General features: G+C 65.3%; 218 protein-coding genes, 1 tRNA gene, 1 pseudogene and 1 riboswitch (2 of these 221 only partly in view). Of the genes and pseudogenes, 98 read left to right on the top strand and 122 right to left on the bottom strand.

The window, feature by feature from the left end; translation table 11 throughout:
• The 14 genes from NDB2M1_RS19785 to NDB2M1_RS19720 all read right to left on the bottom strand — a co-directional run.
• Positions 1 to 647, bottom strand: partial view of a DUF2460 domain-containing protein gene (locus NDB2M1_RS19785; protein ID WP_072384474.1) — the 5' end (the start) only. The gene continues 1,708 nt to the left of window position 1, outside the view; the window shows 647 of its 2,355 coding nt (coding positions 1–647); it begins with the start codon at positions 645 to 647; its stop codon lies off the left edge, out of view.
• Positions 648 to 663: 16 nt separating this feature from the next.
• Positions 664 to 1,242, bottom strand: coding sequence for a tail tape measure protein (locus tag NDB2M1_RS19780; RefSeq protein ID WP_072384473.1), 579 nt, complete (start codon positions 1,240 to 1,242; stop codon positions 664 to 666).
• A complete protein-coding gene (locus tag NDB2M1_RS19775) occupies positions 1,235 to 1,444 on the bottom strand; it encodes a phage tail assembly chaperone (protein ID WP_072384472.1) in 210 nt (69 codons plus the stop codon). The genes NDB2M1_RS19780 and NDB2M1_RS19775 overlap by 8 nt, the downstream gene beginning before the upstream one ends.
• Positions 1,441 to 1,764 carry a gene transfer agent family protein gene (locus tag NDB2M1_RS19770; protein WP_072384471.1) on the bottom strand — a complete coding sequence of 108 codons (324 nt, stop codon included), beginning with the start codon at positions 1,762 to 1,764 and terminating at the stop codon, positions 1,441 to 1,443. Before NDB2M1_RS19770 ends, NDB2M1_RS19775 begins: the two co-directional genes overlap by 4 nt.
• Entirely contained in the window at positions 1,761 to 2,168 is a 408-nt protein-coding gene (locus NDB2M1_RS19765; RefSeq protein ID WP_072384470.1) for a phage major tail protein, TP901-1 family, read from the bottom strand. Before NDB2M1_RS19765 ends, NDB2M1_RS19770 begins: the two co-directional genes overlap by 4 nt.
• Before the next feature lie 55 nt (positions 2,169 to 2,223).
• Positions 2,224 to 2,619, bottom strand: coding sequence for a DUF3168 domain-containing protein (locus NDB2M1_RS19760; protein WP_072384469.1), 396 nt, complete (start codon positions 2,617 to 2,619; stop codon positions 2,224 to 2,226).
• Positions 2,620 to 2,631: 12 nt separating this feature from the next.
• Positions 2,632 to 2,781 carry a hypothetical protein gene (locus NDB2M1_RS22745; protein ID WP_171955455.1) on the bottom strand — a complete coding sequence of 50 codons (150 nt, stop codon included), beginning with the start codon at positions 2,779 to 2,781 and terminating at the stop codon, positions 2,632 to 2,634.
• Positions 2,778 to 3,326 (bottom strand): head-tail connector protein, encoded by a 549-nt coding sequence (locus NDB2M1_RS19750; protein ID WP_072384467.1) that lies wholly within the window; start codon positions 3,324 to 3,326, stop codon positions 2,778 to 2,780. Before NDB2M1_RS19750 ends, NDB2M1_RS22745 begins: the two co-directional genes overlap by 4 nt.
• Before the next feature lie 126 nt (positions 3,327 to 3,452).
• Positions 3,453 to 4,640, bottom strand: coding sequence for a phage major capsid protein (locus NDB2M1_RS19745; RefSeq protein ID WP_072384466.1), 1,188 nt, complete (start codon positions 4,638 to 4,640; stop codon positions 3,453 to 3,455).
• Between the two features lie 23 nt (positions 4,641 to 4,663).
• Positions 4,664 to 5,140 (bottom strand): HK97 family phage prohead protease, encoded by a 477-nt coding sequence (locus NDB2M1_RS19740; protein WP_072384465.1) that lies wholly within the window; start codon positions 5,138 to 5,140, stop codon positions 4,664 to 4,666.
• Positions 5,137 to 5,445, bottom strand: coding sequence for a DUF6127 family protein (locus NDB2M1_RS19735; RefSeq protein WP_072384464.1), 309 nt, complete (start codon positions 5,443 to 5,445; stop codon positions 5,137 to 5,139). Before NDB2M1_RS19735 ends, NDB2M1_RS19740 begins: the two co-directional genes overlap by 4 nt.
• The gene (locus tag NDB2M1_RS19730) at positions 5,442 to 6,605 is read right to left on the bottom strand and encodes a phage portal protein (protein ID WP_072384463.1); all 1,164 of its coding nucleotides are present in this window, start codon (positions 6,603 to 6,605) and stop codon (positions 5,442 to 5,444) included. Before NDB2M1_RS19730 ends, NDB2M1_RS19735 begins: the two co-directional genes overlap by 4 nt.
• A 118-nt stretch (positions 6,606 to 6,723) precedes the next feature.
• Entirely contained in the window at positions 6,724 to 8,055 is a 1,332-nt protein-coding gene (locus tag NDB2M1_RS19725; RefSeq protein WP_253185962.1) for a DNA-packaging protein, read from the bottom strand.
• Complete coding sequence (locus tag NDB2M1_RS19720; RefSeq protein WP_072384461.1) at positions 8,052 to 8,582, bottom strand: hypothetical protein; 531 nt, start codon at positions 8,580 to 8,582, stop codon at positions 8,052 to 8,054. Before NDB2M1_RS19720 ends, NDB2M1_RS19725 begins: the two co-directional genes overlap by 4 nt.
• Before the next feature lie 262 nt (positions 8,583 to 8,844).
• Here NDB2M1_RS19720 and NDB2M1_RS19715 point away from each other — a divergent pair, with 262 nt between their 5' ends.
• The gene (locus NDB2M1_RS19715; protein ID WP_054122489.1) at positions 8,845 to 9,489 is read left to right on the top strand and encodes a YqaA family protein; all 645 of its coding nucleotides are present in this window, start codon (positions 8,845 to 8,847) and stop codon (positions 9,487 to 9,489) included.
• 54 nt (positions 9,490 to 9,543) lie between these two features.
• On the opposite strand, the gene NDB2M1_RS19710 is transcribed toward NDB2M1_RS19715, so the two are convergent.
• The 6 genes from NDB2M1_RS19710 to lgt all read right to left on the bottom strand — a co-directional run bounded on the left by NDB2M1_RS19710 (position 9,544) and on the right by lgt (position 15,200).
• Entirely contained in the window at positions 9,544 to 10,080 is a 537-nt protein-coding gene (locus NDB2M1_RS19710; protein WP_072384460.1) for an adenine phosphoribosyltransferase, read from the bottom strand.
• Positions 10,081 to 10,157: 77 nt separating this feature from the next.
• Positions 10,158 to 10,994, bottom strand: coding sequence for a cytochrome c1 (locus tag NDB2M1_RS19705; protein WP_072384459.1), 837 nt, complete (start codon positions 10,992 to 10,994; stop codon positions 10,158 to 10,160).
• A gap of 34 nt (positions 10,995 to 11,028) precedes the next feature.
• On the bottom strand, positions 11,029 to 12,333 hold the full coding sequence (locus tag NDB2M1_RS19700) for a cytochrome b (protein WP_054122486.1): 1,305 nt from the start codon (positions 12,331 to 12,333) through the stop codon (positions 11,029 to 11,031).
• Positions 12,334 to 12,344: 11 nt separating this feature from the next.
• Complete coding sequence (gene petA / locus NDB2M1_RS19695) at positions 12,345 to 12,908, bottom strand: ubiquinol-cytochrome c reductase iron-sulfur subunit (protein ID WP_171955454.1); 564 nt, start codon at positions 12,906 to 12,908, stop codon at positions 12,345 to 12,347.
• Between the two features lie 314 nt (positions 12,909 to 13,222).
• The gene (locus NDB2M1_RS19690) at positions 13,223 to 14,281 is read right to left on the bottom strand and encodes a class I SAM-dependent methyltransferase (RefSeq protein ID WP_072384458.1); all 1,059 of its coding nucleotides are present in this window, start codon (positions 14,279 to 14,281) and stop codon (positions 13,223 to 13,225) included.
• A 16-nt stretch (positions 14,282 to 14,297) separates the two neighbouring features.
• Positions 14,298 to 15,200, bottom strand: coding sequence for a prolipoprotein diacylglyceryl transferase (lgt, locus tag NDB2M1_RS19685; protein WP_054122497.1), 903 nt, complete (start codon positions 15,198 to 15,200; stop codon positions 14,298 to 14,300).
• Between the two features lie 205 nt (positions 15,201 to 15,405).
• On the opposite strand from lgt, the gene NDB2M1_RS19680 reads away from it, so the two are divergent.
• The 4 genes from NDB2M1_RS19680 to NDB2M1_RS19665 are packed head-to-tail and all read left to right on the top strand — an operon-like array spanning position 15,406 to position 20,941.
• Positions 15,406 to 17,121, top strand: coding sequence for a class I adenylate-forming enzyme family protein (locus NDB2M1_RS19680; RefSeq protein ID WP_054122484.1), 1,716 nt, complete (start codon positions 15,406 to 15,408; stop codon positions 17,119 to 17,121).
• 17 nt (positions 17,122 to 17,138) lie between these two features.
• Positions 17,139 to 19,886, top strand: coding sequence for a [protein-PII] uridylyltransferase (locus tag NDB2M1_RS19675; RefSeq protein ID WP_072384457.1), 2,748 nt, complete (start codon positions 17,139 to 17,141; stop codon positions 19,884 to 19,886).
• Positions 19,883 to 20,443, top strand: a complete 561-nt coding sequence (locus tag NDB2M1_RS19670; protein ID WP_054122482.1) for a YqgE/AlgH family protein — start codon at positions 19,883 to 19,885, stop codon at positions 20,441 to 20,443. Before NDB2M1_RS19675 ends, NDB2M1_RS19670 begins: the two co-directional genes overlap by 4 nt.
• 12 nt (positions 20,444 to 20,455) lie before the next feature.
• Positions 20,456 to 20,941, top strand: coding sequence for a GNAT family N-acetyltransferase (locus NDB2M1_RS19665; protein WP_054122481.1), 486 nt, complete (start codon positions 20,456 to 20,458; stop codon positions 20,939 to 20,941).
• A 15-nt stretch (positions 20,942 to 20,956) separates the two neighbouring features.
• On the opposite strand, the gene gltX is transcribed toward NDB2M1_RS19665, so the two are convergent.
• The 3 genes from gltX to NDB2M1_RS19650 all read right to left on the bottom strand — a co-directional run bounded on the left by gltX (position 20,957) and on the right by NDB2M1_RS19650 (position 24,481).
• Complete coding sequence (gene gltX, locus NDB2M1_RS19660) at positions 20,957 to 22,288, bottom strand: glutamate--tRNA ligase (protein WP_072384456.1); 1,332 nt, start codon at positions 22,286 to 22,288, stop codon at positions 20,957 to 20,959.
• Positions 22,289 to 22,326: 38 nt separating this feature from the next.
• A complete protein-coding gene (locus NDB2M1_RS19655) occupies positions 22,327 to 22,746 on the bottom strand; it encodes a hypothetical protein (RefSeq protein WP_054122479.1) in 420 nt (139 codons plus the stop codon).
• 79 nt (positions 22,747 to 22,825) lie between these two features.
• Complete coding sequence (locus tag NDB2M1_RS19650) at positions 22,826 to 24,481, bottom strand: NAD+ synthase (protein WP_054122478.1); 1,656 nt, start codon at positions 24,479 to 24,481, stop codon at positions 22,826 to 22,828.
• Between the two features lie 138 nt (positions 24,482 to 24,619).
• Here NDB2M1_RS19650 and NDB2M1_RS19645 point away from each other — a divergent pair, with 138 nt between their 5' ends.
• Positions 24,620 to 25,555, top strand: a complete 936-nt coding sequence (locus tag NDB2M1_RS19645; RefSeq protein WP_054122477.1) for a ribose-phosphate pyrophosphokinase — start codon at positions 24,620 to 24,622, stop codon at positions 25,553 to 25,555.
• Between the two features lie 49 nt (positions 25,556 to 25,604).
• Here NDB2M1_RS19645 and NDB2M1_RS19640 read toward each other — a convergent pair whose 3' ends face one another.
• Positions 25,605 to 26,498 (bottom strand): haloalkane dehalogenase, encoded by an 894-nt coding sequence (locus NDB2M1_RS19640; protein WP_072384455.1) that lies wholly within the window; start codon positions 26,496 to 26,498, stop codon positions 25,605 to 25,607.
• 120 nt (positions 26,499 to 26,618) lie between these two features.
• Here NDB2M1_RS19640 and NDB2M1_RS19635 point away from each other — a divergent pair, with 120 nt between their 5' ends.
• Positions 26,619 to 27,173: a pseudouridine synthase gene (locus NDB2M1_RS19635; RefSeq protein WP_072384454.1), complete on the top strand. Its 555-nt coding sequence runs from the start codon at positions 26,619 to 26,621 to the stop codon at positions 27,171 to 27,173.
• Here NDB2M1_RS19635 and NDB2M1_RS19630 read toward each other — a convergent pair.
• Entirely contained in the window at positions 27,157 to 28,101 is a 945-nt protein-coding gene (locus NDB2M1_RS19630; protein ID WP_072384453.1) for a helix-turn-helix domain-containing protein, read from the bottom strand. The two genes, NDB2M1_RS19635 and NDB2M1_RS19630, sit on opposite strands and share 17 nt — an antisense overlap.
• Positions 28,102 to 28,309: 208 nt before the next feature.
• Between NDB2M1_RS19630 and NDB2M1_RS19625 the strand changes: the two genes are divergently transcribed.
• From NDB2M1_RS19625 to NDB2M1_RS19615, 3 genes are all read left to right on the top strand, one after another.
• Positions 28,310 to 29,101, top strand: a complete 792-nt coding sequence (locus NDB2M1_RS19625; RefSeq protein ID WP_054122473.1) for an inositol monophosphatase family protein — start codon at positions 28,310 to 28,312, stop codon at positions 29,099 to 29,101.
• A complete protein-coding gene (locus tag NDB2M1_RS19620) occupies positions 29,076 to 29,552 on the top strand; it encodes a gamma-glutamylcyclotransferase family protein (RefSeq protein ID WP_072384452.1) in 477 nt (158 codons plus the stop codon). Before NDB2M1_RS19625 ends, NDB2M1_RS19620 begins: the two co-directional genes overlap by 26 nt.
• A gap of 66 nt (positions 29,553 to 29,618) precedes the next feature.
• A complete protein-coding gene (locus NDB2M1_RS19615; protein WP_072384451.1) occupies positions 29,619 to 30,893 on the top strand; it encodes a Xaa-Pro dipeptidase in 1,275 nt (424 codons plus the stop codon).
• Between the two features lie 4 nt (positions 30,894 to 30,897).
• Here the strand turns inward: NDB2M1_RS19615 and bfr are convergent, their stop codons facing one another.
• Both bfr and NDB2M1_RS19605 read right to left on the bottom strand, forming a co-directional pair.
• On the bottom strand, positions 30,898 to 31,377 hold the full coding sequence (bfr, locus tag NDB2M1_RS19610; protein ID WP_054122470.1) for a bacterioferritin: 480 nt from the start codon (positions 31,375 to 31,377) through the stop codon (positions 30,898 to 30,900).
• 62 nt (positions 31,378 to 31,439) lie between these two features.
• Positions 31,440 to 31,616, bottom strand: a complete 177-nt coding sequence (locus NDB2M1_RS19605; protein ID WP_054122469.1) for a (2Fe-2S)-binding protein — start codon at positions 31,614 to 31,616, stop codon at positions 31,440 to 31,442.
• 124 nt (positions 31,617 to 31,740) lie between these two features.
• A riboswitch (SAM-I-IV-variant riboswitch) is annotated at positions 31,741 to 31,855 on the top strand.
• Positions 31,856 to 31,900: 45 nt separating this feature from the next.
• Between NDB2M1_RS19605 and metA the strand changes: the two genes are divergently transcribed.
• From metA to NDB2M1_RS19520, 17 genes are all read left to right on the top strand, one after another.
• Positions 31,901 to 32,806: a homoserine O-succinyltransferase gene (metA, locus tag NDB2M1_RS19600; protein WP_072384450.1), complete on the top strand. Its 906-nt coding sequence runs from the start codon at positions 31,901 to 31,903 to the stop codon at positions 32,804 to 32,806.
• 132 nt (positions 32,807 to 32,938) lie between these two features.
• A complete protein-coding gene (gene rpmI / locus NDB2M1_RS19595; protein ID WP_054122496.1) occupies positions 32,939 to 33,142 on the top strand; it encodes a 50S ribosomal protein L35 in 204 nt (67 codons plus the stop codon).
• A 13-nt stretch (positions 33,143 to 33,155) separates the two neighbouring features.
• Positions 33,156 to 33,515, top strand: a complete 360-nt coding sequence (rplT, locus tag NDB2M1_RS19590; RefSeq protein WP_054122467.1) for a 50S ribosomal protein L20 — start codon at positions 33,156 to 33,158, stop codon at positions 33,513 to 33,515.
• Positions 33,516 to 33,751: 236 nt separating this feature from the next.
• Entirely contained in the window at positions 33,752 to 34,582 is an 831-nt protein-coding gene (locus NDB2M1_RS19585; RefSeq protein ID WP_072384449.1) for a helix-turn-helix domain-containing protein, read from the top strand.
• Positions 34,583 to 34,628: 46 nt separating this feature from the next.
• On the top strand, positions 34,629 to 35,729 hold the full coding sequence (pheS, locus tag NDB2M1_RS19580) for a phenylalanine--tRNA ligase subunit alpha (RefSeq protein ID WP_072384448.1): 1,101 nt from the start codon (positions 34,629 to 34,631) through the stop codon (positions 35,727 to 35,729).
• Complete coding sequence (gene pheT / locus NDB2M1_RS19575) at positions 35,726 to 38,119, top strand: phenylalanine--tRNA ligase subunit beta (protein ID WP_072384447.1); 2,394 nt, start codon at positions 35,726 to 35,728, stop codon at positions 38,117 to 38,119. Before pheS ends, pheT begins: the two co-directional genes overlap by 4 nt.
• A 35-nt stretch (positions 38,120 to 38,154) precedes the next feature.
• Positions 38,155 to 39,036 (top strand): aldose 1-epimerase family protein, encoded by an 882-nt coding sequence (locus NDB2M1_RS19570; RefSeq protein WP_072384446.1) that lies wholly within the window; start codon positions 38,155 to 38,157, stop codon positions 39,034 to 39,036.
• A gap of 10 nt (positions 39,037 to 39,046) precedes the next feature.
• Positions 39,047 to 39,439: a hypothetical protein gene (locus NDB2M1_RS19565; RefSeq protein ID WP_072384445.1), complete on the top strand. Its 393-nt coding sequence runs from the start codon at positions 39,047 to 39,049 to the stop codon at positions 39,437 to 39,439.
• Positions 39,440 to 39,479: 40 nt separating this feature from the next.
• The gene (locus NDB2M1_RS19560) at positions 39,480 to 41,009 is read left to right on the top strand and encodes a peptide chain release factor 3 (protein WP_054122462.1); all 1,530 of its coding nucleotides are present in this window, start codon (positions 39,480 to 39,482) and stop codon (positions 41,007 to 41,009) included.
• A 4-nt stretch (positions 41,010 to 41,013) separates the two neighbouring features.
• Positions 41,014 to 41,862 (top strand): NAD-dependent epimerase/dehydratase family protein, encoded by an 849-nt coding sequence (locus tag NDB2M1_RS19555; protein ID WP_072384444.1) that lies wholly within the window; start codon positions 41,014 to 41,016, stop codon positions 41,860 to 41,862.
• 53 nt (positions 41,863 to 41,915) lie between these two features.
• Positions 41,916 to 42,785 carry an alpha/beta fold hydrolase gene (locus NDB2M1_RS19550; RefSeq protein ID WP_072384443.1) on the top strand — a complete coding sequence of 290 codons (870 nt, stop codon included), beginning with the start codon at positions 41,916 to 41,918 and terminating at the stop codon, positions 42,783 to 42,785.
• On the top strand, positions 42,785 to 43,342 hold the full coding sequence (locus tag NDB2M1_RS19545) for a pyridoxamine 5'-phosphate oxidase family protein (RefSeq protein ID WP_072384442.1): 558 nt from the start codon (positions 42,785 to 42,787) through the stop codon (positions 43,340 to 43,342). Before NDB2M1_RS19550 ends, NDB2M1_RS19545 begins: the two co-directional genes overlap by 1 nt.
• A gap of 192 nt (positions 43,343 to 43,534) precedes the next feature.
• Positions 43,535 to 43,873 carry a P-II family nitrogen regulator gene (locus NDB2M1_RS19540; RefSeq protein WP_072384441.1) on the top strand — a complete coding sequence of 113 codons (339 nt, stop codon included), beginning with the start codon at positions 43,535 to 43,537 and terminating at the stop codon, positions 43,871 to 43,873.
• A gap of 56 nt (positions 43,874 to 43,929) precedes the next feature.
• Positions 43,930 to 45,345 carry an ammonium transporter gene (locus NDB2M1_RS19535; RefSeq protein WP_143146844.1) on the top strand — a complete coding sequence of 472 codons (1,416 nt, stop codon included), beginning with the start codon at positions 43,930 to 43,932 and terminating at the stop codon, positions 45,343 to 45,345.
• 246 nt (positions 45,346 to 45,591) lie between these two features.
• Complete coding sequence (locus NDB2M1_RS19530) at positions 45,592 to 47,796, top strand: putative bifunctional diguanylate cyclase/phosphodiesterase (RefSeq protein WP_253185961.1); 2,205 nt, start codon at positions 45,592 to 45,594, stop codon at positions 47,794 to 47,796.
• Positions 47,797 to 47,854: 58 nt separating this feature from the next.
• Positions 47,855 to 48,991, top strand: coding sequence for a histidinol-phosphate transaminase (gene hisC, locus NDB2M1_RS19525; protein WP_072384439.1), 1,137 nt, complete (start codon positions 47,855 to 47,857; stop codon positions 48,989 to 48,991).
• Entirely contained in the window at positions 48,988 to 49,896 is a 909-nt protein-coding gene (locus NDB2M1_RS19520) for a prephenate/arogenate dehydrogenase family protein (RefSeq protein ID WP_072384438.1), read from the top strand. Before hisC ends, NDB2M1_RS19520 begins: the two co-directional genes overlap by 4 nt.
• 215 nt (positions 49,897 to 50,111) lie before the next feature.
• On the opposite strand, the gene NDB2M1_RS19515 is transcribed toward NDB2M1_RS19520, so the two are convergent.
• The 5 genes from NDB2M1_RS19515 to ftsE are packed head-to-tail and all read right to left on the bottom strand — an operon-like array spanning position 50,112 to position 54,327.
• Complete coding sequence (locus NDB2M1_RS19515; protein ID WP_083554993.1) at positions 50,112 to 51,398, bottom strand: NRAMP family divalent metal transporter; 1,287 nt, start codon at positions 51,396 to 51,398, stop codon at positions 50,112 to 50,114.
• Positions 51,395 to 52,087: a lysophospholipid acyltransferase family protein gene (locus NDB2M1_RS19510; protein ID WP_072384437.1), complete on the bottom strand. Its 693-nt coding sequence runs from the start codon at positions 52,085 to 52,087 to the stop codon at positions 51,395 to 51,397. Before NDB2M1_RS19510 ends, NDB2M1_RS19515 begins: the two co-directional genes overlap by 4 nt.
• An 8-nt stretch (positions 52,088 to 52,095) precedes the next feature.
• A complete protein-coding gene (locus NDB2M1_RS19505) occupies positions 52,096 to 52,653 on the bottom strand; it encodes a YdcF family protein (RefSeq protein WP_072384436.1) in 558 nt (185 codons plus the stop codon).
• 1 nt (position 52,654) lies between these two features.
• Entirely contained in the window at positions 52,655 to 53,581 is a 927-nt protein-coding gene (locus tag NDB2M1_RS19500; RefSeq protein ID WP_072384435.1) for a cell division protein FtsX, read from the bottom strand.
• Positions 53,581 to 54,327 (bottom strand): cell division ATP-binding protein FtsE, encoded by a 747-nt coding sequence (ftsE, locus tag NDB2M1_RS19495; protein ID WP_072384434.1) that lies wholly within the window; start codon positions 54,325 to 54,327, stop codon positions 53,581 to 53,583. The genes NDB2M1_RS19500 and ftsE overlap by 1 nt, the downstream gene beginning before the upstream one ends.
• Positions 54,328 to 54,487: 160 nt before the next feature.
• On the opposite strand from ftsE, the gene NDB2M1_RS19490 reads away from it, so the two are divergent.
• Both NDB2M1_RS19490 and NDB2M1_RS19485 read left to right on the top strand, forming a co-directional pair.
• Positions 54,488 to 55,243, top strand: coding sequence for an MJ0042-type zinc finger domain-containing protein (locus tag NDB2M1_RS19490; RefSeq protein ID WP_072384433.1), 756 nt, complete (start codon positions 54,488 to 54,490; stop codon positions 55,241 to 55,243).
• Positions 55,244 to 55,346: 103 nt separating this feature from the next.
• A tRNA-Leu gene (locus NDB2M1_RS19485) sits at positions 55,347 to 55,433 on the top strand.
• 201 nt (positions 55,434 to 55,634) lie between these two features.
• Here the strand turns inward: NDB2M1_RS19485 and NDB2M1_RS19480 are convergent.
• The 7 genes from NDB2M1_RS19480 to NDB2M1_RS19455 form a co-directional block, all read right to left on the bottom strand.
• Positions 55,635 to 57,263 carry a recombinase family protein gene (locus NDB2M1_RS19480; protein ID WP_072384432.1) on the bottom strand — a complete coding sequence of 543 codons (1,629 nt, stop codon included), beginning with the start codon at positions 57,261 to 57,263 and terminating at the stop codon, positions 55,635 to 55,637.
• 2 nt (positions 57,264 to 57,265) lie between these two features.
• A complete protein-coding gene (locus NDB2M1_RS19475) occupies positions 57,266 to 57,703 on the bottom strand; it encodes a DUF2924 domain-containing protein (protein ID WP_072384431.1) in 438 nt (145 codons plus the stop codon).
• Complete coding sequence (locus NDB2M1_RS19470) at positions 57,703 to 58,041, bottom strand: DUF3489 domain-containing protein (protein ID WP_083554992.1); 339 nt, start codon at positions 58,039 to 58,041, stop codon at positions 57,703 to 57,705. Before NDB2M1_RS19470 ends, NDB2M1_RS19475 begins: the two co-directional genes overlap by 1 nt.
• A gap of 62 nt (positions 58,042 to 58,103) precedes the next feature.
• Entirely contained in the window at positions 58,104 to 58,310 is a 207-nt protein-coding gene (locus NDB2M1_RS22250; protein WP_143146843.1) for a hypothetical protein, read from the bottom strand.
• 46 nt (positions 58,311 to 58,356) lie between these two features.
• Positions 58,357 to 59,718 carry an efflux transporter outer membrane subunit gene (locus NDB2M1_RS19465; protein ID WP_072384430.1) on the bottom strand — a complete coding sequence of 454 codons (1,362 nt, stop codon included), beginning with the start codon at positions 59,716 to 59,718 and terminating at the stop codon, positions 58,357 to 58,359.
• Complete coding sequence (locus NDB2M1_RS19460) at positions 59,715 to 62,804, bottom strand: efflux RND transporter permease subunit (RefSeq protein WP_072384429.1); 3,090 nt, start codon at positions 62,802 to 62,804, stop codon at positions 59,715 to 59,717. Before NDB2M1_RS19460 ends, NDB2M1_RS19465 begins: the two co-directional genes overlap by 4 nt.
• Positions 62,804 to 63,796 (bottom strand): efflux RND transporter periplasmic adaptor subunit, encoded by a 993-nt coding sequence (locus NDB2M1_RS19455; protein WP_072384428.1) that lies wholly within the window; start codon positions 63,794 to 63,796, stop codon positions 62,804 to 62,806. The genes NDB2M1_RS19460 and NDB2M1_RS19455 overlap by 1 nt, the downstream gene beginning before the upstream one ends.
• 78 nt (positions 63,797 to 63,874) lie before the next feature.
• On the opposite strand from NDB2M1_RS19455, the gene NDB2M1_RS19450 reads away from it, so the two are divergent.
• The 8 genes from NDB2M1_RS19450 to NDB2M1_RS19415 all read left to right on the top strand — a co-directional run bounded on the left by NDB2M1_RS19450 (position 63,875) and on the right by NDB2M1_RS19415 (position 70,004).
• Entirely contained in the window at positions 63,875 to 64,543 is a 669-nt protein-coding gene (locus NDB2M1_RS19450; protein WP_072384427.1) for a response regulator, read from the top strand.
• The gene (locus NDB2M1_RS19445; RefSeq protein ID WP_072384426.1) at positions 64,543 to 65,553 is read left to right on the top strand and encodes a sensor histidine kinase; all 1,011 of its coding nucleotides are present in this window, start codon (positions 64,543 to 64,545) and stop codon (positions 65,551 to 65,553) included. Before NDB2M1_RS19450 ends, NDB2M1_RS19445 begins: the two co-directional genes overlap by 1 nt.
• 711 nt (positions 65,554 to 66,264) lie before the next feature.
• Positions 66,265 to 67,068, top strand: coding sequence for a DUF3034 family protein (locus NDB2M1_RS19440; RefSeq protein ID WP_253185960.1), 804 nt, complete (start codon positions 66,265 to 66,267; stop codon positions 67,066 to 67,068).
• Between the two features lie 24 nt (positions 67,069 to 67,092).
• Positions 67,093 to 67,605, top strand: a complete 513-nt coding sequence (locus tag NDB2M1_RS19435; protein ID WP_072384424.1) for a group I truncated hemoglobin — start codon at positions 67,093 to 67,095, stop codon at positions 67,603 to 67,605.
• Positions 67,602 to 67,985 (top strand): c-type cytochrome, encoded by a 384-nt coding sequence (locus NDB2M1_RS19430; protein WP_072384423.1) that lies wholly within the window; start codon positions 67,602 to 67,604, stop codon positions 67,983 to 67,985. The genes NDB2M1_RS19435 and NDB2M1_RS19430 overlap by 4 nt, the downstream gene beginning before the upstream one ends.
• Positions 67,986 to 68,107: 122 nt before the next feature.
• On the top strand, positions 68,108 to 68,668 hold the full coding sequence (locus tag NDB2M1_RS19425; protein ID WP_072384422.1) for a sigma-70 family RNA polymerase sigma factor: 561 nt from the start codon (positions 68,108 to 68,110) through the stop codon (positions 68,666 to 68,668).
• A complete protein-coding gene (locus NDB2M1_RS19420) occupies positions 68,665 to 69,357 on the top strand; it encodes an anti-sigma factor (RefSeq protein ID WP_072384421.1) in 693 nt (230 codons plus the stop codon). The genes NDB2M1_RS19425 and NDB2M1_RS19420 overlap by 4 nt, the downstream gene beginning before the upstream one ends.
• Positions 69,358 to 69,446: 89 nt before the next feature.
• Positions 69,447 to 70,004 carry a fasciclin domain-containing protein gene (locus NDB2M1_RS19415; RefSeq protein WP_072384420.1) on the top strand — a complete coding sequence of 186 codons (558 nt, stop codon included), beginning with the start codon at positions 69,447 to 69,449 and terminating at the stop codon, positions 70,002 to 70,004.
• Positions 70,005 to 70,258: 254 nt separating this feature from the next.
• Here NDB2M1_RS19415 and NDB2M1_RS19410 read toward each other — a convergent pair whose 3' ends face one another.
• From NDB2M1_RS19410 to NDB2M1_RS19400, 3 genes are all read right to left on the bottom strand, one after another.
• Positions 70,259 to 71,098 carry a transporter gene (locus NDB2M1_RS19410; RefSeq protein ID WP_072384697.1) on the bottom strand — a complete coding sequence of 280 codons (840 nt, stop codon included), beginning with the start codon at positions 71,096 to 71,098 and terminating at the stop codon, positions 70,259 to 70,261.
• A 76-nt stretch (positions 71,099 to 71,174) separates the two neighbouring features.
• Positions 71,175 to 71,930, bottom strand: a complete 756-nt coding sequence (locus NDB2M1_RS19405; protein ID WP_072384419.1) for an anti-sigma factor family protein — start codon at positions 71,928 to 71,930, stop codon at positions 71,175 to 71,177.
• Entirely contained in the window at positions 71,927 to 72,349 is a 423-nt protein-coding gene (locus NDB2M1_RS19400) for an RNA polymerase sigma factor (protein ID WP_253185959.1), read from the bottom strand. The genes NDB2M1_RS19405 and NDB2M1_RS19400 overlap by 4 nt, the downstream gene beginning before the upstream one ends.
• Positions 72,350 to 72,533: 184 nt before the next feature.
• Between NDB2M1_RS19400 and NDB2M1_RS19395 the strand changes: the two genes are divergently transcribed.
• The 3 genes from NDB2M1_RS19395 to NDB2M1_RS19385 all read left to right on the top strand — a co-directional run bounded on the left by NDB2M1_RS19395 (position 72,534) and on the right by NDB2M1_RS19385 (position 75,980).
• Positions 72,534 to 73,721: a S8 family serine peptidase gene (locus tag NDB2M1_RS19395; protein ID WP_253185958.1), complete on the top strand. Its 1,188-nt coding sequence runs from the start codon at positions 72,534 to 72,536 to the stop codon at positions 73,719 to 73,721.
• A 99-nt stretch (positions 73,722 to 73,820) separates the two neighbouring features.
• The gene (locus NDB2M1_RS19390; RefSeq protein ID WP_072384416.1) at positions 73,821 to 74,738 is read left to right on the top strand and encodes a hypothetical protein; all 918 of its coding nucleotides are present in this window, start codon (positions 73,821 to 73,823) and stop codon (positions 74,736 to 74,738) included.
• A gap of 786 nt (positions 74,739 to 75,524) precedes the next feature.
• A complete protein-coding gene (locus NDB2M1_RS19385) occupies positions 75,525 to 75,980 on the top strand; it encodes a thermonuclease family protein (protein ID WP_083554990.1) in 456 nt (151 codons plus the stop codon).
• Positions 75,981 to 76,011: 31 nt separating this feature from the next.
• Here the strand turns inward: NDB2M1_RS19385 and NDB2M1_RS19380 are convergent, their stop codons facing one another.
• Positions 76,012 to 77,955, bottom strand: coding sequence for a DUF2075 domain-containing protein (locus NDB2M1_RS19380; RefSeq protein ID WP_072384415.1), 1,944 nt, complete (start codon positions 77,953 to 77,955; stop codon positions 76,012 to 76,014).
• Between the two features lie 353 nt (positions 77,956 to 78,308).
• On the opposite strand from NDB2M1_RS19380, the gene NDB2M1_RS23220 reads away from it, so the two are divergent.
• The 5 genes from NDB2M1_RS23220 (at position 78,309) to NDB2M1_RS19355 (ending at position 85,339) form a co-directional block, all read left to right on the top strand.
• Positions 78,309 to 81,632, top strand: a complete 3,324-nt coding sequence (locus tag NDB2M1_RS23220) for a ScoMcrA-related endonuclease (RefSeq protein WP_072384414.1) — start codon at positions 78,309 to 78,311, stop codon at positions 81,630 to 81,632.
• Positions 81,629 to 82,978 carry an McrC family protein gene (locus NDB2M1_RS19370; RefSeq protein WP_072384413.1) on the top strand — a complete coding sequence of 450 codons (1,350 nt, stop codon included), beginning with the start codon at positions 81,629 to 81,631 and terminating at the stop codon, positions 82,976 to 82,978. The genes NDB2M1_RS23220 and NDB2M1_RS19370 overlap by 4 nt, the downstream gene beginning before the upstream one ends.
• 510 nt (positions 82,979 to 83,488) lie before the next feature.
• Positions 83,489 to 83,851: a hypothetical protein gene (locus NDB2M1_RS19365; protein WP_072384695.1), complete on the top strand. Its 363-nt coding sequence runs from the start codon at positions 83,489 to 83,491 to the stop codon at positions 83,849 to 83,851.
• A gap of 73 nt (positions 83,852 to 83,924) precedes the next feature.
• Positions 83,925 to 84,239 carry a hypothetical protein gene (locus NDB2M1_RS19360; RefSeq protein WP_072384412.1) on the top strand — a complete coding sequence of 105 codons (315 nt, stop codon included), beginning with the start codon at positions 83,925 to 83,927 and terminating at the stop codon, positions 84,237 to 84,239.
• On the top strand, positions 84,239 to 85,339 hold the full coding sequence (locus NDB2M1_RS19355) for an ImmA/IrrE family metallo-endopeptidase (RefSeq protein ID WP_072384411.1): 1,101 nt from the start codon (positions 84,239 to 84,241) through the stop codon (positions 85,337 to 85,339). Before NDB2M1_RS19360 ends, NDB2M1_RS19355 begins: the two co-directional genes overlap by 1 nt.
• Positions 85,340 to 85,370: 31 nt before the next feature.
• Here the strand turns inward: NDB2M1_RS19355 and NDB2M1_RS19350 are convergent, their stop codons facing one another.
• The 4 genes from NDB2M1_RS19350 to NDB2M1_RS19335 form a co-directional block, all read right to left on the bottom strand.
• Positions 85,371 to 86,297, bottom strand: a complete 927-nt coding sequence (locus NDB2M1_RS19350) for an alpha-glutamyl/putrescinyl thymine pyrophosphorylase clade 3 protein (RefSeq protein ID WP_072384410.1) — start codon at positions 86,295 to 86,297, stop codon at positions 85,371 to 85,373.
• Positions 86,294 to 87,286: a thymidylate synthase gene (locus tag NDB2M1_RS19345; protein ID WP_072384409.1), complete on the bottom strand. Its 993-nt coding sequence runs from the start codon at positions 87,284 to 87,286 to the stop codon at positions 86,294 to 86,296. The genes NDB2M1_RS19350 and NDB2M1_RS19345 overlap by 4 nt, the downstream gene beginning before the upstream one ends.
• 421 nt (positions 87,287 to 87,707) lie before the next feature.
• The gene (locus NDB2M1_RS19340) at positions 87,708 to 88,505 is read right to left on the bottom strand and encodes a DUF5681 domain-containing protein (RefSeq protein ID WP_072384408.1); all 798 of its coding nucleotides are present in this window, start codon (positions 88,503 to 88,505) and stop codon (positions 87,708 to 87,710) included.
• On the bottom strand, positions 88,505 to 89,929 hold the full coding sequence (locus NDB2M1_RS19335) for a site-specific DNA-methyltransferase (RefSeq protein WP_253185991.1): 1,425 nt from the start codon (positions 89,927 to 89,929) through the stop codon (positions 88,505 to 88,507). The genes NDB2M1_RS19340 and NDB2M1_RS19335 overlap by 1 nt, the downstream gene beginning before the upstream one ends.
• Positions 89,930 to 89,937: 8 nt before the next feature.
• Here NDB2M1_RS19335 and NDB2M1_RS19330 point away from each other — a divergent pair, with 8 nt between their 5' ends.
• The 4 genes from NDB2M1_RS19330 to NDB2M1_RS19315 all read left to right on the top strand — a co-directional run bounded on the left by NDB2M1_RS19330 (position 89,938) and on the right by NDB2M1_RS19315 (position 95,390).
• Positions 89,938 to 90,267 (top strand): helix-turn-helix domain-containing protein, encoded by a 330-nt coding sequence (locus NDB2M1_RS19330; RefSeq protein WP_072384407.1) that lies wholly within the window; start codon positions 89,938 to 89,940, stop codon positions 90,265 to 90,267.
• Complete coding sequence (locus NDB2M1_RS19325) at positions 90,264 to 91,091, top strand: ImmA/IrrE family metallo-endopeptidase (protein WP_072384406.1); 828 nt, start codon at positions 90,264 to 90,266, stop codon at positions 91,089 to 91,091. The genes NDB2M1_RS19330 and NDB2M1_RS19325 overlap by 4 nt, the downstream gene beginning before the upstream one ends.
• A 669-nt stretch (positions 91,092 to 91,760) precedes the next feature.
• Positions 91,761 to 93,368, top strand: a complete 1,608-nt coding sequence (locus NDB2M1_RS19320) for a winged helix-turn-helix domain-containing protein (protein WP_171955453.1) — start codon at positions 91,761 to 91,763, stop codon at positions 93,366 to 93,368.
• A 465-nt stretch (positions 93,369 to 93,833) separates the two neighbouring features.
• The gene (locus tag NDB2M1_RS19315) at positions 93,834 to 95,390 is read left to right on the top strand and encodes a helix-turn-helix domain-containing protein (protein ID WP_072384404.1); all 1,557 of its coding nucleotides are present in this window, start codon (positions 93,834 to 93,836) and stop codon (positions 95,388 to 95,390) included.
• A 51-nt stretch (positions 95,391 to 95,441) separates the two neighbouring features.
• Here the strand turns inward: NDB2M1_RS19315 and NDB2M1_RS19310 are convergent, their stop codons facing one another.
• From NDB2M1_RS19310 to NDB2M1_RS19230, 17 genes are all read right to left on the bottom strand, one after another.
• Entirely contained in the window at positions 95,442 to 99,137 is a 3,696-nt protein-coding gene (locus NDB2M1_RS19310; protein ID WP_072384403.1) for a hypothetical protein, read from the bottom strand.
• Positions 99,138 to 99,192: 55 nt separating this feature from the next.
• On the bottom strand, positions 99,193 to 99,474 hold the full coding sequence (locus NDB2M1_RS19305) for a hypothetical protein (protein WP_054122446.1): 282 nt from the start codon (positions 99,472 to 99,474) through the stop codon (positions 99,193 to 99,195).
• On the bottom strand, positions 99,471 to 100,625 hold the full coding sequence (locus NDB2M1_RS19300; RefSeq protein ID WP_072384402.1) for a hypothetical protein: 1,155 nt from the start codon (positions 100,623 to 100,625) through the stop codon (positions 99,471 to 99,473). The genes NDB2M1_RS19305 and NDB2M1_RS19300 overlap by 4 nt, the downstream gene beginning before the upstream one ends.
• Entirely contained in the window at positions 100,625 to 100,972 is a 348-nt protein-coding gene (locus NDB2M1_RS19295; protein WP_054122444.1) for a hypothetical protein, read from the bottom strand. The genes NDB2M1_RS19300 and NDB2M1_RS19295 overlap by 1 nt, the downstream gene beginning before the upstream one ends.
• Positions 100,969 to 101,541, bottom strand: coding sequence for a RebB family R body protein (locus NDB2M1_RS19290; protein WP_072384401.1), 573 nt, complete (start codon positions 101,539 to 101,541; stop codon positions 100,969 to 100,971). Before NDB2M1_RS19290 ends, NDB2M1_RS19295 begins: the two co-directional genes overlap by 4 nt.
• A complete protein-coding gene (locus tag NDB2M1_RS19285; protein ID WP_216234069.1) occupies positions 101,538 to 101,774 on the bottom strand; it encodes a RebB family R body protein in 237 nt (78 codons plus the stop codon). The genes NDB2M1_RS19290 and NDB2M1_RS19285 overlap by 4 nt, the downstream gene beginning before the upstream one ends.
• 21 nt (positions 101,775 to 101,795) lie before the next feature.
• Positions 101,796 to 102,062, bottom strand: a complete 267-nt coding sequence (locus tag NDB2M1_RS19280; RefSeq protein WP_072384400.1) for a RebB family R body protein — start codon at positions 102,060 to 102,062, stop codon at positions 101,796 to 101,798.
• A 47-nt stretch (positions 102,063 to 102,109) separates the two neighbouring features.
• Entirely contained in the window at positions 102,110 to 102,343 is a 234-nt protein-coding gene (locus NDB2M1_RS19275; RefSeq protein ID WP_054122441.1) for a RebB family R body protein, read from the bottom strand.
• A 105-nt stretch (positions 102,344 to 102,448) separates the two neighbouring features.
• Positions 102,449 to 102,718: a RebB family R body protein gene (locus NDB2M1_RS19270; RefSeq protein WP_054122440.1), complete on the bottom strand. Its 270-nt coding sequence runs from the start codon at positions 102,716 to 102,718 to the stop codon at positions 102,449 to 102,451.
• Positions 102,719 to 102,748: 30 nt separating this feature from the next.
• Positions 102,749 to 103,033 carry a RebB family R body protein gene (locus NDB2M1_RS19265; RefSeq protein WP_054122439.1) on the bottom strand — a complete coding sequence of 95 codons (285 nt, stop codon included), beginning with the start codon at positions 103,031 to 103,033 and terminating at the stop codon, positions 102,749 to 102,751.
• A 193-nt stretch (positions 103,034 to 103,226) separates the two neighbouring features.
• On the bottom strand, positions 103,227 to 104,246 hold the full coding sequence (locus NDB2M1_RS19260) for a glycoside hydrolase family 76 protein (protein ID WP_072384399.1): 1,020 nt from the start codon (positions 104,244 to 104,246) through the stop codon (positions 103,227 to 103,229).
• Positions 104,247 to 104,249: 3 nt separating this feature from the next.
• Positions 104,250 to 105,590: an ethanolamine permease gene (eat, locus tag NDB2M1_RS19255; RefSeq protein ID WP_072384398.1), complete on the bottom strand. Its 1,341-nt coding sequence runs from the start codon at positions 105,588 to 105,590 to the stop codon at positions 104,250 to 104,252.
• A complete protein-coding gene (gene eutC, locus NDB2M1_RS19250; protein WP_072384397.1) occupies positions 105,587 to 106,348 on the bottom strand; it encodes an ethanolamine ammonia-lyase subunit EutC in 762 nt (253 codons plus the stop codon). Before eutC ends, eat begins: the two co-directional genes overlap by 4 nt.
• A complete protein-coding gene (locus tag NDB2M1_RS19245; RefSeq protein ID WP_072384396.1) occupies positions 106,345 to 107,736 on the bottom strand; it encodes an ethanolamine ammonia-lyase subunit EutB in 1,392 nt (463 codons plus the stop codon). Before NDB2M1_RS19245 ends, eutC begins: the two co-directional genes overlap by 4 nt.
• Positions 107,737 to 107,804: 68 nt before the next feature.
• Positions 107,805 to 108,482, bottom strand: coding sequence for an energy transducer TonB (locus NDB2M1_RS19240; RefSeq protein WP_072384395.1), 678 nt, complete (start codon positions 108,480 to 108,482; stop codon positions 107,805 to 107,807).
• A 197-nt stretch (positions 108,483 to 108,679) separates the two neighbouring features.
• On the bottom strand, positions 108,680 to 110,302 hold the full coding sequence (locus NDB2M1_RS19235; RefSeq protein ID WP_072384692.1) for an FAD-dependent oxidoreductase: 1,623 nt from the start codon (positions 110,300 to 110,302) through the stop codon (positions 108,680 to 108,682).
• A gap of 270 nt (positions 110,303 to 110,572) precedes the next feature.
• On the bottom strand, positions 110,573 to 111,124 hold the full coding sequence (locus NDB2M1_RS19230) for a carboxymuconolactone decarboxylase family protein (RefSeq protein ID WP_072384394.1): 552 nt from the start codon (positions 111,122 to 111,124) through the stop codon (positions 110,573 to 110,575).
• A gap of 126 nt (positions 111,125 to 111,250) precedes the next feature.
• On the opposite strand from NDB2M1_RS19230, the gene NDB2M1_RS19225 reads away from it, so the two are divergent.
• Complete coding sequence (locus NDB2M1_RS19225) at positions 111,251 to 112,165, top strand: LysR family transcriptional regulator (RefSeq protein ID WP_072384393.1); 915 nt, start codon at positions 111,251 to 111,253, stop codon at positions 112,163 to 112,165.
• Positions 112,166 to 112,257: 92 nt separating this feature from the next.
• Here the strand turns inward: NDB2M1_RS19225 and NDB2M1_RS19220 are convergent, their stop codons facing one another.
• The 5 genes from NDB2M1_RS19220 to NDB2M1_RS19200 form a co-directional block, all read right to left on the bottom strand.
• Entirely contained in the window at positions 112,258 to 112,878 is a 621-nt protein-coding gene (locus NDB2M1_RS19220; protein ID WP_072384392.1) for a glutathione S-transferase family protein, read from the bottom strand.
• A gap of 201 nt (positions 112,879 to 113,079) precedes the next feature.
• A complete protein-coding gene (locus NDB2M1_RS19215; RefSeq protein ID WP_072384391.1) occupies positions 113,080 to 113,820 on the bottom strand; it encodes an HvfC/BufC N-terminal domain-containing protein in 741 nt (246 codons plus the stop codon).
• Positions 113,817 to 114,650 (bottom strand): MNIO family bufferin maturase, encoded by an 834-nt coding sequence (locus NDB2M1_RS19210; RefSeq protein ID WP_072384390.1) that lies wholly within the window; start codon positions 114,648 to 114,650, stop codon positions 113,817 to 113,819. Before NDB2M1_RS19210 ends, NDB2M1_RS19215 begins: the two co-directional genes overlap by 4 nt.
• A 177-nt stretch (positions 114,651 to 114,827) precedes the next feature.
• Positions 114,828 to 115,097: a BufA2 family periplasmic bufferin-type metallophore gene (locus tag NDB2M1_RS19205; protein ID WP_054122543.1), complete on the bottom strand. Its 270-nt coding sequence runs from the start codon at positions 115,095 to 115,097 to the stop codon at positions 114,828 to 114,830.
• A 107-nt stretch (positions 115,098 to 115,204) separates the two neighbouring features.
• Positions 115,205 to 116,332, bottom strand: a complete 1,128-nt coding sequence (locus tag NDB2M1_RS19200; protein ID WP_072384389.1) for an aminotransferase class I/II-fold pyridoxal phosphate-dependent enzyme — start codon at positions 116,330 to 116,332, stop codon at positions 115,205 to 115,207.
• A 514-nt stretch (positions 116,333 to 116,846) separates the two neighbouring features.
• On the opposite strand from NDB2M1_RS19200, the gene NDB2M1_RS19195 reads away from it, so the two are divergent.
• The 3 genes from NDB2M1_RS19195 to NDB2M1_RS19185 all read left to right on the top strand — a co-directional run bounded on the left by NDB2M1_RS19195 (position 116,847) and on the right by NDB2M1_RS19185 (position 118,490).
• A complete protein-coding gene (locus NDB2M1_RS19195; protein WP_072384388.1) occupies positions 116,847 to 117,119 on the top strand; it encodes a BufA1 family periplasmic bufferin-type metallophore in 273 nt (90 codons plus the stop codon).
• A gap of 70 nt (positions 117,120 to 117,189) precedes the next feature.
• Positions 117,190 to 117,630, top strand: coding sequence for a DoxX family protein (locus NDB2M1_RS19190; protein WP_072384387.1), 441 nt, complete (start codon positions 117,190 to 117,192; stop codon positions 117,628 to 117,630).
• Between the two features lie 191 nt (positions 117,631 to 117,821).
• Positions 117,822 to 118,490 carry an NrsF family protein gene (locus tag NDB2M1_RS19185; RefSeq protein ID WP_072384386.1) on the top strand — a complete coding sequence of 223 codons (669 nt, stop codon included), beginning with the start codon at positions 117,822 to 117,824 and terminating at the stop codon, positions 118,488 to 118,490.
• A 2-nt stretch (positions 118,491 to 118,492) separates the two neighbouring features.
• On the opposite strand, the gene NDB2M1_RS19180 is transcribed toward NDB2M1_RS19185, so the two are convergent.
• Complete coding sequence (locus NDB2M1_RS19180) at positions 118,493 to 119,161, bottom strand: peroxiredoxin-like family protein (RefSeq protein ID WP_171955452.1); 669 nt, start codon at positions 119,159 to 119,161, stop codon at positions 118,493 to 118,495.
• Positions 119,162 to 119,227: 66 nt separating this feature from the next.
• Positions 119,228 to 120,130, bottom strand: a complete 903-nt coding sequence (locus NDB2M1_RS19175; RefSeq protein ID WP_072384384.1) for a LysR family transcriptional regulator — start codon at positions 120,128 to 120,130, stop codon at positions 119,228 to 119,230.
• A 234-nt stretch (positions 120,131 to 120,364) separates the two neighbouring features.
• Between NDB2M1_RS19175 and NDB2M1_RS19170 the strand changes: the two genes are divergently transcribed.
• The 3 genes from NDB2M1_RS19170 to NDB2M1_RS19160 all read left to right on the top strand — a co-directional run bounded on the left by NDB2M1_RS19170 (position 120,365) and on the right by NDB2M1_RS19160 (position 123,396).
• Positions 120,365 to 121,261: a LysR family transcriptional regulator gene (locus tag NDB2M1_RS19170; RefSeq protein WP_171955451.1), complete on the top strand. Its 897-nt coding sequence runs from the start codon at positions 120,365 to 120,367 to the stop codon at positions 121,259 to 121,261.
• A 61-nt stretch (positions 121,262 to 121,322) separates the two neighbouring features.
• Positions 121,323 to 122,687 (top strand): NAD(P)/FAD-dependent oxidoreductase, encoded by a 1,365-nt coding sequence (locus NDB2M1_RS19165; protein ID WP_072384383.1) that lies wholly within the window; start codon positions 121,323 to 121,325, stop codon positions 122,685 to 122,687.
• Between the two features lie 112 nt (positions 122,688 to 122,799).
• Positions 122,800 to 123,396: a sigma-70 family RNA polymerase sigma factor gene (locus NDB2M1_RS19160; protein ID WP_371328226.1), complete on the top strand. Its 597-nt coding sequence runs from the start codon at positions 122,800 to 122,802 to the stop codon at positions 123,394 to 123,396.
• A gap of 85 nt (positions 123,397 to 123,481) precedes the next feature.
• On the opposite strand, the gene NDB2M1_RS19155 is transcribed toward NDB2M1_RS19160, so the two are convergent.
• Positions 123,482 to 123,829, bottom strand: coding sequence for an energy transducer TonB family protein (locus NDB2M1_RS19155; protein WP_072384382.1), 348 nt, complete (start codon positions 123,827 to 123,829; stop codon positions 123,482 to 123,484).
• Between the two features lie 216 nt (positions 123,830 to 124,045).
• On the opposite strand from NDB2M1_RS19155, the gene NDB2M1_RS19150 reads away from it, so the two are divergent.
• Positions 124,046 to 124,714: a peptidylprolyl isomerase gene (locus tag NDB2M1_RS19150; protein ID WP_072384381.1), complete on the top strand. Its 669-nt coding sequence runs from the start codon at positions 124,046 to 124,048 to the stop codon at positions 124,712 to 124,714.
• Here NDB2M1_RS19150 and NDB2M1_RS19145 read toward each other — a convergent pair whose 3' ends face one another.
• The 5 genes from NDB2M1_RS19145 to bioB form a co-directional block, all read right to left on the bottom strand.
• The gene (locus tag NDB2M1_RS19145) at positions 124,715 to 126,454 is read right to left on the bottom strand and encodes a hypothetical protein (protein WP_072384380.1); all 1,740 of its coding nucleotides are present in this window, start codon (positions 126,452 to 126,454) and stop codon (positions 124,715 to 124,717) included.
• A 127-nt stretch (positions 126,455 to 126,581) separates the two neighbouring features.
• Positions 126,582 to 127,835, bottom strand: a complete 1,254-nt coding sequence (locus tag NDB2M1_RS19140; RefSeq protein ID WP_072384379.1) for an adenosylmethionine--8-amino-7-oxononanoate transaminase — start codon at positions 127,833 to 127,835, stop codon at positions 126,582 to 126,584.
• A complete protein-coding gene (gene bioD, locus NDB2M1_RS19135; RefSeq protein ID WP_072384378.1) occupies positions 127,832 to 128,452 on the bottom strand; it encodes a dethiobiotin synthase in 621 nt (206 codons plus the stop codon). Before bioD ends, NDB2M1_RS19140 begins: the two co-directional genes overlap by 4 nt.
• Positions 128,449 to 129,573, bottom strand: coding sequence for an 8-amino-7-oxononanoate synthase (locus NDB2M1_RS19130; RefSeq protein ID WP_072384377.1), 1,125 nt, complete (start codon positions 129,571 to 129,573; stop codon positions 128,449 to 128,451). Before NDB2M1_RS19130 ends, bioD begins: the two co-directional genes overlap by 4 nt.
• A 3-nt stretch (positions 129,574 to 129,576) precedes the next feature.
• A complete protein-coding gene (gene bioB, locus NDB2M1_RS19125; RefSeq protein WP_072384376.1) occupies positions 129,577 to 130,632 on the bottom strand; it encodes a biotin synthase BioB in 1,056 nt (351 codons plus the stop codon).
• 273 nt (positions 130,633 to 130,905) lie between these two features.
• On the opposite strand from bioB, the gene NDB2M1_RS19120 reads away from it, so the two are divergent.
• The 13 genes from NDB2M1_RS19120 to NDB2M1_RS19060 all read left to right on the top strand — a co-directional run bounded on the left by NDB2M1_RS19120 (position 130,906) and on the right by NDB2M1_RS19060 (position 143,954).
• A complete protein-coding gene (locus NDB2M1_RS19120; RefSeq protein WP_072384375.1) occupies positions 130,906 to 132,189 on the top strand; it encodes a nucleotide sugar dehydrogenase in 1,284 nt (427 codons plus the stop codon).
• Between the two features lie 35 nt (positions 132,190 to 132,224).
• Positions 132,225 to 133,256 carry an NAD-dependent epimerase gene (locus tag NDB2M1_RS19115; RefSeq protein WP_054121903.1) on the top strand — a complete coding sequence of 344 codons (1,032 nt, stop codon included), beginning with the start codon at positions 132,225 to 132,227 and terminating at the stop codon, positions 133,254 to 133,256.
• A gap of 53 nt (positions 133,257 to 133,309) precedes the next feature.
• Positions 133,310 to 134,215: a LysR family transcriptional regulator gene (locus NDB2M1_RS19110; protein ID WP_072384374.1), complete on the top strand. Its 906-nt coding sequence runs from the start codon at positions 133,310 to 133,312 to the stop codon at positions 134,213 to 134,215.
• 70 nt (positions 134,216 to 134,285) lie between these two features.
• Positions 134,286 to 134,708, top strand: coding sequence for an NAD(P)H-dependent oxidoreductase subunit E (locus NDB2M1_RS19105; RefSeq protein WP_072384690.1), 423 nt, complete (start codon positions 134,286 to 134,288; stop codon positions 134,706 to 134,708).
• Positions 134,705 to 136,246 carry an NADH-ubiquinone oxidoreductase-F iron-sulfur binding region domain-containing protein gene (locus tag NDB2M1_RS19100; RefSeq protein WP_072384373.1) on the top strand — a complete coding sequence of 514 codons (1,542 nt, stop codon included), beginning with the start codon at positions 134,705 to 134,707 and terminating at the stop codon, positions 136,244 to 136,246. The genes NDB2M1_RS19105 and NDB2M1_RS19100 overlap by 4 nt, the downstream gene beginning before the upstream one ends.
• A 118-nt stretch (positions 136,247 to 136,364) precedes the next feature.
• Positions 136,365 to 136,895, top strand: coding sequence for a molybdenum cofactor guanylyltransferase (locus tag NDB2M1_RS19095; protein WP_253185957.1), 531 nt, complete (start codon positions 136,365 to 136,367; stop codon positions 136,893 to 136,895).
• Entirely contained in the window at positions 136,885 to 139,764 is a 2,880-nt protein-coding gene (gene fdhF / locus NDB2M1_RS19090; RefSeq protein WP_072384372.1) for a formate dehydrogenase subunit alpha, read from the top strand. The genes NDB2M1_RS19095 and fdhF overlap by 11 nt, the downstream gene beginning before the upstream one ends.
• Positions 139,761 to 139,985, top strand: coding sequence for a formate dehydrogenase subunit delta (locus NDB2M1_RS19085; protein ID WP_072384371.1), 225 nt, complete (start codon positions 139,761 to 139,763; stop codon positions 139,983 to 139,985). The genes fdhF and NDB2M1_RS19085 overlap by 4 nt, the downstream gene beginning before the upstream one ends.
• Complete coding sequence (fdhD, locus tag NDB2M1_RS19080) at positions 139,975 to 140,760, top strand: formate dehydrogenase accessory sulfurtransferase FdhD (RefSeq protein ID WP_072384370.1); 786 nt, start codon at positions 139,975 to 139,977, stop codon at positions 140,758 to 140,760. Before NDB2M1_RS19085 ends, fdhD begins: the two co-directional genes overlap by 11 nt.
• A gap of 54 nt (positions 140,761 to 140,814) precedes the next feature.
• Positions 140,815 to 141,558: a TonB family protein gene (locus NDB2M1_RS19075; RefSeq protein WP_253185956.1), complete on the top strand. Its 744-nt coding sequence runs from the start codon at positions 140,815 to 140,817 to the stop codon at positions 141,556 to 141,558.
• 101 nt (positions 141,559 to 141,659) lie between these two features.
• Positions 141,660 to 142,700 carry a mannose-1-phosphate guanylyltransferase gene (locus NDB2M1_RS19070; RefSeq protein WP_072384369.1) on the top strand — a complete coding sequence of 347 codons (1,041 nt, stop codon included), beginning with the start codon at positions 141,660 to 141,662 and terminating at the stop codon, positions 142,698 to 142,700.
• Positions 142,697 to 143,500, top strand: a complete 804-nt coding sequence (locus NDB2M1_RS19065; RefSeq protein ID WP_072384368.1) for a class I mannose-6-phosphate isomerase — start codon at positions 142,697 to 142,699, stop codon at positions 143,498 to 143,500. Before NDB2M1_RS19070 ends, NDB2M1_RS19065 begins: the two co-directional genes overlap by 4 nt.
• Positions 143,490 to 143,954 carry a DUF2721 domain-containing protein gene (locus NDB2M1_RS19060; RefSeq protein WP_253185955.1) on the top strand — a complete coding sequence of 155 codons (465 nt, stop codon included), beginning with the start codon at positions 143,490 to 143,492 and terminating at the stop codon, positions 143,952 to 143,954. The genes NDB2M1_RS19065 and NDB2M1_RS19060 overlap by 11 nt, the downstream gene beginning before the upstream one ends.
• 100 nt (positions 143,955 to 144,054) lie before the next feature.
• On the opposite strand, the gene ribA is transcribed toward NDB2M1_RS19060, so the two are convergent.
• The 5 genes from ribA to ppk2 all read right to left on the bottom strand — a co-directional run bounded on the left by ribA (position 144,055) and on the right by ppk2 (position 147,978).
• Entirely contained in the window at positions 144,055 to 145,125 is a 1,071-nt protein-coding gene (gene ribA, locus NDB2M1_RS19055) for a GTP cyclohydrolase II (RefSeq protein WP_072384366.1), read from the bottom strand.
• Positions 145,122 to 145,925: an exodeoxyribonuclease III gene (locus NDB2M1_RS19050; RefSeq protein ID WP_072384365.1), complete on the bottom strand. Its 804-nt coding sequence runs from the start codon at positions 145,923 to 145,925 to the stop codon at positions 145,122 to 145,124. The genes ribA and NDB2M1_RS19050 overlap by 4 nt, the downstream gene beginning before the upstream one ends.
• 306 nt (positions 145,926 to 146,231) lie before the next feature.
• A complete protein-coding gene (locus NDB2M1_RS19045) occupies positions 146,232 to 146,906 on the bottom strand; it encodes a LolA family protein (protein ID WP_054121889.1) in 675 nt (224 codons plus the stop codon).
• Positions 146,907 to 146,971: 65 nt separating this feature from the next.
• Positions 146,972 to 147,139, bottom strand: a complete 168-nt coding sequence (gene rpmG, locus NDB2M1_RS19040; protein ID WP_054121888.1) for a 50S ribosomal protein L33 — start codon at positions 147,137 to 147,139, stop codon at positions 146,972 to 146,974.
• 104 nt (positions 147,140 to 147,243) lie between these two features.
• Entirely contained in the window at positions 147,244 to 147,978 is a 735-nt protein-coding gene (gene ppk2, locus NDB2M1_RS19035; RefSeq protein ID WP_253185989.1) for a polyphosphate kinase 2, read from the bottom strand.
• Between the two features lie 159 nt (positions 147,979 to 148,137).
• On the opposite strand from ppk2, the gene phhA reads away from it, so the two are divergent.
• Positions 148,138 to 149,076, top strand: a complete 939-nt coding sequence (phhA, locus tag NDB2M1_RS19030; protein ID WP_072384363.1) for a phenylalanine 4-monooxygenase — start codon at positions 148,138 to 148,140, stop codon at positions 149,074 to 149,076.
• Between the two features lie 236 nt (positions 149,077 to 149,312).
• Here phhA and NDB2M1_RS19025 read toward each other — a convergent pair whose 3' ends face one another.
• From NDB2M1_RS19025 to NDB2M1_RS19015, 3 genes are all read right to left on the bottom strand, one after another.
• Complete coding sequence (locus NDB2M1_RS19025; RefSeq protein WP_072384362.1) at positions 149,313 to 150,125, bottom strand: undecaprenyl-diphosphate phosphatase; 813 nt, start codon at positions 150,123 to 150,125, stop codon at positions 149,313 to 149,315.
• A gap of 197 nt (positions 150,126 to 150,322) precedes the next feature.
• On the bottom strand, positions 150,323 to 152,452 hold the full coding sequence (locus NDB2M1_RS19020; RefSeq protein WP_072384361.1) for a M13 family metallopeptidase: 2,130 nt from the start codon (positions 152,450 to 152,452) through the stop codon (positions 150,323 to 150,325).
• A gap of 100 nt (positions 152,453 to 152,552) precedes the next feature.
• Positions 152,553 to 154,373, bottom strand: coding sequence for an ABC transporter transmembrane domain-containing protein (locus NDB2M1_RS19015; protein ID WP_072384360.1), 1,821 nt, complete (start codon positions 154,371 to 154,373; stop codon positions 152,553 to 152,555).
• 159 nt (positions 154,374 to 154,532) lie between these two features.
• Here NDB2M1_RS19015 and NDB2M1_RS19010 point away from each other — a divergent pair, with 159 nt between their 5' ends.
• Positions 154,533 to 155,780, top strand: coding sequence for a polyhydroxyalkanoate depolymerase (locus NDB2M1_RS19010; RefSeq protein ID WP_072384687.1), 1,248 nt, complete (start codon positions 154,533 to 154,535; stop codon positions 155,778 to 155,780).
• Between the two features lie 259 nt (positions 155,781 to 156,039).
• Positions 156,040 to 156,927, top strand: coding sequence for a glycosyltransferase family 2 protein (locus NDB2M1_RS19005; RefSeq protein ID WP_171955449.1), 888 nt, complete (start codon positions 156,040 to 156,042; stop codon positions 156,925 to 156,927).
• Here the strand turns inward: NDB2M1_RS19005 and NDB2M1_RS19000 are convergent.
• From NDB2M1_RS19000 to NDB2M1_RS22735, 3 genes are all read right to left on the bottom strand, one after another.
• Entirely contained in the window at positions 156,908 to 157,357 is a 450-nt protein-coding gene (locus NDB2M1_RS19000) for a MaoC family dehydratase (protein ID WP_072384686.1), read from the bottom strand. The two genes, NDB2M1_RS19005 and NDB2M1_RS19000, sit on opposite strands and share 20 nt — an antisense overlap.
• A gap of 86 nt (positions 157,358 to 157,443) precedes the next feature.
• Complete coding sequence (locus NDB2M1_RS18995; RefSeq protein WP_072384358.1) at positions 157,444 to 158,814, bottom strand: putative O-glycosylation ligase, exosortase A system-associated; 1,371 nt, start codon at positions 158,812 to 158,814, stop codon at positions 157,444 to 157,446.
• A complete protein-coding gene (locus tag NDB2M1_RS22735) occupies positions 158,807 to 158,980 on the bottom strand; it encodes a hypothetical protein (RefSeq protein WP_171955442.1) in 174 nt (57 codons plus the stop codon). The genes NDB2M1_RS18995 and NDB2M1_RS22735 overlap by 8 nt, the downstream gene beginning before the upstream one ends.
• Before the next feature lie 110 nt (positions 158,981 to 159,090).
• On the opposite strand from NDB2M1_RS22735, the gene NDB2M1_RS18990 reads away from it, so the two are divergent.
• The 5 genes from NDB2M1_RS18990 to NDB2M1_RS18970 all read left to right on the top strand — a co-directional run bounded on the left by NDB2M1_RS18990 (position 159,091) and on the right by NDB2M1_RS18970 (position 170,130).
• The gene (locus NDB2M1_RS18990) at positions 159,091 to 160,323 is read left to right on the top strand and encodes a TIGR04063 family PEP-CTERM/XrtA system glycosyltransferase (RefSeq protein WP_072384357.1); all 1,233 of its coding nucleotides are present in this window, start codon (positions 159,091 to 159,093) and stop codon (positions 160,321 to 160,323) included.
• 52 nt (positions 160,324 to 160,375) lie between these two features.
• Positions 160,376 to 161,731: a hypothetical protein gene (locus tag NDB2M1_RS18985; protein ID WP_143146840.1), complete on the top strand. Its 1,356-nt coding sequence runs from the start codon at positions 160,376 to 160,378 to the stop codon at positions 161,729 to 161,731.
• Positions 161,732 to 161,965: 234 nt separating this feature from the next.
• On the top strand, positions 161,966 to 166,618 hold the full coding sequence (gene gltB, locus NDB2M1_RS18980; RefSeq protein ID WP_072384355.1) for a glutamate synthase large subunit: 4,653 nt from the start codon (positions 161,966 to 161,968) through the stop codon (positions 166,616 to 166,618).
• 155 nt (positions 166,619 to 166,773) lie between these two features.
• Complete coding sequence (locus tag NDB2M1_RS18975; RefSeq protein WP_072384354.1) at positions 166,774 to 168,207, top strand: glutamate synthase subunit beta; 1,434 nt, start codon at positions 166,774 to 166,776, stop codon at positions 168,205 to 168,207.
• A gap of 675 nt (positions 168,208 to 168,882) precedes the next feature.
• Positions 168,883 to 170,130 (top strand): DNA sulfur modification protein DndB, encoded by a 1,248-nt coding sequence (locus NDB2M1_RS18970; RefSeq protein WP_072384353.1) that lies wholly within the window; start codon positions 168,883 to 168,885, stop codon positions 170,128 to 170,130.
• A 210-nt stretch (positions 170,131 to 170,340) separates the two neighbouring features.
• Here the strand turns inward: NDB2M1_RS18970 and NDB2M1_RS18965 are convergent, their stop codons facing one another.
• Positions 170,341 to 170,721, bottom strand: a complete 381-nt coding sequence (locus tag NDB2M1_RS18965) for a hypothetical protein (RefSeq protein WP_253185954.1) — start codon at positions 170,719 to 170,721, stop codon at positions 170,341 to 170,343.
• Positions 170,722 to 171,007: 286 nt separating this feature from the next.
• The gene (gene rimO, locus NDB2M1_RS18960) at positions 171,008 to 172,399 is read right to left on the bottom strand and encodes a 30S ribosomal protein S12 methylthiotransferase RimO (protein ID WP_072384352.1); all 1,392 of its coding nucleotides are present in this window, start codon (positions 172,397 to 172,399) and stop codon (positions 171,008 to 171,010) included.
• A 168-nt stretch (positions 172,400 to 172,567) separates the two neighbouring features.
• Here rimO and NDB2M1_RS18955 point away from each other — a divergent pair, with 168 nt between their 5' ends.
• Positions 172,568 to 172,930, top strand: coding sequence for a hypothetical protein (locus NDB2M1_RS18955; RefSeq protein WP_072384351.1), 363 nt, complete (start codon positions 172,568 to 172,570; stop codon positions 172,928 to 172,930).
• Here NDB2M1_RS18955 and NDB2M1_RS18950 read toward each other — a convergent pair.
• From NDB2M1_RS18950 to NDB2M1_RS18925, 6 genes are all read right to left on the bottom strand, one after another.
• Complete coding sequence (locus NDB2M1_RS18950) at positions 172,920 to 173,459, bottom strand: murein hydrolase activator EnvC family protein (protein ID WP_072384350.1); 540 nt, start codon at positions 173,457 to 173,459, stop codon at positions 172,920 to 172,922. The genes NDB2M1_RS18955 and NDB2M1_RS18950 overlap by 11 nt on opposite strands.
• Positions 173,459 to 174,739, bottom strand: coding sequence for a serine--tRNA ligase (serS, locus tag NDB2M1_RS18945; protein WP_072384349.1), 1,281 nt, complete (start codon positions 174,737 to 174,739; stop codon positions 173,459 to 173,461). Before serS ends, NDB2M1_RS18950 begins: the two co-directional genes overlap by 1 nt.
• Positions 174,740 to 174,779: 40 nt before the next feature.
• A complete protein-coding gene (locus NDB2M1_RS18940; protein WP_072384348.1) occupies positions 174,780 to 174,959 on the bottom strand; it encodes a YgaP family membrane protein in 180 nt (59 codons plus the stop codon).
• Between the two features lie 206 nt (positions 174,960 to 175,165).
• A complete protein-coding gene (locus NDB2M1_RS18935; RefSeq protein ID WP_072384347.1) occupies positions 175,166 to 175,699 on the bottom strand; it encodes a nuclear transport factor 2 family protein in 534 nt (177 codons plus the stop codon).
• A complete protein-coding gene (locus NDB2M1_RS18930; RefSeq protein WP_054123002.1) occupies positions 175,681 to 176,082 on the bottom strand; it encodes a putative quinol monooxygenase in 402 nt (133 codons plus the stop codon). Before NDB2M1_RS18930 ends, NDB2M1_RS18935 begins: the two co-directional genes overlap by 19 nt.
• Positions 176,079 to 177,401 carry a cytochrome P450 gene (locus tag NDB2M1_RS18925; RefSeq protein WP_072384346.1) on the bottom strand — a complete coding sequence of 441 codons (1,323 nt, stop codon included), beginning with the start codon at positions 177,399 to 177,401 and terminating at the stop codon, positions 176,079 to 176,081. The genes NDB2M1_RS18930 and NDB2M1_RS18925 overlap by 4 nt, the downstream gene beginning before the upstream one ends.
• Before the next feature lie 128 nt (positions 177,402 to 177,529).
• On the opposite strand from NDB2M1_RS18925, the gene NDB2M1_RS18920 reads away from it, so the two are divergent.
• Positions 177,530 to 178,117 carry a carboxymuconolactone decarboxylase family protein gene (locus NDB2M1_RS18920; protein ID WP_072384684.1) on the top strand — a complete coding sequence of 196 codons (588 nt, stop codon included), beginning with the start codon at positions 177,530 to 177,532 and terminating at the stop codon, positions 178,115 to 178,117.
• On the top strand, positions 178,114 to 179,388 hold the full coding sequence (locus NDB2M1_RS18915; protein WP_072384345.1) for a cytochrome P450: 1,275 nt from the start codon (positions 178,114 to 178,116) through the stop codon (positions 179,386 to 179,388). The genes NDB2M1_RS18920 and NDB2M1_RS18915 overlap by 4 nt, the downstream gene beginning before the upstream one ends.
• Positions 179,389 to 179,538: 150 nt before the next feature.
• On the opposite strand, the gene NDB2M1_RS18910 is transcribed toward NDB2M1_RS18915, so the two are convergent.
• Genes NDB2M1_RS18910 through NDB2M1_RS18895 form a run of 4 tightly spaced genes read right to left on the bottom strand, consistent with a single transcriptional unit; the run spans position 179,539 to position 182,610 of the window.
• The gene (locus tag NDB2M1_RS18910; protein ID WP_083554980.1) at positions 179,539 to 181,425 is read right to left on the bottom strand and encodes an outer membrane protein assembly factor BamB family protein; all 1,887 of its coding nucleotides are present in this window, start codon (positions 181,423 to 181,425) and stop codon (positions 179,539 to 179,541) included.
• Positions 181,426 to 181,439: 14 nt separating this feature from the next.
• Positions 181,440 to 181,736 (bottom strand): putative quinol monooxygenase, encoded by a 297-nt coding sequence (locus NDB2M1_RS18905; RefSeq protein ID WP_072384344.1) that lies wholly within the window; start codon positions 181,734 to 181,736, stop codon positions 181,440 to 181,442.
• 4 nt (positions 181,737 to 181,740) lie between these two features.
• Entirely contained in the window at positions 181,741 to 182,037 is a 297-nt protein-coding gene (locus tag NDB2M1_RS18900) for a putative quinol monooxygenase (RefSeq protein WP_072384343.1), read from the bottom strand.
• A gap of 15 nt (positions 182,038 to 182,052) precedes the next feature.
• Positions 182,053 to 182,610: a nuclear transport factor 2 family protein gene (locus NDB2M1_RS18895; RefSeq protein WP_072384342.1), complete on the bottom strand. Its 558-nt coding sequence runs from the start codon at positions 182,608 to 182,610 to the stop codon at positions 182,053 to 182,055.
• Between the two features lie 337 nt (positions 182,611 to 182,947).
• Here NDB2M1_RS18895 and NDB2M1_RS18890 point away from each other — a divergent pair, with 337 nt between their 5' ends.
• Both NDB2M1_RS18890 and NDB2M1_RS18885 read left to right on the top strand, forming a co-directional pair.
• Entirely contained in the window at positions 182,948 to 185,431 is a 2,484-nt protein-coding gene (locus NDB2M1_RS18890; RefSeq protein ID WP_072384682.1) for a TonB-dependent receptor, read from the top strand.
• A 79-nt stretch (positions 185,432 to 185,510) separates the two neighbouring features.
• A complete protein-coding gene (locus NDB2M1_RS18885; RefSeq protein WP_371328229.1) occupies positions 185,511 to 186,860 on the top strand; it encodes an aromatic ring-hydroxylating oxygenase subunit alpha in 1,350 nt (449 codons plus the stop codon).
• Between the two features lie 151 nt (positions 186,861 to 187,011).
• Here the strand turns inward: NDB2M1_RS18885 and NDB2M1_RS18880 are convergent, their stop codons facing one another.
• The 3 genes from NDB2M1_RS18880 to NDB2M1_RS18870 all read right to left on the bottom strand — a co-directional run bounded on the left by NDB2M1_RS18880 (position 187,012) and on the right by NDB2M1_RS18870 (position 189,536).
• Complete coding sequence (locus tag NDB2M1_RS18880; protein ID WP_072384341.1) at positions 187,012 to 187,770, bottom strand: glucose 1-dehydrogenase; 759 nt, start codon at positions 187,768 to 187,770, stop codon at positions 187,012 to 187,014.
• Positions 187,771 to 187,800: 30 nt separating this feature from the next.
• Entirely contained in the window at positions 187,801 to 188,736 is a 936-nt protein-coding gene (locus NDB2M1_RS18875) for an SDR family oxidoreductase (RefSeq protein ID WP_072384340.1), read from the bottom strand.
• Positions 188,737 to 188,876: 140 nt separating this feature from the next.
• Positions 188,877 to 189,536 carry a TetR/AcrR family transcriptional regulator gene (locus NDB2M1_RS18870; protein WP_072384339.1) on the bottom strand — a complete coding sequence of 220 codons (660 nt, stop codon included), beginning with the start codon at positions 189,534 to 189,536 and terminating at the stop codon, positions 188,877 to 188,879.
• 304 nt (positions 189,537 to 189,840) lie between these two features.
• On the opposite strand from NDB2M1_RS18870, the gene NDB2M1_RS18865 reads away from it, so the two are divergent.
• The gene (locus tag NDB2M1_RS18865; RefSeq protein ID WP_072384338.1) at positions 189,841 to 191,493 is read left to right on the top strand and encodes a class I adenylate-forming enzyme family protein; all 1,653 of its coding nucleotides are present in this window, start codon (positions 189,841 to 189,843) and stop codon (positions 191,491 to 191,493) included.
• Positions 191,494 to 191,611: 118 nt separating this feature from the next.
• Here the strand turns inward: NDB2M1_RS18865 and NDB2M1_RS18860 are convergent, their stop codons facing one another.
• The 3 genes from NDB2M1_RS18860 to NDB2M1_RS18850 are packed head-to-tail and all read right to left on the bottom strand — an operon-like array spanning position 191,612 to position 194,323.
• Entirely contained in the window at positions 191,612 to 192,763 is a 1,152-nt protein-coding gene (locus tag NDB2M1_RS18860; RefSeq protein WP_054122990.1) for an acetyl-CoA acetyltransferase, read from the bottom strand.
• Positions 192,756 to 193,124, bottom strand: a complete 369-nt coding sequence (locus NDB2M1_RS18855; RefSeq protein WP_054122989.1) for a Zn-ribbon domain-containing OB-fold protein — start codon at positions 193,122 to 193,124, stop codon at positions 192,756 to 192,758. Before NDB2M1_RS18855 ends, NDB2M1_RS18860 begins: the two co-directional genes overlap by 8 nt.
• Entirely contained in the window at positions 193,121 to 194,323 is a 1,203-nt protein-coding gene (locus NDB2M1_RS18850) for a CaiB/BaiF CoA transferase family protein (RefSeq protein ID WP_072384337.1), read from the bottom strand. Before NDB2M1_RS18850 ends, NDB2M1_RS18855 begins: the two co-directional genes overlap by 4 nt.
• Positions 194,324 to 194,564: 241 nt before the next feature.
• Here NDB2M1_RS18850 and NDB2M1_RS18845 point away from each other — a divergent pair, with 241 nt between their 5' ends.
• The 3 genes from NDB2M1_RS18845 to NDB2M1_RS18835 are packed head-to-tail and all read left to right on the top strand — an operon-like array spanning position 194,565 to position 197,351.
• Complete coding sequence (locus NDB2M1_RS18845) at positions 194,565 to 195,326, top strand: SDR family NAD(P)-dependent oxidoreductase (protein ID WP_054122987.1); 762 nt, start codon at positions 194,565 to 194,567, stop codon at positions 195,324 to 195,326.
• A gap of 13 nt (positions 195,327 to 195,339) precedes the next feature.
• A complete protein-coding gene (locus tag NDB2M1_RS18840) occupies positions 195,340 to 196,707 on the top strand; it encodes an aromatic ring-hydroxylating oxygenase subunit alpha (protein ID WP_253185953.1) in 1,368 nt (455 codons plus the stop codon).
• A complete protein-coding gene (locus NDB2M1_RS18835; RefSeq protein ID WP_072384336.1) occupies positions 196,704 to 197,351 on the top strand; it encodes an FMN-dependent NADH-azoreductase in 648 nt (215 codons plus the stop codon). The genes NDB2M1_RS18840 and NDB2M1_RS18835 overlap by 4 nt, the downstream gene beginning before the upstream one ends.
• Here the strand turns inward: NDB2M1_RS18835 and NDB2M1_RS18830 are convergent.
• Together NDB2M1_RS18830 and NDB2M1_RS18825 are read right to left on the bottom strand one after the other, a co-directional pair.
• Positions 197,297 to 197,806, bottom strand: coding sequence for a MaoC/PaaZ C-terminal domain-containing protein (locus NDB2M1_RS18830; protein ID WP_072384335.1), 510 nt, complete (start codon positions 197,804 to 197,806; stop codon positions 197,297 to 197,299). The two genes, NDB2M1_RS18835 and NDB2M1_RS18830, sit on opposite strands and share 55 nt — an antisense overlap.
• Positions 197,803 to 199,047, bottom strand: a complete 1,245-nt coding sequence (locus NDB2M1_RS18825) for an aromatic ring-hydroxylating oxygenase subunit alpha (RefSeq protein ID WP_072384334.1) — start codon at positions 199,045 to 199,047, stop codon at positions 197,803 to 197,805. The genes NDB2M1_RS18830 and NDB2M1_RS18825 overlap by 4 nt, the downstream gene beginning before the upstream one ends.
• Positions 199,048 to 199,203: 156 nt before the next feature.
• Between NDB2M1_RS18825 and NDB2M1_RS18820 the strand changes: the two genes are divergently transcribed.
• Both NDB2M1_RS18820 and NDB2M1_RS18815 read left to right on the top strand, forming a co-directional pair.
• On the top strand, positions 199,204 to 199,668 hold the full coding sequence (locus NDB2M1_RS18820) for a VOC family protein (RefSeq protein ID WP_171955448.1): 465 nt from the start codon (positions 199,204 to 199,206) through the stop codon (positions 199,666 to 199,668).
• Positions 199,665 to 200,018, top strand: a complete 354-nt coding sequence (locus NDB2M1_RS18815; RefSeq protein WP_054123023.1) for a Rieske (2Fe-2S) protein — start codon at positions 199,665 to 199,667, stop codon at positions 200,016 to 200,018. Before NDB2M1_RS18820 ends, NDB2M1_RS18815 begins: the two co-directional genes overlap by 4 nt.
• A gap of 33 nt (positions 200,019 to 200,051) precedes the next feature.
• Here NDB2M1_RS18815 and NDB2M1_RS18810 read toward each other — a convergent pair whose 3' ends face one another.
• Positions 200,052 to 201,215 (bottom strand): MFS transporter, encoded by a 1,164-nt coding sequence (locus tag NDB2M1_RS18810; RefSeq protein WP_255352080.1) that lies wholly within the window; start codon positions 201,213 to 201,215, stop codon positions 200,052 to 200,054.
• Positions 201,216 to 201,293: 78 nt separating this feature from the next.
• On the bottom strand, positions 201,294 to 202,070 hold the full coding sequence (locus NDB2M1_RS18805) for an aspartate/glutamate racemase family protein (RefSeq protein WP_054122981.1): 777 nt from the start codon (positions 202,068 to 202,070) through the stop codon (positions 201,294 to 201,296).
• 141 nt (positions 202,071 to 202,211) lie between these two features.
• Between NDB2M1_RS18805 and NDB2M1_RS18800 the strand changes: the two genes are divergently transcribed.
• Both NDB2M1_RS18800 and NDB2M1_RS18795 read left to right on the top strand, forming a co-directional pair.
• On the top strand, positions 202,212 to 202,958 hold the full coding sequence (locus tag NDB2M1_RS18800; protein ID WP_072384332.1) for a GntR family transcriptional regulator: 747 nt from the start codon (positions 202,212 to 202,214) through the stop codon (positions 202,956 to 202,958).
• Positions 202,955 to 203,869, top strand: a complete 915-nt coding sequence (locus NDB2M1_RS18795) for an HpcH/HpaI aldolase/citrate lyase family protein (protein ID WP_216234068.1) — start codon at positions 202,955 to 202,957, stop codon at positions 203,867 to 203,869. The genes NDB2M1_RS18800 and NDB2M1_RS18795 overlap by 4 nt, the downstream gene beginning before the upstream one ends.
• Here the strand turns inward: NDB2M1_RS18795 and NDB2M1_RS18790 are convergent.
• Positions 203,866 to 205,035 carry a CaiB/BaiF CoA transferase family protein gene (locus NDB2M1_RS18790; protein WP_072384679.1) on the bottom strand — a complete coding sequence of 390 codons (1,170 nt, stop codon included), beginning with the start codon at positions 205,033 to 205,035 and terminating at the stop codon, positions 203,866 to 203,868. The genes NDB2M1_RS18795 and NDB2M1_RS18790 overlap by 4 nt on opposite strands.
• Before the next feature lie 98 nt (positions 205,036 to 205,133).
• Between NDB2M1_RS18790 and NDB2M1_RS18785 the strand changes: the two genes are divergently transcribed.
• Positions 205,134 to 206,636: a 4-hydroxyphenylacetate 3-hydroxylase family protein gene (locus tag NDB2M1_RS18785; protein ID WP_054122979.1), complete on the top strand. Its 1,503-nt coding sequence runs from the start codon at positions 205,134 to 205,136 to the stop codon at positions 206,634 to 206,636.
• A gap of 4 nt (positions 206,637 to 206,640) precedes the next feature.
• On the opposite strand, the gene NDB2M1_RS18780 is transcribed toward NDB2M1_RS18785, so the two are convergent.
• Genes NDB2M1_RS18780 through NDB2M1_RS18770 form a run of 3 tightly spaced genes read right to left on the bottom strand, consistent with a single transcriptional unit; the run spans position 206,641 to position 208,839 of the window.
• Positions 206,641 to 207,291, bottom strand: a complete 651-nt coding sequence (locus NDB2M1_RS18780; protein WP_054122978.1) for a 2-hydroxychromene-2-carboxylate isomerase — start codon at positions 207,289 to 207,291, stop codon at positions 206,641 to 206,643.
• Positions 207,291 to 208,148, bottom strand: coding sequence for a TauD/TfdA dioxygenase family protein (locus tag NDB2M1_RS18775; RefSeq protein WP_072384330.1), 858 nt, complete (start codon positions 208,146 to 208,148; stop codon positions 207,291 to 207,293). The genes NDB2M1_RS18780 and NDB2M1_RS18775 overlap by 1 nt, the downstream gene beginning before the upstream one ends.
• 13 nt (positions 208,149 to 208,161) lie before the next feature.
• The gene (locus tag NDB2M1_RS18770; protein WP_072384329.1) at positions 208,162 to 208,839 is read right to left on the bottom strand and encodes a cysteine hydrolase family protein; all 678 of its coding nucleotides are present in this window, start codon (positions 208,837 to 208,839) and stop codon (positions 208,162 to 208,164) included.
• 94 nt (positions 208,840 to 208,933) lie between these two features.
• Here NDB2M1_RS18770 and NDB2M1_RS18765 point away from each other — a divergent pair, with 94 nt between their 5' ends.
• Genes NDB2M1_RS18765 through NDB2M1_RS18745 form a run of 5 tightly spaced genes read left to right on the top strand, consistent with a single transcriptional unit; the run spans position 208,934 to position 212,010 of the window.
• Positions 208,934 to 209,656, top strand: a complete 723-nt coding sequence (locus tag NDB2M1_RS18765; protein ID WP_054122975.1) for a glutathione S-transferase family protein — start codon at positions 208,934 to 208,936, stop codon at positions 209,654 to 209,656.
• The gene (locus NDB2M1_RS18760) at positions 209,653 to 210,339 is read left to right on the top strand and encodes a glutathione S-transferase family protein (protein ID WP_054122974.1); all 687 of its coding nucleotides are present in this window, start codon (positions 209,653 to 209,655) and stop codon (positions 210,337 to 210,339) included. The genes NDB2M1_RS18765 and NDB2M1_RS18760 overlap by 4 nt, the downstream gene beginning before the upstream one ends.
• A 42-nt stretch (positions 210,340 to 210,381) precedes the next feature.
• A complete protein-coding gene (locus tag NDB2M1_RS18755; RefSeq protein ID WP_054122973.1) occupies positions 210,382 to 210,813 on the top strand; it encodes a nuclear transport factor 2 family protein in 432 nt (143 codons plus the stop codon).
• A complete protein-coding gene (locus NDB2M1_RS18750; RefSeq protein WP_054122972.1) occupies positions 210,813 to 211,211 on the top strand; it encodes a nuclear transport factor 2 family protein in 399 nt (132 codons plus the stop codon). Before NDB2M1_RS18755 ends, NDB2M1_RS18750 begins: the two co-directional genes overlap by 1 nt.
• A 22-nt stretch (positions 211,212 to 211,233) precedes the next feature.
• Complete coding sequence (locus tag NDB2M1_RS18745; RefSeq protein WP_072384328.1) at positions 211,234 to 212,010, top strand: SDR family NAD(P)-dependent oxidoreductase; 777 nt, start codon at positions 211,234 to 211,236, stop codon at positions 212,008 to 212,010.
• Positions 212,011 to 212,051: 41 nt separating this feature from the next.
• Here the strand turns inward: NDB2M1_RS18745 and NDB2M1_RS18740 are convergent, their stop codons facing one another.
• The 5 genes from NDB2M1_RS18740 to NDB2M1_RS18720 are packed head-to-tail and all read right to left on the bottom strand — an operon-like array spanning position 212,052 to position 217,148.
• Positions 212,052 to 212,411, bottom strand: a complete 360-nt coding sequence (locus NDB2M1_RS18740; protein WP_072384327.1) for a hypothetical protein — start codon at positions 212,409 to 212,411, stop codon at positions 212,052 to 212,054.
• 11 nt (positions 212,412 to 212,422) lie between these two features.
• Entirely contained in the window at positions 212,423 to 213,595 is a 1,173-nt protein-coding gene (locus NDB2M1_RS18735; RefSeq protein WP_216234067.1) for a class I SAM-dependent methyltransferase, read from the bottom strand.
• 21 nt (positions 213,596 to 213,616) lie between these two features.
• Positions 213,617 to 214,423 (bottom strand): alpha/beta fold hydrolase, encoded by an 807-nt coding sequence (locus NDB2M1_RS18730; RefSeq protein ID WP_072384325.1) that lies wholly within the window; start codon positions 214,421 to 214,423, stop codon positions 213,617 to 213,619.
• 4 nt (positions 214,424 to 214,427) lie between these two features.
• A complete protein-coding gene (locus tag NDB2M1_RS18725; protein WP_072384324.1) occupies positions 214,428 to 215,492 on the bottom strand; it encodes an LLM class flavin-dependent oxidoreductase in 1,065 nt (354 codons plus the stop codon).
• 33 nt (positions 215,493 to 215,525) lie between these two features.
• Positions 215,526 to 217,148 (bottom strand): FAD-binding oxidoreductase, encoded by a 1,623-nt coding sequence (locus NDB2M1_RS18720; protein ID WP_171955447.1) that lies wholly within the window; start codon positions 217,146 to 217,148, stop codon positions 215,526 to 215,528.
• A gap of 195 nt (positions 217,149 to 217,343) precedes the next feature.
• On the opposite strand from NDB2M1_RS18720, the gene NDB2M1_RS18715 reads away from it, so the two are divergent.
• Positions 217,344 to 218,093, top strand: coding sequence for an SDR family oxidoreductase (locus NDB2M1_RS18715; RefSeq protein WP_143146839.1), 750 nt, complete (start codon positions 217,344 to 217,346; stop codon positions 218,091 to 218,093).
• 90 nt (positions 218,094 to 218,183) lie between these two features.
• On the opposite strand, the gene NDB2M1_RS23215 is transcribed toward NDB2M1_RS18715, so the two are convergent.
• The 3 genes and pseudogenes from NDB2M1_RS23215 to NDB2M1_RS18705 all read right to left on the bottom strand — a co-directional run.
• A complete protein-coding gene (locus NDB2M1_RS23215) occupies positions 218,184 to 219,362 on the bottom strand; it encodes a TonB-dependent receptor (protein ID WP_253185952.1) in 1,179 nt (392 codons plus the stop codon).
• A gap of 961 nt (positions 219,363 to 220,323) precedes the next feature.
• Positions 220,324 to 220,725: pseudogene (locus NDB2M1_RS23210) on the bottom strand (TonB-dependent receptor plug domain-containing protein); the annotation flags it as partial.
• 56 nt (positions 220,726 to 220,781) lie between these two features.
• Positions 220,782 to 221,317: the 3' portion of an aspartate/glutamate racemase family protein gene (locus NDB2M1_RS18705; protein ID WP_231625063.1), read on the bottom strand. The gene runs 214 nt beyond the window's last position; only the last 536 of its 750 coding nucleotides appear in the window; its start codon lies off the right edge, out of view; its stop codon occupies positions 220,782 to 220,784.

Below are 221,317 nucleotides of genomic sequence, written 5' to 3'. Positions count from 1 at the left end.
AGCCCATGCGGTGGCACCATCACATCCCCGATGGTGAGCATCGGCTTGTGCCCGCTGCAGCGCATCGCGCTCAGTTCGGCCCAGCCCGTCACCGCCGATGCAAAAGGCGTCGTCGCTGTCGCTGAATAGCCCGGAGAAACGAGCGAAATGAACATCCGGTCGATATCGGAAGGATAGACCAGGTCGGCCTCGCCCGGCAGCAGGAATCCGCCAGCAAGCGAGGAGAACGGCAGTGTCACCACCGCATCGGTCGGCGTCCCCACGGCATAGTTCCACAGCCGCACATACCAGCCGCGTGGATTGCCCGCTGCATCGCGCCCTTCGATGGTGAGCGTCGGTCCGTTCACCGCATCGAGCGGCAGCACCCCGCTCGAACGCCAGCGGAACGACAGCGTCAGCCGGGCATAGTCACGGTCTGTGTCATAGGCGAGGAGCGGGTGATCCCACCGGTCCGCGCTTTCCCAGATCAGCCCGATCAGGTCGTTCGCCTTCTGGAATACCGCATCGACGCGCAGCGCATCCGGTGCCGTCGTCACCACCGATGCCATCGCCGGACGCGGAAAATCGACTGTCCAGAACCGCGGATCGAACCGCTGGATCGTGTCGGTCGCCTGCACGGTGCGACGGCTTGCCAGCCAGAAGCTCATGGCCCCTCGTTCCTTCTCAATAGTCGCTCAGGGCCCGGCGCACCGCCTGCGCCACCTGACGGCTGGAGCGGCGCAGGCTTTCCGGGCTGCTGCTGCCTTCCGGTGCTACCACCCGGATCGAGACATTGACCGAGCGGTTCCCGCCGCCACCGCCGCCAGCATTCACTTGTCCCGCCGAGGTCGGCACAAACAGCTCCGGACCGCGTTCGCCCACGATGTAAGGCCGCCCCGGAGAGACCGGCCCACCCGTCGCGCGTCCCGGCAGGCCGAACAGCGAACCGATCAGGCTGCCGATACCGAGGATCCCGCCGCCTCCGCCCGCGCCCGCACCACCGATCCCGATCGAAGCGAGGCCGCTGCGCAGCGCTTGCGCCGCGATATCGTCGATGACCCTCAGCGCGATCTTGCGCAGATCCTCGAAGCCGAGGCTGCCGCGCCGCACAGCACTCAGCAGGCCGCGTTCCAGCACGTCACTGCCCCGGCTAAAGCCGTCGACCAGGATCGAATCAAAGCTGCTGCGCATCTGGCCGATATCGCTGGCAAACCCGTCGGTGCTGGCCCGCACGTCGACGACCAGCGTTGAAAGACTATCCATGCGTGTCGCGCTCCATCATCGCGGTCAACGTCGTGCGGTCGATCCCGTCTCCGGGCGGCGGGGCGGCGGCCATCGCGATCGCCATCAATTCTGCCGGCGTCGCTGCCCAGAACGTATCCGGGGTCCAGCCCACCAGCAGCGCTGCCTGGCCGGCCAGCCGCGTCGCCGTCTCGCCAAAGCGTACTTCGGCCTTGGCGCTCATCCGCCGCCCTTCAGGACCTGGACCAGCAGGCCGCGCAGTGCCGGCGCGCAGGCGGCAAGCCCGGCCCGTGCCACCGCCTCGGCAAAGTCCTCGCGGCTCTGGTCTGAGGGATGCGCCAGACAATGCCAGAACAGCGCCACCATCTCGCCCAGCTTGAGCTCGCCGCCGCTCGCCCGCTCGACGAGTGCGAACAGTGGCCCCAGCTCTTCCTCGGCGGCCACCAGCGCGCCGAAGCTCGGACGCAACACATGCATCACGCCGTCCAGCAGCAAGCCGGCCTCACCGCGATGCGGATTGGCGATCACATCCGCGCCGCTCATACCTGCGCCACCGCGCCCGAGCTCTCGAGCGAGAGCGTGTAGTTGCGCTCGCCGTTGAAATCGCCCGCATAGTCGAGCTTCTGGACGAGGAACTTGCCGCGCATCTTCTCGCCGCCCTCGAACGAGAGCTCGTAGTCGGTGATTGTCCCGGCCAGTGCATTGCCGCGCACTTGCGCCTCGGCGGCGCTGCCCAGGAAGATCCCGGCCGCGCTCACGCTCACCGAGCGCGTGCCGGCGCCCGACAGCAGCTCGCGCCATCCCCCGGAATCCTTGCTGGTCACCACCACCAACTCGCCATTGATCGACATCTGCGTCGTGCGCAGCCCGGCCACGGTGTTGTAGGTCGGCGTTGCGGCGCCATCGCTGATCTTCAGCAGAAACGCGCTTCCCTTCTGTGCAGGCATCTCGGTTCTCCTGTTTGGTAGGATGTGATCGTCAGGGCAGTGGGACGTGGCGCGCTCAGGCCGCCAGGACCCGTGCCCGGTATTCCAGCACCAGCGCACGCAGCGCCTCGCCGCGCTGCTCGGCCCGGGCCTTGAGGAATGTCAGGCTGGCGATGCGGAATCCGGCTGCGCTCTGGTCTGCCGGCAGGCTCTCCATCCGTGCCTCGAGCGCGCCGATCAGGTCGGCCTCCGCCAGTTGCTCGTAGCCCCGGTAATTGAGCTCCAGCGCGATCCTTATCTCGCGCCCACGCCCGCTCTTGTTGCTCCAGTCGGTGCTCGCGCTCGCCGTCAGCGCAAGCCAGGGCAGCGCGGTCCTGATCGGCGCTTCCTCGACAATCGCGTTGAGCCCGGCGGCCAGGACCGGATCGCCGGCAAGCCAGCCGATGACGGCCGCACGAAATGCCAGTTCCATCGCTCACTCCTGTCAGAGCAGGGGCCACAGCCACCGCGGGGATCGCCAGTTGGCGGTGTTGTCGGGCGCAGCGCGCTGTGCGGCCCTCGCTTCGGCAATGCGCCGTGCGGCGGCGATCAACTGCTGCTGCACTTGCGCAAAGTTGCTGCTGGTCCTGCTCATGCGATGCGCATCCGCCGCCAGGGCCGCCACAGCGCCGCCACCGAAGCCGGCGGCCCGGCCATCGCCTTGTCATTGTCCCGCGCGCGGTGCTGGTAGGCGGCCCAACGCACGATCCCCTGCTGGATCGCGTCGGGCAGCGTGTCCCAGCTTTCGGCCATCCCGGCTGTGAACCTTACCGCGACACGGGTCTGGTCGATGGGCTGCGCCAGACGCATGCGCCCGGTGCCATCACCGTCGATGTCAATGTCGTAGCCGTTCGGAGCCAGCGCCGTGCGCGTGCCATCCGTGGCCACGGCCACCACGCCGGTAATCGCCCTGACCGGCCGCGTCGCCAGCGATTGCCATTCGCCAGTCGCGGTCAGCACTTCCTCGCAGCCCGATACGAGCGGCATCGTGCCGATAAATCCTTCGCACAGCTCCAGTGCGGTCCTGATCAAAGCTGTCAGCTCCGCGTCATCGCGCGTCATGCTGATGCCGAGCCAGGCCTTGAGCTCGGCGAGCGCCGTCGGTGCCAAGGTCGGCGGCGCGGTAATTGCCCGCTTCATGGCAATCTCCGGTGTTCGGGGGATGCAAACATCCCGCGCAGGGAAAGGGGGCGTCCGCGGCGTGAGGGGAGCCGCCGCGGACGCGGAGGCGGGCGCGTCAGGGGATCACGCACCCGCCTCAAGCCATCAGGTCGAGATCTTCAGCAGCTTGATCGCGTCGCTGTCGAGCACCTGCCCGCCCACCCGGCGCGTCGCATAGAACTGCACGTAGGGCTTGTTGGTGTAGGGATCGCGCAGGATCGTCGTCGCGGTCCGCTCGGCGATCAGGTAGCCGGCCTTGAAGTTGCCGAACGCGATCGGGAAATTGCCGGCGCCGATGTCCGGCATGTCCTCGGCCTCGACCACCGGGTAGCCAAGCAGGCGGCTCGGCTGGCCATCGACGATCCCCGCCTGCCACAGGAACGAACCGTCGGCCGACTTGAACTTGCGCACGGCAGCGAGCGTCGCAGAGTTCATCATCCACACCGCGCCCTGCCGCAGCGCTGCCTTCATCGCGAAGACAATGTCGATCAGCTTCGACTCCGGCGTCGCATCGAACGCATTGGCATTGCCCGATGCGATGAACTGCAGCGTACCGAACGGGCGGGCCGTATCGTTTTGCGCCGCCGTCGGGCCGGTCAGGAAGCCGCGCGGCTGGTTGGTGCCGGTACCATTGATGAACGCCGCACCCTCGGCGCGGGCAAACTCGGTGGCGATCTCGCCCGCCAGCCAGCTGCCCACATCGAACGCCGCATCGTCCAGCATCTGCTGCGTCGCCGAAGGATTGGCATAGAGCTCGCCCAGCGGCGGCGCGATCTCGGCCAGCTTCGGGCTGTTCGTCTCGATCCGCGCGCCGGTCTCGCTCGCCCAGCCCGAAGCTGTGCCGCCGATCGAGATCAGGCGGCGGAACCCGCTCGTGCTCGTCTGCACGACATTGGCCACGCTGCGCACCGGGCTCAGCTTGACCAGGCGGCGCGCGATCTCGGCATCGATTGATCGCGGCACGGCAAAGCCGCCGTCGGCAGCCGAGCCGATCGACAGCGACTTGAGCTCGGTCTCGCGGCCCATCCGCAGATAGCCATCCACGAAGCCCTTCAGTTCGGGCGAAGCGTCGGCCATGTCGGCGCCGCCGATCGCATTGCCGATAACCGGGCGCACTGCCGCGCGGTTCACCTTGTCGAGCCTGCCCTTCACTTCGGCGATATCACCGCGCAGTGCTTCGAGCGCAGCCGCGGTTTCATCCTGGCGCGCCATGATGTCGAACGACGCGTCGAACGCGTCGGCCTTGGTCTCGATTGCGCCGATTGCGGCGCTTTCGGGGGTGTTGATGTCCATGGAACCGAACGTCCTTTCTTGGGTCACGAAACGGGTTGGGAGTTAGCTGGCGCCAACCGGCCGCCATTGCTGTCGACGTAGTGGACCCGGGCCAGCTGCTGCATGGGCCGGGTCACCAGGCTGACTTCGATCAGGTCGACGCTGCGGAGCTCACGCCCGCCGCCCTGCGGTGCGGCATCGCGCACCCGATATCCGAACGAGAGGCCGTTCACCGCGCCTTCGGCCAGCGCCTTGGCAGCGGGTCCTGCACCGGGCGAAAGCGAGGCGATCACGCGCAGGCCGTGCCGGTCTTCCTCGGCCAGTTCGACCCAGCCGATGCGCTGCCCAGTCCGGTGCTGCCACAGCAGCGGCAGCCGCACGCCCGCCTCCTTGCGCGCCGCCAACGTCTCGGCAAACGCCCCCGGCACGATCACGTCGCCGCCGCTGTCGCGCTTGCCGAACACGGCGGCATAGCCCGCAAAGCGCAGCTCCGCCGGCGCCGAAGTCGCCGCCGCGCTCACTTCAGCACGTCCTGCGATCCGAAACGGACCGCGATGCCCAGCAGCAGCAGCGCCAGCACGCCGCGCACCACCCAGCCCACCACCGCCTTCCACGCGCTCGCCTTGGCATCGCGCCAGGCCCGCAGCAGCTCACGCAGCTCGGCAAGGTCCTCGTGCGCGGTCTCGTCGGCGAGGCCCATCTGCTCCAGCGCCCGCGCCGCGCCCAGCTCGCTCGCCTCTTCGACGACGGCCCTCAGGGTAATCAGGTCAGAGCCTTCGCTCCCGGCCTGCGCCAATAGGCCGGCCAGCATGTCCTCGCGCTTCATGTCAGGTTCTCCGCAAGGCCGAGCATCTGCCGCTTCTCGGCGGGGGTAAGGAAATCGGCCGCGGTCACCTGCGACCACAGCGCCTGCCGGTCCTCGGCCAGCGCCGGTACCCGGTCGAGCTCGACGGCCAGCGACGCCTCGGCAAACCAAGGTGCCAGCCCCTCCGCCAGCGCATCGAGGATCTTCCCCGCCAGCGGCAGCAGCGTCAGCCGCCAGAGCGCCCGGTTGGCCTCGCGGTAGTTCGAATAGGTGTTGTCGCCCGGCAGCCCGAGCAGCATCGGCGGCACGCCGAATGCCAGCGCGATGTCCCGTGCTGCCGCCGCCTTCAGCGTGGCGAAGTCCATGTCCGCCGGGCTCAGCGCCAAGGTCTGCCACTTGAGCCCGCCTTCCAGCAGCATCGGCCGCCCGGCATTGGTCTCGCCGGAAAACGCTGCCGCCAGCTCGGTCTTGATCCGCTCGAACTGATCCGCGCTCAGCGCCGCACCAGGCTCACCCGGATCATAGACCAGCGCGCCCGATGGCCGCGCTGCATTCTCCAGCAGCGCCCGGTTCCATCGCGCGGCGGCATTGTGGATCGCCACGGCCTCGTCAGCCGCTTCGAGGCAGCCTGCGCCATAGTGGTCATCCGCTGGGTGGAAGGCCCGGATGTGGATGAGATTGGGCCGACCAAACTCGTCCACCGCATCGATCTGCAGCGTCGTCTCGCCCAGTGTATAGCTGAACGCCGCCGGCCAGCCCTTGCTGTCAGGCAGTACCCGCACCCGCTCGGGCCGCAGCGCGAACAGCTCGGCCGGTTGCCCGTCGGCATCGCGCAGCACTTGCACATAGCCGTTGCCGTGCAGCAGCAACTGGCTCGCCAGCGTCTCCAGCAGCGCCTGCCCTGCGCTCGTTGCGCTCACCAGCCGGATCAGTTCCGGTTCCGAAGCGCTCAGCGGCGCGCTTCCCACGCCCTCCGCCACCAGCCGTACCGCACGCTGCGCCACCGGGTTCTTGAGATAGGCCTCGCGGATCGCCGCCGGATAGTTCAGCGGCCCGCGCGCTTCACCGCCGCGCCACTGGAATGCCTCGGCCCAGGGCGAAATGAACCCGCGCGCCAAAGGCGCACGTTCGGAAACCGCGGCGCCCTTGAAGGCCGCCGCGAGGCTTTGCAAAATCGACATGTCCAGCCTTTCAAATTGTCTCCCCTCCTGCTCGCGGGAGGGGCAACACCGTCACGCCCCCCCGTTTGCGGGAGGGGCCGGGGGAGGGCGTGTTCGGCCAAGCGCGAACCTTGGCCCCTCAATCAAACCAGATGCGCGGCTCTCCCGTGCGTCCCAGCATCAGCTCGCTCAGCGCCCAGACACAGGCATCGGCCCGGTCCGGCGACCGTCCGGGGCCCTGATAGGTTCCGCCGGGCAGCAAGCCGCACAGCTCGTCTTCCAGCCGCGCAAAGAACCCGGCATGGCGCACCCGCCCTGCCTCGTAGAGCGCTGCGACGGGTTCGGCCCGTGCCGCTTTGCCGCGCCGTGCATAGGCGAGCCTGAGTGGCAACGCCGCATTGGCCGCCCGCAGCACGGACTCCACCATCGCGCCGCCCTGGTTGGCCTCGGCCACTACCCGGTCCGCCGACCATGCACGGGCCGCGTCGGCCACCGCGCGCGCCCAGCGCTCCGGGCTGGGCTTCTCCACCGAAGCGTCCGCCAGCACCCGCGCCACGCCATCTTCGCTCAGCCCACAGACCACGATCCCGCAGGCATCGCCGTCAGCGCTGGCCGGCGGATCGACACCGACAACCACGCGGGTCATCCCCGGCGCCGCACCGTTCTCGCGGCAGGCCTCGAGCAATCCGCGCGTCCACAGCGCGCCCGGCAGATCATCGATCAACTCGCCATCCAGTTCCTGACGGCCCAGCAAGGTGCCGCCGAACTCCCGAGTTACATCGGTGATGAACCGCCCGGGCAGGTTTTCCGCATTCTCCAGCGTCGATCCCCGCGTCAGAACGACATCGTCAGCCTGGCCGACTTGCGCCATCAGCCGCCGGACCAAAGGCACCGCGCGCGGCGTCGTCGTCGCCACGATCTGCGGCGCCTCGCCCAGCCGCAGGCCAAGCATCAGGTTGTCCCAGCACCGCCGGGCCTGCCCTTGATTGTCGTCCCACTTGGCGATCTCGTCGCACCAGGCATGGCTGTGCTGCGGCCCGCGCAGGGCCTCGGCGTCCGCCGCCGAATAGAGCAGCGCCTGTGCTCCGGTCGGCCACACGATCCGCCGCAGCGAGGGTTCGTAGCGGGGTCTCATGTACGGCGAGCTTATTGCCATCAGCCCGCTCTCGCCTTCCACCATCACGCTGCGTGCCTCATGCAATGACGAGGCGACGAGCGCGATCCGGGCCTCATGGTTGCTTTCGGCCACCATCCGCACCCACTCCGCACCGGCTCGCGTCTTGCCGAAGCCGCGCCCCGCCATGATCAGCCAAACTCGCCAGTCGCCTTCCGGCGGCAGCTGCGAGGCCCGCGCCCACATCGGCCAGTTCGTGAGGACAACGGCGCGCTCACCCTGATCGAGCTTGTCGGGAAGCTTCCGGGCAAGCCCGTCCACATCGTGGCGTAGAAAGTCGAGCCGGTCCCGCCTCACGCTGGATCCTGGGGCTTGGGCAGGATCGCCACGGCCATAGTGGCGGCGTCGCGCTGCGCTTTCGCCTCCATGACCCGGCGCCGCAGTTCGTCGACCTTGCGATCGATCGCGGCCCGGATTTCCTCGGCGCCGGTATGGCTCCGCTGGGCGCGTTCACGTGTCGCCATTTCCCGGTGTGCTGCCAGCAGGCGCAGCGCGGTGGCGTTGTCGAAGGTCCTGACGCCTTTCTTGGCGCCGGTGGCGGGCTTCACCTCGCCGGTGCGGAGCCGGCAGAGCAGCTCCATCTCGAGATTGTCGTAGCCTTCGCAAAGCGCCACCTGCCACTCGCGGTTGAACTCGTGATTGAGTCGCCGCCGGGAATAGGCGGTCGAAACATCGACTGATGCCGCGCGGGCCGCCGCCGCGACATTCGAGGTATCCGCAAGCGCGGCAAGGAAGGCGTCGACCCACCCGGGTCGAGCGTCCGACTTGGTGCGACGCAAAGGGGCGGCGGTGCGCGGTTTGCGCGCGTTGGATCGCTGGGCCATGAGAGTTCCGTCGCTGGGAGAAGGGACACCGGAAATTCGCTGCCGGGGAAGCGACTCGGTCTATCGCGATGTTCCCGTTATGTACTCAATCAGCGTGACGATGTCAAGAAAAATGTACCCATATGGTTAAGAACTTCGCCCCCTAGCGCTCAGGCGACGGCTCGCTTAGGGAATGTTTGGAATGCGCTGCTAAGGGCTGCTTGCGGGACCCGTCCCGATTCTGCCCGCCGGTGCCCAGTCGATCAGCCGAGTACTCAGCCCAATGCTTCGCAGCCTCTACAATTGGACCTTGGCCAAGGCCACGCACCCGCTCGCCGAAGTCTGGCTGGCCCTGTTCTCGGCGATGGAAGCCAGCTTCTTCCCGGTTCCGCCGCACCCGTTGCTCGGGCTGATGTGCCTCGCCGAACCGAAGAAAGCAGTCCGCTACTCCGCGATTGCAACCGCAGGGTCGGTGCTCGGCGGCCTCCTCGGCTATGCGATCGGCTATTTTCTCTTCGCCAGCGTCGGCAAGCAGCTGCTCGAGTTGCTCCACCTCGCCGAAAGCTTCCCCCGCGCGGCCTGCTATTTGCGCGAATACGGGGTCGAAATCATTGTTATCAAAGGCGCGACGCCGATCCCGTTCAAGCTGCTGACGATCACCGCCGGCTTCATCGCAATGCCGATCATCCCGTTCCTGCTCGCCAGCATCGTGAGCCGTTCGATCAGCTTCATGATCGTGGGCGGCCTGTTTCGCCTGTTCGGGGCGCCGATCAAGCGCGTGATCGACAAGTACCTCGGCCTCGTCACCATTGGCTTCGTCGTCTTCATCGTCGCAGGTTTCTATCTCGCCGGAGTCGTCAGCGGTGCCAGCAGCGGCAGCGCCGAAGTTTCCGCGAAGTGCGCCAAGGCGACCCTCGCAACGCTCTGATCCATTGCCCTCACGCCTTCAGGCGAGTGGGGTAAGGGGGCACTACACCCGGCGTCAGTGCCCGGGAAAGTCCATCAGCGCTTCCACGGTAACTCCAGCTCCGCGCAGCCGTTCAGCACCATGCAGGTCTGGCAGATCGATCACGAACAGCGCGTGATCCACCTTGGCCCCCGCGCCGCGTAGCAATTCGGTCGCCGCCAGCGCCGTCCCGCCCGTGGCGATGAGGTCGTCCACGATCACCACGCGGTCGCCCTTGCCGATCGCGCCGGGATCGATCTCCAGCCGGTCACGCCCGTATTCCAGCGCATAGTCGATGCCCACCGTGCGCACCGGCAGCTTGCCCGGCTTGCGTACCGGTACGAACCCCTTGCGCATATATGCCGCCACCGCCGCGCCGAAGATGAACCCGCGCGCTTCCATGCCGGCGATCAGGTCGGCACCTGCCGCTTCTGCCATCCGTGCCAGATGCGCGATGCATGCTGCAAAGCCCTCACCATGCCGGATCAGCGTCGTCACGTCGCGGAACAGGATTCCCTTGGCGGGGAAGTCGGGCACGGTGCGCACCAGCGCCTTGATCTCATCCTTGGTCATTGCGGCCTTCCATAATCGCGCCCACAAAAAAGGCCACCGTTGCCGGTGGCCTTTGTTTGTTGCCTGAGGCGATAGTCTTAGTGCTTGTCAGCCCAGACATTCCGCTTGGCGAGGTAGGCAAGAACCGTGGCTGCCAGCAGGAAGCCCAACACCGGCCAGCCCGTCTGCTTGCGCTTGTCGAGCTTCGGCTCAGCCGTCCAGGTCAGGAACGCCGAAACGTCCATCGCCATCTGGTCGACCGTCGCCTTGGTGCCGTCGCTGTAGGTCACCTGACCTTCGCTGGTCAGCGGCTGCGGCATGGCGAGGTTCAGGTTGGCGAAGTACGGGTTGAAGTACAGGCCATCCGGCGTCTTCGCGTCGGGGAACTTCTTGAGCAGTTCCTCGCCCGCTTCGTTCTTGTAGCCGGCCTGATCGACATAGCCGGTCAGCAGCGAGTGGATGTACTGCGCGCCGCCATGACGCGACTTGGCGATCAACGAGAGGTCCGGCGGATTGCCTTGCCCTGCGTAGTACACCGGCGGGAAGTGGTCCGAAGGCAAGTTCGGACGTTCGCCGCGGTCACCGGTCTTGGGATCGAAGGTCTGGGCCTTGGTGCCCCAGTTCTTCGCGATCGCCTTCACTTGGGCTTCGTTGTAGCCCAGCGCGCCGAGGTCGCGGAACGCCACCTGCTTCAGGCTGTGGCAGTTGGAGCAGACTTCCTGATAGACCTTGAAGCCGCGCTGCAGCTGCGCCTTGTCGAAGGTGCCGAAGGGCCCGTCGAACGAGAACTTCACGTCCTTCGGGTGCATGTGGAACAGCTTCTCCGCGCTCGGCGGGGTGGGCTGTGTAGCCGCGTTGTAAGCACCGACCCCGAAGGACAGGAGCAGCGCGGCTACGAAGAAGAGGCCAACGAGCGGGCCAAATAGACGGACCATGAGGTTTCCCTTTGGATGTGCCGGGTTGGCAGGCTCAGGCGACAGCTGGGGCCGACGGCGGGGTCGCTGGAGCGAGGGTGGCGTGCTCGTCCTTGCCCAGCACGGCCTCGGTGATCGAGAACGGCAGCGGCTGCGGCGTCTCGATCGACGAGACGATCGGCAGGATCACGAGGAAGTGCAGGAAGTAGTACATCGACGCGATCTGCGAGATCATCACGTAGGGCTCTTCCGCCGGGGCGCCGCCGCAGTAGCCCAGCACGAGCACGTCGATGACGAGCGCGTAGAAGAACTTGCGGAACAGCGGACGGTAGTGGCCCGAACGGACCGGGCTCGTGTCGAGCCAGGGCAGGAAGAACCACACGAGGATCGCGCTGAACATCGCGAGCACGCCCATCAGCTTCGCCGGGATGATCAGGAAGTCCGAGGTGAAGGCGCGCAGGATCGCGTAGAACGGCCAGAAGTACCATTCGGGAACGATGTGCGCGGGGGTCGAAAGCGGGTTCGCCGGGATATAGTTGTCCGGGTGGCCCAGCAGGTTCGGTGCGAAGAACACCAGCGCGCAGTAGACCATCAGGAAGATGCCGAGGCCGAAGCCGTCCTTGGCGGTGTAGTAGGGGTGGAACGGCACGGTGTCCGATTCCTGCTTCACCTCAACGCCGGTCGGGTTGGACGAGCCGGGGATGTGCAGCGCCCAGACGTGGAGGATGATCACACCCAGGATCACGAAGGGCAGCAGGAAGTGCAGCGAGAAGAAGCGGTTGAGCGCGGCGTTGTCCGGCGCAAAGCCACCGAGCAGCCATTCCTGCAGCGGCGGGCCGACCAGCGGGATCGCCGAGAACAGGCCGGTGATGACCTTGGCGCCCCAGAAGCTCATCTGGCCCCAGGGAAGCACGTAGCCCATGAAGGCGGTCGCCATCATGAGCAGGAAGATCACGACGCCCAGCAGCCAGATCATTTCGCGCGGGGCCTTGTACGAGGAGTAGAAGAAGCCGCGGAAGATGTGGGTGTAGACCACGATGAAGAACATGCTCGCGCCGTTGGCGTGGGCATAACGGAGCATCCAGCCCCAGTTCACGTCGCGCATGATGTGCTCGACGCTGTCAAACGCCACGCCGGCATTCGCCGCGTAGTGCATGGCGAGGACAACGCCCGTCACGATCTGCAGAACCAGCGCGAAACCGGCGAGCACGCCGAAGTTCCACATGTAGTTCAGGTTGCGCGGAACCGGATAACCGGCGCCGACCGCGTTGTAGACAAAGCGGGGGAGGGGAAGCTTCTCATCGATCCACTGCATCAGCGGATGCGACGGCTTGTATTCGTTCGCCCAGGGAAAGCTCATCGTGTCAGTCCTCAGCCGATCTTCACGACAGTGTCGGAAGAGAATTCATGGGGGGGCACCTCAAGGTTCTTGGGCGCGGGGCCTTTGCGAATGCGGGCCGCGGTATCGTAGACCGAGCCGTGGCAGGGGCAGAAATAGCCGCCGAACTCGCCCTTCACTTCGCCCTCGCCGGCGCCGAGCGGCACGCAGCCGAGGTGGGTGCAGACGCCCATCGTGATCAGCCAGTTGGTCTTGCCCGCGGTGGTGCGCTGCTCGAGCGTCTGCGGGTCACGCAGGCTCGCCACATCGACCGCGTCGGCCGACTTGATTTCCTCGGGCGTCAGATTGCGGATGAAGACCGGCTGCTTGCGCCACACGGCCTTGATCGCCTGACCCGGCGCGATCGCCGAGATGTCGATTTCGGTCGAGCTTTCCGCCAGCACGTCGGCTGAAGGTGCCATTTGCGAAATCAACGGATAGAGCGCGGCGAGACCGCCGACGCCTGCGAAGCTCACCGCAGCAATATTGATGAAGTCACGGCGCCGTACGCCGTCACCAGCCATGGTAGCCTCAGCGATGCTTGCTTGTTCAGCCATTGCCATTCCCTGCCTGCGCTGCCGCCGCCACGGATCGGGCGCGATAGCGTGTCCTAAAATGTCCCACACCGATCCGGCGGGAAAGTGCCCAAAGGGACGCTCGTCCAGCCATGCCGCACCAATCCCCCGCCTGCGCGAGAGTCCGGTCCCCTTGGGCGCGCCTGATAGACGCAAAGCCTTGCGTTTGCCAACAAGCATTTTGTCGCGAAGGCGAGGCAGCTAATCGCATTTTAAACAGGGACTTGGCTGATTACTGCAAGTCATTCGCAAGACCGGTCTTGCTGCGGTGTGACAAAGTATCAATCGGCCGCCTTTCAGGTGACTCGGTGGAGCCCTGCCCCATCGGGCCATCCCGGCGCCGCAAGACCCATCACCTTGAACAAGGCGCCCATTTCCGCCGGGGCGGTGAGGCGGATCGTCGCTGCCTCGATGGCCTCCGCCGCCTGGGGCGCCGCCCGCGCAAGGCTCCCGGCCCGTGCCCCGATGCCGAGGGCGGCAAGCCAGTGCCCTTGCGTGCTGGTCCCCAACCAGCGCGCACCGGCCTGCTCTGCAACTTCGCCTAGCGTGGCAAAGTCGACATGCGCGGTGAGGTCCGCCTCGCCCGGCGCGGCAAAAACATCCACTTTCCGGTGTGCGCGAACCGCCTGCAAGGTGCTGCCCAATTGCGGCTCGGCATAGCCATAGTCGATCAACAGCGCCGCGCCACCCTGCGCCGCAAGTCGGCCCGCCACTTCCTGCACGATCGTCGCCGCAGCCGGCGATGCCTCGACGATTGCGCCTTCGGCCGCCGTGGCGAAGCGCTCAGGTACCGCCGCATCCATCGGCCTTGTCCCCGCAACCGGGAGGAACGCACCATCAGCATCAAGCCCCACCATGCGTTCGCGCCAGCCGCTCGCCGTGCGCACCAGCTGCCGCACCGGCAGTGCATCGAGGAACTCGTTGGCGACGATCAGCAAGGGCTTGTCCGTCGGCAACCCGGAAAGATCGTGATGCCACACCGCGCCCGGATGCGCCGCTTCCTGCAGGGCCTTGAGCGCCGGACTGGTCTCGACAAAATGCACCTCGGGACAGAGCCCGCCGCGCCGGGCCGCCCGCAGCGCATCCCGCGCCAAAGTCCCGCGTCCAGGGCCAAGCTCCACATAGCAGGCACCCTCCGGCCTCCCGGCGCGCTGCCAGAGATCCGCCAGCCACAGGCCGATCAGTTCGCCGAACATCTGGCTGATCTCGGGCGCGGTCACGAAGTCGCCCGCCGCGCCCAGCGGATCGCGCGAGCCATAGTAGCGCGCGTTCGCCTCGGCCATGTAGTGCGCGATCGAGATTGGCCCGGTTGCCGCAATCAACCGCGCGAAAACTGCCGTCAGCCCCTCTGTCATCGCTCCCGCTCCGCGCTCAGGATACGATTGTCTGCCCCGCAGTCTGCCCGGCCGGCTGGATCGTCACCGCCAGCGGCGGGCTCATCAGCGCGCGGAACGCGAGGCCCAGCCCGATCGCCATCATCGGCAGGGTCAGCCACTGGCCCATCGAGAGCCCGCTGCGCATCGCGAAATCGAGCAGCTGCGCGTCCGGCTCGCGGTAGAATTCCACCATGAACCGCGCCAGCGCATAGCCGAGGCCAAATACCCCCACGAGCAGGCCCGGCCGCCAGCGCGCGCGGGTCCTCCAGAACAGGAGGAACAGCACGACGCCGAGGACGAGGCCCTCCAGCAGCGCCTCGTACAGCTGGCTGGGATGGCGCGGCATCGGGCCAGCGCCGGGGAACACCATCACCCACGGCACTTTCGAATCGGTCACCCGCCCCCACAGCTCGCCGTTCACGAAGTTGGCACAGCGGCCGAAGAACAGGCCCGGCGGCACGCAGACGGCGATGTAGTCGCAAGTCCGCACGAAGTTCAGCCCGCCGCGCCACGAAACCCAGGCGATGGCGATGACCGTGCCGATCAGGCCGCCATGAAAGCTCATGCCGCCCTCCCACAAGCGGATCAGCCGCGCAGGATCGGTCAGCAGTTCCGGCGCATAGAACGCCGCATAGCCAAGCCGGCCGCCGAGGATGACTCCCAGCGTGGCGTAGAAGAACAAGTCATCGGCATGGCGCTGCGCCAGCGGTGCGCCCGGCTGGCGGATCATCCGTCCGAGCTGGAAGTAGGCCAGCATGATCCCCGCCAGATAGGCAAGGCTGTACCACTTGATCGCGAAAAACCCGAGGTCGATCGCGATCGGCGACAGGCCGAGGTTCTCCCAGTGCAGCGGCGGGTGACCCGCAACAGCGGCGGCTGCGGCGGCCGATAGTGACAGCAAGGGTCAAGCTCCCTAGAGTTCTCGCAACGACGAGGTTTGTAACAGAACGGTTTTGTTTTGTGCCGCGTGCGCCGCAGCCTTGCGCGGCCTTCTGGCACAGGGCAAACCCGTCAGGCAAACCGAATAAAAGGTTGGACCCCGACGCTGTACCTTTTGCAGGGTAGCCAAGCGAATTGGGGCTGAGAGGAGAGTTCAGATACCCATGTTGACCCAGCTCGATCGGGATCTCGCCCAGGTGATGGATGGGCTTACCGCCCCCGGCGGCATGCTCGCCACCACACCCTTCCGCGCCTTCGATCGCGACCTCCCGATGATTGCTGCCGCCCCGCCCACGCTCGGCGCCTATTTCACCCAGTTCTGCACGTTCCACGGCGCGAAGGAGTACATCGTCGATGGTGATGTGCGCCTGACCTTTGCCCAGACGCTCGAAGCCGCGCGAATCGCCGCAGGCGGCCTCGTTGCCGGGCATGGCCTCCAGAAGGGTGACCGCGTCGGCATCGCCGCGCGCAATTCGGCGAACTGGATCGTCGCCTACATGGCGGTGCTCATGGCCGGCGGCTGCGCTGTCCTCATCAACGGCTGGTGGCAGGGCGAGGAAATGGCCCAAGGTATCGACATGGTCGGCTGCCGCATGATCATCGCCGACCGCCAGCGTGCCGAGCGCCTGACCGGCATCGCCCACGGTGCCGAGATCATCCCGCTCGTCCACGATTGCTATCCCTCCGAAGGCCTTGCCGCGCTCACCGCCAAAGGCGGCGATGCTTCTACCCCGCTCCACGAAGTCGGACCCGACGATCTCGCCACGATCCTGTTCACCTCGGGCTCGACCGGCGTCTCGAAGGGCGCCTACTCCAACCACCGCGGCGTGGTGCAGGGCACCTTCAGCTACCTCGCGCAGAGCGTCATGGTCCTCGGCCTGATGACCGCGCGCGGCGAGGCGCCCCCACCGAACGCGCAGCCCATCGCGCTCGTCAACGTGCCGCTGTTCCACGTCACCGGTGAAGTGCCGCTGATGCTCCAGTCCTACGCGCTCGGCCGCAAGCTGGTGCTCATGCCCAAGTGGGATGCGGTCACTGCGATGCAGCTGATCGAGCGCGAGAAGGTCACCTACTTCGTCGGCGTCCCGCTGATGAGCTACGAGATCGCGACGCACCCCGATCACGACAAGTACGACCTTTCGACTTGCGTCACTTTCGCCGCCGGCGGTGCTCCGCGTCCGGTCGAGCACGTCGATCGCATCCGCAAGGCGCTGCCCCACGCCTTCCCGATTCTCGGCTACGGCCTCACCGAAACCAACGGCGTCGGCTGCGGAAACTTCAACGAAAACTACATCGCCAAGCCCGGCAGCACCGGCACCCCGTCGCGCCCGCTCGTCGATCTTGCGATCCTTGACGATAGCGGAAACCCTGTCGTGCAGGGCCAGCTCGGCGAAGTCGCGATCCGCAGCGTCTGCAATTTCCTCGGCTACTGGGACAACCCCGAGGCGACCGCCGCTGCGATAATGCCCGATGGCTACTTCCGCACCGGCGATCTCGGCTATCTCGATCCCGAAGGCTACCTCTTCATCGTCGACCGCAAGAAGGACATCATCATCCGCGGCGGCGAGAACATCGCCTGCATCGAGGTCGAAAACGCGATCTACGCGCACCCCGGCGTTGCCGAAGCCAGCGTGTTCGGCCTGCCCGACGAGCTCTACGGCGAAGTCCCCGTCGCGGTCTATCTTGCCAAGGAAGGCTGCACGGTAAGCCCGGACGACCTGCGCACGTTCCTCGCCTCCCACATCGCCGCCTTCAAGATCCCCGTGCAGTTCTGGGAAGAACATGAAGCGCTGCCCCGCCTCGGCACCGAAAAGGTGGACAAGCGCACCCTCAAGCAGCGCTACGGGGCGCAATGGCAAGAGACGCGCAAGGCGGGATAGGCTAGAGGGGAGGGGTCATGATCACCCCCCGGATTCCCAACCAGCGCGCCATCATCGATCGCCGGGCGCTTGCCGATGCGATTGCCGAACAGGTCGCGGCGCAGGGCGACAAGGCCCGGACCGCGATCGTCGAGCTGCTGCGCTATGCCCTTGCCAAAGGGCGTGACGAACTCGCCCGGCGCTTGCGCGAAAAGCCTTCGCACGGAACCGAATGCGCGCAGGGTCAGGCCTTCCTGATCGATCAATTGGTGCGCGTGATCCACGATCACGTCGTCGGCCACGTCTATCGCGCGAGCAACCGCTCGACCGGCGAACGCATCGCGCTGGTCGCGGTCGGCGGCTACGGGCGCGGCGAGATGGCGCCTCACTCGGACGTCGACATCGCCTTCCTCACCCCGACCAAGCCGACGGCATGGTGCGAGCAGGTGATCGAGGCGATGCTCTATTTCTTCTGGGACCTGGGTCTCAAGGTCGGCCAGTCTAGCCGCTCGCTCGACGAGATGGTGCGCATGGCGCGCAGCGATCTCACCATCCGCACCGCGCTGCTCGAAGGCCGCTATATCTGGGGTGACCGCGCTCTTTACGAAGAAGGCTCGCGCCGCTTCTGGGCCGAAGTCGTCACCGGCACCGAGCGCCAGTTCGTCGCCGAGAAGCTCGCCGAGCGCAACGAGCGGCACAAGAAGCTGGGTGACAGTCGCTACGTCGTCGAGCCCAATGTGAAGGAAGGCAAGGGCGGCCTGCGCGACCTCCACACGCTCTACTGGATCGGCAAATACATCCACAAAGTTCGAGATCCCAGCGAACTCGTCGAAGTCGGCCTGCTCACCGCTGCCGAATACCGAGCCTTCCGCCGCGCCGAGAGCTTCTTCTGGTCGGTCCGCTGCCACCTCCATGCCGTCACCGGCCGCGCCGAGGACCGCCTGACCTTCGATCTCCAGCGCGAAGTCGCGCTGCGCATGAACTTCGCCGATCGCCCGGGCAAAAGCGCGGTCGAGCGCTTCATGCAGTACTTCTTCCTGCAGGCGACGCAGGTCGGCTCGCTCACCGGCATGTTCCTTGCCCAGCTCGATGAACAGTTCGCCAAGACGAAGCTCGGCTTCTTCGCCGCGCTGCGCGGCCGCCGCAAGCGCAAGATCGGCGCCTTTCCGATCCAGGCCGAAAAGCTCGGCGCCGACGGCGATGATTTCTTCCGGCAGGATCCCGTCCGCCTGATCGAGATCTTCCTCGTGGCCGACCGCGAGGGCCTCGAAATCCACCCCGAAGCGATGCGCCTCGCGCGGCGCGATTCCGGCCTGATCGACGCATCGGTCCGCCGCGATCCGCGCGCGAACACGATGTTCATGGAACTGCTCACCAGCCGCCGCGACCCCGAAACCGCGCTGCGCTGGATGAGCGAGGCGGGCATCTTCGGGCGCTTCGTCCCCGATTTCGGCCGCGTCGTCGCGCAGATGCAGTTCGACATGTACCACCACTATACGGTCGACGAGCATACCATCCGCGCCATCGGCCTCCTGTCGCGCATCGAGAAGGGCGAGGAAACCGAGCAGCATCCGATGGCGACCGAGGTCATCTCGAAGGTCGCCTCGCGCCGCGTGCTCTATGTAGCGACCCTGCTCCACGATATCGCCAAGGGCCGGCGCGGCGATCACTCGATCCTCGGCGCGGAAATCGCGATGAAGCTCTGCCCGCGCCTTGGCATGTCGCCGGCCGAAACGGAACTCGTCGCATGGCTGGTGCGTTGGCATCTCCTGATGAGTGCAACCGCCTTCAAGCGCGATCTTGCGGACTACAAGACCATCGCCGACTTTGCCGGCCGTGTGCAGAGCCAGGAGCGGCTGCGTCTCCTCCTGGTGCTCACCATCGTCGATATCCGCGCGGTTGGCCCCGGCATCTGGAACTCGTGGAAGCGCCAGCTGCTGGGCGATCTGTTCACCTCCACCGAGGAAGTGCTGCGCCTCGGCCACAAGCAATATGGCCGCGCCGAACGCATTGCCGCCAAGAAGAAGGCTGTCGCCGCCCTCCTCAAGGAGCGCGACGCCCTCATCGGCACGGTCGGCAAGCAACTCGGCGATGCCTACTGGATCGCCGAGCCCGAGGACATCATCGCGCTCAACCTCCAGCAGATGGATATCTCGCTCGATGAGCCGCTGACAGTCGAAGCCCACTGGTACCCTGCGCGCGGAGCCACGCTCGTTACCGTGCTGGCCGCCGACCACCCCGGCTTGTTCTACCGCATCGCCGGCGGCATCCACCTCGCCGGCGGCAACATCATCGACGCGCGCATCCACACCGCGCGCAACGGCCTCGCGGTCGACAACTTCCTCGTGCAGGATCCGCTTGGCCGCCCGCTCAACGAGCCCGCGCAGATCGCCCGGCTCAAGAACGCCATTGCCGATGCGCTCGCCAACCGGGTCAAGCTCCTGCCCCAGCTTGCCGCGCGCCCCTCCGCCCGCCCCCGCGCCGAGGCGTTCGAGGTCGAGCCCATCGTCATCTTCGACAACAAGGCCTCCAACCGCTTCACCGTGATCGAGGTCGGCGCGCGCGATCGCCCCGCGCTGCTCAGCCAGCTCGCCCGCGCACTGTTCGAGGCGCGGCTGGTCGTCCACTCCGCCCACATCGCCACTTACGGCGAACGCGCGGTCGATACGTTCTACGTGACCGACCTGCTCGGCGAGAAGATCGAGGCCGATACCCGCATGCGCGCCGTCGAGAAGCGCCTGATCGAAGCGGCGGAGGATCGTCGCAGCAAGGCCGCCGCGGCATGACCGAGGCGCAATACCTCGCCGGCCGCATCCTCCTCGCCATGCCCGGCATGGGCGACACCCGCTTTGATCACGCCGTCATCGCGATGTGCGTGCATGATGAACACGGCGCGCTCGGCATCGGTGTCGGCAGCATTCGCGAAGGCGTGACCCTGCACAGCCTGCTCACCGACGTCGGCATCGATCCCGGCGTCGCGCCCGATGGTCCGGTGCTCAACGGCGGTCCGGTCGAAACCTCGCGCGGTTTCGTGCTCCACAGCACCGATTGGGGCGGCAGCGGTTCGGTAGAGGTCAGCCCGCTCTGCGCCTTGTCCGCTTCGATGGACGTCCTGCGCGCCATCGCCGAAGGGCGCGGCCCCTCGAAATGGCTCGTCGCGCTCGGCTATGCCGGCTGGGGCGCCGGCCAGCTCGAAGGCGAAATGCGCCATCACGGCTGGTACGCCGCCCAGGGCCGCAGCGAGATCCTGTTCGAAACCCCCGTCGCCGCCCGCTGGGCCGCCACCTGGCGCGCCGAGGGCATTGACCCCTCCCACCTCGTCAGCCAGACCGGCCGCGCCTGAGCCGTGCCCCCTATGCTGATCCGCCGCGCCGAAGCCGGAGACGCTGCCGCAATCTGGGCAATCATCGAGCCGATAATCCGCGCCGGCGAGACCTATGCCCTAGATCGAGCGATGAGCGAGGCCGACGCGCTGGCCTACTGGCTCAGTCCTGATCGTGAGACGTTTGTGGTTGAAGCGGATGGCGCCATCCTCGGCACCTACTACCTTCGCGCCAATCAGGCTGGCGGCGGCAGCCACGTTTGCAATTGCGGCTACATGACGAGCCCTGCCGCCATGGGCCGTGGCGTGGCCCGCACCATGTGTGCCCATTCGATCGAACAGGCCCGCGAACGAGGTTTTCGGGCCATGCAGTTCAACTTCGTTGTCAGCACCAATGAGCGAGCTGTCAGCCTCTGGCAAACGCTGGGGTTCGAGATCGTCGGGCGTTTGCCCAAGGCATTCCACCATCCGGTCCGAGGTTATGTCGATGCCCTGGTCATGTTTCGCGGTCTCTGCTGACCCTTCTGATGAACATCACTTTCCTGCGAATCGCTGCAGTGCCTCATCCTTGCCAATCAGCGGCAGCAGCGCCTTCATATCCGGTCCGTGGTCCATGCCTGTCAGCGCCTGCCGCAGCGGCAGAAACAGCGCCTTGCCCTTGCGTCCGGTCATGTCCTTGAGGGCTCCGGTCAGCGCACCCCAAGGTTCGTCCGACAAATCAATTCCTGCGAGGACTGTCGCCGCCTGATCCAGAAAAGCCCGCGTTTCCGCATCGAATTCCGGCGCCGCAATCGGCCCCGTTACGACGCGCCACCAATCGGCAGCTTCAGCCACAGCGTTCAGATTGGGCCGGATAGCCGCCCACGCAGCTTCGCCCATACCCTTCGGCAACCGCTCCGCCACCCGCGCAAACGGCAGCCGATGGATTACCGCTGCATTCACCCGCGCCAGTTCCGCATCATCGAACCGCGCCGGCGCCCGTCCGAACCGGGCAAGGTCAAAGCTCGCCGCCAGGTCGTCCGCGTCCAGCGCCGGATCGATCGGATCGCTCGTGCCCAGCCGCGCCAGCAGTGCGATCAGCGCCTCGGGCTCGATCCCGCTCTCGCGCATCTCTGCCACGCCTAGCGAGCCCAGCCGCTTGGAAAGCTTGCCCTCCGCGCCCGTCAGCAGCGCCTCATGCGCAAAGCGCGGCACCTGTGCACCCAGCGCCGCGAACATCTGCAGCTGAGTTGCGGTGTTGGAAACATGGTCCTCGCCGCGCAGCACGTCGGTCACGGCCATCTCGATGTCATCGATCACCGAAGGCAGCATGTAGAGCCACGATCCATCCGCCCGCCGCACAACGGGATCGGACATCTGGCGTGGATCAAAATGCTGCGGCCCGCGGATGCCATCCACCCACTCGATCGGCGCCTCATGGTCGAGCAGGAAGCGCCAGTGCGGTGCCTCCCCTGCCGCAGCCCGGGCGGCATGGTCCGCCTCGCTCAGTTTCAGAGCGGCGCGGTCATAGATCGGCGGCAGCCCGCGTCCGAGCAGCACCTTCCGCTTGAGCTCCAGCTCCTGGGCCGTCTCATAACAGCGATAGAGCCGCCCCGCCGCGATCAACTTCTCGAACGCCGCCTCATAGATCGCAAAGCGCGCCGACTGCCGCTCCTCGCGCTCGGGATGGAGCCCCAGCCACGCCAGATCAGCCCGGATCGCCTCGACGTGCTCCTCGCGGCTGCGTGCAACGTCGGTATCGTCGATCCGCAGCAGGAAACGCCCGCCGCTTTTCTTCGCCAGCAGCCAGTTGTGCAGCGCCGTGCGGATATTGCCGACATGCAGCGTGCCGGTGGGCGAGGGAGCGAAGCGCGTAGTGACCGTCATGGCCTGTGCCTATAGCGGCCCCCGCTTGCCCGACAAGGTCAGCGCATCAGCATCAGCGCGTGCGTGCAGGCAGCCCACAGCGGCTCATGGCGGTCGGGCCGGACAAGGCCGCCAATCGCGGCGTCGAACGCCGTTCGGTCCCTTGCGCACCCGGCCTCGGCGAGCAGGGCCACCGTCGCCTCGTCCGGCGAAAGACGCTGGCAACACGCTCGACCGACGACGAAAGGTTCAGGCCACGCCTGCGCCACCGCACGCACCAGATCATGCACGGCATAGGCCGCCTCGCAATTGCACAGTCGCAGGGCCAGTGCCGGCAAGGGGTCGGTCCGATCGCGTGCGGCAAGCGCGCAAAGTCGGAAGGCATGAACCACTTCCTGCGCGGCAGGGCTTTGCGCTTGCAACACGCGCGGCTTGGCGAGTGCAGCGATGGTGGCGGCGTAGCGGGTGAGCGAAGTCATGGCCAAACCTGTCTGTTGCGAACGATTCGCAAGTTATCAGGTCGCGCTCCTTCGTCAATGCGAATCGTTCGCAATAAGATCAGCCGGTGCGGAAACCATGCGTAATCGGATAGCGCCGGTCGCGCCCGAAGTTGCGCATGCCCAGCTTCACCCCCGGCGGGGCCTGACGACGCTTGTACTCCGCCACGTTGAGCAACCGCTCGATCCGCGCGACTGTAGCCCGCTCGAAGCCTTCCGCCACCAGTTGGTCGACGCTCTTCTCGTGCTCTACCAGTCCCAGCAGGATGCCATCGAGCACCGCGTAATCCGGCAGCGAATCCGAATCCTTCTGGTCCGGGCGCAGTTCGGCACTGGGCGGCTTGGTGATGATCCGCTCGGGCATGACCATGCCTTCCGGCCCCAGCCCGATCTTGGGCCGCGCGGCATTGCGCCAGCGCGAGATCGCGAACACGGTCGTCTTGTAGGCGTCCTTGAGCGGGTTGTAGCCGCCGTTCATGTCACCATAGATCGTCGCGTAGCCGACGCTCATCTCGCTCTTGTTGCCGGTCGTCACCAGCATCGGGCCAAACTTGTTCGAAAGCGCCATCAAGGTCGTGCCGCGAATGCGCGACTGCAGGTTCTCCTCGGTGAGGTCCGGCGAGCGGCCCTCGAACGTCGGCGCCAGCATATCGGCAAAGGCATCCACCGCCGGCACGATCGGGATCGTATCAAGCCGCACGCCCAGCATCTTCGCGCAGGCCTCTGCGTCTTCAAGACTCTCGGCGCTGGTATAGGCACTGGGCATCATCACGCACCACACCCGCTCCGGCCCCAGCGCATCGACTGCAATCGCCGCGCAGATTGCCGAATCGATCCCGCCCGAAAGCCCAAGGACCACGCCGGGGAACCGGTTGGTGTTCACATAGTCGCGCAATGCCAGGACCATCGCGCAGTAGATATCCTCGGGATGCTCGGCGAGTTCGCAGACCACGCCCGGCTGGCAGCGCCAGCGGTTGCCGACCTTGTTCCAGACCGTGTCGACAATCGCTTCTTCCCAGTCCGGCAGCTGCGCCCACAGCGCGCCCTCAGGACCGACGACAAAGCTCGCCCCGTCAAACACGACTTCATCCTGCCCGCCGACGCGGTTCACGAAGACCAGCGGAATGCCGGTATCGATCGCCCGGCGCTTGGCCACGCCTTCGATCCGCAGCTCTTCCTTGTCGATCTCGTAAGGGCTGCCATTGATGCAGATGAAGATTTCGGCGCCCTGTTCGGCCAGATGGCGGCAGACCGGTGCGTGCCAGATGTCCTCGCAGATCGGCAGGCCCAGCATCGCGCCGCGAAACGGCACCGGCTCCGGCAGCGGACCGGGCAGGAAATAGCGCTTCTCGTCGAAAGTGCCGTAGTTGGGCAGTTCGACCTTGAAGCGCACCGCCGCCACTTTGCCCTGATCAAGCAGCGCCACCCCATTGTGCAGCGCTCCGTCGCGGACGAACACCGAGCCGACCAGCATCGCCGGCCCGCCGTCCGCCGTGGCCGCCGCCAGCGCATCCAGCGCAATCGCCGCGCGTTCGATCAGCGCCGGCTTCAGGATGAGGTCTTCCGGCGGATAGCCGATCAGCTGCAGTTCCGGATAGACGATGAGGTCGCTGCCCTCCGCGCGTTCGCGCACGGCGAGCATCGCGGCGGTGTTTGCGACCAGATCGCCGACCTTCTGGTTGAGCTGGGCAAGTGTGATGATGAGTGTATCGGCCATGGGGTGACCCTAGGCGGCATTGGCCCGGCAGTTCAAGGACCACCATTGGTGCAAAACCGTATGTCGGAACGTTGCAATGCTGTCATCTTGGGCTAAGGGCGCAGCCATCGCCCAGATTCGAGGGACTCGGGGAAGCCCATGAAGATCATGTCCGGCAACGGCAACCTGCCGCTGGCCCGCGCCATCGCCGCCTATCTCGAACTGCCGCTGACCGAGGCTTCGGTCCGCCGCTTTGCCGACGAGGAAGTCTTCGTCGAGATCCACGAAAACGTGCGCGGCGAGGACGTGTTTATCGTCCAGTCGACCGGCTACCCGGCCAACGACAATCTGATGGAACTGCTGATCTGCATCGATGCGCTGCGCCGCGCCTCGGCCAAGCGGATCACCGCAGTAGTTCCCTACTTCGGCTATGCAAGGCAGGATCGCAAGCCAGGCCCGCGCACGCCGATCTCGGCCAAGCTCGTCGCCAACCTGATCACCACGGCGGGTGCCGACCGCGTCCTCGCCGTCGATCTCCATGCCGGGCAGATCCAGGGCTTCTTCGACATCCCGACCGACAACCTCTTCGCCGCGCCCGTCATGGCCGCCGATATCCAGACGCGCTACGGCGGTCAGGACCTGATGGTCGTCTCGCCCGACGTCGGCGGCGTGGTGCGTGCCCGCGCGCTGGCGAAGCGGCTCGACAACGCCCCGCTCGCCATTGTCGACAAGCGGCGTGATCGCCCCGGGCAGAGCGAAGTGATGAACATCATCGGCGACGTTTCGGGCCGCATGTGCATCCTGATCGACGACATCATCGATTCGGGCGGCACGCTCTGCAACGCGGCGCAGGCCCTGCTCGATGGCGGCGCCAAGGGCGTCGCGGCCTATATCAGCCACGGCGTGCTTTCGGGCGGTGCAGTGGCGCGGGTCAACAATTCGGCGCTCAAGGAACTCGTGATCACCGACACGATCCTGCCGACCGATGCCACCCAGGCCTCCGACCGCATCCGCGTGCTCACCATCGCGCCGCTCATCGGCGAAGCGATCCGCCGCATCGCCGACGAAAGCTCGGTCTCCAGCCTGTTCGACTGACTTGAAAAGGTTCCGGCCTCCCCTGAGGGGGAGGGTGCGGGACATCCCGTCAGAGGCCGAATGCCTCCAATGCGGCCTTGGCGATCACATCGCCGCGCTCCTGCACGAAGTGGCCCCCATCCGCGATTTCGAGCGGGAGCGGGCAGCCGTGGATCGTCTTGCGCAAATTGGCCATGACGTCCGGTCCCAGCACCGGGTCCATCATCCCCACCGCCATGAAAGTCGGCCCGCGCCAGTCATCGTGCCACCAAGCCGCCGCACGCTTGGCCTCGGCGACGCCTTCCATGTCCGGATCCGTCATCACCAGTTCCGGGAAGCGTCGCACGCCCGATTTGTAGGTCGCATCGGGGTAGGGTGCGCCATAGGCCGCTGCCTCGGCATCGCTCAGCCCAACTTGCGCCCGCTTGAACAGGGCCGGAATGTCGAGGTCCGGCTGGCTGCGATTGTAGGTCCGCCATGCATCGAAACCCGGCCCAGCCGAACGCCCGGTCGGGATCGCCGTGTTCATCACCAGCAGCCGCTCGAATCGCTCCGGCATCTCCGGCGGGATCGTGAGACCAAGAATGCCGCCCCAGTCCTGACACACGAGCGTCACGTTCTGCAGATCCAGCGCCTCGATGAACGCCATCAACATCCCGCGATGAAAGTGGAAGGTATAGACCGCCTCCTCCACCGGCTTGTCCGAACGGCCAAAGCCCAGCAGGTCAGGCGCGATCACCCTGTACCCGGCATCGGCGAAGACCGGGATCATCTTGCGGTAGAGGTAGCACCAGCTCGGCTGGCCATGGAGGCACAGGAACGTGGTCTTCGCATCGCGCGGCCCTTCGTCGAGGAAGTGGACCCGCAGCCCCTCATAACCCTTCAGAGTGTCGGTATAGTGCGGCGCAAAGGCATAGCCGGGCAGGTTCTCGAACCGCCTGTCATCGGTACGCAAGGCTTCCATTGAGCCTGTCTCCCATCGTGTTATCGTATCGCCGCGACCAGATTCTAGCGCTTGCCGCGCGCCTTGCAATTACCACCCTGCGGTTTTGACACCCGCGAGATTGCAGCCCAAGAGCAGCCGATGGCGCTGATCCTGTTCAACAAGCCCTTTGGTGTGCTCTGCCAGTTCAGCGCCGAGCCCCATGGCCTGCCGCGCCCGACATTGGCGGACTACATCAATCGCCCTGGCGTCTATCCCGCCGGGCGGCTCGATCACGACAGCGAAGGCCTCGTCCTGCTCACCGACGATGGGCGCCTGCAGGCCCGCATCGCCGATCCGCGCTACAAACTGGCCAAGACTTATCTGGTGCAAGTCGAAGGCGATCCGAACGAGGCAGCTCTGGAACCGCTGCGCCGGGGACTCGTGCTGAAGGACGGCCCAACGCTCCCCGCCGAAGTCCGCCGCATCGATCCGCCAGCGCTTTGGCCCCGCGATCCGCCGGTCCGGTTCCGAAAGAGCGTGCCGGATTGCTGGCTGGAACTGACTATCCGCGAAGGCCGCAACCGGCAGGTCCGCCGCATGACCGCAGCCGCGGGTTATCCCACCCTTCGACTGGTCCGCTGGCGGATCGGCGAGTGGACGCTCGCGGGTTTCGCACCCGGCGACTGGTGCGAACTGCCTATTGCCAGGGTTTGATATCGCCCGGCGCGATCCGCGCGGTCGTCTCCAGCCGCCGCGCCTGCCGCGTTTCCAGCGACAGCGTCATCAGTGGCTGCGGCGAATCGACAAACTGGCGCGGGCTCATCCCGAACAATGCGGTGAACTCGCGGATCAGGTGGCTTTGATCGTAGTACCGCAGCGCGAGCGCCTCGGCCTCGTTGTGATCAGCCACGCCGCGCAGATGGCTCGCCATGTCGAGCGCCCGGGCGCGGCGCAGCACCTGCTTGGGCGGGATGCCGAAATCCCGGCGCACCAGTCGTTCCAGCCTGCGCTGTTCAGCACCGCACTGCTCTGCCAGCCGTGCGACGGTGATCTCCGGATTGGTGAAGGCAGCCGCTTCCACCGCCACAGTTACCGGATCAGGTTCAACCGCCCCGCTCCTGCGGACAAGGCGGCGCATGGCTTCCTCCATCGCGAGGCACCAGTCTTCAGCCGATGCGTTCTCGTCGAACAGCGCCATCCACTCTTCCCGGCACATGCCCAAAGTCTCAAGCGGCGCAAGCTTGTCGCACATCGTGTCGAGCTTGAGTTTGCCGAGCGCGTGGCAGGCACCTGGGCGGAACGAGAGGCCTACGCTGGTGAAGCTGCCCTTTACGGTGATCGGCATCCGCCGCGTCTGCGGGCCGAAATAGAGCGCAGCGCGGCCCATCTCGCGGCGTCCTTCGGCCGTCTCCGCCGTCCATTCCCCCCGCAACTGGATGCGCAGCATGGCCGCATCGCTGAAGATGCCGCACGAAAGCGCGTAGTCCTCCGGGGCATCGACGATGGTGACATAGAGCCGCGCGATCCATGGCGCGAGGTCGCGTGCCGGGGCGCGGCTGTATGAGATCGGCTGGCCGTCCCGCGTCGCTGCCCCGCCCGAGGCAATCGCCGGGTCAATGGCAGGTCTGCTCATTCGGTTCATCAATGCCCCCACACGCTCACCTGACGCAGCATTACCCGTTCGGTTAGCGATCTAGCCACCCAAACGTCCCCCGGGTGTGCGCAACATCACTATCGATAAGCACAAACCTGTGCCTTAGCCAAGGTGGTACGCCCGCGGAGGCAAGGTCCAGGGTGGTACAGGACAGGCCCCCTTGACCGCGCCCCCGGACGAAGGCCATGGCTGGGGCATGAAGGACACCGACCTCGATCGCGATATCGCTCTCGCCTTGCGCCTCGCCGATGCTGCCGGAGCGGCGATCCGTCCCTTTTTCCGCAGTGGCCTCACCGCCGATCGCAAGCCGGATGCTTCGCCGGTCACCCTTGCCGACCAGGCGGCGGAAGAGGCCATGCGTGTGATCCTTGCGGCCGAAGTGCCCGAGGACACCGTGATCGGGGAGGAAATGGGCTCCACTCCGGGCACTTCCGGGCGGAGCTGGGTGCTCGATCCGATCGACGGCACCACCGGCTTCCTTGCCGGCCGCCCGCTGTTCGGCACGCTCATCGCGCTCGTCGTCGAAGGCTTCCCCGTCCTCGGCGTGATCGATCAGCCGGTCCTGGGCGAACGCTGGCTTGGCGTGATCGGGCGGCCAACCACGCTCAATGGCCACGCCGTCCGCACCCGTGCCTGCGCTCAGTTGTCCGATGCCGCGCTTGCCACCACTGGCCCGCACTATTTCAACGATCACGATGGCAGCCATTTCATGGGCCTTGCCGCAAAGACCGATCACAAGCGCATGGTCATGGGCGGCGATTGCTACAACTACGCGATGCTCGCATCCGGCCATCTCGACGTGGTCTGCGAAGCCGGCCTCAAGCTGCACGACTGGGCCGCGCTCGTACCCGTGGTCGAAGGCGCCGGCGGCACGATGGCGGACTGGAACGGTGAGCCGCTCCATGCCGGGTCCGACGGTCACGTCATCGCCGTGGGTGACGCGGCGCGGCTCGAGGATGTCGTTGAAGCGCTCGCCTGCCACCACTGACAAGATGGCCTTCCCGCGCCGCCTGTTTTTCTACGGCACGCTGACGCACGAGCACTCCAATACGCTGACAACAACTTTGCTGCCTCGCCTCGGTGGCCGCCCACGCCGGGGCTGGGTGCGCGGAGCGCTGTTCCTCCGGCACGATCCTCTGGGCGTCTATCCGGTGCTGATGCCGGGGGCGGGGCGGGTGCGCGGCTGGGTCTATGGCGGATTGCGGCCGATCCCGCGTGCCGTTCTCGCCGCCTTCGACGCCTGGGAATACTGCGATCCCCGGCGACCGGGACGGGGCGAGTACCGGCGCGTCAACCTGATCGTCCACACGCGCGGCGGTCCCTTGCGCGCGGCCGCTTATCTTCCCAACCGCCGTACGCCGCTCGGCCTAAGGGCTGTCCCGGGCGGAGATTTCGCTGCCTACGCGGCTGCTCGCGGACTTTCCGTACTGAGCGAATGAGCCATCTTGCCAGCCTCGCCCCCGCGTGCGAGCAAGCTTTCGTTACTTATTCGAAAGGCAGGGGCAATGCGCAAATGCGTCGCGGCGATCACACTCGGGCTGGCACTCGCCGCTGTTCCCGCCAGCGCTAGGACGGTCGTCGTCCGCGCCGCGCACATGGTCGATGTCCTTGCCGGCCGCACCGTCGACAACGTGCAGGTCGTGATCACCGATGGCCGCATCGCCTCGGTCGGCAAGGCAGGGGATGCCGTGCCCGCCGGTGCGGAGACCATCGATCTCGGTGCGCGCACGCTCGTGCCCGGCCTCATCGACATGCACGTCCACCTCACCAGCGATCCGCGCCTCAGCGGCTATCGCGGGCTTGCATACACCGACAACTTCTGGACGGTCGTCGGCGTCGCCAATGCCAAGCGCACCGTCGAGGCGGGCTTCACCACCGTGCGCAACGTCGGGGCCGGCAACTTCGACGATGTCGCGCTCAAGCAGGGCATCGAAGGGGGGTACATTCCGGGCCCCCGCATCGTTCCCGCGACCTACGCGCTCGGCGCGACGGGCGGGCACTGCGATTCGACCGAGTTCCCGCCTTCGATCAAGGTCCCATCCCCCGGCATCGCCAATTCGCCTGACGAGTTCCGCGCCGCCGTGCGCACCATGCGCAAGTACGGGGCCGAAGTGATCAAGGTCTGCATGACCGGCGGCGTCCTTTCAAAGACCGACAGCGTCGGCGGCCAGCAGATGAGCCTTGAGGAAATCAAGGCCGTCACCGACGAGGCGCATATGCTCGGCATGCGCGTCGCCGCGCACGCGCATGGTACGGCAGGGATCAACGACGCGATCCGCGGCGGGGTCGATACGATCGAGCACGCCAGCCTCGCGGATGACGAAAGCTTCAAGCTGGCCAAGGCCAAGGGCGCCTGGCTCGACATGGATATCTACAACGACGACTACATCCTTGCGGAAGGCGCCAAGAACGGAGTGTTCGAGGAAAGCCTCGCCAAGGAGCGCATGGTGGGCCGCAAGCAGCGCGAGACCTTCCGCGCGGCGCACGCCGCCGGGGTCAAGCTGCTGTTCGGGACTGACGGCGGCGTCTACCCCAATGGCGACAACGCCAAGCAGTTCGCCAAGATGGTCGAGTGGGGGATGACGCCGATGGAGGCGATCCAGGCCGCGACCAAGAGCGCTGCCGAGGCGCTGAACAAGACTGCCGACGTCGGAGCCATCGCACCGGGCCGCTATGGCGACATTGTCGCGGTGGACGGCGATCCCCTCGCCGATGTGCGCGTGCTGGAAAAGCCGGCGTTCGTGATGAAGGGCGGCGAAGTGGTCCGCGCCGCCCCCTGATGCCTCAGGCCTCGGAGGCCTCGCTGTTGAGCTGGATGTAGTTCGCGAGTCCCATCCGCGCGATCATCTCGAACTGGGTTTCGAGCACGTCGACGTGCTCTTCCTCGTTCGCGAGGATATCGGCGAACAAGTCGCGGCTGACGAAATCGCGCACGGTTTCGCAGTGGGCAATCGCGTCCTTCAGCAGCGGGATGGCATCGTGCTCCAGCGCGAGGTCGGCCTTGAGCACGTCCTCGACATCCTCGCCGATGCGCAGGCGGCCGATGGCCTGAAAGTTGGGCAGTCCGTCGAGGAACAGGATGCGGTCCGCCAGCCGGTCGGCGTGCTTCATCTCGTCGATCGATTCGTGGCGCTCGTATTCGGCGAGCTTCTTGAGGCCCCAGTTGGCCAGCATCCGGTAATGCAGCCAGTACTGGTTAATGGCCGTCAGCTCGTTGAGCAGGGCCTTGTTGAGGAATTCAATGACTTTGGGGTCGCCCTTCACGCTTTGTCTCCTCGCTATGCCAAGAGACTAGAGAGCGGGGCTCCCGGGCGCAAGGCAGCCGTTCACGCAGCGATGCAGGCGCGCGCCTCGCTCACGATCTGCTCTGCGTCTTCGAGGCACTGGCGGCACTGCGGCGCAAAGCCGAGCTTGCCATAGAGCGATTCGGCGTCACCGCTCTGCTCGCAGGCGGCGCGGCGCAAGTCTTTTTCGCGGATGGCGTTGCAGATGCAGATGTACATCGATTGCGAGTCCTCGCTGTGCTGAGGATTATTTAATGCGAGGCATTTGCAATAGCAAGAGGCATGTGCGCCCGCCGTCAGTACGACGCAGCGTTGCATTTCAGCGTCGGCAGCCCTATGTCCGAACGCGCATCAAGAGTTGGGGTGTGACGCCCCGACGCCAACCTGCCGGTCTCCGGGCAAGGTGGCGCCTTCGGCGACGAAGGGATGCGGCCGGTCCGGCAACCAAACGGAACAAGGCTGCAGGCGGCGTCTCACCCTCGAAGTCCAAAGGGTTACGACACGTGCCGATTCGCATTGCCGACAATCTTCCCGCCCGCCGCACGCTGGAGTCCGAGGGCGTGATCGTCATGAGCGAGACCGAAGCGGCGCGGCAGGATATCCGCCCCCTGCGGGTCGCCCTGCTCAATCTGATGCCCGACAAGATCACCACCGAGACGCAGATCGCCCGCCTGCTCGGCGCGACGCCGCTGCAGATCGAACTCGAACTGGTGCGCATTTCGGACCACGTCAGCAAGAATACCTCGGCCGGTCACATCAGCGCGTTCTACCGCCCGTGGGAGGATGTCCGCGCCGAAAAGTTCGACGGACTTATCATCACCGGCGCGCCGGTCGAGCAGATCGAATATGAGGAAGTGACCTACTGGGACGAGATGCGTTGCATTCTCGATTGGTCGCAGGACAATGTGCACCGCACCCTTACGCTGTGCTGGGGTGCGATGGCGGCGCTGCATCACTTCCACGGCATCCCCAAGCATGCGTTGACGGAGAAGGCGACCGGTGTGTTCAGTCATGCGAATCGCGTTCCGGCAAATCCGATCATGCGCGGGTTGCCGGACCGCTTCGACGTGCCCGTCTCGCGCTGGAGCGAGCTCAGGGCCACCGATCTGCCGTCTGGGCGCGGTCTGGAGGTGCTCGCCGACAGCGCCGAGACCGGGCTGTGCCTGATCGCCGATCCGGCACAGCGCACCGTCCACATGCTCAATCATCTCGAGTACGATACGCTGACCCTTGCCGGCGAATATGCCCGGGATGAGGGCCGCAGCCTGCCGTTGCATTACTTCCCGGGGGACGATCCGGCGGGCCAGCCATCCAACACCTGGCGCGGCCACGGGCACCTGCTGTTCGGCAACTGGATCAACGAGACCTACCAGACCACGCCGTTCGATCGCGAGGATATCGGCACGTGATTGCGCAATCGCTTGCCTTTTGCGCACATCGCCACTAAGCGCGCCCACTTCATCGGATGCGGCATCGATGACTCGCCTGGCCATGCAGGGCTGCCACGGCAAGTCGGACGCATCCTAATCAAGGAGACGAAAATGCCCAAGCTCAAGACCAAGAGCGGTGTGAAGAAGCGCTTCAAGATCACCGCATCCGGCAAGGTCAAGCACGGCGTGGCCGGCAAGCGCCACCGCCTGATCAGCCACAACGCCAAGTACATCCGCCAGAACCGCGGCATGGACGTGATCTCCGATGCGGACGCAAAGGTGATCAAGAAGTGGGCGCCCTACGGGCTGAACTGAGGAGCGAAGACCCATGAGCCGCATCAAACGGGGTGTTACCACCCGCGCCAAGCACAAGCGCATTCTCGAACAGGCCAAGGGCTATCGGGGCCGCCGCAAGAACACCATCCGCGTTGCCCGTCAGGCCGTCGAAAAGGCCGGCCAGTATGCGTACCGCGATCGTAAGGTTAAGAAGCGGGAGTTCCGCGGTCTCTGGATCCAGCGCATCAACGCTGCCGTCCGCGCCGAAGGCCTGACCTACTCGCAGTTCATCCACGGCACCAAGCTTGCCGGGATCGAACTCGATCGCAAGGCGATGGCCGATCTGGCGATGAACGAAGGCGCCGTGTTCACGGCGATCATCGCCCAGGCCAAGCAGGCCCTGGCAAACTGATCGAAAGATTGACGGCCCGACGTTCCAATCTGGTGCGCGGCTTAAGCGTTAACCTTTGAATCTGGCTGAAATGCACGGGGACGCCGGTTTTTGAATCGGCGTCCCTTTTGCCATTTTGGCCAGTTCCCGTTTATGCCTCGAAGCGATATAACCCTGCCAACAGGGATATAACGAGGGGCGCAGCAGTGAACGGTCAGTGTGCCGTCAGGGTACGATTCTATCAGCCTCCTGCGGCGATGCGCGCCTTTTTCACGACCTTTTACCTCACTGACATCGATGTCGGACCTGATGGACGGGTGACCGATCATCTCCACCCGGAATGGGCGAACCTGCGAATCATCAGCGGTATCTTGCCCGTCTCGGAGATCCGCAATGCAGCGCCGTTTGGGGGCACCAACGCGATCGTCACCGGGCCGACCAGCACGGCGGTGCGCTTCACCACCGGCACCTCGCGCATCTGGGGCATCGGCCTCCTGCCGCTGGGCTGGGCCAAATACGTCGCAGCGCCCGCGAATGCCTTCGCTGACCGGCTCTGCGATCCGGCCACTGAACGCGATTTCGCGCCGCATTGTCGGCTCGTCGATACCCTGTTCGGGCCGGAGCCGGACGAAGTGGCCGAACTCGCCCGCATCACGCAGCACTTCGAAAGCCTTTCTGCGCGCCCGGTTCCGGACGAAGCGCGCATCCGGGCTGTCCATCAGGCTCTGGTCGATGAAGAAGTCGCCAGCGTGGCGGACATGGCCGAACATGCGGGCTTGCCTACCCACACGCTCGAGCGCGTCTGCCGCCGTCACTTCGGTTTTCCGCCGAGCCTGCTGCTGCGCCGCCAGCGCTTCATGCGCAGCCTCTCGCAATACATGCTCGATCCTGCGCTCACGTGGATCGGTGCCATCGATTCGCACTATCACGATCAGGCGCAGTTCGTGCGCGAGTTTCACCGTTTCATGGGCATGAGCCCGAGCGCCTATGCCGCGCTGCCTCACCCGGTGCTGGCCGGCGTGATGCGCGCGCGCATGGCGGCAGCTGGGGCACCGGTGCAGGCGCTCCACGATCCCTCGAAGGATTGAACGCACGCCTTGGATTCCGCCGCGTTTGGCGCTAGCGGCGGGCGCGATGGAACAGCTTGAAACCACTCTTGCCGCAATCGCCGCGGCTGACACGATCGAAGCCGTAGAGGCCCTGCGCGTCGGCGCGCTGGGCAAGCAGGGCTGGGTCTCCGCTCTGCTCAAGTCGCTTGGCGGCATGACCCCCGAGGAACGCACCAGCACCGGCCCGCGCATCCACGCCGCGCGTGAGGCAGTCACCGCCGCGCTCACCGAACGGCGCGGTGCACTGGAAAGCGCCGCGCTCGAAGCAAAGCTTGCGGCGGAAACGGCTGACCTGTCGCTCCCGGCCCCCACCGCGCCGCGCGGCTCGGTCCACCCGGTGAGCCAGGTCATGGACGAACTCGCCGAAATCTTCGCCGACATGGGCTTCGCGGTCGCGACCGGCCCCGAGATCGAGGACGACTGGCACAACTTCACCGCGCTCAACATGCCGGAAACCCACCCGGCGCGCGCGATGCACGACACCTTCTACTTCCCGGACCGCGATGCCCAGGGCCGCTCGATGCTCCTGCGCACGCACACCTCGCCGGTGCAGATCCGCTCCATGCTGAGCCAGGGCGCGCCCTTGCGCGTGATCGCCCCGGGCCGTGTCTACCGTTCGGACAGCGACGCGACGCACACGCCGATGTTCCACCAGATCGAAGGCCTCGTCATCGACAAGGGTATCCACCTCGGCCACCTCAAGTGGACGCTGGAAACCTTCCTCAAGGCGTTCTTCGAGCGGGACGACATCGTCCTGCGCCTCCGCCCAAGCTACTTCCCCTTCACCGAACCTTCGGTCGAAGTCGACGTCGGCTACACCCTCGTGAACGGCAAGCGGGTGGTCGGCGGCAGCGGCGATGCGGCCAATGGCGGCTGGATGGAAGTGCTTGGCTCGGGCATGGTCAACCGCAAGGTGATCGAATTCGGCGGACTTGATCCGAACGAATGGCAGGGCTTCGCTTTCGGCACCGGGGTCGACCGCCTCGCCATGCTCAAGTACGGCATGGACGACCTGCGCCCCTTTTTCGATGGCGACGTGCGCTGGCTCCAGCACTATGGCTTCGGCGCACTCGACGTGCCCACCCTTTCCGGCGGCGTTGGCGTTCTTTGGGGAGTACGCGCATGAAGTTCGCTCTCTCCTGGCTCCAGGCCCTGCTCGATACCAAGGCGGATGCGAAGGCGATTGCCGAAAAGCTCACCTCGCTCGGGCTCGAGATCGAGGGTGTCGAGGATGCTTCGGCGGCGCTCACGCAGTTCAAGGTCGCCCGCGTGCTGACCGCAGAGAAGCACCCGCAGGCGGACAAGCTGCAAGTCCTATCGGTCGATCTGGGCGACGGCAGCCCGCTCCAGGTCGTTTGCGGCGCACCCAATGCGCGCGCAGGCCTTGTCGGCGTGCTCGGCCTTCCCGGCGCGGTGGTTCCCGCCAACGGCATGGAACTGCGCAAGTCCGCCATTCGCGGCGTCGAATCCAATGGCATGATGTGCTCCACGCGCGAACTCGGCCTCGGCGAGGAGCATGACGGCATCATCGAGCTGCCCGCCGATGCGCCCGTCGGCACCAGCTTTGCCGATTACCTCGGCTCGGACCCGGTGTTCGACGTCGCGATCACGCCCAACCGCCCCGACTGCATGGGCGTGCACGGCATCGCGCGCGATCTGGCCGCTGCGGGCCTCGGCGTGCTGAAGCCGATCGACGCCGCTCACGTCCCCGGCACCTACCCCTGCCCGGTCGAAGTGCGCACCGATGACCCCGAAGGTTGCCCCGCCTTCTATGGCCGTGTCATTCGCGGCGTAAAGAACGGCCCCAGTCCGCAGTGGTTGCAGGACCGGCTCAAGAGCGCGGGCCAGCGCCCGATCTCGGCGCTCGTCGATATCACCAACTACGTGATGCTCGGCTATGGTCGCCCGGCCCATGCCTACGACCTTGCCAAGCTCAACGGCGCTGTCGTCGCCCGCCGCGCAGTTGAGGGCGAGACCTGCCTCGCGCTCAATGGCAAGGAATACGCGCTCCAGCCGTGGATGACCGTCATCGCCGACGATTCCGGCGTCCACGATATCGCCGGCATCATGGGCGGTGAACACTCGGGCTGCTCGGACGAGACGACCGACGTCCTCCTCGAAGTCGCTTACTTCACGCCCGCCAATATCGCCCGCACCGGGCAGGCATTGGCATTGACGTCGGACGCGCGCGGCCGGTTCGAGCGCGGAGTTGATCCCGCGTTCCTGGATACCGGCATGGACCTCCTCACCAGCCTGATCCTCGACATCTGCGGCGGCGAGCCGAGTGAGGTGATCCGCGCGGGCACCCCGCCGACCGACCGCAAGACGCTGGCCTACGATCCGGCGCTTGCCGGCAATCTCGGCGGCATCGACGTTGCGGACAGCGAACAGAAGCGCATCCTCGCCGCGCTCGGTTTCGAGGTCGCCGAAGACTGGACGATTACCGTGCCCACATGGCGCCCGGATGTCGACGGCGCGCCGGATATCGTCGAGGAAGTGATCCGCGTCCACGGTCTCGATGCGGTCCCCTCCACCCCGCTGCCGCGCGCAGACGGCGTTGCAAAGCCGACCGCCACGGCGGCGCAGATGCAGGAACGCCGCATCCGTCGTGCCGCGGCCTCACGTGGGCTGAACGAAGCGGTCACGTGGTCGTTCCTCCCCACCGGCGAGGCTGAGCATTTCTCGGAAGGGAACGGCGGCCTCTGGACGCTTGCCAATCCCATCTCCGAAGACCTCAAGACCATGCGTCCCTCGCTGCTGCCGGGCCTGCTTTCGGCCACGCGGCGCAATCTCGATCGCGGCGCCACCACGGTTCGTCTGTTCGAGATCGGCCGCCGCTATCTGCGCGGCGAGGGCGGGGCCTCTGATGAGCAGCCCAGCCTGGCGGTCGTGCTCGCGGGCGAAGCGCAGGCGCGCGGCTGGGCGACTGGCAAGGCCAAGCCCTTCGATGCGTTCGACGCCAAGGCTGAAGCGCTCGCGCTCCTCGCCGAGGCCGGTGCGCCGGTCGAGAACCTGCAGGTGATGGGCGAGGCGGGTAGCCAGTTCCACCCCGGCCAGTCCGCCACGCTGCGGCTCGGCCCCAAGACGGTGCTCGCCCGCTTCGGCCTGCTTCATCCGACAACCGCCAAGGCTTTCGACCTCTCCAGCCCTGTCGCCGTCGTCGAGCTGTTCCTGGATCGCATCCCCGCGCGCAAGGGCCCCGGCAGCTTCGCCCGCCCGCACTACGCCCCGCCCGCGCTGCAGGCGGTGACGCGCGATTATGCCTTCCTTGTGCCCGCCGCGCTCCCCGCCGGTGATCTGCTGCGCGCGGTGCGCGGAGCGGACAAGGCCAATGTCGTCGCAGCCCGCGTGTTCGACGATTTCCGGGGGCAGGGCGTGCCCGAGGGCCAGAAGTCGCTGGCCGTCGAAGTCACGCTGCAGCCGGTCGAGAAAAGCTATGACGAAGCTGCACTGAAGGCGATCTCCGACAAGATCGTCGCGGCCGGCGCCAAGCTTGGCGGCGTGCTGCGCGCCTGAACCGCCGCAGGACAGATCTTCCAGCCGGGGTGCCTATGACCGACCTGATTGCTATCGCCAACGACCACCTCACCGCGCAGATTCATCCGTTCGGCGCGGAGCTCTGGTCGCTTGTGGACGCCGACGGCGGCGAATACATGACCGATGCCGACCCAGCCTTCTGGACGGCGCATGCCCCGTTGCTGTTTCCCATTGTCGGCGCACTGGTGGACGACACGCTGCGAGTCGATGCCACGGCCTATACCTTGCTCAAGCATGGCTTTGCCCGGCGCAATCCCTTCACCGTGGTCGAACACGCGGCCGACCGTGTCGTGCTGCGGCTGGTCGACGATGCGCGGACACGCGAGGTCTACCCCTTCGCGTTCCAGCTCGACATGGCCTTCGCTGTCGAGGGCATGACGCTCAGGATGACAGCGACGGTGCACAATCCCGGTGACGTCCCGCTGCCCTTCAGCTTCGGCTATCACCCGGCCTTCGCCTGGCCGCTGCCGGGCGGTGCCGACAAGGCTGCGCATCGGATCGTGTTCGAACAGGACGAGCCGCAAGCGATCCGCCAGATCGAAAAGTCGACGGGCCTGTTGCTTCCGGGCGGCGCGCCGACTCCGGTCAAGGGCCGGGAAATGCCGCTCGATGCAGAGCTCTTTCGCGCCGACGCGCTGATCTGGACCGACCTCGCCAGCCGCAGCCTGTCCTACGGCGCCGATGGCGGCGCGTGGCTCGACATCGCATTTCCGGACAGCCCGATGCTCGGCATCTGGCAGGTCCCCGGCGCGCGCTATGTCTGCATCGAGCCGTGGCAGGGCCATGCCGACCTGGTCGGCTATGCAGGCGCGTTTCGCGACAAGCCGGGTGTGGTAATCCTGCCCCAAGGGGCAAGCCGCAGCTTCCGCATGGATGTGGCTGTCCGCCCGGCATAGATTTCGGCCCATGCAAAGCGCCGCCACGTTCGCAAATCCCGATATCCTGCGCATCGCCTATGCGGCGAACATCTTCATCCTTGTTCCGGTCTGCTGGGGCATGATCGCACCGACGGCCGCAGCGACGGTGTTTCAGGGGGCCGTTGCCGAGAGCGCAGGCCTTCGCCTGCTTGTCCTCAGTCTGTGGTCCGCGATCCTCGCCGCCTCGATCTGTGGGCTCATCGTACCTGTCTTCTTCGCCCCGTTGTTGCTGGTGCAGATCTTTTACAAGACGCTCTGGCTCGCCCTGTTCGTCTGGCCCGCTTTCCGAGCCGGCGCGCCCGTGCCCTGGGGTGTCGCGGGTACCTTCGCTGCCATCGTCGTCGTCTGGCCGATCCTGCTGGTCCTCGCCCTGCGCGGCTGAGGCGTGACTCCGCCGCGCCGCTCGGCTAGGCGCGCTGGCCATGAGTTCGAACCGCCGCACCTTCGCCATCATCTCGCATCCTGACGCGGGCAAGACCACGCTGACCGAGAAGCTGCTCCTTCAAGGCGGCGCGATCCACTTGGCTGGCGAGGTCAAGGCACGCGGCGCTGCTCGCCGCGCCCGTTCGGACTGGATGAAGATCGAGCAGCAGCGCGGCATCTCGGTCACCTCGTCGGTGATGACCTTTCAGAAGGACGGCGTCGTCTTCAACCTGCTCGACACGCCGGGCCACGAGGACTTCTCCGAAGACACCTACCGCACGCTTACCGCTGTCGACTCCGCGATCATGGTGATCGACGCCGCCAAGGGTATCGAGCCGCAGACACGCAAGCTGTTCGAGGTCTGCCGCCTGCGCTCTGTTCCCATCATCACCTTCGTCAACAAGGTCGACCGCGAAGGCCGCGCCGTGTTCGAAACGCTCGATGAAGTCGCCGATGCGCTCGCGCTCGATGTCTGTCCGATGTCGTGGCCCATCGGCATGGGCGGCATCTTCGAAGGCGTGCTCGATTTCGCGACGAACTCCATTGCCCGTCCCGAAGGCGACAGCCGCGAATACCTCGGCAAGCGCGACCCGCTGGTGGACGGCGCAATCCCTGCAGACGTGGCCGAGGAAATCGAGCTGGCGCAGGCGGGCTACCCCGAGTTTGATCTGACGGCTTATCGCAACGGCGACCTTACCCCGGTCTACTTCGGCTCCGCGCTCAAGAACTTCGGCGTCGCCGAAATGATTGACGCCATCGCGCGCTACGCCCCGCCGCCGCGCCCGCAGCCGAGCGAAAGCGGGACCATCGAGATCGATCACCCCGAAGTCACCGGCTTTGTGTTCAAGGTCCAGGCCAACATGGACCCGATGCACCGCGACCGCATCGCGTTCATGCGCATGGTCTCGGGTACCTTCAAGCGTGGCATGAAGCTGACACCCTCGGGTCTCGGCAAGCCGATCGCGGTGCACTCGCCGATCCTGTTCTTCGCGCAGGACCGCGAGATTGCCGATACCGCCGAGGCGGGCGACATCATCGGCATTCCCAACCACGGCACTCTGCGCGTAGGCGATACGCTGTCAGAGAAGAACACCGTCCGCTTCACCGGCCTGCCCAACTTCGCGCCGGAAATCCTGCGCCGCGTCCAGCTCAAGGACCCGACCAAGACCAAGCAGCTGCGCAAGGCACTCGACGACCTCTCCGAGGAAGGCGTGATCCAGGTGTTCTACCCGGAGATCGGCGCGCAATCGATCGTCGGCGTGGTCGGCCAGCTCCAGCTCGATGTGCTGATCTCGCGGCTCGAGGCCGAATACAAGGTCGAGGCCGTTCTGGAACCATCGCCCTTCGATACCGCGCGCTGGCTCAAGGGCAGCGATGCGGCGCTCCGTTCCTTCGCCGATTTCAACCTGTCCAACCTCGCCAAGGACCGCGATGGCGATCCGGTTTTCATGGCGCGCTCAGCGTGGGATGTCGGCTATCAGCAGGAACGCAATCCCGAGCTGACTTTCAGCGCCACCAAGGAGCGGTAAGGCCATGCGCATCGCGGTCACGGGCAGCAGCGGCAAGCTTGGCAAGGTCGCGGTCGCGGCGCTGCGGGCCGCCGGACACCGCGTGGCCGGCTTCGATATCGTCAGCTCCGTCTACGGCGACGACACCGTCCGCCTTGATTGCGCTGATTTCGGCGCCGTCATGGGCGCGCTTTCGGGCGTCGATACCGCCGCGCGCCGCTTCGATGCCGTGCTCCACCTCGCCGGTATCCCCAAGCCCGGCGCGACAACCGACGAGGCGGCTTTCCGCATCAACGTCATGGGCACCTACAACGTGTTTTCCGCCGCCGCCCGCCTAGGCATTGGCCGCGTCGTCTGGGCCTCCAGCGAGACGATCCTCGGCCTGCCCTTCGCCGAACCGCCCCTGTTCGCTCCCATCGACGAGACGCATCCGCTGCTCCCCAACTGGTCCTATGCGCTGGGCAAGCGGGTAGGGGAGACGATGGCCGACGAATTCGCGCGCTGGCATGCGGGCCTCGCGATCGTCTCGCTGCGCTTCTCCAACGTCTATGTGGCCGAAGACTATGCCGCGCTGCCGCAGATCCAGATCGATCCTGCCAGCCGCAAGTGGAACCTCTGGAGCTATATCGACGCCGAGGACGCCGCCCAGGCTTGCCGCTGCGCGCTGGAGGCCAGCACCACCGGCCACGAAGCCATGATCATCGCCGCCGCCGACAACCTGATGGGCCGCCCCTCGCGCGATCTGATGGTCGAGTACTTCCCCGGCGTGCCGCTCGCGGAGAGCCTTTCCGGCGAAGCCTCGCTGCTATCCTCAGTGCGCGCGGGCGAGCTGATCGGCTACGTGCCCCGCGTTTCATGGCGTCAGCGGGTCTGACCGTCTCCAAAACCGCACTTGCGGCCTGTTCGCACCTGCGGCACAGACATCTTATGACACTGCTCGGCCCCACCTCGAACACCTTCATCTCGCAGCGCCTGCGCCTCCACTACGTAGATTGGGGCAATGCGGACAAGCCACCTCTCCTGCTCATCCATGGCGGGCGCGACCATTGCCGCAGCTGGGATTGGACCGCTGAGGCCCTGCGCGACGACTGGCACGTTATTGCGCTCGATCACCGCGGCCATGGTGACAGCGATTGGGCGTCGGACGGCAACTACCGCACGATGGACATGGTCTACGATGTCGCGCAGCTGGTCCACCAGCTCGGCCTCGCGCCCGTCACCATCGTCTCGCACTCGTGGGGTGCCAACGTCTCGCTGCGCTATGCCGGGCTGTTCCCGGAAGACGTCGCCAAGCTCGTCGCGATCGAGGGCATCTTCCCGACGCCGGACTGGGAACTGCGCATGAAGGACGTGCCTTTCGCCCGCCGCGTGCGCGACTACATCGCCGAAAAGCGCAAGGCCGCCGGCCGCCTGCCGCGCCGCTATGCCACGCTGGAAGACGCCTATGCGCGCATGAAGGCGGAGAACACCTACCTGACCGATGCGCAGGCCCGGCACCTGACGATCCACGGGATCAACCGCAACGAGGATGGGACTTTCACCTGGAAGTTCGATCCCTACGTTCACATCGATCATCCCTACGACATCTCGACCGAGCGCAAGCACCAGCTCTGGGAGGCGATCACCGCGCCGACCTTGCTGCTCAACGGCGCGGATTCGTGGGCCGGCAACCCCGAGCGCGACGGGCGCATCAAGCATTTCCGCGATGCAAAGGTGATCGAGTTCGAGAACGCCGGCCACTGGCTCCACCACGACCAGTTCGACAAGTTCATCGCCACCTTACGCGATTTCCTCTGATGGCCGAGTTCAGCGACCGCATCCTGCCCCAGCACGAAGCGATGATGGGCGCGCAAAGCGTGTTCTTCGTGGCGACGGCCGCAGCGGATGCGCGGATCAACCTCTCGCCCAAGGGCTATGACAGCTTCCGGGTGCTCGGCCCCAACCGGGTCGCCTATCTCGATCTCGCCGGTTCGGGCAACGAGACCCATGCCCATCTGGTCGCCGATGGCCGCATCACGATCATGATGTGCAACTTCGGCCAGCCCCCGCTGATCCTTCGGCTCTACGGCACCGGCCACCCGGTCCTGCCGCAGCACCCGGAGTGGGAAGAGCTTGCCGCGCACTTCACGATCCTGCCCGGCACGCGCCAGATCTTCGACATCACGGTGAACACCGTCCAGACCAGCTGCGGCTGGGGCGTGCCCGTGATGAGCCTCGAGGTCGAGCGCAAGACGCTGGTGAAGTACCATGCCCAGTCCGACGAAACCGCGTGGATGACCAAGACCTCCGGCCGGAACCGCAGCATCGACGGCCTCCCCACGACGCCTACGGATCGCTTTTTCCGAGGCAATTGAGTCGCACAGCTGCTGCCTATTTTTTGGGCAGTTAACGGAATCTGCCCAAGATTCGAGCGTGCCACCTCCGTAGTTTCCCGCAGGTGCGAAAAGATTTCCCCTGATTCCAGTGCCCCATGAGTTTGGCACGGTGTTTGCGATGCTTGTTCAGCCGGCGGGTCGCCCGGCGAGAAGGCCGCAAAGGGGGCATGAATGAAATTCATCATCGCCATCATCAAGCCGTTCAAGCTCGACGAAGTGCGCGAGGCGCTCTCCGGGCTGGGCGTTGCCGGGATGACGGTGTCGGAAGTGAAGGGTTTCGGGCGGCAGAAGGGCCAGACCGAGATCTACCGCGGCGCCGAATACACCACCAACATGTTGCCCAAGGTGAAGATCGAGATTGCCGCGAGCGATGATCTGACTCCGCGCATCATCGAGGTGATCCAGCAGACTGCCAGCACCGAGGCGATCGGCGACGGCAAGATCTTCGTGCTCGATCTTGCATCCGCCACCCGCATCCGCACCGGCGAGACCGGGGATACCGCCCTGTGAGCGCGGTTGTCGTGAACGCGGTAGGGACCGCCACTTCTGACATGAGGGGAACTTCGATGATCCGTAAGATGATCGGCGGGGTTGCGGGCGCGAGCATTGCGCTCGGCGCCGCTTCCACTGCTTTCGCCCAGGCGGCGATGGTCAAGGCGCCCGACGTGGCGGCGCAGGCCACCATGGTGAACAAGGGTGACACCACCTGGATGCTTGTTTCGTCCGTGCTCGTCCTGATGATGAGCATCCCGGGCCTCGCGCTGTTCTATGGCGGTCTCGTCCGCACCAAGAACATGCTTTCGGTGCTGATGCAGGTGTTCATGATCGTCTCGATCGCGGGCCTGCTCTGGGCAACCTACGGCTACAGCCTCGCCTTCACCGGCGGTTCGCCCTTCATCGGCGGCTTCGGCAAGGCGCTGATGGCCGGCGTCACCAGCGGGACCTACTCGGCGACGTTCTCGAACAACGTATACATCCCGGAACTCAGCTACTTCGTGTTCCAGATGACCTTCGCCATGATCACGCCGGCGCTGTTCATCGGTTCGTTCGCGGAACGCATCAAGTTCACCCCGCTGATGGTGTTCGTCGTCCTGTGGTCGACCTTCATCTACTACCCGATCGCGCACATGGTCTGGTACTGGGCTGGTCCGGACTTCCTGCCAGATGCTCCGACCGATGCTGGCTACCTCTGGAATATGGGTGCGCTTGACTTCGCTGGCGGCACGGTGGTTCACATCAACGCCGGGATTGCGGGCCTCGTCGGTTGCCTCCTGCTCGGCAAGCGCCTGGGCTATGGCAAGGAAGCCACTCCGCCGCACTCGCTGACCATGACCATGATCGGCGCCTCGCTGCTGTGGGTGGGCTGGTTCGGCTTCAACGCGGGTTCGAACCTCGAATCGAACGGCGTTGCCGCAGTTGCCTTCGTAAACACCATGCTGGCCACTTGCGCTGCTGCCGTCAGCTGGGCGGTTGTCGAGCAGGTCGTGCACGGCAAGCCGTCGATGCTCGGCGCTGCCTCGGGTGCCGTTGCCGGCCTCGTCGCGATCACCCCGGCTTCGGGCTACGGCGCGCCGATGACCTCGATCGTACTGGGTCTGGTTGTCTCGCCGCTGTGCTTCTTCTTCGTCAGCACGGTGAAGAACAAGTTCAAGTACGACGACACGCTCGACGTCTTCGGTGTGCACTGCATCGGCGGCATCACCGGTGCCATCGCCACCGGCATCGTCGCTTCGCCGGCGCTCGGCGGCCAAGGCGTGCTCAACTACACCAAATTCCCGCTGTTTGCCGAACCGACCTACGACATCGCTGCGCACCTCGTGATCCAGCTCGAAGCGGTGCTCATCACCCTCGCCTGGTCGGGCATCGGCACGGCGGTGATCTGGTTCGTACTCGACAAGACCATGGGCATGCGGATCAGCGAAGAAGGCGAGCGCGAAGGCCTCGACATCGCTGACCATGGCGAGCGTGCCTACAACTACTGATTGACCAGCTTGGCGGGGCCGGAGGGCCAGATCCTCTCCCTCTCGGACCTCGGGGCCCCGCCAGACCTTGTTCCTCCTGCGAACAGACTAAGGCCGGAAGCACACCCGTGCTTCCGGCCCTTTTTTGTTTATCGGCAAGGGATTGCTGCAGCCATCTGGCCAGTCTCGCGGCGTTAACCTTCCTACAACGCCCCTGCATTACATACCTAATGTGAAGTAACTAGCTGGCTAGGGGACACCGGAGTGGTGCTGCGCAAGGCACGCGGAGTATTCGGATTGGGGGCAGGCGATGCCTCGCCCGTCCGCACGTCCGAAAGCGAAGCGGCTGCCCTCTGCCATACCTACGAGGATCTTGGGCTCGGCTTCTTCTGGTCGACCGATGTCGAAGGCCGCGTCACCTATCTCTCCCCTGGCGCGCACGCACTGCTGGTCGAGAGCGGCTCGGCAACGGGCCATAGCTTCCTTGAACTGTTCCTGCGCGCCGGCAACGAGAGCGAGGGCGAGCGCACGCTCCCGTTCGCGTTCGCGCGCAAGGGCCGTTTCGAGAAACTGACCGTCCGCAGCGAACGCGACGATGGTGAAACACTGTGGTGGTCGATCTCGGGCGAGCCGATCATCCAGCGCGGCGAGTTTGCCGGCTTCCGCGGCCACTGCGAGGACATCACCGGCGAGCGGCGCTCGGCCGAGGAAAGCTCGCACATGGCGATGCACGATGCGTTGACAGGCCTGCTCAACCGGCGCCGCATGTCGCAGCTGCTCGAGCGCACACTGACGCAATGCTCGCAGCAGCGCAGCCCCTGCGCGATCATGCTGATCGACCTCGACCGCTTCAAGCAGGTCAACGATACGCTGGGCCACGCGGCGGGTGATGCCCTGCTCAAGCAGGTTGCCGCGCGCCTCGTTCGCGTGGTGGGCGACAAGGAAAAGGTCAGCCGCCTCGGCGGTGACGAATTCCAGGTGATCCTGCCCGGGACCGAGGATCGAGGCCTGCTCGGCGACATGGCGACAAGCATCATCACCAGCATCTCGCAGCCCTATACCATCGACGGCAGCCGCTGCCTCATTGGCGCATCGGTCGGCGTCGCGGTATCGCCCTTCGATGGCGACGACAGCGACAGCCTCGTGCGCAACGCGGACCTTGCGCTCTATGCCGCCAAGGGCGGCGGGCGCGGGCGGTTCCGTTTCTTCAGCGCGGACTTGCTCAAGGCCGCCGCAGATCGCCGCCTGCTCGAGGAAGATCTTCACGATGCGCTCCAGCGCGACGAGCTCGAGATCCACTACCAGCCGGTGGTGCGCGCGGCGGACAACCATGTCGTCGGGGTCGAGGCGCTGGTGCGCTGGAACCATCCCGAGCATGGCCAGGTCAGCCCGGCGCGGTTCATCCCGATTGCCGAGGAATCGAACCTCATCAAGGGCATCGGCGAATGGGTCCTGCGCAAGGCCTGCGAGGAAGTCGCGGCCTGGCCCGGCGGGCTGCGCGTGGCGGTCAACGTCTCGCCGGTGCAGTTCGGTGATGAAGGCTTCCCCTCGCTCGTCGCCAGCGCGCTCGCGAATTCGGGACTGGAGCCCGAGCGGCTGGAGCTGGAAATCACCGAAAGCGTGTTCCTGCAGGAAGGCGGCGCCACCAACGAGCGGTTCAAGGCGCTCAAGGGTCTTGGTGTCCGCCTCGCGCTCGATGACTTCGGGACGGGCTATTCGTCGCTCGGTTATCTGAAGACCGCACCGTTCGACAAGATCAAGATCGACCAGTCCTTCGTGCGCGGTGCGACCGAGGCGGGCTCGCGCAACCGCGCGATCATCGCTGCGATCGTCGCATTGGCGCAGGCGCTGGAGATGGATACGACCGCCGAGGGCGTCGAGAGCTTCGACCAGTTCGATCTGATGAAGAGCCTCAACGTCACGCTCGTGCAGGGCTACATCTACAGCCAGCCGATCCCGAACGAGGAGTTTGTCAACAAGCTCAACGAGGGGAACTGGACGATCGAACCGTCGGGTCCGGCGTTCCAGCGGCATGACCGGCAGGCGATGTTCCGCCGCATCGGCGCGATCCATGACAACCACTACTACCCCGTCGTGCTGCGCAACCTGTCGGTCTCGGGTGCGCTGATCGAAGGGCTGGTCGATGTGCCGGTGGGCACCGAGTTCGTGATCGATCTCGGCGAAGGCCAGCTTGCCGTCGCCCGCGTGCGCCGTTCGCGCAAGCGGCAGCAGGGGCTCGAGTTCGAGCAGGCGCTGGTGCCCGATGGCAATGGCGGCCTGTGCACCCGCCACCGCGCCTCGCCCTACCAGCTGGCGGCGGCGGGCTTGCCGCAGAGCCCGAAGGGAGATGGCGTCCAGCCGATCGGCCCGCATCTGATCGGCGGCGGCGGCGGCGAGGACGGCAAGGCCTCGATGCCCGCCTTCGCCATGGCCAGCGACTGGAAGGGCGCGCTCCTTCGGGTCGATCCCTAGCGCAAGACCCTAGCTGACGGTTCCCTTGGCGCGGCAAGACCGCTAAGGCGCGCCGGTCATGTCCGAACCATCCGCTCCCGTGATCGCTCCTCGTCCCGTGCCCAAGCCGTGGATCGCCGCGATCCATCCCTACGTGCCGGGCAAGTCGACCGGCAGCGACGGGCAGGTGCTGATCAAGCTTTCGGCCAACGAGAACCCCTTGGGCACCAGCCCACTGGCCCGTGCGGCGCGGCTCGGCAGCGGGGAGGGCGCGGGCGATCCGGCGCGCTATCCCGATCCCGAAAGCCACGCCGTGCGCGATGCGCTCGGGGCGCTGCACGGCATCGATCCCGCGCGGATCGTGATGGGCACCGGCTCGGACGAGCTGCTCAACCTTGCCGCACAGGCTTTCGCCGGGCCGGGAGACGAAGTGCTCTACCAGCGCTACGGCTTCTCGGTCTACGAGATCGCCGCGCGGCGCTGCGGCGCGGAGCCGGTGGTGGCGGCGGACCGGGACTATGCGGCGGACGTCGATGTCCTGCTCGGCTGCGTGACGGAGCGGACGCGGGTGGTGTTCCTCGCCAATCCGAACAATCCGACCGGCAGCTACCTTCCGCGCGGCGAACTGGCGCGCCTGCATGCCGGGCTGCCGGCGGACGTGCTGCTGGTGGTCGACCAGGCCTATGCCGAATATGTCGCCGCCGAGGACGACGATGGTGCCTTCGCGCTTGCCGCGACGACCGAGAACGTGCTGATCACGCGCACGTTTTCCAAGATTTACGGGCTGGCGGGTGAACGCGTCGGCTGGGCGACCGGTGCGCCGCATCTGATCGACATGCTCAACCGCATCCGCGGGCCGTTCAACCTCACCGTGACGGCGCAGGCAGCGGCGTTGGCGGCGCTCGGCGATCAGGCGTTCGTCGAGGCTTCGCGCGAGCACAACCGGACCGAGCGCGCGCGCTTCGTGGCCGCGCTGGCGGCGCTGGGCAACCACGGCCTGCGTCCGCTGCCGAGTGAGGCGAACTTCGTGCTGATCGAGTTTTCCGGCAAGCTGACGGCGGAGGCGGCCTACAAGGGCCTGATGGACCACGGCTTCATCACGCGCTGGCTGCCGGGTCAGGGGCTGCCGCAGTGCCTGCGCATCACCATCGGCACGGCGGCAGAGATGGACCGCGTCGCCGCCGCGCTGCGCCAGATGGCTGAAGCCGCGCGATGAGCTTTGATCGCGTCGCCATTATCGGATTGGGCCTCCTTGGCGGCTCGGTCGCAAGGGCGGTCCATGCGCACTTGCCGGACGCCATGACCACCGGCTTCGATGCCGATCCGGCGGTGCGCGAGCGGGCGCGGGAAATCGGCCTTGCCAATTTCGTGCCCGAAACGGTCGCCGAAGCGGTGACCGGGGCTGACCTCGTGGTGCTCTGCGTGCCGGTCGGTGCGATGGCGGCAGCGGGCGCCGCGATCCGGCCGTACCTCGCGCCCGGCGTGATCGTGACCGACGTCGGTTCGAGCAAGGCGAGCGTTGCCAAGGCGCTGGCCGAAACGCTGCCGGGCATGACCGTGATCCCCGCGCACCCGGTGGCGGGCACCGAACAGAGCGGGCCGGATGCTGGCTTTGCCGCGCTGTTCCGCAACCGCTGGTGCATCGTGACGCCGCCTGCGGGCGCCGACGAGGCCGACGTGGCGCGGGTCATGGCGTTCTGGGAAGCGCTCGGCGCGCGGGTCGAAGTGATGGACGCCGAACATCACGACCGCGTTCTTGCCGTCACCAGTCACCTGCCGCACCTGATCGCCTACACCATTGTCGGCACGGCTTCGGACCTCGAGGAAGTGACGCAGAGCGAGGTGATCAAGTATTCCGCAGGCGGTTTCCGCGACTTCACCCGCATCGCCGCCTCCGATCCGACGATGTGGCGCGACGTGTTCCTCAGCAACCGCGATGCCGTGCTCGAAATGTTGCAGCGCTTCAGCGAGGATCTGACCGAACTGCAGAAGGCCATCCGCAAGGGCGACGGCGCGATGCTGTTCGACACCTTCACGCGCACCCGCGCGATCCGCCGCTCGATCATCGAGATGGGCCAGGATGATGCACGGCCCGACTTCGGGCGCAGCCACGACGATTAGGGCAGGCAAAAGCGACAAAAGCGACACTGTGTCGCTTTTGGAGATGGGGTTTAAATATCTGATTCGCGAGCATTAAACACGGAAAAAGCGACAAGGTGACACATTTCGGCGTGAGCCGCTTTGCCGGGCATTGGACGATTTCAAAGAGCAGAGCGCAGCGCGGCGCTCCTGCCCCCTCGTCATGCCAGAAACTGCCCCTGTAGGAAAATCGCCGCTCAGCTGAGCAGGAACATTGCCGAGACAAGGATCATCACTGCCGTCGCCGCCCAGCCGCCGATCTTGAGCAGCGGGGGCAGGGTAAGCCGGCCCATGACTTTGGGATTGCTGGCGGCGAGCATGGTCATCACCATCAGCGGCGGGGCGAGCAGGCCGTTGATGACCGCCGTCCAGTACAGCGCCTGCATTGGATCAATCCCGATCAGGTTGAGCGCCATCCCGCCGAGCACCGCCACCACGATCGCGCCGTAGAAGGCCTTGGCTTCGTGAGGCTTGCGATCGAGCCCTTCGGTCCAGCCGAAAGTTTCCGAAAGCGCGTAGGCCGCTGACCCCGCCAGCACCGGCACGGCGAGCAGGCCGATGCCGATGATCCCCACCGCGAAAAGCAGGAAGCTGAGATCGCCCGCAATCGGCCGCAGCGCACTTGCCGCCGCATCGGCAGAAGCAATCTGGTTGATCCCGTGCGCGTGCAGCGTCGCCGCCGTGGCGATCACGATGAACAGTGCGGTTACACTCGTCACTGCCATGCCGACCACGGTATCGGTGCGCATCCGGGCAAGGCCGGGGCCTGCAGCACGCGGAAACACGCCGAGCGGATGCGTGTGCAGGCGGTGCTGCTCCTCCACTTCCTGCCCGGCCTGCCAGAAGAACAGGTATGGGCTGATCGTGGTGCCGAGCGTGGCGATCACCGCCATCGTCGTCTGGCGGTCAAAGCTCAGTTGCGGCACCAGCACGCCGTGCAGCACCTCGCTCGGCGAGAGCTGCGCGACGAACGGCACGAGGATATAGGCGAGCAGCGAAAGCGCTGACCATTTGAGGATGCGGGTATAGCGCGCGTAGCTGACGAAGATCTCGAGCAGCACCGAGGCCACGCCGAACAACACGACATAGAGCATGGTCGGCCCCGGCAGCAGCAGATTGAGCGCCGCCGCCATGGCGCCGAGGTCCGAGCCAAGGTTGATGGTATTCGCCACCAGCAGCAGCAGGACCGAAAACCACAGCACCGGGCGCGGATAGTGCCGCTTCAGGTTGTGCGCGATGCCGTGCCCGGTCACCGCGCCGATCCGCGCGCAGATCAGCTGGGTGGCGACGAGCAGCGGATAGCTGAACACCATGATCCACGCGAGGCTGAAGCCGAACTGCGCGCCGACCTGGCTGTAGGTGCCGATCCCGCTGGGATCATCGTCCGCCGCGCCGGTGATCAGGCCGGGGCCGAGCACTTCGCCCCAGCTGCGGGCGTCGGCCTCGGTATGTCGCTCGTCGGTGCGGGCGTCGTCGATGGTCACGCGCTCAGCACATTGATCGCGGCGTGAACGCGGGCTTCGATCTCTTCGCGCGGAAGGCCGGGGGGGATTTCCTCCCCGAAGCGATAGCGGATCGTGCCGGGGCGCTTCCACACATGGTGGTAGAGCGGCCCGCTGTCCACCGCGACGGGGACGACCGGCAGGCCGAGCATCTTGTAGAGCCCGGCAAACCCGGCCTGCAACGCGGGCTGTGTGCCGTGCGGAACGCGGGTGCCTTCGGGGAAGATGACGAGCGGACGGCCGTCTGCGGTCCAGCGCCGGGCTTCGGCGAGCATGGTCCTGAGCGCGCTGGCGCCGCGCGCGCGGTCCACCGCGATGAGGCCGTAGCGCGTGCCGATCCGGCCCCACAGCGGAATGCGCAGCAACTGCTCCTTCGCGAAGACGACCGGCAGCGGGTACATGTGGGGGAGGTCGATCGCCTCGAAGAAGGACTCGTGCTTGATCGCGTAGAGCACACCGGGCCGGGGGGCGAACCGATCGCCGACAACGGTGATGCCGAGCAGCTTTTCCACGCAAGTGCGGTGCCACGTGGACCAGATCCGAACGACCTCGCGGTAGCGGTTTCCGCCCAGCGGCATGACCGCCAGCGCGACGAACACGAGCAGCACGGTGCCGCCATAGAATGCAGCATAGAACGCGATGCTGCGCAGCACGTCGGGCAGGCGCGGCATGGATTGCCTTACCACCCCGCCAGCCAGGCGAGCACCCGCGCGATCAGCTTGTGGTACTCGATGAACAGCGTCTTCATGCTCGGCCGTGAGGGGACGGCATCGGGCAGGATCTCCACCCCGCGCGGGGCGGCCATGGCAAGATCGAACTGCGCGCGGCGCATGTGCCAATCGGTGGTGACGAGGCGCACCGAGGTGATGTGCTCCGCCGCGATCCAGCGCGCGGCTTCGAGCGCATTCGAGCGGGTATCGACCGATTCGAACCCGAGCGTGACGCAGCAGGACAGCAGTTCGGGCGAGACCTTGTATTCGGCGGCGAACTCGGCGGGCTTCACCTCGCTGGCGACGCCGGCGATCAGGACCTTGCGGGCCTGGCCTGCTCGCAGGACGTCGATGGCACGGGGGATGCGTCCACCCGCGCCGGTCAGCGCGATCACGCCGTCGGTTTTCTGCGCGCCCGCCGGACGGGGCAGGGCGAGCGCGAACCACAGGAAGCCGAGCACCCAGACGAGCATGACCGTAGCGCCGATGCGGCGGATGAGCCCCGGTGGTTTGCGCACGCGGGCCATGTCAGAGCATCCGCCGAAGCGCGGCGAGCACGGTCATGCGCGCGGTAAGCACGGCGAGCGCGACACCGGCGAGCGGAATGGCGGCGATCACGATCCAGTCCTGCCAATGGAGCACGGCGCCCGCGACCATGCCCGAGCCGAGCCTGGCGAACTGGCGCGAGAGCGCGACGATGGTGACGACGCCGGCGAGCAGGCCGACGAGGCCGCCCGCCGCCGCATCGAAAGCCATCGAGCGCTGGAACACGCGCGCGATCTGCCGGTCGGTGCCGCCGAGCATGTGGACGATCTCGATCGTCTCGCGGTGATTGCCCAGTGCATTGCGCGAGGCGAGCAGCACGGCGGCGATGGTCGCGAGCGCGAGCAGCGCGATGAGGCCGCCCGCCAGCCATTGCAGCGTGCCGATGGCGGCGAACACCGGGGCGAGCCAGCCCGCCTGCGCGTCGACGCGGGCGGAGGACGCGACCGGCACGGTCAGCGCGCGCAAATGCGCCAGGCGGTCGGGCGTCGCCGGGCCCCTGAGCCGCACGTCGATCAGCGCGGGGATCGGCAGCGCCTCGACATCGTCGCCGGGCCGCGTGCCGAGCCAGGGCTCGACCAGGGTGTTGAGTTCCTCCTGTGCCACCTGCCGAACGTCTGCCACTTCGGGCGCCTTGGCAAGCACGGCGGCGACGGCTGCCGCCTGCTTGAGGCGTTCGGACGGCGCGGCGGTGACGATCTGCACGGTGACGCCGCCTTCGAGATCGGCGCTCGCGGTCTGCGCGGCGTTGCGCAGGGCGAGCCCGCTGGCGGCGGCGACGACGGTCAGCGCGATCATGATGGCGATGACCCACGGCATCGGGCCGGACAGCTGCGCCTCGGGCAGCAGGCGCGGGTCCCCGGTGGCGGCCGTGCCGCGCCAACGCTGGAAGAGGGAGGAGAAGAGGGCCATCAGGTTGCCGGCGGCGCATCCGCACCCGACATCGTCGCCCGGCGCGGGGGATAGCGCAATGCGCCGGTCGGATCGCTCAGGCGGCCCTTGTCGAGGCGCATGATCAACGATTCCGGCACCTTGCGGATCAGGTGGACGTCGTGGGTGGCGACGACCACGGTCGTGCCCAGCCGGTTGAGGCTTTCGAACAGGCGCAGCAGCTTGAGCGCCATGTCGGGATCGACGTTGCCGGTCGGCTCGTCCGCCACCAGCATGTCGGGCCGGGCGATCACTGCGCGGGCGATGGCGACGCGCTGCTGCTCCCCGCCCGAAAGCGTGGCAGGGCGGGCATGCTGGCGGTCGCCGAGGCCGACCCAGTCGAGCATTTCGCCGACGGGGCGGGCGATGTCCTTCTCGCTCACCCCGGCGACGCGCAGCGGCAATGCCACGTTGTCGAAGGCGGAGAGGTGGGGGACGAGGCGGAAGTCCTGGAACACCACCCCGATGCGGCGGCGGAAGCCGGGGAGGCGTTCGCGCGGCAGGGTGATCGCATCCGTGCCGAACAGGCGGATCAGCCCGCGCGAGGGGCGCTGGGCGAGGTAGAGCAGCTTGAGCAGGCTGGTCTTGCCTGCGCCGCTCGCGCCGGTGAGGAAGTAGAAGCAGCCCGGGTAGAGCGTGAACGAGACATCGGCGAGGATTTCCTTGTCCGTTCCGTAGCGCAGCCCGACGTTGTCGAACTGGACGATTTCGGCATCAGGCTGGCTCATGTCAGGCGTTGCGATCCCGGTGGGTTGTGGCGCACGCGCAGGGCCCGCGCGCCGCTCGGGGCGGCTATAGGGCGCAATCGATGTGGAAAAAAGGGCGGGTGAGCACTTCTCCCCGTCCATACCTATTGTTTCTCCGCAAGTTCGCATGCTTAACCGCCGCATGATCATTGCGTGCCCCGCCTGTTCGACGCGCTACGTCGTCCCTGACAGTGCGATCGGTGTCGAGGGCCGCACCGTGCGCTGCGCGAAGTGCCGCCACAGCTGGTTCCAGGCCGGGCCGGAACTGCCGCCGCGCGAAGAGCCGGCGGCGGCACAAGCGCCGGTGACGACGGCTGTTACCGAACCCGAAGTGCCTGCCGCATCAGTGGAGCCGGTTCCCGAACCGCCTGTCGTGCCGCGCCCGGTGGTCCGGCCCGCCGCGCGCGTTGCAGACGAAACGTTTGATGAGGCGCCGTCCAGCTTCGATCACCAGCCGCCGTTCCGTCCCCGGCGCAATATGGCGAAGGTCTGGACCATCGCCGGTGTGGGCTTTGCAGTGCTGGTCGCGCTGCTGGTCGCCCTTGCGACATGGCTTGGCCTGCCCAGCTGGTTGCCGACCGCGCACGGCACGTTCGGCGCGGGCAATCCCGATCTCGTGCTGGCGTTCCCGTCCGAGCGGCAGGACCGGCGCACTTTGCCCAACGGCACCGAGTATTTCGGCGCGAGCGGCACGGTCACCAATGTCGGCAAGCAGCCGCAGGAAGTGCCGCCGATCTTGATCGTGCTGCGCGACGCCAAGGACAAGGTGGTCTACACCTGGAACGTCGCCCCGCCGCGCGAGCTGCTCAAGCCCGGCGAAAGCGTGACGATCAACGAGGCGGTCACCGACGTTCCCAAGAGCGCCAAGGTCGCCGAGATCGGCTGGAAGCCCGAATAAAAAAACCGCCGCTAGGTTGTTGCGCCGCGCGGGGGGCTTTGCTAGGGGCGCCGCTCTACCCCGGCGGGGCAGCCTTCTGGAAGGTAAACCCCGCATGCGATGTGCGGTCGTGGCGGAACTGGTAGACGCGCAACGTTGAGGTCGTTGTGGGCGAAAGCCCGTGGAAGTTCGAGTCTTCTCGACCGCACCAAACAGTCCGGCAATCGAACCAGATTTTGCCTGCGGGCACCCGCTTTGCCGAGCGTGGCGCAGTTCTGCGGTATTCTTGGGCTGTATCGCGGGTGCTTGAAGACGGAGAAGCGGTCCTGCCCTCCGTGATGCTGCCCGCAAAACGCCTGATTCTCCGTTTCCGGGAAGGTGTCTTCACTACGCTTGGATGGATATTTGGCGCTTAGGCCGGAATGCCGAGCAAGCGCTCCTGCTCGGCCCAGTCGGTTGGAAGAGGCGAGGCCATGAGAACCTTGCGCGTCAGTGAGCGCGGCTGGGTCCCGCCCGCGATTACTTCGACGATCCGAGGGCTCAGCCAAGATAGCCGGAGCAGACGCGTGAGCTGGGTCCGGCAGCGGCCGGCGCTCGCAGCGATCTGGTTCATGCTGAGGCCCGGCGAGGCCCGTACCAGTTGCTGGACTGCCTGCGCGTCTGCGAGGAGTTCGAGCATGCTCCGGTCGGGGGTAGTGCCGTCGCTATCAGCGTCCATACGAAGCTTCGCTTCCCGGAAGGGCTTGCGCTGAGGAAGCGGGATCGCCCAGATCCTGGTGCCGTCACTGCTATCCAGCGCCGCATGCTCAAGTGTAATCGCGAGATGATCCGCCTGGAATGCAACGCTTTGCACAAGTGATCGGAAGGCATCCTCTGCTTTGCCCGGTTCCTGCATTCGCTGAACAATTGTCTTTGCTGCGGTGAACATGCTCCGCAATTTACCGGCATCGGTGATGCCAAGCAGCCTGCGAAAGGCATGCTCGTCGGTCAGCATTGCGACTAGGTGTTGGATAAGGTGCTTCTCCAGGACCCCGCGCTGGACTCGGACAGGCGAGGGCGTGCCCGGCCGTGCAAGATCCTTGCGTGTCTCATAATAGGCATAACGCCGAGCCTGTTTTGACCCGTAGGTCGGCACCATCGGCCTGCCCTCGCGGTCGGTCAGCAGGCCCCGCAGCATGGCCTGCTGCGGCTGGTTTGTCGTCCAGCGCCGCGGCGGCGCTTTGGCTTTGAGCTGTGCTTGCACGGCGTCCCAGAGGTCTTCGGGGACGATGGCTTCATGCTGACCATCGTACTCCATCCCCTTGTGTACGATCCGGCCGCGATAGACCGGGTTCTTAAGCAAGTGGAACAGGCTGCCTCGTGCGAAGGGAATGCCACCCCGATGGGGCCCACTGGTGCGCTGCTGGATCTTTGTGACGATCCCCTCATCCCTGAGCCGCTCGGTCAATGCGGGAACCGACCTGATCTCGAGGTAGAGGCGCATGATCGTGCGCACGCGTTCGGCCTCCTCCGGAACTGGAATGAGCTTTCTCTCGATTACCTGGTAGCCGAGCGGTACTGGTCCACCCATCCACAGGCCCTTCTTCTTCGATGCAGCGATCTTGTCGCGGATCCGCTCGCCTGTGACCTCGCGCTCGAACTGCGCGAAGGAGAGTAGGACATTGAGCGTCAGCCGGCCCATGCTGGTGGTGGTGTTGAACGCTTGTGTCACCGAGACGAAGCTTGCGGACTTGGCGTCGAGCCGCTCCACGATCTTCGCAAAGTCCGCCAGAGACCGGGTCAAGCGATCGACCTTGTAGACGACGATCACATCCACCCGGCCCGCATCAATATCGGCGAGAAGGGCTTTGAGGCCGGGGCGGTCCATGTTGCCGCCTGAGAAACCGCCGTCATCGTAGTGCTGGGGGACGAGCGTCCAGCCCTCGTGGCGCTGGCTGAGGATATAGGCCTCGCAAGCCTCGCGCTGGGCATGCAGACTGTTGAACTCCTGCTCGAGACCATCTTCGTTGGACTTGCGCGTATAGACTGCGCAGCGCAGCATCTTCACGACTTACGCCCCGTCAGGCCGAAGAACAGCGGGCCGTTCCATTTTGTCCCGGTGATCGCCTTGGCGATCGCAGAGAGCGACTTCCAGCGCGCACCTTCATACTCGAAGCCATCGTCAAGAACGATGACGGTATGGCCCACGCCATGCCAGTCGCGGACGAGGCGCGTCCCGGGCGTTAGCTTGCGGGGTGAGGGGGTGGCCGCGTTGGTCTTGCCGATTGCGGCGTTTGCGCTGACTTGGCGAAGGAGGCTCCGCGTTCCACGCGAGAGCCCGCCATTGCGCTGCTCCTGCAGTTTGTAGCCCACGCCGATGCGGAGCAACTCCAACGACAGATCAGGAGCAGGCGTGCCATAGCGGCGCGCCCACTCCTCCTTAAGTTCCGCTGCCGTCATTTCTGATATCCGCGACAGCCGCAGATAGCTTCGCGAGGCCATCAGGTGGCCTTCGCATCCGAGACAGACCAGCGGGTCACACCGTCGTCACCCTTCGTCTTGTCGATAGCATGCCCCTTCTTCCTGAGGCCCGTCAGAAAGGCACGGCAGGTGTGAGGTTGCCACCCGGTCGCACTGCAAAGAGCATTCAGTGCGACACCGCCATCGCGACGAAGTAGCGCTTCGATGGCAGATGCCTTGGTCGTCCGAGGCTCGACCGGTGAACCGGTGTCCGGAATGTCAGAAGGCCGCGGCTGCGGTTCTCGCGCCATCCGCCGCATGCGCTTCGGTTGGGTTTGCGGAATGGTCGTCGGGACGAGATCGGCATCGTTTGTTTGCATCAGGTGTGGTGCTCCAGATGGAGCAGCAAAGGTGCTGCTCCCACCACCTGAAGCCCCGCCGGTCAACCGGTCAGGGCTGTGGTGACGCTCGGAGCCGCCAGCTTCGTGCGGACAACAATGCTTGACGGGCGTAAGAAGTCCAGTGGAATGACTGTTGTTGGGACAAAGCCGCCCTTCCGTACCGCCATTTCGAATGTCTGCATTTGCCAAAAGCCGACAGCCATCTTGCTTTCGACCGGCATGGATTCCCCGCAGCAGCCGGTTTTCACATGCCTTGTAGCTACTCCGCAGGCTCAAGTCTTCAAGGTCGCCCGCTCAACGAGAGGCTGCTGCGTCCTCCCAACCACCGCCGAGACTGCGAAACAGGAAGACTTGCCGTTGGGCAAGGCGGCGGCCCGCGAGTGTGCCGAGGAGTTCGGTCTCGTAAGCCGTGCGGCGGGCGTCAAGAGCAACAAGCGGATTTGCATCGCCGAGGCTGACGCGCGCTTCGGCTCGGCGCGCGGCGGTCTGTGCGTCCACCAAGGCGGCTGCAAACGACTGGTTGGCGCGACGTTCGGCATCCGCATCTGCCAGTGCCGTTTCCACTTCGCGCAAGGCCCTGAGCCATGCGGCGTCGTATTGGGCGAGCGCGCCTTCCTGATTGGCCTCGGCCAGTGCGATTCGGGCCTTGATGCGGGCAGGATTGATGAACGACCAGCTGATCAGCGGCGTGATGAAAGCATCCAGCGAGCCGCGGATGAGGCCGCCCGATGCGCCGAGCGTCACGCGGGGGTACATCTCGGCTTTCGCAACTTTCACCCGCGCGCCAGCGGCCGCGAGCCGTCGCTCTGCCTCGCGGATATCAGGGCGGCGGGCGAGCAGGCCTGCGCCATCGCCGACGGGCAAAACGGCCTCCAGTGAAGGGGGGTGCTCACACTGGAACTTTTCAGCTTCGGCAGGCGGCAGGCCCTCCAGATTGGCGAGGAGATAGCGGGCGCGCTGCGCGTCAGCCTCGAAGGTGGGCAGGCCAGCCTCCAGCCTGCCCAGCAATTGGCGGGCCTGTGCCAGTTCCAACGGGGACACCTCGCCGACCTTCATCTGGCGCGATACGGTATCCGCCAGCGCGCGCTGGGTCGCAATCTGGCGCGTCGCTACACGGGAAAGTTCCCCGGCCCAGCAAAGATCGAGCCATGCCCCGACCACATCGGCCGCTACCGCCAGACGCACGCCATCACGAGCTGCCGCTGCCGCCTCGGCATCGGCACTGGCGGCTGACGATTGATTGCGGAGGCGGCCGAAAAGATCGGCCTCCCAGACTGCTTCCGCGCCGAGTTCGTAGCTCGATTTGGGTACGCCGGTGGTGCTCGGCTGGTTGGCTCCGCGTGTCGTCGGGCTGGCTCCGCTTTCCAGCACCACGTCCGGCGTGCGGGCCGCGCCGGCCAGCCGGGAATTGGCGCGCGCTGCATCGAGGTTTGCAACCGCCAGGCGCACATCGGGGTTGGCGGCAAGGGCGCGGGCGACGTGCTCGTTCAGCGCCGCATCGCCGTAGAGCCGCCACCATTCGCCCGGCAGCGGTGCAGCGTTTGCCGCACCCACAAACGGCGCGGTTGCGGCAGGCGGCGGTGACGGGGCTGCGGGCGGCGGTGATTTCGCCATGCATCCTGCCAGGATCAGCGTCATGACCAGCGCGCGCTTCATGCCTGCTGCCCCTTGCCGAAGCGCAGATGCCCATTGCCGAAGCGCAGATAAAGTGCGGGCATCCAGATGAGGTTGAGCACGGTGGAGCTTACCAGCCCGCCCAGGATCACGAGCGCCATGGGGTATTCGATCTCGTGGCCGGGCACGTTGCCGCGCACCACCAGCGGGAGCAGCGCCAGCGCCGCCGTGCCTGCGGTCATCAGGATCGGCACCAGCCGTTCGGCGGCGCCCCGCTGCACCAGCGCAAGGCCGAAGGGCTGATCCTCCTCGCGCTCCAGATGGCGGAAATGGCTGAGCAGCATGATGCCGTTGCGTGCAGAGATACCCAGCACGGTAACGAACCCGACCAATGCGCCCATCGAGAGCACCCCGCCTCCCAGCGCCGCTGCCGCGACGCCGCCGACCAGCGCGAAGGGCAGGCTGAGCGCGACGAGCGCGACAATTCGCCCTGAACGGAACTCCAGCCAGACGAGGAACAGAATGCCGACGAGGCAAACAAGCGAGAGCCAGCCCAGCTGCGCCTTCGATTCCTGCAATGTCTTCCACTCGCCGAGAAACTGGGGATAGTATCCGGCGGGCATGGGCATGGCTCTCACCTTGCGCTCGACGGCCTGCGCTACGCTGGCGAGATCGGCTCCGTCCTTGATATTGAGGGTCACATCGATGCGCCGCGAACCTGCCTCGCGCTTGATTTCGCCCGCCGCTGGAGCCACGCCGACGCGCGCCAGATCGCCGAGACGAAGTGCCGATCCCGTCTGGCTGGGAACGATTAGCCGCCGGAGCGCGCCAAGATCGCTGCGGGCCTCCGGCACGGCCCAGACCGCGACATCGAAGCTCTTCTGGTCGCGGTAGATCTCGCCGACCCTCGTACCGCCGATCAGCGTGGCCGCCGTGCGGCGCACATCGCCTGCGGTCACACCGGCCAGCGCCAGAACATCCGGCCTCGGCGCAATCTGGATCTGCGGGATCAGGCTTTGCTGCTCCACTTTCAGGTCCTTGATGCCCTCGGTGCCATCGAGCGCGCCGCGCACCTTTTCGGCAAGGCTGCGCAGCTCGGCCAGATCGGGACCATAAAGCCGCACCACCACGGTCGCGCCCGCGCCAGTCAGCACTTCCTTGATGCGTTCGCGCAAGTACGTCAGCACATCGCGCTGCAGGCCGGGGTATCCGGCGATGGCGGTTTCGATGCGCTTTACCGCTGCATCGTGATCGGCGGTTTCATCGAGGCTGATCCACAGTTCGGTGAAGTTGGGGCCGTAGACTTCATCGCCCTGCTCGGCCCGGCCGATGTGCGAGCCGAAGTTGCGCACGCCGGGGATCGCGGTGAGTTCCTTCGACGCGCGGATGGTGATCCGGTCCATCGCTTCGATTGACGTGCCGGGCTTTTCGACGAAGTGCATCAGGAAATCGGTTTCGCGGAAATCGGGCAGAAACTGCTGGCGCAGCAGGCCCATTCCGGCGACCGACAGGAGAATACCACCCGCGACAACGGCGACTGCGATGCCGCTCCGAGGGGCCAACCGTTCGAGCACGCGGGCATAGCGCGCGCGCAGGCCGATGACCCAGCGCGGTTCGGCCCGCTCCGCCGCGCCCGGCAGCAGCATGAGGCACATCGCCGGGGTGACCGTCAAAGCCACCAGAAGCGAGGCTGCGATAGCTGCGATATAGGCCAATGCGAGCGGGCGGAAGAAGCTGCCCGAGACTCCGCCAAGGAAGAACACCGGCAGGAACACCAGCATGACAATGGCGCTGGCAAACACCACCGCGCTGCGCACTTCCAGGCTGGCCGCCAGCACCACGGCGAACGGCAAGCGCGGCTGTTCTCGCGCTGCTTCGAGCCGGAGCCGCCGCCCGATGTTCTCGACATCGATAATCGCATCGTCGACGATTTCGCCCAGCGCGATCACCAGCCCGGCGATCACCATGGTGTTCATGCCGACACCGAAGGCAGTGAGCGCCAGCACGGCCCCCACCAGCGATAGGGGGATCGCGGTCATGCTGATCAGCGCAGTGCGCCAATTGCGGGTGAACAGGATCAGCACCGCCGCCACAAGTACGATGCCGATGCCCATCGCCTCACCCAGATTGGCCAGCGCGCGTTCGATGAAGGTCGCAGGGCGGAAAATGGTGCCGTCTACGTTCATGCCCTTGAGGCCGGGCCGCAGTTCGGCCAATGCCTTGTCGATGCCGCGCGTCACTTCCAGCGTGTTGGCACCGAGCTGCTTCTCCACGATCAGCAGCAGACCGGGGCGGCCATTGATGATCGCATCGCCGATGGGCTGGGCAAAGCCTTCGGTGACCTTGGCGACATCCCCGATGCGTACCGGCGTGCCGCCAACCGTGCGGATGACGGCGCTCGCCAAATCGCTACCGGTCTTGACGCCGACCACCTGCCGCACAGCCAGCCGCTGGTTGGGGCTGTCGACAAAACCGCCGCCTGCAATCACCACGGCATCGCCCGCTGCGCGCTGCACATCGGCCACCGTCACCCCGGCAGCCGCAAGCCGCACAGGATCGACCAGAACCTGCAACTGCCGGTCGCGCGCGCCCCACATCGCGACATTGGCGACGCCGGGAACGGCCATGAGGCGCGGGCGGATCGTCCAGCGCGCCATTTCGGTCATCGTCATCTGATCGAGTTTGTCGGACCACAGGCCGATCTTCATCGCGCGGCTGGTGGCGGATAGCGGCGCGAGCATGACCGGCGGGCGCACCGCTGCGGGCAGGCGCGGGATAACCGTTGCTAGCCGCTCCTGCACCATCTGGCGTGTGCGGACCGGATCGGCGGCGCGGTCCATCACCAGCACCACCGACGAGAGGCCCAGCACCGACTTGGAGCGCAGCGTGGCCAGGCCCGGCACCCCGTTTACCGCCGTTTCGATGGGCACGGTGACCAGCGCCTCCACGTCCTCGGTCGCCAGCCCCGGTGCCTCGGTCTGCACCTCGACGATGGGCGGCGCGAACTCCGGAAAGACATCGAACTTGGCGCTCATGGCGGAGCGCACGCCCAGCACCGTTAGCACTGCCGCCAGTGCCAGCACCAGCGCTCGCTGGCGCAGCGACGATCCGATCAGCGCCGCCAGCATCACTTGGTGCCGAACTCGGTGCCGAACAGTTCCGCAGCCCCGGCCGTTACGACCCGAACGCCAGAAGCAAGGCCCCGCGCCAGCGTGGCCCGCCCGCCTATGATGCGGGCAACTTCCACCCGCCGTCGTTCATACTGGCGCGGCGCAGTCTCGACATAGACCCATTCGCCGCCGTTGATGTCGGTAAGAATCGCAGAGGCGGGCACATCCAGCGCAGCCGCTCCGGAACCAGTCTGCTCAGGCAGATCGACGAGCACCCGTTCGCCCACCCTGAGGTCGGCCCGCATTGCCGGAGCATAGTAGAGATCAACGGTGGCCGCGCCGGGCGTGGCCGTGGCTGGCCCACGCACGGGCCTTGCCATGATGCCGCCAGTGCCGCCCACCGGCCTGACGGAAACGGGGGCCCCGCGATCAAGCCGCGCCAGATCTGCAGCTGGCACCTGTGCGCGCACCCATAGTGCCCCGCCATCGGCCAAGCCCGCTACGGCTGGCCCCAGCGCCCGCCTCTGCCCGGTCGCGCCAGCCAGCGCAGCCTTGGCGGCAGAGACCTGCTGCGTCGCCTCATCGCGTGCGCGGATGCTGCCCGCTTCTGCGTCCACAAGGCCGCTGGCGCGCCGCAGATTGGCCTCGGCCAGCTTCAGATCGGCCATCGCGCGCTGCGCATCAGCATCAGCGCGCGCCTGCAATCCTGCCAGCGCCGTCAGATCGGGTCCGGCTGCCACAGGCAGACCGCCGCCACGCGGCGCGGCAACGATCTCGCCGGGCACGGTGCGCGAGAGAGTGGCCTGCTGGCCGGTGCCAATGGCTTCGGTTGCCAAACCAAGCCGCTGCACAGCCTCTGCCGTCAGTGTCACGCGCACGAGTTCGGTTTCGTGGCCAATAGCTTCCACTGTGGCGGGTGGTTTCGGTTTGTCCGCAGGCGCGGCCCCGCACGCCGATAAGCCGCAGGCAAGGATGAACGCAAACAGCGAAGCGTGTGAACGAAGGGGCATTTGCACCGCCTAGCAAACAAGACTGACATGACACTGACGTGCTGGGCGCAGTGCCCATCAACTGGTATCGCTGCATCCATGCATATCCTGCTGATCGAAGATGAAACGGATTTGCGCGTGATGGCCGCAGAGGGCTTGCGGCGACGCGGTTTCGTCGTCGATTCGGCTGGCTCGCTGGCTACTGCGCGCGATTGTCTGGGCGTCGTGCGCCTCGATGCAGCCATCGTTGATCGCCGCCTGCCAGATGGCGAGGGTCTTTCTTTGCTCCCGGAGCTGGCACGGCACGGTGTGCCATCCTTGGTCGCCACGGCCTATGGCGATGTCGAGGACCGCATTGCCGGCCTTGATGCCGGCGCTGATGACTACATCGTGAAACCCTATGATCTCGATGAATTGGCCGCGCGGCTGCGCGCACTGCTGCGCCGCCCCGGTCAGCGCGTGCCCCCGGTTCTGGTGCACGGCCTGTTGCGGCTGGACCCAGCAAGCAGGCAGGCCTGGCTCGGCGATGCACCACTCGATCTTGGACGACGCGAGTTCGCCCTCCTTCAGCTTCTTATGGAATCCGCGCCCAATGTCGTCGTGCGCGATATGGTGCAGGACCGGCTCTACACGCTTGATGAAGCTGTGAGCCCAAATGCGCTGGAGGCTATCGTCTCACGGCTGCGTCGGCGGCTTGCGGCTGGTGGCTGTGGGATCGAAAGCCGGCGCGGCATCGGTTGGCGTCTGGTGCTGGGTAAGGGGGCGTGATGGCCTCGCTCAGGAGCCGCATCGGTTTCTCTATCGCGGCCATTATCGTCGTGGCGGCCGTGACTACACTCGGTTTCGTTGCCCTTGAATTGAATGAACTTGAACAGGGCGGAAACGTCGATCCAGCCCATATTGAGTATGCCGAACTGCTGCTCGTTCTCCTGCCGTTCGCCGTGATTGCTCCGCTGGTGGGCGTGCTGGTGGCCGGCTGGAGCCTCAAGCCGCTCTCCACTGCCGTTTCCGCATTGCAAGAGATCGGGCCTGACCAACCGGACAGGAGACTTTGCGAGGAAGGACTGCCGAAGGAAATCCAGCCCTTCGTAGCCGCCACAAACCAGGCGCTTGATCGCCTCGCCGGTGCCTATCTGAACGAGCGGCGGTTGGCGGCCGACGCAGCCCATGCGCTTCGCACCCCACTGGCGCTTGCGAATCTGCGGATAGACCAGTGGCAAGACGGTGCCAGCATCGATGTGGCGGGTCTGGCTGGCGATCTGGACCGCATGCAACGGTCCATCGCCCAGGTGCTCGCCATGGCCCGGCTGGATACACCCGGCCAGCCTGATGATTGCAGGCCGCTTGTCGATGCGTCCCGTCTGGCCCGGCAGATTGCCGCCGAGTTTCTGCCGCTGGCTGACAAGATGGGGCGCACAGTCACCGTTGATGCCGAGTTCGCGGCTCCGGTGAATGTGCCGGACCTCGATGAAGCTTTGCGCAATCTCGTCAGTAACGCGTTGCACCATGGGCAGGGAACCGTTTCCCTGTCGGTATTCGCGGACGGTAAGGAGCTTGTCATCACCGTGCATGATGAAGGGGCCGGTGTCACAGAAGCCGAGCGGAACCGGATGCGCAGTCGCTTCGCCAAAGGGGAGCACTCGCCCGGCTCAGGCCTTGGGCTTGCCATTGCTTCAGCAGTGATGGAACGGGCTGGCGGGCGGCTCACTTGGCCGATGCCTTCAACATTGCAGTTGCATATGGCAGGATGCTCGCTCGCCGCTAACGGCGATGGTTAGCGTGAGCGCTGATCGCATGGGACGCTTTGCTATCGGACCGCTGCAGCGCGCGCGATAGTCGGCTTCGGTCAGAAGCAGACGTCTAAGCTGGCTCACCTGAACGACCTACTCTGGTCGGCTGCTGCAGGATACTCCAAGAACTTTGCGGTCATGACCATTCACTGTTTTGAACAGCAGGTTTTCATCGATCAGCGGAATCTCAAGTTTAGTCTTGTCAGTCACCAACCCTATGGCAACGCCTGAATGTCCGTGGATTGTGTCCGGGATACGCGTTCATGGCTAGAGCTGCCTGATCGTTTTGGCCCGAGGCCGATTACCCCGCAGTGACCAAATCAGATGGAAAGGGGGGTGGGCGCATATGTCAGACCTCTGAGAAGAATTTTCTTTCCGCTCCAATGCATCCGCAGAGAGGCCCTCTTCGTATGCACAGGGAAGAGCCGGCAACTGTCGAGCCGGCAGGGCAAGGGAGCATAACTCATCATGTTGATTGTTCAGACGAAGATCGCTCGAGCGATCTCCGCCGGTATTGTGCTTTGCACTATCCCGTTATCCACTGCGCAAGCTGCAGCGGTATCCGCGGCTGAAGCAGAACCTTTAGACATGCCCGCCGCAGATCCCGCTGCATCCGAAGCCCCGCAGGCTAGATCAGAAGCGATACAAAGCCCCTCATCAGAACGACGCGGATCGTTTCTGCCAAATGGCGGACGTTTGTTGCTGACGGGCGGTGTATCTACAATTGAGGGCGCAGGCGGCGGCGGGATTGTCCCCTGGGCGCTGATCGGCAGCTACGCCACGCGCAACCAAATCGGCGCGAGCGCTTTTGTTACAGGCGTCGATACGCAGGATTTCACCCTTGCCTCCTATGGCGGTGCGGTGAGCTTTTACAACCGGCTCGAGCTTTCGGTCGCGCGGCAGAACTTCAATCTGCGCGATGTCGGGGCCGCGATCGGGCTCGGCAATCGCTATACCATCAGCCAGACTGTCATTGGTGCCAAGCTGCGGTTGTTTGGTGATGCCGTACTCGATCAGGACACGATCCTGCCGCAGTTCGCGGTTGGTGTTCAGTACAAGATCAACGACGACAAGACCGTGGTCGGCGGCGCGCTCGGGCTGAAGCGCAAAGGTGTGGACATCTACGCCTCGGCGACCAAGATCGTCCTCTCGCAGAGCCTTCTGCTCAACGCCACGGTGCGCCTTACCAAGGCCAACCAGTACGGCATTCTCGGTTTCGGCGGGCTCGGCGGCAAGGACCAGGCCTACAAGGCCCAGTTCGAGGGTTCGGCCGCTGTGCTGCTGACCCGCAAGCTGGCGATTGGCGGAGAGTTCCGCACCAAGTCCAACCGGCTCGAAGGCGCGCTCGGCGGCACCTCGTTCCGCGAGGAGAACGCATACGACTTCTTCGTGGCCTACGCGCCCACCCGCAACATCTCGATCACCGCGGCCTATGCGCGGCTCGGGCAGATCGCGTTAGCTCGCCAGAACGGCGCCTATGTCTCGCTTCAGCTCGGCTTCTGATCCGCTTTCATCAAGGACACTGACATGTTGAAGACCACTCTTTCGCTGGCGCTGCTCCTCGGCGCTTCGACCGCCGCTTATGCGCAGGAGAACCTAGCTCCGAATTACAACGTTGCCGAACCGGCCGTGAGCGATCCCTCGATCAAGCCGACCGCGCCCACCGTGCCCGTGATCACCGACGACGAACATCTCTACGAGACCTTCGGCGGGCGGGAAGGACTCACCGCGCTGATGGACGATGCCATGGCGCGCTGGCTGCAGAACCCCAAGACGCGGCCCTTCTTCGAGGCCGCGGATCAGACGAAGATCAAGGCGCTGCTGGTCGAGCAGTTCTGCGTGATCATGCATGGCCCCTGCACCTATTCGGGCCGCACTATGGCCGAGGCGCATCGCGGCATGAACGTGAAGGAGGGCAACTTCTACGGACTCGTCGAGGAACTGCAGGTCGCGATGAACAAGCGCCACATCCCCTTCCGCGCGCAGAACCGGCTGATAGCCGCACTCGCGCCGATGCACCGCGATATCATCGACAAATGATCGCCAAGCGCGCTCTGACCCTCGCGCTGGCGACTGTCGGCGGTCTTGTACTTGCGCCCCCCGCGCTTGCCGAGGCCGCCGACAGCCTGCCCGGGGCGAAGCTCTATCAAGCGAGGTGTGCCACTTGCCACAGCCTCGATGCGAACCGGATCGGCCCGGCGCATCGCGGGGTATTAGGCAGAGCGGCAGGCAGCGCCCCCGGCTACAGCTACTCGCCAGCACTCAAGGCATCGGGCATTATCTGGAACGCGGCGAACCTCGACCAGTGGCTGCAGGGCCCGCAAAAGCTGGTCAAAGGCTCGAAGATGTACCTCGTGGTCCCCGGCGCAAGTGATCGGGAGGCGATCATCACCTACCTTCGCGCCGCCTCAGGCAAATGACCCCGCTTCACGGCGGTGCGAGCTTCTGCGGCTGATCGGCAAAGTGCAGGAATGAGCGAATTCCGAAAGATCCGGGCGTAGCCGAGTTGTATCAAAGGGATAGCAATGCTAGTTGTCGTTCGATGACTGCCTTGTCTGCAGACCCTGAGCAGTCCTTCCTGATTGCTGCGCTCCAGCGCGTTGCCGGCGGTGACAAGCTCGCTTTCCGCGAGCTCTATCGCAGAACTTGCGCGCGGCTTCTCGGCGTCTGCTTGCGGGTTACTGCGGACCGCCAGGAAGCAGAGGACGTGCTGCAGGAGGTCTATGTCACCGTCTGGCAAAAGGCAGCGATGTTCGATCCGGCGCGCGCCAGCCCGATCACATGGCTGGCGGCTCTGGCCCGCAATCGTGCAATCGATCGCCTGCGCGCAAACGGGCGGCGGATTACCACTCCCATCGAAGGCATTTCCGAACCCGCCGACGAGAGCGCGGGCGCTCTTGAGCAGTTGCTCGAAGCCGAAAGCGACCATGACATCACGGCTTGCATCGAGGAACTGGTGAAAACCGATGCTGTGCTGGTGCGCACAGCGTTCTTCCAGCAGGCAACCTATGCCGAACTTGCGACGCGCTCCGGAATGCCACTTGGCACAGTCAAGAGCCGGATCAGACGCGCGCTGATCAAGTTGAAGGCATGCCTGTCATGAGCGATGAAGACGATCTGCTGGCCGGTGAGATCGCGCTGGGGCTTCTGGACGAACCGGAACGCGAGGCGGCGGCCCGCCGGCTTGGCATCGACTCCGCGCTTGCGGAGCGGGTCGACTGGTGGCGCGAGCGCCTCGAGCCGCTGTCGGCAGGTGACAGCGTGGAGCCGAGTGAGGACCTGTGGGAACGTATCGAGGCGATGTTGCCGGGTAACGACAATGCCGCCATCATCGAAGCGCGGCGCTGGCGCGCGGCGGCGCTGGCGGCAACCGTTGTCGCAGGGCTGCTTGGCACAACTCTGCTGCTGCGCCCCGTGCCCGTGCCACAAGGGGCTCCGCCGACCGCCGGTCTGGCCCCGGCACCAGTCCTCCGAGCCAGCATTGCCGGCGATAGCGGCGTCGTGGCGACGATTGCCTACAACCAGACGGCCGGCGATCTCACGATTGCCCCCGGCAAGCTCGATGTCGGCAAGCACGCCGCAGAACTGTGGATCATCCCCGCCGATGGCACGCCGCGCTCGCTCGGAACGATCGATCCGGCACAGCCCGCAACGAGACCGGCGCGCGCCAGCGTCCGCCGCCTGATCGCACGGGGATCCACCTTCGCGATCTCGCTCGAGCCTCGCGGCGGCTCGCCCACGGGCCTGCCCACCGGCCCGATCCTCGGGACCGGAAAAATCAGCGGGAGCTGAAGCAAAAAACGCATCCGCGCGCCTTCGCACAACGTACGTCCTGAGCCACTCGAACAAACGGTGGTGACATGACAGGAGATATTCCGCGTATGCGCAGGTTCCACAAGATCGCCGCGATCACCGCTCTGGCTATCGCCCCGCTGACTGCAATGGCCGGCGAGGCGCTGGCCAACCCCATGGTCGGAGGGGCAGCGATGTACAGCACCAAGACCATCGTCGATAATGCGGTCAACTCGAAGGACCACACAACCCTGGTTGCCGCCGTCAAGGCCGCCGGCCTCGTCGAGACGCTCGCCGGTTCCGGGCCCTTCACGGTGTTCGCGCCGACCAACGCCGCGTTTGCGAAGCTGCCTAAAGGCACGGTCGAAACGCTGCTCAAGCCGGAAAACAAGGGCACGCTCACTGCTGTACTTACGTATCACGTTGTCGCTGGCCGCATGACGAGCCGTGACATTGCCAAGGCGATCAAGGCCGGCCACGGCCGCGCGAAGCTGACAACGGTCCAGGGCGAACCGCTGACAGCTACGATGCATGGCAAGATGCTCATGCTGACCGACGCAAAGGGCGGTCAGGCCATGGTGACAATTGCCAATGTCATGCAATCGAACGGCGTGATCCACGTCGTCGATGCCGTGCTGATGCCCTGATTGAGCCTCTAACGCCGCGGGAACCCGCAGCCGAAACTTCAAGGCTGCGGGTTCTTGTCTGCAGCAACAAGTCACTCGGCAACACAGCCTGGGGCATGCCGAAAATCTTTAGCTCCAGCGGAGCAAAGGCGTCTGCTCGGTGATGCGGTTGCGGAAGGTGCACGGCGAGGTCTCGCATCCAATGCCGGTTTCAACGGAGCGCCATTCGTGACTTTTCACCTCCACTCTGCGCGATGCATTCAGGCGCCAGGGTCCTAGAAACTGGCACCTAGGCGCAGGCCCAGTTTCACATCGGGGGCGCCTCGGCTCAGCCCGGCATCACCCTGCAGCCCCAGTTGCAGCTTTTTCCCGATGCCAACGCCGACCCCAAGGCCGATGCTTTGCCGGTCGGCGAGAGATCGCGCGGGGGATTGCTCGTAGGAATAGCTGACGACCGCCGAGGCGCGCGACGAAAGCGCGACGCGTGTTCCGGCCGAGGCGGCGAAGGTGTTGCGCACCGCGAAGCCTTCCGGTTTGCCAACAAAGGTATAGCCCGCCGCCGCAAACGGGGTAATGCCGCCCCGCAGCGGTCGTGCGATTTGCGCATTCACCGCATAGTCGACCTTGCCCGTGCCAAGGCCCTTGGTACGCGAGGCAGTCGGCAGCTTCACCCCGGCGCCAATCGAGGCGATGAAACCCGCCGCTGGCAGGTCGTATGCAGCTTCGATCGCCGCATCGCCAATCCCTTCGCGCCGGGTCCGCACCGTCTGGCTGGTGCTGCTGCCCAACAGCGGGGTTCCGAACAGGCCGCCCTGGCTGACGACCACGTCGACCGGAGCGGTTGTCCGGATGTAAGGTATGGCCGCCGCCAGTCGTACACGCCCCCTGCGCAGGCCGACGCCAATCTTCGCCGAGGCGGTTTCGACCTTCGCGCCGGTTCCGTATGTGCCCTGCTCGTAATCGACGCCGCCAAAGACTTCGGCAGAGCTATCATGCCGCGCCGACACTTCAGGGCCCGACGCCGATAGATTGCGAGCATCCCGCGCTTCTGCCGGCGTGGCCAAGGGCAGAACAAGGACGACGGTCAGAACGCTGAAATTGATGAGCTTTTGCATGCTTGCCTCCACGAGATAGCGGCCTTGATGGCCGGGTCTTCGTGGCGACAACGAACGCCGTGCGCAGCTTAATCCATCAGTTCTGCGCCTTGCGCCAGCCGCGCGCCTTTGCGTCCTGCTCCTGCGCAGCATCCAGCGCACCATCAGGCGCCATGTCCTGCACCATGGCCATTAACGCGGCATCGGCGCTGCCCGCCTGCCGGTAGTCGTTCGATTGACCGGCAGCAGCGCCCATGACTTTGCGCAGTTGCCAGCCCCGGTCATCGCGGCAGGCGATGCCGGCCTCGACCTTGCCACTGAACGCGCGGCAGTACGTGCCGGTGCTGTCCCGAAAGCTAAGCAGGATGCGCGTCGATGCTGTCCCGGAAGGGTCTGCAGACAGTTGACTGCCGAGCGCTTCCGCAAGCTGGCCCGAGGCATACCCCGGACCGGTGGCGGAAGGAACCTCCCGGTCACCGAGCCTTGGCAACACGACAGCCAGAACGAGCGAGGCCGCGAGAGCAGGAGCTGCGATCCAGGCCCAGCGCCGCCAGGTACCTTGCTGCTGACGCGCAGTAGCATCCGCTTGCCGCTTCGCCCGCTCACTCCGCGCTGCGGCGAAATCGATCACTTGCCCTTGCGGCGCCGTCAATGCCGCCGTCAGCCGCTCGGGGATCGGCGCATCCATGATCGGGGCAAAGTGAGCGGAAAGCTGCTCCCGAAGCGCCCGGTGCTGTGCGACCTTGCGCGCAAGATCCGCGTCTTGCGCTACGAGCTCGGCAATTGCCAGTGCCTCCGCTTCCGGCAATTCGCCATCGGCATAGGCCGCAAGCTGTTCGGGGGTGATCGTCATGCTGTGGTCCCAAGCAAAGTGAGCAAAGCATCGCGGCCGCGCACGAGGCGCGAGTTGAGCGTGCCGACCGGGCAGCCGACGATCTCGGCGGCTTCCTTGTAGGAATAGCCCTCGACCATCACCAGCAGCACCGCCTCGCGCTGTTCCGCCGGAAGGCGGGCCAGCGCGCGGTCGATGTTGCCGAGTTCGACGACAGCTTCCTGATCGCCGCTGGCACCTTCGGCCGCGCCGTTTTCCTCGTCCACGAAGGTCTGCCACCGGCGCGAACGGGCACGGGTTTCGTCAATCCAGATGTTGCGCATGATCCTGAACATCCAGCTGTCGAGCCGCGTCCCCTCCTGCCACTGATCCCGGCGGACGAGCGCGCGCTCGATGGTCATCTGGCACAGATCGTCGCCATCGGCTTGATCGCGCGCCAACCCCACCGCAAACCGCCGCAAGCGCGGCAGGAGCGTCAGGACCTGCGATTCGAAGCGTTCGGCCAGCTTTCTGCCCTTTCATGGATGTAACGACCGGCCCCCTTCGTTTAATCCGCAGTTCAGCCGAAAGAATCAAGGCTTCCCCACTATGCACCTGCGCTTGCTTGCATCCCTGACGCTGGCCGTGGCTGCCGCTCCGGCGGCAGCCCAACTTGGCCTGCCTGGCATCGACCAGACACTTGGCCAGGTCAAAGGCACGCTCGGCGGCCTGGTCGATCGAACGGTGGGCGAGAGCCTCGATACGGTGCAACGCCTTGCCTCGGTCAGAACCCTGCGGTTGGAGGCGCTGGTGCGCGATCACCGCGATGCGATCGAGTTCGATGCCGATGCACAGCCCGCGCGGCGCAGTGAGCTCCTCCTTGAAAGCGCCGATGATGCGTCCATCGCGCGGGCGCTGCAGGCGGGCTTTACGGTCATCGCCCGCGAGGATGTTCCCGACCTTGGCCTCTCAGTTGTTCGCCTTGCGGTTCCCGCAGGCCAGTCGCTCGCCCACGCGCAGCGGGAATTGCGCGGCCTGCTTCCGGGGGCGATCATTGCTGCAGACCAGCTCTACTTTGCATCCGGCACTGCTGCGGTGGGCCCTGTCGGCAAGGCCGGGATGCCCACGACAGCGGTGTCGACACGGATCGGGATGATCGACGGGGCACCCGGGCCATCCGCACCTGTCTCGGCCCTGCGCGGCTTCGCCCGCGGCGCGCCGCTCGCCAGCGATCACGGCAGCGCGGTCGTCTCGTTGCTGCGGCAGGCGGGCGCAGCCAACATCGTCGCGGCTGATGTCTATGGCACCGACCCGGCAGGCGGCAACGCCATGGCGATCGCGCAGGCGCTCGGCTGGATGATCGCGCAGCAGGCGCGGGTCGTTTCGATCAGCCTTGTCGGCCCGCGCAATCCGGTGCTGGAGCGGGCGATCAAGGCAATCCAGACACGCGGTGCCGTGGTGGTGGCGGCCGTTGGCAACGATGGCCCGGCCGCGCCGCCATCGTTTCCCGCATCCTATCCCGGCGTGCTGGCGGTGACAGCGGTCGATGGGCGCGATCGGGCGTTGATCGAAGCAGGCCGGGCGCTGCATCTCGATTATGCCGCACCGGGCGCCGACATGCTCGCAGCCAATGCCGCCGGGGCCTGGAAGCCCGTGCGCGGCACGTCGTTCGCGGCGCCTCTGGTCGCCGTACGGACGGCGCATGCCTTGTCCGACGCGGGCGCGGGGTGGCAGGCGGAGCTTGACGGTGAAGCGCGTGATCTTGGTCGCCGCGGACCGGATCCCGTCTTTGGCCGCGGGCTCGTCTGCGGCCTTTGCCGCCGCACCCGATAAAAAATTTCGGCGTCGATGCATTAAACCGGAAATTCCATCCGTTCCCCTTGCACGCGGCACGAAGTGATCGTGTCCGCACCGGAACGAAAGGGAATTGCCATGAAGATTCTTCTCGCATCGACCACCGCGCTGCTGCTCACCATCGTACCTGCGCATGCCCAGCTGATTGGCGGCGGCGGCGCGCTTGGCGGCACGCTGGGCGGCACATTGGGCGGCACCCTCCAAGGCCCCGGCAGCCTTGGTTCAACGATGGACAGCGTCCGCTCGCCCGTCGATACCGTGGGTACCGCGACGCGGTCGACCGCCCGGTCCAGCGCCCGCACCGCCGGCAGCCAAAACGTCAATTCGAAGAACGGCACAGTCCATGCCGATCGTAGCGCGAATGCCGGTCTGACCGGTGCCGTCGCGCAAGCGGTTGCCACACCGGCGCAGACCATGTCGGCCAGCGGATCAGGGCGCGCCTCGGGCCGAGCCGCAGGCAGCGCGGATGCGCAGCTTATCGGCACCGATGCCCTCATCCAGACCGCCACGGGCGCGCTTAATACGGCCCGCAGCACGGCGTCCGATGCTGCCATGACCGCACGCGGCAGCGCCGGTGTGATCGGCTCGTCAGCGCGGCAGACTGCAGGCTCGACAAGCGGTGCGGCTAACGGATCGGCGGGCGGCAGCGCCAGTGGTCTGCTGTCCGGCGCTTCGGGCAATCTGGCCGCTGCAGGCAGTCTGGCTGCGGCTGGCGACGGCGCCTTTTCCGTGAGCCGCGGCATGAGCGTCCTTGGCCCTGACGGGAACCGCCTCGGCAAGGTCCGCAGCGTGATTGCGGACACGCATGGCGAGGTTCAGGCCGTCCTCGTCAAGGTCGATGGTACGACGGCCACTTTGCCAGCCGCCAATTTCTCGGGCGAGGGCAATGCGCTCGTTTCGGCGATGGGCAAGAGCCAGATCAAGCAGCAGCAGGCCGCCGCAAAGAGCTCGGCACCCAAGAAAAGCGCGCCAGCGCGCTCCACGAACCGGAACTGACATCGTGACGAGACCTCGCTGCTGCGGAATTACTGCGACAGCGAGGTCTCCCAGTATCGGTTGCAAGTAGGAGCCTTGGCAACATTTTGAGGCGCTAGTTTGCCGGAGGGACGCTAACCGAACCAAGTCTCCTCGTCCAAATGCGACCTTTCCACCAGGCGGCGGAACCACAAGTAGTTATGAATGTATCTCAATAAAATCATCGGGTAAAGCGCACGTTGACATCCTTCGCGCTAAGTCTTTCCAATGACCACCCATGACTTTGCAAATAACTGGCGTTGTGCGAATGCGCCCAATACGGTGTGGTCCACCACGGCTATGACAGCTTCTGGCAAAAACTGCCGCACTCCTATACGTTGTCTATGACTAGATCTGGTCGGTATCTGCCGCTTTCGGCACCTTACAATACCAACGACCGTGCGGTCCTTCCGTCGCGACCGGTTAACTGGCAGGCTGCTAGCAAAGACACATCCGCCACTGTTCCACCTAATGCTAACACGATCTCTGTTTATCGGAGCTTGCCGAAATTCTCTTTTGGCTTGCGCTTCTTCACAATCACATTCCCCCTTGATCTTGTGCCACTCAGAGGAGGAGCGGATCGGTCGAAGAAACCCGTTTGGCTTGAAGCCAGCCAAAGCATCATGCCATCAAAGCGTCGTGGCCCCTGTTGAACCCCTACCTAGAGCTGCGAAGAATCAATAGGCACTCAAAGGTTGCCGCCAAATCACGGCGCTACAGCGCGAACAAGGTGTTGTCACAGGCTTCCGCCGCTGGAATAGAGAGACCATGGGGGATGTAGTCCGATTCCGAAAAGGCCCGAAGAAACGAGGCAGTAACCTCAAGCTGCTCGTCTTCCTCGGACTTTTCTTCTCTACGGCGGCGGGCATACTCTGGGCGTTAGACCATCGTTCCGGTCAGGCCACCATTGACTGCAGAACAGCCAGCGTGATCGATGGGGACACCTTTAGCTGCGATGGCGTTCGTATCCGCTTAGCAGGCATCGACGCACCGGAACTGCCAGGCCATTGCCGGCCAGGACGTCGATGTGCCCCTGGTGATCCTTATGCAAGCACAGAGCACCTCAGGAAGCTTCTGCAAGCAGCACCAGTTGAGTGCAGAAAGATCGATACGGATTCATATGGCAGAACTGTTGCTAGGTGCACTGCTGACCACATCGACCTCTCCTGCCGACAACTGAACGATGGTTACGCTATCAGGCGGTACACGCTGCTCACCTGCTAGGCTGGTAGTATTGCTGTGCACACCAAACCTTTCAGGATGGCAGATCTGAAAAGCCGCAGTCCGACAGGAAAGCATAAATCGCGTCATAGTTCGCACGCGCACGAGTTGCGTCTTCGGTTGAACCTTCCGGCACAAACACAACCATACCCTGGCGGCCGCGAGTCAAAAGCACGCGGTATGCATTTGCTACATAGGCTTTGCGCGCCTCATCGTTCACTGCCTGCCACCGCGTGCCCTTGAACTGAAGCGCATGCCATTGATCGCCGTCTCGCCGGTAGTTGGCGTCCCAGCATACGCAGGTCCAATCAAGCTCCAGGCCCTGCACATCAAACTCCGTCGCCGCATCCTCGAGAGCATCGGATGCACGCACATCATCGCTGGGGGCTAAGAACCACTTGGCAGGCTCAATTTTGGCCTTCACGAAAACGCCATGAGGCTTAAGGCGCGCTGCGTTGGATGATGCCAGCAGCCCTGCGCGTTCTGCTCCGCGCCGCTTCTGCCGAAGCCACCGGCGGGCCTGCTCCAAATCCCGGGTGATGTGCAGCGGGAAGCTGTTCAGTGCTGCTTTGACTTGCCGGGCCGCTGCAGAGTCACCAGCGATTACGTGTCCGACGAAATCCGATAGACGCTCAGCGCGAAATGACCGAAGTGAAGTTGCCAAGTGCAGCGCCGGCGCGGTCACCTCGTCAGCCAAATGGCAGGAATGGGCGAGGCTATCGGGGATGTGTGCCTGCCAATGTCGGAAGCTGCGCTCCAAGGCTCTGAGCCATTCCTCAATGCCTGCCTCGCCGGTATTGATCTCTTGGCCCCCGCCAACAAGGCAGATGATCGCGCACCAATCGTCGTGCCGATCCATGACTGAGAGCAGAAACTCGGGCTCGGACATGGAAAAGCCGAGTTGACCCTTCTTCTGCTGCATGAACTTTGAGGTTTGCTCGACGTCCCAGGCCCGCTGGGCCTCATCGAACACCGCGACCTTCTCGACTGGGGCGTTGCGCGTTGCCAGAGCATCATCACGGAAGTGGTGAATATTCTGAATGAAGGCGGCTGCCCGCCGATCCTCTTGGGTTTTTGACGTGATCGTGCCTGCTTCTCGCGCCCTTGCAACCGCATCTAGCGCTAACGCCTCGCTAAGCACATCGACCAGCGGTCCATTTCCCGAAAGAAACACCGCATGCTCGTCGCGGTGGGCGCGCTGTCTGGCGGTCGCAAGGTTGAGCCCAGCGAGCGTTTTTCCAGAACCAGGGACGCCAGTGATGAAGCAGATGATCTTGCGCCGATCGCGTTTGGCCGCCTCGATCGCGCTCGCCACGTAGTCTGCCGTATGCGTCAGATTCTCTGCACCGGCTTCCGACCGCGAGATCTCCTCGACTGCATGGCCGCGGTATAGCGCCTGCGCCGCTTCAACGATCGTTGGTGTGGGACGATAGCGACCATTCTCCCAGGCGGTCGCGTCGATCGGCGGTGATGTGTGCTCTTGGCAGATGCGTTGTATGGCCGGAAGAAGGCCATCAGCATTGACGCCGAGCGGGCGCGCAAGGCGATCAGCATCCCATTGGAGATTGCGGCCATCATCATTAGCCGCATGCGTTGCAACCAAGATCGGGACGATCGGCAGACCGTGGCTGCTCTCATGAAAGTGCTTGAGGTCCAGACCGTAGCCGTAGACCTGATCGAAGCTCGACCGGTCGTACAGACGGGCGCCAAGCTTATACTCGATCACGAAGACGATGCCGCCATGTAGCAGAACTAAATCAGCCCGGCGGCCCATCCGCGGGATCAGGAACTCCAAAAAAGCATGGGCCTCGGGCAAGCCTTGGGCGAGCTGCCGCAAGTGACCGATTTGGTATTCCCACGCAGTGCGCTGCGCTGGCTCCAATGCGAATGGCAGGCGCGAGGCTAGGCGGCCGAATAGTTCGGCGTTGCTAAGGTTGGCGACAGCTTTTGTGGGCAGAGAGATATATGCACGGTCCATGGTTGAGATGTGCCCACATATTCTGGCACCGGCAACCACCCTGAAAAGCAAGCGATGAGACGGACAAAGAGCTCGTCACCAAGATTATGCTACACACCCCGAAACCGTCCTTCTCTATCGAGAAAGAGAGGTTTAGGCTGGGTTAGCCCGTCATTGATCGCCTCTTACTCTCCGCCCCTTGACAGATCCCGCATGACTACAAGCATTGTCACAGCAAGACACGGAAGAACTTGAAATGCTCTATAGCGGGCGCGCCAATCAACGAACCAGAGGTACATGCAACTCGGCGCAATATCAGTGGACCGCCCGAGGTTGGTCAATACATTGGCCTTGGTGACTGAGGAGGGCAGTTCGTGAGGGAAGCGGAGTTTTCGGCATGGCTGCGGGCCGGTGGCGCGCAGTCGGAAAAGGCGATTGATGGTCGCATTGCTTCGCTTCGGCGTATTGAACGCAATCTCGATGCAATGGGCTTCAGCGGCGAGACGCTCGAAGAAATCTACGCTCAAGATCAGTTCGCAGGCCTCCTCGAGAAGCTCAGCGATCTGCGTGCGGACGCTCGAGGCGGCGGCTTAGAATTCCGATTGCTTTTACCTGAGTCCAATGCAGGCGATCGGCGCCTGTCCTACTGGCAAAGCTGGCTCAAACGCTACGGCCGCTTCCTTGCCGGCGAAGTGGCATCGCAGGCGGTTGCCAATCCCGAACTCGACGCCTTTCTAAATCGCCTCTCACGTGAGGAAATCGAAGCTGCGATCGAGGAGTGTGATGAGCTCGGCGTTGACGAGTTCCTCCTTGCGCACAGCTTCGGTAAGCCGCGTCGCTGGATCCTCGATGAGGCAGGAGCGGACCGGTATCCTGCTAAAGCTGTCGTGGCAGCCGCGATCTCCTATTTGAGCGACGGCCCTGACCTCACTTCGCAGACTTTTTATCAGGGCTTTGGCGAGGACAAGGCATTCTCGAAGCTAGAAGAGCTTGGCTATGCGATTACTCCGCCTCTCACCACTGCTCCTGCCAATGCCGCGGTTGCAGGGCTGACACGCGATGCAGTCCTTGCGGCTATGGAAGAATGCGACAGCCTCGGCCTGGAGAACTTTCTCACGCTCTATGGCTTTGGCGTGCCCCGCGACTACTGGCTGGCTCATCCCGAGAATGACCATCGCTATCCCGCCAAAGCGATTGTCGGCGTTGCCCATCGTCACATGCCTGGCGGTAAGACAAAGCCCGGTTCCGACTTTAGTGGCGGTAACGGGCCTCAAGGGGCCAACACGATCCTGCGCAAGCTGGGCTTCGAGATCGTCGGAAGCGAAGAGATCTACACGCCGCCGCTTCGCATGTCAGACCAGATCCGGCAGCACGTTATCGAGGCTTACATCGATCCGGCGCGGACTCGAGGCGATAGTTATGTCGAGGTAGTGTCCGGAGATGTTCACCGGGAGATGGGGCTCGAGAACGCGATGCCAAATGTGTGTCAGGTTCTCGACGGGAAGATCCTTGCGGACGAAGCGGGCGTTGTCCTGATCAATCGCGAGGGTCCGCAGCGCAGCTCAACTGTCCGGTACCGCTTTCAGCTGGGGCGGAAGGTAGCCGATACGCCAATCTGGCTTGTTACGGCGCTCGAGGGCAAAGAAGATGGCCTCGCAGGCTTTGTCGAGCGAGGCGACTGGCACCTGCTCTATGACAGCGGCAGCAAAAACAATCGGATGGTCCGCGAGATGCAGCCGGGCGATCGGATCGTCATGCGCGATTTCCTCGCCAATCAGCGCAACCCGCCCTTCCCAACATTTGGTACGCCCGTCACAGCCATGCGCATTCGCGCCACTGGTGTTGTTACCAGAGCGAGCACTGACGGTCTTTCTGTCGGCGTGGATTGGACCGTTCTTCCGGAAGCTCGGCTATGGTGGCTCTACACCCACAACAGCACAATTTGGCGGTTGCCAATCAGCGATAGCGACATGGCGCAGCAGCTCGCCGCCTTCATTTTTAACGGGGCCGAACAAGACATGGCTTGGTTCTTGGCGAAGTGGGACTTCGCCGGACAGGCCCAGCAAGAGCAGGTTACGATGGCAGAACCAACGAACCTTATCCTCTATGGACCACCAGGCACGGGCAAGACCTATTCAACTGCTCGCGAGGCAGTGCGTCTGTGCGATGGCCAGGTCGATTTCCCCGATGACACAGCGGGCCGTATGGCCTTGATGGCGCGGTACCGCGCCTTGGTCGAGGCTAAGCGGATCGCGTTCGTTACCTTCCACCAGAACTTTGGCTATGAAGATTTTGTCGAAGGGCTTCGGCCGGTGACAGGGTTCGGCGAAGGTGTCTCGACATCCGGCGGCGGCTTTTCGCTCGAACCCCACGACGGCATCTTTAAGCAGATCGCGACCTTGGCCCAAGTCCCGGGCGTACCAAAGTCGGTCTCGATTGAGCCGTCAGCCTCCCCGCTTGTTGACGAGGACGTGACCATGTTTCGCATGTCGCTCGGCGATGCCAGTGATCCCCGATCCGCATGGGTCTTCGATCAATCTATCGCCGATGGCTGTGCAATCTTTGGTTTTGCAGATGTTGATTGGTCTGATCCCAAATTCGAAGATGCCGGTGAGATCTTGGCCGAACTGCAACGGCGGTTTCCCGAGGATAAGTACCACGCGGGTAATGGAGCGGTGGAGTCGACCAACCTCTTTCGCAACGTGCTCCAGCGGGGCGATGTGATCGTTGTTTCGCGGGGCCGATCGAAATTTCGCGCCATCGGCATCGTCGACGGAGATTACGAGTACGCCCCGCGCGAGACTTCGGGTTACCACCATCGCCGCAAGGTCAATTGGCTCTGGCACGATCCGGAAGGCCTCCCGACATCGATGCTGCGGGACCGCCAGTTCCCGATCAACACGATCAGTCGGCTCGACCCTGGCGAGCTGAACCTTGCCGTCATCGATAGGCTCATCAATGGCGGCATCGCGCAAGTGGTGCACCCACCACTTCTGCCGCATGTCCTCATCATTGATGAGATCAATCGGGCAAACATCTCCAAGGTGTTCGGCGAACTCATCACGCTGCTTGAGCCCGACAAACGCCTCGGCCAGCCTAACGCGCTGACCGTGCGCCTGCCTTACTCAAAGGCCGAATTCGGGGTGCCAGCGAACCTTCACATTATCGGAACCATGAACACCGCCGATCGCTCGATTGCGCTGCTCGATACGGCCTTGCGGCGGCGCTTCACCTTCCGAGAAATGGCGCCCGATCCTGCACTCTTGAAGCCCGTCGACGGGATCGATCTGAAACGCGTCCTGAATGTAATCAACCAGCGCATCGAATACCTCGTCGATCGCGAGCACCGGATTGGACATGCCTTTTTCATGGGGCTCACCTCACGCGAAGCGGTCGACGCGGTGATGCGCGACAAGGTGATCCCGCTCCTCCAGGAGTATTTCTTCGAGGATTGGAGCCGAATCCGTGCCGTGCTTGGAGACGGCTTCATTGGTGCACGCAAGCTCCAGCCGCCGCCCGGCATGAGCGGCCGCCCTCCGCTCGATACCTACTTCGTCCGCTGGAATGAACCAGCGTATCCGGATTCGTTCCCGACGGACGCATACGTTCGACTCCTGTCCGGCGATGAACCCTCACCGGCGGACCAAGCTGAGTCCGGCGACACCGACGAAGGCGATCCAGAAGACAATTTGGCATGACGCACCGAGCGGTGTCAGAATGGGGTGAGCTTCCCGTCAGCGCCAAGGGGTGTACGAAAGGCTTCTCGATCAAAGAGGCTGAAGCTCTCGTTGCCGCAGCGCGCGACCATCCGCTTGGTGGCGAGAAGGGTGCGGGCATCCTTTCCGATCATCGGCACTACCTTAAGGCGAAGCAAATGGTCGGCGTCATCTCGGCGCCTGGATGTAGCCTTGAGATACTGCCCAAAGTCGACCCTGAGGCGCCCGCTGAGGATGCACCAACGGTCAGGCGCCAGTTGGTCTCGCTGCTCGATCTCGCTCTCGACCTAGGTATAGGTGAAGGCGGGGTCCTCGCCATGGCGCACCAGGCCGAAAGCCTGCTCGAGATCCTGATCCGCCTCTTTGCTGACCGGCTTCTCGCAGAGACGCGCCGTGGCCTACCGCGCCAGTACATCGAGTGCGATGAAGACCTCCCCGTCTTGCGCGGACGTCTTGACGTTGCGCGCCAGTTCACCATCCACGCCGTTCGTCCCGATCGGCTGGCATGTCGGTACGACCTGCTCAGTTCGGACATCCCCTTGATGCAAGTCATGGCTGCAAGCGTCGTATTCTTGCGAGGTCAGGCACGCGCACCCACCACACAGCGCCTATTGGACGAGCTGCGCTATGCTTTTGCTGATGTCAGTCTTTTGCCGGTCTCGGCGCTGCCATGGCATAAGGTCCAGATCGACCGCACCAGCCGCCGCTGGGAGTCTCTCTTTCGCTTGGCCCGGCTGCTTGTCCGGCGCGAATGGCAAAGCACGCGGCATCAAACCCATGCGCACGATGGCATCACGCTGCTTTTTCCGATGGAGAAGCTCTTCGAAGACGCCGTCGCCGCGCTTCTGCGCCGAGCGCTGGCGGGTGCTTCTTGGGCTCGTGGGATAGAGGTCGTAGCGCAAGGTGGAGCCCGAAAGTGCCTTGGTGACTGGAATGACGACGCAGTGGCGGAAGGGAAGCACTTTGCGACGTTTCCCGACATACAGCTGAAGCGTGGACGGGAGGTTCTGGCGATCATCGACACCAAGTGGAAGCGGCTGGCGACCAATCCCCTAGATGCCAAACGCGGCGTGAGCCAATCAGACGTTTACCAGATGATGGCTTACGCGCGGCTCTACCACTGCGAAAGACTCATGCTCCTGTATCCTGACGTGCCCGGTTCGGAGCCAAACCAGGCACATCGATATGGAGTCCATGGCGGCCCTGAAATGCTCGCTCTGGGACGCGTTGACTTATCGGCGCCGGCAGACTTTGCGGCGCAATCGCTGCGCGAGACGGCAAAGCAATTACTGGCTGGATGCCAAGTGCCGCTTCGACGGATCATTTGAAATCCCAGTTGTTATAGCTTGCCTCAAATCAGCGGCGCAGATGTTCGAGCAGCAATATCCCAGCGCTATACCCGTATCCTGTCGTCGCATCCTTCCCGCGCGTCGAGAAAGCGGAAGCAAACTTACGAACGTCGACTGCTCGCCGAACCTTTAGCGAAGGGCGCATCCCGACCAACTCTCGCTATTCCCAGTTCGCGCGTGAATGGCAGTTTTCGGGAGCGAAGCCGAAATATGGGTCCGATACTGGATTAAACGAGTAAATAGGCAAGGCTAGCCGCAGCGGACAGGCCGCTTATAGAGCTGGCATCTCACAAGCCGAACGAACGGATGTCTATGTTGACGCGAACCGCCTGAGGTCCATTCTCAGGCAATGTCCGCCGCCATCGCGCGACCTATTTCATCGCTGCTCGTCTTCAGGCTATTCCTGAAGTTTAGTCCTAGACACGCCGCTTACATAACCTCTTGTGCGGCTTAGCCCCTGCAAAGTATAACAAGGACATAGGGGGGCACTTGAGCATCACATCCTTCCAAGAACGGGTCGAGAGCTGGCTGAAGGCCTGCTTTCCGATCACCGTCTGGTCCAATCGCGCCGAACGGACGCATCGGTTTCTCGAGGAGGCGCTGGAGTTGGCACAGGCTAACGGGTGCTCCCGTGAGGACGCGCTGGCGCTGGTTGACTATGTCTATGGCCGGCCGGTCGGCGTTCCGGATCTCGAGGTAGGTGGCGTGATGGTAACGCTGGCGGCATTGTGCAGCGCCTCTGAGATCAATATGGACGAGGCTGGCGACGGCGAGCTAAAGCGGAACTGGGATCGCATCGAGACGATTCGAGCCAAGCAGGCTGCCAAGCCCCATGGTTCGCCACTGCCGTAGTGAACCTGGCATCGGCGATCCGGACAGTGGCCACGCTGGCACGCGGACCTTCTGGGGAAGTCTGCGAGGCGTCATGCTGAACGTCTCCTATAACACGAAAAAGCTGAAGGCAGTCTGCACGAGGATAGAGGAGGCCCAGGCTCAGCTTGGTCCCGGGCCCGCTGCAGAGCTGCATGAGCTTTTGGCGGAGGCCGAATCTTTCCTTACAGTTGACGAGTTGATCGACTTTCGAGGCGGCGATATTTTAGCAGGGGATTCCCTTTCCTTCTCATTCGGTACACACTACCGCGCAGTGTTCAATGCGGTAGGCGAGAAAATACCACGGGAGGTCGATGGTAGTGTCGCTTGGGGGCAGGTGCGGCGGATTATGCTGATCGAGATTTCGTGATGACGATTGTCGATGTTCAGCGGCAAGAGAAGGACTGGTTTTCCAGACCGGGCGACAGCGTGCTGTCGGCAATGCGTCGACGTGGCGTGTCCGCTGAGGCGCTTTCTGGGCGGCTGGCAGGCGGCATAACCCAGCTTCGTGACCTTATGAGCGGGTTCGGAGCCATCGACGACGCTACTGCGGACGCGTTATCTGGCATGCTCGGCGGATCGACGACTTTCTGGAAGACTCGGCAGGCGAAATATCGGGAAGCTTTGGCTCAGGCAGTCAATCTACTATCCGACGAGGAAGCCGATGCTTGGCTGGACCGCATCCCGGCTCCCGGTAGCAAGGGTCGGATCACGGTGAAGATGCGCTCGATCGAACTCGAGCGCCGTCTGGCCTACTTTGGCGTCAGCACCCTGAAGTCTTGGGATGCGCGCTACGGCCCCCATCAGCGCGAGGCGAGGTTCCGTCGATCGTTGGCGTTTACGCAGCACGACGGTGCGACGTCGATGTGGCTGCGTGAAGGCGAACTCAATGCTAACCTCCGACAGACGGCCACTTGGTCGAGTGATGCGCTCCGGGCCCGTCTCGGAGAAATTCGTGCGCTGTCGAGGATCAGCAAGCCTAACCGGTTCATGCCGCCGCTGGTGAAGTTGCTGGCCGACGCCGGCGTCGCGCTCGTAGTCGTAAAAGCTCCAAAGGGGTGCCGCGCCAGCGGCGCAAGCCGAATGATCGCGCCGGACAAGGCGATGATCCTAATGAGCTTCAGGCATCGGGCGGACGACCACTTCTGGTTCACGCTCTTCCACGAGATCGGCCACCTGCTTCTGCACGAGGCCTCTTCGTTCGTCGATATTGAGGGCATGGAGGGGGACGATCCCTGTGAGAAGGAGGCGAACGAATTCGCCACTGCAATAATCGTCCCGCAAAATCGCGAGGCCGAGCTGCTGAGCATCGGCCCAGACGACGCTTCTATACGCAGGTTTGCCGTCTCACTGGGGGTGGCCCCGGGGCTCATTCTCGGCCAACTGCAGCATCGCGGGATCGTGAATCCGGGCGCCCTGCGTCGTCTTCGCCGGATTTGGACTTGGGAACAGATTCAGGAAGCAATCTGAACCCTTCCGGCCGCACGCCGCGGCCGGAACCTTATCCCTTGAAGTGTTCGAAGACTGTCGGATTCTTCTGCCAATTGCAGATCGAGTCCTCCAGCACCTCCATGCCCACCTGCAGGGTAGCATCCAACTCGTCGAGCCAATGCTGGAGTGTCGATGGCGCGACATTTGCATCCTTGTTCCCGGCGAATAGGAGACGCATTCCTCCTTTGGGGCCAGTTGCTGTGTTCAGATAGGCCGAACCGGCCTCGCCCGGCGCGAAGCCGTAGCGGGACAACATAGCTGCCCAGTCGAATCTGCCCAGTCGACCGTATCCCTTGACGGGGAGCGACCGGTAGAATGCGTCAAAGATGACATGCGGATCGTTGCCGGCGTTAAGGACAATCTGGGCAAAGAGCGCCTGATGGCCACCGGCAGCGTTCACCCAGTTCACGTAGGTCACTACTGCAGGGCCCATCGCCCGCTGCTTGCCCGGCTCTAAACTCTCGTATTTGCGATGGTTGCCAAACTTGCCGCCGATCGACCGCCAATTGGCGGCCAACCATTGCTCAAAGGCGGCCGGATTGGCGCTTACGGCCGCCCAGGTCCAACGTCCCTGTCCGAGCATGCCGTAGATATCACGCAGCCGCCGCCATCCGCTTTCGCTCGGCTTGGCGAGATGAACCATCAGGAAGACGAGCCATGCAGCCTCGTCATAGGCGTTCTGCTGGAGAAGATGGACGACACCTTGCTCCGCCTCGAAGCTGTCGAGGTGTGGATTGGCGCGATCAGCACCGACCGGGCCCCGCCGCTGGATGACCTGGAAATACTCCTCCCGCCGAAGGCTCGCCACGATCTGCATGGCGAGCGTGTCGCGGGCAGCGGGATTGGCGATGCCAGGCAACGGGCGAACATTCTGGTGGTGTGCGAGTAGCTGGGTGGAGATCTGCTGCTTTCGCTGCTGACGACTGGGCCACTTCATCGGCGGTCCTCCGGCTGCATCTTTTCCTCTGCCTTGCGAACCTGTTCGGCGATGCGGTCGCGCTGATCTTCGATCGCGGAATGATAGATGTTGTCATGCATTCTTTCGGAGATTTCCCTAATGGCTTCGTCATCCTGTCCTGCGAAGCTGATCTGAACAAGCCTACCGATATCCGACCAGTACGGATCGCCGAGTTCTGCATCCGGATCAACCTGCTGTCCGGCCCTGACCTTCTGCTCGAACGCGAGTAGATCCTCGATCTTCCGAAAGGGCTGTGATCGGGGCATGACCGGCATCTCGGCGGCACGCTGGTAGCCTTCGCTTCTGTACCGTCCGGCCTTATCTCGGTCGCAGTCGTACAGGTGCATGCTGCCGACCATGTGGATGTATTCGCCGAGTTCGAGATCAAGTTCGGCCGCCACCAGTTCCTGCAGCATCGTGAAGCAAAAGACGTCGTGCGGGAGGCCGAGATAGGCGTCGTTCGAGCGCATCGTCACGGACATGTGGAGGATGCCGCCTCGCCGATGGAACTGCAAAGTGGTGGTGCAGGGGATGTCGACGCCATCTTCCGCCAGGAGGTCCTTGGCCTCGTAAAGCTGGATGACGGTACGACGACTGCCATCCTTGCGCCGCATCACTTCAATCGCCGCCTGAAGCTGGTCGAAGCCGTGCCGCGACCTGATCCGGGGGCCATAGGCCCCGTTGACGATGGGTGGCTTACCCTCCTTAACGTAGAAAGGAATGTAGGCTCCGACGAAGGCAGCCTCGTCCGATCCGGAGAGATACCACAGCAATTCGCCGAGAGCGCTGAACGGACGGCCTCGCGTCTGAGACCGACTCAGCCGAGCGCGCGGCTTGGCAATACGGAGGGTCACACCGAGGAACTCAAGAGATCCACCGTTCGTGCTGGTATTGTGCACTCCGTCCTTCAGGAGAGCATCGTATAGGTCGTTGAGAACGTCATCGAGCCCGTCGCCAAGAAACTCCAACTCCCCACTCCCCGAGTAGAAAAAAGCGGTTGCGTCAGATATCTAGTTCTCCTGCCTCGCTTCGCAACAGGCGATCAGTAAATTCTTTGGGAGTATAAAACTCTGGTGTATGCGCCAATTTGGCACCTAAATTTAACAATCCATTACCCCGACATTCGTTGTTTACGATGGTTATTTTCTGTTTGCCCGAGAGCTTTCACATATGAGCGCTACAATCAGAGGATTTGGCGACGGTAAGTGACGCCAGCGACGCCCGGCTGCTTTCTGACTTCGGAATGGCGGGTTTCGGCCCGAGCTGACGCTCAGCAGTTCTTTCAGGAACGGCCGCTAAGTCCCAAGTCGAGCGGTTGGAGGCTGGAGACTGTGCGCTGCATGCCGGATATTCCGTGGCGCCCAAATCGGCAGCTTTATGGGGCTGGCTTTAGGTACCGATCCGGTTCTTGCTCGTCCTGAACTCGGCTAAGGCCTTGCCTTCCCGCGATGCCCCCTTTGCGTACGAGCGATTATCAAGCTTCGCCTTGTACCGCGGCCCCATCGCGTCGTTGATGATATCGAAGATGCGCTGCTCGAAGTGCCACTCCTCGAGATACCGGGCCTTGCGATCAGGATCGCGGGCCCGGCGGTACTTGTCTGCATAGTAGTTGACCTCTTCTTGCGCCTCCGCGCGGCGGGCCAGCGCCTCTTCCTGGCGCTGCTTCTGTTCATGGGTTTTCGGTCCCATCACCCGAGCATCCCCAGTGTTGGGATCAAGATGGATGTCGTCAGGATGGGGGATGGGCTGAGGCTCCGGGAGGCCCGCGTTGCGGCAGCGTTCGATCTCCTCCCGCCACTTATGCTGGTACTCGAACATCGTCCCGAACAGCTCGAACCGCGACGCGTGATGCTCGGCCTCCATGCGCGCGACCATGTCGGCAAGAGTCTTCTGGACGAAGCGATTGCCCTTCATTGCGGCGACACCCATCGCCCGGAACACCGCCTGGATCGCTGGCAGTTCGATAACCTGCTCACCCTCGCGGACCATGACCGGGCGATAGGCCTCGAGCCGAAGGTACTCTTCAGCGGCTTTCATACCGAACCCGGTGTTGATTTGCTTCTTTTGGGGCTTGGCGCGCTTTGGCCTACCGGCAGGATTGCCGGACACGCCTTTGCGGAAGCGGTGCTCTTCAGGCGGCCGGCCATAACCGACCTCGTAGGGAACAAGCGGACTTCCCTCGCTCATCAGGCAGCCTCCGCACCAAGGTCCGGACCCAACCGCAAGTCGGCGAGGTCCTCAAAGGTGTCGCCCGTGACCGCCAGTGTGGCACGCTTGCCAGTGAGCTTCTCCCAGCGCTGCACGATCGTGTCGCAGTAAAGCGGATCGTACTCGATCAGGCGTGCTGCACGGCCCGTCTTCTCTGCCGCAATCAGCGTCGAGCCGGAGCCGCCAAAGCAGTCGAGCACGATCTCACCGCGGCGGGAGCAGTCGCGGATTGCATCAGCAATGAGCGCGACCGGCTTCACAGTCGGGTGCATCGCCAGCTCTTCAGACCGATTGGCCCCGATCGAGCTGATGCCTGCATAGTCCCACACATTGGTGCGGTAACGGCCCGTTTCTCCAAGACCGAAGCTGTTGGTGTGCTCGGCGGTACCCTGTTTGAACACGAATATGAGCTCATGCTTTGAGCGGTAGAATGCGCCCATGCCGCCATTGGTCTTGTTCCAGACGACGAGGTTCTTGAACTCGGTGAAGACAGAGCGTCCAGCCGAGAGCAGCTCGCCCATGTGGCGCCAGTCCATGCAGACAAAGGCAATGGCACCGTCGCGCATGACCGCAGCGGCGTTGCCAAGTGTCTCGGCGAGGAAGCTCGTGAACTGGTTCTCGTTCATCTCGCCAGAGGCGAAGGCGAACTCGCGGTGCCGCACAGACCCGAGGCCGCAGACATTGCCATCGATCTTCACGTTGTAGGGTGGGTCTGTAAACACGAGGTCGGCGCGCTCGGTGCCCATCAGCGCGGCAAAGTCGATGTCCGAGCGCGCATCACCGCAAAGCAGCTTGTGCCGGCCAAGCTGCCAGAGATCTCCAGGGCTTGAGACGGCAAGTCCGGTCGCGACAACTACCACATCCGCTTCGTCCGCTACACCGTCCGGGTCCGCTTCGCTTGCCGCATCGAGGACGATATCGATCTCGGCGAGGCTAAAGCCAGTCAGCTCCACATCGAAGTCAAAGTCGACCAATGCCTGGAGCTCGATCGCAAGGATATCGCGGTCCCAGCCTGCATTGAGCGCCAGCTTGTTGTCAGCGATCACATAGGCCCGGCGCTCAGCTTCCGAGAGGTGTGAGAGGGCGATGGTTGGCACCGCTTTCCACCCCAGCAGTTTCGCGGCGCTGACTCTGCCGTGGCCCGCGATGATCTCACCCTCGTCCGAGATCAGCACCGGGTTGTTGAACCCGAAGCGCTCGATCGAGGCCGCGATCTGGCGGATCTGCTTTTTGGAGTGGGTACGGGCGTTGCCCGCATAGGCCTTCAGCGACGAGATATGGCGTTCGACAACCTGGGGAGCGGACATGGCGACCTCTTTCTTGACGATGTCGTATACATAGATTGAACGCTTGCAAATGTCAATCCCGGGCGTATGGATGTGCATAACCCGATTGAACGGCATCGCTTCCAATGTCCTTCGCCCGCAAACTTCACGACCTCAGAATCGCCCAGAAACGCTCGCTTCAGGACGTTGCCGATGCCGTGGGCGTCTCAAAGGCGCATGTCTGGAACCTCGAGAAGGGCAGCACCGCCAACCCGTCGATGGAGCTGGTGGTCAAGCTCGCCGAGTATTTCCGGGTGCGAGTCGCAGATCTCGTTGGCGAGGGGCCTGACAGCAGTGAGGAATCTCCCGAGATGATCGCGATGTTTCGCGACCTCAAGCAGCTCGGCGAGCGGGACCGCGAGACGATCCGGCTGCTAATGGAGTCAATGAAGAAAAGCCGGGGCTCGAGCGATTGAGCCTGAGCAGGATCGATCTCGACGGTATTGGTTCACCGTTGGCACTGGCGGAGAAGATCCACGAGCTGCTTCCAGACCTCGCTCCTGATTTTGACCTCGATGCGCTGTGCGCCGCGTTCGACATCCACTCAATCAATCGTGTTGAGACATCTGCGTACGAGGCGGCAATCGTTATGGACGTGCTTAAGGCGCAAGGAGCGATCCTGCTTGCCAAGGGCCGCCGGCGTGAGCGTGAGCGGTTCTCCATTGCGCATGAGTTGGGGCACTTCCTGATCGAGACCCACCGCCCGGTACCCGGACAGCCACTCTCCTGCGCGCTGAATGATCTCAGCCACACGGATACAAAGGCAGCCGATCGGCACAAGCGCATTGAGGCCGAAGCCAATCGGTTTGCTGCGGCACTGCTGATGCCAGCAGCAAAGGTCCGCAAAGCGATGACCGCACGCGAGCCCAACCTAGACGAGATTGTCAGTCTGGCCCGCAACTTCGCTGTCAGCAAGGAAGCGATGGCGCGTGTCTATGTCACGGCCTCGCGGGCTGATATCGCCGTCCTCATCCTCCAGCACGGCCGGATCCTGCGTGTGTATCGGTCCGCAGAGTTTCCTTGGATCCAAGTGCCTATTGGGCAACCCGTCCCGAACGGTTCCATTGCCGCTGGGAGCAATCATGAACCAGGCGAGCGAACCGAGATCGAGGAATGCGAGCCAGAAACGTGGCTGTCTGCTCGCGCCTGCGCAGACGTCGAAGTCATGACCGAGCAGGTGCTCGGTCAGGCAGGCGGTTTTGCCATGGTGCTTCTGCGCGTTGAGCGAGCAGACGCTTAACACGCGTTCAATGCGGCTCCGTCTGTACGGCAGCGTTCACTGTTCAAGCGCTAGCGATTCCCAGTTATGCTGGCTGGATTTCCCTGATCTGAAGGACTGAATTCCCTGTTCCGCGCACCGCCAGTTTGCCGCGCAAATGCCGGATTTCTGCGGATTGCGAACCCCTCAGAGGGGGTGCCGGTTGCCTCAAAATTGATGATTTCCCTGATAATCCTTCGAAAACAGGGAATATCAGCGGGAGAGCTGCTCGCTACGGACTGCGTCGCGCACCAGACAAACTGACAAGCGAAACAGACTTTGCCTTCGGGCACCCCCGCGGTGCAGACCTGCGTCGTTTGTGGGCCGGGTGAACGAGCTCCGGTTGCCCGGACAGCCCGCGATGTACGGCACCGCGACCGACTTCAATCAGCATGGATGCCCATTTCCAGGACTCGCCCGAATTCATCGCGAATTTGGACGAGATTGTACGCCGTTAACTATTTCTCTTTTGGTGCAAATGATTTTCAGTGTGGCTATCCTCGCCTGAAATCAGCGCTTCGGGCCTCTATTCTGATGCATTCCAGGTCCCATTCATCTGGCGGGCGCTCGATCGATCTCGCGCAGCAGCGGCCCTTTCAGCTCGGTGGGCTGGCGGTTGAACCCTCGTTATGCCGCGTCAGGTCTGGCACCGTGCATCATCTCGAGCCGCGTGTGATGCAAGTTCTTGTGGTGCTGGCCGAACATTCGCCCCGGGTGGTCAGCCGCGATGCCCTTGTCCAGCTCTGCTGGAACGGCCGAATCGTCGGCGAGGACGCGATCAACCGCGTGGTTGGTCGCTTGCGCAAGCTGGCCTGCGCCGACGGGGTCGAGCGGTTCCAGATCGAGACGTTCAAGAAAGTCGGCTACCGGCTGCTTGGCCAGATCGATCGGCCGATCTTCTTCGCGGGAGAAATTGGCGAAGCCGCGCAGTCGGAGCCGACAGCGGAAGTGCGGGGCGCAGCCGCCACGATCCCCGGCCTCGCCGTGCTCCGCTTCCGGCAGCCCGAGCGCGGCGGCGATGAAGGGGATCTGGCCGAAGGCATGGCCGAGGAAATCATTGCCAACCTGACACGCACGCCGCTGCTGCGCACCATTTCGCCGCTTTCCTCGCTCTCCTACCGCCCCGCCGCCGGCGGTGCGCGCCAGGCCTGCGAAGACCTCGGCGTGCGCTATCTGGTGCAAGGGCAGATCCGCTGCCTTGCCGGAGAACTGCATCTGCTCCTCACCCTCGTGGCCGGGCAGAGCGACAAGACGATCTGGAGCGCGCGGTACAGGCGGCCCATCGGTGATCTGGTCGCCGTGCAGACGGAGCTTGCCGTGGAGATTGCCGGTGCGATCGGGCCGGCGATCCTGCATCACGAACAGCTCGAGGGTCGCCGTACACCGCCCGGTCGCGACTTCTGGAATCTGCTCATCCGCGCCCGGTTCCATATCTGGAAAGGCAAGGTGGATGACCTCGAACAGGCCGACGCGCTGCTCCTCCAGGCGTTGATCGAAGAGCCCGAAGACGCGGCGGCGCTCTCGCTGCTGGCGATGGCCTCGCTAGGCCAGCAGTGGTCGGGCGGGTGCCCGGATCCGGCGTGGTTCCTGCAAAAGGCCGACGGCTATGCGCGCCGCGCGCTTGCCGCAGACAACCGGTCTGCGATGGCGTTCCATGTCATGGGGATCGTGCTGGCGCAGCAGGGCGCGCATGAACAGGCACTCGCGGCGCAACTGCGGTCGCTGGAGCTGAGCCCCGGCAATGCGCAGGCCCTAGGTGAACTGGCCCGGCTCATGGCGTTTGGCGGGGGCGATACAGGGCAAGTCCTGTCACTGGCCGATTCCGCGCTCCAGCTGAGTCCGAACGACCCGCACGACTGGTTGTGGATGTGGTCGAAAGCGATCGCGCTGTTTCTGGCCGATCGTCCCGAGCAGGCGCTGGGTGCGGCGCGGGCGGCTGCGGCGCGGCGGCCGGACTATGTTTTCCTGCAAGGTATCGTTGCCGCTTGCGCCGCCAATGCCGGGGACATGGCGACCGCTCGCAGCGCCTGCGCGCGGATCAAGGCCTTGTCGCCTGATGATAGCGGCCGCGAGCAGCGGCTGGGCCACCCGTTTGTGCATGGAGACGATGCGCAGCGCTTCATGGCTGCGCTCGCACTGGCCGGGTGGGACGAGCGGGTGCAGACGAACGATCCACAGACATCGCCGCAGGCAGAGGGCCCGGGCGCCCGCACATTCTGGACGTCGTCCTTGCCGCGCTGGTGGCGGCAAGCGACCTGACCCGATCGCATGTGCCGGGCTGACCGGCAGCCCGGGACTGTCTGCGGCGCAGCTGCCTTTTCAGCGAATCAATGGGAGCAAAGTTCCAGCTTCGGTTCAGTCCGTCGGCAAAGCGCTTGCTGCGGGCCCCAATGACGCGCTCGCTGCAGCCATCCTCGCATCGTCGCTACAATGGGGATCTCGCTGTGCCCGTCAGGCCGGCCAGCAACCGATTGAGGCACCGCATTTATCGGCATATCATCGGCATTTGATCAGGCGCCGGTCATGTCGGCGGGCACCTGATGTGCCTATTGTCCGCCGCTTGGGTCCTTGCCCCAATTCGGTGATCCGCACCTTGGCCCTGTTGCCGGGGGGCGATCACCGATGCGGGCCGAGCAGGGCGCAGCTGGCAGGATCGTATATGGCACCAATCGGGACTTGGGGAGATTGCCGTACGTTGTGCGGACGCAAGGCGGGGCACGGGGCATGCGGATCGCCGGCATGATCGGCCATGACAACTCCGCCACACCGGCTGCGGCCGATCTCTTCAACCAGTTGCCCGTCGGAGCACGCTACATCGAGCAGGCGCTGGGCATGGTAGCCGACTTTCTGATGCGCGGCGAGGCGATCAGGGCCGCACGGGTGAGCCTCGACAACCCGGCTTTGGGCCGCCGTCTCTACGTGGAGCGCAGCCGAGCAGAGCGCGAATGGGCGCGCGGCGCGCCCCTGCGCCAGCGGTTGAGCTATGGTCCGGCCACGATCGGCCTCATCGAAGTCGATCTCGACCAAGGCAGCAACGATGCTTTTGCAACGCAGGATGCCATGGCGCAGCTGGCTCCGCCATTCGCGCGCTATTGCCGCCGCGCCGAAGTCGAGCGCTGGAGCATGGCTGAATATGGCGTCCCGTTGGCGTTCGTGGGCGGCAGTCCGGCACTGCTTGCGCATGAAACCGCGCTGGAACGCGCCAGCCTGAGCGACCTCCCCGTGCTGCTGACGGGCGAATTCGGGACGGAGAAGCTGCTTTCGGCATTGTCGATCCATTGCCTGAGCGAACGGGCGCGCGGCCCCCTTGTCGAGGTGAACTGTGCCGAGCCGCGAGGGGATCCGGCCGCGTGGTTTTCCGCAGCCGAGCGCGGGACGTTGTTCCTCAATGGTATTGAACGGCTCGCCCGCTGCCATCAGGAGCGATTGCCGCTCTATATGCGCTCGCACCTCGGCCAATGGCTGAAGGGGCCGGGAGCCGGCGATGTCCGGGTCATTGCCTCCACCTGCGAAGACCTCGTCGATGCAGCGGCTGACGGGCGTTTTTCACGGGCCTTGCTGGCCGAGATCGACATGCTCAATCTCGCCGTGCCGCCGCTGCGCCTGCGCCGGACCGATATCGAGCCGCTGGTCGATTGGACCTTGCGCCGCAATGGCTTCGACCCCGCGCAGAAGAAGAGTCCGGCACTCATCGCGCTGCTGCAGCAGTACGACTGGCCGGAAAACCTTGTCGAACTGGAGCGCGTGATCATGCGGCTGGTGGTCATGACCGACGGCCTGCCGATCCGGTGCAGCGATGTGCAACGCTACGCCCCGTGGATCGCTGGCTCCGGGCAGGGGGCGGGGTCCGCGAGAAGCGGATCGGAGGCGCCTGTATCGGCTCCCGGGCCGATCGAGGCGCCGGACTGGGCGCAACGGGTCTTCGCCGATGATCAGGAAGCACTGGGATCGGTCCACCCTTGCCTGCGCCGTGCGCTGGCGCATCTCGCGCGGCACTATGGAGAGCCGCTGAGCATCGGTGGTCTGGCCTCTCTCAGCCACGCCAGCGCCTCGCATCTGGGCTATCTGTTCCGCACCGAGCTGGGCATGAGCTTCAAGATGCTGCAGGCCCGACTGCGCATCCTCCATGCCCAGCGCTTGCTGGCCCACCGCGACAGGCTTCCGATTACCGAGCTGGCGCTGATGCTGGGCTTCGCCGATCTCAGCCACTTCGAGAAGACCTTCCGCAAGCAGGTCGGGATCAGCCCGTCCGCTTACCGGCGCGCGCATCAGGGCCAGTGATCCCGGCAGCGGTGTTGGGGCTGCGTGGTTGTGCGGCCTTTGCCCGCCCGGTCATTGGAAGAGGTCTGGCACTTCCTGCAGAACGGAGACGGCATCCTCATCGAACAGCTCATCAAGGATTGCCACGATATCCCCGACCGCCGAGGGTTCGGCGATCGACAGCAAGGCGCGTACTTCGGGCGCGATCTGCGGCTTGGCGATGGCCTCGTCGATGAGCAGCTTTGCATCATCCCGCGAGAAGATCGTCAGCGGGGTCGGGCAGCGGCGCAATCCCCGCGCCTGTGCCAGCAGCCGCAGCCGGTGGTCGATCACCATGTCCCACAGACTGCCCGCTCCGAACAGAGGCAGCGCCTGCAGGTCGCAGTTGGGGAGATTGAGCCGGATCAGGATCATGATCAGACGATTGCGGAACAGCGTAATGATATGCGCGACCTGTTCGGGGGTGGCAGGCAGGATCGCCACGATCGCGCGATCGTTGTAACCCAGATACCGGGATTGGGCAATTTCCGCCAGCCTCTGCGCGATCACGGCAGGTGGCAGGTTGGGATTCTGCAGCGCGTGGGCGATTCCCGGCAGATAGCGGATGATCGAGATCGGATCGGCATCGAAGGGGTTGTGCTGGAGGTAGACCGCGGTCTCGAGCTCGCTCCAGCTCCGCACGGCCTCGACATGGGCAAGGCCGGTCAGCCCTTCGGACATGGCGGTGGCCCGCTGATCAAGGATGCGGCGAACTCCGGCGACATCGCGGTGCTTGAGGGATTGCTCCAGTTGGCGCCAGACCTCGGTGGTCAGGAGGACGTCGGATGTCGAGTAGACATGCGAAAGGATCACGCCGCCGGGTGCGCAGAGTTCGGCAAAGCAGCCGATCAGCGATGCCGACAGGCAGAAATCGAGCACGATGATGTTGGCGCGCACACCAGACCGGACCATCGGACTGACCAGATTGTCGCGCAGGTCCTTGGCCGTCCAATGCGCGAACCGGCCAAGATCGCCGTGCCCCTGGTTGATCACCAGCAGATCGAGCGAGCGGTCGACCGAAGGCGCGGCGGGCGGCAGGGTCAGCGCCTTGCGCAGCGCCGCCCGGTTGCGGGTGAGGACGAGCTTGAGCGCCATGTTGGAGGCCGCATAGCTTTGCGGATAATCAGCGCCGCGGCCGATCGCGAGGCTGTCGGAGCTGATCATCAGATGATGACCGGTGCCATCGCGCAGGGCCGCCGTGGCCGGATTGTGGATTGCCGGATCGATCGCCCGCGTCGCGATCTCGCCCAGCGCATCGGTGGTCCGGCGAAGTCGGGACCGGCATCCATAGTCTTCGATGTCCGCCGTCTCGGCGCGATACTCGCCGACAAGGTCGCGCAAGCCCAGCACCGGCAATCCCCAGACGTAGGTCAGCAGGGGCCGCGCCGGCGGCGGCAACACGACAAATTCGATGGCGAGCCCGGCATAGTCGGCCGTTCTGGCATCGCCGTTGACCGGCTGGAAGGTGAGCGTGAGATCGGCCTGGTTCCAGAACAGCCGGATCACCTGCGCGCCGGGATCGTCGCTGCGTTCGAACCGACCGGCAAAGCGGGCTTGCTGCAGGCAATCCTGCACGGCATCCTGCAGCAGCTCGAACAGCACGGGAGGGGCGGCGTGCGGGTTTGAGGAATAGACCCCGATCGAGATGAAGGCGGTCGGATCGAGATCGGCAGTGCGCAGCGAATTGGCATAGGAGCCTTGCAGCCAGGCGCCGTAACTGCCCCGGATCGCCGCCTGCAGTTCGCGTTCCTCGGTCGGCGAGACCAGATGGCTGGTGAAGAAGAACTGCAGAAAGGCGTTGAGCTCGGCATTGCGGCCGAGCACGAATGCGGCGCGCTCCTTGAGGTGGGCCTCGGCCCATTGCGAGACCTGCTCGGCAAACCCGATCGCCCTTGCAAGGCAGAGCGGCCCGGGCTGTTGATTGAGAGTGTTCAGCATGTCCGCCACCCCTGGGGGATAGGGCGCCTCTTGCGGCAAGGCGGGCACGAGCGGGGCGAGGACCGCATCGAATGCCTGCGCAAATCCCATGACCGGCCCCTGCGCACCGTTGAAGCCGATGTCCTTGTCCAGACCATAGGCCTTGATGAAATCGGCGAGCGTGACCAGCAGCGCGCGGCGGCTGGGAATGTCCTGCACCCGCAGCACCTCATCGTAGGAAAGCGGCAGTCGGGCCTGGACAACAGCGCCATGGTGGGCCGCGACCAGCGCATCGACACCGGGCAGGTTGAGCATGTTGTAGAGTCGCTCGATCCGGACGGGAGCCTTGCGCAACGAGTGCGAGTGGCCGGCGAACACCTCGCGTACCATCATCAGGTATTCGGCGATGTAGTATAGCGGCCCGGGGTAGGGAACGAGATCGGGTGCGATCTGGATGTTCTCGCGCAGATGACGCCACTGTTCCAGCGCCTCGATCGTGTCATAGCGCGGCAGGCCGATGTCGATCAGCTCGGCCTTGCAGTTGGCCTTGTGGCGGCGCGGTAGCGGGTCCTGCAGTTCATCCTCGTTCAGCCAGTCTTCCAGCGCATCGAGGTCGATCCTGTCCCAGACCACATCGAGCAACTGGGCCTGGTTGGGCGGCGGCGGATCGGGCGGTTGCACGAGATCCGCCAGCTCTTGTTGCATCCGGGCCGCATGGTGGTGGAGCAGCGTGTACAGTTCGGCGTTGAAATCCTGCAGCGCCATCAGCACTTCGTTGGAGACGCGCCGGAACAGATCGTACCAGTCGGCCGGGGGCAGTTCGGGATTGATGACGATCTGCGTGTCCCAATCGTTCTTGCCGCGCTGTGGCTGTCCCTCGAGATACCGCAGCGCGCGGCCGCCCTTGAGAAAGAACAGCGTGTTGTTCGCCGGATCGACACGCCGGATCCGGTCGGCCAGTTCCACGATCTTGTCGCGCAGCCAATCGTTCAGCCAGGGATGACCGTTGGTCATCAGATCGGTCAGCGCACCGCTGGCCTCGGCAATCGCCTCGTCGCTCAGATGGCGAGGCGATTCGATCTGGTACCGGACCAGCAGCCGGAAGAGATAAAAGGTTTCGATCACGAAGAACATCTGGACCGAGCCGAGCCCATTGGCCGCCTCGGTCAAGTTGCGGCGCGCCATTTCGATGTGCCGGATGATCTCGGCAAATCTCGGCACGGTGTTGGCCTGTGCGATCTCATGCCGCAGGCCACCGAGCGCGTGGGTGGCAGCATCGATCGCCGGGACTTGCCACTGGTCGGAATCCGGCAGGCTTACGAAGATGGCCCGCACCGCTCTGGCCCGATCGAATGCTGTCCGGAGAACCTGGCGCAGCTTGTCGACATCGACCTGTGCTCCGCCGCGGGGCTGCAGCAGCGCTTCGGCGTCCTTGAGCAGATGACGGATCGCGCGCAGTTTGTCATTGATCAGCGGGTGCGGATCACCGTCATAAGCCTCGCCCTGCCCGACCCCGAGCAGGCGCGGTGCGCCAGCATCGAAAAAGTAGAATTGTCCCAGCGCCTTGCCTTCGGCAAGCTTGCGCTGTTCGGGATTGTCCATTCCGCGCACGGCATCGTGGACAATCCCCTGGTATTCGGTTTCCATCGCTTGCAACGGGTGTACGGCCGCCGCCTTCCAGGTCAGCGCGGCATCGCGCGGTGCCGCGAGGCTGATCTGCTGCTGCAGCCGCGCTCCGGCGATCTCGGCGACCTGTTCAAGCGCCTGCTTCGGATCAACCGCCTCTGGCCGGACCTGGAGGATGCGGACCATGGGCTAGCGCGCTCCCGGCAAACGGGGCGATCCCGCTCGGCAACCCGGGTTGCCGTCAGGCATCGCTGGTCTCGGCGACGACATCTTCCGCGTAGATCCCGGCCTCGGTTGCCCGCTCCTGGGCTTCCTCCATCGCCCGGACATTGCGCCATTGGTCCAGTTCGGTCTCGAAATCGGCGAACTCGACCGCCAGTTCGGCCAGTCGCTGCGCTCGGTCGACCTTCGCCATCTCCTTGTTTGCCCGCAGAGCTTCCCGCCGCGCCTCAAGTGCCGCATGGCGCTCCAGATAGGCGGCTTCGCGCTCAGTCAGGCTGAGGCGCTGTTTGCGCTTGATCATGGCTCTTGTTCCTCCTTGGCTAGATCGGACATGTTTGTTCCGGGCGCACGCGGATCGTGTGTCGGGTGACCGAACGGATTGATGATCTGATCGGAAGAAGCCGCCTTCTGCAGGCTGCTGAGGGCGATGATACCTGCCGGGTCAAGCTGGACACGGGCAACGTAATCGCCGGCAGCCATGCTGTAGTGGCAGGTTGCGCCGTCCTGACCCATGAAAGGCTGGCGGATCTTGGCCCGCAAGGTGATGGCCTTGACCGTCTCGACATAGGCTTCGAAGCGATTGCGCGCCCAGGCTTCGCGGTGCGTGAACCAGTTTTCGTCACCGACAAAACGCGTGTTCAGGACAATCTCGCGGACGCAGGCGGAAATCCGTGCAAAGCCCAGCGCGCGCCCGGAGGCCGCCCACATCTCGACCGCAAGCGCGACATCATCGGGGCTGCTGAGCGGACTGGTCTGCGGGCAATCCAAGGCATGGAAGGCCAGCGGCGACAGCAGGTGAACGGCGGATTGCGACGCCTCAGCAAGCTCTGCACGCCCGGCCTTGCCGCCGGAAAGCTTTTCAGAAACGCCGATATAGCATCGAAAGAAATCGATGAACTCGAGCGGCGTGCGGCTTTCGGACTTGGCGAAGCCTGCCGCATCGACGCTCGTGGCCGCGCTGATCCGGTGCTCCTGCACCCAGTCCGCCAGATTGGCGATCGCGACCTGATCGGTAAAGGAAGCCACTTGGAACAGATCGAGGTCGGGGAGCTGGAGCGTACCGAGCCAGTCCATCCCCGCTCGCAACTGGTCGATTGTCAGCAACCCGTGCGCGCTGAAGATGAGCTTCAGACGTTCATTCTGCGCCACAGGCTCGCCTTCGATCTCGGCGCGGGCAATCAGCTGGAGGTCTTCCAGGGGCAGTGTCATCAGCTTGATCGGGCTGACGATCAGCCGCAGGTGCGGCAGATAGGCAAACGGACCGCCGTGCAACCCGGACTGGATCGCACCGACCATCTGGCTCTCATCGGTGAAGCTGGCTCTGACCTCGTTGCCGTGGAGTGCCCACCGCGCCCACACGGTGCCGCCGTCGATGAACGCGATCGTCTGGCGGGTGAGCTCGGAAATCGCGCTCCCGTCCTTGATCAGTTTCGGGCCGATGAAGATAGCCATCAGCCAGACTTGAATTCGCCGATGATGGCATTGGAGGCCTTGCCGATCGCGGCGAAATCGGCCGTCGCGTTCGCCATCATCGTCTTGGTGATCGCAAGAAACGCCTGCATGTCGGGCTGCCCTGTGGCGAGATACTCCGCCATGGCCACGCCGGTTGCGGTCGTCGCGATGGTCGAGATGTTGCGCAGGTTGTCCGCCGCATCCTGAATGGCGATGGCAGCGGTCTGGGCAACCGACTGATAGGCCTTGCCCGCGCCGCTTGTCAGGACCGTCTGCGGCCCCATGACCGCATCACGGCTGTTGACGACCGCATCGATCAGCGCCTGGTCGATCTGGGTGCCGCTCATTGTGTCTCACTCGCGCTTGGTGGGTTCGGGTCGGTCTTGTCGGCCTGCGGCTGCGCGGGAGCGGCGCTCGCAGCCGGTGGACCCGAGACCGGAGCAACCGGGGCTGGCTGCTCCGGCGGCTTGGGCATGAAGTTCTTGATCGCCTCGGCAATGCCCGAAAGCGTCGAGCTGGCTGCAGTCCCGTTCTTCATCTCGGCGCCGAGCGTGTTGATCGCGCGGTCGGCCTGGGCCTTTGCCGTTGCCACCGCCACAGCGCCGTCGGGAGGACTATCGGGCGGTCCATCCAGCGGGGGAATGACGGGAGGATCGACTGGCGGCACGTGCGGTTTGACCGGCTCTCCACCCCAGCGCGACTGCAGCATTCTTGCGCAAGCCGCCGTGGTTGCGGCCGAGCTGACCATGCTGTTCGACTGCTGCCGCATCACCGCGTTGTGCATGGCCATGCCCAGGGTTTCGGCCATCACAGCGTTCAGCATCGCCTGCGCATTGTTTTGCGACGAGCCGGTGTTGATGAAGTTCACGGCAGCGACGGAATCGATCATCTGCTTGTTGAGACTGCTCTCGGTCATGGCGGTCCACTCCCCGCTGATAAGATTCGGACGATCACCTTTGCCAAGGCCGTTGCACCGATCAGTTGTCCGCGTTGCTGGGCAAAGGCGGCATTCCCCATCACCAGTGCGATGGAATTGGCGTTCGCCAGATAGGTCATCCCCATCGCCTGCTGCGGGGACGCGCCGGCGTTGATCATATCGACATCGCCGACCCCGCGTGCGATGACGGTGAGGCCTGTGGCGGAGGGCATCCCGGCTGCCCGCTCAGACCGTTAACGCCGGATCCGCGCTGTCGCCGCGCCGGTCGAGCCGATATCGATCGAAAGCAAGGTGGCGACACCCTGCGTGGTAGAGGCCTGCATCGTGACGCTGGACTGCTGCTGGTTCGCCGTTGCGTTGTGGGCCGCGTTGGCAAGCGCCTGACTGGTGGAGATATAGAGATTGCCCATGGCCACGGCCGGGGCATCACCGACCACTTTCACATTGGCCTGCGATACCGAATCGGTGATCTGGCTGTTGAGCGAGGTGGGAAAGGCCACTGTCTAGTTCCTCTCTGAACGGGTTTCGCAAAGCGGACGGGGGCAAGCTATTTCGGCACGGCCGCAAGGATCAGTGCGACCCCTGCCGAAGTCGCGGCTTGGCTGGTGATGTTGAGCTGCTGTTGCGCCTGCACGGCATTGTGCGCGGCAAGCGCCAGAGCCTGGGCCGAGGCCTGGTACAGGTCGGCCATGGCGATCGACGGCGCAGAACCGATGACTTGAAGATTGGCCTGCGAGACCGAATCTGTAATCAGTTCATTGACGGGCGTCGGGAAAGCCATCGACTGTCATCATCCCTGCGGACCAGGGGCGTTTCCTTGCCCAGCTTCAGCAGCGATCGCGGCATGCTGAATTCACGCTGGGCCCGGAACGCCGTAGCCGGTCTGTCAGCTGCCGAGGATGCTCTTGGTCGCGATCCCGGTCGATGCGGTGTCGAGCGAGTAGAGCGTGGCGACGCCCATCGTCGTCGCGGCCTGCGCGGTGACGTAGCTCTGTTGCTGGGCGTTGGTCGCATTGTGCGCCGCATTGGCCAGCGCCTGCGCGGTCGCCTGATAGAGGTTGCCCATGGCAAGGGCGGGGGCATCGCCCAGAACCTTGACGTTCGCCTGTGTGACGCTGTCGGTGATCTGGTTGTTGACGGCGGTCGGGAAAGCCATGCGAAATTCCTTTTAGTGGGGTCGGTTGAACTACAGGCCGCGCGGCGTGCTGTTCAGGATGGCGGACGTGGCCTTGCCGGTGGAGGCCGTATCGAGCGAGTAGAGCGTGGCGACGCCCATCGTGGTGGCGCTCTGCGCAGTGACATAGCTCTGCTGCTGGGCGTTGGTGGCATTGTGGGCCGCGTTGGCCAGCGCCTGCGCGGTCGCCTGATAGAGGTTGCCCATGGCCATTGCAGGGGCATCGCCGAGCACCTTGACGTTCGCCTGGGTGACGCTGTCCGTAATCTGGTCGTTCACTGCAGTCGGGAATGCCATATATCCTCCTGTGAATCGGTCGGGTCTCACCGGCCCGAAAGTCCAATCGACAGGGGAAGCGTAACCAGCATCGCCTGGTTCTGGACAGTAGTTTCCGCTCAAAAATGCGGGCGCTTTGCGTAATTGTCAGATGATGAGATTTGCCGGATCCTGGCGATTATGTCCGCATGCGCCCCTCGGCGGATGGTCCAGTTCAGGAGCCGGCGGCGAGGAACAGCGCGATGGCAGAGGCCTGGGCGGAAGCGCCCACCTGGTCCGACCCGCCGCTCCACAGGCCATCTATCGGCTCGCTGCCGTCGCCGCCGAGCGCCCACACGGCGTCGCTGTTGCGGGCGAGCCATGTGCGGAGCTCGGCGCGCTCGGGGCCATCGGGCAGGGCTTCGACCAGATGGCCGAGGTGATAGACGAACACGCCCTTGAACATCGGCCCATCCCGGCCGAGCGCATCGGAGGGTTCGGTCAGCAGCCCTTGCGGCGTGACCAACGTGCGCGTGGCTGCGAGGGCGGTGCGCAAGGCAGCCGCGCGGTATTGCGGATCGCCGGTGATCGCGGTGAGATCGCTGAGGCCGCCGAGCAGGACGCCCTGGTTGTAGGTGTAGCGCGGGGCGCCGTTGTTGCGGCACTGGGCATCGAGTCCGTCGTTGATGAGGCCGTCCGGGCCGATCATCCCCGAAGCGGCGAACCAGCCCCAGATGCGTGAGGCCCAGTCGCGGTAGGCCTCCTGCCCGGTGGCGCGGTAGAGCCGGGTCGCGGCGGTGAGCAGCAGTTCGTTGGTGATCGCGTTCTTGTAGGAGTGTTTCGGGTCCCACCAGATGCCGCCGCCGCAGTGGTCGTCCCAGTGATCGGTGACGAGGCGGGTGAAGGTGCGGGCGGCCCAGTCCAGCAGTTCGGGGTCGTGGTCCACCTGCCAGGCATCGACGCTGGCGATCACGGCCCAGAGATCATCGTCGTTGAGATAGCGCCCCTCGCGGTTGCGCACGGCGGAGGCGATCCTGCCGGACCAGCGCGGGTCTGCGGTGCGGCGCTGGTAGTCGATCAGGATGTCGGTGATGGGGAAGCGCTGCCAGTTCTCGCTGGCGTTCCAGCCGTCGTCCTTGCCCCAGACACGGTCGAGCGTTTCGGCGGCGGCGGCGGCGCGGGTTTGCCATGCGGGGGTTTCGGCGCGGGCCGTGGCGGCGGTGAGCAAGAAAAGCAGGGCGGCGAGCAGGCGCATCGGTCAGGCTGTCTCCTGGCGGCGGAACAGAAGTGCGCCGCTGACCAGCATGACCATCAGCCCGGCGAAGATCGCGGCGAGTTCGCGGTTGCTCCACGCCATCGTCACCAGCGCGAGGCTGGCCATGGCGAGCGCGAATGCGGGGGCGACCGGGTAGAGCGGGGCGCGGAAGGGGCGGGCGAGATCGGGCTCGGTGGTGCGCAAGCGGAATAGCGCGGCCATCGAGACGACGTACATGAGCAGCGCACCGAAGGCCGAGAGCGTGACCACGCTGGCGGTGAGCGATTGGCCCGCGATGCTGACGAAGGTGTCGCTGTAGATCGCCGCGATGCCGACCACGCCGCCCGCCAGCGTTGCCACATGCGGTGTGTTGAAGCGCGGATGCAGGCGGGCGAACACGGCGGGGAGGTAGCCCGCGCGGCCCAATGCGAAGATCTGGCGGGCATAGCCCATGATGATGCCGTGGAACGAGGCGACGAGGCCGAACAGCCCGAGCCAGACCAGCATGTGCAGCCAGCCGCTGGAGGCGCCGACCGCGCGCTTCATCGCCTGCGGGAGGGGGTCGTTGAGGCTGGCAAGCTCGGCCCAGCTGCCCGAGCCGCCGGCGAAGAGCATGACCCCGAAGGCGAGCACCGTCAGCGTGAGGATGCCGGAGATATAGGCGCGGGGGATGGTGCGGCGCGGCTCCTTCGCTTCCTCGGCGGCCATGGCGACGCCTTCGATGGCGAGGAAGAACCAGATCGCGAAGGGGAGCGCGGCGAAGATTCCGCCCACCGCGGCGGGGGTGAAGTGGTCCTGCCCGGCCCAGCCGCCGGCGAGGAAGTTCGACCAGCGGAATGCGGGGAGGACGACGGCCATGAACACCAGCAGTTCGCCCACCGCGAGGAGCGTCACCACAACCTCGAAGCTCGCCGCGATGTGCACGCCGACGATGTTGAGCGCCATGAACACGGCATAGGCGCCGAGCGCGGCGTGCTTGGGTTCGAGGGCAGGGAACTGCACGTGGAGATAGGCGCCGATGGCAAGCGAGATCGCGGGCGGCGCGAACAGGAATTCGACCAGCGTGGCGAACCCCGCGATGGCGCCGCCCAGCGGTCCGAAGGCGCGCAAGGCATAAGCGAATGGGCCGCCGGCGTGGGGGATCGCCGTGGTCAGCTCGGTGAACGAGAAGATGAAGGCGATGTACATGGCCGCGACCGCCACGGTGGTGACGAGAAAGCCCAGCGTGCCCGCGCTGGCCCAGCCATAGCTCCAGCCGAAGTATTCGCCCGAGATGACGAGGCCGACAGCGATCGCCCAAAGGTGGGAGGGGCCGAGGCTTTTCTGCAGCTGGGGTTCGTTCATGCGCGGCTGGGGTCCTTGGCGGGCAGGGCGGGCGTCTGGTCGTCCTTGAGCGCGACGCCCGAAAGCTGAAGGCGCAGCGCCTCCCGCAGCAGCCAGCCAAGTGTGCGCGCGGCGTCTTCGGGCGAGAGGCCGCCTGCGCTGTGGATATTGGAGATGCAGTTGCGCTCGGCATCGCTGCGGCCGGGGCGGGGGGCGAAAGTCAGGTAGATGCCGAGGCTGTCGTGGACGCTGAGGCCGGGGCGCTCGCCGATGATCATCACCACGACGCGGGCGCCGAGCGCTTCCCCGATGGGATCGCCAAGCGCGACGCGGGCTTGCCGGGCGATGACGACTGGGCCGATGGCGAGATCGCCAAGCTCTGCGGCGCAGGCCTTGAGCAGCCGTGCCGCGCCTGCTTGCACGCCGGTTGCAGAAAGGCCGTCGCCGATGACGAAGCAGACGTCGCAGCGGGTGCCTGTCTCGGCCAGCAGCGCGGTGGACCGATCCGACAGGCGGCGGCCGAGATCGGGGCGGCGCAAGTAGGTGGCGCGGTCCGGCGCGTCGCTTTCCACGTGCAGCACCGGCAGCGGGGCGAGTGCGGCTTCGAGTGCCGCGGTATCGAGCGCGGCGTGGACGGCATCGCGGGCGCGGGCGTGGGCGAGCTGGAAATCGAGCACTTCGCCCAGCGGCAGGGCATTCCCGATGCGGCCGAGCGCGATGCGCGCCGGGGTGGTCCGCCGCAGCCGTGCCCACAGTTCGCCCGGCACAACCTCGCTCAAGCCATGGTCTCCGCGATCTGGCGCACGAACGGCGAGGCGCCGTCTGCCAGCGCGCGCAGCGTGCCATCCGGCGCAGCGATGCCGACCGCTTCGAGCCATGCCTCGAATTCGGGCGCGGGGCGCAGGCCCATCACGTGGCGCAAGTAAAGCGCGTCGTGGTTCGAGAGGCTCTGGTAGGAGAGCATGACGTCGTCGCTGCCCGGCACGCAGATCAGGAAACTGCAGCCCGCGACGGTGAGCAGCGTCATCAGGCTGTCCATGTCGTCCTGATCGGCCTCGGCATGGTTGGTGTAGCAGACGTCGCAGCCCATCGGCAGGCCGAGCAGCTTGCCGCAGAAGTGATCCTCCAGCCCCGCGCGGACGATCTGCTTGCCGTCGTAGAGGTATTCCGGCCCTATGAAGCCGACGACGGTGTTGACGAGGAGCGGATCGAACGCGCGGGCGACAGCATAGGCGCGCGCTTCCATCGTCTGCTGGTCGACGCCGTGGTGGGCATTGGCGGAGAGCGCGGAGCCTTGGCCGGTCTCGAAATACATCGCATTGCGGCCCACAGTGCCGCGCCCGAGCGCCTGCGCGGCGGCATGGGCTTCGCGCAGCACGGCAAGGTCGATGCCAAAGCCCGCGTTGGCTGCCTCGCTCCCCGCGATGGACTGGAACACCAGATCGACCGGCGCGCCGCGCTCCATGATCGTCAGCGCATTGGTGACATGGGTGAGCACGCAAGTCTGCGTCGGGATCGCATAGGCTTCGCGCAGTTCATCGAGCATGCGGATGAGCGTGGTGGCGGCGGGGACGGAATCAGTCGCCGGGTTCACCCCGATCACCGCATCGCCGACACCGTGGAGCAGGCCATCGAGCACCGCGGCCGCGATCCCGCGCGGATCATCCGCCGGGTGGTTGGGCTGGAGGCGGGTGGAGAGGCGGCCGGGGAGGCCGATGGTGGTGCGGAAGGCCGTGACCACGCGGATCTTCTTCGCGACCGCGATCAGGTCCTGATTGCGCATCAGCTTGGAGACCGCGGCGGCCATTTCCGGCGTCACCCCGCGCGCGATGGCGGCAAGCGCGGCTTCGTCTGCCGCTTCGCTCAGGAGCCAGTCGCGAAAGCCGCCGACGGTGAGGTGCGCGATGGGCGCGAAGGCGGCGGGATCGTGGCTGTCAATGATGAGGCGGGTGACTTCGTCGCTTTCGTAAGGGGCGACGGCTTCGGTGAGGAAGGTCTTGAGCGGGAGATCGGCGAGGACCCACCGTGCCGCGACCCGCTGGGTTGCGCTGCTTGCGGCGAGGCCGGCCAGTTCATCGCCCGAGCGGAGCGGGCTGGCGGCGGCGAGGACGGCCTTGAGGTCCGCGAAGCCGTGCCGTTCGCCGCCGAGATCACAGGTATATGGCAAGATCGCGGCCCTCCATGGGGCGATGGTATGCCGCGATCTTGCTGCAGCGCAATGGAAGTTTGGAGAACTTACTCCGGAATGCGCCAGCGGATCACGCCCGAATAGCGGCCCGCCACCAGATCGCCGTGCTCGTCCCGTGCGGGGGTGAAGCGGGCGCGCTGGGATAGCTTTGCGCAAGTGGCCGCATCGAGGTCGGCCGAACCGCTCGACTGCGCGATACGGCAATCGCGCACGCGGCCATCAGGGCTGATCGTGAGCTCGAAGCGCGTGGCGCCTTGATCGCCGCGTCGCAGGGCGGCCGTGGGATAGTCCGCATCCGAGACCCACTTGCCCGGCGCACCCAGCGGCTGAACGGCGCGCGGGCTGAAGGTGGGGCTGGGCGAACTGGCGGGTAGCGGCGGCAGCGGCAGTCGCAGGGTTTCATTGCCGTAGTCCGCCCCGGCTGTCGGTAGCGGGCCAAGCTCGATCGTCGTGTCCGGCCCCGGCAGCGGCACCGGCGTCGGAAGCGGATCAGACCGGGTGAGGGTCTTCTGCGCGGGCGTCTTGGGCTCGACTGTCGGCTGCGGGCTGGGCGGCGGCGGGGGCGGCATGTAATTCCAGGCCGGAAGCCAGTTCTTGTCGCGGATCTGGATGATCCCGCCGGCAAAACCAGTCAGCAGCGCCACGGCCATGACGCCGTGGACCACGCCGACACCGGCCAGCGCCACGATCCGGCGGCGGTTTGTTTGGGGAGTACCATAAGCCATGCATGCTCTCCTCGGCTGTGCCGGACAGCCCGGGTTGCGAAGGAGAGCAGCGGGAACGAAACGAACAATCCCGATGCAAGCAACACGGGCCGTACGACGTTATTATGGTATAACATTACCACGCATGAGAGAGCCTTGCGAGAAGAATCTCAACCGCATTGGTGGAGTTTTAAGTCTCGAAGTGCAACGGATGGCCGTCAGCCGCCGCTGTTCACGTAATCCCACACTTTCGAGATCACCACCGAGCCTTCGCCGACTGCCGAGGCGACGCGCTTGACCGAGCCCGAGCGGACATCGCCCACCGCGAAGATGCCCGGGTGCGAGGTGGCGTAGGGCGATGCCGCGCCCACCGCCGGGCCGGTGAGGACGAAGCCCTTGTCGTCCAGATCGACAAGGCCGGAGAGCCATTCGGTGTTGGGCGCGGCGCCGACCATGATGAACAGGGCGCGGGTCGGGATGTCCTGCGTCTCGCCGGTCTTCGAATTGCGCAGGGTAACGCCTTCGAGATGCGCCCCGCCATGGAGCGCCACGACTTCGGAGTTGTAGTCGATTGCGATGCCGGGATCGGCCTCCAGCCGTTCCGAGAGATAGCTCGACATCGACAGTGCCAGCGAGGGCCCGCGCACCACGACATGCGCGCAGCGGGCGGAGCGGCTGAGGTACATCGCGGCCTGCCCGGCGGAATTGCCGCCGCCGATGATCACCGCCTGCGTACCCTTGCAATAGCGCGCCTCGATCTCGGTCGCGGCGTAGTAGATGCCCGCGCCTTCGAACTCGGCGAGGCGGGGGATGGGCAAGCGGCGATACTGCACGCCGGTTGCCACCACCACGGCCTTGCCGCGCACGCGTTGATCGTTGTCGAACGTGGCGCAAAAATAGCCGTCGTCGAGCTGTTCGAGCGCGGTGACCCGGCGCGGGAGGGCGAAGCGGGTACCGAACTTCATCGCCTGCACTTCGCCGCGCCAGACGAGGTCGCCGCCGGAAATGCCGGTGGGGAAGCCCATGTAGTTCTCGATGCGGCTGGAGGTGCCCGCCTGCCCGCCGATGGCAAGGTCCTCGATCACCAGCGCGCAAAGGCCTTCAGCGCCTGCGTAAACGCCCGCTGCGACACCGGCGGGGCCGCCGCCGACGATGATCACGTCGAAGGCTTCATCATATTGCAGCTCGCGGTTGATTCCGAGGAGGTGGGCGATCTTGTCGGGCGTGGGCTGGGTGACGACCGTGTCGCGGCCGAAGATCACCGCCGGGACCGAGCCCTCGATCGAGCAGGCCTGCGCGGCAGTGAGGGCTTCGTCGGTGCCGAGCTTGAGCGAGCGATAGGGAATGCGGTTGCGGCTGGCGAACTGGGCGACGCGGCGGACGGCGGCGTCCTCGTCCTCGCCGATCAGCTGGAGCGAGCTGTCGCGCTCGTCGAGCTGGCGGCGGCGGCGCGCGGCGAGCACGGTGATGACGATGTCGGACATTTCGGGGATCTGCGCCATCAGCGCCAGCATCGCCTCGCGCGGGACTTCGATCACCCGCGTATCCTGCGCCGCGCGCATCGCCATCGAGACGGTGCCGCCGCTGAGGAAGGAAATCTCGCCCATGAACTGGGTGGGGCCGAGCGTGGAGGGCAGGTGGCGTTCGTCGGTGATCGGATTGACCACCTCGATCTCGCCTTCCTCGACATAAGTGAACTTGTCGGCGGGGTCGCCGGGGCGGGCCATCATCGTGCCCGCGGGGTAGAACTGCACCGTGCCGACGGCGCGCAAGGCCTCGACATGGCTGTCATGAAGCGGGGTGCGCTGCATCGCGCGAAGATCGGCGCCGATCGATTCCATGTGCGGTCTGGTCCTGCTGTGCGCCGGGTGGCGGTTGCGCGTGGAGTCGCGCTGCAGGAGCATACCGTAACGCTGCACTGCAGCGCTACAGCCGCATGGCACGCTCAGGCAAGCGGCGGAAACGAGGCGACGACGTTGACGGCAAGGACCGACACCGAGACGGCGACGGATACCAGGCGGGATCTGAACGACATGGTCGGTGCTCCTTGGAAAGAGAGGTGGCGGGCGCCTGCGAGGAGAGTGGGAGCTGCAGACGCCCGCCTCCCGGTGTCAGGCCGCGACGCGCGCGGTGACGACCGGGAAGTCGATCTCGGTCTGGAAGGCCGAGTTGACGTAGTTGGTCCAGGTGTTGAGGGCGACGTGCTGGACGATCTCGAGCAGCTGGGCGTCGGTGTAGCCGGCCGCGCGGACAGCCTCGACATCGGCGGCGCCGACATGGCCGCGCGTCTTCACCAGCTGGACGGCGAAGCGGACGGCGGCGTCGGCCTTGGGATCGTTCGAGGCGCCGTTGCGGTTGGCGGTGATTTCGGCGTCATCGAGCTTCGAGACGTTCTTGCCGAGGTAGGTGTGGGCCGAGAGGCAGTAGTCGCAGCCGTTGACTTCGGCGACTGCCAGCGCGATCCGCTCGCGGGTCTGGGCAGGGACCTTGCCCTTGGCCAGCGCGCCGTTCATCGCGAGGTAGCCTTCGAGCGCGGCCGGGCTGGTGGCGACCAGGCGGTGCAGGTTGGGGACGGTGCCGAGTGCCTTGTTCACGGCATCGAGCAGCGGGCGCGAAGCTTCGGGGGCGTCGGCAACCGTGGCGGCAGTGGGGATGCGGGACATGGGATTGACCTTTCCTTGGATGCGGCCCGGGGGGAGGGTGGCCGCTGAGGAGGAGGTAGGCCCTTTCGCCGAGTGACAGTATCCGCTACCTTGGCAATGCTTCCTTCCAGAAAACGGAACTTTGAAATGGACCGGTTCGAGGCCATGCGCACCCTGCTTGCCGCCGTCGACGGGGGCAGCCTGTCCGCCGCCTCGCGCGCGTTGAACACGCCGCTGCCGACGATCAGCCGCCGGGTTTCGGACCTCGAAGCCCATCTTGGCGCCCAGCTGCTGGTGCGGACGAGCCGCAAGCTGATCCTGACCGAAGCGGGCGAGACCTTCGTGGTGGCGACGCGGCGCGTGCTGGACGATCTTGCCGATGCCGAGCGTGCGGCGAGCGGGGAATACCGGGCGCCGCGCGGAGAGCTGCTCGTCACCGCACCGATCATGTTCGGCAAGCTCCATGTGGCGCCGGTGATCCACGCCTTTCTCGCCGCATATCCCGATGTCACGGTGCGGCTGGTGCTTTCGGACTCGAACATCGATCTTGTGGAAGCGCATGTCGATGTGGCGCTGCGGGTGGGGCAACTGCCCGACAGCGATCTTGTTGCGCGCAAGCTGGGCGATATCCGCTGGGTGGCCTGCGCCAGCCCGGCTTATCTGGCGCGGCGCGGCACGCCGGAGCAGCCGGAGGATCTCGCGCAGCACGATTGCATCGCGTTCGAGGGCCTGCAGACCATGCGCAGCTGGCGGATCGGTTCGGGGGCACAGGCGCGCACGGTGGAGATCGTGCCGCGCTTTTCGGCCAATACGGCGGACGCGCTGATCGATGCGGCGATGGCGGGCGTGGGCGTGGCGCGGATCATGTCGTATCAGGCGGCGGCGGCGGTGACCGATGGCCGGCTGGTGCCGCTGTTCACGGACCGGGGCTGCGAGGCGGTGCCGGTCCATCTCGTGCATCGCCGCCAGCGCAGCCAGCCGCTCAAGCTGCGTGCCTTCCTCGATTTTGTGGCGCCGCGCCTGCAGCAGGTGCTGGGCGAAGTGGCGGGGTGCTTCTCGTAAGAAACGAAAGGCCCGGCCACCGGGGAACGGGATGGCCGGGCCATGGGCGCCGATGGGGGAGCAAAGGCGCCCCGGGGTATGGGCTGTGCGCCTCAGGCGAGCAGGGCGTTCACCCGCGCTTCGGCGGTGACGAAAGCGGGGCGCGCCGCGAGTTCATCGAACCAGCGCTGCAGGTTCGGGCGGTTTTCGAAGTCGATCCCGGCGAAGGCGCGGCGCCAGAACCAGCCCCAGTGCGCGATGTCGGCGATCGAGAATTCATCACCTGCCACGAAGCGCTGGCCCGCGAGCTTGGCTTCGAGCAGATCGGTGAGGCGGTTGGCCTCCGGCGTGAAGCGGGCTTGCGCGCCTTCGTTTTCCGCCCCGCGTGCCCAGCCGGCGTTGCCGAAGTTCGGGCTCAGCGCCGAGGCATGGAACAGCAGCTGCTCGAACACGCGCGCCCGCGCGGTGCCGCCTGCGGGCAGCATCGTGCCGGTCTTTTCGGCGATGTAGACAAGGATCGCGGCGCTTTCGGTAAGGACGAGTTCGCCGTCCGGACCATCGGGATCGACCAGCACCGGTACCTTGGCATTGGGATTGAGGCTGACGAAGGCGGGATCGCGCTGCTCGCCGGCGCGGACATTGACGCGCACCAGTTCATAGGGAAGCCCGGCTTCCTCGAGCGCGAGGGGGACCTTGACGCTGTTGGGCGTGGCGAAAAGATGGACCTGGATCATCGTGAACTCCTCTCGAATGGGTCGGGCCGCTGCCCTGAAACGAGGTATGGTCCATGCGGCGGAGGCTCAGTAGCCGCGCTGCTGCGATAGTGTTCATTCCTCGTCGGAATGATTGGCCTTGCCGGTGGGGACGCAAAAAAGGCCGCAGCGGGGTCTCCGCGCGGCCTTGTTTTCCGGAGGAGCCGTTGGTTTTGTCGGCGCTCAGCCGACAGCGGCGATCATGCCTTCGGCGAGCCAGCGGCCCAGCAGCGTTCCTGCGGTGGTGACTGCAGCTTCCTCGCCCAAGGTATCGGCGAGCCGCGCGCAGACGGCGGCAAAGCCTTCGCCAGCGGCAGACCATGCGAGGACATCGCGCTCGTGCGCTTCGGCGCGGCGGAACACCGGTTCGAGGTCCTGTCGCCAGACGAGCAAGGCTGTGCCGCGCGGCGCCATTTCCGCGGGCGGTGGCGTTTCTTCTGTCGCGAGCGCCTGCCAGATCTCGTCCGCATTGGTCCGGATCGGCAGCACGAGGAGCGAGGGCACCGGGTGGATGACAGCGGTTTCCCAATCCGCGACCGAAAGTCCTTCAGCGCAGAGCGCGTAACTGTCCATTCCGACGAAGACCTGGCCGACTGTCCAGTCGATCAGCGCGATCTCGGCGACTTCAGCATCATCGGGCCACAGCGTCGCGACGAAGTCGGTGAAATCCTCGCCATAGGCATCGAGCGTCCAGCTCGAAGGCGGGCGCGCGTCGATATAGCGCGCGGCGGCCATCTCGAAGTCTTCCTCGCCGAGCCAGAGCACGAGCCGCTGGAAGGTTTCGGCAAGGCTGGAGACGAGCGCGGTGCGGTAGTTGTTCTGGTAGACCGCCGTGCCGGGGCCGCCGCCGAGTGCAGCCGCGGCGCTGTCTTCGCCGGTCACCAGCCAGTCGCGAAAATCGCGCTGCAGGGCGAGCAGGCTCATGCCGCGATCCTTTCCGCCGCCGAGTCCGCACTGATGCTGCGGGCGACGTCGAGTTCGGCGCAAAGCTCGTCGAGTTCGGGAATGTTGTCGTCGCGCTCGATCATCGTCGGCACCGGACCAGCGAGTTCCATCGCCGCGCGATAGAGCGCCCAGACTTCATCGGGCACCGGCTGGTCGTGCGTGTCGATCAGCAGGTGTTCGCCCTGCACGTGGCCGGCAAGGTGGATCTGGCCTACGGCGTCCATCGGAATGCCTGCGAGATAGTCCTCGGCGGCAAAGCCGTGGTTCTGCGCGCTGACGTAGATGTTGTTGACATCGAGCAGCAAGCCGCAGCCGGTGCGCCGGGTCATTTCGGCGAGGAATTCCCACTCGGTCATGCCGCCGGGAAAGGCGATGTAGCTCGAAGGGTTCTCGAACAGCATGCGGCGGCCGACCGCTTCCTGCGCGCGGTCGATGTTGCGGCAAACCACCGCCAGCGCTTCCTCGGTATAGGGCACCGGCAGCAGGTCGTGCGAATTGAAGCCGTCGATCCGGGTCCAGCACAAGTGGTCAGAGACCACCGCGGGCTCCATCATGTCGACAAGGCGGCGAAGTTCAGTGAGGTAATCAGATCTGAGGCCGTCGGCCGAGCCGATCGACATCGAAACGCCGTGCAGCGCGAGGCGGTAGTTGCGGCGCGCCTTCATCAGCGTATCGAGCGGCTTGCCGCCTGCGATCATGAAGTTTTCCGAGATCACTTCGATGAAATCGACCGGCGCGGTGCCGTCGATATAGGACCGATAGTGCGGCCTGCGCATGCCAAGGCCAAATCCGGCCAGTTTCTCAGACATTGCGCGCCTCGGTCATCAGGTGTCTCGTGAAAGAGAGGGATACTCGCAAAAAGAAGTCCGGGGCTCCCGTTGGCGCCGGGGAGGGGATGCGGCGCCTATTGGGCAGTGGGACAGGGAGCCCCGGCCAAGTCTAGGTAGCGTCAGCCGTGAGGGTGGGTCGGCTGAACTGATCGAGAATTACTTCTTCTCGGTCAGGCTACCACCCTGCGCGGCGCAGGCCTTCTTGGTCAGGGCCTTGAAGCCCTGGCCCTTGCATTCGTTCTGACCCTTGCAGCTGTGGGTGCCGGCGGCGCAGTCCGACGTGCCCTTGCAGGTGTTCACGCCGTAGCAGTGCACGACTTCGGCCGACTTGCCCTTGGCAATGGCGGGGGTGGGAGCAACTGCCATGGCGGCAGCGATGAGGGCAGCGTTGGCGGCGATGGCGAGGCCGGTCTTCAGGGTGGTCATGGTTCGTCTCCGTATGTGCGCCGGAATGGCAAGGTCGTATTCGCCTGCCCGCAATCTGCGGTTACAAGTTGCACATATTTTTTTGTGGTGACGGTCGATTTTTGCCCTCAAGGCCGGTTGCGCATCAGCCATTCGCGAAAAACCGAAAGGCCTTCCGCAAGATTCGCCCGGCCGAAGCCGATCCGGAAATGGTCCTGCGGCACCGGGCCCAGCTCGGACCGATAGATGCTCGAGGGCAGCAGCAGCACGCCGGTTTCCTCGACCAGCCGCTCGCAAAACTGCTCCACCCCGTCCGCGCCCTTGTAGCGGATGAAGGCGACGCAGCTGCCATCGGGCCGGCGCCAATCGAACAGGGCGGGAAAATCGGCGAAGAAATCGTCGAGCAGGGCGAGGTTGCCCCGCGCCAGATCGCGATTGCGCCCGACGATCGCCTCGCGCGCCTTCAGCGCGATTTCGGCAAGGAGTTCGGAGGGCGCGGAATTGCAGATCGAGAGGTAGTGCTTGTAGCGCTCGCAGCTCTGCAGGAAGGCGCGGTCCTGGCAGGCGAGCCAGCCGATGCGCAGACCGGGCAGGCCATAGCTCTTGGACATGACATTGAGCGACACCCCGCGTTCGTAGATATCCGCGACCTGGGGGATGCGCGCGTCCGGGCGGTGCTCGATCAGGCGGTAGACTTCATCGCTGAACAGCCAGATCCCGCGCTCCCGGCAGAGTTCGACCAGGGCGGCGAACACGTCCTGCGAGGGGATCGCGCCGGTGGGGTTGTTGGGGAAGTTGATCGAGATGAGCTTTGTATCGGGCCGCAGCGCCGCGCGCACCTTGTCGAGATCGAGCGCCCAGTTCGCATTTTCATCCAGCGCGACCCCGGTCACCGCGCAGATCGAGAGCGGGATCGTCTCGGCGGCCTGATAGTTGGGAGTGATGACGATGCAGTGGTCCTCGGGCTGCAGCAGTACGCGCATCGCGACATAGATGCCTTCTTCCGCGCCCGCGAAGCACAGCAGCTGGTCGGTGGCGATGGAATCATAAGTGCGGACAATCTGTTCCAGCAGCGGTTCAGCGCCGAACGTCTTGGTATAGCCGAGGTGCAGGTTGTCGAACCGCTCGCGATCTTCCGCAGATGCGTGCGAAAGCAGCTGCGAAACCGTCATGCTCTGCGCGTCGGATGCGGTGAGATGATACTTCGCGGCAAACTCCCACTTCGAGAAATATACCTCGAGCGCAAAATTCCGCATCGGTCGTTTGTCCTTTCAAGACGGTGATTTGCCGGCTGGCTCTCTAGGGTCCAAACTCAATCAGGGCGCGTTCGAGGTTTGAGGCAAAACGGCTCAGTGCAAGGCGGGAAGGCGCAGGGATATGTCAATATCTCAAGCCTTCCCAACGCAGCAATGGGCCGTTTTGGTCAAACCCCTTCGGGCGACCAAATGGCTTCCATCTCGAGCCAAGGTACCCTTGGAAAGGCAACCAGCCTTCCCCGCGGGCACCTTGGCCCGATCTGTTCGCCATTTGGTCGCCTCGAACGCGCCCTGATTGAGTTTGGACCCTAGGATCTGTGCTGCGCCGGGTCCAGCCGCGCGCAATAATTGCTGCGGGCGTTGTAACCCGGCTGCTGCACGCGGCGAACTGGTCAACGTGGCCGGCGCGAACATTTCCGGACACAGGACGGGGCAGCGCTCGATAACCCGCTTCCCCGCCCTTGGTTTCCAGACCGGACCATCGTGGTCCGCATCATTCGAAAGGGATTATACCATGAAGATCACTGCTTCTGCGCTCGCCGCTTCGATCGCCCTCGGCCTGGTTGCCGGCGCTGCCCACGCTGCCGACAGCAAGCCCGCCATGGAAAAGTGCTACGGCGTCGCCAAGGCCGGCAAGAACGAATGCGCTGCCGGCCCGGGCACCAGCTGCGCCGGCACCTCGAAGGTCGACTACCAGGGCAACGCCTGGACGCTGGTCAAGGCCGGCACCTGCACCTCGATCAAGACGCCCAAGGGCAACGGTTCGCTGACCCCCAAGGCGCACTGATCGGCCTGCGTGACGGCGCTGCCTTCCGGCGGCGCCGATCCGCCGTCCGGTTCATCCGAGGTATCCCCGCATGACCGCTCTCGTTTCCATCTACAACCGGCTCGCGGAGCTGGCCGGGCGACTGCTGCCCGAAACCGTGCTGCTGCTGGTGGCGCGGCTCGGCATCGCGGCGGTGTTCTTCGAGTCCGGCCGAACCAAGGTGGAAGGCTGGCTGACGATCACCGACAGCACCTTCTACCTCTTCGAAACCGACTACAAACTGCCGTTCGTGCCACCGCATCTGGCCGCCCATCTGGCGACCTACCAGGAGCACCTCTTCCCGATCATGCTGGTTCTTGGCTTCGGTACGCGGTTCGCCGCGCTGGGCCTGCTTGGCATGACCACGGTGATCGAGGTCTTCGTCTATCCTGATGCATGGCCGACGCACCTGAGCTGGGCGGCGATTCTCCTGCCGCTCATCGCCAAGGGCGGTGGAGCACTCTCGCTCGACCGTCTGCTGCGCCGGGGCTGAACCCGCGCCGCCTGCTCCGCGCAGCGACCGGCCTGTGTTGTCCGGGGACGTGTTCCCCAAGGCATGCGGGCCGGTCTTGCGGGGCGCGGGCAAAGATGCAACGAGGCCGGGAGCGGTCAGCCAGTATTCTGGCGGTACGGTCCCCGGTCGGTTCTTTTTGCGGGTGGGGGCCGTGCAGTAAAGGAAGTGTGATGCCCCTCGATCCGGACGAACCGTCCATCGAACAGACGATCGAGGCGCTGGTCGGTGATCTCCGACCGGTCGCGCCGCTGCGTCTGTGGACCGGGGTTCTCGTCGGCCTCGGCCTCACGGCGCTGGCTGTCGGCGGAGTATGGCTCGTTTTCGGATTGCGCGCCGATGTCATGGCGATGCACCCGGCGCCGATCGTGGTCGCGCGCGGGGCGGCATTGCTGGCCGGCGGCCTTGTCCTGCTCGTTGCCGCGCTGCGGGCCGCAGTCCCCGGACGCGGTGATGAAGGCGCGACGGCGTTTGGAACGATGATCCTGGGGATCATGCCGATTGGCCTGATGGGCCTGCTCCTTCAAGGCATCGTGGCACGGCAGCGACCGAGTTTTGCGGAGTTTACGACCCACATCACCTTGCGCTGCTTTTGCATCGCGCTGGCGGCATCGCTGCTTGTGGGCGCAGGGCTCGTCAGGTGGATGCGCCGTGCCGCGCCGACCGACATCGTGCGCGCCAGCTGGCTCATCGGATGGGCCGCGGCCGCGCTGGGTACTTTCGCCTACAGCCTGTTCTGCCCTTCGCAGACGATGGCCTTCGTCACCGCAGTCTATCCTGCGGCCATGCTCGTGGCAGCGACTGTCATCCGGTTGGCCACGCCGCCCTTGTTGCGCTGGTAAGCTCAGCGCGCAAGCAGCGCGGCGAGCACCTCGGCCGGTTCCGCCCGTTCGCGGAAATCGACATTGGCATAAGCGAAGCGCACGCGGCCGGCCGGATCGAGCGCGAAGGTGGCCGGGACGGGCAGGAACCCGCTCGGCGAGCCATAGAGATCGTGCATGTCGATCCCGTTTTTCGCGTAGAAATCGAGCAGCGGATCGCCCGCGAAGAACGCGAGCCCCAGCGAGAGCGCGACACCGTGATCGATATCGCACAGCACCTCGGCGATATCCGCATGTGCCGATGCCCCGAGCAGCGCGCCGAGCGCCCGCGCGCCGCCGCCGGTCTCGCCGGTCACTTCGACAAAGCGCACGCCGGCCCTGGCCAGCTCGGGGAGCATTTCGGCCCAGGCGGAAACTTCGTGCACGCAATAAGGGCACCAGCGCCCGCGGCTGAAGTTGACGATCACCGGTCCCTGATCGAGCACATCGCCCAGACGGCGATAGCCGCCGTCCGCGGTAGGGAGCGAGAAATCGGGGAACAACTCGCCCACTTTGGGCGCAGAAGATCCCACGCCGGCCTCGCGCAGCGCGATCACGATCTCGTCGAAAAACGGGCTGATCGCCGCAAAGCGCTGGCGGATCTGCGCCAGCTGCGGTGCCAGCGGAGTGGGTGAAGTCGGGACGTCCATCATGCTTTCATAGGGAGAATTGCTCCGCGGGGGAAACGCCCTGCGGTGCATCGAGTCCATGCGCAGTCCCTATGACTCCTCCGCCGGTGGTTCACCGGTGGCGCGTGCCCAATCCTGCGCCCGAGCCACCCGCAGGAACGCTTCGGCGGCGACCGAGCGGCGCCGACCCGAGACCGATGCCAGCACGAACCGCGTCTCGACCGATCCGAACGGCAGCAGGATCGCCGACAACGGCGGCGCGGCGAGGCTGCGCGGGGTCCAGCCGCAGCCAAGCCCGGCCTGCACCATCTGCCGCAGTTGCGTTGCGCCCTGGGCCTGGTGCCGCACATCGATCGCAGCGCCGCTTTGCGTGGCGATCCGGGCGAGCGCGGCGCAGCCGTCACCCGCCAGATCGATCCAGGTTTCTTCTTCCAGCACGGCCGGAGACGCGGGAGGCGCCATGGCAAAGGGGTGATCCGGGCGCGTGACGACGCACCAGGCATCGGCGAACAGCGGCCAGCAATCGAGGCGCTCAGGCGTCTCCTCGGGCATTTCGATGATCACCAGATCGAGTGACCCGGCCATCGCCATTTCGAGCAATTCGCGCGAGGAGCCGCTGGCCAGCGCCAGTTCCAGCCCTGAAAGGCTCTTGCCGAGTTCCGCCAGCACATGCTCGAGCATGGCATGCTCGACGGTGCGCGCCACACCGAGCGAGAGCGGGGCGATTTCCGCACGTCCCATGCCGCGGGCCATCTGCTTGGCGGTCTGCGCCGCTTCGAAGCTGCGCTGGAGATGGGGCAGCATCGCCTTGCCAAGCTCGGTCAGGTGGGTGCGCGCGCGCTCGCGCCGGAACAGGGGACCGCCGAATTCCTCCTCCAGCTTCTGGATTGCCTTGGTCAGCGAAGGCTGCGAGACGTTGCACTCGATTGCAGCGCGCGTGAAGTTCAGCAGCCGTGCTGCGGCCAGGAAGTACCGGACCTGATGCATTTCCATGGCTGCGTTGCCTTGTGCCTGCAATCGCCACATGGAACGAGCGCGGCTGCGGCACTGACTGGTGCTGCAACCGCGGCAAGCGTGGCTGAATTGACTTGACAACAATGAGCGTCAACCGCGCTTGCCGCAAGAAGTGCAGATCACATATGATTTATCCGGAACCAGCAAAGAACGGCGCCAAAATGGATCGTAATGGTGCTGTACCCGCATCGTCCGATCGGGCAGGAGCACAGTGTGAACGATATCACCGGCTGGATGCGTACCTTTATAACAGTGGCCGATGCGGCCAGTTTCAGCCGCGCCGCAGCGCGTCTCGAATTGCCGCAGTCGACCGTCTCGCGTCAGGTCGGCGCGCTGGAGCGCCATCTTGGTGCCGCGCTGCTCAAGCGCACGACACGCTCGATCGCGCTGACCAGCGAAGGTCAAGCCTACTACGAGGCGGCCCTGCGTGCGCTCGCGGCCATCGACGAGGCCGAGGCTTCGGTCGGTCTCCATGGCGCGCTGGGCGGGCAAGTGCGGTTGACCGCACCGCTCACGCTCGCGCAATCGCGCCTCATCAGCATGCTGGCGGATTTCCAGCGGGTGCAGCCGCGCATCGAAGTCGACCTCAGGGTATCCGATCACGCGCTCAACCTGATCTCGGACAATCTCGATTTCGCGATCCGCGTCGGCGCGATCGGAGACAGCCGCTCGATCGCGCGGCGGATCGGCGTGGCCCGCCGCGTGATGGTGGCATCACCCGAGTATCTTGAAGAGTTTGGCGTGCCGCACCAGCCGTCAGACCTCGCTGCGCATAACTGCCTCAGCTACTCGCTCCTCGCGACCGGCAACAAATGGGTGCTCGGCGATCTCCCGCCGGTCGACGTCAGTGGGACTTTCCGGGCCGACAGCCCCGATGCCTTGCGCATTGCGGCGCTGACCAGGATCGGTATCGTGATCAATGCGCGCTGGCTGTTCGAGGAAGATCTCGCAAGCGGCCGCCTGATCGAAGTGCTGCCCGAGCATCCCCCGGCGGACATGCCGATCCACCTCGTCATGCCGGCCGGGCGCTACGTCGCCGCGCGCGTTCGGGCGCTGGCCGATCATCTGATCGCCGCCTTTGCGGCAGACCCTCTGCTGCGTTCGACCTGAAGGATTGTAACGAACCGTCAGGCTCCCGCGAACCGCAGTCAGCAAGGCGGGAGCAAATGAAATGGCTGGTGCAGTTGGCGGCGATGCCGCAATCGAAGGCAGACGTCCGCACGTCGTGATCGTGGGCGGCGGGTTCGGCGGGCTGGCAGCGGCCAAGGCGCTGGACGGCGCGCCGGTCGATGTCACGCTCATCGACAAGCGCAACCACCACCTGTTCCAGCCGCTGCTCTATCAGGTGGCGACCGCAGGCCTTTCACCCGCCGATATCGCCGGTTCGATCCGCGCCATTCTCGCGCGGCAGAAGAACGTGCGCGTGCTGCTCGACCGCGTCTACGGCGTCGATCAGGCAAGCCGCCGCGTGATCTTGGGAGACGGCGAGCCGCTGGCCTACGACTGGCTGATTCTCGCCACCGGCGCCACGCACAGCTATTTCGGCCGCGACGACTGGGCGCCTTTCGCGCCGGGCGTGAAGACCATCGACGATGCAACCGCGATCCGCCGCCGGGTGCTGCTCGCCCTCGAACGCGCGGAAACAGAGACCGATGAGGACAAGCGCAAGGCGCTGCTGACCTTCGTGGTCATCGGCGGCGGCCCGACCGGTGTCGAAATGGCGGGGGCTATCGCCGAACTCGCCCGGCAGTCGGTGAGCATGGATTTCCGCCACATCACGCCGCATTGCTCGCGCATTCTGCTGCTCCAGCGCGGCGACCGGGTGCTGCAATCCTTCCCGCCCGCGCTCTCGGAAAAGGCGCGCAAGGGGCTTGAAGAGCTGGGCGTCGAAGTCCGGCTCGATGCGGATGTGACGCATATCGATGCCGACGGCGTTGTCGTCGACGGCGAGCGGATCGATGCCGGCACGACGATCTGGGCCGCGGGCGTCATGGCCAGCCGCGCGGCGGAATGGCTGGGCTGCAAGGGTGATCGGGCCGGACGCGTGCCGGTGGATGCCGATCTCCATCCGGCGGGTGATCAGGCGATCTTCGTGATCGGCGATACGGCCGCCTGCACCGATGCGACCGGACGCGCGCTCCCGGGCGTGGCGCCGGTTGCCAAGCAGCAGGGCCAGCATGCGGCGCGCGCGATTCGCGCGGCGCTGCATGGCCGCACCGTGCCGCCGTTCCGCTATCGCGACTACGGCAACATGGCGACGATCGGGCGCAGCCGCGCGATCGCGGATTTCGGGCGTTTGCGCGTGACCGGACTGCCCGCCTGGGTGCTGTGGTGCGTCGCCCATATCTGGTTCCTGACCGGGCACCGCAATCGTATCTCGGTGGGAATAACCTGGCTGTGGAGCTACCTTACCTACCAGCGCGGAGCCCGTCTGATCACCGGAGATGTGGCGCCAGACCTGCCTGCAACGCGCGAACTGGCCCCTGCACTGCACCGAAATCCGCCAGTAATGCCTGAATTTATCCTTGCAGAATAAGGACTTGATGCCACTCATTCCCGGCATGCATTGATAATATAACCACGTGGTGCGTGGTCGCCTTGACTGCACTCGGGCACTGTTGGTGCATCGAATGGCAAAGGAGGAAAGCATGGCAAGCCAACTGGAGATCGCCCGGCGCGCCGCAACCAGCCCGGGCAAGGGCGCCGGCTACGATTGGGAAGCCGCCATGGCCGCCAGTCTCGCCGGTGATGCGGCCGCCTATCGCCGCCTGCTGGAAGAAGCAGGCCGCTGGCTCCGCCGCTATTTTGCCCGCCGCCTTTCGCCCGAGATGGTCGACGATGCCGTGCAGGAAGCGCTCACCGCGCTGCACCTCAAGCGCGCCACGTTCGAACCGGGCCGCCCCTTCCTGCCCTGGCTCGCCGCGATTGCCCGCTTCAAGGGTGTCGACAGCCTGCGCAGCGCCGGGCGCAACCGCACCGAGGAACTGGACGAAGGCCTGCACGGCGTTGCCAGCCATGAAAGCGCATCGCTCAGCGGCATCGTGATGGGCCGCCTGTTCGATCGCCTGCGCCGCCCGCAAGCCGATGCGATCCGGTTGGTCAAGCTGCAGGGCTTCTCGGTGCGCGAAGCCGCCGCGATGACCGGGCAATCCGAAGCGCTGATCAAGGTCAACATCCACCGCGGGCTCGCGGCGCTCAAGACTTTCTTCGGCGAAGGCGAGCCGGCGGCCGATCTCATCGGCTGAACGCAAAAAAGAAGGGACGGATTGCTCCGCCCCTTCCTCGGCCGAGGGCCAGATGGCTCCGGTCGTCAGCTCGAAAGCAAGTGGATTACAGCAGCTTCCAGGTGATCGGCACGGTCACCGTGGTCGCACCGCCCGGCGGCGGCGGCACCGAACCGGTGCGGCTCGGCAGGGCCAGCGCCTCGCGGTCGAGCGCGGTCGAGCCCGAGGCCGAAACCAGTTCCGCGCGTTCCACCGCGCCGGAAGCCGCGACATAGATCTTCACCTTGGCCGTACCTTCTTCGCCGCGCGCCTGCGCGGCCTTGGGGTAGGTCTGCTTGGCGGCGATGGTGCGGGTGACCTGGCGAATCCAGTCGGCCGACTGGGCATGGGCAGGGGCAGCCATCGCGGCGGCAACGAAGAGCCCGAGGGCCAGGGTCTTGGCAGTCTTGAACATGGTGGGTCCTTCCGTTCTTGGCGTCGGAGTGGTCCGCCAGCCGGGGACGGGCTGACGGACCGGGGTGTCGTGGGGTGGCTCCATCTGGCGGCAAGGCCGTTAGATTCGCGCCAAGGCGCGCTACGAGCGGCACCGGAGGGGGCATTCACGCCATTTCGGACTGTTGCTGGCGGGAATCCTTGCTTCGCCGCGCGCCTTGAAGGTTAATGGCGGGGTATGCTGAACCGCCGATTCGTCCTTGCCGCGCTTCCGCTCGCGTTTTTGCTGGTTGCCGCCGCACCCGGAAAGCGCATGATTGTGCCCGCACCGTCGCCTCCACCCCCGCCGCTCGCTGCCGTGGAACGCGTGGCGCTGACGACCGAACTGGGCGTGATCGAACTCGCGCTCGATGGTGCGCATGCCCCGATCAGCACCGCCAACTTCCTGCACTATGTCGATAGCAAGCGGTTCGACGGGATCAGCTTCTACCGCGCGATGCACCTCGACTGGGGCGATCAGCCCAATGGCCTGCTGCAAGGCGGCCTGCGCGATCCGCGTCGCCTGTTCAAGCCCATCGCGCACGAGCCGACCAGCCAGACCGGCCTCAGCCACGTCGCCGGCGCGATCTCGATGGCGCGCAATGCGCCGGGCACCGCGACGGCCGATTTCTCGATCATGCTGTCGGACTTGACCAGCCTCGATGCCAACCCCGCGTCCGCCGATCCCGAGGCCCAAGCGGGCTATGCCGTGTTCGGCAAAGTGACGGCGGGCATGGATGTGGTGCGCAAGATCTGGGAATCGCCGATCTCGCAAACCCTCGGCGAGGGATCGATGCGCGGGCAGATGCTGGAAGCGCCGGTGAAGATCCTCACCGCGCGCCGCCTGCCACCGCTTGCCGCACCCTGATCATTCCGGGCACGCCACCGGTTCCCCCGCGCCGCGCTGGAACAGCACCAGCCGGAGGTTGAACGAATCGCCCCCAGCCGTCTGGTTCGGCCCCGCGACCAGTTCTACCGCATCGCCCCCAGCGAGGTTCGCGCTCAGCGGGGGGAGTTGCAGCTGGCCCGTCAGCACGCCGCGCCACAGCACTTTGCCTGCGGCGGTAACGGTCAGGTCCACCCCGTCGCCCGACGCCGCCTTGGCGAAGCAGCCGCCGATGTCGACGGCCTGTGCGCCCGGTGCGACATAGCGCCAGACCGCGCGGATGGGGGCGGCGGCAGTGCCGCCCGGCGCGGCGGACGTGGTGTTGATCCGCAGCGGGCGGTACCAGCGGTCGCCGAAGTAGCTGGTGAACTGGTCGTCGAACAGCGGCAGGCGGTAGCCTGCCTCGGCCTTGAGCCGCGCGGCATAGCGCCACTGCGGGCTGCCCCAGCCCATCAGCGTATCGGCGATCCATGTCGAAGTGCCATAGCGGATCGCGGTGGTTCCGGTGATCACCAGCGGCCTTTCGCTGACGCTGAAGCTCGTTGCGGGCGCGCCGGTCGCATCGCGCACTTGCCCGCCTTGCACGGTCAGCGCGCGCGGGGCGCCCCAGACCACGGTGGTATCGGCGCCAAACCGATAGGCAAACAGCAGCGGATCGCCGAGATCGAGCCGCTGCGGCCGCCCGCGCGCGAGGAGTTGCTGCATCAGCCGGAACGCGCCCGCCTGCGCCTTGGGGGCATTGCCGGCATAGAGTCCCATGTTCGGGAACCAGCGCTGGTCGATCAGCGCATACCAGCTCGCCTGCGCGGCGCCATGCGCGGCGAGCATCGTCGCCTGCTTGACCAGCTCGCCCGCCGCCATGGGCTGGTTGCGGGTGTCGACGCTGAACTCGCTCGCCCAGACCGGCACGCGCTTGCCCGCTGCATCCATTGCCGCGTTGAGCTGCGCCAGCTCCACATCGAGCCCCTCGGCGCGCAGGCGATAGGGGTGCACGGCAATGCCATCGACGGTGGCGAGCATGCCTGCGGCGAACAGCGTCCGGAGGAAGCCGGTACCGATCATGTTGGTCGAACCGCCGAGGATCGCCGTACGGCCACCAAGGCGCGCGCGGACGGCTTTCAAGGTCGCGACATAAGCGGCGGCGCGGTCCACCCCTGCGGGGTAGACCAAAGTGCCCGAACCGTTGAGCTCGTTGCCGACTTCAATAGCGGCAAGGCACGGCCCGAAGCGGTCCGCCAGCGCGGCGAGATAGGCGGCGAACGCGGCGTTGCCCGCGGCGCTCGATACCCACCCGCCGCCATCATAGAGCGGATTGGACGGCACGGCGGTGAGCAGCAGACGCTGCCCGCCCGCACAGGCCGCCGCCAGTGCCTGTACGGCGGGGGTGTTCAGGCTGTAACTGCCGCGCACCTTCTCGGTTTCGGCCCAGGGCAGCGAATCGCGCAGCATCGGCGCGCCGACCTGCTGCGCCTGCGCCAGCGTGGACGGCGTCCATCCCTGACTGAAATGCGTCTGCACGCCGAGCATCATCGGCGGGAGCTTCGCCGGTTCCGCTGTCCCGGCGGCCCGCGCGGTGCCGATGGGCGAAGTGACTTCTGCGGTATGCTTCAGGTGCGCGGGTCCGCAAGCAGCGAGCATGGCCACCAGCACGGCAATGCGCAAAGCCGGGCGAACCTGACCGGCAGTCTGGCGAAGGGGGGCAATCAGGGCACGGCGGACCATGGCACGCTCTCCGAACAGGGGACGCGACAAGGGTGCCGAAGGCGCCTTAATGCGCTCCCAGCGGAGACGCTTAAGCGGCCATTTTTGTGTGTTGCGCCAGTCTCGCCGAACGCTTGGGGGTTTGTCCTTAGGAAAAGACCGCGCGGACGCCCGTCTCGATCACGTCGCCGATCCGCGTGAGATCGGCGTCGTCGATGCAGTAGGGCGGCATCACGTAGATCGTGTTGCCGAGCGGACGCAGCAGCACGTCGGCCTCACGGAACAGCGTGAGCAGCCGCGGCGCGAGCGAGGACATGTAGCCGCCGTCCGGCACCTCCAGATCGAGCGCGGCGATCGTGCCGCAGCGGCGTGTGGCGGCGACGCCGGGGAGCATGGCGAGCCGGTCGAGCAAGGCCTGCTGCCGCGCGCCGAGGCCGGCCAGCCGCTCCAGCACCGGCTCTTCCTGCCAGATCGCGATGTTGGCGGCGGCGGCGGCACAGGCGATGGGGTTGGCGGTGTAGCTCGAGGAGTGGAAGAACATCTTCGCGCGGTCGGTCGACCAGTGTGCCATGAAGATCTCCTCGCGCGCCATGGTAACCGCCAGCGGCATCGAGCCCCCGGTGAGGCCCTTTGCGATGCACAGGATGTCGGGCACCACGCCCGCCTGTTCGCAGGCGAGCAGCGTGCCGGTGCGCCCCCAGCCGGTCATCACTTCGTCGGCGATCAGCAGCACCTCGTGGCGACGGCAGACCTCCGCCATCGCGGCGAGCAGCGCGGGCGGGTACATCAGCATGCCGCCCGCGCCGAGTACCAAGGGTTCGACGATGAACGCGGCAGGCGCCTCGCTGCAGGCGGCTTCCAATGCTTCGAGGGTGTTGGCGCCGTCACCCACCGGAAAGGGAATCGTGCCGACATCGAACAGCAGCGGCGCATAGGGCGCGTTGAACACCCCGCGCTCGCCCACCGACATCGCGCCGATGGTATCGCCATGATAGCTGTGTTCGAGCACGAGGATGCGCCCGCGCGGCCGTCCGGTATGCGCCCAGTAGCCCAGCGCCATCTTCAGCGCGACTTCGACCGAGGTCGAGCCGCTGTCCGAGAAGAACGCCCGCGTGAGCTCGTCGGGCATCATCGCCCGCAGTCCGGCGGCGACGCGTTCGGCGGGTGCATGGGTCCAGCCGGCAAAGATCAACTGGTCCAGCGCCCCCGCCTGTGCGCGGATCGCCTCTACGATGCGGGGATGGCAGTGGCCGTGCGTCGTCACCCACCAGGAGGAGATCGCGTCGATCACCCGCCGCCCGTCCGCCGTGTAGAGCGCGGCGCCTTGCGCGTGGGTGACGAGCGGGACGGGATCGCCCAGACCGTGCTGGGTGAACGGATGCCAGACGGGCGAGCCGCTCACGTGAAGTCTTCGAGGTTGAAGCCCCGGGCAAAGGCATCGGACAGCGTCTCAGGCGCCAGCGCGGGCAGCACCGGCAGGCGGCCGAGGCGGTGGACCTTGCCCATCTCGCAGATCGTCGCCTCGTTGTCCTCGTTCGCCTCGCCCACAAAGGCCACGCCGTGGATCGGCACGCGGCGGGCGCGCAGCGCCTCGATGGTGAGCAGGCTGTGGTTGATCGTGCCGAGGCTGGTGCGCGCGACAATGATCGTCAGCAGGCCCCATTCGGCGAAGACATCGGCGTAAGTCACTTCGCGGGTGAGCGGCACGAGCGCGCCGCCGGCACCTTCCACCACGAGCGGGCGGACCTCGGGCAGCACCAGCACATCGGGATCGATGGACACCCCATCAAGCTCCGCAGCGCGGTGCGGGGAGAGCGGTTCGGTCAGGCGATAGGCTTCGGGAATGATCCGCGCCGCGGGCACTGCGGCCAGCGATGCCACGCTGTCCTTGTCCGCCCCGTCGGCGAGGCCGGACTGCACCGGTTTCCAGTAATGGGCGCCCAGCGCTCCGGTCAGAGCAGCTGAAAACACCGTCTTGCCAATGCCGGTATCGGTTCCGGTCACAACAAACGCACTCATGCCAGCGCCTTTGCCAAGGCCTCGGCCAGCGCGTCAATATCCTGCGGGATAACGTTTTGTGTCAGCGAGATGCGCAGGCGGCTGGTGCCTGTGGGAACCGTCGGCGGGCGGATGCCGCGCACGTCGAAGCCTGCCTCCTGCAGCAGCGCGGCAACCGCCATGGTGCGCGCCTCGTCTCCGAGGATAAGGGGCATGATCTGCGTGCCGGTGACCTCGGCGCCCAGCGGTGCCAGCCGTTTCCCGGCATGGGCCGCCAGTGCCATCAAGCCGGTGCGGCGCTCGGGCTCATCGACCAGCATGCGCAGCGCCTCGCGCACGGCGGCGGCCATCAGCGGGGAGGGGGCGGTCGAGAAGATGAAGGGGCGGGCGCGGTTGACGAGGAAATCGCGCACGACGGAAGGGCCGCAGATCAGCGCGCCCTCACAGCCCAGCGCCTTGCCGCAGGTGCGCAGCACGACGGTATCGGCGCGCCCGTCGAGCGCAGCCGCAAGCCCGCGTCCGTCCGGCCCGAACACGCCGGTGGCGTGGGCCTCGTCGATCAGCATCACCGCTTCGTGCCGCTCCGCCAGCGCCGCAAGGTCCGCCAGCGGTGCGCGGTCGCCGTCCATCGAATAGAGGCTTTCGAAGGCGAGCCACGCCCGGCCCCTGCCGCCTGCGGTGCGCCAAGCGGTGATTGCATCGGCGAAACTCTGGACGTTGTTGTGCGCCGCCATGGCCTTGTCGGCTCTGGTCAGCGCCAGCCCCTCGTGCATCGAGGCATGGATCAGCGCATCGTAGACGACGAGGTCTCCGCGCTGCGGCAGGGTCGCCAGCAGCGCGACATTGGCGGCATAGCCCGACGAGAGGAAGAGCGTGCTTTCGCAGCTGAAGAACCGCGCCGCGTCCGCTTCCAGCGCCTCATGCTCGGGATCGTTGCCGCGCAGCAGCCGCGAACCGCCCGAGCCCATCGGCACCCCGCGCGCGATGGCCGCCTCCACCGCGCGCGCAAGGCGCGGCGCACCCGACATGCCGAGGTAGTCGTTCGAGGAGAAATCCCGCCCCCGCCGCAGGATCAGCTGCCGCCGCCGTCCGCGCGCCGCAAGGCTGTCCAGATCGGCGCGGTGGGCTTGCCAGATATCCATAGGCTACCGCCCGCAAGCCCTAGCCTTTTCCGCGCGCATGGGCTCCTCCGCTTCCATCGGCTTGAGCCCCAGCCGGGCGAAGAGCGCGGCATCGGCATCGTCGCCCGCGTTGGCGGCGGTGAGCAGTCGGTCGCCGGTGAAGATCGAGTTCGCCCCCGCCATGAAGCACAGCGCCTGCGCGGTCTCCGACATCGATTCGCGCCCCGCCGAGAGCCGCACCATCGAACGCGGCATGGTGATCCGGGCGACAGCGACCGTGCGCACGAACTCGATGTCATCGATCTTCGCAAGCGGGGTGTCGGCCAGCATGTCGCCCAGCACGGTGCCCTTGATCGGCACCAGCGCGTTCACCGGCACGCTTTCGGGATGGCGCTCCAGCGTCGCCAGCGCGTGGATGAAGCCGACCCGGTCGCTGCGCGTCTCGCCCATGCCGACGATCCCGCCCGAGCAGACGTTGATCCCCGCCTCGCGCACGCGGGAGAGCGTATCGATACGTTCCTCGAAGGTGCGCGTGGTGATGATCTCGCCATAGCGTTCGGGCGAGGTATCGATGTTGTGGTTGTAGTAGTCGAGCCCCGCCTCGGCGAGCTGCGCGGCCTGGCTCTCGCTCAGCATGCCCAGCGTCATGCAGGTTTCCATGCCCATCGCGCGCACGCCCTTCACCATGGCGATGATCGCGGGCATGTCGCGGTCCTTGGGGTTGCGCCACGCCGCGCCCATGCAGAAGCGCTTGGAGCCGGCATCGCGCGCCTGCGCGGCCGATTGCAGCACGGCCTGAACGTCCATCAGCTTGGTCGCCTCGACCCCGCTGTCCGCCTTCACCGATTGCGAACAATAGCCGCAGTCTTCCGGGCAGCCGCCGGTCTTGATCGAGAGCAGCGTGCACAGCTGCACTTCATCCGACCGGTGGTGCCGGCGATGCACTTCGGCGGCGCGGAAAACGAGTTCGGTAAACGGCAGGTCGAACAATGCCGCGATCTCATCCCGCGACCAATCGGTGCGCACGCCTTCGGGCCTACCTGCGGCATCGCGGGCAGGGATCGTCGCGGCTTGGGTCATGGGGCACTCCGTAAGACTGGTCGGGAAAAGAATCAGAGACTTGCCCCTAGCCGAGTTGAGCTGGCCTGACTGCCCCGAAAATAGGTCAGCCCATTTCACATCTGGAAACTGGGCAGTGCTCACTTGCTGTCGGGGCGCCCGGTCTTTGGAATTTTTTCACTTAACCGGTGCTACCAGCGGACACGAAACAAAGGGGCTTTGCGCCCCGCGTCGGTCGTCAGCCGGATGGTGCAGCGTCCGCATGACCAGGTTTGTGAGGCAGGCTTTTCCACTATGAAGGCGTTCGGCAAAATCGGTGTGATCGGGCTTGGCTATGTCGGCCTGCCGCTCGCGGTCTCGTTCGCGCGCAAGCACGATGTGGTGGGCTTCGATGTCAGCGAGCACCGCGTCTCCACGCTGCGCGCCGGGCATGACTATACCCACGAGATTTCGCACGAGGACCTGAAGGCTTCCACGCTCGCGATCACCTCGTCGATCGAGGATCTGCGCGGCTGCAGCATCCTCATCGTGACCTTGCCCACCCCGGTCGACGAAAGCCGCCGCCCCGATTTCTCCAACATCACCGCCTCTTGCGCCGCCATCGGCAAGATCATCGCGCCCGGAACGATCATCGTGTTCGAAAGCACCGTCTATCCCGGCGCGACCGAGGAAGTCTGCGCGCCGGTGATCGAGGCGGCCTCGGGTCTCAAGAGCGGCGAGGGCTTCAAGCTCGGCTACAGCCCCGAACGCATCAATCCGGGCGACAAGGCGCATCCGCTGGAAGCCATCGTCAAGGTCGTCGCCGGGCAGGACGCCGAGACGCTCGAGACACTGGCCCAGCTTTACGGCTCGGTGATCCACGCCGGCATTCACCGCGCCTCGTCGATCAAGGTGGCCGAAGCCGCCAAGGTGATCGAAAACACCCAGCGCGACATCAACATCGCGCTGATGAACGAGATCTCGAAGATCTGCGACCTCGTCGGCATCCGCACCAAGGAAGTGCTCGCGGCGGCGGGGACCAAGTGGAACTTCCTCAAGTTCTACCCCGGCCTCGTCGGCGGGCACTGCATCGGCGTCGATCCCTACTACCTTACCGCCAAGGCGGAGCAGATGGGATATCACCCCGAAGTGATCCTGTCGGGCCGCCGCATCAACGACAGCATGGGCAGCTACATCGCCCGGCGCGGGGTGAAGATGCTCGCGGCATCCGGCCACCCGCTGAAGGACGCGCGGATCGGCATCCTCGGCCTCACCTTCAAGGAAAACGTGCCGGATATCCGCAATTCGAAGGTGGATGATATCTACCGCGAACTGTGCGAATTCGGCATTGCGCCGCTGGTCCACGATCCGCTGGCGCACCCGGAGGCGACACAGCACGAATTCGGCATCGCGCTTTCGCCGATCGACGACTTCACCGGGCTCGACCTCCTCATCTACGCGGTCTCGCATGATCATTATGCGGCGCTGGGCGTCGACGCGATCCAGCGCATGGTGGCGCCGGGCGGTGCGCTGATCGACGTGAAGTCCGTGCTTGCGCCGCACGACCTGCGTGAAGACATCCGCTACTGGAGCCTCTAGGCTCTGGTCTGAATACGCGCGCGCCGGAGACTGACATGGCAATCCTCGTAACCGGCAATGCCGGCTTCATCGGCTTCCACACCGCCAAGACCCTGCTCGAACGCGGGGACGACGTGGTCGGCCTCGATGTCGTCAACGACTACTACGACCCCGCGATCAAGGAAGCGCGCCTCTCGATTCTCGAGGAGACCGCGCGGCGCACCAACGCGTCCTACACCTTCGTCCGCGCCAATCTGGCCGACCGCGCGGCGGTGGAGCGCACGTTTGCCGACAACGACATCCGCCGGGTGATCAACCTCGCCGCGCAGGCCGGGGTGCGCTATTCCATAGAGAACCCGCACGCCTACGTCGAAAGCAACATCATCGGCTTCACCAACATTCTCGAAGCCTGCCGCCATGGCGGGGTCGAGCATCTGGTCTATGCCTCGACCAGCAGCGTCTACGGCGCCAACCAGGCGATGCCGTTCAGCGAGCATGTCGGCGTCGATCACCCGCTTCAGTTCTACGCCGCGACCAAGAAGGCGAACGAGCTGATGGCGCACAGCTACAGCCATCTCTACCGCCTGCCGACGACGGGCCTGCGCTTCTTCACCGTCTACGGTCCGTGGGGCCGCCCGGACATGGCGCTGTTCCTCTTCGCGAAGAACATCATCGCGGGCAAGCCGATCGACGTGTTCAACTACGGCAACCACACGCGCGATTTCACCTTCGTGACCGATATCGTCGAAGGCGTGATCCGCGCCTGCGACAACCCCGCGCAGCCGAACCCCGACTGGGACGCGCACCGGCCCGATCCCGCGACGAGCAACGCGCCCTACCGGATCTACAACATCGGCAACAACAGCCCGGTCAAGCTGACCGAATATATCGAGGCGCTGGAAGAGGCGCTGGGCAAGAAGGCGATCCGCAACCTGCTGCCGCTGCAGGCGGGCGACGTGCCGGATACTTTCGCCGATGTCTCCGACCTCGAGCGCGAGCTGGGCTACAAGCCGGCGACCACGGTGAAGGAAGGCGTGGCGGCGTTCGTGGCGTGGTATCAGGACTACATGACGAAGTCTGCTGGCTGACGCCTGTACGCCGAGTGTGATAGGCGGTTCCTTTCAGAGGAGGCCGCCCGTCCATGCAGCTGCGCCACTTGCGTTATTTCGTCACGCTCGCGCGCGAGCGGCATTTCGCCAAGGCGGCGGCGGCCTGCGGCATTTCGCAGCCGACGCTCTCGGCGGGCCTCACCGCGCTGGAAGCCGAGTTCGGGCGGCGGCTGGTCGAGCGCGACCGCAGGTTTATCGGGCTGACCGAACATGGCGAGGCGATGCTGCCATGGGCCGAGCAGATCCTCGGCGCCGTGAGCGGCATGGCGAGCGCGGTCGCCGCCACCGCCGCGCCGCTGCGGGGCGAGTTCGGGCTGGCCGCGATTCCAGCCGCGCTGCCGCTCGTCGGCCTGTTGGGCGAGGCGTTGCTGGCGCAGAATCCGGGTATCACGCTGTCGGTCCGCTCGGCCACCTCGCGCGCGATCGAGCATGGGCTGCATGCGTTCGAAGTCGATGCGGGGCTGACCTATCTCGATCACGAGCCGCCTGCGAATGTCCTTGTCGTGCCGCTCTATGCCGAGCGCTACATGTTTCTGGTCGCGCGCGGCGGCGGGTTCGATGCGCACGAAGCCGTCAGCTGGAACGAAGCCTGCGCGCAGACCTTGTGCCTGCTCCATCAGGGCATGCAGTACCGCCGGATTCTCGATGAGCGGCTGGCGGCGCGGGGGCTGGCGGTCACCCCGCGCGCGACGGCGGACAGCCACTTCGCGCTGTTCGACATGGTGCGTTCGGGCGCTTTCGCGACAATCGTGCCCGATGGCTATGCGCGGTTGATGGCGGGGGTGGAATGGGCGCGGTTCCTGCCCTTTGACGCGCCGGAAGAAGCGCGGCGGGTGGGGCTGGTGGTGGTGAACCGCGATCCCTTGGGGCCGATGGCCCGCGCCGCGCTGGCAGCAGCCCGCGCGCTCGAGCCGGCGGGGCTGCAACCTCCGTTTTGATAGAGAAATTCTATCAATCATGCCATATTTCAATTTGACCTTCGATGCGGATTTCCCAAGGCTTTTTCGCATGACAGACCAAGACGAGCTCGATGGCATCCTCGCCGGCCATGCTGGCCGGGAGGGCGCGCTGCTGCCGATCCTGCACGATGTGCAGGCCGCGTTCGGCCATGTTTCGGAAGGCGCCATCCGGCATATCGCGCAGGCGCTGAACCTGACGCGGGCGGAAGTGCACGGCGTCGTCAGCTTCTACCACGATTTCCGTGAGGAGCCCGAGGCCCGCCCGGTGCTCAAGCTCTGCCGCGCCGAAAGCTGCCAGGCACGCGGCGTCGAGGCGCTGGTTGCTGCGCTGCCGGACAACCCGCGCGTGGCGGTCGAGACGGTCTACTGCCTCGGCCTTTGCAGCGTCGGCCCCGCCGCGATGGTCGGCCACGAGGTCCATGGGCGCCTCGATGCCGCCCGCCTTGGCGCGCTGGTGGAGAGCCTGGCATGACGGTCGTGCGCATTTCCGATGACGCCGCGGCGATTGCTTGCGGTGCCAATCCGGTAGTGGCTGCCTTCGTCGCCGCTGGTTGCACGGTTGAGCGCGTCTCCAGCTGGGGCATGCACTGGCTCGAACCCTTGGCCGAGATCAATGGCATGGGCTTCGGCCCGCTCACGCCCGACGATGTCGCGGCCGTGCTTGCCGGAACCAGCGACAAGGCGATCGGCGCCGTCGCCGAGCACCCCTTCATCGCCCGCCAGCAGCGCTTCACCTTCGCCCGCGCGGGGCGCACGCGCCCGCTCAGCCTCGACGACTACGCTGCGACCGGCGGGTGGGCGGGCCTCAAGCGCGCGCGCGAACTCGGCGGCGAAGCCACTATCGCCGAAGTCACCCAGTCCGGCCTGCGCGGTCGCGGCGGCGCGGGCTTCCCGGCGGGGATCAAGTGGACCACGGTCGCCAAGGCGGCGGGTCCGGTGAAATACATCGTCTGCAACGCCGACGAAGGCGACAGCGCCACGTTCGCCGATCGCATGGTGATGGAAGGCGATCCTTTCATGCTGATCGAAGGCATGGCGATCGCCGGCCACGCTGTCGGCGCGGGCAAGGGCTATATCTACGTCCGCAGCGAATACCCGCATGCCATCGCCAAGCTGAACGCGGCGATTGCGCTGGCGGTGCCCCATATCGCGCCGTTCGAGGTCGAAGTCCGCGTCGGTGCGGGGGCTTACGTTTGCGGCGAGGAAACTTCGCTGTTGAACTCGCTTGAGGGCAAGCGCGGCGAAGTGCGCGCCAAGCCGCCGCTCCCGGCGCTCGAAGGCCTGTTCGGCAAGCCGACCGTGGTCAACAACGTGCTGACGCTGGCCGCGGTGCCTTGGATTCTGGCTAACGGCGGCCAAGCCTACGCGGACGTCGGCTTCGGCCGTTCGCGCGGCACGATGCCGATCCAGCTTGCCGGGAACATCAAGCACGGCGGCCTGTTCGAAGTCGGCTTCGGGATCACGCTCGGCGAACTCGTCAACGAGATCGGCGGCGGCACGGCTTCGGGCCGTCCGGTCCGCGCGGTGCAGGTCGGCGGGCCGCTGGGCGCCTATCATCCGCCCGCCGATTTCCACCTGCCGTTCGATTACGAGGCGTTCGCTGCCGCCGATGGCCTGATCGGCCACGCCGGCCTCACCGTGTTCGACGAGACCGCGGACATGAGCGCGCAGGCCCGCTTCGCGATGAGCTTTTGCGCCGCCGAAAGCTGCGGCAAGTGCACCCCCTGCCGCATCGGCTCCACGCGCGGTGTTGAGCTGATCGACCGCATTCGCGCGCGTACCGGTCGCGCGGCCGACAAGGTCGAGGCGCTTCCCCAGATGCACAACGCGCGCAAGGCGCCGCGCACCTTGGCGGAGGATGTCACCCTGCTGGAAGACTTGTGCGAGACGATGAAGTTCGGCTCGCTCTGCGCGCTCGGCGGGTTCACGCCTTATCCGGTCCTCTCCGCGCTCAGGCACTGGCCGGAGGATTTCGGCATGGGCGCGCCCGAGCAGGAAGCCGCCGAGTGATCGGGCGTCGCGCCAGCATCCTTCGACAAGCTCAGGATGAGCGGGGTGGGGGTTTGGCTCCTTTCCTCAAACGCCAGGATCCGCTCGTGCTGAGCCTGTCGAAGCACGTTCGCGCAGCATGGCGGCAAGCATGATCCTCGGCGCGGTGCTTGCGGGCGGGCAGTCCTCGCGCTTTGGCAGCGACAAGGCGCTCGCCGCATTAGGCGGGCGCACCTTGCTGGAGCGTGCAGTCGCCTCGCTCGAAACGCAGTGCGATGGTGTGATCGTGGTCGGTCGCGGTGAAGTACCCGACCGCCCGTGTGCCGGAATGGGGCCACTGGGCGGGATCAACGCCGCGCTGCATCACGCGCATGCGCAGGGCTATGCCGAGGTGCTGACTTGCGGCGTCGATTGTGGCGGCCTTGCACCCGATACCATGGCAGAACTCACTCCCGCACCTGCCTACGTCGCCGACCAGCCGGTGATCGGGCTCTGGCCCGCCACCGCTGCCACCTCGCTCGACGCTTTCCTCGCCACCGATGCCAAGCACTCCATGCGCGCCTTTGCCGAGATGATCGGCGCGCGCCCGGTGACCCTTTCGGCGAAAACCGCTAATATCAACACGCGCGAAGACCTTGCGGCCGCGCAGGAGCATATCGATGGACTCTGAAATCTATCGCCCCCAGCCCGATCTCGGCACGCCGCCATCCCCGGCTGAACGCGCGGGCGCCGCAACGGTCACGCTGACCATTGACGGCCGCGAAGTCTCGGTCGCCCCCGGCACCACGGTCATGCGCGCGGCTGCCGTCTCCGGCGGCTCGATCCCCAAGCTCTGCGCGACCGACAGCGTCAAGCAGTTCGGCTCATGCCGCCTCTGCCTTGTCGAGATCGACGGGATGCGCGGCACGCCCGCCAGCTGCACCACGCTCGTCGCCGAGGGCATGAAGGTCCACACCCAGACCAAACGCCTCGAAAAGCTGCGGCGCGGGGTGATGGAGCTCTACATCTCCGACCACCCGCTCGATTGCCTCACCTGCAGCGCCAACAACGATTGCGAGCTGCAGGACCAGGCCGCTGCGGTAGGCCTTCGCGATGTGCGCTATGGCTATGAGGGGGAGAACCACCTGGCCCAGCCGATGGACATCACGAACCCCTATTTCGATTTCGATCCCTCCAAGTGCATCGTCTGTTCGCGCTGCGTGCGCGCCTGCGATGAAGTGCAAGGCACGCTCGCGCTCACCATCGAGAGCCGCGGTTTCGGCAGCAAGGTGAGCGCGGGGCTCGCCTCGGACAGCTTCCTTTCGTCCGAATGCGTCTCCTGCGGCGCCTGCGTGCAGGCCTGCCCGACTGCGACCCTGCAGGAAAAGGCCGTCAAGGAAATCGGCAAGCCCGAGCGCGCCACCGTCACCACTTGCGCCTATTGCGGCGTCGGCTGCACCTTCCGCGCCGAGACGCGCGGCGAGGAAGTCGTTCGCATGGTGCCGTGGAAGGACGGCAAGGCCAATCGCGGCCACTCCTGCGTCAAGGGCCGCTTCGCCTGGGGCTATGCCCAGCATCAGGAACGCGTGCTCTCGCCGATGATCCGCTCCTCGATCGACGAGCCGTGGCAGGAAGTGAGCTGGGAAGAAGCCATCGCCCACACCGCCAGCGAACTGAAGCGCATCTCCGCCAAGTATGGCCGCAATGCGCTGGGCGGCATCACCTCCAGCCGCTGCACCAATGAGGAAACCTTCCTCGTCCAGAAGCTGGTCCGCGCCGGGTTCGGCACCAACAACGTCGATACCTGCGCGCGGGTGTGTCACTCGCCGACGGGCTATGGCCTCAAGACCACCTTCGGCACGTCGGCGGGCACGCAGGACTTCGATTCGGTCGAGGACAGCGACGTGATCCTCGTGATCGGCGCGAACCCCACCGACGGTCACCCCGTCTTCGCCAGCCGGATGAAGCGCCGCCTCCGTCAGGGCGCCAAGCTGATCGTGATTGATCCGCGCCGCACCGATCTCGTCCGCAGCCCCCACATCAGCGCCGACTATCACCTGCCGCTGCGCCCCGGCACCAATGTCGCGGTGCTGACCGCGCTCGCCCACGTGATCGTCACCGAAGGTCTCGCTGATGAAGCTTTCGTCCGCGAACGCTGCGACTGGGAGGAATATCGCCACTGGGCCGATTTCGTCAGTCTTGAACGCAACAGCCCTGAGTTCCTCGAACCCGTGACCGGTGTTCCGGCAGCCGATCTACGCGGCGCGGCCCGCCTCTTCGCCACCGGCGGCAACGGCGCGATATATTATGGCCTCGGCGTCACCGAACACAGCCAGGGTTCCTCCACCGTCATGGCCATCGCCAACCTCGCCATGGCGACGGGCAACATCGGCCGCCGCGGCGTCGGCGTGAACCCGCTGCGCGGGCAGAACAATGTGCAGGGCGCCTGCGACATGGGCAGCTTCCCGCACGAACTCTCAGGGTATCGCCACGTCTCGGACCTCGCCACGCGCCAGCTGTTCGAGGCCGAATGGGGCGTGCGCATCGATCCGGAACCGGGCCTGCGCATCCCCAACATGCTCGATGCCGCGACCGACGGCCTGTTCAAGGCGATCTACATACAGGGCGAGGACATCCTCCAGTCCGACCCCGATACCAAGCACGTGGCGGCAGGCCTTGCCGCGATGGAATGCGTGATCGTGCAGGACCTGTTCCTCAACGAGACCGCCAACTACGCCCACGTTTTCCTGCCGGGCTCCACCTTCCTCGAAAAGAACGGCACTTTCACCAACGCCGAGCGCCGCATCCAGCCGGTGCGCAAGGTGATGGAACCGAAGAACGGCTACGAGGACTGGGAGATCACCCAGCTCATGGCACGGGCCATGGGCCTCGACTGGAACTACACCCACCCGCGCGAGATCATGGACGAGATCGCCCGCCTCACGCCGACGTTCGCGGGCGTCAGCTTCGCGCGGCTCGATGCCGAAGGCTCGCTGCAATGGCCGGTGAATGACGCGGCGCCAGATGGTTCGCCGATCATGCACATCGATGGTTTCGTGCGCGGCAAGGGCAAATTCGTGGTGACGGACTACGTGCCGACCGACGAGAAGACCGGCCCGCGCTTCCCGCTGCTCCTCACCACGGGCCGCATCCTCAGCCAGTACAATGTCGGCGCGCAGACCCGCCGCACCGCCAATGTCGTGTGGCACGAGGAAGACCTGCTTGAAATCCACCCGACCGACGCCGAGAATCGCGGCATCAAGTCGGGCGACTGGGTGCGCCTAGCCAGCCGCTCGGGCGAGACGACCCTGCGCGCGACCGTGACGGATCGCGTCGCGCCGGGCGTCGTCTACACCACCTTCCACCACCCGGCGACGCAGGCCAACGTCGTCACCACCGACTATTCGGACTGGGCTACCAATTGCCCCGAATACAAGGTGACCGCGGTGCAGATCACCCCCTCAAACGGCCCCAGCGACTGGCAGGAGGAATACGAAGCGCAGGCCACGCGCTCGCGGCGCATCAAGGGCCATGAAGGGGCGATGGAGCCCGCCGAATGAGCGCGCATACCACCGAAAAGCTGATCTACATGGCCAACCAGATCGCCCGGAACATGACGCATGATCCCGATCCGGTGGCGATGATCGCCGATCATATCCATGCGTTCTGGTCGCCGCGGATGAAGGCTGACGTGTTTGCCGTACTGGACGGCCCGCAAGGCGCCGCCCTCGATCCGGTGGCGCGTGCCGCGCTCGACCGGCTTGCGGCTCATGCCGGGTAAGGCCGCCCTCGCGCATACATTTGCCGAGCACTTTGCCGATGGCCGCGCGCCCGCCCCGCGCGAGCGGCTGCTCGCCATCGAAGCGCCCGTGGCGATCGAGATCAACGGTCTCGGCTATGCCGTGATGATGGCGACGCCGTCTGACCTTGCCGACTACGCGCTGGGTTTCTGCCTCTCCGAACAGCTGATCGCGTCTCCCTCGCAGCTCCTCTCTACCGAGGCGAACGAAGTCCCCGCCGGCGGCTGGATACTGCGTATCCAGCTCGCCGCCGATGATGCCGCCCCGCTGATGGAGCGCGTCCGCCTGCGCCTTGCCGAAGGGAGCTGCGGACTTTGCGGGATCGAAAGCCTCGAACAAGTGCTGCGCCCGTTGCCGCCGGTCGAGGGCAAGCTCGCTGTGGATGATGAAGCGATCTTCCGCGCCGTTGTGGCACTCCCGGCACTTCAGCCGCTGGGGCAAGCCACGCGCGCCGTCCATGCCGCCGCGTTCTGTGATCCCGACGGCACCGTGCGGCTGGTGCGCGAGGACGTCGGCCGCCACAACGCGTTCGACAAGCTGCTCGGCGCGATGGCGCAGGCTGGCCTCAATGCCGGGGATGGCTTCATCGTCCTCACCGCCCGCTGCAGCTTCGAACTGGTGCAGAAGGCGGTGGTTGCCGGCTGTCCGCTGCTGGTCACGATCTCGGCCGCTTCCACACTGGCGGCGGAGCAGGCCGCCGCGCACGGCTTGCGGCTCGTCTCGCTGGCGCGGGAAGACAGCTTTCTCGCTGACTGAGTTCATCGCCCGAGGGATTCCGGTGCGGCCCCGCTTCCACTAAGGTGCCAGCCGATGAGCGACATTCTGGCGAGCACCCGCTTTAGCGACCGCCCCGCGCTCAGCCGCAGGACCCGCCTCTGGCTGCTGCTGGCGGTTGCGCTGCTGCACGTGGGGCTTGGTTTCGCGATTCTCACCGGCCTCGCGAGCGGCGCGATCACGCTGATCCAGGATGCTGCAACAGCGGCGTATTCGGTCCCGCTCGATCCGCCAGCTCCGCCGCCACCGCCTGCCAATCCCGTCCCCACGCCGGAACCCGCCGGCGCCGAGGGCGCCGCTGCCAAACGCGCCAAGCCCAAGCCGGTCGCCGCGCCCCCCGCGCAGATCCCCAACAAGGCGATGGCCGCCGCGCCTGTCGCCTCGACCGGAGATGCCACCAAGTCCGGTGCCGCCGGTGCAGGCAGCGGCACCGGCGGTGGCAATGCGGGGGCGGGCACCGGAGCAGGCGGCAGTGGTGACGGCGCAGGATCGGGCGCCGGCCGTGCGGTCAAGATCGCGGGCGATATTACCGCCACGCGCGATTATCCCGCGCGCACCCGCAACCTTCGGCTGGGCAAGAGCGTTGTCGTCGTGCTCACCGTCGGCACCGATGGCCGTGTCCACGGTTGCCGCATCCACCAAGCCAGCCCGGACCCGGAAGCCGATGCCATCACCTGCCGTCTTGCTACCGAACGTTTCCGTTTTCGCCCTGCGACCGACCGCGCCGGTACTCCGATTGCATCCGAATTCGGCTGGCAACAACGATGGTTTGCGCCATAAGTGATGCAGTGCAACATTGCCGTGACATATACCTAGGTTATGGCAAAAGCGGGATCGGCGCCGCAGTCGGCTCGGTTCACAACCTAAGACACAGGAACCTGATGGATACGATTATTCCCGTTGTTCTGTGCGGCGGAAGCGGCACACGTCTCTGGCCGCGTTCGCGCAAGACCTGCCCCAAGCCGTTCCTGCCGCTGGTCGGCGATACCACGCTGTTCGAGGCGACCGTGCTGCGCTGCCCGGCCGAGGCCGGATTCGGCGCGCCGATCGTCGTAACCGGCACCGCGCATATCGAGCATGTCGAGGCACAGCTGCCCGATCCGGCGCACAGCACGGTGATCGTCGAACCCGAAGGCAAGAACACCGCCGCCGCCATCGCGCTCGCGGCGCTGCGCCTGCCCGAAGACGCGGTCATGCTGGTCTGCCCGAGCGACCACCACATCGGCGATGTCGAGGCCTTCCAGGCCGCCGCGCGCGAAGCGGCGGCGCTGGCCCGGGGCGGCTGGCTCGTCTCCTTCGGAATCGCGGCGACCGCGCCCGAGACCGGTTTCGGTTATCTGAGGCGCGGCGATGCCATCCCCGGCTCCGGCGGTTTCGCGGTGGCGCAGTTCGTCGAAAAGCCCGATCTCCAGCGCGCGATGGGCTTCCTGGCAGACGGCGGCTACGCCTGGAACGGCGGCATCTTCGCCTTCCGCGCCGGCACATTCCTTGCCGAACTGGCCGCCCATCGCCCCGCCTTGTTCGAAGCCGTACGCGCCGCGGTTGCCGAGGGCCGTGAGGACGGCATGCGCTTCCATCCGGATGCCGCCGCTTTCGCGCGGATCGAGGGCGAATCGGTCGACTATGCCGTGATGGAAAACACCGCCCACGCCGCGATGGTGCCTGCCGCGATGGCATGGTCCGATATCGGCAACTGGCAGGCGCTCCACGAAGCGCTCGATCGCGACGAGGGCGGCAACGCCGCGCGCGGGCGGGCGGAACTGGTCGATTGCACCAATGTTCTCGTCGACAGCGACGGCCCGCGCGTCTCGGTCATCGGGGCGAGTGACCTGATCGTCGTGGTCGACAAGGACGAAGTGCTCGTCTGCTCTGCCGCCGGGGCGCAGAAAGTGGGCAAGCTTGCGGGAGCCGTGAACCAATGAGCGAACTTGCCATCCGCACCGTCGAAAAGCCGTGGGGGCGCAGCCAGCTGCCCGCCCCGTTCATGGTGCCTTTCGGCAAGCGGATCGGCGAGATCTGGTTCGAGCCCGTCGAGGAGGTCTATTCGCTGCTCGTGAAGTACATCTTCACCAGCGAGAAGCTTTCGGTGCAGGTCCACCCCGATGACGCGCAGGCCAAGGATCTCGGTGAATACGATACGGGCAAGGAAGAGTGCTGGCTGGTGATTGACGCGGAGCCCGGCGCCACGCTCGGCATCGGCTTTCATGGCGAGCTGAGTGCCGACGCCATGCGCGCCGCAGCGCTCGATGGCAGCATCGAGGATCTGATGGTCTGGCATCCAGTGCAGGCGGGCGATTTCTTCTATATTCCGGCGGGCACGGTCCATGCCATCGGCGCCGGGGTCAGCCTGATCGAAATCCAGCAGAACTCGAACATCACCTACCGCCTCTACGACTATGGCCGCCCGCGTCGGCTGCATCTCGACAAGGGGATCGCAGTGGCGAAGGGTGAGCCCTATGCCGCCGCGCTTCATCGGCACCTTGCGCCGACCGGCACGGTGGAGCTGGCGCGCGGGCGCTATTTCACCGCACACCGGGTGGAAGGTGTGCCCGATGCCGCGCTGCTGGAGGAGTATGACGGCCCGCTGCTGGTGCTGCCCCGCCGCGGCGAGCTCGAATTGGGCCAGCAGGTCGTGCGTCCCGGCGAATGCGCTTATGCCGCTTCGGCGTCGGCGATCACCTTCAGCCCGGAAAGCCAGAGCATCCTTGTTCGTGCAGCCTGAGCACCCGGTCATGCTGGCGCAGACGATCCAGCTCGCGCTGGCGCCCGTCTTCGTGCTCGTCGCCATCGGCAACATCATGAACATCCTGACCGCCCGCCTTGCGCGGATGGTCGATCGTTCGCGCCACCTGCAGACGCTGCACGCCGGCACCAAGGGCAGCGAGCACGACGGCGTTGTGGCCGAAATGCGCGTCATCGACCGGCGCATCGCCCATATCGGCCGCGCGCTGCTGTGCCTTGTGATCAGCGGCCTCGCCATCGGCACGACCGTGGCGGCGCTGTTCCTGAGCGAGCTGGCAGGTGCAGATCTCGGCATCGTCATCGCCGCTACCTTCGTTCTCGCCATCGCGCTGCTGATGGTCGCGCTGGTGCTGCTGTTGCTTGAAACCCGGCTGGCGGCGAAAACCCTGCGCCTGCCGCCCGAACTCCTCGAACTCGAACGCGGCGACCTCTGATGCGCTAAAATAGGGACAGTCCCTGTTTATTGCGATCTATCACATTGAAAAAAAGGAAATAGCGCGTCGAGCTTCGATGTCTGAAAGATAGGGACTGTCCCTACCTTTTAAGCAGATGCCCTGTCCGGTCGCGCTTGGTATCGAGATAGCGCGCGTTGTGCGGGTTCGCCGGCAGCTGGTGCGCCACGCGTTCGGCCACCGTCACGCCCACGGCTTCCAGCGCGGCGACCTTGGCCGGGTTGTTGGTGAGCAGCCGCACCGCCCCCACGCCCAGCAGATCGAGCATCCGCGCCGCGACCGGGAAATCGCGCGCTTCGCTGGGCAGGCCCAGCCGTTCGTTGGCATCCACCGTATCGAAGCCCTGATCCTGCAGCTCATAGGCGCGCAGCTTGTTGATGAGGCCGATCCCGCGCCCTTCCTGCCTGAGGTAGAGCAGCAGGCCCCAGCCGCCCGCATTGGCTTCCTCCGCCATGCGCGCGAGCGCCGCATCAAGCTGCGGGCCGCAATCGCACTTGAGGCTGCCGAGCACGTCGCCCGTCAGGCATTCGCTGTGAAGCCGTACCAGCGGCACGTGATCCCCGCTCTGCGTGCCGATCACCAGCGCGACATGCTCGCGCAGGTCGTCGCGCGCGCGGAAGGCGATGATCTCGGCGTGCTCGCATGCATCGACCGGCAGCCGCGCGCGGGCCTGGATGGTGAGCTCCAGCGGGTCCTTGAACGCGGCAAGGTCATCCGCCGAAACCGTCGCCGCCGCTTCCACGCCGGTCGCCACCATGAACGCTGGCAGGATACCCGCCAGCCGTGCCAGCTCCATCGCCGCCACGGCCGCAGCCTGCGCCGGGCAGGGATCGGCGCGGAACGGCCCGCGCATCGGCTCGGCGAGATCGAGCGCCGGATCGGCCAAGGTGCGCGCGGCGTGGAGCGAGAAGGGCTCGGCGCCGTGGATCATCACCGGCATGTGCGGCGCGGCCGCATCGCGCTGGTTGGCGAGCTTGAGCGTGGCGGCGCGGGCATCGGAAATCAGCAGCCGCGCGGCGTAGAGCCCCGGCTGCACGAACGCCGTCTCCGCCGGGAGCAGATCGAGCGAACCATCCGCCGCCTCGACGCGGATCGCCCAGCCATGGCGCAGCGCATCGAGCGCGAGCGCCGCCGCGCGCGGATTTCCGCTCAAAGCGCGAACTCCGTGATCAGCGGCACGTGGTCGGAAGGCTGATCCCACTTGCGTGTCTCTTCGACAATGCGGTGCGCCGCCGACTTGTCCGCCAGCGCGGGAGAGGCCCACATGTGGTCAAGCCGCCGCCCCTGATCCTTGTCGCGCCAGTAGGAGCGGTAGGACCACCACGAATAGTTGCGCTGCGGCGCGGGGAGATGCTTGCGTCCCAGATCGACCCAGCCATGCGCCGCGCCGAATGCGCCGAGCGCGGCGACTTCCTGCGGCGTGTGGCTGACGACCTTGAGCAGCGCCTTGTGGTCATAGACATCGCAATCGAGCGGGGCGATGTTGAAGTCCCCCACGATCAAGGTCGGACGCTCGATCGCACCGGCCCACTGCGTCATCCGTTCGAGAAAGGCGAGCTTCTGGCCGAACTTGGGATTGGCCTCCGGGTCAGGGATGTCGCCGCCCGCCGGGATATAGACGTTCTCGAGGATCAGCCCGCCCTCCGGCGTCAGCACTTCCACGCCGACATGCCGCGCTTCGCCATTGGCCTGCCAGTCGTGGCGGTTCAGCTCGCGGATCGGCACGCGGCTGACGGTCGCGACACCGTGGTAGCCCTTCTGCCCATGCACCGCGCGGTGGGTGTAGCCCAGCTGCTCGAACACATCGTGCGGGAACAGCGATTCGGCCGTCTTGATCTCTTGCAGGCACAGCACGTCGGGCTGCTGCTCGGCGAGGAAACGGGCGACCTGATCGATGCGCAGCCGCACCGAATTGATGTTCCAGGTGGCGATGGAGAGGGTCGGGGAGGCCATGCGCGGGCTTTAGGAGCCTTGGCCAGCAGCGGCAAGCGGCGCGGCGGGCAAGCGCAGAACGAAAAAACCCTCGGACCGGGGGCATGGTCCGAGGGTTCCTTCTGCGTTCGTCACGCTGTCAGACGGCGGGGGATTGTGGACCGGGTAACAGGGGGGGGCGAACCCGGTCGGTGCCGTCTTGACCAGCCCTTTCTAGGATCGTTCCGCTTGCTGGCGGATGAACGGCCCCTTCAGGGTAGACCCAAAGTGGTCGCAAATTGTCGCAGGATCGTGACGGCATTTTGCACGGCTGCGACGAACCGATGCTTACTTGCGCCCGGACCCGCGCGGATCGGTCCAGCGGAAGGTGTTGGAGGGCAGCGCCACGCCATAGCGCTGATTCGTCAGCCGCACCGTGGTCCGCCGGTTCTGCGAATCGAGCGCGACCCAGCTGTTGAGCTCCCACCCGCCCGGTGCGCTCGGCTTCTTGAGCATGATCATCGTGATCGAGCCGTATTCCGGATGACGCGGATCGCGCACATCAAGGCTGATCACTTCGGAATGCCCGGTGGGATTGAGCGTGGCGAAGCGCGCGACGTCCTTGTTGGGATCGAGCAGCGCGCCTAGCGGGCTGTTCTTGATCGGCCAGCGCTGCACTTGCCGCACTTCGTAGTCGATCAGCGTGAGCGCAGACCCGTCAGAGACGATCAGCAGGGGAATGCCCGGCTGATACTGGAAGCGGATCTTGCCGGGGCGCTGCATGCTGAGCACGCCGGTCAGCCGCTGGCCGTTGCGGTCGGTCTGGACGAAATCGGCCTGCAGCGTGGTGATCGCGCGCAGCGCCGCGACCGCCTGCTCGACTTGCGGATCGATCGCAGTCGTTGGCGCCGCTGGCGGAGGCGCGGCAACAGAAACGACAGGCGCCGCCAACGCAAGAAGCGCGGCGGCGACAAACGGGCGGGAGGCGGCAAGCCGGCGGGCAAGGGAGAGCGTCATCGTCATCCCTATACCACTGCCGAAGGAGCATTGAACCCGGCGTGAACTATCTCGCCGCGGCCATGCGCCGCTTACTTGATCTTGGCTTCCTTGAACTCGACGTGCTTGCGCGCCACCGGGTCATACTTGCGGAACACCATCTTCTCGGTGGTGTTGCGCGGGTTCTTCTTCGTCACATAGAAGAAGCCGGTGTCGGCGGTCGAGACCAGGCGGATCTTGACGGTAGTGGGCTTGGCCATGACTTTATCCTGAAAACTAGCGTGCGCACGTCAAAAACGAATGCGGCGGCGCGTTGCCACGCCGCCAGACAGGCGCCGGTCGTTGTGAGCGAATCGCGCAAAAGTCAAGGGGCGGGATAGGGCTTCAGCGGTTTGATCACCCCGAAGTGCTCCTTTGCCAGCGGTTCGTCGAGTGGTGGCAGCGCGGGAACCTTCTGCTCGACGGGCCTCACCGGCAGCCGATCCAGCAAATCGCGCACCAGCGTCAGCCGCCCCCGGCGCTGGTCGTTGAAATCGACCAGAGTCCACGGCGCATGTTTGCTGTGAGTCGCCTCCAGCATAGCCTCGCGCGCCTTGGTGTAGTCGCGGTACTTGCCGCGCGCCGCTACATCGATCGGGGAAATCTTCCACTGCTTGGCGGGATCCTCGTGCCGCTCGGCCAGCCGTTCCTCCTGCTCTTCCTGATCGCAGGTGAGCCAGTACTTGAACAGCAGCAGCCCGTCCTCGACCAGCAGCTTCTCGAACTTCGGCGCGGCGTCGAGGAAGGCCTCGACTTGCGCGTCGGTGGCAAAACCCATCACTTTCTCGACGCCGGCGCGGTTGTACCAGCTGCGGTCGAACAGCACGATCTCGCCGCCAGCGGGCAGGTGCGGGACATAGCGCTGGAAGTACCACTGCGTCTTCTCGCGCTCGGTCGGCGCAGGGAGGGCGGCGGTGCGCACCTGCCGGGGATTGAGCTTCTGCGAGATCGCATGGATCGCGCCGGTCTTGCCCGCCGTGTCGCGCCCCTCAAGGATCACGAGGATGCGCGCGCCGCACTGGCTCGCCCAGCCCGCCATCGCGGTGAGTTCGCCCTGCATGCCCTCGAGCGCTTCCTCGTAGTCCTTCCGGCCCAGCTCGTCCTTGCTCACGCGGTATCCTCTCGCTTTGCGAGGGCAGACTGTCGCAGGCCTGCCGCTTTGGCAATCGCCGCCCGTTGCAAGGAACAGCCGCAAGCGCTACAAGTTGCAATTGAAACCATGTCGGACCTTGTCGAACTCGCAGCCGATTTCACGCGGCTCCCCGATCTGCCGGACGGTGTCTTTACCGCGCCGCTGCAGCGCCCGCCCCATGTCGGCGAGGATTGGCTGGAGCCGCACCAGACCGACTACAGCGCGGATGACCACCGCGTGTGGGACGATCTCTTCGCCCGCCAGATGCAGGTCCTGCCCGGCCGCGCGGCGACCGCGTTCCTCAAAGGACTGGAGCGGCTCGATCTCGGCCGCGGCGGCGTGCCCGATTTCGCCCGGCTATCCGCCGAACTCGGCGCACTGACCGGCTGGAGCGTCGTGCCGGTGCCGATGCTGATTCCCGATCACGTGTTCTTCTGGCACCTCGCCAACCGGCGCTTCCCGGCGGGCAACTTCATTCGCTCGCGCGAATGCTTCGACTACATCGAGGAGCCGGACGTCTTCCACGACGTGTTCGGTCACGTGCCGATGCTCACCGACCCGGTGTTTGCCGACTACATGCAGGAATATGGCCGCGCCGGGTGGAAGGCGATGCGCTACAACCGCCTGAAGGCATTGGGCGCGCTCTATTGGTACACAGTGGAGTTCGGCCTGATCATGGAGGCCGAGGGGCTCCGGGCCTATGGCGCCGGCATCCTTTCCGGGCCCACCGAGGCCGTTTTCGCACTGGAAGCGCAGTCCCCCAACCGCATCATGCTCCACGTCGACCGGGTGATGCGCACCGACTACGCAATCGACGATCTCCAGCCGACCTACTTCGTGATCGAGAGCTTCGCCGATCTCTACCGCCAGACCGTCGAGCGCGATTTCGACCGGCTCTATCGCGGGCTCGGCGCGAGCTTCACCTATGCCGGCAGCGCGGTGATTGATGTCGATGATGTGCTCCACCGAGGCACGCTGGAATACCATCTACGCGGTGGGCGGGGGAGCGGGGCTTCGCCGGTTTAGATATTGCGGTGCGTGTCGGCTTTCGCCCAGTTGCGGACATCACGGCTTACCATCGCCACCAAAAACCCACCGTCACCCCGTGCTTGACACGGGGTTTGGCTGTTCTTTTAACGCCCGGCCTGAAAGGAAAAGCCAAGGCCCGTGTCAAGCACGGGCCGACGGGCAGTGTGCTGGTGGAATTGTCCGCTAACCATCCAGTTCTCGCCGTTCACACCAGTACGGCTACCCCTAGAAACTCACACCCACAGCAACCACGCCAGCCCCAGCACCCCGAGCACAATCCGGTAGGCGGCAAACGGCGTGAAGCCGCGCTTGCTGACGTAGCCGATGAAGAACTTGATCACGACCAGCGAAACAAGGAACGAGACCACCGAGCCGATCGCGATTTCCTTCATGCCGACCGGGCCCGCGCCTGCCGAAAGCTCGTGCCGGTGGTCCCACAGCTGCTTCACCGTCGCGCCCAGCATCGTCGGCACCGCAAGGAAGAAGCTGAACTCGGCCGCCGTCTTGCGGTTCTCGCCCATCACCAGCGCGCCCATGATCGTTGCACCCGAGCGCGAGACGCCGGGGATCACCGCGATGCACTGCATCATGCCGATGCGGATCGCCTGCGCCAGCGGCATCTGGCCCACCGGCCGGTAGGTCTGGTGCGAGACCAGCCGCTCCACCGCGATGATCGCAAAGCCGCCGAGGATCAGCGCGATGCAGACCACGACCGGGTTTTCGAGCAGCAGGTCGATGCGCGACTTGAACAGCACGCCGACGATGGCCGCCGGAATGAACGCGGCCAGCACATTGCGCACGAAGGCAATCGATTCGCGCGATCCGCGCAGCGCGCCCATGGCAACGTCCATGAAGGTGCGCCAATAGAGCACCACCACCGCCATGACCGCCGGCAGCTGGATCACCACGTTGAACACTTCCCACGTCTTCGCGTCATAGCCGAACAGCTCCGACGCCAGAATCAGGTGCCCGGTCGAGGAGACGGGGATGAACTCGGTAAGCCCCTCGACAATGCCGAGCAGAATGGCGGTGATGGTCGTATCCATGGCGCGCAGGGGTCGCCGCAGCGCAGCATTCTGTCAAGCGTGTGTGCGATTTAAACTTTTGTCATCTCGGTGGTTTGGCGTTTGCCCACCTCCAACCCCTCCCGCAAGCGGGAGGGGAGCCTGTAGTGCCGTCTTCCCCCCTCCCGCTTGCGGGAGGGGCCGGGGGTGGGCAGGTGGGCAGGCGGCCTAAAGTCTCACTAGATCCGCACGCGGTCCTTGGGCGCGAGGTAGAGCTTGTCGCCGGGCTTGACCTTGAACGCTGCATACCAGGGATCGAAATTGCGCACGACCGCGTTGACCCGCGCTTCGGCCAGCGAATGCGGATCGGTCTTGAGCAGCTGGCGGGCAAACGCCTCGCGCAGCTTCCAGCGCCACGACTGTGCATAGGAGAGGAAGAAGCGCTGGTCGCCGGTCAGCCCGTCGATCACCGGCGCGGGCTTGCCGCCCAGCGATAGCTTGTAGGCGGCATAGGCCATCGAAAGCCCGGCCAGATCGCCAATGTTCTCGCCCAGCGTCAGCTTGCCGTTGTGGCAGGTCTTGCCGCCGTCATAGGGGCAGACCTTGTCGTACTGCGCGGCAAGCTTCGCCCCGAGCTTGTCGAAGGTCTTGCGGTCGGCCGGCGTCCACCAGTCCTTGAGCGCGCCAGTGCCGTCATAGCGCGAGCCCTCGTCGTCGAACCCGTGGCCGATCTCATGGCCGATGGTCGCGCCCACCGCGCCGTAGTTCACCGCCGCGTCGGCCTTCGGGTTGAAGTAGGGCGGCTGGAGATAGGCGGCCGGAAACACGATCTCGTTCGCGGTCGGCTGGTAATAGGCGTTCACCGTCTGCGGGGTCATCAGCCACTTGGTCTTGTCGACCGGCTTGCCGAGCTCGCTCAGATCGTCCTGCCAGTGCCAGCGCGCTGCCTCGATGGCGTTGGCCAGCGGCTGGTCGGGCTTGATCGACATGCCGTCATAGGTCTTGAACTTGTCGGGATAGCCGATCTTCACCGTGAAGGCGTCGAGCTTGGCGAGAGCCGCCTTGCGCGTCGCCGGGCTCATCCACGCCAGCGTCTTGAGCTTGCCGGCCAGCGCGGCACGCAAGTTGCTGACGAGCGTGACCATCGCCGCCTTGCTCGAAGGCGGGAAGTGCTGCTCGACATAGGCCTTGCCGATGCCTTCGCCCATCTGGCCCTGCACGCTGGAGAGCGCGCGCTGCCAGCGCTGGCGGTCGCGCTCGCGGCCCTGCAGCGTCTTGCCGTAGAACGCAAAGCGCGCGTCATCGACATCGCTTGGCAGCACCGAGGCGTAATTCATCAGGAAATGCGCGGCGGTCCACGCCTGCAAGGTCGCGATGTCTTCCTCGCCGAGCAGCTTGATCAGCGCCGGAATGCCGCCGCCGAGCTTGGCGAGGTCGTCCTTGGTCAGGCCGAGCCTGGCGATCTTGTCCGCGCTCGGCGGGATCTCGCCCACGAACACCGAGCTCGCCTTGCCCAGCCCCGAGCCATCGAGCAGCGCCGCCACCGGGAACGGTCCGCCCATCGCGATCAGCTCCTCGCGCGAGACGCGGTTGGTGGTGAGCAGCGGATTGCGCTGCAGCGCCTTGTCCCAATCGAGCACCGCGATCTTGCGCTCGAAGTCATAGACCTTGGCCGCCATGCCGGCTGCGTCGGCATAGCCGGCCTTGCCCAGCATGAAGGTCAGCAGCTCGCGGTACTTGCCCTGCAGCTCGCGGTTGCGCTCATTGTCGACGAGGTAATAGTCGCGGTCGGGCAGGCCGAGCCCGCCGAGATCGCTGTAGGCGGCGTTGACGCCCGGGTTCTCGGCATCGATCTGCACCGAAAAGCTGAGCGGCGAGGGGAAGCCGGGCGCGGCGAACAGCGCGGCGAGATCGGCGCAGGTGTTTGCGGCCTTGATCCGGTCGAGATAGGTCTGCGCGGGGGCCATGCCAGCAGCGTCGATGGCCGGGCGGTCAAGGAATGCCTTGTAGCTGTCGGCGATGCGCTGGCTGTCGCTCCCCGGTGCCTGCGGCACTGCGGCAAGGCCCTGGACGATGTCCTTCACGGCCTGTTCCGCACTCAGTGTGAGCGCCAGCGCCACCCCGCTGTAGGGATACTGCGGCGGGATCGCTTCGCTGCGGTCCCACTTGCCGTTCATGTAGGCGAAGAAGTCGTCGCCCGGCTTCACCGCCTTGTCGATCTGCTCGGGATCGAGCCCCCAGCCGCCGAACGTCGGGATGCGGTAGCTGTCGATCTCGGCGGATGCGGCCGTATCGGCGTGGGCGGCGGTGGAAAGCGCGAGCACGAACAGCGAGGCGGCGGAAATCGCGCCCTTGACGTGTTTCAGCATGACTCAGGAAGTTCCCATCGGTTGCAGATGTACCTAATTGGGACACTAGTCATCGGTCGGCGCTTGTCCAGCACCCGCAGTATTACTTTGGTGCTGGTGATTACGCCTCGGCGCTGTCGAACTGCAGGCGGGCAAGGCGGGCATAGAGCCCGTCCTGCGCGGAAAGCACGGCGTGGGTGCCCTGCTCGACGATGCGGCCCTTGTCCATCACCACGATGCGGTCCGCCGCGCGCACGGTGGCGAGCCGGTGCGCGATCACCAAAGTGGTGCGCGCCTTCATCAGCCGGTCGAGCGCGTCCTGCACCAGCCGCTCGCTTTCGGCATCGAGCGCGCTCGTCGCCTCGTCGAGCAGCAGGATCGGAGCATCGCGCAGCAGCGCGCGGGCGATGGCGATGCGCTGGCGCTGGCCGCCCGAAAGCCGCGCGCCGTCCTCGCCAAGGAAGGTGTCGAGTCCTTGGGGGAGGTCCTTGAGGAAGGTCGCCGCGTTGGCCGCTTCCGCTGCTTCCCAGATCTGCGCGTCGCTGGCGTTCCAGTTGCCATAGCGCAAGTTGTCGCGCGCGGAGGCGGCAAACAGCACGCCTTCCTGCGGCACCAGCGCCATGCGCGCGCGCACTTCGGCCGGGTCGGCCTGCGGCAAGGGCACGCCGTCGATGCGGAGCATGCCGGCATGCGGATCATAGAAGCGCTCCGCCAGCAGGAACAGCGTCGACTTGCCCGCACCCGAAGGCCCGACGATCGCCACCGTCTCGCCCGGTTCCACCGCCAGCGAAAAGTCTTCCAGTGCTGCGACTTCCGGGCGGCTGGGATAGCGGAACGAGACGTTCTGGAACGCCAGCTGCCCGCGCGGCGGCTGCGGCAGGTGCAGCGGGCGCGCCGGTGCGGTGATCTCGGGCTGTTCGAGCAGCAGTTCGTTGAGCCGCCCGGCTGCCCCCGCACCGCGCAGGAGGTCGCCATAGACTTCGGTGAGCGCGCCGACCGCGCCCGCGACGATGCCCCCCGTCAGCACGAAAGCGGCGATGGTGCCCCCGCTGATGGAACCGTTGGCGACCGCCGTCGCGCCCTGCCACATCAGCACCGCGATCCCGCCGAACACCAGGAAGATGACGATGGCGGTCATGACCGAACGGATCATGATGCGCCGCCTTGCCGCGCTGAAAGTCCGCTCGACCGCCTCGGCAAACCGGCCCGCCTCGCGCTTTTCCTGCCCGAAAGCCTGCACGACCTTCATCGCGCCGAGCACTTCGCTGATCTGGACGCCGATGTCCGCGACCCGGTCCTGGCTGGAGCGCGAGGCATTGCGCAGGCGCGAGCCGAAAAACACGATCGGGCCGACCACGACCGGGATGCCGACCAGCAACCCCGCCGTGAGGGCCGGCGCCAGCGTGAAAAGATAGGCAATGCCGGCAAGCGCCGTGATCGAGTTCCTGAGCGCGATGGAAGACGTCGTCCCCACCACCTGTTCGATGATCGCGGTATCGGATGTCATGCGCGAGGAGATTTCCTTCGGGCTGTTCGACTCGAAGAAGCTCGGCGGCATGCGCAGCAGGTTGGCCTGCACCTTGAGCCGGATATCGGCAACGACGCGCTCGCCCAGCCACGAGACGAAATAGAACCGCACCGCCGTGCCCAGGCCGAGGATGACCACGACCAGCAGCAGCCAGCGGAAGGAGCTATTGATCGTCTCCAAATTGGCGCCCTTGCTGAACGCCTTGTCGATGATCGACTTGAAGCTGGCGGGAACGGCAATCGTCGCGCCGGACGTGATCAGCAGCGCCGTCAACGCGATGGCCACTTCGCCCGGATAGCTGGCGCCTTCGCGCAGCAGCATGCGCAGCGGGCTGAGCGTACGCGCGGGGCGGGGGGCGGGCGCGGCTTCGGCAGCCTGTGTTTCGGGGCCGGTGTTCTGGGTATTGGCGTCCATCGCCCCCGCCCTAGCCCATGCGGAGAGGGGCCGAAAGGGGGCAGCGGGGCAATCCCCGCCGAAGTGGGACAATGGTGCGTTGCACAAGGTGCAAAATCACGGCACACTCGGCCCAATCGGAGCAGCGTACGGCTCCGCAACAAGACAAAGGTGTTCGCAGTGCTTTACAAGGCTTACGAGATCCAGCGCTCGATGCTCAACGCGGGCAGCGCGATGGCGGCGATGGGCGCCGAAATGCTCACCGATCCGCGCAACCCCTGGGCGCCCTTCGGCGGCACCCAGATGCTCGCCTCCGCGCTCGACGTGTTCGCCCATGCCGCCGCTCCGCGCGGCAAGCCGGCGTTCGGGATCAAGGTCGTGCAGGTCGATGGCACGCCCCACGCGGTGAACGAGACGGTCGAGATCCAGCAGCCCTTCGGCATGTTGCGCAAGTTCACGCACGAAGGCCTGCCCGCCGACGCGCCGCGCCTCCTCATCGTCGCGCCGATGAGCGGCCACTACGCCACGCTGCTGCGCGGCACGGTGGAGCGCATGCTCGAGCGCTGCGTGGTCTATATCACCGACTGGGCGGACGCGAAGTATGTGCCGCTGGCGGAAGGCCGCTTCGATCTCGATGAATACATCGACTACCTGATCGGCTATCTCGAGCACATCGGCCCCGGCGCGCACATGATGGCGGTGTGCCAGCCTTCGGTCCCCGCGCTAGCCGCCACCGGGGTGATGGCGGTGCGCGAACATCCCTGCCGCCCGGTCACGCTCACCATGATGGGCGGCCCGATCGACACGCGCGAAAGCCCGACCGCGGTGAACGACCACGCGATCACCAAGCCGTTCGTGTGGTTCAAGCACAACGTGATCACCACCGTGCCCGCCAACTATCCGGGCGCGGGCCGGCAGGTCTATCCGGGCTTTGTCCAGCTCGCGAGCTTCATGTCGATGAACCTCGGCAACCACATGAACGCCCATTACGGGCTGTTCAAGCACATGGTCCAGGGCGATGGCGAAAGCGCGGATGCGACCAAGGCGTTCTACGACGAATACCGCGCCGTCTGCGACATGACGGCCGAGTTCTACCTCCAGACCGTCGATGTCGTGTTCCAGCAGCACCTCCTGCCCAAGGGCGAACTGGTCCACCGCGGCATCCTCGTCGATCTCGGGGCGATCAAGGACACCGCGATCCTGTGCATCGAGGGCGAGCGTGACGACATCTCGGGCATCGGCCAGACCAAGGCCGCGCTGAAGGTGACGCCGAACCTGCCCGAGAAGCTCAAGAAGTATCACCTTGCGCCCGAAGTCGGCCACTACGGCATCTTCAACGGCTCGCGCTGGCGCACCAGCATCGCCCCGGTGGTCGAGGGCTGGATCCGCTCCAATGCCACGGCGCGCAAGCTGAGCGTGGTCGCCTGATCCAGGCGCCCCGCCGCGCGGCGGTGGGGCGCTTCAGATTCGCGCGCTTGTTGAGGCAAGGCCGTAACGCTGTGCCGAAACAGGACTGCGATTCCGAAAAAGTCCACCATTTGTTCAGTTTCGTGGCAGGGCAATACTAAGCAACGCTAGGGAAAAGCGGCTGCAGGCCAAATCCACTACCTGCTATCGCATGGATATGGTAACTGCATTCTTCCGCGCCGAAGATTCATCGGGCACCGGTTCATGGGAGGAATGTCCTGTGGAACCGCCAGACCCTGATCCCGCGCCGCGCGTCACGGTCGTGCTGCCGGTGCACAACGGCGCGGCCTTTCTCGATGCCGCCATCACTTCGATCCTTGCGCAGACCTTTCGCGATTTCGAACTGATCTGCGTCGACGATGGCTCGACCGACGATACCCCGGCCATCCTCAGGCGCCATGCCCTCGGGGATCGCCGCGTGCGGATCATCACCAATTCGCCCAACAAGGGCCTTCCCGGCGCGCTCAACACCGGCTTTGCGGCCGCGCGCGGCACGCTCCACACCTGGACATCTGACGACAACATCGCGCGGCCCGACATGCTGGCGCGGCTGGTCGCAGCGCTTGATGCTGCTCCCGATGCCTCGATCGCCTACGCCGATTTCAGCGTGATCGATGCCGAGGGCCGCGTCACCGGCTTCCAGAAGATGGGCCCAGCCTCTGATATCCTCCTCGGCAACCGCATCGGCGCGGCCTTCCTCTACCGCGCCGAAGTCACCCGCACGCTGGGCGGCTATGACGAGGCGCTGTTCGGGGTCGAGGACTATGACTTCTGGCTGCGCGCGGCGCGGCGCTTCGATTTCGTGAAGCTCGACGAGGACCTCTATCTCTACCGTCGCCACGAAGCGAGCCTGACCGACCGGCGCGCCTTGCGCATCCACCGGCTCGGCTCGCACATCCTGCGCCGCGAACTCGCGCTGGAGCCTGATCGGAAACGGCGTGCCCGCGCGCTGGTCGAGCAGGGCCTTGCCAGCCGCATCGATGCGCGGCTCGATATGCTCGCGCTCGGCCTTGCGCTGTCACCGGGGCTCGCAAGGGGCCGGATCAATGCGATCCTGCGCCACCTTGCGCATCACTTCGTCCGGGTGATCACACGAAAAACTGGGTGATCCACTCGCAGATCAGCGCGGGCTTCTCCTCGCCTTCGATCTCGACCGTGATTTCCATCGTCTGCTGCCACTGACCGGGGCGCTTCTCGTCAAGCTCAAGCAGCTTGAACACGCCGCGCACCCGCCTGCCCGAGCGGACGGGGGCGAGGAAGCGCGTCTTGTTGCCGCCGTAGTTGACGCCCATCTTCACGCCTTCGGGGCGCGGGCAATCGCTCTGCTGGGTCAGCAGCGGGATCAGCGAGAGCGTGAGGAAGCCGTGCGCGATGGTCCCGCCGAACGGGGTCAGCTTGGCCTTTTCCGCGTCGATATGGATGAACTGGAAGTCGCCCGTCGCCTCGGCGAACTGGTTGATCCGCTCCTGCGTCACCTCGACCCATTCCGAGGTGCCCACCACCTGACCGACCAGGTCCTTGATTGCGCCCGGTGCCATCGTCTTCATCGCTGCCCTCTCCCGTCGTGGCTGTGCCTTTGCGCCTTCTCTAGGCTGCAAACGCCGCGCCGCGCAACAGGTGGTGGTCAGGCCGAAGCGGGCAGGGCAGGGGCGCCTTGCCGCGGCATACGGAAGGGCTTGGGCGCCGCGCGCTTGACCCGGCCGATATAGGCCGAAAGCCCGCACTGCAGCCCCACCAGCATGTAGCAGAACGGCTGGAACGCGATCCCCACGAAAGCCCCGCCGAACAGGTAGACGATCTGCGCCTGCTGCAGGGCATCGGCCAGCGGCGTCACCCAGCGCAGTTCGGGGCTTGTGTTCCTGGCATAGCTGCGCCGGATCACCTCCATGTGCACCACGCCCATGATATGCAGCAGCAGCCACATCGCGAGGCCTGGATAGCCCTGTTCGCCCAGCATCTCGAAATAGCTCGAATGATAGGCGCGCCCGCGCTCCTCGATCCGCTGGGTCTCGATCGCGGTGTTGTTGTCGCCCGCGTTCTCGGCCTCGATCTTGTCGTAGCTCAGCACGTTCTGGCGATAGGCCTCGAAGCCGCCGCCGAACGGATGCGTCTTGGCGTATTCGATGGTCCACTTCCACACCGCCACGCGCGTCGAGGCCGACTGATCGGACTGGTGGTTGCGGATCGTGCTCATCCGCTCGGTATAGCTTTGTGGCAGGAACGGGATCGCGATCGTCACCAGCGCACCGATCGCGCCGATATAGAGCAGGCGCCGCTTGACCGAGCGCAGCATCATCACGCCCAGCACCGCCACGCAGATCAGGCCGGTGCGCGCCTGTGTGCCCACCGGCATCAGCAGGCAGGAAAAGCAGATGCCCAGCGCGAAGAGCCAGACCAGCAGGCCCGGCTTGAAGATCGTGCCATGGCGCGCGAGCCACAGCGCCAGCGGCATCACGCAGACCGCGCAGGTGGAGATGATCGAGCCTTCGTAGAGCCCGGTGTTGTCGTTCACCAGCAGCTTGAGCTCGCCATAGCCGCCGCCGCCCGCCAGCGTCTTGATCCCGCCGCCGATCACGATCACGCCCACCGAAAGTACCATGATCAGCGTGAACGCCTCGATGCGCAGGCGGGTGCGCAGGGTCAGCGGCAGGAACATCGCAAAGACGAGCGCCTTCCACACCCACGCCCACTTCTCGAGCGCCTCGTCCGGAAAGTCCGCGCCGCGCGTGCTGAGCCCGCAGTAGACCAGCAGCAGGAAAAGCAGCATCTGGCGCGGCGAGAAGCGGATGCCGCTCTTGTCCTCCGCCACCGCCCAGGCCGTCACCGCGCCCATGAACGCGATCAGGCTGATCGGGATGGACTGCAGGAAGCCCCAGCTCACCTTCTGCGGCGCGACGATGTCGATATAGGCATAGGCCAGCACGAACAGGAACGGCTTGCGCACGCCCGCTGCCAGAAACGCGGTCACGAAGGCGGTGAGGAACAGATTAAGCACCCGGCGTGCCCTCGCCCCGGATCGCTTGCTTGCCCTTGCGCCCCATCAGCCCGCGCTCGCGCCCGGGCAGGATGGGATCGTTGTCGAGATCGTCGCGGTGCAGCAGGCGCCAGACGGCAATCGCCATCAGCATATGGGGCACGACCACGGTAATGATGTCGATCATGCGGGCATGCCCAAGGTCACCTTGCGGCCCGCGATCGAACCGTTCTCACCTGCTCAATAGGCAAACTCGGTTGACGCGGCGTTAAGTCCTGCCGTGGCATGGCCAGCCACATGGCCCGGGTTCTCCATATCCTCGATCACTCGCTGCCGCTGCAGAGCGGCTATACCTTCCGCACGCGCGCGATCCTCAAAGCGCAGGAAGGGCTGGGCCACGAAGTGCGCGGCCTCACCGGCCTGCGCCACACCGCGCCGCTCACCGGGGCAGAGCCCGAACTGCACGATGGCCTCCCGTTTCACCGCACGCCGGGCAAACCGTCCGGCCCGCCGGGGCTGGCGGAATGGCAGGAAATCGGCGCGCTGGCTCGCCGCATCGAGTTCGTCGCGCGCGAATGGCGCCCCGATGTCCTCCACGCCCACTCGCCCGCGCTTGGCGGCCTCGCCGCCGTCCGGGCGGGGCGCAAGCTTGGCCTGCCGGTCGTCTACGAAATCCGCGCCTTCTGGGAAGACGCTGCGGTCGGCAACGGCACCGGCAGCGAAGGCTCGCTGCGCTACCGGCTGACCCGCGCGCTCGAAAACGAAGTCGTTCGCGGCGCGGATGCGGTGGTCACGATCTGCGAGGGCCTGCGCGGCGATCTCGTCGCGCGCGGCTTCCCGCCTGCCAAGATCAGTATCATGCCCAACGGCGTCGACCTCGCACTGTTCGGCCAGCCGCTGGAACGCGACGCGGCGTTCGCGGACAGCCTCGGCCTCGGCGACGGCCCGGTGATCGGCTTCCTCGGCAGCTTCTACCCCTACGAAGGCCTCGACGACCTCATCGCTGCGATGCCGCTGATCCTCGCCCGCCAGCCCGACGCGCGCCTGCTCCTCGTCGGCGGCGGTCCGGCGGAAGCGCAGCTTCGCGCACAGGCCGCCGCATCTCCCGCCGCGCACGCCATCCACTTCATCGGCCGCGTGCCGCACCACGAGGTGGACCGCTATTACGCGCTCGTCGATGTCGTGTGCTATCCGCGCAAGGCCATGCGCCTCACCGATCTTGTCACGCCGCTGAAGCCGCTCGAAGCCATGGCGCAGGGCAAGCTCGTCGCGGCAAGCTCGGTCGGCGGCCACCGCGAACTGATCGAGCATGGCATGACCGGCACGCTGTTTCCGCCCGACGCCCCCGCCGGCCTCGCCGCCGCGATGGCGGATTTGATGGAGGACCGCGCCATGTGGCCCGCCCGCCGCACAGTCGCCCGCGCCTTCGTCGAACGTGCCCATGACTGGTCGCGTAACGCTGCCCGTTATGATTCCGTTTACCAAACCCTGTTAACCCGAAATCAAGCAATCTCCGGCGCTGCGGCCTGATCTCGGGCAGCTTCATCGGAGGTCACCTTCCGACCGGGGGCCGACACGCGCCATGAGTACGTTTCGCCAGAAGTTTCAGGCCACGACTAACCGGGCCAGGCCCGATCCCGAAGATATGATCGGCACACCCCGCAAGCGCCGCCGCGCCGCTCCGGTCACCGCGCACCGCCTGTTCCCGGCCTTCGCCGCCCTCTGGTTCGCCGCGCTGTTCGGTCTTGGAAGCCTCGCCATTCCGGGCAGCCTGCTCGGCGCCGTCGTGCTCAAGACGGGCCTTCCCGCCATCGTCCCCGCCGCCGCCCCGCCGCTGGGCTTCACCGCACATCTGCTGGTTGCTTTCGCGCTCGCCTTATTCGGCGCGGCACTCGGCCTTGCTGTGGCACTCCGGCTGCGTCCGAAGAACAAGGCGGAAGTGCGCCGCGCCGCGCCGGTCGCCCCCGCCGCTGCTCCCGAACCTGAGGCGGCCTACAAGGTCCGCGCCCGCGATGCCCATCCCGACGCGCCGCCGCGCCGCCCGCTGGTGCTGACCGAAGCTCTGGTCGACCCGCTTGTCGGAGCTGCGGTCGAATCCGAACCCGAGCCTGAAACCTTCGCGCCCCTGCTGCGCCGCAAGCCGCGCCCCGCCTCAGCCGAGTCTGCGGCCGATGTGACACCGTATATCCCCGAGTACACGCCCGGCGGCACCGGCGCGGTCCGTCCCCTCGATCTTTCCGCGCTCGACCTCGATGAGCCGATCGAGGAGCCCTTCGCCGCGCAGCCGGAGCCCGTGGCAATCGAGACCGCCGCGGCCGCCGCTGCTCCCCAGCCCCAGCCCCAGCCTGAGCCTGAGCCTGAGCCCGAGCCAGCGGCCACCCCGGTGCTGATCGCGGCAACTCCGCAGCTCCCCGTCAGTTTCGCCGCCGCGTTGCCCGAAGCAGCCGAGGTCAAGCGCTCGCCCGTCGCCGGTGCCCGGCTCGAAAACCTTGGCCTTGTCCAGCTGATCGAACGCCTCGCGCTCGCCATTGCCGAGCAGAAGGCGGCCAACGAAGCGGTGATCGCCGCCGACAACACCGCTGAAGCGGAGGCTGCCGCGCCGGAAATCGAACCCGGCCCGTTCTCACGCCCGCACATCGCCAGCCCTGCTTCGCAGGCTTCCGACGTGCCCCCCATCGGCTCTGCGCGGGAATCCATTCTGCGCCGCCTCGGTGCGATTGCTGCCGGCGAGGCGGTCGACGGCAAGGACAACGAAGCTGCGGCGCGGCTCTTCACGCGCCCCGCCCCTGTCCCCGTCCCTGCCTCAGTGCAGGCGGAAGCGGTCGTTCCGCTCCGTCCGGTCGAGCCCGCCGCGTCGGCACCCACGGCCCCGGTCGAAGCGGATGAGGCCCTGCGCTCGGCGCTGGCGACGCTCAAACGCATGAGCGCACGCGCCTGACGCTACGGCAAGGCTGATTTATCAGCCTTGCCCTGGCAGCCGCGCACCCTGCATCCGTATTTCTGACCAGATCGGCGCCGAGCCCTTCGGGCAATTCGCGCTGCGCCATTGCAAAATAACTTTCCTGCAGTCATGGGGGGATTCCGCGCAACTTTCGTTGCCCATTGGGCAGCGTGATTCGCGCTGGGCGTATCAACCGACGTCGTTTTGACCGAGTGCAGGGCAAAAATTGTGATGGGTTTTCCGCAGGTTCAGGGCCTTTACGATCCGCGTAACGAACACGACGCATGCGGCGTCGGCTTCGTTGCGCATATCAAAGGCATCAAAAGCCACGGAATCATCGAGCAGGCGCTTGAGATCCTTCGCAATCTCGATCATCGCGGCGCGGTCGGCGCGGACCCGCTGCTCGGTGACGGCGCCGGCATCCTGATCCAGATCCCCGATGCGCTGCTGCGCCGCTGGGCCGAAGCCGAGGGCAAGGACCTTCCCGCCCCCGGCGACTACGCGGTTGCCATGTGCTTCCTGCCGCAGGACGAACCGGCGCGGAACTTCGTGATCGAAGTGTTCGAGAAGTTCATTGCGAAGGAAGGTCAGCACCTCATCGGCTGGCGCGATGTGCCGACCACGCTTGACGGGCTCGGCAAGACGGTGATCGAACAGATGCCGGTCATCCGGCAGTGCATCATTCGCCGCGGCGAAAACTGCCCGGATCAGGACGCGTTCGAGCGCAAGCTGCTCGCTATCCGCAAGCAGACGCAGAACCCGCTCAAGGCCATGGCCGAGAAGCACGGCCTCCCGGGCGTCACGCAGCTCTACATGCCCAGCTTCTCGTCGCGCACCGTCGTCTACAAGGGCCTGCTGCTCGCCGATCAGGTCGGCTCGTTCTACGATGATCTGCGCGATCCGGCCTGCGTGTCGGCGCTCGGCCTCGTGCACCAGCGGTTCTCGACCAACACCTTCCCCAGCTGGAAGCTGGCGCACCCCTACCGGTTCATCGCCCACAACGGCGAAATCAACACCGTGCGCGGCAACGTGAACTGGATGAACGCGCGCCGCCGCACGATGGAATCGGAGCTGCTCGGCCCCGATCTCGACAAGATGTGGCCGCTTATCCCGCACGGCCAGTCGGATACCGCCAGCCTCGACAACGCGCTCGAGCTGCTGCTGGCGGGCGGCTACAGCCTCGCCCACGCGGTGATGATGCTGATCCCCGAAGCCTGGGCCGGCAATCCGCTGATGGATGCCAAGCGCCGCGCCTTCTATGAATACCACGCCGCGCTGATGGAGCCGTGGGACGGCCCCGCCGCCGTCGCCTTCACCGATGGCCGCCAGATCGGCGCGACGCTCGATCGCAACGGGCTGCGCCCCGCACGCTTCTCGATCACGCGTGACGATCTCGTCTGCATGGCTAGCGAAAGCGGCGTGCTGCCGTTCCGCGAGGAAGATATCGTGCGCAAGTGGCGGCTCCAGCCGGGCCGCATGCTGCTGATCGACCTCGAACAGGGCCGCATCATCGAGGACGAGGAAATCAAGGCGCAGCTGGCCGCCGAGTATCCCTATGAGGAGTGGCTGGGTTCGGCCCAGTACAAGCTCAAGGAACTCGCGGTGGTCGAGCCCGAGGAAGCCGCGCTGCCCGAGCCGACCTCGTCGCTGCGAGCCAGCTTGTTGGACCGCCAGCAGGCCTTCGGCTACACGCAGGAAGACATCGCCAAGTTCCTCGAACCGATGGCGACCACCGGCGACGATCCTATCGGCTCGATGGGCACCGATACGCCCATCGCAGTCCTCTCGAACCGTTCGCGCCTGCTCTACGACTACTTCAAGCAGAACTTCGCGCAGGTGACGAACCCGCCGATCGACCCGATCCGCGAGGAGCTCGTGATGAGCCTCGTCTCGATGATCGGCCCGCGCCCCAACCTGCTCGGCCACGATGCCGGCACGCACAAGCGCCTCGAAGTCGATCAGCCGATCCTCACCAACGCCGATATCGCCAAGATCCGCTCGGTCGAAGCCGCGCTCGACGGCGCCTTCCGCACCGAGACAATCGACACGACCTGGGACGCCTCGACCGGCGCCGCGGGCCTCGAAATGGCGATCAAGGAAATGTGCTGGGCGGCGACCGAAGCCGTGCTCGCGGACAAGAACATCCTCATCCTGTCCGACCGCGCGCAGGACGCAAACCGCATCGCCATGCCGGCGCTGCTCGCCACCGCGGCCGTCCACCACCACCTCGTCCGCCAGGGCCTGCGCATGCAGACCGGCCTCGTCGTGGAAACCGGCGAAGCGCGCGAAGTGCACCACTTCTGCGTCCTCGCGGGCTACGGCGCGGAAGCGGTCAACCCCTATCTAGCGTTCGAGACGCTGGAATCGATCCGCGTCAGCCGCGAGCTGCCGCTCTCGTGCTACGAGGTCGAGAAGAACTACATCAAGGCGGTCGGCAAGGGCATTCTCAAGGTCATGTCCAAGATGGGCATCTCGACCTACCAGTCCTATTGCGGCGCGCAGATCTTCGATGCGGTCGGCCTCTCCTCGGCCTTCATCGACAAGTACTTCACCGGCACCGCCACCACCATCGAAGGCGTCGGCCTCACCGAAATCGCCGAGGAAACCGTGCGCCGCCACGCCGCGGCCTATGGCGACAGCCCGCTCTACCGCAAGATGCTCGACGTCGGCGGCATGTACCAGCTGCGCCTGCGCGGCGAGGAGCATGCGTGGACGGCTGAGAACGTCGCCGCCCTCCAGCATGCGGTGCGCGGCAATATCCCCGAGAAGTACCGCGAGTTCGCGCAGACCATCAACGACCAGTCGGCCCGCATGCTGACGATCCGTGGACTGCTCGAATTCAAGGCGGCTGGCGCGCCCGTACCGCTCGATGAAGTCGAACCGGCGAGCGCAATCGTCAGGCGCTTCGCCACCGGCGCGATGTCGTTCGGCTCGATCAGCCGCGAGGCGCACACCACGCTCGCGGTGGCGATGAACCGCATCGGCGGCAAGTCCAACACCGGCGAGGGCGGCGAGGAGCCGGACCGCTTCGTGCCGCTGCCCAACGGCGATTCGATGCGCTCGGCGATCAAGCAGGTCGCCTCGGGCCGCTTCGGCGTCACCACCGAATACCTCGTCAACGCCGACGACATCCAGATCAAGATGGCCCAGGGCGCCAAGCCCGGCGAAGGCGGCCAGCTGCCGGGTGACAAGGTCGACAAGGTGATCGGCAAGACCCGCCACTCGACCCCGGGCGTGGGCCTCATCTCGCCGCCGCCGCACCACGATATCTACTCGATCGAGGATCTCGCCCAGCTGATCCACGACTTGAAGAACGTGAACGGCAAGGCGCGCATTTCGGTCAAGCTCGTCTCCGAAGTCGGCGTCGGCACGGTCGCTGCGGGTGTTTCCAAGGCGCGCGCGGACCACGTCACGATCTCGGGCTACGAAGGCGGCACCGGCGCCTCGCCGCTCACTTCGCTCACCCACGCGGGCAGCCCGTGGGAAATCGGCCTCGCCGAAACCCAGCAGACCCTGCTCCTCAACAACCTGCGCAGCCGCATCGCGGTGCAGGCGGACGGCGGTCTGCGCACCGGGCGCGATGTCGCGGTTGCCGCGCTCCTCGGCGCGGATGAGTTCGGCTTCGCCACCGCTCCGCTCATCGCAGCGGGCTGCATCATGATGAGGAAGTGCCACCTCAACACCTGCCCGGTCGGCGTCGCGACGCAAGACCCCGTCCTGCGCGCGCGCTTCACCGGCCAGCCCGAGCACGTGATCAACTACTTCTTCTTCGTCGCCGAAGAACTCCGCGCGATCATGGCCGAACTCGGCTTCCGCACCGTCGGTGAGATGGTCGGCCGCGTCGATTGCCTCGATACCCGCAGCGCGATCACGCACTGGAAGGCACGTGGCATCGACTTGTCTCGTCTCCTCCACCGCGTCGAACCGGCACCCGGCACCACACTGGGCTGGAGCGGCACGCAGGACCACGGCCTCGACGCCGCGCTCGACAACACCCTCATCGCCGCCGCCGAACCGGCGCTGGCGCGCGGCGAAGTCGTCCGCATCGAAAGCAAGGTGCGCAACGTCAACCGCACCGTCGGCGCGATGCTCTCGGGCGAAGTCGCCAAGCGCTACGGCCACCGCGGCCTGCCTTCAGGCACGATCCACGTCACGCTCACCGGCGTCGCTGGCCAGTCGTTCGGCGCGTTCCTCGCCCACGGCGTCACGCTCGATCTCACCGGCGATGCCAACGACTATGTCGGCAAGGGCCTCTCCGGCGGCCGCGTCATCGTCCGTCCGCCCGCACATGTAGAACGCGTCGCGGAGGAGAACATCATCGTCGGCAACACCGTGCTCTACGGCGCCATCGCGGGTGAGGCCTATTTCAACGGCGTCGCCGGCGAACGCTTCGCGGTGCGCAATTCGGGCGCCGTCGCGGTGGTCGAAGGCACCGGCGATCACGGCTGCGAATACATGACCGGCGGCGTCGTCGTCGTGCTCGGCAAGACCGGGCGCAACTTCGCCGCGGGCATGTCGGGCGGCGTCGCCTATGTCTACGACCCGGAAGGCCGCTTCCCCGCCCTCTGCAACGCCGCGATGGTGGACATTCTCCCTGTCAGCGCCGAGCGTGACGAGGAGGAAGGCACCGGCCGCCCGCAGCAGCGCGGCGTGGACGTCACCGACTTCGGCATGGGCGACATGCTGCGCCACGATGCAGAGCGCCTGCGCGTGCTCGTCGAGCGCCATCACCTCCACACCGGCAGCAAGCACGCCCGCGCGCTTCTCGACAACTGGGCCGAAGCACTCCCCCGCTTCGTCAAGGTCATGCCGCGCGATTACGCCCGCGCCCTGCGCCAGCTCGAAGCCGAGCGCGCCGCAGCCGCCAGCGTCGCCGCAGAATGATGTTTGCAAGAACGCACTGAACCACCCCGTTCGTCCCGAGCGAAGTCGAGGGACCTCTGGCCGAGCGAAGCCGAGGTCCCCACGCGGCAAGGCCCTTCGACTTCGCTCGGGGCGAACGGGTAAATGATTAAATTCTGTCTCAGGGTATTAGCGCAATGGGCAAGGCAACCGGCTTCCTCGAAATCGATCGCAAGGATCGTTCCTACGACGCGCCGCAGGAGCGTCTGAAGCACTACCGCGAATTCGTCATCCCGCATGACGATACCACGCTGAAGGGCCAGGCGGCGCGCTGCATGAACTGCGGCATCCCCTATTGTCACAACGGCTGCCCGGTGAACAACCAGATCCCGGACTGGAACCACCTCGTCTACGAGAACGACTGGCGCACCGCGCTCGACAATCTCCACTCGACGAACAACTTCCCCGAATTCACCGGCCGCATCTGCCCCGCCCCGTGCGAGGCATCGTGCACGCTCAACCTCATCGACCAGCCCGTCACCATCAAGTCGATCGAATGCGCCATCGTCGACAAGGGCTGGAAGGAAGGCTGGATCGAACCGCAGGTGCCTGCGCAGAAGACGGGCAAGTCGGTCGCCGTCGTCGGCTCCGGCCCCGCCGGCCTCGCCTGCGCGCAGCAGCTCGCCCGCGCCGGCCACTCGGTCACCGTGTTCGAGAAGTCCGACCGCGTCGGCGGCCTGCTCCGCTACGGCATCCCTGATTTCAAGCTCGAGAAGCACCTCATCAACCGCCGCCTCGTCCAGATGATGGCCGAAGGCGTCGAGTTCCGCACCTCGGTCGAAGTCGGCGTCACCGTCTCGGTCGCCAGCCTGCTCGAAAACTTCGACAAGGTCGTCCTCGCCGGCGGCGCGGAAGACCCGCGCCCCATCGGCATCCCCGGCTTCGAACTCCCCGGCGTGCGCTACGCCATGGAATTCCTCACCCAACAGAACAAGCGCGTCGCCGGAGACGACGAGATCCGCGCCGCCCCGCGCGGCTCGCTCCTCGCCACCGGCAAGCACGTCGTCGTCATCGGCGGCGGCGATACCGGGTCGGACTGCGTCGGCACCTCGAACCGCCAGGGCGCCCTCTCGGTCACCCAGCTCGAAATCATGCCGCGCCCGCCCGAAAAGGAAGACAAGGCGCTGACCTGGCCCAACTGGCCGCTCAAGCTGCGCACGTCCTCCAGCCACGAGGAAGGCGTCGAGCGCGAGTTCGCCGTCCTCACCAAGCGCGTGCTGGGCGAAAACGACGTCTCCGGCCTCGAATGCGTCCGCGTCGAATGGAAGAACGGCAAGATGGAGGAAATCGAAGGCAGCACCTTCGTCATCCCCGCCGACCTGATCTTCCTCGCCATGGGCTTCGTCGGCCCGCGCAAGGCAGGCCTGCTCGAACAGGCCGGCGTCGAACTCGACGCGCGCGGCAACGTCAAGGCCAACACCAGCGACTACCACACCAGCCACGAACGCATCTTCACCTGCGGCGACATGCGCCGCGGCCAGAGCCTCGTCGTCTGGGCCATCCGCGAAGGCCGCCAATGCGCCCGCGCCGTGGACGAGGCCTTGATGGGCACGAGCGAACTCCCGCGCTGAGCTTATGATCCTCCCCATTTTTCCCTGAGCTTGTCGAAGGGACAAATGGGGAGGTGGCAGCCCAAAGGGCTGACGGAGGGGTAATTTCTCTGAAGAAACAGCCTCCGGCGGGCAAGGGCCATCGCCCTTGCATCCCGTCATCGGCGCTCGGCCCTGCGCTGAAGCGCGATCCCGCCAACCCACATCGTCGGCCCGGACGTGATCCGGGCCAAGGCTTTTTTCGCCCCAGCGCCGCGCCGAAAGAAAAGCCAAACCCCGCGCCAAGCACGGGGTGACGGACAAGCGATCAACCCATGGTTCTCAAAAACAACGCGCCGCCTGCCGCCGGGCTTATGCGTCGCCAGCCTTTCGCCATCCCCGTAGCCTTCGTCATCCCCCTTCGTCATTCCCGCGAAGGCGGGAACCCAGAGCCCCACACCCTGCGGCAGCCGCGCTGGATTCCCGCCTTCGCGGGAACGACGAGGGGGCGAGATTAGCACGCCGGCATCGAAGATATGCAGGAACTTCAGTCACTTTTCCCGCCGGCGCGCCATGTCCCGCACGAAACATCACATTTCCCCGTATGATTTTCTGCGGGGAGAGTTGACCTTTAATGCGGGATATGCAAACAAAAAGGCCTCGGGACGGCCATCACACCAAGTCCCGAGGCCACCATAGCCGTCAAGGAGACAACACATGGTTTTTGATGCATTGAACCTTAAGACCCCAGTTCCGGCAATTCAAGGTGCATTTGGCAACCGGGTATCGTCATTCATCACACAGGTGAGGCCGGATCAGGTCGTGAACCTTTTAGGCCACGATCCGCGCAGCAAGCACTGGGGGCGACTGCCGACTGAGGAAATCCGCGATATCTATGCTTTTCTCCAGCGGAAGACGAGCAAGGATCGTCGTGAAAGCGTCGCCGGCTACATTGAGGAGCGTCTTGGTCCCGATTCGATTGCGATCGGTGCATTCCCAGCGATTTCGATTGCATTTCAGCAACCGACGGAATTCCGCTCTTACGGAGGCAACATTCCAGGTGCGGTAGGTGAGTTGCTGGTCGATGTCTCACATTCAAATGTCCGTATCCTGATTGACGGTCTGGGAAGGCTCACTGGCGCGTTGGATCTATTTGATGAGGGGCGCGATGACCTAATAAAGTCATTTTATATGCCTGTTACAATTTATACTCCGGCAGTTGGAACGCCGCCTCTTTCTTGGAAGGAAATGGGGCAGCTATTTCACGACTTCAATTTTAAAGTTCAGCCCGTTTCAAAGCAACATGCTATCGCACTGGATACCAGTGATCTCTACATCGCGTTGGCCAACCGGCTTGGTCATGCAGCGGTCTTTGTCGATAACGGCGGTGTAGCTGAGCGCGCCGCTAGCCTCGGTGGCAAGAGCACTGAACTCGTTGTGCAGACGGTACTTGTGCGAACTATTCGAGGCGCTTGCGAGGGGCGTCGGTTCCAAGAATCTAATCTCGCTACCACTGACAAGCCGAATCTGACTCGCGAGAGCTTTGCAGTAATTCTATCTTCCCTCGACGAGTATTTCGGCGGAATCGCAGCTAGGATGAAGGACCGTTTTGCGGATCGCCAAAGCTTGCATCTTAGTTCGCCCGGTTGGCAGGCTCTTGGTGTAATCCACCATGACGTGGTGTTCAGGTTGAAGCTTGATCCAGTCGAACGCGGAAAGGTGCTTGATGCTATCGCAGCTATCGATTGGTCGAGGTTCAATCCTGAGTGGCTCACTCTTGGTATTGGCCATCCTGAAGTTGACAAGGTTTCGGGCAAGGTGGTGACTGATGGTTCGGGCAACCAGAAAGTTGCGTTGACAGGAGCTGGCCGCACGAACACGCAGAAAATCATCGACTACGTGCGTGAGAAAGCAGAGCTTAAAGAGCGACTGGCCAACGCAGCTAGTGACACTGAGTTAGTCTAGCACTGATAGGATGTGGGATGTGGCATTAACCTGTCACATCCCCCATCCACTCCAAGACCCGGGATGCAAGGGCAATGGCCCTTGCCCGCCGGAGGCTCTTTTCTTCCACCGCCGGAAACCCCTCCGTCATCGGCTGCGCCAAAACCGCCATGTCCCCATTTGTGCCGCGCATAGGCGGCAAGGATTGCCGTCACCCCGCGCGCAGGCGTGTCAGTGGCAGGGGTAGCGCTTGCGGATCAGGTCGGCGACGGCTTGGGTGACCGGGATGCGGGGGCGGTCTGCGGCGGGATAAGTGCGCATTTGGGCCATGAGGTCGTCGCTGTTGAGTGCGGCGTGTTCCGGGGGGCAGGCGCTGGGCTTCCCGGTAATAGCTTCCTGTCTGAGCTGGCGGCGGTAGGCTGCGGCCGCGTTGGCCACTTCCGACTTGAGCAGGCCGACATCGGAGGCGAACAGGGCCATCATGCCTTTTGCCTTAAGCGCTTCGGCTTTGGCGAGGAACGTGGCTACGGACATCGCGCCCGGTGCGGCGAAAATCGGGCTGGCTGGAGCGAGCAGAGCCGCGAGGGCCATCAGGATCGAGGGGTACTTCATGGATGGCTGCTCTTTGTTCGCGCAAGGTCTGCTGCCTAACCGCTGCGACCCTTTGCGTCGATGGGCGGTAGGTCCACATCGGTGCGATCGCACAGAGCAGGACCTTTATAAATAACAGACGCGTCTGTTATTTATAAAGCGCTGTCCTACATGCGGGCATCTGCGGTATGTTCCGTAAATGTTCGCGCCAACACCTCGGATTCCCGCCGTTTTCAACGCCTCCGCGCAAGGCCGGATGGGCTCCGCCGGGGCCCCTGAGTTTTTGCTCTGGACTGTGTCAACCGTGTCAACCTGCGGGCGTGATCACCCCGTAGAGGTCGTGCGCGTCGGCGTCCTCCACCAGCACCTCAGCGAAGTCTCCCGCCTTCAGGCCCTCGGGCACGTTGCGCAGATATACGGCGCCGTCGATTTCCGGCGCGTCGGCCTGGCTGCGGGCGGTGGCGCCAATGTCGCCGTCCTCGTCGGGCTCGCCCACTTCGTCGATGATGACGGGGATCGTGCGGCCCACTTTGGCGGCGAGCTTGGCGGCGCTGATGGCTTCGGTTTTCGCCATGATCCGGGCGTAGCGTTCTTCCTTGACCTCTTCGGGCACCGGATCGGGCAAGTCGTTCGCGGCGGCGCCGGCGACGGGTTCGAAGCGGAAGGCGCCGACGCGGTCGAGTTGCGCTTCATCCAGCCAGTCGAGGAGGTACTGGAAGTCGGCCTCGGTCTCGCCGGGGAAGCCGACGACGAAGCTGGAGCGGACGGCGATGTCCGGGCAGATCGCGCGCCAGGCCTTCAGGCGTTCGAGCACCTTGGCCTCGTTGGCGGGGCGCTTCATGGCGCGCAGCACATTGGGGCTGGCGTGCTGGAACGGGATGTCGAGGTAGGGCGTGAGCAGCCCTTCGGCCATCAGCGGGATGACGGCATCGACGTGGGGGTAGGGGTAGACGTAGTGGAGGCGAACCCACGGCGTATGGCCGTCCGGCGTCTTCAGCTGGCCCAGTTCGCGGGCGAGGTCGGTCATGTGGGTGCGGACTTCGCGTCCCTTCCACTGCCGCGTTTCGTGCCGTACATCGACGCCGTAGGCCGAAGTATCCTGGCTGATGACGAGGAGTTCGCGGGTGCCGGCGGCGACGAGCTTCTCGGCCTCGCGCAGCACGGCATCGATGCGGCGGCTGGCGAGTTTGCCGCGCAGGCTCGGGATGATGCAGAAGGCGCAGGCGTGGTTGCAGCCTTCGGAAATCTTGAGGTAGCTGTAGTGCCGCGGCGTCAGCTTCACGTCACCCGGATCGGCCTGCGGGATGAGGTCCACGTAGGGGCCCATCGAGGGCGGCGCGGCTTCGTGGACGGCCTCGACCACGGCTTCGTACTGGTGCGCGCCCGTCACGGCGAGGACGCTGGGGAAGCGCGCGCGGATGGCGTCCGCTTCGTTGCCCATGCACCCGGTCACGATCACGCGGCCGTTCTCGGCGATGGCTTCACCGATGGCGGCAAGGCTTTCTTCCTTGGCGCTGTCGAGGAACCCGCAGGTGTTGACGAGGACGACGTCGGCCCCGGCGTAGTCCGCGCTCATGGCATAGCCATCGGCGCGCAGGCGCGTGAGGATGCGTTCGCTGTCGACGAGCGCCTTGGGGCAGCCGAGGCTGACCATGCCGACTTTGGGGGCGTCCGGGAGAATGATGGGTGTCGTGGCCATGGCGGGGGCGCTTACGCGATATTTGGCGGCGCGTCACGGGTCCGTGCGCTTTCCCCATTTCCCGCTCACCCTGAGCTTGTCGAAGGGTGTACGACGCGGCGGTTGCGCCAAGATGCTTCGACAAGCTCAGCATGAGCGGGGTGGGAGGTAGGTGCGAGGAGATTTTGGATGGGTCCGGTAAACTGGGTGGCGGTGGTTGCGGCGGCGCTGGCCGCGCTGGTGTTCGGGCTCGTCCGGCATGGTCCGGCGGCGCGGCGACCGGCGCAGGTGGTACTTGCGGGCGCGCTGCTGTGGCTCACCGCAGCGATGATGGGGCACATGTTCGCTCGGGTCGGCGCGGCGACTTTGGCGGCGAAGCCGTGGCTCTACTTCATGATGTCGGGCGGGCTGGCGCTGGCCTTCGTGGCGCCCGCGCTGGCGATCGGGGAGGCGCGGTCCGGCGCTTCAGCGGGTACGGTGCTGCGCGGCGCGGCGTTCTGGATCGCCAGCTATCTGCTCATGGGTACGGTGTTCTGGGCGTTCAAAGCCTGATCGGAAGATACAGCGCCGGGTTGCGGGGACTGGTGCCCTTGCGCAGTTCGAAGTGCAGACCGGGCCGCTTCGCCTCGCCGCTCTTGCCGATGCGGGCGATGATCTGCCGGGGCTTCACCGTCTGGCCTTCCTTGACGAGGACCTTGCCGAGGTAGGCATAGGCGGTGACCCAGCCCCGGGCGTGCTCGATCACGATAAGCTGGCCGAAGCGTTCGGGTTCCTTGCCGGCGAAGACGACTTTGCCGGCGGCAGCGGCGTGGACGGTCATCCCGGAGAAGGCGGCAAGGTCGATGCCGTTGTTGGGCAGGCCCTTGACCGGCGCGCCGAACTTGGCGGTGACCGCACCCGAGGTGGGCCAGGTCAGCCGGGGAGCGCCGGCCTCGCGCTTTTCCGGGGCTTTGGTGGGCGGCTTGGTGGCGGTCGGCGCCACCGCCCGGTGCTTGGGTGGGAGCAGGTTCTCCGGCGCGGCATGCGCGGCAAGCCCTGCAGGCAGAAGCAGGGCCGCAATCGCCAGCCGGAGGGCCTGCATCAGCCGAGCGGCGTCAGGCGGGTCACGCCGCCCATCCAGGGCTTGAGCACTTCGGGCACTTCGACCGTGCCGTCGCCTTGCTGGTAGTTCTCCAGCACCGCGACGAGCGTGCGGCCGACAGCGAGGCCGCTGCCGTTGAGGGTGTGGACGAACTCGGTGCCTTTCGCGCCTTCCGGCCGGTAGCGCGCGTTCATGCGGCGGGCCTGGAAATCGCCGCAGTTGGAGCACGAGCTGATCTCGCGGAACGCGTTCTGGCCGGGGAGCCAGACTTCGAGATCGTAAGTCTTGCGGGCGGTGAAGCCCATGTCGCCCGCGCAGAGCAGCATCTTGCGGTAAGGCAAGCCGAGCGCTTGCAGGATCGATTCCGCCGCTGTGGTCATGCGTTCGTGCTCGGCGTCCGAATCCTCGGGCCGCGTGATCGAGACGAGTTCGACCTTCTCGAACTGGTGCTGGCGGATGAACCCGCGCGTGTCGCGCCCCGCTGCGCCCGCTTCGGAGCGGAAGCAAGGGGTGAGCGCGGTCATGCGCAGCGGCAGCGCGGCATCGGGCAGGATCTGGCCGAGCACCGAGTTGGTGAGGCTGACTTCGGCGGTGGGGATGAGCCAGCGCCCGTCGGTCGTCTTGAACAGGTCTTCGGCAAACTTGGGCAGCTGGCCGGTGCCGAAGGCGGCTTCGTCCTTCACCATCAGCGGCGGCATGCATTCGGTGTAGCCGTTCTCTCCCGTCTGCCGATCCAGCATGAACTGCGCGAGCGCGCGGTGGAGGCGGGCCATTGCGCCGCGCAGGAAGGTGAAGCGCGCGCCTGCGATCAGCGCGCCGGTCTCGAAATCGAGGCCGAGCGGGGGGCCGAGGTCGGCGTGCTCGAGCGGCTGGAAATCGAAGCTGCGCGGGGTGCCCCAGCGGCTGACTTCGACATTACCCGCTTCGTCCTCGCCCTCGGGTACGTCCTCGGCGGGCAGGTTGGGCCACTGGGCGAGCGCGGCGTTCAGCTCGGCAGTGAGGCGGCGCTCGTCCTCTTCCAGCGCGGGGAGGGTGTTCTTGAGTTCGGCGACTTCGGCCTTGAGCGCTTCGGCAGTGTCCTTGTCGCCCTTGCCCATGGCCATGCCGATGGCCTTCGAGGCTTCGTTGCGGCGCGCCTGCGCTTCCTGCATGCGGGTGGCGACATCACGCCGCGCGGTATCGAGCGCGAGGATCGCGGCCGATTGCGGGGCGACGCCGCGGCGGGCGAGGGCGGTATCGAACCCTTCGGGGTTCTCGCGGATCAGGCGGATATCGTGCATGGCCTGCGCGCTATGCCGCCTGAGGCGCGGATGGGCAAGCTCAGGTGTGGAGACCGAGCGCGCTGTAGAGCGGGCAGGTGCCGGCGAAAGCGGTCATGATCGGGAGGATGGCGACGAGAGCGATCAGCGGATGGCCGGCGATCAGGCTGAACACGATCAGCATGGCGGCGATGGCAAGGCGGATGACACGGTCTGCTTCGCCGATATTGGACTTGAACATGGGTTTCCTCCACTTGGCTGGGTGTGGAGGCGTTATGCGGGTGTCTGCGTTGGCGGACATTGATGCGGATCAAGTGGCGTGGCAGCACAATCCTTTCCTTCGTCATTGCGAGCATAGCGAAGCAATCCAGAGCGGAAGCGCATGACCGCTCTGGATTGCTTCGTCGCTTCGCTCCTCGCAATGACGAGGTGAGGTGAGAGGTGGGGCTACAGGACCCGGTATTTCGGATGCCCGCCCTGCAGGAACTCGAGGATCGGCAGCGGGAAGGCTGCATCGGGATCGAATACCGGCTGGTTCGGGATCGGGTGCGACCAGTCGAGCACGTAGTCGCGCCGGGCGATGCGCCACTCGCCTGCGCGCTTTTCGAAGCTGTCGAGGTAGCGGCCGCCGTACATCGTGCCGGCGTAGGTGCCGTCCTCGCCTTGGCGGGCGCCTGCGGTGAGACCGTAGGTTTCGACGTCAGCGTGGGCGCTATCGATCAGGTGGATCGCGGGCGGGCCGCTGAGGTGCCAGCGGCGGGCGCTAGCGCGTTCGATGGCCATGACGACAGGGACGAAATCTGCCGCCAGGCCCTTGAAAAAGCCATAATCGATCGCCGCATCGGGCCAGTAGCAGCTTGCGTGCCCTTCCTCATCCAGCCAGTCGAGCGTGCGCGAGTAGCGGGCGAGGACGTCGGTGATGGCGTCCTTCGCCAGCAGGTCTTCCAGGCTGGCGGCGGCGGTCATGCGCGGGCGGTCCACCACGCCGGGATAGTGAGCGGGAAGCGCTCCTGCGCGGTCTTGAGGTCGGCGTCGGCATCGGCGGGCAGCGGCGTGTCGACCGTGGACGGAAGGCCGCCGCCGGCGCCCTTGACCGGATCGACGTACTCGAGCCGGATGTCCTCCAGCACGGCGGCGAAATCGTGGCCTTCGTGGTGGGGAGACATCTGGTGGCGATAGAAGGCCACCTTGTCGTCGAACGAGAGCAGGCAATAATAGAGGTTCGGCGCCTCACCCTTCCAGTATTCGTAGCGCTTCACGCCGGTCTCCGTGCTCCAGGTCTGGTGGATCATGTCGGCCATGATCTCTTCCCACTGGGCTTCCGAGCCGGGCTTGATCCGGATGTGCGCAAGAAGTGTGGTCATGCCGAAATCTCCCGTTCGAAGGTGCAGTGGAGGGCGAGCGTGCCGAGCATGATGCCCGGCTGGTGGAGGAAGGTGTTGCCGGGGGCGTAATCGAGCGCGGCGAGGCGGTCGCAGAGACGGTTCCACGCGATGGTCTGCTCGAGTCGCGAGAGGCCGGTGCCGGGGCAGACGCGCGGACCGGCCGAGAAGGCGAGGTGGCGCGTGACAGCGGCGCGATCGAGCTTCAGCTCCAGCGGGTCCTCGAACTCGTCCGGGTCGATATTGGCGGCTCCCCAGCGCAGATGGAGGGTGGAACCGGCGGGAACGTGGATGCCCTGGAACACTTCGCCCTGCGAGGTGATGCGGGTGGACAGGCCCTGCGTGGGCGAACGCAGGCGCATGCCTTCCTCGGTGAAGGGGCGGATAAGGCTGCGGTCGGCCTTGAGCTTGGCGAAGAGGCCGGGGCGCTCGATCAGGAGCTGGGCCTGTTCGACGAGCGCATACTGGGTGGTTTCGAGGCCGCCGATGACCATCGCGTAGACGATGCCGTCGATCTCATCGTCGGTGAGCTTGCGGTCCAAGGCTTCGTAGTGGACCTGCGCGAGGAAGCTGATCATGTCCTCGCCCGGGTTGGCGCGGCGGCGGCGGACGTGATCGCGGACATAGTCCGAGAACCCGGCGAGGAGGCGGAATTTCTCAGCGGTCTGTTCAGGTGTCAGGATATTGTTGTGCCCGCAGCCGTGGACATAGGACATGACCTGTGCGTTGCCCCAGATCTCGAGGTCCTTGACGTCCTCTAGCGGGAAGCCGAGCACGTCGGCCATCGTGCGCTGGGGCAGAGGCCGCGCGAAATCGGCGACGAAATCGAACTTTTCGCCCGCGATCCACTGGTCGATCAGGGTGTCGACATGGCTGGTGATCATCGCCTCGTGCCGCTTGGCGCCGGGGCCGACCCACGGGTCGGTCAATTGCTGGCGATGCGCGCGCCAGAGTTCGGGATTGGGGCGCAGGGTAGCGATCGATTTCACCATCGCATCGATGTCGGGCATCGCGCGGACCGAAGCGGGATCGGCCTTGCGGGCTTCGAGCAGGAGCGAGAGCGTGGGGGGATAGCGTTCCCAGTCACGCACGACGCGGGCGATGTCTTCGTACTTTGAAAGGACGAAGGCGTCACGATCGGGCGTCAGGCCCTCGCCGGGCAGGCGCAGGACCGGGGCTTCAGCGTGGAGGATGGCATAGGCCTCGTACCAGTGCTCGGCCGCGCCCGGACCGAACAGGTCGACATCCGCCAGCGCATGCGGGCAGCGCATGGCACTGAGCTCGTGATTGACTTGGCGCATGGCCCTCTCCCCCGGCTCTATTCAATTCGCCAGTTGTTGCGAGGCCGATGGTGCATGACCAATGCTCAGGCTGCCATGCTCACTTTTGCCAAGACCATAATCTGGCAGCGGCAATGGGAGATCACGTCATGACCCGCGTCGCCAAGATTGCGCCCGAGGACTGGGACCCGCGCCTGCGCGCGGCGCTGAAGCCGGAAGACCGCACCGAGATCGAGCAGGGCATGATCCGCTTTCTGGCGCATTGCCCCGAACAGGTGCTGGGCATGATGCAGTTCGCTGGCGCGCTGAAGGTGCACCGCCAGCTGCCGGAAAAGCTGGTCGAGCTGGTCCGCCTGCGCATCGCGTTCTTCAACCAGTGCCGCAGCTGCATGGCGATCCGCTATACCGACGCGCTGGAGGACGGCGTGACCGAGGACCTCGTCTGCTCGCTGGAGCGGCCGCAGGAGGCGGAGAACCTGACGCCGGCGGAGAAGGCGGCAATCCGCTACGGAGAGGCTTTCGCGACCGACCATCTGCGTATCGACGAGAAAATGTACGCCGATCTGCGCGAGCATTTCAGCGAGTCCGAGATTGTCGAGCTGGGCATGACCTGCGCGTTCTTCGTGGGCTTCGGGCGGTTGGCGGCGACGCTGCACATGGTCGAGGAACTGCCAGACGCGTTCAGGCGCGAGGGCGTGGTCGCGCCGTGGGGCGAGGAACGGGTGGTCGTGCGATGAGCGATGGTGGTGATGAGCTGGGCATCAACCTGTTCGACCCGGAGGTCCAGCAGTGTCCTTATGATGCTTATCGTCGCTTGCGGGATCAGGCCCCGGCCTATCGCCAGCCGGGGACGAACATCTATGTGGTGACGCGCTACGAGGACGTGCGGCGCGTGCTGCTCGATGCCGAAACCTTTCCGAGCAGCCCCAAGACCGCCGGATTGCAGACGCTTTCGGCCAATGTCGAGCGGCAGAAGAAGGTGGTGGCGCGCTTCAAGGAGCGTGGGTGGCTGCCCGAACCGACGCTGAGCGGACGCGATGATCCCAATCACAAGCAGATGCGCGCGATGTTCAACGAGGCGTTCAAGCCGAGCCGGATCAAGGAAATCGATCCGCTGGTGGAGACCCTTGCTTACGAGCTGATCGACGGGTTCGTGGCCGATGGGCGCTGCGAATGGGTCAGCCAGTTCTGCGTGCCGCTGCCGCTCTACATCATCGGCGAGCAGATGGGCGCGAAGCGCGAGGACATGTGGACAATCAAGCGCTGGACCGACGCCTTCTTCAAGCGCATCTCGATGATGCTGCCCGAGGAGGACGAGATCGAGATGGTCGACCGCGAGATCGAGGCGCAGCACTATTTCCAGCCGATCTTCGAGCGGCTGCGCCAGAACCCCGATGACTCGCTGATCAGCGTGCTGGTCAACACGGTCATCGAGGGCTGGGGCCGTCCGCTTAACGACAACGAGCTCCACGCCGAGATGATGGCGGATACGTTTGTCGGGGGCAGCGAGACCACGACCAATGCGCTGGCGGCGGGGATGAAGCTGCTGATCGAGAACAAGGACGTCTGGCACAAGCTGAAGTCCGACCCCGAGCGCTATATGAAGACGTTCGTCGAGGAAGTGGTGCGCCTCGAATCGCCGGTGCAGAGCCTGATGCGGTTCTGCGCCAAGGATACCGAGCTCGAAGGCACGGTGATCCCCAAGGGCGCGCTGGTGAACGTGCGCTTTGCGGCGGCGAACCGCGACGAACGCGTGTTCGAATGCCCGGAGAAGCTCGATCTCGATCGACCCAAGGCGGGTTCGCACATGGGTTTCGGGTCAGGCACCCACCATTGCCTTGGCGCACCGCTGGCGCGGCGGGAGCTTACGTGGGGCTTTCAGGCGGTGGTCGACCGGTTCGAGGACATGCACTTTGCCGACGGGAAGAACGATTTCTCGGTCCACCCGCACTTCCTGCTGCGCAGCCTGAAGGCGCTGCATATCGAGTTCGAGGCGAAGCGGGGGTAGTCTCCGAGCGCGCCTGCCACCCACACCGCTCACCCTGAGCTTGTCGAAGGGTGCTGGCGCAACCCTCGCGGTTGATGCTTCGACAAGCTCAGCATGAGCGGTTTGTGGGTGTGGCGAATGGCTTGAGATGGCGAGGGGCAGTCGCCCCCCCTACTTCGCCACCTCGAACACCATCAGCGCGTTGCCGGGGGCGTGGCTGTACATGCCGTAGCCGGAATTTACGAAGACCTTGCCCTTCCATACCGCCGCTCCGGGGCCGCTCATCGAGCCGCCCTTGGCTGTCTGGCCGCCGAGCGCGGGCATCGGCTGGGTGGTATCGTACTGCCACAGGATCGCGCCCGTATCGGCATCGTAGGCGCGCAGCATGCCGTCGAGGTGGCCGCCGAAGACCACGCCGGGAATGCTGGTGACGGCCGCCGAAATGCCCGGATCGCAGAACTTGCGCCCGTTGCACTTGTCCTCCGCCTTGGCCTGCCAAACGATGTTGCCGGTTTTGGCGTCGAGTGCGTGGAGCCCGGCGCCGCGAATGGCGGGATCGTAGAGGCGCGCATCGCCGGTATCGGCCATGTCGTTGATCGGCACGAAGACGCGGCTTCCCTCGGCGCTCATGCCGAAGTGGACGCCGCCCTGCGTGCCGCCGTGGCCAAGCCGGGTCATCCACCTGACCTTGCCGGTCTCGGGATCAAGGCCCCAGGCCTGACCGGATTTCTGGCCGATCACGAGCATCTTGGCGCCGGTCCCGGTATCGATGAGCAGCGGCGAGGCGGCGACATCGTAGTCCGGCCCGCCTTCCTTGGGGCAGGAACCGAGGCCCATCATGCAGCCTACGTTCCATGCATCACCCAGCGTCAACTGGGTGCTCCAGAGGCGTTTGCCGGTGGTGGCATCGACAGCGAAGACCGCGTCCGAACCGTCATCGGCGGGGGTCGAGTAGTTCTCGCCCGAGCCGAAGTAGACGCGGTTCGTGGCGGCGTCATAGGACGGGCTGTTCCACACGGGCGCGCCGGAGGGGCCGAGGATCGGGGTGCCGTCCGAGGTCTTGCCCTGCGGAACGGGCACGCCTGCGGTGTAGGCACGCCACTTTTCCGCGCCGGTGGCGGGATCGACCGCGACGACCGAGCCGCGGAAGGTGCAGCAGGGATAGGCCGGATTGCCCGCCTGCACGACCTCGAGCGAGGAGACCGGGACATAGAGCAGTCCGCCGCCCAAGGTGGGTGTGCCGGTGATCGTGGCATCGGCGTGATCGCTCATCCGCTGCGCCCACACTTCCTTGCCGTTCATGGCATCGAGCACGTGGACCTTGCCGAGCAGGTCGCCGAAATAGAGCCGCTTGGTCGCAGCTTCTGCGACGATCGCGGTGCGGACTTCGGCGCTGAGGCGCGTCGTCCACTTGGTGCAGCCGGTGTCCGGATCGAAGGCGTAGATCGTGCCGTCCTGGCTGCCGACGAAGAGCGTGCCCCAAGCCACGGTGGGCTGCGATCGGATGTGCGTCGCCGCCGGATAGGCGAAGGCCCACTTGAGCTTCAGTTTGGGCACGTCTGCCATGGCTAGCCCGGCAACGTTTGCGGGCACAAAGCGGCGGTTGTCATGGCCCCAGCCAATATCGGCAGGCACGTCGGTCATGTCGAACTTCGCGGCCGCGCCCTTGCAGCGCGGCGGCGGGGCTGGGCGCTGGTAGGAGGCATAGGGCGTGCGGGTTAGGTATTCGGCGACCTGGATCTTCTCGGCCGGCGAGAGGGCGGCGGCCTGCTGGCGCATTACGCCGTTTGTCAGCGCGGAGACGATGGCATCAGGCGCCAGCATGGCGAGGAAATTGGGCGAGGGCGCCTTCGGCACGCCGCCGAGGTGGCACATCGCGCAGTGCTGCTCGAACAGCGGGCGGCCCGGGGCGGTTTCCGGATTGATCACGGGGCCGGCGCGGCTGTTCATGTCCTCGGTGGACTTGATCCGCGTGGGGGTGGCCGCGTTCAATCCCGCAGCCAGCGCCAGCGCGGCGAAGCCGGAAAGGATGGCAAGGCGGCCGGTCTTGAGCAGCATCGTGTAGGGCCTTTTCAATCGAGCGAGCGGTAGAAGGCGATTTTCATGTCTTCGGCGAGGCACGCGAGGATCGGCGGCACGAGCCGATCGTGGAAATCGATGTGCATGTGTGTCTCGAACGCGGCATCGTCCCTGAAGGTGGCGACGCACTGGAACAGGTCCGGGTCTTCCTCGGACTGGAACAGTTCGTAGACGAGGGCGCCGGGCTCGTTCGCGAAGACGAGCTGCTTGAGCTCGGTCTGGAGCGCGATCAGCTCGTCGCGCTTTTCCGGCTTGGTGCGCAGCTGGGCGATGAAGCTCTTGCCCGTCATCGTCTCAGGCCCCCGCCTCGAGATCGAACAGCAGCTCGCGCGTGTAGGAGCCGTCCATGCAGGCGATCATCCGCTCGATCAGGGGCTGGTTGTGGGGATATGCCACGTGTGCCTTGTCCGCTTCGTCATCGGTGAAGCGTTCGTAGACCGCGAACATGCCCGGTTCGGCAAGCCGGTAGAACTGATAGGCCAGCGTGCCCGGTTCGGAGGGAGCGAGCACCTCCATCTCCTTGGCGAGCGCGATGAATTCGGCTTCCTTGTCGGCGCGGATGCGGAAACGGGAGAGGAAGGAAAAGGCCATCTTTGCGTCTTTCGGCTAGCGCTTGTGCGCTTGTTCGTAGGCGATCCAGCTGGGCAGCTGCTCGGGGTAGTCTGCCAGTTTCGGCTCGGCATAGGCGTGGTTGCGGTCGGGCCGGGCGAGGATGTGCGGATAGGCCTCGACCGGCACGTAGTAGAGGAAGCCGATGACGCGTTCGGCGAACTTCCAGCCTGCGGAAGTCTTGCGGTAGCGGTCGTCGTAGCGGATCGCGGCGACCATCATCCGGCCGTGGCGCATCAGTTCAGCGTGGCCGGCGACGCGGCCGGTGGCGGTGTCGTCGTCGACGAAGTCGATCTGGATATCGTGCATCACGTGATGGCCGGGGCCGAGCACAGCGAAGCGGCCGTCGAATTGCGCCATGATCGCGTCCGGGCCGACGGCGTGCATCACCCCGTCGTGCGAACGCAGCACGGCGTCGTCTGCGAAGAGCGCGCGCACTGCATCGATATTGCGGTCATCGATGTCGAAGCTGTAGCGCGCGACGAGCTGGCGGATCTGCGATTCAGCTTCCAGCCGCGCGATGCGCGCTTCCAGATCCGGTCCCGGATGGGCCATTCGGCTATGCTTTCTCTCCCGCAGGTCGCTTTGCGCGTCCCGTCCTTGCCGCGCATGATAGCCCGGCGCCACCTGAAAACAATCATGAATGTTTGGATGCAATCGGTGATGAGACTGTCATTCGCTTGCCTTCCAAGGAAGTGCCAGCCGATCGGGCAGATGCGCCGGTTACGCAAGGATACGCAGGGGAGCGCGCTGCATGCGGCGGGGCGTGATCCCATCCCAATGTGCGCAGTCACACCTCTCTAAAAAAACATACATGTCTGCTTGCAAAATGCGTTCCGGCGTTTATCCTTGGCCCGACACCGCACCTGAATGCGGGCATGAGGAGATGGGGATGGCACTGAGGGACCTTCGTTGGTCGGCCGCGTTTGGCGTAATTGCCGCCGCGATGATGGCGACACCAGTTCTGGCAAACGACGAGCCGCAGGCGCAGACCGCGCAGGGGCAGTCGAGTGCCGACGAGATGGCGAGCGATCGCCTCAATGAAATCGTCGTGACGGCTACCCGCCGCGATTCGAACCTGCAGCGCACGCCGGTAGCGGTCTCCGCAGTTGATGCGAACCTGATCCGCCAGTCGAGCCCGCGCGATATCGGCGATCTCGCTGCCTTCGTGCCGAACTTCTCGGCCAACACGATCACCAACTTCAACGCTGCCTCGTTCGCGATGCGCGGCGTGGGCCAGACCTCGATCATCGTCTACTTCGAGCCGCCGGTCGCGGTGCTCGTCGACGACTTCGTGGTGCCTTCGGTCCAGACCCAGCTGCTCGACACGTTCGACATCGCGCAGGTCGAAGTGCTGCGCGGCCCGCAGGGCACGCTCTTCGGCAAGAACACCACCGGCGGCGCGGTGACGGTCAAGACCAAGCGCCCCGAACTCGGCGTGATCGGCGTGGACGGCCGCGCTGAATTCGGCTCGTTCGGTACCTATCGGGGCCAGCTCGCGGCCAATATCCCGATCTTCAGCAACATGGCGCTGCGCGTGGTCGCCGGGGCCGAAAAGTCGAACGGCTTCTACAAGAACGGGGCCTGCTATGGCCCGGTGGTGAGCTTTGTTCCGGGCAACTTCTCGGGCGTCTCGGGCTGCCTCGACGGCAAGTCGGCCGGCGGCAAGGACGTGGTCAACCTGCGCGGCAAGCTGCTGTGGGAGCCCACCAGCCGCCTGCGCATCCTCGCGCAATATGAATGGCTGCGCGATCGTTCGGAGACGGTGCCCTCGGTTAATGAGAACTACCTCTACAACGGCACGACGCCGTTCCTGACCGACATTCTCAACACCGTCCGCCAGAACCCGGCGAGCAGCGATCCGCTCGACAATGCGGCGGTGACCTATCGTCAGGACGGCCTGATCAAGATGCGCGACGGTCAGCGCATCTCGGTCGACGGGTTCTACCTCAATGCCGACTACGATCTCGGCTTCGGCAAGCTGACGTCGGTCACCGGCTGGCGCCGCCAGATCTCGCGCATCCCGAACTCCTATGCGGGTGCCGCACCGATCGGGATTGATGGCACGCCGCTCTCGTTCTTCGATGCGACGCGTGACGACAACCGCAAGACCTTCCAGCAGGAATTGCGCCTCGCCACCAACACCGGGACGGCGTTCGACGCGGTGATCGGCGGGTTCTACCAGCGCGAGACGGTGGATTTCTGCGTGGCGCAGATCCTCGGCTTCCTTGATCTCGTCCAGGGCCCGTTGCCCTTCGGCAACTGGAACGACACGCCCTTCATCCTGTGCAACGCGCAGCGGTCGAACTCGAAGGCGGTCTTCGCCGAGGGCACCTACAAGCTGACCGACAAGCTCTCGCTGACCGGCGGCTTCCGCTATACCTGGGAAAACAAGACCTGGTATGGCCGCAATCAGGTGTTCATCCCGCAGCTGAACGGCGGGTTCGATCCCTCGATCCAGATCACCGAAGCGCTCGGCGCGAGCGTGTTCAGGTATCCCGCCGGCGTGGTCACGGTGAACAACCGGGCGAACAGGCCGACTTTCCGCGGCACGATCGGCTATCAGGCGACACCGGACGTCTACGCCTATTTCAACTATTCGCGCGGCTTCAAGGCGGGCGGCTTCAACGACCAGATCGGCGGCTTCGCGGCCTTCGCGACCGACCTCAACGCGTTCCGCGAAGCGGCGCGCGCGACCCGTCCGGAAACGGCGGATTCGTTCGAAGCCGGGATCAAGACGGAACTGTTCGATCACCGCCTGCGCTTCAACCTCACCGGCTTCTACGTGAAGTACAAGGATCTGCAGAAGCAGCTCAACGTGCCGATCGTGGTCAACGGTGCGCCCAACCAGGTCACGCTGTTCGTCAACGCGGCGAGCGCCACGGTGAAGGGTATCGAGGCGGAAGCCACCGCGCGCCTGTTCAAGGGCTTCACCCTGCGCGGCGTGCTCGGCTACCAGGACGGCAAGTACGACGAGTATACCGCTCCCGGCGCCGGCTACAATCTTGCGGACGCGCCGCTCGACCGCGCGCCCAAGTGGCAGTGGACGCTCGACGGTGCCTACGAAGTGCCGGTCGGTTCGAACTACAAGATCATCGCCAATGCCTCGGCGGCCTATACCGCGCGCAACCTCAACACGCAGTCGATCACCGATATCGAAGGCAACACGTTCCTCAACGCCCGCACGCTGGTGAATGCTTCGCTCACGATCTCGCAGATCGACGACAAGTACTACGTCAAGGCGATCGGCCGGAACCTGACGGACGAGCGCTACCGGATCGCGTCGCAGAACGTCGCAGGCCTGTGGCTCAACTCGAACTTCGGCGCGCCGCGCTACTTCGGCGTTGAGCTTGGCGTGCGCTTCCGTGGTCCCTGATCGGGCTTTCGGCCTGTAAGAACGTCTGCGGGTCGCCATGCTGGGAAACGGCATGGCGGCCCGCAATCATGATCGGGAAATGACAATGAACGCCTTGGACCTCTGGGACATTCATACCGGCAAGCGCTTCCCCTTCGATGCGCGCGCCCCGCGGATCGACAACGGGACCGGGCGACCTTCGCCGGACCGCTATGTGAGCGCGGCGTTCGCGGCCGAGGAATGGGACAAGGTCTTCGCGAAGAGCTGGCTGCTGGCAGGGCCGGTGTCCGACATTCCCGAGCCGGGCGACTTCATGAAATTCGATATCGGGCCGGAGAGTTTCATCGTCGTGCGCGACGACGATGGTTCGGTGAAGGCGCACTACAACGTCTGCCCGCACCGGGGCAGTCAGCTGGTGACGACTGATTTCGGCTCGCTCGCCAAGTTCACCTGCCCGTTCCATTCGTGGCAGTTCGCGCTGGATGGGAAGTGCACCTCGGTGACCGATGCCGAGACGTTCCGGCCTGAAGTGCTGTGCCATGGGACGGACCTCAGCTCGGTTCGCTGCGAAGTGGCGGCGGGGCTGGTGTTCCTGTCGATGGACGCGGAGATCAAGCCGCTCGCGGAATTCCTGGGACCGATCCTTGGCCAGCTCGAGCTCTACGAGATCGACCAGATGTACGTGGTGCAGCACCGCCGCTCGGACTGGGGTTCGAACTGGAAGGGCGGGGTGGATGCCTTTGCCGAGATCTACCACCTCCACGCCGTGCACCCGCAGACGCAGTGCCTGATGGATGACCGCACGCAGATCGACCTGTGGCCGGGTGGCCTCAGCCGCCAGTTCGTGCCGTTTGCGCAGCCGAGCCCGCGTTTTCCGGATCAGGAAAGTGTCAATCCCGGCATCCAGATGATGCTGCGCGATGCGGGGATCGATCCGGAGACCTATCAGGGCTCGGCGCGCGAGACGCGGACTGCGGTGCAGCAGGCCAAGCGCAAGCGTTCGGACGAGCTGGGACTGCGCTACGAGCGGTTCAGCGACAGCCAGCTTTCGGACTCGGTGGTCTATTCGGTGTTTCCGAATGTGCAGATCGGGTGCCATCCGGAAGCGGTGTTCCTCCACCGCTTCCTGCCGCACGCGACCGATCCGAACCAGTTCACCTACGATACCTGCATCCTTTATCGCCATGTCGATGCGCCCGGCTATTCGGCTCCAGCGTGGATGGGGATGGGCGAGGATGTGGACTTGTCCGGCCGAACTCGCCCGGATGTGATCCACACCGCGCTGGGCGAGCCGCCGTGCCTCGGCGAGGTGCTCGATCAGGACAGCGATCTGCTGCCGGTGGTGCAGAAGGGTGCGCGTTCACGGGGGTTCAGAGGGCCGCTGTGGAGCGAGCAGGAAGGGCGGCTGCGGCATTTTCATGCCGAACTCGACCGGATGATGAGGGCTTGAGAACTACTTGATCCTCCCCGTTTTTCCGAAGGACAAATGGGGAGGTGGCAGCCCGAAGGGCTGACGGAGGGGTACCTACCCCTCCACCACGCGCTCCGCGCGCGGTCCCCCTCCCCATTTGTGCTGCGCAAAAATGGGGAGGACCCGATGCTCAGAACGGCCGGATGGTCAGCCCGTTGTCGATCACGAGTTCGGCACCGGTGATATAGCGGCTCTCGTCGCTGGCGAGGAATACGACGAGCGCCGCGACGTCCTTGGGGTGACCGGCGGACCCATGCGGGAGCACGCCTTCGGGGATCTCGTTCGCCTGCCCCGGGCGACCTTCCGCCTGCTGAACCATCGGCGTCTCGATGGCGCCCGGATGCACCGAATTGCAGCGGATCTTGTAGCCCTTGACCTGCGCCATCACCGCGACCGACTTGGTCATCGAGCGGACCGCGCCCTTGGCAGCGGAATAGGCGAAGAAGATCGGATAGCCGAGCAGCGCGCCGACCGAGGACATGTTGATGATAGAGCCGCCGCCGCTCTTGTTCATCAGCGGAATCGCGTGTTTCATGCCGAGGTACACGCCGTCGATCATGATCGAATTGACCCAGCGGAACTTGTCGAGCGTGGTATCCTCGACATCGGCGTTGAGCACGACGCCCGCGTTGTTCACAAGCACATGGAGGCCGCCAAACTTCTCCTCGGTCGCGGCATAGGCGGCGATCCACTGCGCTTCGTCGGCGACGTCGAGCGCCAGCGCCATTGCGTTTGCGCCGATCCTGTCCGCAACAGCCTGCGCACCAGCGAGGTTCACGTCGGTGACGACGACCTTCGCACCTTCGGCGGCGAGCGCCTCGCAGTCCGCCGCGCCCAGTCCCGAACCACCGCCGGTGACGAGCGCCACCTTGCCTTCAAGCCGGCCCATATCGTCTCTCCTCAATTATTGCGGGCGGTCTCAGGCCGCGCCGTCTTCCGAGAAATAGTCCGGCATGCCCGCCGGCCAGATCACGCCCCACTGCGCCTGCCCGCCGTCGATGATCATGAGATCACCGTTGATGAAGCGGCCTGCGGGGCTGGCAAGATAGGCGATGGCCTCCGCCACATCCCAGGCATTGCCGCGCATCTTCATGGGGTTGGCCTTGTGGAAGCGGGCGAGCGCTTCCTCCGGATACATGCGGAAGCCCTCGGTCTCGATCACGCCGGGGCCGATGCAGTTTACGCGGATGTTATGCTGCGCCCATTCGGTGGCCACCGTCTTGGAAAGGTAAATCACCCCGGCACGCGCCGCACAGGTGTGCGCGGCCTGCGGCATGCCGCGCTCGACATTGGCGACGATGTTGATGACATGGCCGGGCTTGCCATCCGCGCGCCAGCGCTTGGCGGCTTCCTGCATCATCCACCAGGTGCCGTTGAGGTTGGTGTCGATGACGGCGAGCCAGCCCTTGCGGCTGAAATCGATCGCGTCCTGCGGGAACTGGCCGCCAGCGTTGTTGACGAGGGTATCGAGCCCGCCGAAGTGATCGTGCACCGCGCCGATCATCGCTTCGACCGCTTCGGGATCGCGGATATTCGCTTCCAGGCAGAGGATTTCGCGCCCTGTCTCCTCGCGGATGAGGTCTGCGGTCGCATCCAGCTTTTCCTTGGTCCGGCCACAGATCGCGACATTGGCGCCGAGCTTGGCAGCGAGGAACGCGGCCGCCTTGCCCATGCCGCTCCCAGCGCCCGAAATCAGGATCGTGTGGCCGGCTAGCAGGTCTTCGCGGAAGATCGTCTGCTGCGCGCGGAGCGCTTCCTCATCCAGTCCGCGCTTGGGCCTGCCCGGGTCACCGGGTTCGGGACGGAAGATGCGCGGCGTATGAATATCGGGCGCGTTCAACGGTTCATCCCCCATTCGTTCGTTCCCGCCTTGCTAGAACACCCGCGCAGAAAAAACAAACAGGTTTGATTTTGATTTGCGCTTTCGAAATGCGAATTGCGCAAGGCGCGCCGGGGTTTGGCGCGGCCGAGCGTGTCCACACAGAATGGCGTGGATCAGCCCTTCGCTGCGGGTGCAAGCGCGCGGATCTGGGCTTCGAGATGGCGCAGCATCGGATCGACCTGGGCCTGATCCATGCCGCCTGTCTGCAGCGATATTGCCATGCCTTCGAGGATCGTCTGCGACAGCGTCATGGCAAGGGCGAAGTTGGGCGAGCCGAGCCATTCGGGAAACAACGCTTCGGCCTGCGCATTGAACTTCTCGCGGAACTCGTCCTGCAGTGGCGAGAGGATCGAGGCGAGATCGGCATCGGTTCGCGCGGCCACCGCCAGCTCGTGAAAGGCGATGAAAGCGGGCTTCTGCAGCTGGCGCCAGTAGGTCTCGACGAGGTCGGTGACTTCGTGCTCGGGCCGGTCGGCCGCGCGGCGGAAGGCGCGCAGACGCTTCTCGTGGAGTTCGGTGATCGCGGCCTTGATCAGGGCCGAGCCGTTCTCGAAGTGGTGGACCATTGCCCCGCGCGAAAGGCCGGCTTCTTCGGCGACCTTGGGCGTGGTGGTCTGGGCATAGCCATACTTGACGAGGCAGCGGACCGTGGCGTCGATCAGTCGAGCGCGGGTCTGGGCCGCTTTCGCCGCCTGGAGAGTGCGCGTGCGATCAGCCGCCGGGCGAGCGGGCCGAGGGACGGGCCGTGCCGCCCGCGTGCGTGATAGTGCCATCCGTGTCTACTTGCCTGAACCGTTGCGCACCGGTTCCGGTACGCCTTGAAAACATCCTTAATGCGTTTTCATGCCACGTAAAACTGCCGCTTTGACCGCTTCGGGGACAAGTGTCCCGGCACGGATCGCAGCGGCCAGCTGCGCATCACATGAAGCACATCGAATCAACCGTGCAGCACTTGCATGCCGCACTCTCCAAAGAGGTAGCGCATCGCACGGAAAAAGACAGATATGATTGTCTTTTTCAGCACGCCGTGTATCTCGGCGCCAAGACCGATAAGAGGCCCATGGGGCCGGGGGATGCATGACCGACCAGCTGTCACACGCCGCTGCACCTGTCCTCACCATGGGCGGCATGATCCGCGCTTCGGCAAAGGCTTTCGGGGCCCGTGAGGCGCTTGTGTTTCCGGATCGCGTGTTCACTTACGGTGCGCTTGATCGCGCTGCAAGGAACTGGGCGGCGGCGATGATCGCGCTGGGGGTGCAGCCCGGCCAGCACGTGGGCCTGTTCATGCCCACCTGCCCGGAGTTCATCGTGGCGTTCTACGGAATATCCATGGCCGGTGCGGTCGCGGTGCCGATCAATGCGCGGTATCAGTCGCATGAGCTCGCCTATCTCGTCCGCGATGCCGATCTCGTCGTGCTGGTGACGGCGGGGCAGGTGGCCGAAGGGCTGGACTACCGCGACCGCGTGCGCGCGGCGTTGCCCTCGCTCGCAGGCGCGGACCCGGCGCGGGGGCTGAGCCTCGATGAAGCGCCGATGCTGCATACGATCATCTCGCTCGATCATAAGCATGTGGACGGCATGCTACCGGTCGAGGAAGCGCTGGCACTGGGCACGGAGGTTGACGCCGGAGCGATCGACCAGCGGATCGACGATGTCGACCCTGAAGATATCGCCATGATCCTCTATACCAGCGGGACGACCGCGAACCCCAAGGGCGCGCTGATTTCGCACCGCGCGCAAGTGGGCAACAGCCGCAATCTCGGCAAGCGCTACCTCTGCACGGCGGACGACAAGGTGTGGTCGCCGCTGCCGATCTTCCACATCGCGGGCATCCTGCCGATGACGATGATCCTCGATCTGGGCGGGGTGTACATGACCGTGCCGCACTTCGAGGCCGGGCAGGCGCTCGCCATGCTGGGCGCGGAAGGCGCGACGATCGCCTATCCCAGCTTCGTCACGATCATGCAGGACCTGATCAATCACCCCACGTTCCAGACGACCGATCTTTCCAAGCTGCGCGTGATGAATTCGAACTTCGCGGTTCAGCCGGCGTGGATCAAGGACGCGGTGGTGGCGGCGATGCCGCACACGATCCAGGTGGGGACCTATGGCCTGACCGAAGCAGCGGGCACGGTTTCGACCAGCCGTCTCGACGACAGCTTCGAGGTGCGCACCGGGCGCTGCGGCTTCCCGCTCGAGGACTGGGAAATGCGCATCGTCGATCCCGAAACCGGGCGTGATTGCGGACCCGACGAGCGCGGCGAGATCGTGCTGCGCGGGCCGCATATGCTGAAAGGCTATTACAACGCACCGGAGAAGACCGCCGAGGCGATCCGCGATGGCTGGTTCTTCACCGGCGACGTCGGCTCGGTCGATGCGGGTGGCAACGTGATGTTCCTCGGCCGTACCAAGGACATGCTCAAGGTCGGCGGCGAGAACGTCGCGGCGGCGGAAATCGAGTCCATGCTGCAGACGCACCCGGCGGTAAAGCTGGCGCAGGTCGTCGGCATTCCGGACCCGCGCTACGTCGAAGTGGCGGCGGCGTTTGTGGAGCTTGCGGATGGGGCGCTGGCCGACGAGGCCGAACTGATCGCGCACTGCAAGGGCAAGCTGGCCGGGTTCAAGATTCCTCGGCATGTGCGCGTGGTCAGCGAGTGGCCGATGTCGACCTCGAAGATCCAGAAGTTCAAGCTTCGGGCAGGGCTGATCGAGGAACTGGGGCTGGGGTAGCCCGGCACTCTCCAAAACCCGCTCATGCTGAGCTTGTCGAAGCATCAAACGCGACAGCTGCGTCAGCACCCTTCGACAAGCTCAGGGTGAGCGGAGTTTGGTTTGGTCCCGGCTCTTACTAGACCGTCTCGGCATTCCCGAAGATCACCGTCGCCTGCGCCGATAGCGTGCCGCCGTTGCCGTGGGCGAGCGCAGTTTTCGCGCCCGCGATCTGGTTGGCCGCTTCCCCGCGCATCTGGCGCACCCCTTCGACCATTGCGAACATGCCATACATGCCCGGGTGGCAGCACGAAAGGCCGCCGCCGTTGGTGTTCACCGGCAGCGAACCGCCCGGCGCAATCGCGCCGCTCGCCACGAACTTGCCGCCTTCGCCCTTGGGGCAAAAGCCGAGGTCTTCGAGGAACAGGATCGTGTTGATGGTGAAGGCGTCGTAGAGCTGGACCGTGTCGATCTGGTCCGGGGTGAGGCCTGCCATCGCCATCGCGCGCGGGCCGGATTCTGCAGCGGCGGTGACGGTGATGTCCTCGGCCTGCGTCACCGAGTTGTACCACGTCGCCGCAGCAGCGCCGAGCACGGGGACGAGCGGCTGGGGGCCATCTTTCGCGCGGTCCGAGCGGGTGAGGACGAGCGCGGCGGCGCCGTCGGTGACGAGGCAGCAATCGCGCGCGCGGATCGGGCTGCTGATGAGCCGGCTGGTGGCGACATCCTCGATGCTCAAGGGCCCCTTGGCGAAGGCTTCGGGGTTGGTGTTGGCCCAGAGCCGCGCGGCGACGGCAACACTGGCGAGGTCCTCGCGCGTGGTGCCGTACTGGTGCATGTGGCGCGCGGCGGCGAGCGCGTAGAACGAGAGCGGGTACATCGGGTTGTAAGGCGCGTCCCACCGGTCGGGCCTAGCCGGGGTCGAGAGCTTGCCGCCGCTGGAGCGCTGGTTGGCGCCATAGGCGATGACCGCGCAATCGAGGTATCCGGCATCGAGCATCATGCACGCCGTGACGAGGTGGCTCATGAACGAGGCCCCGCCCGCGCGGTTGTTGTCGGTGAAGCGCGGGTGGAGGCCGAGGTACTGCGCGAGGCTGAGCCCGGCGAAGAGATCGTCGGGCAGCGCAATGAACAGGCCATCGACTTCGGACAGATTGATCGCGGCATCGGCGAGCGCGAGCTGGACCGCCTTGCCCGCCATCTCGATGGTCGAGTGGCCGGGCATTTCGCCGACGCCGAAGGTGGAAGCGCCGGCGACGGAGACGCGGCCGCGCGGGAACGTGTCACCCATGAGCCTGCTCCACCGGATCGAAGACAATCATCGGCGTTTCTCCGCCGATGATGCGGGCCTTGACGGCCATGCCGATGCTGAGCGTTTCAGGCGTCACGCCTTCGACCCGGCCCATCAGGCGCGCGCCTTCGGCGAGGTCGACGAGAACGACGTTGTATGGCGGCTCGGGCGGTTTGCGCTGGATCCATGTAGCGGAATAGATGGTGCCGTTGCCCGAGGCTTCGACCCATTCAAGACCGGCTCCAGTGCCCGGAGCGAAGGCGCGGGGCGGGAAGACCGCTTTGCCGCCACCGACCGGCTGCTGGATCAGGAAGCGCCTCTCGGCAAGCGCTGCATCCCATTCGGCGGCTGGACCGTTCATGACAAGACTGCTCCTGAAGCGACCATCGCCGCGATTTCGTCTTCGTTGAATCCCGCTTCACCCAGTACCGCCGCACTGTCTGCGCCCAGCGCCGGGCCGGGATCGCCGATGGCGCCGGGAGTGCCGGAAAACTGCGTGGGGATGCCCGGGTAGCGCAAGGTGCCAAGCTCCGTTTCGGCGCTGTGCCAGAAGCCCGTCTCCTCGAGGTGCGGATCGTGGAGCAGGTCCTGCAGCGAGGCGATGGGCGTTGCGGGGATTTCTGCGCGGCGGAACAGGTCCATCCACTCCGCCGTGGTGCGGGTGACCATGACCTTCTCGACATGGGCCAGCACCGCCGAGATGTTCTCGCTGCGGCTGCGCATCGAGGCGAACATGGGATCGTCCGACCACTCGGGGTTGCCGAGTTCGCGGAAGAAGGCCTGCCACTGCTTGTCGTTGTAGATCATCACGCCGACATGCCCGTCCGCCGTCTTGTAGGGGCGGCGCGAGGGCGAGGTGGCGCGGGGGTAGACCGGCGGGCCCAATGGCGGATCGAACAGCGAGCCGCAGATGTGCTCGGTCGCGGCGAAGGAGACGAGTGTCTCGAACATCGGGACTTCGATTTCCTGGCCCTCTCCGGTCTTTTCGCGCGCATAGAGCGCGGCGATCACGGCATAGGCACCGGTGAGGCCGGCGACCTTGTCGGCGATGACGGTGGCGCTGTAGGTCGGCTCTCCGCCGGAGAGCTTGGCTTGAAGGTCTACGATGCCTGAGGCGGCCTGGACGATATCGTCGTAGGCCGGGTAATCGCGGTAGGGGCCGGTGCGGCCATAGCCATAGAGATTGGCGTAGATGATCTTCGGGTTGGCGGCCTTCAGCGCGGCGTAGTCGAGCCCGAGCCGGGCGATGGCCTGCGCGCGCATCGAATGGATGAAGACATCGGCATCCTTGGCGAGGCGCAGCACGGCATCGCGCGCGGCCTGCTGCTTGAGGTCCAGCGCAAGGCTGCGCTTGCCGCGATTGACATTGAGGAACATCGCGCCGCGCGTCGGGTCTGGACCCGGCGGAATAAAGCGCGTGGTATCGCCGGCGGGGCCTTCGATCTTGATCACGTCTGCACCGAGATCCGCGAAGATCTGCGTGGCATAGGGGCCCATCAGCACGGCGGTGAGATCGAGCACGCGCAAGCCTGCAAGTGGGCCTTTGCCGCGCCCGCTCATGGCATCAGTTCCGCGCTGGTGATGAGCGTTGAAGGCCCCATGATTCTCCCGTTTCGTCTGGCCGTTTCGCGGCACTTCGGTCCGCTATGACGGACGATAAAAAAGCATTCAAGCATGTTTTTTTCTTGGCGGGTGAGCGCCGCCCCCATAGAGTGCGCGGCGACAAGAGGAGCGGGCTGGTTTCGGGCAATCCGGGCCATGCACTACAAGATGGTAGCCCCGCCGCAGGAAAGGACAAGACATGGATCTGGGACTTCAGGGCAAGAAGGCGATCGTCGTCGGCGGCGCGCGCGGCATCGGCTATGCAGTGGCCGAGATCCTGGCGCGCGAAGGTGCCGATGTCGCGATCAGCGCGCGCGGCGAGGACAGCGTGAAGGACGCGGTTGCCGCACTGGGGCGCTATGGCACGCACGTGGTCGGCAAGCCCTGCAACGTGAAGAAGGCGGACGACTACAAGGCTTGGCTCGAATGGGCCATCGAGGCGCTGGAAGGCGTCGATGTGCTCGTGCCACTGAGCTCGGCCGGCGGCGGCATGGGCAGCGAAAAATACTGGCACAATGCGTTCGAGACCGACGTGATGGGGCCGGTCCGCGCGGTCGAGGCGGTGATCCCGGTGATGACGCAGCGCAAGGGCGGCTCCATTGTGCTGGTGGCGACGACGAGCGCGCTCGAAGCGATGGGCGGTCCGCAGGCGTACAACGCAATGAAGGCCTCGCTGATCACATGGGGCAAGCAGCTGGCGCTGGCGCATGGCAAGGACGGCATCCGCGTCAACGTCGTCTCGCCGGGCCCGATCGAGTTCGAGGGCGGTAACTGGGACATGATCAAGGGCACGATGGAGAAGTTCTACCAATCGCAGCTGCGCCAGCAGCCGATGGGGCGGCTGGGCAGGCCGGAGGAAGTGGCGAAGGCGATCGTGTTCCTCGCCAGCGAGGCGGCAAGCTGGTGCAGCGGTTCGCATCTGGTGGTCGACGGCGCCTACACCAACCGGACGCATTTCTGAGATGGACCGGCCGGTGACGCACAAGCCCGTCACGTGGGATACGTCGAAGATGGACGTGAAGCGCGTCGTTGACGTGATCCGCGTGACGCCCGAGACGAACACCAGCCGCACGCCGGTGGACAAGGCGCCCGATCCGGAGTTGGGCCATGATGTGATCCCGGCGGCGCGGTATTATTCGCCCGAGTTCATGATGCTGGAATGGGAGCGAATCTGGACCAAGGTCTGGCTGCTCGGCGGGCGGGCCGACGACATCCCGGAGCCGGGCGACTACATCTGCACCGAGATCGGCAAGGAGAGCGTGCTGATCGTGCGGCAGCATGATGGCTCGCTGCGCTGCTTCCCCAACGTGTGTCTCCACCGCGGCAACCGGTTGCGGCCCGAAGGGATCGGCAATGCGCAGGCGTTCCGCTGCATGTACCACCACTGGACTTACGGTCTGGATGGCAAGATCGAGCGGCTGCCGGATCTGTGCACCTTCCCGCAGGGCGGTCCTCCGGGGATGACCTTGCCGAGCCTGCCGGTGACGGAGTGGAACAGCTTCGTGTGGTTCTCGCTGAACCCCGACGTCGAGCCGTTCGACGATTACATCGCGCCGCTCAAGGACCATCTCGAGCCCTATCACCCCGAGCGGATGGCGTGGAAACGCGACGTGACGGTGGAGTGGGACTGCAACTGGAAGGCTTCGGTCGACGCCTTCAACGAGACCTATCACGTGCAGGGCATCCACCCGCAACTGCAGTGGTATCTCGATGACGTGAACGTGCAGATCGACTGCTATGAGCGGCACAATCGCTATCTGATCCCGTTCGCCGCGATCTCCCCGCGCGTCGCCATGCCGAGCACGATCCCGCCCGCGATCGAGGAGATCATGCGCCATGCGGGCATGGATCCGGCGGAGTATGAGGGCCGCGTCAGCGACATCCGCCGCGACGTGCAGCTATTCAAGCGCAAGCACGGAAAGGCGCAGGGGAAGGACTATTCGGCGCTGAACGACGACCAGCTGACCGACGACTACCACTACATGATCTTCCCCAACGTCGCGCTCAACGTGCATGCGGACGACATCATGATGTTCCGCCAGCGCCCCCACGCGAGCGATCCCAACAAGATGCTCTATGACGTCTGGGTGTTCGAGCTGGTGCCGGAGGGGCAGCCTTGGCCCGAGCGCGTGAAGCACCGCCGCTTCAAGCACGGCGAGCGCAGCATCGGGCAGGTGCTCGATCAGGATGCCTACAACCTGCCGACAGTGCAGGCAGGCATGAAGAGCGAGAGCTTCCCGGGGCTGTGGATCGGCGAGCAGGAACTGCGCATCCGCCACTTCCACAAGGTGCTGGACGATTACATCTACGGGCCGGGCGGCAAGCAGGAGGGGGATCTGTGAGCCAGCGCATCCTCCATGTGATCGGGTCTCCGCGTGGGGATCGCTCGCGTTCGGTGAAAGTGGCGGAGCGATTGATCGCCGGTCTGGTGGCAGCGAACCCCGGCGCGGCGGTCGAGACGCTGAATGTCTGCCAAGCCGATCTGCCCGCGCTGACCGGGCCGGTGATCGAGGGGCGCTATGCGCTGATCGAGGGCCGCGAGGTGGCGGACGCAGTGCGCGCGGAGTGGGAGCGGATCGGCGCGGCTGTGGCGCACTTCCTCTCGTTCGACACGGTGGTGTTCAGCGTGCCGATGTGGAACTTCGGCATTCCCTGGCAGCTCAAGCAGTACATCGACACGATCACCCAGCCGGGCATGGCGTTTCGCGTTTCGGAAACTGGCGTCGAAGGGCTGGGCGCGGGCAAGCGGGCCATTCTGGTCGCTTCGGGCGCACTCGATATCCGGCCCGGGGCTCCCGGGGCGGAGCTCGATCATCAGGTGCGCTTCATGCAGGCGTGGCTAGGCTTTATCGGCATCACCGATGTGCACGTGGTGCATCTGCGGCCGACTTATGGCCCGCCCGAGGTGGTCGAAGCCGCGATGGATGAGGCTTATGCCTCGGCCGAAGCGCTGGTCGCCGATCTGTCGCGCGCCTCGCGCGTGTAGACAAGGTTTGTGCTCTCGAAGGTCACGCATTCGGTGCCATCTTCCAGCGCCACGACATAGCGCGTGACGGCGGTGCCGCGCGGCTTGCCGCTGCGCGAGGGCTCCAGCTTAAGGATTTCGCTGGAGACACGCAGGGTATCGCCCGCGCGGACCGCGCGCTTGAGGCGCAGCCGGTCCCAGCCCACGCCGCAGACGAAATCGATGTCGCCATTGATCGCGTGGTCCATCTGCCGCCAGATCGCCAGCACATGGATGCCGCTCGCGACGACCTCGCCGAATACGGAAGCGCGCGCGGCCTCGGGATCGGTGTGGAACCACTGCGGATCATGTGCGCGGGCGAACTCGACGATTTCCGCCTCGGTCACGGTGCGCGGGGGCGAAACGCGCGTCTCGCCCACCGCCAGGTCTTCGAATGTCCGCCAGGGCGTGCCGAGCGGGGAGAGCGTATCGGTCATTCGCGGACGATGAAGGGCGCGAGCACCGGCTTCACGCGCAAATGCTCCGGCACGTTCTCCACGCCGATGCGCCGGTCGAGCTCCTCGTGCCAGTTGTAGATGCGCCGCTCCTGATAGTTGAGCGACATGCCCTTGAAGCCGCGGCCCTCGACCGATTCCTGAATCTGCGGCGCGAACTGCAAGTCCTCGTAGAGGATGCGCTCCCAGTTCTTGATGCGCGTTTCCCACAGCGGGTGCGGGTTCGCCGCATCATGCTCAGGCGCGAGCCAGGTCGAGACCACGCGGGTGCGGTTCGGCCCCATCGGCCAGAACTGCAGCAGCGGAATGCCGGTGGGTGCGGGCGGCATCACGAAGTTCGGGTAGATCGAATAGGAGACGTTGTTCTTGGCGACGAACTCCGAGATCGTCGGGATTTCGGGCATGCCGACAGTGCCGGGATCGACCCAGCCTTCGCGGCGGTTGGGCGTTGCCATGCGGCTGTGGCCATTGGGCCAGAGCGTGACGATCATCGCGCGGTGATCAAGGAAGCGGTCCACGGTGTTCTCGTGGATCGACTTGAGATGATAGACCTCGAGGAACGCATCGAGCAGCACCTTGACGTTGCAATCCGTCTCGTACGTCCGGCTGTCGACAAGGCGCAGGGTGTCCAGTTGGAGCTGTTCAAGCTCCGCCGCCATCGGGCCGATATGCTGGAGGAGCGGTTCGGCATTCGGGTCGGCATTGAGGAAGATCAGGCTGCCGAGCAGTTCGCAGCGCACCTGGCTCAGCGCGTGGCAGGAAAAGTCGAAGTCTTCCGCAAAGTCGCGCCGGTCGCGGACCGCGGTGAGCTTGCCTTCCAGCGTGTAGGACCAGCCGTGATAGCCGCAGACGAACCCGCGCGCGGTGCCGCTCTCCTCCTTTACGAGAGGTGCGCCGCGGTGCTGGCACGTGTTGTAGTACGCGCGGATGTCGCCTGAAAGCGTGCGGGTGACGATGACGGGGGAGCCGGTGTTGCGGCAGAGAAACCACGAGCCGGGTTCGGGCAGCTGGTCGACATGGCCCGCATAGAGCCACGCCTTCTTCCACATCCCCTTGTCCTCGAGTTCAAGGAAGACGGGATCGACGTAGCGCCCGCCGGGGATCGATGGCAGCGCGGGGAAATCGACCGGCGGGCCATTGCGCTCGCGTTCCCACGCCATGCGTGCCAGATCATCGGCAGGGGGCGAGGCCAGCGGGGGCTGGGCGGTGAGGGCTTCAGACATCGGACTCTCTCTCCCGGAACGACGGGGTTCCGATTGCAGTTTAAAAACATTCATGTATGCTTGTAAAGTGATCGTTTTCGAGGTGATTTTGGCAGAATTTTCAATTTTATAACATAGGCTTGATCCATGATGGCGAGCGCTGCGGGAGTGATGCGAATGGAGATTTTGGCGGGTATCTTTCACCATGGCGTGATCGTGGATGATCTGGAAGCGGCGATGGCGCATTTCACCGCGACGATGGGCTGCACATGGACGCCGGTGCGCGCCTTCGATCCGATGCCGGTGTGGAATGCGGCAGGCGAGCAGCTTACGGCCAAGCTGCGCGTGGTCTATTCGCACCAAGGGCCGCTGCGCATGGAACTGATCGAGAGCGTGCCCGGCACCGCCTATGACGCAATGCGGGCGCTCGGCCCGTCGCACCTTGGCGTCTGGGTCGATTCGGTGGCTGACAGCGCAGAGGCGATGCTGGCGGACGGCTGGGAACTCGTTCTGGGCGGCGCACCGGCAGCTCAAGGTCACGGCGCAATCGCTTACCTGTCGAAGCCCGGCAGCCCGGTGATCGAACTGGTGGCCCGCGCGATCACGCCGGTGATGGAAGAGTGGTGGGCGGCAACCGCATGAGCACGACCTGGCACGACTTGCTGCCCGAGGCCGAGTTCCCGGCCGAAGGCAAACTGGCGGCGCGGCTGGCGGGGTGGCACGTGCTGGTGCTGCGTGCGGATGACGGGAGCTACCGCGCGGTCAATGACCGCTGCACGCACCAGGCCGCGCTGCTTTCGGAAGGCCGTGTGCGGCGCGGTGCGGTGATGTGCCCACTCCACGGCGCGCGTTTCGATGTGCTCACCGGCAAGTGTCTGGGGGCCGCCTATCCCGACCTCCGGACATTCGCGGTGCGCGTGGAGGCTGGACGGATCACGGTGGAAATTCCCGATGCGCAGCCCGGGCCGGGCGAGACGCCGGTCGTTCTGTAGCCGGCCATGCCGCGAGGCCCGGGCTGACCCGGTTCAGGATGGAGAGGGGCGGTTCGGCAGCTGCGCACTGCCTTTCAGGAGCGAGGCTCCGGCAAGGACAGCCAGCAATGCCAGCCCGCCGAGCGCGGCGGCCTTGCTGCCCAGCGCGTGATCGAGCTGCACGAAGGCAAGCGGGGCGATCAGCACGCCGAGATAGGCAAACGACGTTCCGGTGGCGACGGCCTCGGCGGTACGGCCTGTCGGCGCGGCGCGCAGCCCGAGCTCGGCGAGCAGGATGCCGTTCCAGCCCATCGCGGTCATTCCGAGCAGCATGCTGCCAACCACAAGCCTGAAGGCGGATGGCAGCGGCCAGAGCAGGAGCAACCAGGCCGCGCCGGTCAGGAGACCGATGAGGGCAAGGTGAAGCATCGCCCGACCCCAGCGCGACGTCGTCATGCCGAACACGATGCGCGCCGCAGCTCCTGCCATCGTCGCGATCGCCAGGTATCCGGCGGCCTTGCCTACGGAGAGGCCGTGCAGCCAGACCAGTCCCGGCACGAGATAGGTCGTGAGAGCGGCCTGATTGATCGCGTAGACCCCTGCGATCAGGGCGAGCTGGCGTGTGGCGCGTTCGCTCAAGGCGCTGCGCACAGACCCCAGCAGGCGCTGCCGCGGCGGCAGGTTGGCCGAAAGCGCGCCGAACGGACGCAGCCCGGGGAGCGACAGCACGAACGTGGCGGCGAGCAGCGCCAGCACCGGCAGGGTCATGCTTTGCCACCCCGCCTGCTGCGCGACATGGGGCGCGATGAGCGCGACCAGCGTCGTGCCCACGGGTACGCCCGTCTGCCGCACCGAAACGACCAGCGGCTGCATGGCGGACGAATAGCATTCGGCCAGCACCAGCGAGCTCGACGGGACGATCACCCCGTAGGCGAGGCCCATGAGGACGATGCCGAGGCAGGCTGCGGCGACCTGCAGCGGCGGCGGCGCGATACAGGCGAACAGGGCATAGCCAAGCCCCGTCGCCGCCACGGAGCCAAGCTGGATGGTGCGCACGCTGAAGCTCGCCATCAGCCGTGCAGTGCTGATCGAGCCGACTATGGCCGCCGCATAGATCAGCGAGGTGTAATAGCCGATCCAGCTTTCGGGCAGGTGCTGCGAGCGGACGATGAGCAGGGAGATCGCCAGCGGACCCGCGATCGTGAACGACGCCGCGATCTGGATCAGCGAGGTGGCAAACAGTGTTCCGAGGCCGCTTCGGTGCGGCGCGGAGGAGGCAGGACCGGAGATGGCGGGTCAGCCCTGGCCCCGCTGGACCCGTGCCCCGCCATCGAGCATGCCGCTGATCATGTCGCCCATGTAGACATGCGGCTTGGGATAGGCCGCGCGGCTGTGCTTGAGCCCGAGCGAAAGCGCCGCCTCGACCAGCTTGTAGGTGAGCGGGCCCGGATTGATCAGCGGCACCGGCAGACGTTCGGCAAGCCACGCGTGGCTCTGGTGCATGGTGGTCGAGCCGAGGCAGATCGCCTGAGCGCCGTCCTCTACGCACTGCATCGCGCTCTCGAGCAGCTTGGGAAAGACGTCTTCCTCCTTGCCGCCGAGGAGGTTTGCCACATCCGGTGCGATATTGGGGGAGCGGACCGAGACGCACTTGTCCTCCAGCCCGTATTCGCGCAGCGTCTTGGTGTAGAGCCCCTTCCACGGCGCCCACTGGGTGAGCACCGAGAAGTTGTTGGCGAACAGCAGCGCGGTCAGGAACGAGGCCCGGCCCGGCGAGATCACCGGGATATCGAGCACCGAACGCAGCGCATTCATGCCGGAATCGCTCATCGTATCGATGCAGACGGCATCGTAGCCGTCCATTTCCGCGCTCAGCCCGGCCTCGAAGATCGAGATATCGGCGAGCACATAGTCGTGATGGCTGTCGTACAGCGCGGGCGCGGCCTTGACCGGCTTGTAATCGAACGTGATCCCCGGCCCGAGCCGGACGGAATCGAGCTGGGCCTTGCGGTTGGCGACGCCTTCGTCGTCGAGCGGAAACGGAACGATCACCAGAACGCGCTTGTCGGCCATGACGGGATCCTCTTCGGAGCGCGGTGCGCCGGCACCGCGGCATCGGGTTTGCCTGAGGCAGGAACTATGCTAGCTTAATCACCAATGGTCCAGACCAATAATCCACCCACCGGAATTCGAACGACCCACGGATTGCCTGCCATGTCCAGCCAGCCCCTTCCGCGCTATCGCGAAATCGCCGACCGCATCCAGGGCGAGATCGCGTCGGGCAAATGGCCGGTGGGCGAGCAACTGGCCCCCGAGCACGTGCTGGCAAGCGAATACGACGTCAGCCGCTTCACCATCCGCGAGGCCATGAGCCGGCTCGAGGAAAGCGGCCTGATCAGCCGCCAGCGGCGGCGCGGCACGATCGTGACGGCGCAGCACCCCGTCGAGCAGATGGTGCAGAAGCTCGGTTCGATGGACGAACTGCTGCAATATGCGCCACAAACCCGGCTCAAGCCGATCCGCACGAGCATCGTCGAAGCCGATGTCGCGCTGGCGCAGATGCTGCCCTGTTCGGTCGGTGCGTCCTGGGCGCGGATCGAGACCATCCGCACCGAGGCCAAGCGCAGCCCGGTCTGCTGGAGCGACATCTACGTGCCGGCCGAATTTGCAGGCGTGGCGGAGCGCATCGGCAAGGACACCACGCCGGTGTTCCAGCTGATGGAGCAGATCTACGGGATGCACGCCGCCGATATAAACGCGGAGCTGTTCGCAGGCTCGCTCTCGCAGCGCAAGGCCGAGGCGCTCGACGTCGCGCCCGGCAGCCCGGCCCTCATCATCGTGCGGCGCTATCGTGATCGCAACGGCCGCCTGTTCGAGGTTTCGGTCAGCGAACACCCGGCTGGGCGCTTTTCCTATTCGGTCGATCTCAAGCGCAAGGAAGGAAGCCTCGCGGCGTCATGACAGAGCAATTCACCACCATGGCGCAATTGAAAAGCGGCCCGGTAATCACCGCCATGCCGATCCGCAGTTTCCTGTTCGCCCCGGCCAATCACCCGCGCAAGGTCGAGAAGGTCTTTGCGAGCGGGGCGGATGCGGTGATCCTCGATCTTGAGGATGCCTGCGCGGCGGCGGAGAAGGCCGCGAGCAGGGCGAGTGCGGTGGATGCGCTTTCCGCGCCGCGCCCTTGCCTCGGTTATGTGCGGATCAATGCCGCCGATACCGAATGGTGCCTGCGCGATCTCGACGGGGTGATCGGGCCCTGGCTGGACGGCATTGTCGCGCCGAAGATCGAAAAGCCCGAGGAGATCGTGCTGATCGATTGGCTGATCGCCCAGTTCGAACGCGAGCGCGGCCTGCCGGTGGGCGGGATCGACCTGATGCCGATCATCGAGACCGGCGCGGGGCTTCACGCGCTCGATGCGATCATCGCGGCCGGCACGCGCATTCGGCGGATCTCGTTCGGCGCGGGCGATTTCACGCGCGACATGCGCATGAAATGGAGCGCCGACGAGGCCGAACTGGCCTACGCGCGCGGCCGGCTGGTGCTGGCGTCGCGGGTCGGCGGGCTGGAGGCGCCGATCGACACGGTGCATATCGACCTCGACGACGAGGAGAGCTTTGCCGGTTCGGTAGTGACCGGCGTGAAGTTCGGCTTCCAGGGCAAGCTGCTGATCCATCCCAAGCAAGTGGCGCTTACCAACCGCTCGTTCATGCCGAGCGAGAAGGAGATCGCTCGGGCGCGCAAGATCGTCGACGCCTTCACCGCCGCCGAGAACGCAGGCTCCGCTTCGATCAAGGTCGACGGGTACTTCGTCGACTATCCGATCGTCGAGAAGGCGCAGCAGGTCCTCGCGCTGGCGGCGAGGCTCTAGCCGAGCCAATCCGCCAACACGGCCGCGTTGTCGGCACCCAGCGCGCGCCCGGCCCAGCGGATGGCGCCGGGCGTCTCGCTGAGGCGGGGGCAGACGGCGGGCAGGGTCAGCTCGCCCGCGCGTTCGTCTTCGATGCTCACCAGATTGCCGCGTGCAGCATATTGCGGATCCTCGAAAATCTCGTCGATGCCATAGACCGGGCCGCAGGGAACCTGGCCGCGTTCGCAGGCGGCGAGGACTTCATCGCGGGTCATCCCGCTGGTCCAGTGGCTGACGAAGGCGTCCACTTCGGCGCGGCGGGCCTCGCGTTTCCGGATCGTGCCGTAGATGCCGTCGCCGGTCACGTCCATGCGGTCCATCACCTCGGCGAGGCGGCCAAAGATCTTGTCGTTCGTGCAGGCGATCGCCACCCATTTCCTGTCCTTGGTGGGGTAGTGACTGTGTGGCACGGCATTGACCGTGCCCGCTCCCATCCGCTGCCGCACGTAGCCGTGCCGGGCATAGGCGGGCGCCAGCTCGTCGAGCAGCCGGAAGGTGCCCTCGTAGAGCCCGAGATCGATGATTTGCCCACGCCCTGTGCGCTCGCGGACATGCAGCGCGGTAAGCACGCCGAGCGCGGCGTAGACGCCGGTGAGATAGTCCGAGAGGGTTGCGGTGCCCGGCGAGGCCGGCGGCGCGTCCGGCTCGCCGCAGAGGAAGGAAATGCCGCTGAAGGCATTGGCGATGCGGCCGAAACCGGGCCGGTCGCGATAAGGGCCGGTCTGCCCATAGGCCGTCACCCGCGCGATGATGAGGCGCGGATTGAGGGCCTGCAGCACATCGGGCCCGAGGCCCCAGCGCTCGAGCGTGCCGGGCTGGAAATTTTCCACCAGAACGTCTGCCTTGGCCGCCAGCTGGCGCAGCGCCTCCGCGCCTTCCGGGGTGCGCAGGTCGAGCTCGAGCGAGCGCTTGTTGCGCCCCTCGCTCAGCCAGACGAGCGTATCGCCGGCCTCGGTCGGTGTGCCGAACTTGCGGACCGGATCGCCGCTGCCGGCGAGCTCGACCTTGACCACGTCCGCTCCGAATTCCGCAAGATAGGTCGCGCAATAGGGCCCGGCGATGAACGTGGCCAGATCGAGCACCTTGAGGCCTTCGAAGGCACCTTGGGGCAGGCTTGCGGGAGGCATTTCGCACACTTTCTATTGGTCCAGACCTTTTTCCCGCGTAAGGGAATGGCAAAGGGCCATCAAGGCCGAATGTTGTATGCCGAAGGGGAGCCTGCGCCGTGCTCAAGTCCGCCGAAGCCTATCGTGAATCGCTGCGCAGCCTTGCCCCGCGCGTTTATGTCGGCGGCGATCTGGTGGCCTCGGTGGCGGATGAGCCCCGGCTGGAGCCCGGCATCAACGCGGTGGGGCTGACCTACGATTTTGCGCTCCTGCCCGAATCCGCGAAGGTCATGGTCACGACCGGACTTTCCGGCGATCCGGTCAACCGCTTCCTCGCGATCAATCGCAGCCGGGAGGACCTGCTCGACAAGCTCGAGGCGGTGCGCCTCACCTGCCAGTATGGCGGCTGCACCCAGCGCTACCTGACCCACGACGCGTTCAACGGGCTGTGGGAAGCGACCTGGCGCATCACCCAGCGCACCGGCAGCGAGAGCCATGACCGGCTCAAGGCCTATATCGCCCACGCGCAGGCGCATGACCTCGCCATCGGCATCGCCATGACCGACGGCAAGGGCGACCGTTCCAGGCGCCCTTCGGAGCAGGTCGAGCCGCTGTCCTATGTCCATGTGCGCGAGCGGCGCGCGGATGGCATCGTGATTGCCGGCGTGAAGGCCATCGTGACGGGGGCGCCCTATATGCACGAGTTCCTCGTGCTGCCATGCCGCCGGATGCGTGCCGAAGACCGCGACTTTGCCGTCGCCTGCTCGGTGCCGATCGACGCGCCGGGCATCACCGTGGTCTCGCGCCCGGCGGGCCGTCCCGGCAATGCGGCGGCCAGGTTCAGCGCCAAGTTCGCGCAGTCGGTCGCGGCAGTCCACTTCGACGATGTGTTCGTGCCGTGGGACCGGGTGTTCATCGATGGCGAGACCGAAGAAGCGCACCTGATGACCACCAATTACGCTTCGCACCACCGGCACAGCTGCATCGGCGCACGCGCGGGCTTCGGCGATCTGCTGATCGGCGCGGGCGCGCTGATGATGGAGGCCAACGGGCTGGACCTCGACCGTATCGCCCATCTCAAGGACAGGATGGTCGAACTGATCAAGATCACCGAAGGCTTCTATGCCTGCGGCGTGGCGGCCTCGACCTTCGGCGAGGAAGACGCCGCGGGCAATTTCCGCCCCGAGCAGATCTATTCCAACATCGGCAAACTGCTGCTGGCCAACCAGATCTACGACATGCACCGGCTCGCGCACGAAGTGTCGGGCGGGCTGGTGGTCGGCTTGCCCGGCCCGGAGGAGGACCACAACCCGGATACCGCCCCGATGATCGAGAGCCTGCTGCGTGGACGGCCCGACGTTCCCTATGCCCACCGCGCCAATGTCGCGCGGTTCATCGAGGATCTCACTGCTTCGGAAACGGGCGGCTGGTATTCGGTGATCAGCCTCCACGGCGGCGGCTCGCCCGAGGCGATGAAGCTGGAAATACTGCGCAACTATCCGGTGCAGGACCGCAAGGACCTCGTGCAGGCGCTGCTCGATCGCGGCGCGCTCGATCTGGGCAAGGGCCCCGCGCGCGACAAGCAGCCGGGCCGGTGCTGCACCAAGGGTTGCGCGGAATAAGCTCTCAGCGCGGGCGCACGGTTGCCATCGGCAGGTTCGAAACGCGCGCCATTTCGCCGCTCGCGAACAGGCCGGGATCAGCCAGATAGGCCCGCGCCATCGGCATGGCATCGAGGCCCCAGAACAATTCGTCCCCGATAGCCAGCGTGGGCACGCCATAGACGCCCGCTGCGACGGCTGCTTCAGTGTTGCTGCGCAGCCGGTCCTTCACCTGCGGGCCGTTCGCGGCCTCCAGCGGTACACCCAGCGCATCGGCGAGGGCTGCTGCTGTCTCGGGACTTTCCGGATTGCGCCCCTCACCCCACACCAGCCAGAAAGCAACCGCCACATCGGCGACGCTGAGGTCACGCACGCAGAGCAGCCGCAGCAAGGCCAGCGGATTGAACGGATGCGCGGGCGGCGTGCGGAACGGGATGCCGCGCTCGTCCGCGATCCACTGCGCGATGCGGTAGGTCTGCGTGCGCTTGGCGGGGATTTCCGCCGGGCCGAGATGGCCGAACGCCTTCAGCAAGCCGGCGAACAGCACGGGGCGGAACGTGACCTCGTGCCGATCGCAAAGCTCCTCGATCTCCGGAACGGCCAGCGCCGCGAACGGCGAGATGACATCGAAATACCAGACGAGGGGCGGTGTCGGCGGCTGCTGTCCCGTCTCCATCAGAACGGGATCGCGCGGTCTGGCTGCGGCAGGATCGTGGTGCGCAGCATCAGCCGTTCATGCTCGCCATCAAAATCGTCGCGGCGGTGCATGGTGCAGGCATTGTCCCACAGGATGGCATCGCTCACGCGCCAGTCGTGGCGGTAGATGAACTCCTCCCGCGCGGTCCAGGCGAACAGCTCGTCGAGCACGGAACGGCTCTCGTCCTCCGGCAACCCATTGATCTTTATAGTCATGCCGGGGCAGACATAGAGCGCGCGCCGCCCGCTATAGGGATGCGTGCGCACCAGCGGGTGCACAATATCGGGCGTGAGGTTCTTCTGCTTGGCGTTCGTGTCGGTCGAATACATCCGGTTGAACGCGACGTATGACTGGATCGCGGTACGCCCGTCGACCACGTCCTTGAGATGGCGTGGCAGCCGGGCATAGGCCGCGGTCATGTCGGCAAAATGCGTGCCGCCGCCCGCAGGCGGGATCTTCACCGAGTAGAGCAGCGAGGCGATCGCCGGCTTGGGCAGATAGATCTGGTCGAAATGCCAGCCCACCTCGCCATCGGCCAGCGCCCCGGTGGGCTTGCCGTTCTCGCGGATATTGGTGATCTGCAGCAGTTCGGGATGGGTCTTGTTGAGCCACTCTTCGCGCAAGTGGATCTCGAGCGGACCGATCCGGCGGCTGAACTCGATCAGATCTTCCTTCTCGATCTGCTGATCGCGGAACAGCAGCACTTCATAGCGCAGCCACAGCCCCTTGATCTCGTTGAAGACGTCGGCATCCATATCGCGCGAGAGCGTGACGCCGACCACTTCGGCGCCGAACGTCTCGGCCAGCGGCCTGACTTCGAGTGACTTTGCAACCATGTCCTGTCCCTGTTTAGCCCGCGTTGGTGGTCTGGGCGATTTCCGCGATGATTTCTGCCGTGGTGGCCACCCGGCCCCAGAGGCGGCGGAAGGTGTTCTCGTAGGCGTCCTGCATGAGATCGCTGCAGGTGCCCGAGGCATCCGAGGCGAGCACCACGCCGAAGCCCCGGTCCGCCGCTTCCTGCCCGGTCATGCCCACGCAGTTGTTGGTGGAAACGCCCGTCACGATGATCTCGCGAATGCCCTTCGAGGTGAGGTGCGCGCCGATCCCGGTGGATGCAAACGCACCCATCGTCACCTTGTTGAACACCGGTTCGCCCGCAAGGGGCTTCAGCGCATCGACGATCTCGTGCTCGCGCGTGCCCGCGTGGTTGTTGGTACCTTCGAAGAACGGGCGCATGTGGCGCGGCGCATCGCTGTAGTCCGGCCGCTCGCTGCCCACCGTCACGTGCACGACATGGGTGCCATTGGCGCGGAATGCGGCGAGCATCCTGCCGATGCTCGGGATCAGCAGCGCATCGATCCGGTCGAACCGATAGGCGGCGCTGTCGAGGGTGCCCTGGCGTGCCAGCAGCGCGCCAAGCCCATGGTCGCGGCTGCCACTGGCGTACTGCATGTCGACCACGACGAGTGCCGTGGTCCGCGCACTCATGCTGACGGGTGCGGTGAAGCCTTCAACGTAGCTCGACATCGCGGGAGCCCTTTTGATTGGTCTGGACCTTTTCCTAACACCGCCTTGACAAGCGGTGCAATAGGAAGAACCATGAGACGAAAGGAAACCGGCCATGAAACTGTTCTACTCGCCCTTTCACACCTTCGTGCACAAGGTGCTGGTGACCGCGCACGAGTGCGGGCACTGGGACAATCTGGAGCGTGTCGCGACTTTCCCGTTCAAGAACAACGCGGGCGAGGATTGCGGTGACAGCTACGACATCTCGCCGCTCAATCCTCTGGACAAAGTGCCCACGCTGGTCACCGACGATGGCCAGGTGATCTTCGCCAGCCAGGCGATCTGCGAATACCTCGACAGCACCGCGACCGCGAGGAAGATGTATCCCGCGCCGGGGCCGAAGCGCTGGGACGCGCTGCGCCGCCTCTCGCTTTCGGACACGATTTTCGAGAGCACTGTCCAGATGGTGATGGAGCAGTGGAAGCCCAAGGAACAGTGGAACATGGGCCTGTTCGAATGGCTCTGGCCCAAGTTCATCGCCGGGCTGGATTCGCTGGAGCGCGATGCTCAGGCCGGATGGGACGAGTTCGATGTCGGCCATGCCGCGATGCTGCACGCGATCAGCTATCTCGGCTTCCGCGCCGAATTCTATGAGGCCAAGGACCCGATTCACCCCAATTTCAACTGGCGCGAAGGCCGCCCGGCACTGTCCGCATGGTTCGATGAGGCGATCCAGCGGCCTTCGGTCCAATCGCACTACAACAAGCCGTTCGAAGGCGATGACAGCGCCGCTGCCTGTCAGGCGGCTGTCAAGGCCTGCCTCGCGCTCCGGTCATGATCGACCTCTACTACTGGCCCACTCCAAACGGCCACAAGATCACGGTCGCGCTGGAGGAGATGGGGCTCCCCTACACGGTGAAGCCGGTGAACATTCTGGGCGCTGAACAGCATACGCCGGAGTTTGCAGCGCTCAGCCCCAACACGCGCATTCCGGCGATTGTCGATCATGACGGGCCGGGCGGTGCGGCGCACAGTGTGTTCGAATCCGGCGCGATCCTGATGTACCTCGCTGAAAAGTCGGGCCGCTTCTGGCCCGAGGACGCTGCGGCGCGGTCGGACATGATCCAGTGGCTGTTCTTCCAGTGCGCCAACGTCGGTCCGATGTTCGGCCAGTGCGGCCACTTCCGCGGCTATGCGCCGGAGCGGATCGAATACGGCATCAACCGCTACTGCGGCGAGACGGTGAAGCTCTACGGCGTGATGGACCGGGTGCTCGGCACGCGGGCCTATCTTGCGGGCGCGGACTATTCGCTGGCCGACATGGCGACTTACCCGTGGTGTGCGCCGAAGATCCGCGATCTCCATGCCATCGAAATCGAGCAGTTCCCCAACGTGAAGCGCTGGGTGGGCGAGATCGAGCGCCGGCCTGCTGTGCAGCGCGGGATGGCGGTGCTGGGGGATGTGATGAAAATCGGCAACCCCGACGAGAAAGCCCGCGAAGCGCTCTTCGGAAAAGCCTGAACCCCTGAAATCTCAGCAGAATATCACAAGGAGGAATCCGCAATGAGCGAATGGCAAGAGGCGGGACCGGGGCAGACAGCGCTGCCTTATCCCTACTACATCGACATCGTGACGAAGCGTTACTTCGACGGCGTCGACAACAAGGCGATGGATCAGGTTCTCGACTGCTTCACCGAAGACGCGATCCTGACCGAAGTGACCTCGAACACCGTCCACAACGGCAAGGCCGCGATCCGGGCGATGTTCACCAAGCTCTTCGCCGACTTCTCGGACATCTGGCACGGCAATTTCGTCCACACCGCAGACCCCGCCAGCAACTCGGTCTGCTCGCAGTTCACCGTGCTGATCACGCCCCATGGCGGTGACGAGCTGCGCTACGAGAACTGCAACCGCTTCTACCTCAATGGCGACAAGTTCCACCGGGTCTATGTCTACATGAGCGGCGACAACCTGCTCAAGGAAGGGGACGCCTGATGCAGTACGAACCCACTCTCAGCCGCGCCGAACTGATCGAGCTGGCCACGCAGAAGTATTTCGCCAGCGTGGACCGCAAGGATATCGAAGCCGCGCTCGATTGCTTCCATGAAGAAGCGCTGTTCTGCGTGCAGACCGAGTTCACCCGCCATGCGGGCAAGGCCGCGATCCGCAAGATGTTCGAAGGCTTCATGGGGGCCTACGAAACCATCGTGCACAAGGACTTTGTCTGCACGGTGGACGAGAAGAACGGGCGCATCACGGCGAGCTTCGAAGCGGTGCTGACCGCCGAGGATGGCACCGTGACGCGGCTGTTCAATACCAATTTCTGGCGCATCCGCGATGGGAAGTTCCAGGAAGTCTACGTCTACTTCAGCGGGGCGAACGTCCTCGTCTGATCTTGCCAAGGGAGCGGCGATCATGACGGACACGACCGGCGCGGCGCCGCTCCTCGGGCGCACCGCGCTCATCACCGGCAGCTCGTCGGGCATCGGCGCGGGGGTGGCGCTTGCCTTTGCCCGCGCCGGGGCGGCGTTTGTCATCATCAACTATCCGCATGAAGCAGAGGCCGTGGCTGCCGAGGCCGTGGCAGAGGAAGTGCGCAGCCTTGGCGCGAAGGCGCTGGCGGTGCAGGCCGACGTTTCCGATGAAGGCCAGGTGACGGCCCTTGTCGCGGCGGCGCTAGAAGCGGCAGGCCGGATCGACATTCTCGTCAACAATGCCGGTATCGGTCATGGCGACACGGTCGAAGACCTGCCCATCGCCACATGGGACCGCGTGATCGGCATCCACCTGCGCGGCACCTTCCTGATGACCCATGCCGTGCTGCCGGGCATGTATGCTGCTGGGTTCGGCCGGATCATCAACACCGCCTCGCAGCTTGCCTACAAGGGCGCGCCGGGGCTTTCGGCCTATACGGCGGCGAAAGGCGGGATCATCTCGTTCACGCGTTCGCTGGCGCTGGAAATCGGCAGCCGCGACGTGCGGGTCAATTGCGTGGCTCCGGGAGCGACGCGCACGCCGATCCTCGATGCGGTGCCTGCCGATGTTCTGTCAGCGATCGAGGCCGGCATTCCCATCGGCCATCTTGCGGAGGTGGATGATATCGTGCCCACTTACGTGTTCCTCGCCAGCGAAGCCGGACGGCACTTTCAGGGGCAGGTCCTGAGCCCCAACGGGGGCGATCACTTCCTGTGAGGTGCGCGGGGCGGCGCACTCGCCACCCCGGACACTCTGCTTCAATCAACCTGCGTCACTTCCTCGATCACGGCTGCATAAGGCTTCGTATCGGCCGCGCGCTGTTCGAGCTCCTCGCGCTCCTGATGCACGATGCGCAGCACCGTATCGAGGTAGGTGTCGCGCCAAGCGTCGCGCTCGGCACGCACCGTCGCGTCGGGCCTGTAGGCATCGACGGCTGCGCGCGTGGGTGCCTGCCCCGCCTCGGCCAGTCGCTCGATGGTATCGATCCGGTCGCGCAGCACCGCGACTTCGCCGGCCAAGGCCAGCGTGATCGCCAGCGTCTTGTCGATCGCAGGATCGGCGAAGTACTGCGGCCGTTCGCCGCGGGCCTTCTTCTGCAGGGTTACATGTTCGGCCATCTGGGTGTTCCTTACTTCTGCACGCCCCAGAGCCACCAGGCCCCGCCGCCACCGAAGTCACCGCCCTGGAACACCTTGGTTCGCCGCTCGGTCGCCTCGAAGGCGCTCGGCTGGTAGGCCTCGAACGCCTTGGCCGGATCGAAGCCGGTTTCCGCTGCGATCTCGGTCGCCACCAGTTCGTGGCTGGCGCCCCAGTAGGGCTCGTTGTTGTTGCGGGTATCCCAATCGAGCATGAAAGCGTCGTAAGCCGGGAGATCGCGGTAGGGCGGCGTTTCGGCGTGGACCACCAGACCGCCCGGGGTGAGCAGGCGGTTGCACTCCTTCATGATGCGCCGCATCGCCGCGTTGCTGGTCTCGTGGACCAGAATGTGGCTGACGATCAGATCGAAATAGCCGTCCTCGAAGTCGGTGCTCTCCGCGTTCTGCTGACTGAAGTGCACCGTCTTGCCCATCGATTGCGCGCGGGCATGGGCATAGCGCAGCACCGGCGCGCCAACGTCGATGCCGAAGACTTCGGCTTCGGGGAAGGCATCGCAGTAGCTCAGCGTCGAGTGGCCAACCGTGCAGCCCATGTCGAGAATGCGGCGCGGCTTGAACTCGGGGTGGTTTTCCTTGATCCAAGCGATCGTGGTATCGCCGATATCGCTATTGAGCGGCCCCATGCGGCCCATCGCGTAGATGTAGACGGCAGTATCGTAGACCGCGCCGTTGGCAACGTCGTCGGCCGTGAATTCGGTGTGATAGCCGCCCGGCATGCAGTGGATATCCACGCCGCGGTGATACTTGGGAATCTCGAGGTCCGGGTTGAGCCGCAGGGTACCGGCAGCTTCGCCGCCCTTGCCCGCCGCCGCGATGAGATCGGGCAGCTGGCGCTCGACGGGGATCTGGACCGACTTCCACATCATCTCCTGGCTGTTGCGCTGCATCGCGCTCCAGAAGTTGAAATAGGGATCCTCGCTCATCGCCTTGCGGATATCGGCGTAGGTTTCCGGCTCGGCCCCGGTTGCCTTGCGGTAGGCCGGCTTGGCGCGGGCTTCATAGGCATCGTGGTTGCCGAGCGACACCTTGGAGGCGAGGTGGAATTTCAGGCTCTTCACGAACTCCTGACGGGAAAACTCGTCAGACGTTGTCTGCGGCAGCACGCCGTGGCGGAATTGGGTGGTCAGATCCTGAGTGGCAGTCATGACTTCCATCCTTTGATGAGATTACACTGAGATTTCCCGCAAAAACGACGCCAGTCCAGCGGCAAAATTGTCGGCATCGAGATCGGGTTCGAAATTGGCGCCATCGACCGGCAGCACGCGCGCATCGGGGCGCATTTCGGCAGCACGGCCAAGGTAGGGATGCAGCACATCGTCCGGCGCGGCGGCGATCATCATCGGCACCCTGATCTCTTTGTAGAATGAGGGAAAATCCTGCCCCCATACCGCGCTGTAGCTCTTCACCCGGCCGATGTAGGCACGCATCTGATCGCACATCTCGCGGTGGATCAACTGCGGATCGGCATGGGCGCCCAGCTGGCGCAGATATTCCCAGTTCTCAAGTAGATAGCTGCCCGAGACGACGGGCGAGAAGGGCACACCATAGTATTTGGAGAATTCGACGCGCTCCTCGGCCGTCAGCGGAACCGGGCCGATCATCGTGAGCGAGGCGACGAGATCGGGCTGACGCGCGGCCAGTTCCACCCCGATGCACGAACCGGTGTGATGGCCGACGACGTGGCACTTCGTGATGCCGAGTGCGCGCACCGCCTCGCCTAGCCAGCCGACATATTCGGTCATCGAGGGATAGTGCTCTTCGGGCACGTCGAACGAACCGCCGAAGCCGGGGGTATCGAGCGCGTGCATCGGCCACTCGCCCTTGAGCAGTTGCATGGTCTTGAGCCACATCTGGCCCGAGCTGGCGGTCTGGTGGAAGAACACCACCGGCACGCCTTCTCCCGCCAAGCTGCGGACGTGGATCTGGCCGCCGCTGGTATCGACATAGCTCTTGCGGATACCTGCCTCGCTCATCCCGTCAGTTCCTGCACTTGAGCAGCGGCATGACCCGCTCGCCGAAATCGGTGATCCCGCCCACGAAATCGGGCCAACTGAACAACATGCCGTCGATGCCTGTTTCCGCGGAGATCTCGTCGATCCGAAGCGCCAGCGTTTCCGGGCTACCCGCCAGCACCGGAATGCCCATGAACGCCATGTTGCCTTCCTCAAGGCCGAGCGAGAGCCCGGACTTCAGCCGTTCGGCAATCCCGCCCGCATTGGTGTCCATCGCCGCGCTCGCCATGATGTTGGCGATGGCACCGTGGTCCGCCCCGGCGATGATCGCGTCCGCCTGCGCCTTCGCTTCGGCATCGGTGCGCGCGACGATCATGTGCATCAGCGCATAGGTGCCCACCTTGCGGCCATGCGATGCGGCGGCGGCGTGGACATTGGCGACGATCGACTTGAGCGCTTCGGGATGCGCGATAACGAAGTTCTGGTCGCCCATCTCGGCAGTGAAGGCGATACCCTTGGGGCTTTGCCCGGCGCAGACGATGGGGATTTCGCGGCCCGGCTGTGGATAGACGCTGCATCCATCGAGCGAGAAGAACTCGCCCTTGAACGAGGTCTCGCCGGTGCGCCACAGATCCTTGAGGACCGTCAGGTATTCGCGCGCGTAGTCGTAGCGGCGGTCGAAGTACTCATCCCCGCGCCACAGGCCCATCTGCGTGTATTCGGGCTTGTTCCAACCGGTGACGATGTTGAGCCCGCAGCGCCCTTCGCTGATGTCGTCGATGGTCGAGATCATCCGCGCGACCACGGGCGGATGCGCGCTCAACAGTGTCACACTTGGGAACAGCCCGATGGTCTTGGTATCAGCCGCAAGCGCCGCCATCAGCGTGAAGCTTTCGAGGCAGGCGTCCCAATAGCCGGTCTCGCCGCCGAAGCCTTTGAACTTCATCATCGACAGCACGAAGTCGAGCCCCAGGCGCTCGGCTTCCTGCGAAATGGCCTTGTTGTGCTGGTAGGTCGGCAGATAGACCGGGCTGCCCTTTGAGGGGATGTAGCCATTGCTGCCGTTGGGGAGGAAAACACCGAATTTCATGCCAATCGCTCCGATGCCTCTTTCTTGCAGTCGTTATAGCCCGAGCGCTCCGGGGTTCATCAGGCGCTCAGGGTCCACCACGGCCTTGACGCCTGCAACCAGCTCGCCCAGCGCCTCGTTGTTCATGATCTCGCGGTAGGGGTAGTACTTCCCGATCTGCAGATGCAGCCCGCCGAGTTCATCGAAGAGGTCGCGCAATTCGTCGCGCAGGCCGAGCGCGACCGCCCGGCGCGCTTCGTCGGCGGGAATGTCGCGCCACTTCTCGGCAAACTCAGGCTCGATCAGCGAAAGGCGGAATTCTCCGAGCTGATCGTGCCAGTAGAAGCTGGGCTCGATCACGAATTCCGGGCCAGAGAAGCATGTGAGGTAGCTGGTCTTGATGCCCCACTGCTCCATCAGCGGCTTGCGCTCCGCGAGGAAGCGCTCGGTCGCCTGCGCCGCCGGAATGGCGCGCGAAAGCGGGAAGTAGCCGTGCACCGGGATCCAGATCTCGCCCTGCGAGCCCAGGAGGATCGTCCGCACGCCGCCAAAGGGCGCATTGCGGAAGACGGTGGGGATCGAATTGGCCATCTCGGTGCCGCCTTCATCGGCGCATATCTCGGCGGCCAGATCGGTATGCTCGGCCGCTACCACTTCGGTCAGCGCATCTAGCGTCATGTGCAGCGAATAGGGCACGTTGCGCAGGATCTTCTTGCCGCCAAGCGCCACCCGCGCCGCGTTCTTCAAGCCCTTGAGACCGCCTTTGCGCGCAATCTTGCCGACGAGCGAGAGCCCTTCCTCGAAGGTGATGCCCTGGCTTTCGAACCCGGCGTTGTAATAGGGATCGAAGCCGTAGCATTCAGACGCGATGCCCATCCGCGCAATCCGGACCTGCGCTGCGAGCATCGCCTCGAGCGTGTCGAACTTGTAGGACAGGTAGCCGGTGTGGCCGGCCGTGCGCACCAGGCGCAAGGCCGCAACGGCCTTCACTCCCATGGCCCCGGTGTCGGCGGTGAAGAGGCCTGTCACATCGGGACCGAAATGCCGCCAGAATGGGCTCGAGTTCTTATGTGCCCAGCTCCCGGTCGTGACCACGCGGCCATCGGCGAGCACGACCTTGAGGCCGATAACGGTCTGCGCGGCGGTGCCGCCGGTGCCGGAGCCGTGAAACAGGCTGTTCTGCGATAGCGCACCGCCGACCGTCGCATAGGCGCCGGACAGCGGCCCCCAATAGGGTGTGCGCACACCGTGCGGGGCCAGCGCCTCGTGCAGTTCCTTCCAGGTGCAGCCGGTTTCGACGATCACGTACATGTCGTCGGCGTTGATTTCGATTACGCGGTTCATCTTGCGCATGTCGATCAGCACGCTGCGCGCGCGTTCGGGCGTATAGCCGCTGGTATAGCTCATCCCGCCGCCGCGCGGGACCACCGCGAAACCGGCACGTGTGGCAACGCCCACTGCATCGGCGAGCGCTTCGACGCTGGCTGGCTGGAGCACCATCGCAGCGACTTCATGCGGGCGAAAGCTGAGGTCCTGAGAGTAGAAGGCGCGGCTGGCATCATCGAGCAGGACATTGTCGCGGCCAAGAATTTGCCGGAGCTGCTCGATCGTCGCGCCGTCGGCGGAAGGACCGCCGCTGCTACCTTCGCCCGCTTGATCCTGGGGAATCGCCGCCATGCTCATCTCCCTCGCTTTATTCGCGAAAATGTATACTAGGTTTGATGATCCGCAAGCTCAAATCCAATTACTCGGCAATCTTTGTGCACATTTCTCGCAAAAGTTCCCGAAGTAGCCTTGTCGCTTGATCTCTTGGGATGCATCCTGCCGGGCGGCAAAAACGTCAGCAAAATGCAGTTTGAAAGGATGTTTCACATGCGAGCAGCATTGGTATCCGGCGCCGGAATCGGCATCGGCGCGGCGACAGCAAAAATCCTCGGGCGCGAGGGCTATCATGTGATCGTGAGCGACATTCTGAAGGCAGAAGGCGAGGCTGTGGCCGAGGAGATCCGGGCAGCAGGCGGCTCGGCCGAACATGTCACGCTCGATGTCGGCGATACCGAAGCGTGCGATGCCGTGATTGCCGATATCGATGCGCGGTTCGGCGCGCTTTCGGCGCTCGTCGCCAATGCCGGGATCGCGCCGCGAGCCGCCTATCCGATCCTGACGGACGGTAAGTGGGACGAAGTCCTGAACGTAAACCTCAAGGGCCAGCTGCGCCTGATCCGCGCTGCCGCCCCGGCTATGAGCGCGCGGCAGCAAGGCGCGATCGTCTGCGTTTCCTCCATTGCCGGCGCAGTGGTCGGTTGGGACGATCACTGGCACTATTCCGCCGCCAAGGCCGGGATCACCGGCATGGTCAAGGCGGCCGCCTGCGAGCTCGCCAAAGCGAATGTGCGGGTCAATGCCGTCGCACCGGGCTTCATCCGCACGGCCCAGATTCTTTCCGAAGAGAACTCGCTGGGGCCGGAGGGGCTGGCCGCGGCCGAAACAACGGTGCCGCTGCGCCGGGCCGGACATGCTTCGGAAATCGGCGAAGTGATCGCCTTCCTCTTGTCCGACAAGGCGAGCTACGTGACCGGGCAGACGATCGTGGTGGACGGCGGCCTGACCGTCGCGCTCTGAAACTGCCGCCGCGCGCTCTGCAAGGGGCACAAAAAAACCGGGCCATGCAGCGCTGCATGGCCCGGTTCTGTTTCAGGCTGACGGTTCAGTTCAGAACTTGAACGTCCCTTCGACGCCGATGGTGCGCAGCGCACCCGGAGCGACGAACGCGCCGCCGAATTCCGGCGCGACGATCACTTCCTGAAGGTAGCGCTTCTTGGTCACGTTGTTGGCGAACGCCACCAGCGACCAGTGATCACCCTTCAGACCGCCACGCAGGTTGAGGATGCCGTAAGCATCGCGGCGGCTGTTGGTGTAGTTCGCGCCCAGACCGAAGATGGTCGGCACATTGTTGTTCTGGACGGTGTGGAAGTAGGTCGGACCGGTCAGGCGATAGTCGGCGCGCAGCAGCAGGCCGAGGCTGTCGGTGATCGGACCGTCATACTGGGCGCCGAGGTTGACGGTGTACTTCGACGTCGCCGGAGCGTCGTTGCCCACCGTGTAGGGACGAGCCGAGTTCTTCTTGATCTCGCTGTCGGTGTAGTTGGCTGAACCAAACACGGTGAAGCCCTTCGCGATGCGCGCGTTGAACGAACCTTCGACGCCCTTGAAGGTCACCTTGTCGATGTTGGAGACGACGCGGAGCAGACCGAACGGGCCGACGAAGAATTCGAAGAACTGCGAATTGCGGACATTGGTGATATAGCCCGCCAGTTCGAAGTTCACGCCCGGTACGATCGTACCCTTCACACCGGCTTCCCAGGCGCTCGAGATTTCCTTCTTGTAGTCGTCGAAGATCGTCAGGCCCGCGCCGATACCCGCGTTGAAGAAGCCGTTCACGATCGCGGCCGAACCGGCGTTGTTGAAGCCGCCCGTCTTGAAGTCGATGCCCCAGTTGGCGAACAGGTTGACGTTGTCGGTCGCCGCGTAGCTGATCGAGATCTTCGGCTGGAAGTGCTTGTAGGTCTGCTTGCGCGGGGCAAGCACGCCGCTGGGGTTGTAGGCCGGATCGAGACCGGGGTTGAGGTAGTAGTTGGCCGGCGTGGTCGCGGTGCCGTTCGGGTTACCGGTAAGCACGTTGCCAACCCAGCGCGTCAGGCGGCCGGCCGGAATGCCGTTTTCGGTTTCGCGCTGCTCGATGTCGTAGCGGCCGGCAAAGCTGAGCTTCAGCTTGTCGGTCGGCTTGTACTCGAGCGAGCCGAAGAACGCGTAGACGTTGGTCTTGAACGTATCCTCGGCCAGCGCTTCGGTCCGGTTGCGAGGATCGGTGGTGTAGCACTCGCGGATCACGCCCTGGCCGGTGTCGACGCCAAGGTTGTTGCAGTTGAAGCGATCGATGTTTGAAGCGATCGATGTTGAGATAGTAGCTGCCCAGCGACCAGTTCAGACCGCTGCCTGCATCGCCGGCAAGGCGCACTTCGGCCGAAATGTCCCTTTGGTTGCGCCGCTGATACTGCGAACCGTCGCAGGTGACCGGCGAATAGGGATTGAGGAAGACCGCCGGGTTGCCGAGATCGACCCCGAATGGCGCCTGAACCGGGAAGCCCTTGAGCGCCGCAGCGGTTGCGATGCAGGTGCTTTCGTTGTTGAAGAACCCGAAGGTGCCGCTGGTGCCGTCGGCGTAGAAGTCGTTCTTCGTGTTGCTGTACGAGACGTAGCCGGTCAGCTTGATCGCATCGGTCAGGGTCTGCGACAGGCGGACCGAGGTTTCAAACGACGACTGGTTGTTTTCCGGGTTGATGTTGCGGGCGAAGACGAACTGGTGCTTGTTCGCGTCGATGTTGAAAACCGGCGCATTGAAGGCGGCGGCGAGGCCCGGCAGCTGGAAGATCGCGTTGAACGCGATCGCCGCGCCCTTCAGCTTGCTGTAGCGCGCCTTGAGGTCGATCTCGGTGTCGCTGCTCGGCGTGTAGAGCAGGCGGCCGTTGATGTTCCAGCGCTGGTTGTCGTCAACCGAAGCGCCGATGCCCTTGGGCTGATTGGGATAGGTGCTGGCGTAGAGCGGGCTGGTCTGGAAAATGTCGCGGTAGAAGCCGTCGGTGGTGGCATATTCACCGTTGACCACGAAGCCGAGGTTCGAACCCAGCGGTCCGCTGACGACGGCCGCACCAGCGAAAGTGTTGTTGTTGGCAGCCGATGCCCGGCCCGAGACCTCGAGCTTGTCACCGGGCTTCTTGGTGGCGATCACGATCGCGCCGGCAACCGCGCTGCGGCCGTAGTACGCGCCCTGGGGCCCCTTCAGGATTTCGATCTGGGTCAGCGCGCCCTGATCCTGCGCCAGCAGCGCGGTGTTCGACTTGAGCACGCCGTCGACGACGAGCGCGACGTTGTTCTCACCGTCGCGGGCGCCGTTGATGCCGCGGATCGCGATCTGGGTATCGCCAGCCTCGACCACGCCGGAGACGATGGTGACGCCCGGTGTCAGCTGGACATAGTCTGCCGCGACGCGCGCACCCGTATTGGCGATCGCGGCTGCGGTGATGACGGTGACGGAGGCCGGCACATCCTTGAGCTTCTCGTCCTCGCGCCGTGCCGTGACGACGATCTCATCCGAGGGAGCGGCCGCCTGCGGCGCTTCCTGGGCATGGACAGACACTGGCGCAAGCACGGATATGGCAACCGAGCTCAGGATCAGATACTTGGTCTTCCTCATGTTTACCCCCTTATATATCCCTGAATTTCAATGATTATTAATGTCTGATAATTGTCTCAGGCGCTCCCTCTGCGAATGCCTGCGTCATTGCCTACCTGCGGTGCCGGGAACGCCTTCTTGCTGTGCGACAGTCCGAGCTGGACCAGCAGTTCGGCCTGCTTGTAGGCAATCAGCCCCGGATTGATCACCGGAATCGGCAGGTTCTGCGCGAGCCAGTGCGCGGACTGGTGCATCGTCGTCGAGCCGAGCACGATCACGTCCGCGCCGTCTTCGGCCATCGCTGCTTCGGCCTCGGCCTTGAGCTTGGCAAAAACCACCTCTTCCTTGCCATCGAGCAGTTCGGCGAGGTCAGGACGCGTCTTGATCGAACGCAGGCCGGAGCAGCGAGGCCAGAAGCCGTATTCGGTCAGCGTCTTCTCATAGAGCGGGAACCATTCGTCCCACATCGTCAGCACGCAGAACTTCTTGCCGAGCATCATGGCCGCGTGAAAGGCACACTCGCCGGGGCCGACCACGGGGATCGAGAGACGCGAGCGCAGCGCGCGCAGTCCTGAGTCGCTGACCGTATCGATCACCACTGCCGAGTAGCCTT

It is taken from the genome of Novosphingobium sp. NDB2Meth1, assembly GCF_900117425.1.
GTDB lineage: Bacteria > Pseudomonadota > Alphaproteobacteria > Sphingomonadales > Sphingomonadaceae > Novosphingobium.
This window is presented reverse-complemented; position numbering and strand designations above follow the sequence as displayed.

What these genes read in the sequence shown, in the direction of transcription:
- NDB2M1_RS19780 (WP_072384473.1), bottom strand. Translation starts at nt 1,242, where the DNA reads ATGGATAGTCTTTCAACGCTGGTCGTCGACGTGCGGGCCAGCACCGAC.
- NDB2M1_RS19775 (WP_072384472.1), bottom strand. Translation starts at nt 1,444, where the DNA reads ATGAGCGCCAAGGCCGAAGTACGCTTTGGCGAGACGGCGACGCGGCTG.
- NDB2M1_RS19770 (WP_072384471.1), bottom strand. Translation starts at nt 1,764, where the DNA reads ATGAGCGGCGCGGATGTGATCGCCAATCCGCATCGCGGTGAGGCCGGC.
- NDB2M1_RS19765 (WP_072384470.1), bottom strand. Translation starts at nt 2,168, where the DNA reads ATGCCTGCACAGAAGGGAAGCGCGTTTCTGCTGAAGATCAGCGATGGC.
- NDB2M1_RS19760 (WP_072384469.1), bottom strand. Translation starts at nt 2,619, where the DNA reads ATGGAACTGGCATTTCGTGCGGCCGTCATCGGCTGGCTTGCCGGCGAT.
- NDB2M1_RS22745 (WP_171955455.1), bottom strand. Translation starts at nt 2,781, where the DNA reads ATGAGCAGGACCAGCAGCAACTTTGCGCAAGTGCAGCAGCAGTTGATC.
- NDB2M1_RS19750 (WP_072384467.1), bottom strand. Translation starts at nt 3,326, where the DNA reads ATGAAGCGGGCAATTACCGCGCCGCCGACCTTGGCACCGACGGCGCTC.
- NDB2M1_RS19745 (WP_072384466.1), bottom strand. Translation starts at nt 4,640, where the DNA reads ATGGACATCAACACCCCCGAAAGCGCCGCAATCGGCGCAATCGAGACC.
- NDB2M1_RS19735 (WP_072384464.1), bottom strand. Translation starts at nt 5,445, where the DNA reads ATGAAGCGCGAGGACATGCTGGCCGGCCTATTGGCGCAGGCCGGGAGC.
- NDB2M1_RS19730 (WP_072384463.1), bottom strand. Translation starts at nt 6,605, where the DNA reads ATGTCGATTTTGCAAAGCCTCGCGGCGGCCTTCAAGGGCGCCGCGGTT.
- NDB2M1_RS19720 (WP_072384461.1), bottom strand. Translation starts at nt 8,582, where the DNA reads ATGGCCCAGCGATCCAACGCGCGCAAACCGCGCACCGCCGCCCCTTTG.
- NDB2M1_RS19715 (WP_054122489.1), top strand. Translation starts at nt 8,845, where the DNA reads ATGCTTCGCAGCCTCTACAATTGGACCTTGGCCAAGGCCACGCACCCG.
- NDB2M1_RS19710 (WP_072384460.1), bottom strand. Translation starts at nt 10,080, where the DNA reads ATGACCAAGGATGAGATCAAGGCGCTGGTGCGCACCGTGCCCGACTTC.
- NDB2M1_RS19705 (WP_072384459.1), bottom strand. Translation starts at nt 10,994, where the DNA reads ATGGTCCGTCTATTTGGCCCGCTCGTTGGCCTCTTCTTCGTAGCCGCG.
- NDB2M1_RS19700 (WP_054122486.1), bottom strand. Translation starts at nt 12,333, where the DNA reads ATGAGCTTTCCCTGGGCGAACGAATACAAGCCGTCGCATCCGCTGATG.
- petA (WP_171955454.1), bottom strand. Translation starts at nt 12,908, where the DNA reads ATGGCTGAACAAGCAAGCATCGCTGAGGCTACCATGGCTGGTGACGGC.
- NDB2M1_RS19690 (WP_072384458.1), bottom strand. Translation starts at nt 14,281, where the DNA reads ATGACAGAGGGGCTGACGGCAGTTTTCGCGCGGTTGATTGCGGCAACC.
- NDB2M1_RS19680 (WP_054122484.1), top strand. Translation starts at nt 15,406, where the DNA reads ATGTTGACCCAGCTCGATCGGGATCTCGCCCAGGTGATGGATGGGCTT.
- NDB2M1_RS19675 (WP_072384457.1), top strand. Translation starts at nt 17,139, where the DNA reads ATGATCACCCCCCGGATTCCCAACCAGCGCGCCATCATCGATCGCCGG.
- NDB2M1_RS19670 (WP_054122482.1), top strand. Translation starts at nt 19,883, where the DNA reads ATGACCGAGGCGCAATACCTCGCCGGCCGCATCCTCCTCGCCATGCCC.
- NDB2M1_RS19665 (WP_054122481.1), top strand. Translation starts at nt 20,456, where the DNA reads ATGCTGATCCGCCGCGCCGAAGCCGGAGACGCTGCCGCAATCTGGGCA.
- gltX (WP_072384456.1), bottom strand. Translation starts at nt 22,288, where the DNA reads ATGACGGTCACTACGCGCTTCGCTCCCTCGCCCACCGGCACGCTGCAT.
- NDB2M1_RS19655 (WP_054122479.1), bottom strand. Translation starts at nt 22,746, where the DNA reads ATGACTTCGCTCACCCGCTACGCCGCCACCATCGCTGCACTCGCCAAG.
- NDB2M1_RS19650 (WP_054122478.1), bottom strand. Translation starts at nt 24,481, where the DNA reads ATGGCCGATACACTCATCATCACACTTGCCCAGCTCAACCAGAAGGTC.
- NDB2M1_RS19645 (WP_054122477.1), top strand. Translation starts at nt 24,620, where the DNA reads ATGAAGATCATGTCCGGCAACGGCAACCTGCCGCTGGCCCGCGCCATC.
- NDB2M1_RS19640 (WP_072384455.1), bottom strand. Translation starts at nt 26,498, where the DNA reads ATGGAAGCCTTGCGTACCGATGACAGGCGGTTCGAGAACCTGCCCGGC.
- NDB2M1_RS19635 (WP_072384454.1), top strand. Translation starts at nt 26,619, where the DNA reads ATGGCGCTGATCCTGTTCAACAAGCCCTTTGGTGTGCTCTGCCAGTTC.
- NDB2M1_RS19630 (WP_072384453.1), bottom strand. Translation starts at nt 28,101, where the DNA reads ATGAACCGAATGAGCAGACCTGCCATTGACCCGGCGATTGCCTCGGGC.
- NDB2M1_RS19625 (WP_054122473.1), top strand. Translation starts at nt 28,310, where the DNA reads ATGAAGGACACCGACCTCGATCGCGATATCGCTCTCGCCTTGCGCCTC.
- NDB2M1_RS19615 (WP_072384451.1), top strand. Translation starts at nt 29,619, where the DNA reads ATGCGCAAATGCGTCGCGGCGATCACACTCGGGCTGGCACTCGCCGCT.
- NDB2M1_RS19605 (WP_054122469.1), bottom strand. Translation starts at nt 31,616, where the DNA reads ATGTACATCTGCATCTGCAACGCCATCCGCGAAAAAGACTTGCGCCGC.
- rpmI (WP_054122496.1), top strand. Translation starts at nt 32,939, where the DNA reads ATGCCCAAGCTCAAGACCAAGAGCGGTGTGAAGAAGCGCTTCAAGATC.
- rplT (WP_054122467.1), top strand. Translation starts at nt 33,156, where the DNA reads ATGAGCCGCATCAAACGGGGTGTTACCACCCGCGCCAAGCACAAGCGC.
- NDB2M1_RS19585 (WP_072384449.1), top strand. Translation starts at nt 33,752, where the DNA reads ATGCGCGCCTTTTTCACGACCTTTTACCTCACTGACATCGATGTCGGA.
- pheS (WP_072384448.1), top strand. Translation starts at nt 34,629, where the DNA reads ATGGAACAGCTTGAAACCACTCTTGCCGCAATCGCCGCGGCTGACACG.
- pheT (WP_072384447.1), top strand. Translation starts at nt 35,726, where the DNA reads ATGAAGTTCGCTCTCTCCTGGCTCCAGGCCCTGCTCGATACCAAGGCG.
- NDB2M1_RS19570 (WP_072384446.1), top strand. Translation starts at nt 38,155, where the DNA reads ATGACCGACCTGATTGCTATCGCCAACGACCACCTCACCGCGCAGATT.
- NDB2M1_RS19565 (WP_072384445.1), top strand. Translation starts at nt 39,047, where the DNA reads ATGCAAAGCGCCGCCACGTTCGCAAATCCCGATATCCTGCGCATCGCC.
- NDB2M1_RS19560 (WP_054122462.1), top strand. Translation starts at nt 39,480, where the DNA reads ATGAGTTCGAACCGCCGCACCTTCGCCATCATCTCGCATCCTGACGCG.
- NDB2M1_RS19555 (WP_072384444.1), top strand. Translation starts at nt 41,014, where the DNA reads ATGCGCATCGCGGTCACGGGCAGCAGCGGCAAGCTTGGCAAGGTCGCG.
- NDB2M1_RS19550 (WP_072384443.1), top strand. Translation starts at nt 41,916, where the DNA reads ATGACACTGCTCGGCCCCACCTCGAACACCTTCATCTCGCAGCGCCTG.
- NDB2M1_RS19545 (WP_072384442.1), top strand. Translation starts at nt 42,785, where the DNA reads ATGGCCGAGTTCAGCGACCGCATCCTGCCCCAGCACGAAGCGATGATG.
- NDB2M1_RS19540 (WP_072384441.1), top strand. Translation starts at nt 43,535, where the DNA reads ATGAAATTCATCATCGCCATCATCAAGCCGTTCAAGCTCGACGAAGTG.
- NDB2M1_RS19535 (WP_143146844.1), top strand. Translation starts at nt 43,930, where the DNA reads ATGATCCGTAAGATGATCGGCGGGGTTGCGGGCGCGAGCATTGCGCTC.
- hisC (WP_072384439.1), top strand. Translation starts at nt 47,855, where the DNA reads ATGTCCGAACCATCCGCTCCCGTGATCGCTCCTCGTCCCGTGCCCAAG.
- NDB2M1_RS19520 (WP_072384438.1), top strand. Translation starts at nt 48,988, where the DNA reads ATGAGCTTTGATCGCGTCGCCATTATCGGATTGGGCCTCCTTGGCGGC.
- NDB2M1_RS19510 (WP_072384437.1), bottom strand. Translation starts at nt 52,087, where the DNA reads ATGCCGCGCCTGCCCGACGTGCTGCGCAGCATCGCGTTCTATGCTGCA.
- NDB2M1_RS19505 (WP_072384436.1), bottom strand. Translation starts at nt 52,653, where the DNA reads ATGGCCCGCGTGCGCAAACCACCGGGGCTCATCCGCCGCATCGGCGCT.
- NDB2M1_RS19500 (WP_072384435.1), bottom strand. Translation starts at nt 53,581, where the DNA reads ATGGCCCTCTTCTCCTCCCTCTTCCAGCGTTGGCGCGGCACGGCCGCC.
- ftsE (WP_072384434.1), bottom strand. Translation starts at nt 54,327, where the DNA reads ATGAGCCAGCCTGATGCCGAAATCGTCCAGTTCGACAACGTCGGGCTG.
- NDB2M1_RS19490 (WP_072384433.1), top strand. Translation starts at nt 54,488, where the DNA reads ATGATCATTGCGTGCCCCGCCTGTTCGACGCGCTACGTCGTCCCTGAC.
- NDB2M1_RS19480 (WP_072384432.1), bottom strand. Translation starts at nt 57,263, where the DNA reads ATGCTGCGCTGCGCAGTCTATACGCGCAAGTCCAACGAAGATGGTCTC.
- NDB2M1_RS19475 (WP_072384431.1), bottom strand. Translation starts at nt 57,703, where the DNA reads ATGGCCTCGCGAAGCTATCTGCGGCTGTCGCGGATATCAGAAATGACG.
- NDB2M1_RS19470 (WP_083554992.1), bottom strand. Translation starts at nt 58,041, where the DNA reads ATGCAAACAAACGATGCCGATCTCGTCCCGACGACCATTCCGCAAACC.
- NDB2M1_RS19465 (WP_072384430.1), bottom strand. Translation starts at nt 59,718, where the DNA reads ATGAAGCGCGCGCTGGTCATGACGCTGATCCTGGCAGGATGCATGGCG.
- NDB2M1_RS19460 (WP_072384429.1), bottom strand. Translation starts at nt 62,804, where the DNA reads ATGCTGGCGGCGCTGATCGGATCGTCGCTGCGCCAGCGAGCGCTGGTG.
- NDB2M1_RS19455 (WP_072384428.1), bottom strand. Translation starts at nt 63,796, where the DNA reads ATGCCCCTTCGTTCACACGCTTCGCTGTTTGCGTTCATCCTTGCCTGC.
- NDB2M1_RS19450 (WP_072384427.1), top strand. Translation starts at nt 63,875, where the DNA reads ATGCATATCCTGCTGATCGAAGATGAAACGGATTTGCGCGTGATGGCC.
- NDB2M1_RS19445 (WP_072384426.1), top strand. Translation starts at nt 64,543, where the DNA reads ATGGCCTCGCTCAGGAGCCGCATCGGTTTCTCTATCGCGGCCATTATC.
- NDB2M1_RS19435 (WP_072384424.1), top strand. Translation starts at nt 67,093, where the DNA reads ATGTTGAAGACCACTCTTTCGCTGGCGCTGCTCCTCGGCGCTTCGACC.
- NDB2M1_RS19430 (WP_072384423.1), top strand. Translation starts at nt 67,602, where the DNA reads ATGATCGCCAAGCGCGCTCTGACCCTCGCGCTGGCGACTGTCGGCGGT.
- NDB2M1_RS19425 (WP_072384422.1), top strand. Translation starts at nt 68,108, where the DNA reads ATGACTGCCTTGTCTGCAGACCCTGAGCAGTCCTTCCTGATTGCTGCG.
- NDB2M1_RS19420 (WP_072384421.1), top strand. Translation starts at nt 68,665, where the DNA reads ATGAGCGATGAAGACGATCTGCTGGCCGGTGAGATCGCGCTGGGGCTT.
- NDB2M1_RS19415 (WP_072384420.1), top strand. Translation starts at nt 69,447, where the DNA reads ATGCGCAGGTTCCACAAGATCGCCGCGATCACCGCTCTGGCTATCGCC.
- NDB2M1_RS19410 (WP_072384697.1), bottom strand. Translation starts at nt 71,098, where the DNA reads ATGCAAAAGCTCATCAATTTCAGCGTTCTGACCGTCGTCCTTGTTCTG.
- NDB2M1_RS19405 (WP_072384419.1), bottom strand. Translation starts at nt 71,930, where the DNA reads ATGACGATCACCCCCGAACAGCTTGCGGCCTATGCCGATGGCGAATTG.
- NDB2M1_RS19390 (WP_072384416.1), top strand. Translation starts at nt 73,821, where the DNA reads ATGAAGATTCTTCTCGCATCGACCACCGCGCTGCTGCTCACCATCGTA.
- NDB2M1_RS19385 (WP_083554990.1), top strand. Translation starts at nt 75,525, where the DNA reads ATGGGGGATGTAGTCCGATTCCGAAAAGGCCCGAAGAAACGAGGCAGT.
- NDB2M1_RS19380 (WP_072384415.1), bottom strand. Translation starts at nt 77,955, where the DNA reads ATGGACCGTGCATATATCTCTCTGCCCACAAAAGCTGTCGCCAACCTT.
- NDB2M1_RS19370 (WP_072384413.1), top strand. Translation starts at nt 81,629, where the DNA reads ATGACGCACCGAGCGGTGTCAGAATGGGGTGAGCTTCCCGTCAGCGCC.
- NDB2M1_RS19360 (WP_072384412.1), top strand. Translation starts at nt 83,925, where the DNA reads ATGCTGAACGTCTCCTATAACACGAAAAAGCTGAAGGCAGTCTGCACG.
- NDB2M1_RS19355 (WP_072384411.1), top strand. Translation starts at nt 84,239, where the DNA reads ATGACGATTGTCGATGTTCAGCGGCAAGAGAAGGACTGGTTTTCCAGA.
- NDB2M1_RS19350 (WP_072384410.1), bottom strand. Translation starts at nt 86,297, where the DNA reads ATGAAGTGGCCCAGTCGTCAGCAGCGAAAGCAGCAGATCTCCACCCAG.
- NDB2M1_RS19340 (WP_072384408.1), bottom strand. Translation starts at nt 88,505, where the DNA reads ATGAGCGAGGGAAGTCCGCTTGTTCCCTACGAGGTCGGTTATGGCCGG.
- NDB2M1_RS19335 (WP_253185991.1), bottom strand. Translation starts at nt 89,929, where the DNA reads ATGCCGTTCAATCGGGTTATGCACATCCATACGCCCGGGATTGACATT.
- NDB2M1_RS19330 (WP_072384407.1), top strand. Translation starts at nt 89,938, where the DNA reads ATGTCCTTCGCCCGCAAACTTCACGACCTCAGAATCGCCCAGAAACGC.
- NDB2M1_RS19315 (WP_072384404.1), top strand. Translation starts at nt 93,834, where the DNA reads ATGCGGATCGCCGGCATGATCGGCCATGACAACTCCGCCACACCGGCT.
- NDB2M1_RS19310 (WP_072384403.1), bottom strand. Translation starts at nt 99,137, where the DNA reads ATGGTCCGCATCCTCCAGGTCCGGCCAGAGGCGGTTGATCCGAAGCAG.
- NDB2M1_RS19305 (WP_054122446.1), bottom strand. Translation starts at nt 99,474, where the DNA reads ATGATCAAGCGCAAACAGCGCCTCAGCCTGACTGAGCGCGAAGCCGCC.
- NDB2M1_RS19300 (WP_072384402.1), bottom strand. Translation starts at nt 100,625, where the DNA reads ATGGCTATCTTCATCGGCCCGAAACTGATCAAGGACGGGAGCGCGATT.
- NDB2M1_RS19295 (WP_054122444.1), bottom strand. Translation starts at nt 100,972, where the DNA reads ATGAGCGGCACCCAGATCGACCAGGCGCTGATCGATGCGGTCGTCAAC.
- NDB2M1_RS19290 (WP_072384401.1), bottom strand. Translation starts at nt 101,541, where the DNA reads ATGACCGAGAGCAGTCTCAACAAGCAGATGATCGATTCCGTCGCTGCC.
- NDB2M1_RS19285 (WP_216234069.1), bottom strand. Translation starts at nt 101,774, where the DNA reads ATGCCCTCCGCCACAGGCCTCACCGTCATCGCACGCGGGGTCGGCGAT.
- NDB2M1_RS19275 (WP_054122441.1), bottom strand. Translation starts at nt 102,343, where the DNA reads ATGGCTTTCCCGACGCCCGTCAATGAACTGATTACAGATTCGGTCTCG.
- NDB2M1_RS19270 (WP_054122440.1), bottom strand. Translation starts at nt 102,718, where the DNA reads ATGGCTTTCCCGACCGCCGTCAACAACCAGATCACCGACAGCGTCACA.
- NDB2M1_RS19265 (WP_054122439.1), bottom strand. Translation starts at nt 103,033, where the DNA reads ATGGCATTCCCGACTGCAGTGAACGACCAGATTACGGACAGCGTCACC.
- NDB2M1_RS19260 (WP_072384399.1), bottom strand. Translation starts at nt 104,246, where the DNA reads ATGCGCCTGCTCGCCGCCCTGCTTTTCTTGCTCACCGCCGCCACGGCC.
- eat (WP_072384398.1), bottom strand. Translation starts at nt 105,590, where the DNA reads ATGAACGAACCCCAGCTGCAGAAAAGCCTCGGCCCCTCCCACCTTTGG.
- NDB2M1_RS19240 (WP_072384395.1), bottom strand. Translation starts at nt 108,482, where the DNA reads ATGGCTTATGGTACTCCCCAAACAAACCGCCGCCGGATCGTGGCGCTG.
- NDB2M1_RS19235 (WP_072384692.1), bottom strand. Translation starts at nt 110,302, where the DNA reads ATGGAATCGATCGGCGCCGATCTTCGCGCGATGCAGCGCACCCCGCTT.
- NDB2M1_RS19230 (WP_072384394.1), bottom strand. Translation starts at nt 111,124, where the DNA reads ATGTCCCGCATCCCCACTGCCGCCACGGTTGCCGACGCCCCCGAAGCT.
- NDB2M1_RS19225 (WP_072384393.1), top strand. Translation starts at nt 111,251, where the DNA reads ATGGACCGGTTCGAGGCCATGCGCACCCTGCTTGCCGCCGTCGACGGG.
- NDB2M1_RS19220 (WP_072384392.1), bottom strand. Translation starts at nt 112,878, where the DNA reads ATGATCCAGGTCCATCTTTTCGCCACGCCCAACAGCGTCAAGGTCCCC.
- NDB2M1_RS19215 (WP_072384391.1), bottom strand. Translation starts at nt 113,820, where the DNA reads ATGAGCCTGCTCGCCCTGCAGCGCGATTTTCGCGACTGGCTGGTGACC.
- NDB2M1_RS19210 (WP_072384390.1), bottom strand. Translation starts at nt 114,650, where the DNA reads ATGTCTGAGAAACTGGCCGGATTTGGCCTTGGCATGCGCAGGCCGCAC.
- NDB2M1_RS19205 (WP_054122543.1), bottom strand. Translation starts at nt 115,097, where the DNA reads ATGACCACCCTGAAGACCGGCCTCGCCATCGCCGCCAACGCTGCCCTC.
- NDB2M1_RS19200 (WP_072384389.1), bottom strand. Translation starts at nt 116,332, where the DNA reads ATGCGGAATTTTGCGCTCGAGGTATATTTCTCGAAGTGGGAGTTTGCC.
- NDB2M1_RS19195 (WP_072384388.1), top strand. Translation starts at nt 116,847, where the DNA reads ATGAAGATCACTGCTTCTGCGCTCGCCGCTTCGATCGCCCTCGGCCTG.
- NDB2M1_RS19190 (WP_072384387.1), top strand. Translation starts at nt 117,190, where the DNA reads ATGACCGCTCTCGTTTCCATCTACAACCGGCTCGCGGAGCTGGCCGGG.
- NDB2M1_RS19185 (WP_072384386.1), top strand. Translation starts at nt 117,822, where the DNA reads ATGCCCCTCGATCCGGACGAACCGTCCATCGAACAGACGATCGAGGCG.
- NDB2M1_RS19180 (WP_171955452.1), bottom strand. Translation starts at nt 119,161, where the DNA reads ATGATGGACGTCCCGACTTCACCCACTCCGCTGGCACCGCAGCTGGCG.
- NDB2M1_RS19175 (WP_072384384.1), bottom strand. Translation starts at nt 120,130, where the DNA reads ATGGAAATGCATCAGGTCCGGTACTTCCTGGCCGCAGCACGGCTGCTG.
- NDB2M1_RS19165 (WP_072384383.1), top strand. Translation starts at nt 121,323, where the DNA reads ATGGCTGGTGCAGTTGGCGGCGATGCCGCAATCGAAGGCAGACGTCCG.
- NDB2M1_RS19160 (WP_371328226.1), top strand. Translation starts at nt 122,800, where the DNA reads ATGGCAAGCCAACTGGAGATCGCCCGGCGCGCCGCAACCAGCCCGGGC.
- NDB2M1_RS19155 (WP_072384382.1), bottom strand. Translation starts at nt 123,829, where the DNA reads ATGTTCAAGACTGCCAAGACCCTGGCCCTCGGGCTCTTCGTTGCCGCC.
- NDB2M1_RS19150 (WP_072384381.1), top strand. Translation starts at nt 124,046, where the DNA reads ATGCTGAACCGCCGATTCGTCCTTGCCGCGCTTCCGCTCGCGTTTTTG.
- NDB2M1_RS19145 (WP_072384380.1), bottom strand. Translation starts at nt 126,454, where the DNA reads ATGGTCCGCCGTGCCCTGATTGCCCCCCTTCGCCAGACTGCCGGTCAG.
- bioD (WP_072384378.1), bottom strand. Translation starts at nt 128,452, where the DNA reads ATGAGTGCGTTTGTTGTGACCGGAACCGATACCGGCATTGGCAAGACG.
- NDB2M1_RS19130 (WP_072384377.1), bottom strand. Translation starts at nt 129,573, where the DNA reads ATGGATATCTGGCAAGCCCACCGCGCCGATCTGGACAGCCTTGCGGCG.
- bioB (WP_072384376.1), bottom strand. Translation starts at nt 130,632, where the DNA reads ATGACCCAAGCCGCGACGATCCCTGCCCGCGATGCCGCAGGTAGGCCC.
- NDB2M1_RS19120 (WP_072384375.1), top strand. Translation starts at nt 130,906, where the DNA reads ATGAAGGCGTTCGGCAAAATCGGTGTGATCGGGCTTGGCTATGTCGGC.
- NDB2M1_RS19115 (WP_054121903.1), top strand. Translation starts at nt 132,225, where the DNA reads ATGGCAATCCTCGTAACCGGCAATGCCGGCTTCATCGGCTTCCACACC.
- NDB2M1_RS19110 (WP_072384374.1), top strand. Translation starts at nt 133,310, where the DNA reads ATGCAGCTGCGCCACTTGCGTTATTTCGTCACGCTCGCGCGCGAGCGG.
- NDB2M1_RS19105 (WP_072384690.1), top strand. Translation starts at nt 134,286, where the DNA reads ATGACAGACCAAGACGAGCTCGATGGCATCCTCGCCGGCCATGCTGGC.
- NDB2M1_RS19100 (WP_072384373.1), top strand. Translation starts at nt 134,705, where the DNA reads ATGACGGTCGTGCGCATTTCCGATGACGCCGCGGCGATTGCTTGCGGT.
- NDB2M1_RS19095 (WP_253185957.1), top strand. Translation starts at nt 136,365, where the DNA reads ATGGCGGCAAGCATGATCCTCGGCGCGGTGCTTGCGGGCGGGCAGTCC.
- fdhF (WP_072384372.1), top strand. Translation starts at nt 136,885, where the DNA reads ATGGACTCTGAAATCTATCGCCCCCAGCCCGATCTCGGCACGCCGCCA.
- NDB2M1_RS19085 (WP_072384371.1), top strand. Translation starts at nt 139,761, where the DNA reads ATGAGCGCGCATACCACCGAAAAGCTGATCTACATGGCCAACCAGATC.
- fdhD (WP_072384370.1), top strand. Translation starts at nt 139,975, where the DNA reads ATGCCGGGTAAGGCCGCCCTCGCGCATACATTTGCCGAGCACTTTGCC.
- NDB2M1_RS19075 (WP_253185956.1), top strand. Translation starts at nt 140,815, where the DNA reads ATGAGCGACATTCTGGCGAGCACCCGCTTTAGCGACCGCCCCGCGCTC.
- NDB2M1_RS19070 (WP_072384369.1), top strand. Translation starts at nt 141,660, where the DNA reads ATGGATACGATTATTCCCGTTGTTCTGTGCGGCGGAAGCGGCACACGT.
- NDB2M1_RS19065 (WP_072384368.1), top strand. Translation starts at nt 142,697, where the DNA reads ATGAGCGAACTTGCCATCCGCACCGTCGAAAAGCCGTGGGGGCGCAGC.
- NDB2M1_RS19050 (WP_072384365.1), bottom strand. Translation starts at nt 145,925, where the DNA reads ATGGCCTCCCCGACCCTCTCCATCGCCACCTGGAACATCAATTCGGTG.
- NDB2M1_RS19045 (WP_054121889.1), bottom strand. Translation starts at nt 146,906, where the DNA reads ATGACGATGACGCTCTCCCTTGCCCGCCGGCTTGCCGCCTCCCGCCCG.
- rpmG (WP_054121888.1), bottom strand. Translation starts at nt 147,139, where the DNA reads ATGGCCAAGCCCACTACCGTCAAGATCCGCCTGGTCTCGACCGCCGAC.
- ppk2 (WP_253185989.1), bottom strand. Translation starts at nt 147,978, where the DNA reads ATGCAGGGCGAACTCACCGCGATGGCGGGCTGGGCGAGCCAGTGCGGC.
- phhA (WP_072384363.1), top strand. Translation starts at nt 148,138, where the DNA reads ATGTCGGACCTTGTCGAACTCGCAGCCGATTTCACGCGGCTCCCCGAT.
- NDB2M1_RS19025 (WP_072384362.1), bottom strand. Translation starts at nt 150,125, where the DNA reads ATGGATACGACCATCACCGCCATTCTGCTCGGCATTGTCGAGGGGCTT.
- NDB2M1_RS19020 (WP_072384361.1), bottom strand. Translation starts at nt 152,452, where the DNA reads ATGCTGAAACACGTCAAGGGCGCGATTTCCGCCGCCTCGCTGTTCGTG.
- NDB2M1_RS19015 (WP_072384360.1), bottom strand. Translation starts at nt 154,373, where the DNA reads ATGGACGCCAATACCCAGAACACCGGCCCCGAAACACAGGCTGCCGAA.
- NDB2M1_RS19000 (WP_072384686.1), bottom strand. Translation starts at nt 157,357, where the DNA reads ATGGCACCGGGCGCAATCAAGGACCTGGTCGGTCAGGTGGTGGGCACC.
- NDB2M1_RS22735 (WP_171955442.1), bottom strand. Translation starts at nt 158,980, where the DNA reads ATGATCGACATCATTACCGTGGTCGTGCCCCATATGCTGATGGCGATT.
- NDB2M1_RS18990 (WP_072384357.1), top strand. Translation starts at nt 159,091, where the DNA reads ATGGCCCGGGTTCTCCATATCCTCGATCACTCGCTGCCGCTGCAGAGC.
- NDB2M1_RS18985 (WP_143146840.1), top strand. Translation starts at nt 160,376, where the DNA reads ATGAGTACGTTTCGCCAGAAGTTTCAGGCCACGACTAACCGGGCCAGG.
- gltB (WP_072384355.1), top strand. Translation starts at nt 161,966, where the DNA reads ATGGGTTTTCCGCAGGTTCAGGGCCTTTACGATCCGCGTAACGAACAC.
- NDB2M1_RS18975 (WP_072384354.1), top strand. Translation starts at nt 166,774, where the DNA reads ATGGGCAAGGCAACCGGCTTCCTCGAAATCGATCGCAAGGATCGTTCC.
- NDB2M1_RS18970 (WP_072384353.1), top strand. Translation starts at nt 168,883, where the DNA reads ATGGTTTTTGATGCATTGAACCTTAAGACCCCAGTTCCGGCAATTCAA.
- NDB2M1_RS18965 (WP_253185954.1), bottom strand. Translation starts at nt 170,721, where the DNA reads ATGAAGTACCCCTCGATCCTGATGGCCCTCGCGGCTCTGCTCGCTCCA.
- rimO (WP_072384352.1), bottom strand. Translation starts at nt 172,399, where the DNA reads ATGGCCACGACACCCATCATTCTCCCGGACGCCCCCAAAGTCGGCATG.
- NDB2M1_RS18955 (WP_072384351.1), top strand. Translation starts at nt 172,568, where the DNA reads ATGGGTCCGGTAAACTGGGTGGCGGTGGTTGCGGCGGCGCTGGCCGCG.
- NDB2M1_RS18950 (WP_072384350.1), bottom strand. Translation starts at nt 173,459, where the DNA reads ATGCAGGCCCTCCGGCTGGCGATTGCGGCCCTGCTTCTGCCTGCAGGG.
- serS (WP_072384349.1), bottom strand. Translation starts at nt 174,739, where the DNA reads ATGCACGATATCCGCCTGATCCGCGAGAACCCCGAAGGGTTCGATACC.
- NDB2M1_RS18940 (WP_072384348.1), bottom strand. Translation starts at nt 174,959, where the DNA reads ATGTTCAAGTCCAATATCGGCGAAGCAGACCGTGTCATCCGCCTTGCC.
- NDB2M1_RS18930 (WP_054123002.1), bottom strand. Translation starts at nt 176,082, where the DNA reads ATGACCACACTTCTTGCGCACATCCGGATCAAGCCCGGCTCGGAAGCC.
- NDB2M1_RS18925 (WP_072384346.1), bottom strand. Translation starts at nt 177,401, where the DNA reads ATGCGCCAAGTCAATCACGAGCTCAGTGCCATGCGCTGCCCGCATGCG.
- NDB2M1_RS18920 (WP_072384684.1), top strand. Translation starts at nt 177,530, where the DNA reads ATGACCCGCGTCGCCAAGATTGCGCCCGAGGACTGGGACCCGCGCCTG.
- NDB2M1_RS18915 (WP_072384345.1), top strand. Translation starts at nt 178,114, where the DNA reads ATGAGCGATGGTGGTGATGAGCTGGGCATCAACCTGTTCGACCCGGAG.
- NDB2M1_RS18910 (WP_083554980.1), bottom strand. Translation starts at nt 181,425, where the DNA reads ATGCTGCTCAAGACCGGCCGCCTTGCCATCCTTTCCGGCTTCGCCGCG.
- NDB2M1_RS18905 (WP_072384344.1), bottom strand. Translation starts at nt 181,736, where the DNA reads ATGACGGGCAAGAGCTTCATCGCCCAGCTGCGCACCAAGCCGGAAAAG.
- NDB2M1_RS18900 (WP_072384343.1), bottom strand. Translation starts at nt 182,037, where the DNA reads ATGGCCTTTTCCTTCCTCTCCCGTTTCCGCATCCGCGCCGACAAGGAA.
- NDB2M1_RS18895 (WP_072384342.1), bottom strand. Translation starts at nt 182,610, where the DNA reads ATGGCCCATCCGGGACCGGATCTGGAAGCGCGCATCGCGCGGCTGGAA.
- NDB2M1_RS18890 (WP_072384682.1), top strand. Translation starts at nt 182,948, where the DNA reads ATGGCACTGAGGGACCTTCGTTGGTCGGCCGCGTTTGGCGTAATTGCC.
- NDB2M1_RS18885 (WP_371328229.1), top strand. Translation starts at nt 185,511, where the DNA reads ATGACAATGAACGCCTTGGACCTCTGGGACATTCATACCGGCAAGCGC.
- NDB2M1_RS18880 (WP_072384341.1), bottom strand. Translation starts at nt 187,770, where the DNA reads ATGGGCCGGCTTGAAGGCAAGGTGGCGCTCGTCACCGGCGGTGGTTCG.
- NDB2M1_RS18875 (WP_072384340.1), bottom strand. Translation starts at nt 188,736, where the DNA reads ATGGGGGATGAACCGTTGAACGCGCCCGATATTCATACGCCGCGCATC.
- NDB2M1_RS18870 (WP_072384339.1), bottom strand. Translation starts at nt 189,536, where the DNA reads ATGGCACTATCACGCACGCGGGCGGCACGGCCCGTCCCTCGGCCCGCT.
- NDB2M1_RS18865 (WP_072384338.1), top strand. Translation starts at nt 189,841, where the DNA reads ATGACCGACCAGCTGTCACACGCCGCTGCACCTGTCCTCACCATGGGC.
- NDB2M1_RS18860 (WP_054122990.1), bottom strand. Translation starts at nt 192,763, where the DNA reads ATGGGTGACACGTTCCCGCGCGGCCGCGTCTCCGTCGCCGGCGCTTCC.
- NDB2M1_RS18855 (WP_054122989.1), bottom strand. Translation starts at nt 193,124, where the DNA reads ATGAACGGTCCAGCCGCCGAATGGGATGCAGCGCTTGCCGAGAGGCGC.
- NDB2M1_RS18850 (WP_072384337.1), bottom strand. Translation starts at nt 194,323, where the DNA reads ATGAGCGGGCGCGGCAAAGGCCCACTTGCAGGCTTGCGCGTGCTCGAT.
- NDB2M1_RS18845 (WP_054122987.1), top strand. Translation starts at nt 194,565, where the DNA reads ATGGATCTGGGACTTCAGGGCAAGAAGGCGATCGTCGTCGGCGGCGCG.
- NDB2M1_RS18830 (WP_072384335.1), bottom strand. Translation starts at nt 197,806, where the DNA reads ATGACCGATACGCTCTCCCCGCTCGGCACGCCCTGGCGGACATTCGAA.
- NDB2M1_RS18825 (WP_072384334.1), bottom strand. Translation starts at nt 199,047, where the DNA reads ATGTCTGAAGCCCTCACCGCCCAGCCCCCGCTGGCCTCGCCCCCTGCC.
- NDB2M1_RS18820 (WP_171955448.1), top strand. Translation starts at nt 199,204, where the DNA reads ATGGAGATTTTGGCGGGTATCTTTCACCATGGCGTGATCGTGGATGAT.
- NDB2M1_RS18815 (WP_054123023.1), top strand. Translation starts at nt 199,665, where the DNA reads ATGAGCACGACCTGGCACGACTTGCTGCCCGAGGCCGAGTTCCCGGCC.
- NDB2M1_RS18805 (WP_054122981.1), bottom strand. Translation starts at nt 202,070, where the DNA reads ATGGCCGACAAGCGCGTTCTGGTGATCGTTCCGTTTCCGCTCGACGAC.
- NDB2M1_RS18800 (WP_072384332.1), top strand. Translation starts at nt 202,212, where the DNA reads ATGTCCAGCCAGCCCCTTCCGCGCTATCGCGAAATCGCCGACCGCATC.
- NDB2M1_RS18795 (WP_216234068.1), top strand. Translation starts at nt 202,955, where the DNA reads ATGACAGAGCAATTCACCACCATGGCGCAATTGAAAAGCGGCCCGGTA.
- NDB2M1_RS18790 (WP_072384679.1), bottom strand. Translation starts at nt 205,035, where the DNA reads ATGCCTCCCGCAAGCCTGCCCCAAGGTGCCTTCGAAGGCCTCAAGGTG.
- NDB2M1_RS18780 (WP_054122978.1), bottom strand. Translation starts at nt 207,291, where the DNA reads ATGGAGACGGGACAGCAGCCGCCGACACCGCCCCTCGTCTGGTATTTC.
- NDB2M1_RS18775 (WP_072384330.1), bottom strand. Translation starts at nt 208,148, where the DNA reads ATGGTTGCAAAGTCACTCGAAGTCAGGCCGCTGGCCGAGACGTTCGGC.
- NDB2M1_RS18770 (WP_072384329.1), bottom strand. Translation starts at nt 208,839, where the DNA reads ATGTCGAGCTACGTTGAAGGCTTCACCGCACCCGTCAGCATGAGTGCG.
- NDB2M1_RS18765 (WP_054122975.1), top strand. Translation starts at nt 208,934, where the DNA reads ATGAAACTGTTCTACTCGCCCTTTCACACCTTCGTGCACAAGGTGCTG.
- NDB2M1_RS18760 (WP_054122974.1), top strand. Translation starts at nt 209,653, where the DNA reads ATGATCGACCTCTACTACTGGCCCACTCCAAACGGCCACAAGATCACG.
- NDB2M1_RS18755 (WP_054122973.1), top strand. Translation starts at nt 210,382, where the DNA reads ATGAGCGAATGGCAAGAGGCGGGACCGGGGCAGACAGCGCTGCCTTAT.
- NDB2M1_RS18750 (WP_054122972.1), top strand. Translation starts at nt 210,813, where the DNA reads ATGCAGTACGAACCCACTCTCAGCCGCGCCGAACTGATCGAGCTGGCC.
- NDB2M1_RS18745 (WP_072384328.1), top strand. Translation starts at nt 211,234, where the DNA reads ATGACGGACACGACCGGCGCGGCGCCGCTCCTCGGGCGCACCGCGCTC.
- NDB2M1_RS18740 (WP_072384327.1), bottom strand. Translation starts at nt 212,411, where the DNA reads ATGGCCGAACATGTAACCCTGCAGAAGAAGGCCCGCGGCGAACGGCCG.
- NDB2M1_RS18735 (WP_216234067.1), bottom strand. Translation starts at nt 213,595, where the DNA reads ATGACTGCCACTCAGGATCTGACCACCCAATTCCGCCACGGCGTGCTG.
- NDB2M1_RS18730 (WP_072384325.1), bottom strand. Translation starts at nt 214,423, where the DNA reads ATGAGCGAGGCAGGTATCCGCAAGAGCTATGTCGATACCAGCGGCGGC.
- NDB2M1_RS18725 (WP_072384324.1), bottom strand. Translation starts at nt 215,492, where the DNA reads ATGAAATTCGGTGTTTTCCTCCCCAACGGCAGCAATGGCTACATCCCC.
- NDB2M1_RS18720 (WP_171955447.1), bottom strand. Translation starts at nt 217,148, where the DNA reads ATGGCGGCGATTCCCCAGGATCAAGCGGGCGAAGGTAGCAGCGGCGGT.
- NDB2M1_RS18715 (WP_143146839.1), top strand. Translation starts at nt 217,344, where the DNA reads ATGCGAGCAGCATTGGTATCCGGCGCCGGAATCGGCATCGGCGCGGCG.